A 230,686-nucleotide genomic window follows, 5' to 3' on the forward strand; every position below is an offset into this window, starting at 1 on the left:
TACTGTTGATATTCAACCCCTGGCTGGCGTACACGATATCTGGTTCAGCTATCAAAACCCTTCTCTGAAAACGGAAGATGAAAATGGCGCGCTGTTTAGCTGGTTCTACTTCAAACAGCCGTTCCCGGGAGAAGGTAAGCCAGGCTACGATTCGGCTTATAAACACTACAATGAGCTGATTGTCTCCAACAATTTTGTCGCCACTCCGATATTGGTAGAGAACCCCGCAGATCTCTTCCGCACTACCAACATATTTGAAAGAGGCAGCTGGCTTTCGAAAGGCGATGTGGTGCAACCGGGCGTGCCCGCTGTTTTAAACCCGATGCCTACCGGTGCGCCTAAAAACCGCCTGGGACTGGCGATGTGGCTGACCGATAAAAAAAATCCGTTGACTGCGCGTACCATGGTTAACCGTTTGTGGGAACAGCTGTTTGGAGCGGGTATCGCTGAGACGCTGGAAGACATGGGCACGCAGGGTGTGCCGCCGACCCATAAAGAACTACTGGATTACCTGTCCTGGAAATTCATGAATGACTATAAATGGAGCATTAAAGACCTGCTCAAAGAAATAGTCATGTCTGCAACATATCGGCAGCGATCAGAAGTGTCTGATGAGTTACTCAAAAAAGATCCTAATAATAAATTATACGCCAGGGGGCCCCGCGTGCGATTATCTGCTGAACAGATCCGCGATCAATCCCTGGCAGTATCGGACCTGTTAAGTAATAAAATGTTTGGCAAAAGCGTTATGCCGTATCAGCCGGCAGGCATCTGGAAGTCACCCTATAACGGCGCGGACTGGAAGCAAAGCGAAGGAGAGGATCAGTACCGCAGGGCGGTATACACTTACTGGAAAAGAACGGCTCCTTATCCTTCCATGATCAGTTTTGATGCGGCCATGCGCGATGTCTGTCTCCCGCGCCGGATCAGGACCAATACGCCTTTGCAGGCCTTAGGTACGTTGAATGATTTTGCTTACTGGGAAATGGCGCGGCATTTTGCCCAACGTATGAGAGAAATAGGCGGAAGCGATATAAAAAGCCAGATACAAAAAGGATATGAGTCGATGATGTACAAGCCGATTGATCCGGATAAGCTAAGCATATTGACAGGCTTATACAATCAATCCGTTCAATCATTTTTGAAAGGCAGTTCCGATATGAAAGAGGTGTTAGGTCCAGATGGATATGCGAATCCTCGAAAAGCAGCCATGGTAGTGGTCGCCAACGCAATGTTGAACCTGGATGAATGGCTGAATAAGAGTTGATGGACGATAGTCATGGCCTATGTGCCGTGAACTATCGGCAACAAAACATTTTTTATGACACAAAAAGAATTACATAATGACCGGTTGAAAGCAGAAGCGGTTAATGCGCAGCTTCAGATGCATACACGCCGTCATTTTCTTAAAGAGAGTGCTTTTGGTTTAGGAGCATTGGCCTTTGGGTCTCTGTTGGGCAGCTGCTCCAATAAGAAGGTCCAAACGGCCAATGATCTCTTTGATCCCGTTAACCCTTTAGCAGCCAAATCTCCCATGTTTCCAGGTAAGGCCAGGTCGGTCATTTACATACACATGGCGGGCGCACCCTCTCAATTAGAATTGTTCACTTACAAACCAGAGCTGGCAAAACTGGATGGATTAGATTGTCCGCAGTCTTTATTAGAAGGAAAGAAATTCGCTTTTATACGAGGCGTTCCCAAGATGTTGGGGCCGCAGGCAAAATTCAGGCAGTATGGCGAAAGCGGTTTGTGGTTGTCAGACAACCTGCCACACTTGTCTACCGTAGTCGATGATATTGCTTTCATTAATACAGTAACCACCGATCAGTTCAATCACGCTCCGGCGCAGTTACTGATGAACACCGGATCGGCGCGTGGCGGAAGGCCAAGCATCGGTTCCTGGATCACTTATGGATTGGGTACGGAAAATAAAAATCTGCCGGGTTATGTAGTGCTCACTTCTGGCGGAAATAATCCCGACGGGGGAAAAAGCCTCTGGGGAAGTGGCTTTCTGCCCAGCGTGTACCAGGGGGTGCAATGCCGGAGTGAGGGTGATCCCGTATTATTTATTTCCGATCCCGACGGTATGAGCCGCGATCTGCGCAAAGCCTCTATCGACGCTATTAACAAAGTCAATCAGGAAGAATACAAGCAATACAACGATCCTGAAATCTTAAGCCGTATCTCGCAATACGAGATGGCCTATAAAATGCAGATCTCTGTTCCCGAAGTAATGAACATCAGCGATGAGCCCGCATACATTCATGAAATGTATGGCACCCAACCGGGGGAAGCCTCATTTGCCAACAATGTATTGCTGGCGCGAAAGCTGGTAGAAAAAGGGGTTCGCTTTGTGCAGTTATTTGACTGGGGATGGGATGCGCATGGTGATTCGGCACCCAATGCCGTAGATATCGGACTGGTGAATAAATGCCGACAGGTAGATAAGCCTATTACCGCGCTGCTGCTCGATTTGAAGCAAAGAGGCCTGCTCGATGAGACGCTGGTAGTGTGGGGGTCAGAGTTTGGCCGTACACCCATGCAGGAAAACCGGGATGGTAAAACAATGGCTTTTAAAGGGCGCGACCACCACGGCGATGCGTTCACGGTATGGATGGCCGGCGGCGGTGTTAAAGGCGGTACCACCTATGGAGAAACGGATGAGATCGGCTACAGTCCCGTAAGCGATAAGGTAGAGGCGTTTGACATCCAGGCGACGATCTTAAACCAATTAGGATTCAATCACGAAGAGTTTACCTACGAATTTCAGGGCCGGCCTTTCCGGCTTACCGATGTGGGAGGTAAGGTGATACAGGATATTTTAGTTTAAGCGAATGTGAGCGGGTCAGACCGGGACGGTCAGACCCGTTCGCGATGAATAGGTTTTTCTGCCCCGGATTGCAATGACGGAACCGGCGGTCGCGTAGATAAGATCAGTTCTGTGCTTCAGCTGAAGGGAGCCTGCCGTTTGCGTTCAGGCGTCGCAAGATCGATGATACCCGCCGGTACCGAACGTTGGGAGGGAGCAAGGACAGATTCAATAATTAAAAATTGAAATGAAACAAAACAGACGGAAATTTTTAGAACTATCGGCAGCAGCCTCTGCTGCTTTATTTTTTTCTAACATGGAAGCGGTTGCTTCCGCGTCCGCGCCAGGCATCAAAGTAAAAAAGGATGATCTCAGGATCATGCAGACTAATTGGGGCTTTTCCGGAACGATGGATGCCTTTTGCGCGAAAGCGAAAGCATCGGGTTATGACGGAGTGGAGCTCTGGTGGCCAATGGACGACAAACAGCAACAGGAAATGTTTGCCGCGTTGAAAAAAAATGACCTGGAAGTGGGCTTCCTTTGTGGTGGATGGCAAAAGGATCCTGTCGAACATCTGGATCATTTTAAAAAAATGATCGATGCCGCAGCAAAGCAAGGCCAGAAACGCCCATTGTATATCAACAATCACTCGGGGCGTGATTATTTTAGCTTTGAAGACAACGCAAAATTCATCGCTCATACCAGTGCGCTGGCCAAAGAAACCGGCATCCCGATTTGTCATGAAACGCATCGCAGCCGGATGCTCTTTGCGGCACCGATTGCCCGGCAATATATCCAGCAGTTTCCCGACCTGAAGGTCACGCTCGATATTTCCCACTGGTGTTGTGTTCACGAAAGTCTGTTGGCCGACCAGGAAGAAACGGTTCAGATGGTTTTAGACAGGGCAGAGCATGTTCATGCGCGGATCGGCCATGCACAGGGTCCGCAGGTGAATGATCCGCGGGCACCCGAATGGGCCAAGGCCGTGAAAGCCCATTTTGATTGGTGGGACAAGATCGTTGCGCGGAAAAGGCAGGAGGGAACGGTCATTACTTTCCTCACAGAGTTTGGGCCGCCCGATTACATGCCGACCCAGCCATACTCCCGCAAACCACTGGCTGATCTGTGGGAAGTGAATGTGCACATGATGCGGCTTCTGAGAAAGCGGTATACTGAATGATATTGACCAATACTTATAGGCCTGCTGATCAGGCCGACTAATACTCGATATGAATTTTTACCTAAGTGTTTTTGACGTTGCAGGAAGATTGCATCCGGCTCTCGTTCATTTGCCCATTGGCATACTGATGCTGGTTGGCATTTATTATTTCGCTGTCAGCCCTGCAAAGCGCGAAGCGCAGTTTCATTTTATCAGCGTAGCGTTGTTGGCGGGCATGATCTCCGCCATTGGCGCGTGTGTATCAGGTTTGCAATTGGCGAACAGCGGAGACTATGAAGCGTCCGTTGTTGCCCGGCATCAGTGGACCGGAATAGCCACCGCCGTTGTAGCAATTGTATGTTATGTGGTCCACCGGAAACGGCTGCCTCATGTTAAATGGATCATGATCCTGATGGTAGCGCTCGTGACGCTGGCAGGGCATTTTGGTGGTGGCATCACGCACGGCGAAGATTACATCACAGCGCCGCTGAAAAGTGGTCCCGACGAGGCGCAGGCTTTCAAGCCGATTCCTAATGTGCAGGAGGCATACGTCTATAACGATATTATTAAGCCCATCCTATCTTCCAAATGTTACAGCTGTCATGGGTCCAGCAAGCAAAAAGGTAAGTTGCGACTGGACGAACCCGATTTCATTTTGAAAGGTGGAAAAGAAGGAGCTGCTATCAACTGGGGTCATGAAGATCAAAGTCTTTTAGTGAAAAGGATCCTGTTGCCTGAAAGCGACGAAGATCATATGCCTCCCAAAGAAAAGCCCCAACTCACAAAATCAGAAATGGCGCTGCTGCACTGGTGGGTCAACAGTGGGGCAGGCTTCGATAAAAAAGTGAACCAGTCACAACAGACCGATAAAATAAAACCGATCCTTACGGCGCTGCAGCAAGGCCCGGCCACTGAAAAAGAGGACGAAGCTCTCGTGCCCCAGAAGGAAGTGGGACCTGCAGATCCAAAGGCTATAGCGGCTTTAAAGGAGAAAGGTGTTGTGGTGATCCCTGTCGCGGCCAATACCAATTATTTGCTCGCCAATTTTGTAGGTGCCGATCAGGTGTCCTTAAAAGAATTGCAATTGCTCGAACCTTTGAAAGACCAGTTGATCTGGCTCAAGGTTGGCTATGAGCAGTTAGGCGATCAGGCCATGGAAGCGATTGGTAAGCTGCCTGCACTGACGCGGTTGCATGTTGAAGGAAATCCGATCACCGATGCTGGGATACCCTATCTGAAAAAGCTTTCCAACCTGCAATACATTAATTTATCAGGTACCGGGGTGACACAGAAAGGGCTATTGGAATTGCGCGGGCTGAAACAACTCAAGAAGATCTACCTCTACCAGGTAGCGTCCGCCACGTTTGACCTGCCAGCACTTAAAAAGGCCCTGCCCGGAGTAATAATAGACACCGGGGGCTACCGCGTGCCCACCCTGGAAAGCGATACAACTATTTATACCGGGAAACCTGCTGAATAGCCGTTTTAAGAGGCTTCTGCAATATTTTTGATCACATCAACCGTGAGGGGCTTGGTGATGTAAGCTTTGATCTGAGGGTATGAGGCGGTCTTGTTTTTATCTTCCTGGGCTATGGAAGAGCTTACAGTGTAGACCGTAATACTTTTTGTTTTTTCAGCAGGGAGCTTAATGAATTCTTCCATGAATCCCCAGCCGTTCATGATGGGCATTTCTATATCCAGCAGGATAATGTCGGGCACATCGGCAGTTTGGTTGTAGATGATATCCTTCAATAATTCAATCGCTTCCCAACCGTTTTCTGCAAAATTCACTTTAAACAAATCACCGCTTCTCTCAAACAACTTCCTTGCTATGAGCTTAAATACAGGATCATCATCTACCACTAATACATTCTTTTGACTCGTCATTTAAAATAAATTTTAAAAGTAGTTCCTACATTTATTGTACTTTCTACTGTAATTCTACCCCCAAGGGTCTCAATCTGCCTTTTGGTGATATATAAACCTACGCCTTTCGATTCCGGATTGTGTGTAAATGTCTTAAAAAGCCCAAACAGTTTATGTCCATTTTTTTCAAGATCAATACCTATGCCATTGTCACTAACGATCAAAACCTTTTCTGAATTTTCATCAGTATAGTTGATGCTGACAATAGGGCAAACATTAGCTTTCGAGTACTTCAGGCTGTTGGAAATCAAATTTAATAAAATACTTTCGATGTAGGCCTTATTGTACCAAATACTTGTTTCTTTCGGAATATTATTAAGGATAACTGCTTCTTTTTGCTTGATTTTATCCCTGAGTACATTAATCGTTTTATCAACCGTCTCTCTCAATACAATTTGCTGCTGCGTGATATTCAAATCGGCATTAATATTCACCACGTCATTCAGCGCTTCAATGCTGCTGCCTAAAATACTTACCACCCGGTGTAAATGAGTGGTCAGCTCGTTGATCTCCTCCATAGTCGTGGATGATAGGATCAGGTCGCTCAGGGACTGAATATTACTCGCATGCGACCGCAGGTTGTGCGATACGATGTAAGAGAAGTCGAGCAGCCTTTTATTCTGGTGGTCCAGTATTTCCATCGACCGGTCCAGTTCCTCCTTCGATTTTTTCAAATCCGTAATATCTACGGTGGTCAGGATCACCTGGTCATAGGTTTCTTCATGACCGGGGATCACCTGCCAGGATAAAATCGAGTTGCGCAATTCGCCTTGTCCGTTGTAGAAAGAGCTTTCCGCTTTGAACTGATATTTCCCGGCACAGATAGCGGCAATGGTGTTTTTGATCACGTTCAGGTTCGGTTCGGTGGCAATCACTTTATGAAAATGCTGAAACAACTCTTCTTTGCTGGAGAGATTGTGTTGCCTGAAACATTCATCATTGATCGACTTGATCTTGACCAGGTTGATGTAAGTATGTAAAGATCTCGGCTGCCGGTTAAAATGAGCGATCACTTCTTCTTCGGGTTTGCCGATCATATTGTTTCGCCGAAGTTCCGCCACGACGTCCGAGAAATCTTCTTCCCACAGCGCCACAGGAGATTCATCAAATAAGTGTTTATACTTTCGCTCAGATTCCTTAAGCTTTCGCTCTGCCTGGATCTTCTCCGTAACGTCTTCGGCAATTACCACAAACTTTTCATGGGCTTCTGAAGCCGTAGGCAACGCGAACAGCTTATAGTTGGTCCAGATCTCTGTACCGTCGCGGTGGGTATGTTTATACTCTCCGGACAATTGCTGCATGTCCGGGCCTTGGGTCGACTGAATCTTTTGCAGGATGGCAAAGAAAGTGTCCTGTGAGGTAGGCTGCCAGTTGTCCGGCAGCATCGTTTCTTCGAGGCCGAATATATTCCTGAATTTCTCATTCGTGCCCGAAAGTCGCTTAGACGCTACATCGATCACCGCAAAGCCGATCGGTGCATGTTCAAAAATAGCTTTGAACTCTTTTTCCGTGTCGGCGATCTGCTGTTCTTTTTCCAGTACCAGCAGTTGCAGCTGGGCCGTTCGTTCCAGCCATTTTTTAATGTAAAACCCGATGGCCACGCAGGCGGCCAGCGAAAAAAGCATGGGGATCAGTAAAAATTGGTAACTCGTCGCATCGGAAGAAATATACACCCGCCAGTTGATGTGAGACATTTCCTCGCTTACGGTGATCCTGCTTTTCGAAGGACGGCTGCCCATAAAAAAAACTTCCTTGCCATTAAGGAAACTAACATAGGACAAGCTGTAGTGATATTTCAACCGCTCGGGATGGTCAAGACCGCTCACGCGTATCAGCTCTTCCAGCCGCACCACGGCGCTCGCAAAACCCCAGAACCTGCCGTCAATAAAAATGGGGAGGCGTGCCGCGATACAATCGATCTTTTCGAAGTTTTTGAACGGACCGCTGATCTTGATCTTTTTAGATTTGAAGGCTTCCAGTGCGGCAGCCGCTTCTTCCTTGCCGGCGTTATAAATAATGTTTTTATTAAGCGCCACTTTATTACGCTCGGGGTAGGTGTATCTGATAACCCCTCCGGGAATCAGCGAAAGATTATTCAGCCGGATATTACTATTCATAATATCCCGCGCCGACTCGTCAAAGTTGGTCACTTTTCCGCCATCGTTGATCATGCGCGTGGTTGCAGCCAGTCCGCTGTACATATCATCCAGGCAGTCATTAATGTGTGCATTAAGGCGCTTCATTTCAGCGGAAAGTTCCAGTTTCAGTTTAGCTACTTTGATATTGCGGCGCTGCTCGATCACCAACACAGAAATGATAAAAATGACAGTGGCAGCAAGAATGCTGATCAGCAATGGAAATTTGCTTAGGATGGTTTTGTTGTCAGGAAGAGAGGGTTTCATTTTGATCACAATTGGCGGAAAACCGGAATCTGTACAATATTAAAATATTCTTCAGCATTAGAGAGCAACAACAACTTTAAATTTTCAGTGCGGCAAATATAGGCGCATTCTTCAAATGTTATCGTAATCAGGCTATATTTGCAGGCATGACACAAGAAAAATTACAGGATATGCGGTCCCGCGTTCTCGGGATAAGGAGGTTTCTTTGACGTCGCGAACCGCGAGCAGAAAATTCAACAAGACAAACAACTCTCACTGAGTCCCGGTTTTTGGGATGACAACAAGCGTGCTACCGATATTCTTAAAACACTGAAAGTAAATGAATATTGGGTGAATCTGTACCGGAAGGCCGACACGGCTGTGGAAGATTTTGCAGTGCTGTTCGAATTCTGGAAAGAGGACGCCGCCACGGAAGAAGAGACCCAGCAGGCTTACGACGCAGCTCTTGCAACGCTTGACGAGGCCGAGTTCAAAAGTACTTTGAATGAACCTGAAGATGAGCTGCCAGCCGTTTTGCAGATCAATTCCGGTGCCGGAGGTACCGAGAGCCAGGATTGGGCAGAGATGATCGCCCGGATGTACCGGATGTACGGTGAAAAGCAGGGATGGAAGGTAACCGAGCTCGACTGGCAATGGGGCGACGGTGCGGGTATCAAGACAGCGACGCTGCAGTTTGACGGCGCCTTTGCCTACGGCTTTCTGAAAGCGGAAAGCGGTGTACACCGTTTGGTGAGAATTTCTCCGTTTGACAGTAACGCCAGGAGGCACACTTCGTTTGTTTCCGTTTTTGTATATCCGCTTATTGATGACACGATCGAAATTGAGATCAAGGATAGCGAAGTTAAAATGGAAACGGCCCGAAGTGGTGGAGCCGGCGGACAGAACGTAAATAAGGTCGAAACCAAAGTTTTTCTGACGCATATTCCTACCGGCATCGTAGTCGTCTGCCAGACAGAGCGTACACAGATGGGCAACCGGGAAAAGGCCATGCAAATGTTGAAGAGCCGTTTGTATGAAGAAGAGCTCCGCAAACGCGAAGAGCTGAAAAACGCTACCAACGCGAATAAGAAGAAAATAGAGTGGGGCAGCCAGATACGCAGCTACGTTTTTCATCCATACAAGATGATCAAAGATCATCGCACTGATTATGAAGTGGGTAACGTGCAACCCGTGATGGACGGCGAGTTGGACGGTTTCATCAAGGCCTACCTGATGGCTAATAAAGAGGACGAAGCCACCGCATAATATCAGCGTTCATTACATATTTATTAAAAAGTTTAACGCCAAAAATTAAATCATGAGTTTAGGAACATTTTCATATCCGTTGCCGGTGAATGAGCCGGTATTAAACTATGCTCCCGGTAGCAAAGAAAGGGAGCAGTTAAAGGCAACACTCGCTACTCTGAAAGCTGAAAAGGCTGACATCCCGATGTATATCGGAGGTGAGGAAGTGTATACAAAGAACAAAGTGTCTATACATCCGCCGCATGAGCGGAACTTCGTGTTGGGACATTTTTCCATGGGAGATAAAACGCATGTGCAGCAGGCTATCGACGCTGCATTGGCAGCCAGAAGCAAATGGGCTGCCATGAGCTGGGAAAGCCGTGCCGGCATCTTTTTAAAAGCGGCCGACCTGATCGCTACCAAGTACCGTTTCCATATGAATGGCACCACGATGCTGGGGCAAAGTAAGAACGCCTACCAGGCAGAGATCGACAGTGCCTGCGAGCTGATCGACTTCCTGAAATTTAACGTCCACTTTTTAAGCGAGATCTACAAGCAACAGCCGATCAGTGGACCCGGCATGCACAACCGCCTTGAATACAGGCCGCTTGAGGGCTTCGTATTGGCCGTGACGCCTTTCAACTTCACTGCGATCGGTGGCAACCTGCCTACCTCCGCTGCAATGTGCGGCAACGTGGTGGTGTGGAAACCTGCTAATACCCAGGTGTACTCTGCACAGATGTTCATGCGGATCCTGAAGGAAGCCGGATTGCCCGATGGTGTGATCAACCTGATCTATGTAGATGGTCCAGACCTGGGAGCGGTTTGTTTCAATCATAAAGACTTTGCCGGAGTACACTTCACGGGTTCTACCGGCGTGTTCAATACCATGTGGGAAACCATTGGTAAGAATATGGGCGCCTACAAAAGCTATCCGCGCATCGTGGGAGAAACAGGTGGTAAAGACTTTGTTGTGGCGCATAAAAGCGCAGACCCGGCTGTGGTAGCAACTGCTTTGCTGCGTGGTGCTTTTGAATTCCAGGGACAAAAATGTTCAGCGGCTTCAAGGGCTTATATCCCATCCAATATCGCTAAAGAAGTGAAGAAGCGCCTGGTAGAAGGCATCAATTCTTTTAAAATGGGATCGGTAGAAGACTTCAGCAACTTTATCAACGCAGTGATTGACGAGAGAAGCTTTGATAAGATCAAAAACTATATCGACAAGGCGAAAAAGGCTCCGGATGTTACCATACTGGCGGGAGGGGAGTGCAATAAGAAGGAAGGATATTTCATCCAACCTACTGTGATCGAAACCACCAACCCGCAGTATGTCACCATGTGCGAAGAGATCTTCGGACCGGTCCTGACCTTGTATGTGTATCCGGCCAACGCCTTCGAAAAGACATTGGATATCGTGAACACGACGTCGCCTTACGCGTTGACGGGTGCGATCATCTCCACTGATCGTGAGGCCATAGAATTGGCCACACGCAAGCTGGAAAATGCTGCAGGAAATTTCTACATCAATGACAAGCCGACCGGCGCTGTAGTTGGCCAGCAGCCTTTTGGCGGTGGCCGTGCATCGGGTACCAACGACAAGGCCGGATTTATCCTGAATCTTTACCGTTGGTTGAGCGCGCGTACCATCAAGGAAACATTCACGCCTCCAACGGACTACAGGTATCCATTCCTGGCTGAAGACTAATCGTTACCCCTGATCAGATATTCAGAAGGAACACGGAATGACGGTGTTCCTTCTTTTTTTATATTGCATTGGTGATGATGTGGCGGATAGGATCATGTTTTTTCAGTACAAAACTTAAGATTTACACTTGAAAGACTTGAAAGATTTGTATTTTGAGCTGTGCTAAATAGTCTATAAAAATCAGCTGCATAAGATGGAGCATGATACATTTTTCGTACGAGGGCATCTACATGCGGTGTTTCCTATTCAAGCCGAAACAATGGACAACCGACCCAATGGAAAGAAATAAAAAAATTTAAGGATGAAATCTATACTTAATAAAGAACTGATCGACATCACTATAAAAAGACTGGCCCAGCAGGTAATCGAGAATCACGAAGACCTGAGCGGCGTGGTCATCATAGGGCTGCAGCCCAGGGGCATTTTCTTATCAGACCGGCTGCACCAGGAAATCGCATTACTGGCCCCACAAGCCCAGATCAGGTACGGAAAACTGGATATTACTTTTTACCGGGACGATGTCAGGGATAGCCTTCACAAGGCGAATGAAACGGACATCCCCTTTAGCATAGAAGGTAAAACGGTGATATTGGTAGATGATGTTTTGTATACGGGCCGCACGATACGCGCTGCGCTGGATGCATTGCTTGACTTCGGCCGCCCGGGTAAGGTAGAGCTTTGTGTGTTGATCGACCGCAGGTTCAGCCGGCAGTTCCCCATACAGGCTGATTATATTGGCCGGTCAATCGACAGTTTTGAAAACCAAAAAGTGCTGGTACGCTGGAAGGAAAACAGCGACAAAGATCAGGTGTATATTGAGTAACAGGCGATGGCACTGAGGTACACCCGATGTCTGGCGATTCCAGCTGGCTAGAACTTCTTCACGTCTATTTTGATTTCTTTATTCTTAAAATCGAATTGCACCATTCCGGGACTTCCCTTTTTATCGATCACGATATTTTCACGGTTATTTATAAAATCATACCGGTTGTTTTCAATGTACACGAGATAAGATCCTTCCGGCAGCGAGAGGGCGAAGCTGCCGGCAAGGTCGGTGACAGTCGTGTAGATTTTTGAAGTAGCCAGATTTTTTGCATAGACTGTGATGCCCATGACATCCGCTTCCTGGATATTATAGACTTCTTTGATTTCCTGCAGCTTGCCATTCAATACATACGTTTTGATAACAGGGATCTGGATCCTTCCATTTTTGTGTATCGTAACGCTATCTTCATGTAAGAGATAGAGCGGTTGATTGTCTTTGAACACGGCTACATGGTAGGTGCCGTCCGGCAGGTTTTTAATTTTTAACCGGCCATTGCGGTCCGTCACAGCTACGATATTGTTGTTCAATCGTGCTACTACATCCTGCAGCGCAATATCTTCTCTGCCCTTTACAGCATCCTGGTTCACGTCTTCAAAGATCTCCAGGGTAATACTATTGCCCGTTCCGGACACCACGCGGTCAAAGCTGTACTTGATCCCTATGCTTACCTGTATATTTTGAAAAAGACTTTTCGAATTAAATACTTTGCTTTCAAACCTCGAGTAATTGGCCACGGTTGTCAAATACCACGAGTTGTTCAGGCGCAGGTTCAGGTTGGCATTGGCGAAGACATTACTGTTCCGAAATATATTGGTGTAATTGTAACCCGCATAAATATTTCCTGAAAGGGCGTTATTAGTAGGGCTGATCGTATAACCGCCCGACAAAGAATAGTTCCTGTATTTCGTTGTGGAGCTCTGCGCAGTGGCATAGATATTAACCGGGTTCAGGTCCGCGAGCGCATCTATATAAAAACTTCCTATGCGATAGTTTAACCCGAGACGCGCATTCTGGAAAAGGTTTTCATCATTGGTGAACTTAGCTAAGCCATAATCCACTGAGGCGCTGAAAGCGTGCTGGTTCAATAGCTTCGCAACATTCAGGCGTGTGCGGTAAGACACGTAAGCGTCGCTCCGCAACACAGGATATTTTTGATAATTGTAGTTGGGAGTAAACGTAATGTCATAACCTCTTGTGTTGAACGAAAATCCCGCATCCAACTGGTGATTCACGAACCGGTTCGTTTCATACACATTGGACAGCAGTGGCCCGGCGCCAGCGATGTCTTTTGGATTATTGTAAGACCCGATATAATTAAAGATCAAACTTTTATCAGACTGCAAATCGATCCGCAACATTTCGTAGAGACTTACGAGACCCCTGCGGATGCCGGCATAATAAGGCGAACTGTAAAAGTTATTGGAATAGAAGGATAATTTGTTGCTGCGTATTTCGTAGGTGATGCCCGCGGCGCCGCCCTGGGTGCGCGTTCGCGTGGTTGCGGAAGCTTCACTGCTGACACCCGCTTCTATTTTTAAGCTTTGCATCGAGTCCGCATATACAGGGGCCTGCGTATTGACAATATGAGCCCTTCTCTCAGTGAAGGGATCCTCGTTAAACGCATAAGCGAGCACAACAGGTTGAACCTGTCGCGTGTCGAGCGTAAACTTTGAGCCTACTGTATAGCCACCGTTAGCGAAGCCAAAACCAGAATGGTACAATGAAAAATTATTTTGGGTGCCGATCACTTCAACAGTACTGCGGGTTCCTGTTCTTTGAACAAATCTTGCGCCTCTCCCGGAAACATTTATATCATATCCCGTACTATATACATTTCCGATGGCGTATTCATTAGCCGCTGTCCGCAACACCAGCCTTGTATCATAAATATTCCACAACTGGTATTGCGTGAAATAGTCAATGGCGGTGTTGAACTCCAAAGTCCTTTGCTCACCGACCTTAGAAGTAATGTTACCCCGTAGCTTCATAAAATCATTATCGAGGTTGGAGCGGCTGTACGCTATTTCTGCAAAGTTTTTATTCAGGTTGATGTCCGTAGCATAGAGTGCGTTTTTTTGCCCGCTGAGCGAGCGGATCAAAAGCGAGGCGCTGGCCAGGGCGATGCTGCTGCCCGGTTCAAACGCACTGATCTGCAGGCTAAAATCTGGTTCTGAACGGTTGCTGCCTTTTCGTAAAAGGCGAACGCTCAGGTATTTTTTTTCAGCAGGGGCCAGGTGTACCAGTAACTGTCTCTGATCAAGGGTCAGGTATCCGGAAGGTAGGATCTCCAGTTGAAGCGTTATGTCTTTGGTGGCGTAACCCGGGTTTTGCACAAAAAAATGCACAACGTTTTCTTCCCGGTCTGGATAATAATAAGTTTCAGTGGTTGGTGAACCGATGGAGATAAAAGCTTCGTCGGGCCGCTTCAAAAAGAAGGTGGCTGTTGCCTGTTGCCGTTTGCCATTGTGCGTATAGTGAACAATGTAAGAGATGTCTGAGAAGGCGGCCGTGAGTAAGGCTTTGCTGGCGATCATTCTTACGGATAGCGTTTGTGTGGCCGAAGGTGCCAGGCCTCCTTTGTATTCCGGCAGGAATATAATACCCGGATAATCTGCAGCAGGCGAAAGGCTGTCAATTGTTATTCCGGATGTGGTCGAGTTGGTAATGATCAGTGGATTCGAAAAGGCTTCTCCCGGCGACAGGTAGACACTGTCCCGTTCAAAAGCTACCTTGATTTCGCTGCTTTGTTGTGCTGACAGGTAAAGCGGGAACATAGGTAAGCATAATGCTATCAGATATAATCGTATCAAAAACAAATCAGGTATTTACAGGTTCGTAAAACTGTAGATCACGTTCAACACATAAGGCACTGCCCCGGTCTGTTGTCCGAGAAGCACCGTGGCTTGCGAAGCTGGAATCGTATATTTTACGGACAGGTTTCTGGACAAGACGGCGGGCGCACTGCTCAGGACCACCTGCGGCGTTGTCGTAATATTCCTGGCAGTGATTCCGCTTTCGCCCGTACTATTTTCCACTCTTACAATTGAAGCGGGCACCGTAGTAGGAGCTCCGTTGAGTGTAAAAAAAGCGGCCGTACTTCTCACATATATTTCGTATGATTTATTGTTGCTGATGAGCAGATGGTTGGGCATGTTGGCGCTTTTATCTGCCTGGTAATCTGCAACAGATGCATAACTGAAGGTAACGTCTGTGTTGCCTTGCAGAGCAATGTTGCTCAGCGCCGGGCTGTTAATGGTAAATGCAACCGGAGTTACGGTTGCTACTGTACCGTCGGCATTGGTCGTGCGTATGTCTGCGTTAAAAGTATACGATCCGGCTTTAAAAAAATTATTCTTTATGTTCGTCGCGCTGATGGTGATTTTAAGAGGCACGGTCGTAATGTTTCCTGTAGGGACCGCCAGTGCTGTCGCATTGAGCCGTTGATAGGTGGTGGACAAAGGAACTGTTGCAAAACCGTTGCCCGAGGCGGTAACCATATTGACAGGTAGCGTAGCCGAAGTGCCTCCTTCAGGCGGTGTAAACGTGACCGGACCCTGCGCTTTGATATCAATAAAAGCAGGCACCGTGTGACCGATGCTGAAAGAGCCGAGATCAAATACCAGGTCCTGCGCAGCGTTAAAATCGCTAAGGCCCGAATAGTTTTTTGTAAAAGAGGCGGTGGAGCTGAACCAACGATTCAGCGAAGGTACCCGTACTGCCAACGGAATGGGCGAAGGCGTAATCCAGTGATAAAACAACCCGCCAATCAATATATTGGTCTGATTGTGATTGATATTTACTGTATAGTCGCCTGCTATCAAAGCCCGGTTGGAAAAGCTGGATCCGGCTATCCGGTATTGCAATAATATCGGGCCGGATTGAACAGCCGCCGATGAAGATGCCGGTGTGAAAAGCGTTTGCGGTGAGGTGCTGAGCGCTGCTTCCGCTGCGGCAGTGCCGTTCAATTGCGGGGTTCCGGGCGCCTGGCCGTTAATGCTGATCAGTTTGTAGTTGATGGACGATGCGGGAAATATATTGCTCTGGTTACTCAGGTTTGCCGCGGCGGCTGAAAGTTGCACAGGTTGAACGGAGAGGAGGCCCCTCCATCCGTTGGACATGGATACCTGAAGGGATCCGGTAGCAACGTTCTGTTTATATTCCTGGTGTCCGAAAATCTGGCTCTCAGACAACGTCAAAATAGGATTTTGAGCATTGCCCGTCTGTTGAAAGCTGATGAGGAGATACAAGAACGTCAGTGAAAAGGTTGTTCCTGACAATACATTCATGCTACAACTCAAGGTTTTTTTCGCCAACCTTAATGTTCGGGGTGTCACCGATACGTATGATGGAAACCCCTTTGTAAGACCCCCTAAGGTTAGCAGGGATAGCAAAATAAATAATCTGCGCAGCGCCAGGCATCGTCGAGATCGCAATGGGATTGAGCTTCGTTTCTTTTCCTGTCGCCTTATCTATAAATTCAAACTCTACCGATGCATCACTGATGATGTTACCGGTATTCTTCACTTTTACGGCAATTCTTTTGCCGGTTTCTTCTGTTCCACCCACCGTATCGATGGCTATAAATTCCAGGTCCTGGTTATTGTTTCCGGGAGGGGTATAAAAGACATGCAGCGCAAATTCAAACAGGATCCGAAGCCCCACATTTTTTTCCTTGACAAATTGATCCTGCTGCCTTGCGATCTGTGTCAGCATCAACATTGCATTAGTAACACTGTCGTTTTTAAGCGTTGACGGCACCTGCATGGTGACTACCAGGTCCTGACTGGATCCTGCGGGAACGGTGATCGTGTTGCCGGGCAGTTGGATCCAGTTAGCGTTCGAGCGATCAGAGGTTCCTGGTTTCATGTAGACTTTACCGCCGATAGAGTCCCGGTGCCAGTCACTTAAAGAAACATTAAAAGAAACAGGTTCTTTGCCTGCATTTGAGATAGAGACTGTTTGGCGCTGCGTGCTGCCGGGTTCGCCGGTAAAGAACAGGCGCGTAGGAGAGACTGTTATGCCTTGTGAAAAAGCGGTGTACGGTGCAAAAACAAGTAACAGGCCCGCGAGCCACAGGTTAATTGCTCGTGTTTTCATACTGGGAGAGGGTTGTTGCATCCTAAAGTTAATGGTTTCCCGGCGTTTATCCAAGCCGGGAAACCATTAAGGATTGATATTGCTGCTGAAATTAGGGTTGAGAGAATGTATACACCACAACCTGGGAATAGGTGCCCGAAGGTTTACCGAGGATACTGGCTTGTGCTCTTTCGGCAGGAATGCCATATTTAATATCCATCGTTTTAATGCCACTGGCGACACCGGTAATCAGGTCCTGATCCGTTGTGCTCAAGGTAACTGTGCTGGTAGTCGGGGTGGTGGGAGTCAGTGTCGATCCCACTACGCCGGTTACTTTAGTTACTTTTACATCAACTACATTTACAGGGATCACATCAGTACCGTTAACAAAGTTGGCGCCCGCTGCTTTTACAGTGACTTTAAACTCCTTTGTCGCGGTTACTCTCAGGTGGTCGGCCAGCTCATTTTCCTGGAGCTGCGTGTAAGAGGCCGCGGTAGGGTAATTGAAGTTGACAGATGCTGCAGCGGATGGGGTAGCCCCTGTTTCTGTCTGGTTACCGGCAGCAGCTGTGATAAAATCGCTCAATACTATTTTTACATTAGTGGATGATGTAGAAGTGTTTTGAGCCTGTACGCCATTGCCCAAAAAGAAGAAGGCAGCAATAGTGACGAAAAGGGAATAAACATGTTTCATTTTTTCTTTTGTTTTTTTTGAATTGACGAGAGAGTTATTGTGGAGTGATTGTGTAAATGATGGTATTCGTGTACAAACCGGCACCCGCGCGCATCAACACGTTCCTGGCCTTCTCAGCGGGGATAGTATATTTTATATTGACAAAGCTTTTATACACCGGGGTGCCTTTCAAAATGAGTGGCTGATTATTCGTCACGAGGCTATTGATCTTGTTTAGTGTAGCCTGTCCAAACAGCGGCTCCTGTACGTCCACTTCTAATCCTAACACAGACACCGGAAAGCTCCTGTTATTCTGAGCGCTTGTGAAGTAAGCAAAGGCGGCCCGCGCAAACACGCTGTATTCCACAGTCGTCGATATCAATAAGTTATCCCTAACGATTTTTGTGATGCCGTTTTCGATATCATCTTCTGCTCCAATTTGCAGAGTGACCAGACGCGCGGGCGTGACGGTCGACAGTTGCATATAATCCCTGATCAGTAACTGAACTTCCGTCTTCACCTGAGAAACTTGCCCACTGATGTAACTGGAAGGCACAAGTCCCCCCAAAATGAGTAACCAGTATTTAAACATGTTTTGAAATGGTGTTCTGAAAAGTGTTTTCGGCTTTCTTAGCGTTTAATTAATCTCCAGGTTGTATCAGCACAAAGGTTCGAAAGCGGATGTAAAGATACAAACATTTCCGAAAAGCATATAGGCAGCCCACAGTTATTGATTTGGTATAAGAGTATTTCAGATATTCTTATATCTTATTGCTGTTATAGCAAGCATTTACGTGAATTTGGCTCCTGCAAAAATTTTTATAAAATATCACTGAATAGGGACTAAATTTCTTTTTTTGTTCTTCCTGATCTTCTCCGGGACTGCATTCAGGATCTCGTTCCGGAGCGAATCGATCAGTCTTTTTTTAATAAAATTACCATGAACGATCAGGCTTACCTCCCGGACGGGAGCCGGACTTTTAAAATGTCTCACCGCTTGTAATTCGCTTTTAGGCATCTGCGCGGTGACTAGCTCAGGGATGATGGTGAGGCCGTCGTTCAGGTCCACCATGCGTTTCAGCGTTTCAATACTCCCGGCCTCATACTCGAAATTCATGAACGCTTTGCTTTGTTTCTGCAACTCGCAGAGAGAAATGATCTGCGAACGGAAGCAATGACTTTCCTCCAGCAGCCACAGTTTGCTAACGTCGATATCTTTCTGCAGCAGATATTGTTTCTCGTAGAGCCTGTTGTTTTTAGAAGTATATACCATCAACTCTTCGTAAAACAACACATGCTCGGTGATGCCCGGTTCATTGAGGGGGGTGACCAGGATGCCCACGTCGATGCTGCCTTGTTTGAGCATGCCGATAAGCACATCTGTGGTTTGTTCCCGAACGAGCAATTTGACGTCCGGATAGCGGCGGGTAAATGCAGGTACAAACAGGGGCAGGAGATAGGGCGCTAACGTCGGGATGATGCCAATCTTCAAATGGCCTTTCATCTTTCCTTTTTGCGACTCTACCAGTGATGACAGTTCATGGGCGGCGTTGAGCACATTCCGTGCATATTCAATGATCTCGAATCCTGCCTTCGTGGGCGAGATAGGTTGCTTGCTGCGATCGAAAATCTTTATTTCAAATTCTTCTTCGAGCTTTTGGATCTGCATGCTGAGCGTAGGTTGCGTCACGAAGCAGGCTTCCGCTGCTTTTAAAAAATTGCGGTGCTGATGAACGGCCAATAAATATTCCAGTTGCTGAAGTGTCATATCTATAATTACTATCTATTAATCCTGTAAAAATATAAATTTTTATTATAGGGGGGTGGCTGCGCTGTAAATGCTTTCATTACGCTGCTGCCAACTTATTCTATAACATAGTTAACAGGCAAACTGTTGCATTTGCCGGGCCGGGAACCAGTCGTGCGACGGCTTTGCGCATGTCTGTTACGCTACTTCTTAAGGTTAAACTATGATAACGTGCGCTTAATAGTTTCATAATATTGGCCTTTTACTTTCGCCCGAGTAATAAAAAAATAATACATCATGTCCAAACCGAAATCTGCATTACTTGTAGTGTTTTTCCTTTGTATCTCTTTTCTGACACGGGCGCAAACGCCCGTCTCCGGAACTGTGTTTGATGAAACTGATAAGCCGATAGCAGGCGTTTCCGTAACGGTAAAAGGAGCTATGGTTGGGGTGACCACCAATGATGAGGGCAAATTTATCATCAATGCCGGCATGGGCGATGTACTGCTGTTCGATTTTGTCGGCAGGCAACCCAGGGAGATCACTGTACAAAGTTTAGATCCGCTGCGCGTGATTATGGAAACAGAAGTGACGGGCCTCGATGAAGTAGTGGTAGTGGGTTATGGATCTCAGAAACGTTCAGACGTGACCGGGTCTATTGCATCTGTCAGGAGCGAAGACTTTAACCGGGGAGTAGTGACCAATGCCGGACAGTTGCTTCAGGGTAAAGTATCGGGTCTGAATGTTACTGCTGCAAGCGGCGAGCCAGGTGCTTCTCAGAATGTCATCATCAGGGGTGTGGGCAGTTTGCGATCGGGTACGCAGCCGCTGTATGTGGTGGATGGCTTTTTACTGGACAATGCCTCCTTTGGTATTGCAACTAATCCTCTTAATTTCTTAAATCCTAATGATATTGCCAGCATTGATGTGTTAAAAGATGCGAGCGCTACCGCAGTGTATGGCTCACGTGCATCCAATGGGGTGGTGGTGATCACCACCAAGCGAGGGAAGGCAGGAGCTACACAAATGAACCTGTCTCTTTCAACTGGCCTGTCCTCTATGTCCAAAACCATAGATGTGTTTGATGCAGATGAATTTCGCAGGCAGGTCACCGCTGTGGGCGGAAAGCTGGAAGATTACGGAGGAAATACCAACTGGCAGAAAGAGCTGGCTCAGAAAGCTGTTTCAACGGATCTGAACTTTTCGATGAGCGGGGCGTCCAGTGAGAAGTTCTCTTACTTCGCTTCCGTAGGTTACCAGAACCAGGAAGGTATTTTGAAGAACAGTGAATTAAAACGCTATTCGGGAAAGTTGAACATGAACCAGAAAGCGTTCAATGGCAGGGTAAATGTTGATTATAACCTGACTGCAACGCGCACGCAAAACCTGCGTCCCAGCATCGGTTCGACCATAAGCGATATGCTCAGCCTGAACCCAACCATTCCTACATACACGGATGGCGAGCCGACATTACTACGCACCAACGCGCTGAACCCTATTACAAGGTATCATATCTTTAGCGATCTCGCGGAGAACAGCCGTATCCTGGCAAGCATCGCTCCATCGGTGGAGCTTATCAAGAACCTGACCTACAAGCTGAACTATGGCATCGATTATTCAACCACCAGCCGGGATCAGCAGTATAAGCCATACAATAAAGTGGTAAACGAATCAAATATTTCAGATGGCTCTTTGATTACTGACCTCAGCACGAATACCAATGAGCTCCTGGAAAATACACTTACTTATAACTGGAACACCGGTGCGCATAAGTTCATTGTGCTGGCTGGTCATTCTTACCAGAAATTTTTTGAGAAAAGCAGGCAGATCTCTTATAAAGGTTTTGCCGCCAACAATGTAGATCCGGTGTATCAGGATCAGACCAGTTCTGTCACCTATCCCACCTCCGTTAACGCCATCGCGGTCAAAAACGAGCTTCAATCTTTTTTTGGAAGAGTCAACTATGCTTTTGACAGCAGGTACCTGCTCACTGCCACGCTCCGGGCAGATGGATCTTCCAAATTCGGGACCAACAGGAAGTATGGATATTTCCCTTCGTTTGCTTTTGGGTGGAATATCAGCAACGAAAAATTCATGGCCGGATCTGTCTTCAACAACCTGAAGCTGCGCGCCAGCTGGGGACAAACAGGTAACCAGGAGATCCCCTCCAAGATCACCCAGGCCAGCTATGCCGAAGACCGGCTGATCACCGGGAGTGGCAGCTTGAATACCTATCCTATCAATACGGATGCAACATCTATCGATGGGTATCCTTACGGAATTGTATATACCCGTTTAGCCAATCCGGACCTGCAATGGGAGGTGTCCACACAGACCGGTGTGGGACTGGATTTCACCGTATTGAACAACCGCTTATCGGGTACATTAGATTATTTCAGAAAAGTGTCGTCCAGCATTTTACTGGAAGTAGCCACTTCTGATCCGGTTCAGCCTACTTCCACTTACTGGAATAACATCGAAGGCATGAAGATCAACAACAATGGTATAGAGCTGGCTCTGGATTATAATAGTGATGCAACACGCGACTTTTCCTACAATATCGGCGGTAATGTCACTTACATTCAAAACAAAGTCGAAGACTCTCCTTACTCTATTCTCACAACGGGGGCTGCACAAGGCGCAGGACAAACCGGTGCCACTATCAATGGTAATATTAACGGCTACCCGATTGGTGCGTTTTATATGCTTGAGTTTATCGGAATAGGCCCCGACGGGCTAAACCAGTTCCGGGATATAAATGCTGACGGCGCTATTCTAGACAACGACCGAAGTGTGGTGGGCAGCGCGATCCCTAAATTCATCTACGCCTATCATCTGAACCTGAAGTATAAAGCATTTGATTTCGGTGTAAACTTCAACGGCGTTTCCGGTAACATGATTTATAATCATACCAAGATGTCCCTGTTTACTAAGTCACAGTTGTCTAGGTCCAATAATACTACGGACTTTGCGATACAGTATCCCAATGAGACAACCACCAATTCAAATACAGTATCCACGCGGTTTTTAGAGGATGGATCTTTCTTAAGGCTGAACAACGCGACCCTGGGATATAACTTTAGTTCACAACGAATAGGATTAGGTAATACGTTCCAAAACATCCGCCTTTCGGTAACCGGACAAAATCTGCTCACCATCACGAAGTATTCCGGCTTCGATCCGGAAGTGAATACGGGCAGTACGATAGACGGGATTCAAACATTTGGTATCGACTACTTCACGTATCCCAAGGCCAAAACATTTTTACTGAGCCTCAACCTGACGTTCTAAATTTTATAGGATATGCTTCCATTGACAATGACGCGAAATGAGATGAGCATAAAAATTAGCTAGATACAATACCGTCCTTGCCGGAACAGGCGGACAAAAGCGATGACCATTTTTCGCGAATTCCCTGCCCATCCGGTCAGACAGGTATGTGACTAAAAAATCAATAAAAAACAAACACATGAAAAATAAGATATTGGCCCTGATAGCCTTGCCCATCGTTCTTTTTAGCTGTACCGACCTGAAAGAAGAAGTGTTAGACGAGTCCCTTACCGGTGGGGGAAAGGCGCAGGTTGTGAGTGGCTCTATAGCCCCTGTCTATGGCAGCCTGCGTTCCGTATGGGAACATACCAAGAACTTTGGCTTACAGGAGGTGGCTTCTGACGAAGGCATTCTTCCTTACCGTGGTGGTACCGATTGGTATGATGGCGGAAAGTTCATTGCCGTGCATCAACATTTAATGACACCAACCAATGGTCTGGTAGGGGATACGTGGAGAACAGCCACATTGACGCTGTCCAGGGCAGTCATCGCGGTGGAAACCTTAAAGCCCGTTGCGGATGCAGGCGATGCTGAAGCAAAAAAGGCTCTGTATGAAATGATCGCCATGAAGGCCTACGTCAATATGTTGATACTGGACAACTGGGGATTGGTCTTTAAGAAAGAGACATCAGACCAGCTTTCTGAAATTCTTCGCGGCCAGGAAGCTGTAGCGTATATTGAAAGTGAACTGCTGTCTGTTGTCAACGGGATCAGTGCCGGCACGGATCCCGGCAGGCTAAATCAACATGCTGTCAAAGCGCTTTTAGCAAGGCTGTATTTAAATGCAGCTGTGTATCGCAATCCCTACGGTACGCCTGAATTCAGAAAGGAAGATATGGATAAGGTCATTCAATACACCAACGACATTATCGCGGGTCCTTATTCATTATCCGCTGAATATTTTGCACTTTTTAATGATGACAACCATACGAACCGGGAATTGATCTTTGCGCTGGATCAGAGAGGGGTGCTCGAGAGCGAACATAGCCGCTGGGCCTATTGGTCCATATCCGGCGACCAGATCCCCAGACCCGAAGTGCCCAGCTCCAGGGGGACTGATGCCGTTGCTGTTACGCCGAGCTTTTATCAGACCTGGGTGGATGCTTATGGAAATGTAGATCCGGCCGATGCGGATGCCCGCTTCTATCAGAAAAATACGATCGTTCCTGACAACCTGAAAGATCTGACCAATGTCAACCCGACCAATGATGTCAATCACTACTATTGCGTCAATGCCCGGGACTTCCAGATTGACCGGGGAATCCTTCGCGGCGTGATCTGGGGACCCAGAAAGGATGAGAACGGAAATGTGTTAACCTGCGGTGATGGCAAGGTAAGGATCTATCCCGTTATCAACCGGCGAACAAGCGGCGCGCAGATCCGGTATGTCAACCACAATCTGGAAGTGAACTTCAGCGCTGAAGGAAGCCTGCACAATACGGGCTACCGCTTTTCAAAATACCAGTTCAGCAAAACCGCGACCAATTGTTGCAGTTACAGCAGTGTAGATCTGGTCCTGATCCGGTTGGGCGAAATTTATCTGATGCGCGCAGAAGCCAAACTTAGAAATGGCGATAATGCAGGAGCGCTTGCTGATGTCAATACGTTGAGAACTTCAAGAACGGCGCGGCCTCAACAAACGCCGAAACCACTCACGTCTATCAACCTCAATACCCTGTTCCGCGAAGCCGGCTTCGAGTTGTACTGGGAAGCTTTCAGACGCAACTACCAGATAAGGTTTGGTAAGTATGAAGACAGCTGGACCGAAAAAACGAATAAGGAGGTTACCAAAAGGTTGTTTCCTATTCCCCAGCAGGCGATCGACGGCGCTTCCAATATTTCGGGATATTTAAAACAGAACGACGGTTATTAGTTTTAGTTCAATATTTTTTAGATAGCGTTGCGTTTTATGCTGTTCTTTGTGCTTTGCTCTGAAAAAAGATAAAAACTGCTGAAAAATTAATGATTCATTGACCTTATCTAATCGCTAGCGAGCTTAAATATTGTAGCTTTGGCGACATGGCAAGGGAAATACTGGAAACAAAACGAAAAGCTTTAAAGATCAACCTGGATTCGGCTGTGTATGGCACTTTTGCAGAGATTGGCGCAGGCCAGGAGGTAGCGAGGAATTTTTTTACTGCAGGAGCCGCTTCTGGTACGGTGGCCAAAACGATGTCGGCTTACGACATGTCTTTCAGCAATGCGATTTACGGAATAGAAGAAAGCGGGCGCTATGTGAGCCGGTCCAGGGTGAAGCAAATGCTCGCCCACGAATACGATCTGCTCGCAGAGCGGCTTTACGGCAAAAAGCATGAAGACAAAACCTTTTTTGCTTTTGCAGATACAGTGACCACCTTGAACTTTAGCCGGACCAATGAGCCACATGGTTGGGTCGGGTTGCGGTTCCAGGTGACGCCGGGAGGGGAGTATAATGATATCATCTTCCACGTGCACCTTTTAGACAACGATACCAGTCTTCAGCAAAGCGTGTTGGGCATTTTAGGGGTGAACCTGTTGTATGCTGCATTTTATTATAATCATGATGTGCAGTTAATGGTCGAATCGCTGGTAGATAATTTATCGTTCGGCTCTGTTGAGATTGATATGATCAGTCTTCGCGGGCCCGTGTTCAAACACACCAACGACCGGCTGGTAAATTTATACCTCATTGCCAAAGGCTTTTCAGGAGCTGCCATTTTTGATCCCAACCGGAACGTAATGCAGGCCAAAGACCTGTTGTATAAAAAGGACATCATGATCTTCCGGCCTAAGTTTCTTCAGAAATCCAAGCCGAACTTCGATCTTTTCAACAAGGCGGTAGATCAGTTCAAACGCTCACAAAACGTCAAAGACAGCAACCTGGTGGTAGTGCTGGAAGTATTGATGAGCAACCTGCTGGACGAGGACGCTTCGAATGACAACGACCTGGAATTATTCGCCCACCGGGCAGAGGAATTGTGCGACACCGGCAACAATGTTATCGTTTCCAACTTCAAGCGGAATAACAAGCTGGCGCAATACCTGGCAAGATGCAAACCGCGCAACGTGGGGATCTCTACGAATATCTCCAACCTTAAAACGATTTTCAATGCCAAGAATTACAGCGACACCTACACCCAGGAATTACTGACCTATATCAGTGACCTGTTTAGCCGCAACGTGAAGCTGTACGCTTATCCCTATCTCGACAAAAAAAATAATGAAGTGATCACGCTGCACAACATGCCTGTTTCGCCGGAAGCCAAGCCATTGTTCGACTTCCTGGTGATCAATAATTATATCCAGGATATTGAAGGCTACGATGTGAAAGATGTAAAGAGTCTCTAAGAAAGCAGATGAGGATTGAAAGGTGTTTCGGGCTTTTAGATGATATATAAAATGATGGCGTGACCGCATTAAATCATCGCATCTTTATTCGATGGATCGTGCCTGCGCCTTCCCTCGAACACTGAGGTGTCTTTTAATAAGAACCGGCGGTTGTGAAAGAATAAATTCCAAAGAGAAGTTCTTACATGATTAAACTGCTGAAAGCCATGCATCGATGTCAAAGAAGCCTTAGCCTTCTTTGCATGGAGAACAAATTCCCCCGGTTAGCTCGCTATTAATATTTTTTTATTTGTGATAAAAAATTTAGTATTTTGCACTAAAATAATTAGTCATGTCAGTAGCCAACAAAAATCTGAAGTATTTAAGAAAGCTTCGTGGGTGGACGCAGGATGAATTTGCGGGTAAGTTAAATATCAAAAGGTCTTTACTCGGGGCCTACGAAGAAGAACGTGCCGAGCCACGCATCGACGTGCTCGAGATTGTATGCGATATGTTTAAGCTCACGCTGGACGATCTGTTAAGAAAGGACCTGAGCGCCGAAACGGGCTCTGGTAATTATCTCGCTAAAAGACGCGCTCTGAAGCTGGCTCCGGTGGTTACTCAGATCCCTTTTGTGCCGGTCAAGGCCGCGGCCGGTTATCTGGTGGGCTATGCTGATCATGAATTCATTGATGAGCTCAATACATTTACCCTGCCCATGTTGAGCGGCGGCAATTATCGCGCTTTTGAGATTTCGGGAGACTCTATGTTGCCGACTCCCAGCGGATCCGTTATTGTCGGAGAAAAGGTAGATGCATTAGATGCTATAAAAAATAACACAGCCTGCATCCTGGTGTCCCGTAACGACGGTATCGTCTACAAGCGGATCCAGAAAAATGCCAAAGCGAAAAATAAACTTACCCTGGTTAGTGATAATCCTACTTTCCAGCCTTATACCATTAATTCCGACGAGGTGCTGGAAATGTGGGAAGCTCAGTATATCATTTCCAAGACCAATACCTCGCAAAACTGGGATGTCGGCCAGCTCGTGAATATCGTGGCCAACCTCCAGCAGCAGGTCGACGGGATGAAAAGGAGGAGAAATTAGTTTCGACGATTATATCGACGGATTCGTCGAATAAAAAAGGGGTTTCGTCTATAAAACACCGGTATTCATCGAAAATTCCTGCCCTCTGAACCTTAAAGCAAATATCTTGGGGTCTGTTAGAGGTTTTTAGGGCTAATTGCTTATATATACAAGCCGCATTCGTGCGGCTTTTTTTTGTTTTCTAACCAAGAGGCGGTACTTCGGCGCCGGTCTGCCGTATTTTTTAACCGCCTGTTTCAAAAAAACGAATAATTTTAGCGCAAACTATACTTTGAATATGAACAGATATTTTGTGCTCGCGGTTTTGTTGTCGGCCGCGCACCTGTTACACGCGCAACCCTCCAGGCTAACAGCAGAAGACTATCAGGCCGCGGAAAAGTTCCTGAGTTACAACACTTCAAAATATGTAGATTGGAATACGCCTTACCCCCAATGGCTCGATGGAGACCGCTTTTGGTACAGAAGCGGCGACCAGGTGTTCCTGGTGGATCCTAAAAAAGCTTCTAAAGCCCCAACTTCCGAATACGGAAAACGGGATGCAAACAGCAGCGCACAGCGCCGTCGCCGGTCTGACAATGAAGTCGTTTCTCCGGATGGAAAAAAAGCCGTGTTTATCAGGGACTGGAATCTGTGGGTGAGAGATCTGGATACCAGGAAGGAAACACAGCTCACGACCGATGGCGTAGAAAATTACGGTTATGCCACCGACAATGCCGGCTGGAAACATAGCGACGCGGCCATCGTAAGCTGGTCTCCCGATTCCAAAAAAGTAGCCACTTTTCAGCAGGACCAGCGAAAGGTCAACGATATGTACCTGGTAACCACTAACGTGGGCGCACCCAAGCTGGAGCAATGGAAATACCCACTACCTGGTGATAAATATATTCCCACTATCAGAAGAGTGATCATAGATGTGGAAAAAGCAGAGGTCGTTTCTTTAAATGTTCCGCCCGATCCGCATCGCGCGACGATGAGTGACGACATTGCCAGCAGCGGTTCTCTCGACGATATTGACTGGGCGCCAAACGCTTCTACCATGGCTTTTGTGTCGACCTCGAGGGATCATAAAAATGAAAAAGTACGGATCGCTAATACTACTACGGGAGCGGTGCGTGAAGTGTTTGAAGAAACCGTAAAAACACAGTTCGAATCAGGCCGTGATGCCATCAACTGGCGCTATCTGCCTGCTTCAAAGGAAATGATCTGGTACTCGGAGCGGGATAACTGGGGGCATTTATATTTATACGACAGTGAGACCGGGAAATTAAAAAACCAGATCACCAAGGGAGATTGGCTGGTCGGCAAGCTGCTGCGTGTGGATGAAAAAAATCGCATGTTATATTTCACCGGTCACGGCAGAGAAAAGGGCAATCCATATTTTGCTTATTTCTACAAAATAGGATTTGACGGGAAGGGACTTACCTTATTGACCCCCGAGGAAGGAAATCATTCCATCAGCCTGTCGCCGTCGGGTCAATATTTTGTAGATGTCTACTCTCAACCGGATGTCGCTCCGGTAGCGGCTTACAGGAATATCAACGGCAAGCTGGTGATGAACCTGGAGCAGGCCGATCTTTCGCGTCTGAAAGCAACAGGGTGGAAGGCACCGGCTCCGGTAACTGTAAAAGCAGCCGATGGTGTTACCGACATTTACGGACTGGTCTTTACGCCTACCCGAATGGACGCTTCCAAAAAGTACCCGGTGGTAGATTATATATATCCCGGTCCGCAGGGGGGCAGTGTCGGCAGCTGGAGTTTTTCCGCTTCGCGCGGTGACCACCAGGCTTTGGCTGAATTGGGCTTTATCGTCGTGGTCATAGAAGGTACCAGCAATCCTTACCGGTCCAAGAGCTTTCATGACATGAGCTATGGTAATATGGCGGATAACACCTTGCCTGATCAGATCACGGCCATTCGCCAGTTGGCCACCCGCTTTCCCATAGATACCGCGCGTGTGGGCATCTGGGGACACAGTGGCGGCGGATTCGCTACGGCTGCGGCCTTGTTGAGATACCCGGATTTCTTCAAAGTGGGCGTGTCTCAATCGGGTAATCATGATAACCGGAATTACGAAGACGATTGGGGTGAGCGCTACAACGGGTTGGTTGAAAACAGCGACTACGCCGCGCAGGCCAACCAGGCATATGCTAAAAATCTTAAAGGCAAACTGATGCTGGTCCACGGCATGATGGATGATAATGTGCCGCCTTATAATACCTTGTTAGTGGTCGAAGCCCTGCAGAAGGCCAACAAGGACTTTGATCTTGTGATCTTTCCGAACAGCAGGCATGGATATGGCCCTTATACTTATTACATGACGCGTCGCCGCTGGGATTATTTTGTAAAACATTTATTAGGCGCAGAGCCTCCAAAGGAATATTTGTTGGGGCCGAAATAGGCGATGTTGATGGTTGATAGTTTATGGTTGATAGTCCATGGTCCATAGTCCATGGACCATGGGCTATTACCTTTTACTCCTTCGTTGGCCTACTCATGCACGATCAGGTCGCAGGGGATAATAATATTTTTGGGAGGTGTTTCCAGTTCCGCTTCGTTGTCCCTGATCTTTTCAAATAAAACGTCGGCCGCCTTTCTGCCCATCATTTGCGAATTTTCATCGAGAGAGGCCACAGGCTTGGTTTCCAGCTGCTGGATCAGGGGCAGGTTGCCAAAGCCGATGATATCGGTATGATGAACGCGCTGCGGATGATGCGCAGTCAGAAAACGTTTAATGTCCAATCCAATATAACTTTTGAAAACAAAAAAGGCGGTGGGCGGCTCCAGGCTGTAAAGCTCTTGCAGCGCGGCGGCGGTGCTGTCGTAAGAGAAGTCGGTTGACTTCACCAATGCGGGGTCGTACGCGATACCGTTCTTTTCCAGGGCCTTTTTATATCCTGCGTGGCGCAGGTGACTGGTAAGTAATGCGTCGGGACCGGCGATATGGGCAATTCTCCGATGCCCTCTTTGGACCAGGAGGTTGACCGCTTTCAATGCGCCGTCATCATGGTCGGATGAGACAGAGCTGAAGCAGGGTTGTTGTATAGATCTTGCCAGAAACACGATCGGTATCCCTTGTCGCTGCAGGTTATCAAAGATGGTAAGATCTTTTGTGTTCTTTGATACAACGATCACAATACCGTCGATCCTGGAGCCAATCAGGTTATTCAGAATATTTTTTTCCCGTTCGGGATGATCATAGCTCTGACAAATGATCACATGATAGTGATGCCTGATAGCCACTTCTTCGATGCCGTTGATCGCCAGGGCGTAGAATTGATCCAGGAGGTCCGGGATCACAACAGCCAGTGTGTAGGATTTATTTTGCTGGAAGTTGCGCGCAGCCTGGTTGGGTATATAGTTCCATTCTTCAGCCAGCGCTTTCACCCGTTCCCTTGTGATGGCACTGATGGTTTGATCATTCTTAAGCGCCTTAGATACGGTAGATGCAGACATGTTGAGCTTGTTTGCAATATCTACGATTGTAACGCCTTTTTTCATGGTTCAATGATAGCGTTTTTTTGTGAATGATGCTACAACTTTACGGTCTGATGAAGTGCCAGGGGTAAGTAAAGAACCCGGCAGATTCGCGCTCTCCTCGGGGTATCTCTCATCATTTACCAATTATCTAAACATTTGCAGCATTTTCTTGCAGTTGCCCGGTCTTCAATTGGTGTTTTTTTGCGCCTGCTGCACGAGGTGGCTGATTTTTCCCTGATGTGCGAAAGGAAGCCTGCTCTTTTGTAAGATTTAGAAGTTGATCTTGCAAATCAATTACTTTTTCCTGCAGTTGACTGCATTTTTTTTGCAGTTCCTTCAGCTCTTCTCTTTCTGAATCAGTGGGAGTTACAAGGTCCTTTTTGAACATGGGCGGTCTGCCAGTCAGCAGCCAGTCGAGATTGATTTCTGGCATTATAGATGAAATTTCTACTATTACAACTGAACTGAGAGCTGATTTTTTAGATTTTCCCTTGAAATTTCCATAGCTAATACCAATTTTCCTAAAAAAATTTTCCTTTCCAATTCCATGTAAATCAGCAAGTTGAAGTACTCGGTCTTTTATATCGGAAGAAATATTTTCCATAATTATTCATTAAAGCAGAAATATTAATTATTATTGTACTATAAACTACTCAACTAACGAAAGGCGATAGTACAAGCATGACCGACAAAAATAAGAAAAAAATAACGCCATATGATGCTATTCGCGCCTTAGCTGTCAAGGCTGCTGCCAGAGAATTTAACGTCGGAGAAATATATGTGAGAGCTTGCATAAGAGGTGATTACGATCATGTAAGAAGTGAGCAGATAAAGAAGTTTTTTAAAACAAAATATAACGAACTGCAATCAGTGTTAAACTAACGAGCTTGAGAAAAGGATTGCGACCATCATTGTTCTGTTAACCCAAAATTTATAAGGCCTGCCTGAAAATCCAACGTTTGGTTGTGACTAAAGCTGTCAGGTTTCCAAATTAATCAGGGCTGTCTGTGACTGTCTGTCAAAAGGCTGTCTGTACCATACTTGTAACGATTTGAACTGCGAAATACAATTTTATCAACTATGAAGAAACTTCACTGCTTTTTTTCAATTCTGTTAGCATTGCTCTTTTTATCAGCCGACGCTCAGATAAGCGGCAGGAAAAATATTAAAGTCACAGGTACCGTTACGGACTCCAGTGGCGTCGCATTGACAGGTGTGTCTGTGGCTATTAAAAATAATGTAGCCTCCGGCACCCAGACCAACACAGATGGGCAGTATATTATCGAAGTACCGAAGGGCGGAACATTGACCTTCTCTTTCGTGGGCTACCGTGATGAAGAAAGAAAGGTAACCGGTGATTCATCCGCTGTGATCAACGTAAGCCTTTTTTCGGAGGGTTTCCAGATGGACGAAGTAATTACGGTGGCCTATGGTACGCAGAAAAAACGGGAGCTGGTGGGATCTGTTGTGTCGGTCAATGTAGACGAGCTGAAGCAAACGCCTACCAGTAATCTTACCACCACACTGGCCGGACGGGTGGCCGGATTGATCGCCTATCAAAGAAGTGGTGAGCCTGGCCAGGATAATGCGGACTTCTTCATCCGGGGTGCGACCACCTTTGGGTACAAGAATGAACCGCTGATCCTGATCGATGGTATTGAATTGACCAAAACTGATTTGGCAAGACTGAGGCCTGATGATATTGCCACGTTTACTATTATGAAGGACGCCGCTTCTACTTCGCTTTACGGAGCAAGAGGTGCAAATGGTGTTATATTGGTTACCACCAAGCAGGGGCGTGTGGGAAATGCAGAGATATCGGCCAATTACGAGGTTTCTGTTTCCCAACCGACAGAGAATCTGAAGTTCGCCGACCCCGTGCAGTATATGAAGCTCTATAACGAAGCGGTATATACGAGAAATCCTTTGGGAGATAACACCATATATCACGATGATAAGATAGCTAATACGGAAGCCGGAGCCAACCCTTATGTATACCCGGCCAATGACTGGCTTGCTATGCTTTTGAAGAAGCGCACGACCAACCAGCGTGCTACACTGAATGTAAGAGGCGGTGGTTCTGTCGCGAGATACTTTGTCTCGACTTCGTTCACGCAGGACAATGGTATACTGAAAGTAGATAAGCTGAATAACTTCAATAATAATATCAATCTAAAGAGTTATTCCCTGCGTTCAAACGTAGACGTTAATATCACGAAGAGCACCCTGCTGTATGTTAAGCTCTATGGTAGTTTTGATGATTATAACGGTCCAATCAACGGCGGCGCTGAAGTGTATGAAAGTATAATGCATTCGAATCCCGTGCGCTTCCCGGCCTATTTCGAACCACCGGCAGAGCTGTCGTATCTGAAGCATACGCTTTTCGGAAATTATGTGCTGGATCCCATTTCAGGAGGTACATTTTATAACAATCCCTACGCAGAAATGGTAAAAGGGTACAAAGACGAGTCGCGGTCCTTCATGCAGGCCCAGTTAGAATTAAAGCAAAACCTGAGCTTTGTAACACCCGGCCTGAACTTCAGGATCATGGGCAACGTGAACCGCACGTCCAACTTCAGTGTATCGAGAAAGTTCAGGCCCTTCTGGTACCAGGTAAGCGGTTATGATAAACAAACAGACACTTACCGCCTCATCAACCTGAACCCCGAAAATGGTACGGAATATCTTGACTATGAGCAGGGCCTCCGGAACTTAAATGCTTCTTTCTATATGGAGTCTCAATTGCTTTACAACAGAACGCTCGGCGGTAAACATAGCGTGGGCCAGATGTTTATATACACGGTGAGAAATAAGATCGAGCAGAATAGTAACAGTAATACGCTGCAGCAATCCCTTCCCTTCAGAAACCTGGGCCTATCGGGCCGTACCACTTATGGTTATGATAACAGGTATTACGTTGAATTCAATTTCGGATACAATGGTGCGGAGCGATTTCATGAAAGTGAGAGGTTCGGCTTCTTTCCGTCAGTTGGTGTCTCCTGGCAGCTATCGAACGAGAAATTCATGGAGAAGATTTCTGAAACCATTAGCGCTTTGAAGTTAAGAGGCACTTACGGCGTAGTAGGTAATGACGCGATAGGCGCGGCAAGTGACAGGTTTTTTTATTTATCTGAAACAAACCCCAACAGCAGTAGCAGAGGTGCAGTTTTTGGCGAAAACAATTTCTATTATAAGGCAGGCTACGATGTTTCGCGGTATTCTAACCCTGCGATCACCTGGGAGAAATCTTACCAGATGAATCTGGGGTTGGAATTGAGCCTGTTTAACAAATTGAACTTTATCGGAGAGTATTACACCATTGATAAGCAAAATATCCTGATGACCCGCCCCGATATTGCCACGATGGGCCTTTCTGCAGCTGTAAGGGCCAATGTCGGCAGGGCGAAAAGCAACGGCGTAGATCTTTCACTCGACTATACTGATCAGTTTGGTAAGGACTGGTGGGCTACAGCGAGGGGAAACCTGACCTATGCTACCAGCCGGTTTATAGACTATGAAGAACCTGATTATGCAGAAAGCTACAGATCGCACCAGGGTTACCCGCTGAGCCAGCAATGGGGATATATTGCAGAACGGTTATTTGTGGACGATGATGAGGCGGCCAATTCGCCTTTACAAACTTTCGGCGGCGTGTATGGCGGCGGTGATATTAAATACCTTGATGTAAACCGGGATGGACAGATCACGCAGGCTGATCAGGTACCGATCGGTTATCCTGAAACTCCGGAGATAGTATATGGCTTTGGGTTCTCCGTAGGTTGGAGGCAGTTCACAATATCCTCTTTTTTCCAGGGCCTGGCCCGCGAATCGTTCTGGATCAACAACCGCCCTTATCATTCCGAAAATAATGAAGGATCTACGCTTCCATTTGTAGCAGAGGGAGCTTTGTTACAGGCTTATGCAGATGATCATTGGTCTGAAGCAAATCAGAATGTATATGCCTTATGGCCACGCCTTAGTGCTACGGTTATCCCCAACAACACGGTAAGGAATACCTGGTTCATGCGCGACGGAACCTTTTTGCGTCTGAAGACGGCCGAGCTCAGCTATGAGGTGCCTGAACGCCTGCTGAAAAAGATGCGTTGTTCCTATCTACAGTTATATGTAAACGGTTCTAACCTTTTTACTTTCACCAAGTTTAAGTTGTGGGACATTGAGCAGGCGGGCAATGCCTTTAATTACCCTGTACAGCGTGTGTTCAACGCGGGTTTGAGGGTAACCTTCGAGTAAACTAACTATCTATCTAACCGAAACATTTATCTAATGAAGCTGAAAGTTATATCAATAATATGTGTGATCACATTAACGGTGACATCTTGTAAAAAGTACCTGGATATTATACCTGATAATATTGCAACTATTGAAAATGCTTTTGCATTAAGAAATGAGGCGGAGAAATATTTATTTACCTGCTATTCCTATATCCCTACCAGCTCTTCAGGTTATACGAATCCCGGACTGACTTCCGGAGACGAGCTGCATTTAGTTTATCCTTCTCAGAGAGGAGACGCCTATGAGATAGCGAGGGGTAACCAGAATGTATCTAGCCCCTATCTGAATTACTGGGGTGGCGAGCGTGGAGGTAGTGATTTGTATGGCGGGATAAGAGATTGCAATATATTCCTGGAAAATGTAGGCCGGGTTCCGGATTTGAACGAGACTGAAAGAAACAGGTGGATTGCCGAAGTGAAATTCCTGAAGGCCTATTATCATTTTTATCTGCTGAGGGTATACGGACCCATTCCTATAGTAAAGGAAAATTTGCCTGTTGGAGTGGATCCGGAAGAGGCAAAAGTATACCGCGATCCGGTAGACGACTGCATCAATTATATAGTGCAATTGCTGGAGGAGGCAGAGGCTGATCTGCCGCTTGTGATCGAAGATCCCGTGAATCAACTCGGCCGGATAACGCTGCCCATCGCTTTGACATTAAAAGCAAAGGTATTGATGACGGCCGCCAGCCCGCTGTTCAACGGTAACACTGACTATACTAATTTTAAAGACAATAGAGGTACTGTACTTTTCAACACAACATTTGATCCGGCCAAATGGGAGAAAGCCCAGGCGGCTTGTAAGGAAGCGATTGATGCATGTCACAGTGCAGGAATGAAGTTATATGAATTTGAGGCGACGGGCACAGATGCTACTTTGTCCGACAGAACCAAATTACAATACACGATCCGCAATTCAGTAAATGAACGATGGAACTCCGAGATCATCTGGGGAAATACCAATAGTATCGTTAATACATTGCAGGCGCAATCTATTCCGCGTGGCCTCGATCCGGCACGCCTCGGCGATAACTTACAAACTACAGGGCGTTATGGTGTACCGATGAAAATCGTAGAAATATATTACAGCAAAAACGGCGTTCCCATAAACGAAGACAAAACCTGGGATTATAGCAACCGTTATTCGTTGCGCACCGGAACGGATGAAGACAAGTTCTATATAAGCAAGGGTTATACGACGGCGGCCGTTAATTTTGATCGCGAACCGCGCTTCTATGCTCACCTGGCCTTCGACGGTGGTGTGTGGCTGGGGCAGGGGAAGCCTGAGAATTCCTCTCTTGTGTTACAATCTAAATCCGGACAGCCTGCTGCAGGCGTGTACGCAGATCTGGTCGCTGTTACAGGCTATTATCCTAAAAAATATGTGCATTATGAAGATGTGATAGGGGCAAGCAATGTGCTATCGATTCAAACCTATCCCTGGCCCGAGATGCGCCTTTCAGATTTGTACCTGCTCTACGCAGAAGCCGTCAACGAGGTGCAGGGGCCAACAGAAGAGGTCTTCACGTATCTGGATATGATCAGGGAAAGGGCCGGGATTCCTGGTATCCGGGAGGCCTGGACACAGTATTCTATCAACCCTACGGCCTATACTACAAAAGAAGGGCTGCGGGAAATCATACACCGTGAGAGAGCCATAGAGCTGGCATTGGAAGGTTCAAGGATCTGGGATCTGAAGCGCTGGAAAACCGCGATAAGGGTTTTAAATGCGCCGATTACCGGATGGACGCTGGACCAGGCTTCGGCTGCTGGTTATTACCAGGTGCGGAATGTTTTTACGCAAACGTTTAGCAGTAAAGATTATTTCTGGCCTATAAAAACATACGATATAGAAATTAACGGGAACCTGGTGCAGAATCCCGGATGGTAGTAATCGAATCATTCACTAACAGATTAAATCATTTACTATGATTAAGCATTATAAAATACAAAGATTGTTGTTATTGTTGCTTATAGCGATGGGAGGGCTTTTTTGTAAGGAGCAGGATATACTCGCTTACCTCGATGATAATGCGCCGGCTCCGGCACCTGTGTCTGATATCAAGACGGGTGGATTGCCCGGGGGTGCCTTTATAACCTATACCATACCCAACGATAAGAACCTGCTTTATGTAAAGGCTACTTATGAAATAAGACCGGGCTTAATGCATGAAACGAAGGGCTCGTATTTTGAAGATTCGCTATTTATAGAAGGATTTGGGAAAGCAGAAAGCTACCCGATCACCATTACATCGGTAGGTCGAAACGGAAAAGAATCTGAATCCCAGGTGGTCAATGTTACGCCGCTTACGCCGCCCCTGATATCTACTTTCGAAAGTCTTACATTAAGAGAAACTTTCGGCGGTGCGGCCATTCAGTTTACGAATCCGGCAAAAGCTAACCTCGCTTATGTGTTGCTGTCAGATTCTACCGGAAGCGGGGACTGGTACACAGTAAACACCTATTACACCAAAGCTGAAAACGGATCTATTTCAGCACGCGGATTTGATACAGTCAAAAGAAAGTTTGCTGTATACGTGCGCGACCGATGGGACAACCGGTCAGACACCTTGATAAGAGATCTAACGCCTTTAGCTGAGTCTGAAGTCCCTAAGTCCAAGTTCAAAGAGCTTAAGTTGCCCAATGACAACGGGGCTCCCCATACTTTCAGTAACCGGACATGGGTGATGTCGTATCTGTGGGACAATAACATCGATCTTTTCTATCACAGTTCTCCAACACAGGGGATCCCGGCCACTTTTACATTCGATATGGGCGTCACCTACACGTTAAGCAGGTTTAAATTTCATCACAGGGCGGGAGGCAATATATATACCCGCGGCGATCCCAAAGTGTTCAAAGTGTGGGGAAGTAATAACCCCAACCTGGATGGTTCCTGGGCAAGCTGGGATTCCGTAGGTACGTTTACCTCCATCAAACCCTCAGGTCTTCCCGGGTCCCAATACAACGCTGATGATACCAAATTTGCCGTAACCGATGGTGAGAACTTTGATATGCCCGTTGGTGTTGGCGCTTATCGTTACTTGCGGTTCCAGGTGGCCGAAGTATGGGGGACGGGTGGTTCCTTCTATATCGCCGAATTTACCTTTTTTGGCTCTCCTGCTGACCCCGTCCAGTAGGCGCCATTAACAATAAACAGATGAAACGTCGGAGCTTACTCTATTATTGAAGGCAGGTATACGTTTCATCCAACTAAAACATCAACGGCAAAGCCGCGAATTAAAATATATACGAATGAATACTTTCAAAAAATATATCTTGTTATCGAGCATCGGGCTGCTTGCTATATGCTATTCGTGCACCAAAATGGATGAGACTTATAAGAAGTTTGTTGTGCCCAACGGGATCACTTATATCGGGAAGGCAGAAAATATTTTTACAAATGCAGGCAGGGAGCGGATACAACTGAACTGGGTTGTTAGAGATCCGAAAGCCGACATGGCCCGCATTTACTGGACCAATAAGGCCGACTCCATCGATGTTCCGATTATTGCAATCGGGCCTGCTGATACCACATCGGTTATTGTAAATGGCCTTTCAGAAGGAACTTACGTGTTTCAGATTTACATTTTCGATAAAGAAAAAAATAAATCCATTGCTGCGGAAGCGGTCGGAGCTTCCTTTGGGAATGTTTATGAAGAATTTTTAACCAACCGTGTCATCACCAGACTGAAGAAAGAGGGAGATGTCGCTCTTCTTTCCGTTCTTTCTCTGAATAAAACGTCGGTAGGAACCAGGTTTTTGTATACGGATAAAAACGGCGTAAAAGTAGACACGCTGGTGGAAAATATATCCGAAACAACGATCAGGCTTCCTGACATGAACGCCGACACCAGCTTTACTTATCAATCGCTGTACGTACCGGAAACTTCCATTGATACTTTTTATTCTAAGACTTCGGTTTACCCCCGGTTGTAGCATGATCAATAAGTCGATATGAAACTGAATCTCTCTTTGATGAAATCGTTGAGGGATTTTTTGAGGTTAATAGTACTTGCACTGTTTTTTTATTTTAATTTGCCGGTCCTATTATGAGTGTACTGATCGAAAGCGATATTTCTCTCCGGCCATACAATACGTTTGGCATCGACGCGGCCGCGCAATACTTTGCAAGAGCGACGTCGGTGGACGATTTAAAGGAAAGTCTGGCCTGGGCTGCGCAGCGGGGAACCAGCACGCTGGTCCTGGGCGGAGGAAGTAATTTGCTTTTGACAAAAGATGTGGAGGCACTTGTAATACACAATCATTTAAAGGGAATTGAAAAAGTAGCGGAAGATGAAGACTATATTTATGTAAAAGCCGGTGCAGGAGAAGTGTGGCATCAGCTGGTCTTGCATTGTCTGGACCATGACTATTCGGGGATCGAAAATCTCGCCCTCATCCCCGGGCTGGTTGGCGCTTCGCCCATGCAGAATATTGGCGCTTACGGCGTCGAAATAAAGGAAGTATTTCACGAGCTCAAAGCCATACACCGGGCAACATTAGAAGAAGTGGTTTTTTCTAATGCTGCCTGCGAATTCGGGTACCGGGAAAGTGTTTTCAAACATCAGTACAAAGACCAGTTTGTTATCACCGAAGTAACCTACCGGCTGAACAAGACTCCTCGTTATCATATCGAATATGGCGCGATCAGGCAGGAACTGGAACACGCCGATGTGCAACAATTGTCTGCCAGAGCTATTGCCAATGCCGTGATGGCGATAAGGACCTCCAAGTTGCCCGATCCCAAAGCGATCGGCAATGCAGGTAGTTTTTTCAAGAATCCATCTGTGCCGAAGGAGCAGTTCCTGGAGTTGAAAGAACGTTTCCCGGCAATGGTCGCCTATGAAAATCCCGACCAATCTATGAAGCTGGCTGCCGGCTGGCTCATCGAACAATGTGGTTTGAAAGGATATCGAAAAGGTGATGCGGGCGTACACGCCCGCCAGGCGCTGGTGCTGGTTAATTACGGAAACGCCGGTGGCGAGGACATACTGGAGGTCTGCCGCCTGGTACAAGCCACGGTGCTGGATCGATTCGGGGTGACCTTACAACCTGAGGTAAATATTCTGTAACCGGTAAGCATTTTAGTTGTTATCTTCGCGTGCAATTTTCAAAGCCCTCTAGTTTATTGAACCTTAAAAAAAATTAAAGGATGAAGAAAATTATGTTATGCAGCCTGCTGGGGATTTTGATGTTTTCAGGGCTCAATGCGCAAAGAGAAATCTATGGAAGAAAAGTAAGATTCGGGTTTAAAATCGATCCCGTCTTCGCCAATTCACTAAAACCTTCAGAGAATGGCATAGAACGTACCGGAAGCGGTTTCGGTGTGAACTATGGTTTGATGACAGACATCATGTTCAGGGATGGCCGCGGTGCTTTTGCAACAGGTATTGAAGTAGCACATGCTTCTTCAGAACTGACCTACAGTACTGCTGACAGGGGGTTATATCGTAATGAAGCCGCCGGAGCGGATCAAATGTATAAGCTGCGCCTCCAGTACCTGCAGATCCCTGTTAGTGTAAAACTGAAAACAAATGACCAGAATGGCTTTCGTTTCTGGGGACAATTCGGTACTTATTTAGGTGCCTTGTTAAGATCAAGACTGGATTACGCTTATGGATCTACTTCTGAAGATAATCTCAATGTTATGAACCGTACCAATAAAGTGAACATGGGCTTGCTGCTTGGCGCGGGCGGTGAGTATAAGTTAGCGGAAAAGACAGACCTCTTCTTCGGCCTTGGACTGGAGAACGGATTCACGGACATCACTTCTAACAAAGAGTGGAAGGACGGTAAAGTCGGCTTGAACCGCTGGGCGATCCGGTTAGGTGTATTCTTTTAAAAGAAACTTCAATAAAAAAACGAGGCATCAATGGATGTCCCGTTTTTTTTATGTATGACGCGTTAACTATTGTTTCATGATCACGCCACAACCTACACGTGGTCCGGAGTTACCGGTAGGCTGCGTTTTGTAATCATCAGTGCCACCATGTACGATAACACCTTTACCTATGATGTTATTAACCGCCCCGTCAGTGATGCTCCACCTGTCAGTAGTAACGGATTTCGTAGCATGGCCGTTGTTGTCCAGCTGGATGTTACCGATATCGCCAGAATGATAGGCCGCTGAGCCCCACTCTCCATGGTTTTCTTTTGTTGGGTTCCAGTGACCGTGGGTGTTGTTTCCTTTGTCTCCGCAATCGCCATGCTCATGAAAATGCACCGCCACGTTGCTGTCTGCTCTTGATTTATCGTCAATCACCAGGTCCATTCTTATTTGTGTGCTGTCTAATTGATAAAACTTAGCCGTACCAACGGGTTGAGTAGAGTCGGCAGTTGACATCAGGTTCGCAGTGGCTACCAGGGTGCCGGTTGCTTCAGGCATGGCCATGGAATCAGTAACCGCTGTAGCTGAGTCTCCTCCTGTAGTTTCATCGCTGTTGGTTGATCCGCCTCCGCAGGAAGCCAGTGCGGAGAGTGCTACGATACTACCGAGTAATAAATGGGAACGTTTCATAATGCTTTTTAATTTTAATGAGTGAGGTTAATAGATAAAAATATAGAAAAGTTTACTTTTACTTCAGCTATAGTGAAGTAATAATCAATAGCAATTGTTTTTTCTGCAAACATTGAACCAATTTATGAGTGAGACAAGAGGCCCCTGGCAAATTGAAGGGAAGCAACATATATATGATAATCCCTGGATCAGCATTACGGAATACGACGTGATCAACCCCGGCGGAGGAAAGGGAATATATGGTAAAGTACATTTTAAAAACGCTGCGATCGGTGTTATAGCGCTGGATGATGAGATGAACACGTACCTGGTGGGACAGCACCGTTTTGTTTTAGATGCCTTTAGTTGGGAGATCCCGGAAGGCGGATGTCCAGAAGGCCAGGAAACCTACCTGGAGGCGGCACAGCGGGAGCTGCTGGAAGAAGCCGGCGTCACGGCAGACGACTGGTCTGTCATCCTAAGAAGTCATTTATCCAACTCCGTGAGCGATGAATACTGCGTGATCTTTCTCGCCAGGAAACTTAAAGAAGGCACTGCCGCGCCCGAAGAGACCGAGCAGGACCTGAGATCTAAAAAAGTTCCTTTCACCGAAGTAGCAGAAATGGTCAAGACGGGTGCTATCACCGATGCTATTTCAATAATGGCCGTCCAAAAAGTACAATTAATGATGCTTTTGAACGAACTTTAAGAAATGATATCTCAAAAATCCCGCCCTGTCCCCGCGCATCAACCCGATGGAGATCCGCGGCTCAAAATGGTCCGCCGCGTTACCCGGCTCATGGATGAACAATTTTCCATAGGTGGTTTCCGGTTTGGACTGGACCCGCTGCTCAATCTCATCCCGATCGCGGGAGATGTCGGCAGTTATATTATTTCAATCGCCCTGATCCTGACCATGGTCAAGCATGGAGCTTCCGGGAGATTGGCGGCTAAAATGGTGGTCAACGCTTCGCTGGATGCATTGATCGGCGCCATACCGGTGCTGGGCTGGGTATTCGATTTTGCGTACAAAGCCAACACGCGCAATCTGCAATTACTGACAGAACATTATACAGAAGGAAGGCACCGCGGTAGCGCCTGGCCCGTAGTTGTGGGCGTTCTGATAACGGTTATCGTCATACTCACCCTGATCGTTTACCTGGTAGTCAGGTTCTTCCAGTGGCTGGAGGGGCTTTTTATTTCCTGATCACGACGATGAATGTTACAAACAGGATCATGATATATTAAGGCGCACTAAAAGTATACCGGGACGCACATCACCGAACACACGGAAATGAACATGGGGCTTTTGAGCACGCACTTTAGAACCAAAGAAAATTAACACCTATCTGTGTATTTGTGGCTTTATCTACGCGTCTGACAGTCCCGGTCTGACGCGGTAATAGATCTCATTTTTTTGCTCTGTTATAAGCCGCTTGGAATTCGTTCGATCTAAAGGTACCCCTGGCTAAACAATTTGTGCGCGTGCTCACATCAGCGCCCTCTTATGTTGTAGTTTAGCGCCTTTTTAGTTTCTTTGCCATGTGAAAAATTTCAGATCGCCTCAACGGCCCAAAAAAAGCTCCTTAGTTATTGGTGCAGATAAGATCATTGAAGCGCTTCAATCCGGTAAAGGGTTGGACCGGATCTATATTGATACGAGGTATGTAGGTAAAGATGCTTCCGAGCTGAAAGCACTGGCCGCCCGCGAAGGCGTGCCGGTCAACTATGTGCCTCAACAAAAGCTCAACAGCTTCAATGTGGGCGAGCATGGCGGTTGTATCGCGCAGATAGCCAAGGTGCAGTACCAGCAATTACAGGATGTGATCTCCTTTGTAGTAGAGCGGGGAGAAACGCCGTTGTTTTTAATATTGGACGGCATTACAGATATCCGTAACATTGGTGGTATTGCAAGAACCGCCTGGTGTTGTGGCGTCAACGCGTTGATCATACCCGACAAAGGGGTGGGGGCATTGAATGACGATGCGATCCTGACCTCTGCCGGGGCCCTCGAGAAAATCCCTGTATGTCGCGTGAACAGCCTGATGAAGGCGGTTGATGAACTGCACCTCAACGGTGTGAGGATTTTTGCTGCTGAAATGACAGCCTCACAAAACATTCGCGACTGCGACTTCTCCATGCCCGCGGCTATCGTGATGGGTAGTGAAGAAAAAGGCATTTACCCGGCCTTGCTTAAGATATGTGACGAGCGCATCAGCATACCCATGAAGAATCAATTTGAAAGTCTTAACGTATCTGTCGCGACAGGCATGATATTATATGAAGTGATGAGCCAGCGTTCTGCAGGCGCGGGTTCCCGATAATCTTTAAATACGCTCCCCTTATGGATTTCATGGCCCCGATACATATTGCACCGTTACCTGATCCCATCCGCTATGGCAATAAAGTGCTGCTGATCGGATCTTGCTTTACGGAGCATATCGGCAACGCACTGGCCGAGCATAAGTTTGACGTGTTGCAGAATCCACATGGTATATTGTTTGAGCCGCTAAGCGTGCGACACAGCCTGGTAGCCTATATCGAAAATAAGAAATACACCGAAGCCGACTTGTTTTACCTGAATGAAGTCTGGAATTCCTGGCATCATCATTCCCGTTTTTCGGGTATGGAGCCTGCCACCGTGTTAAAGGGTATGAACGATTCAGTGGAACAGGCACATCATTTTCTGAAAGAGGCGGATTGGGTCGTGATTACGCTGGGATCTGCTTTTTCTTATATCTTATCATCCAATAACCCGGAACACGAACGCAATGATCTGCACGTGGCTAATTGCCATCGTGCGCCCGGTCAATGGTTTTATAAGAAGTTGTTGGGCATTGAGGAGATCGTTGCCGCATTGGACAATATATACCATCGGTTGCGAACCTTCAATCCCCGGATAAAGATCCTTTTCACGGTAAGTCCGGTGAGACATCTTCGCGATGGCGTGATCGATAACAACCGGAGCAAAGCGCGGTTGATCGAAGTGGTGCATCACCTGGCTGATAAGTTTCCTGATGTATATTATTTCCCGGCTTATGAACTGGTGATCGATGTATTGCGTGATTACCGCTTCTTTGATATTGACCTTGCACATCCGAATTACCAGGCGACGGAATTCGTGTTAGAAAAGTTTACCGCAGCTTGTATTGATGAGCCTTCGCAGCAATTGATGAAGCAGGTGCGCCAGATCGCGATTGCCCGGAAGCATAAGGCCTTTCAGCCCAAAACCAACGCTCATCAGCAATTTTTAAAATCGCATTATGAGAAAGCCAGGGAGTTGATGTCGAAATATCCGTTCCTGGATTTCAGGGAAGAAATGGATTATTTTAAGATGAGAGATGGCGAGTGAAGCCCGGCAGCATAGAAACATATTGCAATTCAGGGGTTAAACAATCCATCAACGGTTACGATCTGCCGAAAAAGTCATACATCACTTGTCCTATAAATAGTGCGGAAATGACCGATATAGCTGCTAAAATGAGTACCGCAACATTTTTATAGGATTGTTTGGTTAAACCTTTGATAATTCCATAGCATGTAAGAATGACACCAATAAAAAAAATCAAGAACACTTTTCCCGACCACATCATTTGCAGCCCCCACATGATACCGGATAATGTACTAGCCAGGATAGCCGCGGGGATGCCAGCTATAATAGTTCGCGGCTTAATTTTTCTGTCGTCCAAATTTTGACGAATTTCACTGCGGGTGTCTCGTATAATGTTTCTTACCTCATGTTCGTTAAGCCGATTGAAAGAGATCGATTTTACTAAAAAGTCCTCATCAAAATCTGCATTTTTTAATTGCCATACTTCCTCTTTGATCCGGGCTATTTCGATATCGGTTTCTTTTCTGTTAAAATCTTCTTGTAATAATGCTTCTAAACCGCCTCTGTAATTGATAACAGTTAATAATGCTTCTTTTGCTTCAGCAGAATAATCATTTAAACTGGCGTGTATTTCGAGTAATTGCTCATTAGTGTAATCATTATAAGTAGTTGTTAAGTTTTCTACAGTCATCGTAATTTATTTCGATATCAGTTTATAAACAGTTTTAGTTTCGTAAGTTTCTCCCGGTCTTAAAATCGTATTCGGAAAGCTTCCGATCCGGATCGCATTGGGATGCTTTTGGGTTTCGAAACAGAAGCCTGAGAAAGGCGCATAGGTTGTTCCGTTTTTACCGTTAATTTCAGGAGCATACTTTGCATTATACAGATGCACCAGCGGCTCAGTAGTGAATACCTGCAGTTTAATATCCTGTCCATCAAGTTGCGCTTCTGCCGCCGGATGTTCCATTCCCACACGATCCAGCGGAAAGCTGATGTCAATGCCTTCCTCGGGATTGGCGATTGCCCCGGTCTTGTTGAAGTCGCGGAAATCATTCCTGGTTCCGGCCACCGGAAGTGCCGCGCCCGTGGTGCAATAATTGGCATCCTGCTCCAGGTAGTTACTCGCATAGATCTTCAATTGATGATCGTGAATATCGCCTTCTCCATTATTCAGGTTGAAATAACTGTGGTGGGTAAGATTGACCGCCGTGGGTTGGGTCGTAGTCGCCTTGTACACATAGCTCAACTCGTTGTCGTCGCTCAGCGTAAAAGTAATCTGTACGGTCAGTTCGCCCGGAAAGCCTTCTTCGCCATCGGCGCTGATATACTGCAGCACCAGTTCATCATCAGCGCTCGCAACACGTTCCCATACTTTTTTATCAAATCCTTCCACACCGCCGTGCAGTTGAAAGCCTGGGGCTTTGCTGTTCAGGTTGAAGGTAGTTCCGTCGATTTCGATGGCCGCTTTGTCGATCCGGTTGCCATACCGGCCGATTGCCGCGCCGTAATAAGGATAGTTGGTGAGATAAGCATCGCTCCAGTACGCAGCCGGTTCGTCGAAGCCCAATACAATATCATTGTAAGTGTTGTCGGATTTCTTTATTTTTATCGCCATGATAATGGCGCCATAGTTGGTAATACGGACGATTGTGCCCTTATCATTTTTTAGAGTATAAACAAATATGTCCCTCCCGTTCGGATGTTTGCTTTGCTGTTGCTCTGATATCTCAAGCATAAAGTTATTTTTGATAAAAATATAAAATTGACATGACTATCGACAATCTGAAAATTGAATTTGAAAAGAAATTTGATCAACCTGCTGAACATATATTTTTCTGTCCCGGACGTGTGAACCTGATAGGAGAGCATATTGATTACAACGGCGGCATGGTATTGCCTTGCGCCATCACCATGGGCACCACGTTGCTGGTGGCCAGGAATAATGATAATATTTTCAGATTCAGAGCTGTCGATTTTCCGGAAACCACTGATATTCCCCTTCAAAGCAGTTACAGCAAATCGGGCGAAGAGTGGTTTAATTATCCCATCGGCGTCATCCATGAGTTCACCAAAGCCGGCATTGAACTGACAGGACTCGATTTCCTTTTTTCAGGCAATCTTCCAATCGGTTCCGGTCTTTCATCGTCGGCTTCCATCGAAGTATTGACCGCTCATGCGTTGAACGAACTGTTCACCGGGGGAATGAATAAGGTAGAGCTGGCTTTATTAGGCAAAAGAGTAGAAAATGATTTTATGGGATTGAACAGCGGGATCATGGACCAGTTCGCTGTTGCCATGGGTAAAAAGTCCAATGCTGTGCTGCTGAATTGTGATACCCTGGACTATGAATACCTGCCTTTCGAGATTGGCGATTATGTGCTGGCCATTGTCAATACCAACAAGCCCAGGAAACTGGTCGAATCAAAATATAACGAGCGCTTCAACGAATGCCGGACCGCTTTAAAAGCGCTGCAGCAAAAGTTAGACGTTACGCATTTATGCGAAGTGAGTGTTGAAGACTTTCGCCAGTATAAGGGCCTGATCAATGATCCGGTGGTTGAAAATCGTGCGTTGCACGTGGTTTCAGAAGATGAAAGGGTGAAGAAGGCCAAGGATGCGTTAGTATCCGGCGATATCAAAATGTTTGGTGAGCTGATGTATGCGTCTCATCAATCGCTGCAGGATCTGTATGAAGTGTCGGGTAAAGAATTAGACACCATTGTAGCTTTCGCAAAGGATTACGAAGATTGTATCGGTGCCCGCATGACCGGAGCCGGTTTCGGAGGCTGCGCCATCGCCCTGGTAAAAAAAGACAGTTTTGATGATTTCAAAGAAAAACTGATCCGCTATTATACAGATCAGATCGGTTATGAACCCGGCGTGTTCTCCTCTGTGATCGCTGAAGGCGTGCGGACGGTAGCGTAGCTTATTAATAGTTTCAGGTTGCAAAGCCATTGTTAGCAGAGCTTTGAGGCGATATTTCATTAGCCCTTTAGCAGTCGTTGTTCCGATCAGAGCAGAGAAATCTCGCCGGTCACCTCTTAAAAAATACGGACCGGGGAATAGAAAACTTCGCGTAAATTTGAAGAACAAGAAGAATCCAATGGGAAGTCGTGTTATACATATCGATCCGGAGATCCTTGGTGGTACACCTGTTTTTTTCGGAACCCGGGTGCCCGTCAAAAATCTATTCGACTATTTAGAAACGGGAGAGACTATTGAAACCTTCCTGGATGATTTTGAGGGTGTTTCCCGGGACCAGGTGTTGAAAATTCTTGAAACATCGCAAAAGCTAATTGAAACATCTGTAAATATCCTGAATGAAAATACTGCTTGACGAGTGTGTAACCAAACGCCTGAAAATCCATTTAGAAGGGTTTGAAGTGTACACAGTAAGAGAATTAAGGTTGAGCGGTATAAAAAATGGCAGGTTGATGGCTTACTGCGTTGAAAATGGGTTTGATATATTACTAACAATCGACAAAAACCTGATGTTTCAACAGAATCTTGAAAATATCCTGTCTCCATCGTCGTATTGAACAGCCTCACAAGTAAACTGGAAGAGCTGATACTATTCCTGCCTGCGTTTAAATCCCGCTTGCATCAATTCGAAAAATATAAAGCCTACGTTTTGGAGAAATAGCAGCACACTGTCACATCAAATGCTAATGTTTCAACCGCTTAAAAGGAAAGCCTTCTTTTCGGGGCGTTCCGCTAATGGTGCCGGATATTTCAGCAAATAGAGAATCTTTGCCGATTTGCGTATAAGTGATCTTACTGGGGAAATCGTGCGCCGGGTTCTCAAAAACCAAAGGAGAAGCGCCTTTGGAGACCAATCGAAAGGCCACGGGTCCCTCGTCGTTTTGCCCTTTTGCCGTTACGATCATATGCGCCTGACCGTTTCGCTCCTCGAGCCGCATCGTTTCATAAAAAACAGTATCAGTATTTTGCGTGATAAAACTTTCAGCACTATAAGTTGAATCATCGACCTGCTTCCATTGTTCCCGGGCAACACTTCCTGCATCTTCGTGATGCCAGTTGCCCAAAAGCCATCTGGCATTGCCGATCTGATGATAGGCCGGGTGAGTGGTATTGTCGCGGCTGTCGCAGCTGATTAAAAAAGCAGCCAGCAGCAGGAACCATGATTGCTTTGACATTATTATTTTTTTTTGGTGATGATACTTACATCATTTCAGAGAGGATCTTTCCTGCCTTCGGTGCCAGCGCCACGCCCATGCCTCCCAGTCTTACCGCACAGAAAGTTCTTTCGCTAAGCTGTTTGATGATCGGAGTTTTTTCAGGACCCATCGCCATAATGCCTGCCCAGCGATGCGTGATCGCCGGCTGCTGACCGGGAAGGATCATCTTCTGCAGGAAGTTTTCCAGCGCTTGTTGAATAGCCAATGTGGTAATCGCATCCTGTGTGTATTCGGTAGCAATGGATGAATTGCGGGCGCCACCCAGCAGTATGCGGTCGTCCAGGTTTCTAAAATAATAATACCCTTCGTCAAAGTGAAAAATGCCTTTCCATTTCAGCCCGGGGATCGGCTCGGTAAGCAACACTTGTCCACGCGCAGGCACCAGGGGTATCGCTGGTAACAAAGATTTCGTAAAAGCATTGGTGCAGAAGACCGCCTGCCCGGCGGTTAGAGTGCGTTTGTCGGTCGTTTGCAATAGGACCGCCTGCTCTTCTTCCTCAAAACTTTTCAATTCTGTGCCAAACATTAGCTGAATGTCCAGCGACACGGCTTTTTGAAGCATCACGTTCAGCAGCTTGCCGGGATGTAGCGAGCCCTCAAACCGGTTTTCCACCAGGTGAGTCACATGTGCAAATCCAAATGCTTCAATCAATTCATCTTTCACCACAAAGGTCTCTGTAGCTCCCGTAATCTCGTAAAGTAAATTGTTGATAGCGTTTAGTTGTTCCAGCGGCCCGTCGCTGGTAAGCAATTCGTAGCCTCCTGTGTTGTGATAATCGATCGAAATATCATTAAAATATTGGCGGATGATTTGCAGGCCTTCGAAGCGCCACCTGATCAATTGAATCGCCTTCTCTCTGTCCATATTCGCTATATCCGACAGGATTTCGGTAAGGCTTCCAAAACAGGCAAACCCGGCATTTCTTCCTGACGCGCCGGCGGGAATAGCGCCCCGCTCCATCACAGTGATCTTTTTTGAAGGATATTTCTCCTTCAGCTGGATCGCTGTCCACAAGCCGGCAAAGCCTGCTCCGACAATGATGATATCTTGTGGTGCGTAAAAAGTATCAGCTTCCCAGATGCTTGTTTGATACAAACGGTATGTTTTATATTTTTGGTGATGAAATTTGTTTCAACTTATTACTGATGTAACGATGCTGTGCTTTGATGAGCGGCATTCTATGTATCTGTATTGTTGCCAATAATAAGTTTTAATAAGCTTGATATAACCGGTAATTTACGATGCGTCATTGTAAATCACAAATCAAAAATTATAAATTGTAAATAAACATGGCTTATTGGCTGATCAAATCAGAACCCTTCAAATACAGCTGGGATCAATTGGTAAAAGATAAAAAAACAGTGTGGGACGGCGTGCGCAATTATGCAGCGCGGCTCAACCTTCGCGCGATGAAGAAAGGGGATCTGGCTTTCTTCTATCACAGTAACGAAGGCACAGAGATCGTAGGTATTGCAAAGATCGTGAAGGAGGCTTACCAGGATCCGACCACGGAAGACGACCGTTGGGTGGCCGTTGACGTGGCGCCGGTAAGGAAGTTGAAGAACCCGGTTACGTTGGCACAGATCAAGGCCGAAAAAAAGCTGGCCGATATGGACCTCGTGCGCCTGGGACGTTTGTCCACGCAATCGGTAAAGCCCGAGGAGTGGGACCTGGTGATGCAGATGGCGGGTGAGTAGCCGTGTTTAAAGTTTAAAAAGTTTAAAGGTTTAAGGTTGATAGGGGTTGTTGAACGATGACTTTTATCAGCCTTTTTTATGGAAGGTCTTAACAAAACTTAAGGGTTACTATTTTCACTTGCACGTATTAACAAGTAATTGACACGGCTACAATGGTTGGCTATTTAAACATCCGGAGTTAGTACTGGCATGTTTGCGGGATCAACAGCTTGCCGCTATCTGATCACTTAAACAACAACATCATGAGACGTCTATTTTTTGCAATAGCAATATTGCCGGGGACACTTATGGCCTGTGCGCCCAACAGGTCACACGAAACGGCTGATACAATGGCATCCTTGCCGGCAACTGAAAGCGACGGGCTTGCCTCAGCGAAAGACCCGGAGGTGATCAATGCCCCGGGAGACACGTCAACACAGGCAGCAGCTAAGCCGGCCAGGAACGTTATCAAGACGGCTGATGTCACGATCGAAGCTGAGAATCATAACACCTACTCCTCGTTTGTACGTGGTGTGATCGCTAAGCACCGGGCATATATCTTCGACGAAAGCATCCAGGCTACGGATTACCGGAAGGAAACGATGATGACCATCAAAGTGCCCGTAGAACAATTTGAGTTGCTGCTCGACGCGCTCCAAACCAAAGACGCCAGACAACTCGGGCGCAGTGTCAGCTCTGAAGATGTTACCGCCAGCATGATCGATACAAAAGCAAGGTTGGAAACCCGAAAAGCGGCCAGGGCCAGATATATGGAACTGCTGAACAAGGCCCAAAAAATGGAAGATGTGCTGAGCGTGCAGCGGGAGATCAATGCAATACAGGAAGATATAGAGTCGGCAGAAGCACAGCTGGCGCAGCTTTCAGCGGCTGTGAAATACAGCACCATCCGCCTGACTTATTTCGAACCGCTGGCCGGAAGTGAATCGGGATTCGGAAGCCGGGCCCTCAAAGCGGTGAAAGATGGCGCCGGTATTTTCAAAACATTGTTCTTCGCTTTTCTTACGGCCTGGCCGATATGGAGTATAACGCTTGTGGTGCTTTTCTTCATAAAAAGATACCGGCGGAGCAGACCGGCATTTAAAAAGAATATTTAAGTTTACTGTATGAAGAAAAAGCTGGTTGTATTGACAGGAGCTGGCATCAGCGCAGAGAGCGGTATTAAAACCTTTCGTGACGGGGATGGGTTGTGGGAGGGGTATGACGTGACCGAGGTGGCATCGCCGGAAGGCTGGCAACGCAATCCCGCCCTTGTTCTCGACTTCTACAATATGCGCCGCAAGCAGGCGCTGGAAGCGCAGCCCAATGCGGCCCATAAAGGTCTGGCTGACCTGGAGCGGTATTTCGACGTTACAGTGATTACCCAAAACATTGATGATCTTCACGAGCGTGGCGGCTCTACGCGGGTGATCCACCTCCACGGAGAGATCTTCAGGATGCGCAGCGAACGATCACTGAGTCCGTCTTATGAGATCAGGGGGGATATCCAATGGGGTGACACGGCGCCTGATGGCGGACAGCTGCGCCCCGATATTGTTTGGTTTGGAGAACCCGTTCCGATGATCGAAGTGGCTGCGGAAATAGCGATGGATGCCGATATATTCGTCGTGGTAGGAACGTCCCTCGTCGTTTATCCCGCTGCAGGCTTAATCGATCTTGTTCGCATCTACAATCCCAAGTTTGTTATCGATAAGAAAGTACCCTATTTAAAATCCATGCACAACCTCACCGTCATCGAAAAACCCGCCACCGAAGGAGTAGCTGCCTTAACGGTTCGGTTGAAGGAGCTGTTCCGATTGTAAAGGAGGTTTGCGATACTGCAGACTGAACCAAAACCCTGACGAGTCTTGCTTCCACTGAGGAGGCAGGGCCTTATCAGGATATCGGTAGGGGTGCGGAACGGGCACTTTAGGAGTGCGGCTGCTGTCCTTTGGCGGTGTCAACAGTGATCCCTTCCAGGCATTAGGTATGTCAGACGGATTTTGCCCGCCTTTCACGTTAGGCATCTTCACCGTATGTTGGTTGGGTAGAATACAAGGCATATTATCAATAGTGAGCCTTGCCACTGGTCCGTATTTGCTGGCATACATATGAGATGTGTCCATCAGTCCATCGTTGCTCTTCTCCGGCTTTGAATGTTTTGGCGTCATGACAAGCAGGCTGTTTTGTGCGCTGACCAGCACGGTACAGCTCATAAGCAGCATACATAGCAGGAGCCTGATCTGTGCATTTGCAGATAAATGGCGTTGTTGTAGAAGCGTTGCTGCATGAATACATTCATCAGCGAAAGGAAAACGGGATGTGCCTGGTTTCATACCGGTATTTTCGGGCATGATGCAGATCACAAAAGAATTACATAAATCTCTCGTTATTTTTTTTGCGGATGATGCTGGTGTTCTAAAACAAAGAACCTTCGAAAAGTGTGTTACACCTCCCGAAGGTTCTCCGCTTCTTTACCGTTCGGATACGTTTACCGCATCTTTTTATATAAGTTGATCAGCGTATTTGTACTGCTGTCATGGCTGGATACCGCTTCATCGCTTTGCAGCTCCGGTAATATTTTATTAGCCAATTGTTTGCCCAGTTCCACACCCCATTGATCAAAACTGAAAATATTGAAGATCACGCCTTGAACGAAGATCTTGTGTTCATAAAAGGCGATTAGCTGTCCCAACGTGAAAGGCGTTATTTTTTTGATCAGGAAAGAGTTGGTAGGCTTGTTGCCGTCAAACACCTTAAAAGGCGCCAACTTGTTGATCGCTTCCTTGTCCAGTCCCTGTTTTTTCAGTTCCGCTTTCACTTCCGACAGGTTTTTACCGTTCATCAGCGCTTCCGTCTGCGCAAAAAAGTTGCTCAGTAATTTTTGATGATGGTCGCCGATGGGATTGTGCGATTGAGCGGGAGCAATAAAGTCACAGGGAATCAGCTCTGTTCCCTGGTGAATCAGCTGGTAAAAAGCATGCTGACCATTGGTGCCTGGCTCTCCCCAGATGATCGGCCCGGTCTGATAGTTTACCTTCTTCCCGTTCCGGTCCACACTCTTCCCGTTGCTTTCCATATTTCCCTGTTGAAAATAAGCCGCAAAACGGTGCAGGTATTGGTCGTAGGGCAAGATAGCTTCCGACTGTGCGCCTAAGAAGGTGGTATTCCAGAGTCCTACCAACGCCATTGTTACCGGGATATTCTTTTCAAATTTAGCAGTTCTGAAATGTTCATCCGCGTCATAAGCGCCTTTCAACAATGTTTCAAAGTGGTCATAACCGATGGTCAATGCGATAGAAAGCCCGATAGCGCTCCACAGCGAATAGCGGCCGCCTACCCAATCCCAAAACTCAAACATGTTTTTCGTGTCGATACCAAATTTTTTCACTTCGGTAGCATTGGTGCTCAGTGCTACGAAATGTTTCGCTACATGTTGTTCGTCTTTCGCTTTTTTAAGGAACCAATCGCGAGCCGTGTGTGCGTTGGTCATGGTCTCCTGGGTGGTGAAGGTTTTAGAAGCTATCAGGAACAGGGTTGTTTCCGGGTTTACTTTCTTCAGTGTTTCTGCAATATGGGTCCCGTCTACGTTAGACACGAAGTAGGCATCAATACCTTTCACGGTGTAAGGCTTTAGCGCTTCCGTAACCATCAATGGCCCAAGGTCGCTGCCACCGATGCCGATGTTGACGATCGACTTGATCTTTTTCCCGGTGTAGCCCACATGCGTTCCGGAATGAACCGCTTCGCAGAACGCTTTCATTTTTTCCCGCACAGCGCTCACTTCGGGCATCACATCCTTGCCGCCGCTTTTAATTCCTTGCTTGCCAAAATTTCTGAGCGCAACATGAAGTACCGACCGGTTTTCTGTCTGGTTAATGGTTTTGCCGCTAAACATCGCTTTGATCGCATCTTTAACAGCGGTCTGATCAGCCAGCTGCAAAAGGCTTTGCAGCACCTGGTCATTGATCAGGTTTTTTGAAAAGTCGAAATAGATATTTCCATGCCGGAGGGATAAATGTTGCGCTCTGTTTTGGTCTTCCGAAAAAAGCTGCCGCATATTCCACTGCTTCGCTTCGTCTGCACGTTTCGATAGTTGTTTCCATGCTTTTGTCTTTGTCGGGTTGATCGTTGGGAACATAAAAATGTATAATTAAAGAGATGAGATAAAAACGGCACTAAGATAAGTCCAAAATGGTAAACCCGAATGGACCGGCTGGTAGGGTCAACGCGGGCAACACGGCAGCGGCTAACCGCATCAGGCCTTCAATCGGCTGAATACTTCCATCGTTCTTGCCACCATCGATTCGGTAATATCCAAATGAAGCACCAGCCTCACGCGTTGCGGTGCGATCGCATACGCCAGAATTTGTTCTTCTTTGAAGCGCTGCACGAGGTCGCCCGCTGTAATGCCTTTGGTTTCGAAGATGATAATGTTGGTTTCTACCGGCAACACTTCGGCCACGAAATCCGCGCCAGCCAAAGCACCCGCGATGTTGCGGGCATGTTCATGATCTTCACGCAGGCGTTCGATATGGTGTTGCAGCGCGTAGCTACCGGCTGCGGCCAGGTAGCCCGCCTGGCGCATGCCGCCTCCCAACACTTTCCTGATCCTGCGCGCTTTTTTGATGAAACCGGCATCGCCGAGCAACAAACTTCCCACCGGGCAACCCAGGCTCTTGGAAAGACAGATCGATAGCGTGTCGAAAATAGCGCCGTGTTGTTGAGGGGTTTCGTTTTTGGCAACAAGTGCGTTAAACAAACGGGCGCCGTCGATGTGGAAAGCCAGCTGATTAGCTCTACAAACCTGCTGGATCTGTTTCAGTTCTTCAAAATCGTAGCAACTGCCGCCCCCGCGATTGCTCGTGTTCTCGACGCAGACCAGGCGGGTATTGGCGCGGTGCACATCGTCAGGCTGTATAGCTGCTGCCACCTGGGCGGCGCTGATCCTCCCGCGGTCGCCGTGGAGCAACTGAACAGAGCATCCCGAGTTGAACGCAATGCCCCCGCCTTCGTATTGATAAATATGAGCGTCAGCATCGCAGATCACTTCATCACCTGGCTGCGTATGACATTTAATAGCGATCTGGTTCGTCATGGTGCCGCTGGGACAAAAAAGCGCTCCTTCTTTGCCAAACATATCGGCAGCCAAACGCTCCAGTGCATTGACCGAACCATCTTCTCCAAACACATCGTCGCCGGTATCCGCTTGCATCATGGCTTCCAGCATGGCCGGTGTGGGGCGGGTCACAGTATCTGATCGGTAGTCTATATAAGTAGGTGTCATGACTTTATCAATTGTTGATTTTTAATTCCCATAAAACAGGGGAATGGTGAAAATTAAAGTAAAGGTAAATCGTAACCCAAAACAATACAATGAAGGACTTTGACCAGATATCAAATAGACGGGCTGGCAGCCAGGTGCATAACATTTTTTCTTTTTATGTGATTTTTTACCGCAAAGAGTGCGCAAAGATTTGTTCGCAAAGCACGCAGAGTAGGAAGTTGTTTAACCTTTTGAATATTATTCAGCAGAACATTTCAAAATAATATCCTCATTCAAATCGAACCGAAGCGCCCGCCCGTGCCGGGACGGACGGGAAGAAATCCCACCTAACCCGGTCTGACGGTCTCCGTCTGACCGTTTCTGTACGCAAGCCCCAAGCAAATCATCGGATCAGAAAGCGTTACTAGCGCCACTAATTAGTGCGGGGCCGCTGAAGCCACAAAGACCGGCATGAAATAGCGCTCTTATTGGCGCACATGATCCGCCTCCATCCCTTTTGCAGAATGAAGAAAGTTTAAACAACGCCCAGGATAAAAATCTTATGCGCGCTGGTAGCCTGGCTCATGATGTCGATATCAGCAACCTTTGTATCTTTGAAGCAATGGAAAAACAAGCGCTTTTGAAAAGGATCAAAGAAACGGTGCAGCAGATTGAACCGGATGCTACCGTGATCCTGTATGGTTCTTATGCGCGGGGGGAGGAGGATAAACATTCGGACATCGACCTCTTGATTTTGGTTAATAACGAGCATTTATCTTTTCTGGACAAAAAGAAAATAGCATATCCCATTCATGATATTGGAATAGACAATGGTGAGGTAATTAGCCCTTTTATTTTATCAAAGCAAAAATGGGAGACCTTGTATCGTATTACTCCTTTATATGAAAATATTCAAAGAGAGGGGATCGTGCTATGAATGAACATCAACAACTAATCAGTTTCAAGCTAAAAAAGGCGGAGGAAACATTAGGTGAAAGTAGAGCTTTTAATAAAGAATAATTTTTGGAACGCATCAGTGAGCAGAACCTATTATGCATGCTTTTACGCTGTGGGCACTTTGTTATTAACTAAGAATATAAAGCCAACTACTCACAAGGGAGTACAAACGATGTTTAATAAATATTTTGTTTTGGAAGGCGTCCTTTCAAGAGAGTGGTCCCGGTTTTATTCTAATCTATATGGAGAGCGTCATTTAGGTGATTATGGTGAGTTTATAGATTTCGATGAAATGACCGCGACCGATTTTTTTCATTCAGCTAAAGAATTTATATCAGTAATAAACAATCTAATCAAACACAAACAATAGAATATGCCATCATTTGATTTTGTAAGTAAGGTAGATGCGCAGGCGTTAGACAACGCTGTCAACGTGGTCTCAAAAGAAATTGCCAACCGTTTTGATTTTAAAGGGTCTCACCTGGTGATCGATCTTGATAAGAAGAACTACACCCTGAAAGTAGAAACGGAAGACGATATGAAGATGAAGCAGCTGATCGATGTGTTGGTCAACCGTGCCCATAAGCAAGGCATTGCGCCGGAAGCCTTCGACCTGGGAAAAGAAGGAAGCATGATCGGTAAGGTCTGGAAAAAAGAAATCGCGGTTCGCAACGGGTTGAAGCAGGAAGATGCCAAGAAGATCGTGAAGCAGATCAAAGATGCGGGGCTTAAGGTTCAGGCCTCTATCAACGATGACCTGGTGCGGGTGACGGGCAAGAAGATCGATGATCTGCAGAGCGTGATACAGGCGTCCAAAACCTGGGACCTCGGCATTCCTTTGCAGGTAGAAAATATGCGTAGTTAAATAACGCTGAGTAACCGATGAGCGAAGTGCGTTAAAGGAATTGGCGGAGTGTTTCCAGGTTGCCTATCGCGTCGCCCATCGTGTTGTTAAAATAAATATAAACGGTTTTATTGAGCCGCTGCCAATCACGTACATAGCCTGCATACTCATGGAGCAGGCTTTCTTCATAGCTCCCCTTATAATTGCCGTCGGGCCCATGGAACCTGAGATAAACGATCGGCGCATCCAGATCCGGCTGAGGTGACCCGCTGCCTTTCTTATCGTGATAGACCATCGCTGCGTGGTATCGGTCCAGTAGTTCATAAGTGGCATCCTGGTACCAGGATCGGTGCCGGAACTCGACCGCCACCGGCCATTGATCTTTATGATGCGCCTGCAAGACAGACAATAACTGATCGACCTTTTTGATGTAAGCACTGTTGACCGAAGGGGGTAACTGAACCAGTAAGGTGCCGGCTTTATGCGCGGCCGGCTCAATCACCTTAAAGTATTGCGCCACATCCGCCCGATCAAACTCAAGAGAAGGATTGTGCGTGATCTGTTTCCATAGCTTGAAGGTAAAACGGAACCCGGGGCCGACCGATTCCACCCAGTTCGCGATGGTCGCCGCACGCGGCAGCTTGTAAAAGATAGAATTGATCTCGATGGAATTAAACAAGGTACCATATACACTGATGCGGCTTTTGCCTTCCAGGTGAGGAGGGTAATGCTGTTGATTCCGGTAGGGCAGGACCAGGCCGCTCGTTCCCAGGTATATCGATGGTCGCTTACTCATATTGAGCTATTTGAACTTTCACAGATACATAGCACCTGTGTTCCTATGTGATTTAATAATAAAAACTTGATTAATACAATTACTGTTTGCAAAAACCTTTCCATCATGGGCGACAGATCAGTGCTATGACCGGGGAGATAACTGCTATCGGCTAAGTGCGCTTCAATAAATTATTCCTAAAATTGCTGTAAATAAGTGTAAAGATTTTGTCAAAAGACAATACAGTTTTAATTTTCGCTTTTCTGCGAAACTGAATTGAAAATAAATGAGATATAGAACCTTACTTGTCCGTTACCTGTTCATTTCCATCTGTTGCTTTCTGATCAGCAGCGCTGTTGCGGCGCAGGATATGGCCGCGCGGCTTGAAAACTACGCCGCAAAATTCAGCCCGGAACGTGCTTATCTTCACTATGATAAATCGTCCTATTCATCGGGCGAAACCATCTGGTTCAAAGCATATCTGTTAAACGAAATTACAGCTGCGACAGAAAGCAAGAACTTCTATGTCGATTGGATCGATGACAATGGAAGGATATTAAAGCACACCGTGGCGCCATTGGTGCAGGGCCTGACCAACGGACAATTTGATATACCGGCGGACTACAAGGGACGCTACATCGCAGTAAGGGCCTATACCAGCTGGATGCTCAATTTCGATTCTTCTCTATTATATAAAAAGGCGATCAACATTCTTCATAAAGACTCCCTGACAAGCCCCGTCCAAATTGCCGTGAAGCCGGTGCTGGAATTTTTTGCTGAAAGCGGGGATTGGGTAGCAGGCTTTCCTAACAAGATCGCCTTTAAGGCAAGAGATCAGTGGGGGCGCCCGGTCAAGATCAGGGGTGCCGTGTTTGGAAAAGACGGGAAGATGGTCGATAGCCTGCGGATCCAACATGACGGAATGGGTTTCCTGCTCCTGAATGGAGCGGCCGGGGCCAAATTCACTGCCAAATGGAAGGACGAACAAAATAAAGAATATACTACGCCGTTGCCGGAAGTGAAAGCCAGCGGCGCACATTTGCAGGTAAAGGTCGCGCCGGGCAAACGAGAGTTCCGGGTATATCTTTCGCCTGATCTGGCCGCCGCCTCTGACAGTGTTCACCTGATCGGTAACATGTTCCAGCACCCGGTGTTCAAGCTTACCAAGTCAACCAAAGATGAAATAGTGGGGATCGTGCCTACTGCAAATCTTCCCTACGGAGTATTGACCATTACGGTGTTCGATAAAAGCTGGAAGCCGCTGGCAGAGCGGATTACCTATATTGATAATCATGCGCCTTATATCTTCCGGCCGGAAATGGAAGTGCAGCGGTGGGGACTGAGCTATCGTGCCAGGGATGAGGTGAAGATAAAAGTTCCTGAAAACATCGCTTCGTCCTTGTCGGTATCTGTTACAGACCTGAGCATCGACGCGGATAGTTCCGACAATATCTTGTCCACACTGATGCTTACAAGTGAATTAAAAGGCAAAGTGCATAACGCGGCATACTATTTCAGTAATCCTACGGATGCGAAGCAGCAGGAGCTGGACCTCGTGATGCTTAGCAATGGCTGGCGAAGGATCAACTGGCAGCAACTGGCTTCGGGCGAGCTGCCGAAGATCCATTATCCCAAAGACACTTCTTATCTGTCCTTGTCCGGCACCGTCCAGGGTGTGATGCCCGGCGCGATCGGTGATGGCTCTGCCGCCATGATGATCCTGACGCAGAAGGATCAGCAGAATAAAATGCTGCTCGTACCGATCGAACGGAACGGTACATTTAATGATCCTGCCACCATCATCTTTGATTCCGCGCAGGTCTATTATCAGTTCCAGGACAAGTCACTGAAGGGTGCGTCTATCAGTTTTGTACCGAATAAATTACGGACGCCGCCTGTAGGTAAGATGTTCAACAACCTGCGCTGGCCCGATACCACAGGGATGTGGCGCCACCTGATGCTCGCTGCCGAGTTGAATGATAATATCCAGAAAACAAAATATAAAGAGCTGGAAGCCGTTACCGTGAAAGCCAAGGCAAAACCTTTGGTAGATCAGATGGATGAAAAATATGCATCCGGTTTATTCAGTGGCGGTGATGCCATCAAGTTTGATGTGGTCAATGATAAATTTGCCAATGTCGGAGACATCTTTACCTATCTTCAGGGAAAAGTGGCCGGTCTGCAGATCAATGGTCAGGGCAGCAATGCTTCTCTGAGCTGGCGCGGAGGCGCTCCGCAATTGTATGTAGATGAGGTTCCTTCAGATGTCAATATGGTGTCTTCGCTCAACATTACCGATGTGGCGTTCATCAAAGCGTTCCGTCCGCCCTTCATGGGCGGCTTCAACGGAGGCAATGGCGCCATCGCCATTTACACACGCCGCGGTGATGATGTAAAGCGCGACCCTTCTTCGGGTATACCCAGCGGGCGTATCGAAGGCTACACGAATATCCGGGAATTCTATTCACCCAAATACCTCACAACAGAGCCCGCTCCGGGCGCCGACCGCGATGTAAGGACGACGATCTACTGGAATCCGAATGTCACGATTGATCCGCGCACCCGCGAAGTAGTGCTATCATTCTACAACAATGATGTGACGGATGCGTTCCGTGTTGTTATCGAAGGGATGACCGCCGACGGCAAGCTGGCACACCTCGAAGAAAAGATGGAGTGATCTTAACCGTTCCCATGATAGAATCTCAGGAATAAAAGAATAGGTTGCCTGGCGGCATGCTGACGAGTTCCCCGACCCGGTCAGACGGTCCCCGTCTGACCGTTGAAAACGAAATCCATTGTTCCCTGTCGTTCCGGGCGCAGCGCAGCCGGGGAATCTCGTTAGACAACGCGAAATGGTTCCCCGTCCCTTTGGGCCGGACAGGCGCTCTCCATTACGGCGTCGGAATGGTTCATTGGTATTCGTCGCTCCGACCGCAGCGCATAACCTCGTTTCAATAGCATGAAGTGTATTTCCCTTCTCATCAAGGCTAACAACACAGTATCCCGTATCTCAAAACGAAGCAACCCTACCTCAAAGGTAACCCGGCCCGGCTCCCGGGCGAGTCGTCGCACCTTTTTCCCAGGTCGGCGAAGCTCAAACCTTCGCCGGCTCAGGTTCGGGGGCCGGGGATACCCACCTCGCCAGGATACCTGGGGGAGTGCTTTAGCCAAGTAAGCCGAGCTAAGGGCTTCGCGTGCCGAGGTTTGAGAGATCCCCTCCCTACCTAAAGAGGTGCCCCTAACCGAGCTTTAAGCTTCGCCAGCTGAGGAAAAAGCTTTGTCGGCTTAGGGTAGAGGTAGGTAGGCGAGGTTTTTAAGAAAAGGAATAGGTTGCCTGGCATAACGGGGGACTGCCGACCCGGTCAGACGGGGACCGTCAGACCGGGTCGCCCTGGCCACGTTATACTGACAATATCGCGATCAGGGTTGCAGCTCCACCCCGTTGACCACGATTGATTGGGCGCTGATGCCCAGGCTGATCGACCCGGAGTAATCATACACATAGGGTGAATAAGATTCAGAAATGGTTGATATTACTGCGTTTTTCAGCAGTGTTTCTTTCTTCGTTTCCTTGCCATAGCTATCAGTCATCGTTACCAGGATATCATACTTCGCCTTTTTGTCCTGGATAGCCAGTAGCAGCTCTTTATCCAGCTTCATTGGCGTAGCAGAATAATAAATATATTTCTTCTGCGGGTAAAGACTGTCGGTGTCATAGACATCGCGGGTGAGGCTATAGCTCGCGGAGGAAAGCGGGGTCTTCACCGTTTTTCCGTTGTGCGTAAAGATCATTTCGATCTGGTATCTCTTTTCGTTTTGTGCGGAGGCAACGGTGCACCAGAGCATCAACAGGGACAGGAGGGAGGTAAGGACAATTTTTTGTTTCATGGGTATATATTTTATTTTGATTTAGCCGGGTGGGAGGGACAACGAGCCGGATGATTGTTGTCATTCAACAAAAATATATTTTTTTGCTCATATGTCGCCGATCTATTCAATGCTATCTGTCTCTTACTGATTGGATAGCACGGAGAAACGCAGACAATGACCAGTAATCAGGTCTGCTAATCAGCAGGTGCGCGACGTACCATTCATCCCTTTGTAGTATCAGGGAATGAATAATTTCATGTAAGTTTGATCTATAATCGTTTTATATGAAGAAAATCCTGTTATATCTATTTTGCGGTATACCCGCTTTTGCATTCGGGCAAACCGAAAGCGCTACCATCAAAGGGTCCCTTCAAAAGATGGGCGACAGTATTCAAAGCATTTATTATATGTACCGGAGCGGTGATGACATGGTTCGGGATAGTGTGAAAGTGACCGGTAACAGCTATGTAATAAAAGCCGAAGGCGAAATGCCGTTAATGATCACTTTGCTGTCGGTAGATCCACAGGGAGGCTCCCGTCCGGAAAAAAAGGATGTTGCACAGATCTATTTGCAATCCGGCAATAATACGGTGATCTCCACCGACTCTTTTTCTAATGTACAGGTGAAAGAATCAAAAGCGCATGCGGAATATGTAAAGCTACGCTCCGCGTCTGAACCTTTTATGGATCAAATGCGTGAGTTGGGCGAAAAATATCCTGCATTGAAAGCCAGTAATGATGTGGCCGGCATGGAAAAACTGGAAGCCGATTACGAAGCGCTTCAGGCCAAAATGAATGAAGAAGTGTATGGAAGCTATCTTAAGAAAAATCCGAATTCTCCGATTGCCCTGTATGCATTGGGACAATACGCGGGATATGACATCGATCCGGCGAAAGTAGAGCCTATCTTTAACACGCTGTCTGAGGCTGCAAAGCAAAGTGCAGCAGGAAAGCGCTTTGCGAAAAAGCTGGACATAGCCAAAGCAACAGCCATCGGTGCCATGGCGCCTCAGTTTTCGCAAGCCGATACATCAGGAAATCCTGTTACGTTAGCCTCGTTCAAAGGCAAATATGTATTAGTTGATTTCTGGGCCAGCTGGTGCGGCCCCTGCCGGATGGAGAATCCGAACGTCGTAGCGGCGTATGACAAATACAAAGATAAAAACTTCACCGTATTGGGTATTTCGCTCGATGATGCCGAGGACGACGGAAAGGAAAGCTGGTTGAAAGCGATCGCCAAAGACAAACTGACCTGGACGCATGTATCAGATCTTAAAGGCTGGCAGAACGAAGTGGCCCAGCAATACGGCATCCAGGCGATCCCGCAAAACCTGCTGCTCGATCCAACCGGTAAGATCATCGCTAAAAATGTACGCGGTGAAGAGCTGCAAAAGAAACTGGAAGAGCTGATTAAATAAGAGCTGTTCAGCAAACGCTGAAACCGGGATGGTCAGGCAGCATGCATCAGGCAACAGGGTACACCGGCAACAGCCGGTAGCTTTGAGAAAATGATGTTCGCTTCCGGATCATCCCTTATTTTTTACCAGCGAACCACAGTGAAAACGATTTCGCGGTATTGATCCTTCTCAAACAGTACCCCTATTTTTTTACGGCTGATCTTTACGATATCTGAATAGGCGGCTACATCTCCTTTTTGGTGGGCCTCGTAAACAGGAATCTGTTTCCACCAGTGTTTTCCGTCATCCCGGCTGATCTTCAGCGTCAGGTGATTTCGCTGAATGCTGTCCGCAGGATTGCAGAAGGCGAGGATGTGTTTTCCTCTGTGTTGACCGATCGTAAGCAAGGATCCCTGGCACACGGGGTCCGGGAGCTGAGGATCAAAATCCTGTTGCAACCAGCTGGCGCCGCCATCCGCGCTTATCGCCACGTAACGCGCTTTCACATGTCCCTGCTGGTTCCTCAGGTTCAGCATCAGCCTTCCGCCGCTGATCTCAGCAGCCATATTCTCATTGCCGCCTTCAAGCGCCAGATCCGGGCTGAGCCGGAAGTGCCCGCCGTGGTCATCCGTATAAAATCCATGCGCGCGGTAATCTTTAAAGTGCGCCTGCGGCGGACCCGCCGAATGGTTGGCTGCTACGTAGATCCTTCCTTTGTACACACCGGAAGTGAACTGCATGGCATGCCCCGGTGTATTGGCATAACTGCGCCAATCCTCTTTAAAACGATAAGCGGGGTTGATTGCCGGCTGGTGGGGGCGATGTACCTGTGTGGTGATATTGACACCCTCGCTCCATGAAGCGCCGCCGTCGGTCGAAGTGGTATACCACACTTCCCGGATGCCGTCGCCTTTCCTTACGGATCCTTCATGGTTATTGCCGGTGTTATAAAACAGGAAGATCCTCCCGCGGGGATAAGCCGGGTCTGTAAGGTCAACGACCGGAGCGGGATTGCCCGCTTGCAGCGCACCGGCGTCGACCACCACCTGCAGCGCTGACCAGGTATGTCCTTTGTCGGTACTTCTTTTCAGGACAATGTCGATGTTGCCAAAGTCGCCGGCATTATGCACCCGTCCTTCGGCAAAAGCCAGCAGGGAACCGTCTTGTAATGAAATGATGGCAGGTATCCGGAAGCTCTTGTAGCCGTCGGTTCCCGAAGTGAACACGGGCACTTGTTGTTGTGCCGCGATGGTCAGCTGCAGCAATAGCAATGCGTTCAGCAGCAGGCAGGTGAAGAGGGTTGAGGTCTTTTGCATGATCCGTTTCGAGGGTTTAAAATGATCGTTGAATGCGATGGGCCGCTAGCTTTCTGTGTGAAAATACAGCTTATAGAAACGCCCTTTCTCATCTTCCCCGTGTTCGATGCGGCTGCGGTCGCCGTGGATATAGATATGGAAGTTTTTATCCAGCTTGATCACGCTTTTGTAGCTTCTGTTCTGCCGTTTCACAGCTGCCGGTGAGATAGAAAAATTGTCCGCAATTTCCAGGTCGCGCTCGTTGGCATATTCCTGTTTGAAGCGGCTGAAGCTGTCGATGTATTCTTTGTGGTGCAACACTTCCTCGTTGAAGCTTTCCTGGTCAAAATGCTGCTTTTCTTTAAAGAAGCTCAGGGTCCTGTTCAGCAGGTCGGCCTGATCGGCTTTGGTGACATTGTACTCTTCCGGCAACTGCTTTACCACATAATTCTTATACAGCGTCATGGTGTTCTCTGTATTATAATATTGGTCCTGCCGTTGACGGATATGCAGGAACTCGTCTGTCCAGTAGCGCGCCTCCGCAGATTTGTTCGTGTTATCAACTACGGAGACGATATAGCCTTGTTCTTTTTCTGTGTTATAAATGATACATCCCTTATCCAGTTTGTTGATATTGATCCCCTCTTCACTTTCAATGTCAAAAGCATCTTCCTGCAATAAGATTTTCAGAAACGTTTCTTTATTCTCAGATTTGAAAAGGCCGATGGCGTCAAGCGTTTCGCCATCCAGCAGGCAGTCTTTAAAGTACACAACGTAGAACTCGCCGCCTTTGATATTCGGATGAGTGCTTTGATTATACAGGTGCTGGGCCAGGTGTTTAGACTGGGCCAGCGTTTGCTCCGGCTTGTCAAAAATAGCAGAGACATAAGTGTACACCTCATTTAGCGCCAGGTCGCTATCGTGGAATAGTTGAAAGTATTCCTCCGATTTAAAAGGCTTGATAAAATAAGCGGCAAGCAGGTCCTTCACTTCCGGATCGATCGCCAGCTCTTTTTTAGAAAGCGTCAGGTATTCATCTTCCGATTGGTTGCCAACCTTATGCACACAAATATGGGTAATAGAAGCTCCTTCGAAATATTGCATCAGTACTAATATTAAACGGCCGTAAAGTAAACGTAAAAATCCTAAGGCGAACAAAATTTCAGGTAATAAAAGTGCCGGCTGCTTCTTCTGAATGATATAGGCTACTTAACCTGTTGCTGATCAAAGCCAGGAAGGGACATTAGCAGAGCGCGCTGTTCCAGGGAAATTATTTCCGCATTTCGTAAATAAATAAGTCGGTAATGACAATACTTTCGCGGCAGATTTTAAAAACCAAAAACAAACAATATAAGACTGCATTTACAAGGGCAGTTTTTGCTTACTTGTAAGAGCCTGCACACATCATCTATCATGTAATATGCAATAGTGTATCAGCTTTTAAGCGACATCATCCAGGCGGCGGTCCTGCTGTCTGAATGGCGACCTGACTGTGCATTGCTTTAGATGGTTGATACCAAAAAGCAGGAAATGCCAGATCTGATATCATCATCAAACCCAAACGACGTTTATGAGTAAAATTGTTACAATTTTAGTAATTGTCATGTGCCTGAGCGTGACTGCGACGGCCCAGGTATTGAAAGGCGTTCTTTATGATCAGTCAACAGCGGATCCCATTCCCGGAGCCAATATTTCTGTACGTGGCAAGCCTTCAGTCTTCACAATGAGCGACGGGCAGGGAAGGTTCAGTATTGAAATAACACCGGGAGACACCCTGGCCGTCACGATGGCGGGTTATAATTTGTTATTGAAACAATATCCGGTAGTGCCACGAAGTCAGCAGGAGCTTTTCCTGAAGGCGGCTGAGACATTGAAAGAGATAATGGTGACCGCCAGTTTAGCCAACGCAAGAAGTAAGCGGGCCATCGGCGCTAATGTGGATCATATAGACGCCGCGGACATCGTAGCGACCACTAACCCTTCTTCATTGGCCAACCTGCTGAACGGCAGGGTAAGTGGCGCTCAGATCTATAATACCAACGGCAAGGTGGGGATGCCGATACGCTTTGACATACGGTCGGTCGCGACATTCAGCATGGAGCGCGATCCGTTGATCTTTATTGATGGTGTGCGTTATCATAGTGGTAACACTTCCGATGTTAACTCTTCGCAGGAAGCTATGAGCGCGCTGAACGATCTGCCGCTCAATGATATTGAATCTATTGATGTGATCAAAGGCCCGGCGGCTACAGCCTCCTATGGTTCGGAAGCCGCAAACGGAGTAGTGATCATCAAGACCAAAAGAAATGCAAAACAACAAAAAGGCATCGCCGTTAACTTCAGGTACACGAATGGCTACAGTGAACTGGCCCGCAAATACGATCAGTTTGTTAATAACAGCGCACTGAACGACTTTTTTATCAAAGGGCAGCAACAACAACTGTATGCCAACCTGTCCGCACAGTTCGATGCGCGCAACAGCGTTTTCTTTTCCGCCAATACCAATAAAAACACCGGTATTATTCCCGGTAATACTGACAACAGGCACACTTTCCGTGCGGGATATGATCTGGTAAAAGATCGCTTCAGCCTGTCGTTAACCACCGGTTTTGTGACCGGGAAACTAAGTATTCCCCAATCTGCTTCTGGGCGGGATGATGCCATCTGGAACCTGATGAAGGATACTGTTCCCTGGCCCTTTATCAGTGAAGAAAGCTGGCGTGCCATTCGCAAGGAGTACAGAAACGATCGTTTCACCGGAAGCGTGAAGATGAGCTATACCTTCCCATTGAAGATCAGGGCAGAAAGCTTGATTGGCCTGGATTTGAACCGGATCGATGGTCTGAACTATCTTCCTTACGGCTATCTTCAAGGCACTAACAAGACAGGGTATAAACAGGTGAGCGACCGCAAGAATCAGAATATCAACTGGGATTTTAAGTTATCGCGCAATTTTATGATCGGTACTGAATGGAAGCTCAACTTTTCATTGCTATCCCAGGTCACCCGCTCGACAGAAAAGGTAAATGGTATCGAGGTGCGCAATTTCGCTACTTCCGATATCAGCAATATCGCCGCTGCAGCGGAAATACTCAATGTTACCGATACATATTTTGAAAAGCGTACCCATGGGCTATATGGCGAAGCATTTGTGAATTACAAAGATCAATTGTTTGTCAATGCAGGGTTGCGTCGGGATGTTTCCAATATGATCGGCAGAAATGTTGCCAGTATCTGGTACCCTACATTGAGTGTTGCTTATAACATAGCCAGGCCGGGTGCCATGGGAGGATGGATCGAAGACTGGAAGCTGAGAGCGGCCTATGGAGAGTCAGGGCGGTTGCCTTATCCTAATGATGCCCAAACGGCCTATCTTGTAGAGAATTCTTCTTTTGGAACGGTTGTAAGCCCATCCCGGAGGGGTAATCCTGATATCAGGCCGGAAAGAACCGGAGAGCTTGAATTCGGAACCGATATCACTTTGTTCAAGCAGCGCATCGGGTTTACTTATTACCGGCAAAATACACGTGACGCCATTGTGTACACCACACTGATCCCTTCGCTTGGGTGGCCATCCAGCCTGAGCGGCGACTACCCGGAGAATATCGGACAGATAAAAGGCCAGGGTATAGAAGTTACTTATAACGGGCGTCTTTTCACCAGTTATAATAAACGCCATAGCCTCGATCTTTTCGTGAGTTATAATCAGCAGTCCAACAAAGTTGTCAATTCCGGAGGGCGCGATATTCTCAGTCTTACCAACCTGATCAGGGAAGGGCTGCCGGCATTTTCATTTTATACGACTGTTTCAGAAGGTCCTGTTTTCAACGGATCCGGAGTTTACACCGGCGCGAAAGAAAGTGATCTGCAGGTGCTGGGAAAGCCTTTCGCTACTTACAACGGATCATTTGGCTTTGGACTGCAATTGTTTGAAAGGTTAAAGTTGCAACCCTTGTTTACCTACGCCCGCGGCGCAAGCGTTTACAATATTTCTATGCGAAATGTCGCACGGCTGGGCTCTAATCTGAAAGCGAGGGAAGAGCTGAAGGCTGAACTGGCAACACTTACGCCTAAAACGGACGCTTATGTGGCAACTGCTACAGCGTTATCCAAATACGAAGGATTGCGTGGCGATTTTACGGAACGAGCCGATTATCTGCGGTTGAGCAACCTGACTCTTTCTTATGATCTGGGCAGTATGGCTAAGGCCGCCAGCAAGGGTTTGTTAAAGAGTTGTGTCGTGTCACTTACTGCAAACAATGTGTGGCTGACGACTACCTACAGCGGAGCTGAGCCGCTTATCGACTCGCAGGGAGGCAGTAAACGTACAAGAGGGATCAGCTATTTATCTGCCGACTGGACGGCAGTGCCCACGCCCCGGACCTACGCCTTTAGTTTAAATATTGGATTTTAACCTGGTCTGTCACAGACCAATAAATTATTAGCATGATGTCAATTCAAACAAAAATACGGTTGAGCAAGGCGTTTATGGCAGGAGTATTTCTATGCCTGTCCGCCTGTAACAAATGGGTAAACGATGTCAAATTGCCTGACAACACGATTGATGAATCGCAGCTTTACAGCATCGACATGCTGGGCAGAATTGAAAAAGGGCAGTATGTATATGGCCCCGTAATAGCGGGCGTATGGAAAGCGGGTGCAGCGTCAGCGTCCAACCTTTTGGTCGCGGCCGGAGCTATTGCAGATGAAATTACTGCGACGGCTGTCCCCAATTCGGTCTTTTACAAAGAGCTGGACGAAGACAAACTAAGCCCGGACAACACGTCTCTTTTCAACATCTGGTCCAACGTTCAGAACTACCGCGCGCGGGCAGAAGATGCGATAACGATCGCGGAGGGCATACAAGCTACCGGTAAAGACCAGGAGCAGGTGAAAAAAGAGGCGTTGATGTACGCTAAATTGCATGCGGGTTATGCATGGATGCTGATGGCAGATTATTTCAGTATCACTAACAGCGACCACCAGATTTATGTGAACCAACGGGTGGTGAGCCACCAGGAGGCTTACGCAAAAGCGCAGGCTTACTGGCAGGAGGCTCTTCCGCTGGCCTCAGACGTATATCAGCGATTGTTACATGCTTTATTGGCTAAACAAGGAATACATACCGGCAACTATTCGTTGGCCGCGCAACATGTGGGCGCCTCCTTCAGCCCGACAGAGCGTTTTATCTTTCTGAACACGGTCGGAAACACCAGCAACGGGTTTTTTAGCGCGCTAAATATTAATTCAAGAGATGCTGCTGTGGAACCGGCATTCGTCAATGCGCTGAAAACCACCGCAGAAAAAGCGAGAAATCCTGTGGTCAAAGCGTCCAAAGGACACTGGTCGCTTACATTGTTTAATGAGCGGGATCCCTTAATTGTCAGTGATTTTGACGAGATGCAATTGATCCGTGCAGAACTGGTGGTAAGAGGGTTGATTGCAGGCACTGCAACGGACCTGGTGAATTCCGTGATCATAAAATATGATCCTTCAGGAGCCTCAAACTGGTCGTCGGATAAGGCACTCTCCCTCCAGGATATAATAGCGATCCGCCGCATGTTTCTGTCGTGGAGAGGCACCCGTTTAATAGACCTTAGAAGATTTAAGATAGATGGAGACCTGAAACCCGGGTTTACCCAAAGAAAGTGGCAATGGATCGGTGTGCCAGAGATCGAAACGACGCAGAACAAGTAAACGAATGCTTTACCCACTGAATACAAAGGGTTTTGAACCGTCGGGATGCAAGGCAATGCCGATGTGACGATCCCGGGGGGCGATCAAATAACTGAGCGGGCGGTGGCCTCACATTGTAATTTCCTGTACCTTTGCACGCCCCAAAGTGGGTTTTGACAATGAAGAATATTAGGAATTTTTGCATTATTGCGCATATCGATCATGGTAAAAGTACCCTGGCTGACAGGCTGCTGCAATCAACCAATACGATCAGTGATCGGGAGATGATGGACCAGGTTCTGGATGATATGGACCTGGAGCGGGAAAAGGGCATCACGATCAAGAGCCATGCGATCCAGATCAATTACCGGTCGAAGGCAGGGGAAGATTATACGCTGAACCTGATCGACACGCCGGGCCACGTGGATTTCAGCTACGAGGTGAGCCGGGCACTGGCCGCCTGCGAAGGCGCGCTGCTGCTGGTGGATGCAACGCAGGGCATACAGGCACAAACGATCAGCAACCTGTACCTGGCGATCGATAATGACCTGGAGATCATTCCGGTGATCAATAAGATCGATATGGACGGTGCTATGATCGAAGAGGTGAAAGACCAGATCATCGACCTGATCGGCTGCAAGCCCGAAGATATCTTGCTGGCGAGCGGTAGGACCGGCCTGGGTATCGAAGAAGTGCTCGAAGCGATCGTGGACCGGATTCCGGCACCTAAAGGTGATGAAAGCGCACCATTGCAGGCCCTGATCTTTGACAGCGTTTTCAACAGCTTCAGGGGCATTATCGTGTATTACAGGATCCTGAACGGCACAATCAAGAAAGGCGATAAAGTAAAATTTGTAAGCACCGGGCAGGAATATGAAGCGGATGAGATTGGTATTTTGAAACTGAAAATGACCGAGAAGAAAGAGATTCGCGCCGGTGATGTAGGCTATATCATTACGGGGATCAAAAATGCCAAGGAAGTAAAAGTGGGGGACACGATCACGCTGGCCAGCAACCCGACGCCCATGATGATCAAAGGTTTTGAAGAAGTAAAACCCATGGTATTCGCGGGGATCTACCCGGTGAATACAGATGAGTTTGAAGAGCTGCGCGATTGCATGGATAAGCTGCAGCTGAACGATGCTTCGCTGACCTTCGAGCTGGAAACCTCGCAGGCGTTAGGCTTTGGCTTCCGATGCGGCTTTTTAGGCATGCTCCACATGGAGATCATCCAGGAGCGCCTTGAGCGGGAGTTTAACCAAACGGTGATCACCACCGTTCCCAACGTAAGCTTTATCGCTTACACGACGAAAGGAGAAAAGGTGATCGTCAACAATCCGTCAGAATTCCCCGATCCTGTAAAGACCGATCGCATTGAAGAACCTTTTATCAAAGCGCAGATCATTACCAAGCCCGAATACATCGGTAATATCATGACCTTGTGCCTCGGCAAACGCGGTATACTGGTGAACCAAAGTTACCTGACCACCACACGCGTGGAGCTGGTGTTTGAAATGCCGCTGACCGAGATCGTATTTGATTTCTATGATAAATTGAAATCCCAGACCCGCGGATATGCTTCTTTCGATTACCACCCGATGGAGTATCGTCAAAGTGATATCGCGAAGATGGATATCCTGCTCAACAGTGAGAAGGTGGATGCCTTAAGTGCGCTGATCCACCGCAGCCGGGCCCATGAGTTTGGCCGTAAGCTCTGCGAAAAGCTGAAAGAGTTGCTGCCGCGTCAGCAGTTCCAGATTGCCATCCAGGCAGCGATAGGCGCCAAGATCGTGGCGCGGGAAAACATCTCCGCGATGCGGAAAGATGTAACTGCTAAATGTTATGGAGGGGATATCAGCCGTAAACGTAAATTGTTAGAAAAACAGAAGGAAGGTAAAAAGCGCATGCGCCAGATCGGTAACGTGGAAGTACCACAGGAAGCGTTCCTGGCTGTGTTGAAGCTGGATGAATAGGAAGGTGGAAGAGGGTTGAATGATAGTTAAGGTTTGTCCTGTACTATCGAACAATTTTTCAGTCATATCAGTGATTTGGATTAATTCTTTGCCTACATTTGCAGGCCTTAAAGTTCTTATAAATAGGAATCAGAAAGAAAATTTCAAAGCCCGGGTGGTGAAATTGGTAGACACGCTACTTTGAGGTGGTAGTGCTGGTAACACGGCGTGCTGGTTCGAATCCAGTCTCGGGCACGATTAAAAGGTTGTAAATGATTATTTACAGCCTTTTTTTGTTTTGTCGTGTGTCAAAAAGTGTCGCTTTTTTACGCCTGTTTTCGCTCTTAATGACACACGGAAATTACCGGATTCCTGCCAGCACACAACGGGCACAATTTAGCCGCCTTCGGCACTCTTCTGAAGCAACTTCTGACTATTTGAGACGAGATTTGACACATCTGTCCGCAAGGCAAGGTTTAGTCGTTTATTTTTTATCGCCATCCTGCAAGCATGCTTTGAGTCGTTGAATTTTCCTGTACAACATTTTTGGAGAAAGCTCTGTTGTCATACGGTTGACAAATGGAGATGCTAAGCTGTCAGTATTGTCAGGTATATGCATTTCTATGCAACTAAATTCTTTAGCCGGTTTCTTCCGTTATTTTTCACTGTAGACAAAAGCGACATCACTCTGGCGATTTCGGCATTAATTGCGCAACTGCGTTTTATCACCTTTAAAATGCAGTGAGTATGTATAATTTGTATCAGTGTGCTTGGGTATCCAACTCAAGCACACTTTTCTTATAAATAAAGACCTTTTGCATTGCCGTAGCGACAAAATTGCGCAAACGATTGTACGGCTTTTGTATAAAAATTTATTTAAATTTATTATGTTGACTTGTTGATATATTGACCAAGCTGATGTCTATAAAAATGAGAAGCGATAGCAATTTATGTGAACTTTTATCTAAAGGCAGTGAAGCAGCCTTCGATCGTTTTTTTAAAATGTACCGGGAAAAAGTATACCATTTTGTGTTTTTAATAGTGAAGGCACCGCAGATAGCAGAAGAGATTACCATAGATGTATTTTTAAAGATTTGGCAAAGAAGAGAGACTTTGCCTGAAGTCAGTAATATGGAAGGCTTTCTATTTGTCATTTCCAAAAGAAAGGCGTTGGATTTTCTAAAGAAAGCTGCAAGAGACAAAGAAATACAGAGACTGATTAGTAAAAATCTGCCCAAGTCTGTCGAAGCTTCTTACAATCAGTTTGAATATAAAGAATTGACTGAAAAGGTACTTGGCGATCTGTCCCCACAGAGAAAATATATACTGACGCTAAGCCGGGTAGACGGGCTTTCGCATAAAGAGATTTCTGATAAGCTTGATATTTCTTCGCAAACCGTAAAAAACACTATCTCCCACACGCTGAAGTTATTAGAGTCAGTTAAAAATAAATACTGGATTGAAACCTGCTGGTTGACTTTTCTGGCTTCACTATCTTCATAAAGCTCCAAAACTTGTTTTAAGAAATTTTTCCTGAGTAGTACTATCTATTCAAATCGATCGTCTTTATAGCTACAAATAAATAATTATGTCATCCAGTCCTTACAGGCTCGAACAGCTTTTCAGGAAATATATTGCAGGAGACTGTACCTCTGCCGAATTAAGGGAGTTTTGGTCATTAATGGCCGAGCTTACGGATGAAGAACGGCTGTCCATTGGCATGGCTGAAACATGGCAGTCCCGGCATAATGACATCAACTTGAGCCCCGAACAATGGGAAGGAGTATATAGCAGGCTGTATGACAAAATTCAAAATAAAAAAAAGAATACCGGGAGGCGAGTCATTGAGCTTAAAAAAATGATGGCAGCAGCAGCTATTATTGCTCTGCTTTTTTCCGGATATCTTTTTTACACATCGACTTTAAGCAGCGATGACGCTTTTCAATTCAGAACACAGGCTGTGACAGCTACGCAAACAGATACCCGTGTATTAACGCTGCCTGATGGTACCGAGGTGACGCTCAGAAAAAACAGCGCTTTGTATTTCGACTCGGTTTCTTTTTTAAAAGAAAAAGTAAGATCGGTCCGATTGAAAGGCGAGGCTTATTTTGATGTAGCCCACAATGCTGAGCGGCCCTTTATTGTTCATTCGGGCGAGTATAGCATTAAAGTATTAGGAACGGCTTTTAATGTGAATGGGACAAAGAACAAGCTGGAAGTGGCAGTGGCCCGCGGTAAAGTAAAGGTGGAAGAAAGTCCCAATCGTAAAGCATTGGGAACATTAACACCAGGCCACTATCTGGCAATTGATAAATCACTAAAAGAAGAGATGCCCGTGCATACGAAATATGTAGATGTAGATTCGGTAAGTAAATGGGTTAGACAAGATCTGGTTTTTAAAAACGAAGGCTGGGCTACGGCTGCCAAAACAATATTCGATAGATACGGCGTCGAAATAAATATTAAAAATGACAAGCTGAAGCAGTGCCGCTTTACAGCAGATGTTACCCATAAATCTTTAGACGATTGCCTTGATATTTTATGCGCTATAAGCAACGCCCAATGGCGAAAAAGCGGAACCAGTGCCATAGAGATAAACGGAGAAGGCTGTGATTAAGATGAAATATGCTTGACTGGCTTCTTTCACTAAAAATTTTCGATTTGGGGTATTACATGGTAATCCAGAAAAAAAGTGATTACTAATGCCTGGTTGAAACAAGCTGTAAAAAGATTAGGATGTTATTAAAGTAGCCTTGACATATTTTCTTTGAGGTGCTAAAGATGATATGGATTCGACAGATTTACCGGGCATCCCAATAATATTATGGTCCAGGCGATTGGCAAAGAAGGAAAAAGAAAATCTCTTTATGATACGTACGGGATGCGTTAATAGATGCAGTTAAAGATCTGTTGCCAGTGGCGCATGTTGCCAATAGATTTTCCTGAGTAACAGTTGGTTTATTATTCCTGTTCGAAAATTGATTGACACGGAATGGTTTGGTATGATATTATAAAAACTTCTTGGAAAAGCGAGAAGAAAGATAAACGTTGTAAAGTTAAGCTGATTTCGAAAAATATTATTTTATCAATAGTACTCTTCAAGCTAATCATTCGTCTTTATTAACAGGACAGTATCAAAATTAATTGACTGACGAAAATTTAGAACTAACATAACGATCGCTAAAACAAAAAATGGCTGCATTAACTACCAATTAATACAGCCGGGATTTAAAAATTTATTGTTCACATTTAAATCAAATTAAAGGTATGGAAAAAAATGCCTTTCAGCTTCCTTTTAGGATAAAGGTGGCCCGAAACACTGCTGTATGCAAGAAAATTATTTACGTAATGAAGTTAAGCTTTATCACCATTTCGTTGTTAATGCTCACAATGGATGTGTTGGTTGCCAGTAATTCATCTGGGCAGAACATTCATAAAACAACCGTAAACCTGGCACTACAGCGCGGATCGCTGAAGCAGGTTTTTGCCCAGATTGAGCAGCGAAGTCCTTTCAGGTTTGCTTATCCGGAAGCGCAGATAAGTGCTCATAAAGATATTACCGTTATGTCGGGGCGTAGAGTGTTGGCCGAGATTTTGGATGACCTTTTTGCCGGTACAAAACTGGATTATAATGTTAAAGGCACTACGATCATTGTTGTGGAAAACTCTGATAAAGCCGCAACAAAAATCGTTGCTCCATCACCGCCCATTAATGGAATAGTAAAGAATACCATCGGTGAGCCTTTGGAAGGAGTTTCAGTCACAATCAAAGGCACGAAAACGGGCGCTGTCACTACTTCAAATGGTTTTTTCAGCTTAAATGTCGATAATGGTGATATTCTGGTATTTTCAAGGGTGGGGTATGAGTCCCTGGAAATCATTTTCAAAGATCAGTCTTCTCTTGAAGTAGTCTTAACCGCGCGGGAAGGAAGTATGGACGAAGTGGTTGTAGTAGGATATGGTACGCAAAAAAAGAAAAATCTGGTAGGAGCAGTTGATGTAGTTACATCAGAGGATATCGGAAATCAACCGGTGACAAGCGTGGCCAATGCATTACAGGGGCGGGTAACAGGATTACAGATAGTGCAGGGGTCTGCTCAGCCCGGTAAAGACCAGCCGGTTATTACAATCAGGGGTATTGGTACCATCCGGTCAGGACTGGCAGCATTGAATGAGGATGCTGGACCGCTCATTCTTGTGGACGGTGTTCAGTCTACCATGAACGATGTTAATCCTAATGACGTAGAAAGTTTCACAGTGCTAAAAGACGCCTCGTCGGCAGCCATTTATGGAGCCCGTGGTGCTAACGGGGTAATACTTATTACCACCAAAAGAGGCGCCAACAAAAAACCTGTAATTAATTTTTCTACTTCTTATGCCTTGCAGACAGCTACCGCAACCCCCGAAATACTAAATGTAGTAGAAAATATGGCCATAAAAAACCTGGCTGAGACTAATGTAGGAAGGCCCCAACTATACCCTGACTCATTGATCGAGTCGATCAAAAGCGGCAATAATCCATACTTTCCCAAGCCAGAATATACATTTTTTGATGACGGTTATATAAAAAATGCACCGCTACAAAATTATTACTTGTCTGTCGCCGGCGGTAGTGAAAATGTCAGGTATTTTTTATCGGGAGGATACCAGGATCAGGATGGTATTGTACTGAACACCGGAAGTAAGCGTTATAATTTTAGATCAAATATAGATGTTCGCATTAGCTCAATGATTAAGGCTGGCCTTAATGTGTCTGGCAGCTACACTGATTCTTACGAACCAAATTATCAAGGTTTGGGCGTAACCCAGTTTATCAGGTCAATGATAGCTCAGGCAGCTTTCACACCACTGTATTTTGATGGCGTGCCCGCTTCCGGAAACGTCTATCTGACTGTTCCGCAAGGGCGTAATATTGTAAACCCCATTATTCAAAATATATATGGTGGTAGGGATGTTACTAAAAGTTATATGGCAACGCCCAACCTATATTTAGAAATTGAGCCAATAAGAGATTTAATATTTAAAGCAAACGCTTCGATTTATGTTTCGAATGTAAAAATCAAACAGTTCCGGGCTCCAATTACAACATCTAACGGGGCTACGCTTGCTGTTACAAACGGCATTGGTATTTTAACCAATCGTGATAATATGTCAAAGACGGGTTCCTTTGAATTTACTGGTAAGTATTCAAAAACTTTAAAAAAGTCTCAGTTCGGTATCTTGGGAGGGGTTAGTACGACCAGTTTTGTGTCTAATACTTTTAGTGCATCTAACCAGGGATATAATTCTCCCTTAACTGAACTATCCGCGGGGACATTGAATCCTTCAGTGGCTGGTGTCGAAGAAGCCTGGGCGTTAAACTCTGTTTTTGGAAGGTTCAATTATAATTATTCCGGAAAATACATAGCCGAGGCTACGCTTCGTTATGACGGGTCTTCGAGGTTTGGTGCTCAAAATAAGTTTGGTGCCTTTCCATCATTCAGTTTGGGTTGGAATATTGCGGAAGAAGAATTTTTGAAAGAAAGCCAGTTTGTTAACATGCTTAAGCTTCGGTTCGACTGGGGCCAGTTGGGCAACCAGAATATTGGAAACTATACAAGTATTTCTACTATATCTTACACCAACCCTTATTCTTTTGGGGGCATCCTGGTGGGCGGCGCGGCGCTGGGTCAATTAGGCAACCCCAATGTACAATGGGAAACAAGTACTTCTACTGACGTTGGAATAGACGCTACATTTTTTAAAAATAAACTTAACCTGACAGCGGATTATTATCGCAGAGTTTCTACTAATCTTTTGGTTATTCCGGGTATTTCTTCCGTATTTGGGGCGGTAAGTGCGCCTACTCAAAACATTGGGTCGGTGGAAAATAAAGGTATTGAATTGTCTGCTTCTTACAGGGGTACTATATCGGAAGACTTTGGGTATTTTTTAAGTTCTAATTTCTCACATAATGACAATAAAGTACTAAAGCTAACCGAGGCTAGCTTTATAGGCACCAAAACGATAACAGTTGCGGGGCAACCTATTAATTCCTATTACGGAAACAGAATTTTGGGCATTTTCCAATCGAAGGAAGAGGCTCAAAACACAGCCAGGTATGGCGTCCAACCTGGCGGTGTAAACACCACAGCCGGAGATTATATCTGGGGTGATGCGAATGGAGATGGTGTTGTAAATACAGAAGACCGTGAAATATTAGGCAACCCTAACTTAAATACCAGCTACGGTTTTACCGTGGGCCTCAATTTTAAACAATTTGATTTTAAAACCTTGTTTTATGGGATCATGGGTAGAGATATAGAGATTGGCACTTTTGGTGCTGATGGGATGCGTGGCGTATCCAACGTATTTAAATACTATTTGGACTCCTGGACTCCTGAAAATCCTGACACCAATGTCCCCAGGGTAGCTTCCAGTTGGAATTATAATACCAGTCTACAGGTGGGGCCGCTTATCAGTGCTGCAGTTATAGATGGTTCCTATTTAAGAATGCGTAGCATTGAGTTAGGATATACGCTCCCGTATAGTATTTTAAGTAAGGCAAAAATTTCGAACTTGCGAGTTTACGCTGCCGGGCAAAACCTGCTAACCTTCTCAAAATCCTTTAACGGATTAAGGCAGGGGTATGACCCTGAGCAAGCCACTTCTTTAAACGGCGGCAATGATGGATACCCTAATGCTAAAACCATAAGTTTTGGCCTTAACCTTACCTTTTAATCGAATAAAAATTTAAATAATGAAACCCAGGTTTATAATATATATAGTACTCTTGATTATTTTGGCTGGATGCCGGAAAAATCTGGAAAAAGTGCCTACTGTAACCTTAGCTGAGTCGGAATACTGGAAAACAAGTTCCGACGCCGTTACCGGTGTAAACGGAATTTATAACAGGCTTTTACCGCTTTATGGAGACATTATGCGTTATTCAGATGCATATACAGATAATTTAGCTGCAAATGCTATTGCTACGGGATACACATACATTGCTCAAAATGCCGGCTTTACCAGTTCTACCGGAAATGTAAACGCCTTTTGGGCTCAAAACTATGCCATTATTGCCAGAGCAAACGCCGCTATTGCTTACGTTCCCGAGATTGCAATGGATGCAGCCTTGCAGAGCCGATTAATAGGCGAAGCGCATTTTCTCAGAGCTTTAGGTTACTTTAACCTGATGCATGTTTTTGGCGATGTACCTCTGATATTAAAACCTTTGGAACTAAGCGAAAAGGATTTCAAAAGAGACCCCAGGAGTAGCATATTCAATCAGGTAATTACAGATTTGACGGAAGCAGAAAACAGGCTGCCCGCATCATACACTGCTACAGATTTAGGCCGCGCTACTACGATAGCTGCCACAGCTTTAAAATCAAGGGTGTATTTATACAACCAAATGTGGGCCGAAGCTGCTGCAGCAGCTGAAAAGGTTATAAATACGACTGGCCGGGGTTTAGTAGCAGGCGCTAACTGGGCACGGATGTTTTTACCGGAAGGAGAGAATAACGCAATGGAATCTATCTTTGAAGTACAGTTTCTTGGAGGTACCGGGGGCAACCTGGGAAATAGTTTTAATCTTTATTCTGCCGCTCTTACAACATCCTGGACCACCATCGTTCCACAGCAGGATTTTGTAGATGCTTTTGAGTCTAAGTCAGATGTGCGGTTAAATGGTACCATACTGCGACCCGGTCAATCCTTTGCAGGGACAACTTTTACAGGTACACTGTCTCCCACAGGGTTGGCAGCTGTTAAGTCTATAATCCCTGATCGTACCATAACGACCGATGGCGGATCCAATTTTATTGTCCTACGTTATGCGGAAATGCTTTTAACATATGCTGAAGCTGTAAACGAAGAAGAGGCTGTTCCTGATGTTGGTGTTTATAATGCAGTAAACAGGATCCGAAACAGAGCTGGATTGGGCAATTTACCAACAGATCTTACTAAAGAGCAAATGAGTACCGAAATAAAACTACAACGACGCTTAGAGTTTTTCTATGAAGGTCAGCATTTTTTCGATTTACTAAGATGGAGTAGGGCAGGTGGTAATGATTATAAAGCAGCGATGGAAGCGGTTAGTGATGACGTACCCGGTGATACCAGAACTTATGATCCAAAAATATTATGGTGGCCAGTGCCGCAACGGGAGATTGATCTTAATCCCAACCTCCTTCCGCAAAATGCAGGGTGGGAGTAACAGATAAATATTCAAAAGGCTGTCTCATTTTTTGAGGCAGCTTTTATATAAAATTGAAAATGCAAGGTTTCATTAATACAAAGCTTGTGCTGAATATACATAGATAATGCTACTAATGTATAGCTATGAACGTCAAAAAAAGCCAAAGGAAAATTTTAGTATTTGTAATGCTGTTTTTAGCATGTATATCGCTTAATGCAGAAAAAGTAAAAGCGCAAATTGATAAACCCAACGTGATCTACATCCTTGCCGATGATATGGGGTCGGGAATGCTTTCTTATTATGGACAAAAATTCTTCACCACACCCCATATCGACCAGTTGGCCAGGCGGGGCATAGTTTTCGAAAACTCTTATGCCAGTACATATTGCGCTCCATCACGGGCTGCTTTTTTAACAGGTTATAACGATTGCCGCGAAGGCAAGTTTATACTCACTAAAGCTGGTATTTATACGCAGACTGCAGCAGGACAAATAACAGATGCGGAAGCGCAGGAAGCAGTCAACGAAGCTATTGGCGTGGAGCCTGATATTGAATATCTTCCGCAGGTTTTTAAAAAGGCCGGCTATGTAACAGGTCAGGTCGGTAAGCTCGATTATGGATTTGCAACCACCGAAAAACAACTTAATAATCATGGCTGGGATTACCATTATGGTTATTATGATCATGGGCAGTGCCATGGCTTTTATCCCATGTTTCAGCATGAGAATGGCAGACGGTTTGAAATACCCGGAAACACCCATCCTGATGCAGGCAAAACCGGCGAGCGAGGTTCCGATTCCATTCAGGAAATCAACAGGTGGGATATGAACGGCAAGCAGGTGTACTCGCAGGACTTGTTTGTACAAAAAATATTGGAGTTTATAAGAACCAATAAGGACAAGCCTTTCTTTTTATATCATCCCACACAATTGCCGCATGGCCCGGTTGCCATACCGGCTATTCACCCGGAACTGGTTTTTGATACCGAACTTACTGATATTGAAAAAGCGTATGCTTCTATGGTTAAAAGGCTGGACGATGATTTGGGTGTTATTCAGCAGGAGCTGCAGCGCTTAGGTATTGCAGAAAACACGATCATCATTTTTACCGCAGATAATGGCCACGAGATATATACTACTTACAGCGGAAGAATAGAGAAGCCTTATAGACATATGAAAACCGGGAAAGCATTTAACAATGTAACCGATAAATATTATAGTGAAATTGCCGGTGATATTTTTGACGGCAACCACGGTATGGCGGGTATGAAAACCAGCAACTGGAATGGTGGCGTAAAAGTGCCTTTATTCGTTTACTGGCCCAAAAAGTTTAAATCAGGATTTACTTCAAAAAAGCTGGTGACTAATTATGACTTTCTGTCTACCATGGCCGATTTTTTACAGGTACCGGTAAAGGACAAAAAAGACGGTGTTTCTTACCTTTCAGAGTTGGAAAAAGCACATCCAGCCTCAGAAGAAAAACCAAGATCAATTGCTTTCGCTTCTTTTATGGGTCCGGCATTGGTCACTTCAGATGGATGGAAATTAAGACATTTCAGGTCCCAAAAACTTTACCAGCTTTATCATCTTCCTGATGATTATAAAGAAGAAAGGGAGCTTTCGGCCAAGTATCCGGAAAAAGTGGAAGAACTGAAAAAGCAGTTGTTGGAAAAATGCGACGGCAACCTCGATAACGGCTGGTTATCCTCACCCGAAAGATTTTTAAATCCTACAAATCACCTAAAAGGAGGAAGGAAAAAATAGTTGTTAAAAAGATTCGATAAATGAAAGAGCTCCGTTTGTTCAAAACTGTTGTAATTGCCATCCTGTTTTCAGGATCAGCCTTTGCCCAAAACGTAAAATCTGCAACACCTAATATTGTTATCATGGCCGACAACATGGGTATGGCGATCCGCGTTGCTATCATAAGGACCCAAAAATACCTACGCCCAATATGGATCGGCTGGCGCAGGAAGGCATGCTGTTGACCGATGCCCATTCCACTTCATCCGTTTGTACCCCATCAAGGTATAGTGCCATCAATGGTCTGATTGCAGATTGGCCGGAATAGGTATGGTGCACTAAATCTTTTCGGTTCTGGGTGCTTACTACTTTGGTTTACCTTTTCATTCGGATCGTTCGTCCTATGGTGCAATTCATAAGTCCAGCTTCCATCGGCATTTCTTTTGGATTCCATCTGCGAACTTACTAGAATGAGCCAATGCCAATATCATTCTGAGCCATATATAAATTTCAGCCATCACTGAATCCTTTAGCGGAACAGTCCATCCGGCAGTGCGCCGGTCCAGGATTTAGGAATGTTCCTAATCCTAAATATACGCGCCAGGACCAGGGAAGTATTTTTGTTACTGTTGTAGAAATCAACGAGTCCGCGTTTTTTAATGGTCGGCCCCGTAATGCCCCATGGGATCTGCATTTCCTGCATCGATACGCCGCCGTGACCTTTATTGATTCCGCCATGATCAGTGATCAGGAGAAAGTGCGTTCCTTTATATAGGTCGCGCTTTTTCAGTTCCCTGATAAAATACCCTACTGCGCTGTCTGCTTTTTCCACTGCGCTTATGTACTCTGGCGACATCCAGCCATACTGGTGGCCTGCGTGATCGGTATGAACGCTGTAAAGAAATACCAGCTGAGGGCTTTGCCGGTTGGTCTGCATAAACTTGATGGCCTTGGTGTAATTGCTGTCATACCCGTCTTTATGTTGAAAGGAAAGTTCGTCAATATAATTTTTATTGATCGAGTTGATCAGCTCTGCCCAGTTATAATAGTAAGCGGTCTTTACGCCCTGTACCTGCTCCTTTAATTCTTTAAATATAGACGGATAATAGCCGTCTTTGTCTTTCTCCAGAGCCGTAAGCGCATGGCTCTGGATGGTCCAGGCGTTCGACGTTACACCGTGCTCTTCCGGTCCCGATCCTGTCAAATGGCTGGTCCAATTGGGAAGCGTTACAGAAGGCATGACAGGCCGTGTAGTTAACGAAAGTATTCCATCCGCAAACAGCCGGTCGATATTGGGGTGTTTGATTGCCTGGTAACCTTCCGTGCTGAAGCCGTCAAAACCGATCACCACCACCCGTTGAGCCAGTAGCGGTTGCAAGTTGCAGCATAGGATCAGGCAGAGCGTCAAAATCCGGTATTTCATGTGTATGTAATTTTTAATTGAACAAAATTTTTCGTAATTCCGTTACGTCGTTTAAGATGTGATCCGGAGCAGCTGACTGTAATTGGGTTTGGGTTTGAGCGCCGCTCAACACACCTACAGTTATCCCGCAACCGGCGTTTTTCCCTTCCAGGATATCAATTTCAGAATCACCGGCTTTAAGTACTTCCGATGCATGCTTGATATCCAGTTCTTTCATGGCCCTCAAGATCATGTCCGGATGAGGTCTTCCATTTTCTACATCATCTGCTGTGATCAGGAGATCATACTGCTGACCTTTTGACCAGTTCAGTTTATTAATAAGTTTAGTCGCCGTTTTACGGTCGTAACCTGTGTTAAGCACGATCCTTATGTCATGGGCTCTTAACTCGGAAAAGAAAGTTTCCATGTCTGAAAAGCTTCCGATGTTGTTCTCATCGTAAGCTGTTTCCAAAAAACTCCTGAAATTTTCAAATACTTTTTTAGCGATCGTCTTGATATTTTTTTCCTGAGTGCAGGCTGAAAGTATGTCTGTGATGGCCTGGTATTTTTCCTTACCCGCACCGTGTGCCAACACTTGCCCGAGCGTCAGGTTAAACCCTTCCTTGTTGATCGCTTTCAGGACGACCTTATATACCAGGTTGTCCTCATTGACCGTGGTGCCCGCCATATCGAATACAACCATTTTTATTTTTTGCATCTGCTTAAAAGTTAAGTCTGTCTATTTAGTGTCCGCACAAAGAAATTAAAAATTTCTTAATGAGAAAAATAAATTCCCGAGTGGAAATAGTTATAGCTTTGGCCGAAATTAGTACGCTATGCAATTGGGAAGTTTAATGATATTCGACGGACCCGGCTTGCCTATGAGGGCACAGAAGCTCGCCATTCCGCAGCCCGCTATTGGCGAAGTTCTCGTGCGCAACAGGTTCACAACGATCTGTGGTAGCGACCTGCATACTTACTGCGGCACACGTAAAGAAGCCTCGCCGACCGTTCTCGGCCACGAGATCGTTGGAGAAATAGCGGCTTTCGCCGATGGTTTTGAGAGAGTCGATCTGAAAGGCAATCCGCTTAAAGAAGGAGATCTTATTACCTGGTCTGTTTTTTCAAGCGAGGCTGATTCTTATTACGCACAAGAGGGCATTCCGCAAAAGGCAGATGGGTTATTCAAATATGGTCATGCGCCTGTTAAAGAGAACGATGCTTTTCATGGTGGGTTGGCGGAGTATTGCCTGTTAAGGAAGGGTACGGCGGTATTAAAAATACCATCGGCTGTTCCGCTGCCGGTTGCGGCGACAATTAACTGTGCGATCGCAACTGCGGCGGGCGGCCTTAGACTCGCCGGAAAAATAGAAAGAAAAAATGTGCTGATTTTTGGAACAGGACTGCTCGGGCTTACAGCAGCAGCAATGTGTAAAGATGCCGGTGCTGCATCCGTAACAGTTGTTGATATTAACCCGGAGCGGCTATTACAAGCTTCGTCTTTTGGAGCCGACCACTGCGTGTTAATGGACGATAATGCTGCTGATCAACTGGCCAGACTTGTACATGATCTGCCGAGAAAGGGATACGATGTCTCGTTTGATATGAGTGGCTCGCCGGACGCGATGGACCTGGGATTAAACTTTTTAGCCATCGGGGGTATTACTGTTTGGATAGGCGCTGTGTTTAAAACGAGGGAGATTCATCTGGATCCTGAACAAGTAATCCGCAGGCTCTTAACGATAAAAGGGCTGCACAATTATAACCATGAGGATTTCGTGTATGCGCTTGAGTTTATAGAGCGTAGCTGGGATCGGTTTCCTTTTATTGAAACAGTCGATAACACTTTCAAGCTTAAAGATGTGGACAACGCTTTTCAATATGCCCTCCAAGAAAGACCATTACGGGTAGGGATTAGTATCTAAATCTAATACAAGATATGCAATCTGATTTTCGCCGGCAACAGTGGCAAATGCTTCTGGCCACGATGTGCTGTTATCTGTTTTTTTATACCGGCAGACATAATTTTGGATGGGCCGCTAAAAGCATGGCGGAAGACCTCCATATCAATTATGCGCTGGTGGGATGGGTGTCTTCCGCAATGCTCATAGGTTATGCGGCAGGTCAGTTGATCAACGGGAACCTGGCAGACCGGTTTAGCAGCAGGAAGATGATCCTGATCGGGGGATTGTTATCGGTTGTGACAAATATCACGATCAGCTTTTCTACCAGCTATACATTGATCCTGATCTTATGGTGCCTGAACGGATATTTCCAGTCTTTAGCCTGGGCGCCCGGGACCAGGATCATCTCTAATTGGTGGGCAAAGGAAGAGCGGGGTAAAGCTTTCGGATTTTACACCATGGCAGCCGGCAGTTCAACGGTGGTTACTTTTTTACTTTCGATTTTAATTGTACAGAGTGACTCCTCATGGCAATATTTGTTTCGTTTGCCGGTATTGTTCTTATTGACAGGTGTTATCATTTTCTATTGGATCGCCCGGGACAAGCCTTCAGATAAAGGGTTTGCCAATCTCTACGCTGATATTGAGCAGGCAAACACAACCAATTGGCGTCAGCGTTATCACGCGGTTTTCTCCAGCCGGAAATTTATGATTGCGTCGCTGGCTTTAGGATTTGAAAGCATGGCCCGGTATGGCCTGATCGTTTGGGTTCCTGTTCATTTTCTTGGAACCAATTGGAAGGAGAACCCTCATTATTTGTGGATAACACTGCTTATGCCGATAGGGATGTCGACCGGCGCATTTACGTTTGGTCATATTTCCGACAGGTTGCTCAAAGGCAACGGGCCCGTTGCGATCCGTTTCGGGATGACGATAAGCGCAGTAATAGCATTACTGATTTTTTCGGCAAATGAACATCATGCTTTTATTGGAGGTCTGTTAATGTTTTGTGCCGGCTTTTTTATATACGGCCCGCAAGCCAACTTCTGGCCTATGAGCTCTCAGCTGCTGGGAGAGAAGTATGTGGCCACCGGTGTAGGTGTGATGAATGCATCTGCCTATATCTTCGCTGCGCTTGGCGAGCCTTTGCTGGGATTTATCATAGATCAAACCGGGAATACTTCTCACGTGTTTGTCGCCATTGCCGGCATATGCTTGCTCTGTGCTGCCGTTGTCTCAGGTATCAGAATTTCCAATGACAAAGAATAGTATTGGTGTATTGATTGACATATAAATGAGGAAGGATGACATTTTTAGGATAAGCCATCATAGCTGCTGCCGGGTCTCTTTCAGCTAACTGCCTAAGTTGGTGTTTCCGAAAAGATAGATCACAAGCAGCGTTGCATTTTTTTTGGTATTATTAAAAGGCACATGCGGGATATTGCCGTCAAAGAAAAGGACATCGCCTTCCTTTAGCTTGATCAGTTTCTCATCGAGGAGATACTCGATCGTTCCGCTTACCACAAAAAGAATTTCATATGCAGCAGTGGTTACCTGGGCTCTTGAGCAACCCGGCTCTAACTTCAATAAGGAAAGCTGTATGGTACCTCCTTCAAAGCTGTTTTCCAGGATCGAGAAATAGTTAAATCCCTCAGCCTCTTCTTCTTTCTCATAGGGCTGGAAGGCTTTGGCTGGCAGATGAATAAAACTTTCAAACTTATTTTCTGACACAAACTCTGCAAAAAATACATCCAATGATACGCCGAGCTTTTGTACGATTGTAAACAGGCTGGGAATAGTCGGGATCATTCTTCCGTTTTCAATCTTGGATAATAAGGAAGAAGTCATGCCCGTCAACTGCGCCAGGTCTATCAGCTTCAGATCTTTTTCCTTGCGATACCGGCGTACCAGGCTGCCTAATTTATGATAATTAAAGTTGTCGTTTTTTGTATTCAAAGCTTCGCTCATAACCGGCAAAAATAGTGTAAATCCCATCGGGATAAAGCAGCGGCCGTTTGTCAGGTTATCTAACTCAGTTCGCTAAATGATCAGCCGTTAGGCGGCATGCATCATTGTATTCTACGATCTAAGCCAGGCGAAGGGCATAAAAATGGCCCGCACTACACGGGCCATAAAAGTTGAATTAACCAATTTCGATTAACCTCGGAGCCTTTTTCCTGGCTTCTTCCAGTTTAGGTATGGTCAGATGAAGCAGGCCGTTGTCATACCTGGCGGTTATTTTATTGTCATCCACCACATCCTTGGGAAGGACAAAGGTCCTTTGAAAAGACTGGTAACTGAATTCTTTCCGGCTATATCCTTCCTCCTGATGTTCTTCCTGTTGCTGTTTCTGCGAAGCAATGGTCAGGGTGTTGCCTTCCAGCGAGATCTTGAAGTCTTTCTTGTCCATTCCAGGCGCAGCCATTTCGACTTCAAAATTGTCTGCTGTCTCCCGGATGTTTACAGATGGGACCGTGGTACTGGTTGATGAAAAATTACTGTTGTTCCAGTTAAAAAGCTCCCTGCTGAACAGGTCATCGAACAGCGAGGGGAAGGATGGAAAATGGGTGTTACGTTTAACGATTGACATAATAAACCTCCTGTTTTTAAATGAACAATAACTTTATCAGGTACAGCAAATGCTGTCTGATCAGCCTAAAAACAAAGGGCGTACCAGCGCCGGATCAACTGATTTTTTTTCAGTGAAGCTGTCTTTTTTTCAACCCGGTTATAATTGATCGGACCTCCCTGTTGGGAGATCGCTTCCAAAGTTATTGAATGTCAGAAGGGGAAAGGTCCAGGGCATGATTACAGCCGGACTGTAATTTTTTCAGTTCCACTCCGGTTAATATTTTGCATGTGCGAGATGCGATTAAATGCTGGGTAGGGAAGGCTTGGTACACTTGTTGATTTGATCTTCTATATCACTACCACAAAATCTTACCCCAATGAAACAAATGGAAATTCCCGCGACCATGCAGATCGATATAGATTATGAAGAAGAAACGCTTTCGAAAGCCGTTAAAGACCTGCGACCCGTGTTATGGTATGATGGCCAGGGCTATTGTTGCCTCTTAGGCCCCGATCCGCAGGAAGGCATCTCCGGGTATGGAGCGACAAAGGAGCAGGCGCTTTCTGATTGGGAGCGTAACCTAAAGGAAAGGATCAAAACCGCGGGTGTGGCGGATGAGGTAGGTCAATACGTCATCGACACATTGAAGATCTCCAAAGATGATGTGTGGTAAAATGTACCCACTCAACGGTTGGTGCAGGCTGGTCTTTGCAATGCTCTGGTCAAGCAATGAAGCCGGGATCAGGATCCGGCCGGCAGTTCAAACCAAAAGGTACTGCCCTTGCCATGCACACTTTCTACGCCAATCCGTCCGCCATGCTGCTCAACGATCTCTTTGCACAGGTAAAGACCGATGCCAAAGCCGGTGATCTTATCTGTGTGGGCTCCCAATACGCGGTAAAAGCGATCGAAGATATGCGGCTGATCTTTCAGTGGAATGCCCATGCCTTCGTCCTTCACGCTGATCCGCACCGTATCGTCGGTTCCGTCTGTGCAGGTCACATGGATGGTGCCGCCTCCGGGCGAATATTTTACGGCATTATTAATAAAGTTCACCAATACCTGTTCGAGCTTGTTTTGGTCTCCTGTTACCGCTCTGTATTTTACCGGGTGAAAAATGACCCGATGGCTTGTGATGGTAGCGAGTGATTCGGCTTCGGCCGTGGCGATGATGCTTGCCAGATCAAAGTTGGTAATATGCAGGTGTATCTTGCCCTCGCCGGCTCTGGCCACATCCAAGAAGCCTGTGATCAGGGTGGCCATGCGTTCCACCTGGCGTTTAGCCTTGGATGCAATTTCCGCGGCGAACGGGTCGTCCGCACTTTGGAATCTGGTCACGAGCATCTGCACATAGGCACTGAGAGAGGTGAGGGGTGTGCGCAACTCGTGGCTTACGATACCGATAAAATCCTGTTTGCGCTGATCGTCAGCCTTGCGCTCGGTCACGTCTACGATCGTGCCGTAAAAGCGTCGGGCGGCGTCAGCCACCGATTCGGACACCCTGCCTACCGAACGCACCCATCGTATCGAGTTGTCCGTCTTTCGTACAATCCGGTATTCTTCATCAAACACGATACCGAGTTTAACCGCAGCGTTCATCGCTTCGCGGACTCTTTCCTCGTCCTCTTCCGCAATCGCTGCCAGACCCTCCCGGAGTGTGACCATCGTGTCGTCCGGAAAACCAAATAACCGCCGGCAGTATTGATTGATTTCTGCTATGCCTGTTTCCAGGTTTAAATTGTAGGTCCCCATCCTGGCGGCTTCTACGCTTAAACGCAGACTTTCCTCTTTTTCTCTCAACTGCGCATTCAGCTTTTCTATATCCTGCTGTGCCTGCTTTTGCTCCGTGATATCACTGATCATGCTTACCATCCGGTTTGCATTTCCATCCTTGTCGTAGCGGCCACGGCCGTAAGCGCTGATCCAATGCACAGACCCGTCCTGCCACTCTATTTCATAAACCGCGTGGTACAGCGAATGCTCTTCTCTGGCTTTCGCGGCTCGGGCACGCACCTCTTCGCGGTAGGCGGGAAGCATCATGTCGAATATCTGGGGATAGGTGAGCTCTTCTTCCGGCCTTTTACCAAAGAACTTTTTAAAGGTATCGTTGCAGCTCATGCGCCCGGAGGCAAGATCAACTTCGGTAACGCCTAATTCGCCTGCATCCACTGCCACTGTCATGCGTTCGTTCAGGTCTTGTAAGATCTCCTCTGCTTTGGTGAGCTGCTCATTGATGGCCAGCAGTTCATCGTTCAGCGCTATGTACTCTTCATTTGCTTTACCCAGCTCTGCATTAGCTTCCTGCAACTGCTTTTCGCTTTGTTCCAATAGCTTGCGCGCCTTCACCGCTTCGGTGATGTCGATCACCGTAGCTACAATGGCTTCCGGCGTTCCGTCAGCATTGCGCAGAGGCTTATACGTAAAATCAATATAGATCCGGTTGATCGTACCGTCTGTTTCGGCAATATCGGCAGTGAGTTCGGGTACAGCCAGGGGCTCGCCCGTGTCGAGCACATTGCGCAGCATGCCCGGGTAAGGCTGATCGATCACCTCGGGAAACACATCTGTCAGGCGTTTGCCGAGGACCTGTTCGGCTGTGCGCGTCCATATCTTCAACATCGGCTCATTGGCTATCTCGATCACCAGGTCGTGACCTCTGATGATACACATTCCGATCGGAGCGTTCATCACCATTTGCTGAAGCTGGTGGGCGCTTTGCTTAATGGCTTCGCGGGCATTTACCTGCTCGGTCACTTCCACGGCCATATCCATCACACCAACGATCTGGCCGTTTTCTATCAAGGGCGTATAAGTGAAGTCGAAATATCCCGTTTCGAGTTTGCCATTGCGATCCAGCTTTACAGGCGTATCGCGGCGGCGCACCGTTTCCCCGCTTTGATAGATCTGATGCAATAGTTCGAATGCCGGTTGACCGGCCAGCTCGGGGATCGCTGCGAGCAGGGGTTTGCCCTGGATGTCGGGCTGTTGATCGAGCAGTTGCAGCATGGCCGGATTAACGGCATCAATCACCATGTCAGGGCCCCTGAAGACGACGATTGCTGCGGGAGACTGTTCAATAACATAACGAAGGTTGCGCTCATTCTCCAGGGTTTTCTGATGGAGCTCCAGATTGTGGTTGTTCGCCGTCTCCAGGTCCAACAATTTCTTACGCAATATGAGTTTGTTGGTGACTTGCTTCGTCAAGGTTTTAAGAGCCTGCTGCTGCCTTTCGGTCAGCTGGCGCGGCTCGGTGTCGATCACACATAAAGAGCCCAGGGCATACCCTTCATCGTCTACCAGCGGCATACCTGCATAAAACGCGATATGCGGATTGCCGGTGACCAGCGGGTTATCCCTGAAGCGCTCGTCCAAGTGCGCGTCCTCCACCTGCATCAATTCGTCGGGATTCAGTATTGCGTGTGAGCAGAACGACAGGGATCTTTGTGTTTCAGAAATGTCCAGTCCTTTGTGAGATTTGAACCACTGGCGCTCTTTGTCCACCAGACTGATCAGCGCAATGCGCGTTCCACAGATGGCAGCCGCCAGTTCCGTCAACTCGTCATAGTCTTGCTCAGAGGCAGTGTCGAGGATTTGATAAGATCGCAAGGCAGCCAGTCGCTGCTGCTCATTAGTCTGATGGTCTACCATGCACAAAGCTTCAATTAATTAGGAAATGAAGCCAGTCAAATGTACAACAATCGGACCGCACTTCGGGCGCTGAGTGTGTTTATTCAAACTGACCAATCGCAAGCCGCTGATTTGGACCTGTAAATGCGAACTGTGAAAAGTGGCGATTATGCAGGGGACGGTTGGAGCCAAGCCAAATGGGATTTTTTGAGTGACAGGAAGATGTCATTTTTCAATGTTTCTTTATTTCCTGGCAGTGCCGGTAACAGGTTTTCCTTGCTTGTCGATATGCCGGATGGCATACTGCTACCGAGGCCGTTGGCAGCTGCCTGGGTGGTGTCAAACCGTGCGATGATTCACAATTGGGTTGTCAGAAAACCATAACGCGGGCGACGCCTTCTAGTGCATCACGCTCAGCGCTGCTGGTATTTGATTTGAAAAAGAACGGTAGCGATAATAACCGAAAAGGAGAAGATAGACATCTCCTCCGTCGTGTTACATGAGAAAAAGTTCGGGTTTTATTTATCGCCTCTTTTATATTTTGATACGACTTCTGTATCGCCGGTGCTGTTGGCATTGATAGAAGTGTAGTATTTATGGTCTTTTAAAACGATGCGGTAGTTGGTTCCATGTTCGTTGCTCACTTCGGTAACGCCTGCGATTTCCTGGTCAGGGAAAGCAGTCATAACTCCGGCTGTCACTACGGGAGAGAGTTTATCTGCTTTGTAGTAACGAACCGTTTGAACCAGGTTGCCCTTTGCGTCAAATGTGGCGCGGGTTTTCACATCGTTCACTAAAAAGTAAGCCTCGGCGCTTTTAGCGGTTTCACTCCATTTTACATCTACCGCATTTTTAAAGATGCTAACAAAAGTGGCTTGTGCTTTTTCACTTACCACCGGCTCTGTAGGGGTAGCGGCAGCGTTAAAGGTGATCGTTAATAAAGTAGCGGCGGAAAGAATTAAATTTTTCATTGTATTTGTTTTTGTCGCCTGCTCGCAGGCGGGGTAGTTATTAATTGTTTCACAAACATACGATCCCCACCCGCCCTGAGTCAAGACCATAATGGCGAAGCCCCGCCAAATAACCGGTGAATGGCGGGTTTGCCGCGGTGAGTGTATGAATGCTTAAAGGGCCATGCCGATGGAACGGTTAACAGCACTATGCATTAAAGATGCAGTTATTGGTATTAAATGGTAACTACGTCGGGAGCTTTAGCAAAAAAATACAATCGGTTCTCTGAAGCGCTATTCTCAGGTGCATTATTAAAATGTCGCAATACAAGGCGGCTATGAACGAGAGGAAGTGTGACCTCATCCAGGAACTATTATTTTAACTGATATGCTACAATGCTGAAGTTGTTGAAGGTCGGGATGTAGAGAATCTTTTTCGCTGCATCGTAAGCTAGATCGGCTGTATTCATTTTTCCCTGTACGTCCAGTAGTTTTTCAAACTGGCCATTGGCTTTTATGTAATAAACGAGCCCTGGCCAGCAGGTTACCACGAAGTCGCCATTGCCCACGGGCTCAATGCCGTCGCCGCCCTGCTCCAGGCCAGAAGCGATCACGGTTTTATTTTTATGCTTATCCAGTTTCCATAATGCTTTCCCAGCCAGAATATACAGGTCGGTGCCGATGGCTTTAAGTCCATTTGCGCCCTCCACATTGTCAAGGTACAATTCCGGGGTGTCATTGATCAGGCGATGCACTTTTTTCTCGCGGGTATCCGATACATACACGGCACCTTTGTTGTCGATCGTGATGTCATTCAAAAATACTGCACCGGCTATCGGGATTTTTTTGAGAACCTTTCCGGCTTTTATATCAATAACAACAACGTCCGTAAGATCCGCGACATACAATCTGTTCTTATGAATGCCTAATCCTTTTGGCGCGTACAAGCCGGTGATCCAGTTTAGGTTTTTAACGCGTCCGTCTCTATACAAAACACCCACACCACCTTTGCCGTCTTTTTCACTTCCGTTGCCGTCGATCAGCGACACATACATCTCATCTTTACCGGGAATCAGGAGTACGGACTCAGGTACCGGGATAGAATCTTTGGTTTCCCAAAGCTTGTCAAGAGAAGATTGTGCGTTACTTTTTTCAATAGAGGACATCAGCAGGATGGCGGAGAGGGCGGTAAACAAGCGTTTCATAAAAGGAATTTTGTTTTCAGCGAAAATACGACGTTTAAAATAAGCGTGCGGCAGCAAGGAAAGGATATTGAATAGTTATTCAGAAAAATGGCAGAAGCAATAGAGGAGGGGTGCTGCCTCAATCTCAGCACGATGAAAGCATTTTGAGCGATTTGTGGAGATCGTAGCCGGACAGCGGAACGAGATGTTTGTCAGCAGTAATGCTAATCAGCGATTGCAATAGATGAAAGGCATGGGGGTGTAGGCATAATGGTTGTTTTGAAGATTCTATGTCCGCATGCCCACCCGCATCATTCTTCCTGTTTGGATGCGGCAAAACATCGACAAAAAAATCCATATCCGCATCGTCCAAGGACTGCAGATATGGATTGTTATTAACAGATGTCTTTAAAGCCTATTGTTGATTAGTGTTTACTTTCAATACCTTACTGTAGGATCTCTTCTGGTCCTTATCTACCTGTGCAATGCGGATAAACAGATTTTTATCAGTAAAATCAACAGGGGTATTGCTATCTTTCGAACAGCCTGCCAGCACCAGGAAGAAAAACGGAGCGATGGCCAGCAGCTTGGTTCGCTTCCTTGTACAACCCAGTAGCAGTAATGAAATCATACCTGTGGCCAATAGCCCTGTACCTTTTTGAAAAGGAACAGTAACCTCGTACTCCAGCACATTGCCTGAGTGGCCTTCGGGCGCTTTGGATTGAACGGTCGTAATCGTTTTAAAATCTTTTCCATTAGCGGAAGCCTGTATTTCAAAATGATCGTTGTTCGTTTCTGAAAGTGTTTGCCATGTAACAGAAAGCTGATTACCGGTCGCATAGCCGGTGATAAAACCGAACGTGATGGGAAGCGCGTCACCGAGTGCCATTCTCCTGATGGAGGAACTAAAAAAGTCTGCAACATAGAGATTGCCCGCTGCATCCAGCGCCAGGTCCGCTGCCCAGTTTTGAGTGTCGCCATTGTCACCCTCCACCGTGGTGACCAGGTTGGCATTATTAATATCCATCATCCGGATCAAACCATTATTAACGTCTGCGATATACAGGTGACCGTTTGCGTTCAGGGCCAATCCTGCGGGATAGTAAAATCTGGCTGAGGTGCCGGACCCATCTGCGGTTCCGATCGCTCCGGCCATACCTGCTACGGTTGTAACGTTATAATTGTTGCCCAGGTCTATTTTTCGGATGGTATTGTTATTTGCATCTGATACATACAGGCTGCCCAGGCCATCAAGAGCCAGGGCTGTAGGGGAATCGAATCTTGCGTCGTTGCCCGGTCCGTCTGCGGCTCCATTTACGGTTGCCAAACCGGCAATTGTTGTCACCTCGTTGTTGTCGAGGTCGATCCTGCGTATGGTCTGATTGCTTTGTTCGGCAACATACAGGTAGTTGGCCATAACATCGAGGGCTGTTCCCCAGGGGTAGTTAAATCGCGCATTCGAGCCGGGGCCATCCGCAGTGCCAGGAGTCGCCGCTCCCGCAATGGTAATTACGGAATTGTCATTCATATCCATTCTTTGGATCGTATTGCCGTTGGCATTAGCGATATAAAGAAACCTGGTTCCGTCATACGCCAAACCCGATGGTCCATTGAGCCCATCACCGCCATCTGCGATAATGGTCACTATATTGTTGTTCAATGAAATGCTGTAAATAACGTTCCGGCTCCAGTCTGCAGCCAGCAGGTTGCCATTGCCGTCCGGTACCATGCCGCTGGGGCCTTCTATGCCTTCGGCAGGACCGGCTACTGTGGTTACTATTTGTGCCAGGGCATCAATGGAAGAGGCAGACATGCTTAGCACGATCAGCAGGGTGAATAGCGCGTGGCGAAGCGCATCTTTGATAGTCATGAATAAAGGGCTTTTGTTAGAGCGTAAGATCAGTTATTATGATCTTTGACTGCAGCGCGAAAATAAGGACAAACAATGTCAGTTGCCAATAAAAATAAGACCCTGCCATTATTGATATTACGTACCCGTAAACGACGCCGGTCCGCAACTTTATGATGAGCTGTCAAAGCTTTTAAATTGTAATGACATACGGTTCATCGAAGTAGTAGCGAGTCATGGTCTCCTGCGTCGATAAAAGCTATTGCGGTGCTATTATCGTATCATAAGATGCAAAAAAATGTTTTTATGTACGATCACCCCCGAAAGGTTTTAGGTGGGTCGAAACGATTGCTATATTGATGTAATGACTATGGACGCAGGCCTTCATTTAAGATTGGTTTTTTCATTTATTTTTTTGACCACTTCGTCCAGCTCATTAACAGCGGCTACGATCATGTCGAGCAGCTCTTGTACTTCATCAGAGACGGGCATGCCGGTATCCTTTATCAATGATGCCAGTCCTAACAGCTTTACGACCGGAGCCCGCACTTCGTGCGATTGAGACCAGGCAATCTCTCTCAGGGTACGGTTATGTGCTTCTATAGCATCCATATGATTTTTTTGTTCTGTAATGTCCCGGAAGAAAATCGACAAGCCGGTGGCGGAAGGGAAGGCGCTCACTTCGAGCCACAAACCCACACCTTCATAGAAGGCCTGGAAATACTGGGACCGGCCGGTAGCAACGGCTTTATGATATTGAATATAGAACTCGTTGCCGACTGCATCCGGATAGGCTTCCCATAAGTTCCGGTCAATCACTTCCTCTCGTTTACGGCCCAGTATCTTTTCGGCTCTGCTATTCCAGTAGCGGATATTCCAGTCGAGGTCTACGGCAAAAAAAGCATCTCCGATACGTTCGAGGATCATTTCTTTTTCCTGCGATGCTTCGATGGCCATAAGTTCCGATCTCTTCATCAGGTCGATGTCCTGGAAACTTCCGACGATCCGGATACATTGCCCATTGACAAACTCCGGTTCGCCTACGGAGCGCACCCACCTGGTTTCATTTTTTGCGGTAACGATCTGAGATTCGATATCCCATTTGACGCCGTGTTGTATCGCCTCGGTCACCTTTTCAACCAGCCGCTCCCTGTGCGGTCCTTCCTTATAAAAATCAGTGGCTTCCTCAAAACTGGGATTAAAAGCAGGGTCTTCTACGCCATGGATCTCGCGGGTGATAGGGGACCAATGTACCTGCGTTTTAACAAGATCGACCTCCCAAGCGCCGATACTGGCCAAACTTGTAGCTTTAGTAAGCAACTGCTCCAGTTCCTTTTTGTCCGTCACATCTTTACCGACGCCGAAGATCAGTCCTTCTTTGGATGGCCGGGTGGCCGTCCAGGCAATCCATTTGATGGTGTTTTGCCGGGTGATACACCGGTTCTCAAAATAGACAAGAGGCGTCCCTTGTTTTAGTATGTCGACCTGATGCCTGGTGTTTACGATATCTTCGGGATGGATAAAACCCGCGGCAGGCTTAGAAAGCAGTTCTTCTTCCGGATAGCCGAGTATCTGTACAAAGGCCGGGTTGATCTTTTTGAAAAACCCATCCAGGCCAGCAATGCAAATCATATCCGGCACAAACTCGAAGAGCTGATTCAATTCCTGCTCGGTTTGTTTTCTGCGTATTTCTGCTGCGAGGTCAGAATGAAAACTATCCAGCATCGCGGAGAATACCTTAGAATTTACATTGTCCCGGAGAAGTCCTAATATCAATACCCCCATTACTTCGTTGTTGTACACGAGGGGTATGCCGTACATGCTGGTGATACCTGCATCTTTGGCATATTTAGATCTTTGGAAGCGTTCGTCCTCGACCACGTTATCCCAATGCAGGATGCTTTGCAGCTCCCAGCACACGCCTGGCATGCCTTCCCCTTTCCTGAAACTCAGGTGGTCGTTAATATGCGGATAAAATAAAGGCACCAAGAGGTCAGATGCATGAAAGGAGGTCAGGCTGATCTGTTGCTTGTCTGTGCCTACAAGCCAGACTTCTGCTAAATCAAAACCACCTGTTTGGCGGATGGACGAAAGAACGGCGTAGAGGGCCTGCTCCAGCGTGGCTTCAGTCGTAAAAGCTTTACTGATTTCCCGGGTCAGCTCGGAACGCAGGCTGTTTCTTTGCCGCTCTGTAATGTCGCTGATCGCCCCGATCACTCTGATCGGCTCGTCCTTCTTGCTGCGTTGAATATACGCGGTGTTCCGGACGAATATATATCTGCCTGCTGTATTCTGACATCTGTATTCAGCATGCCAGTAAGGTTCTGTAGAATGCAGCGCTTTTTGCAGGCTGGTCATTACGAGGTCTCTGTCTTCGGAGATCATGTGCCCGGCAAATGCCTGCTGAGATAAGGCGGTCTGTGCTGGCAGGTCCAGCAACATTTTATGAATGCCTTCACTCCAGTGTATGGTGTCGGATTGCAGATCCCAGTCCCAGATAATATCTGAGATGGCCTGTGTTACATAGTTATACCGCTGCAGGGTTTGTTCCAGTGCCAGCGACATCAGCTTTGATTCAGTAATATCTTGTACGGTTCCTTCGAGGTAGAGTACATTGCCCGTGTGGTCTTGCCGGATACTGCCTATCCCATGAACCCATTTGATACTTCCGTCTGGCAGTAAGATCCGGTGCTCGTTGTCGTAAGTAGTAATCTCGCCTGGTACTGTCGGCACGGATTGCGGAAATATATAGCGGTCGTCCGGATGAATGGAGGCCAGGAACGTCGTATAGTTCAGAGAAAAATGTCCCTTTTTAACGCCCCAGATCTCGTATACTTCATCTGACCAATACATTTCGCCGGAAGTGATAAAATATTGCCAGTAGCCGATCTTGGCGATTCGCTGTGCCGCGATCAATTTCGTTTGCAGGCTGGTGAGCTCATTATGGATTTCAATACGTCGGGTCACATTGCGACACAGTGCCAGCACACAATTCTTATCTCTTTCTATAAAGGGCAGAAAGGATATTTCGATTTGCAATGCGGTATGATCAGGAGCGGTATACGGCACCACTTTGTTATCGGGAAGCAACTGTTGGGCGCTACCGTTATCAGGAAGTGATCCAATATGCGGTAATAATTCGTCGATTCTCCTGCCGCGCAGTTCTTTTGCCGGATAGCCAAACAGCACATGCGCTTTTTCGTTGGTGTCTGAGATAATAAGCGTGTCGGCGTCAAACACAATATGCGCCATCGGGCTTTCGTTAAACAGCAGCTTGTATTTACTTTCAGCGTCCTGTGCGGGATCTTTTAGGGCTGCCGATCTATACCACCTGTTCCATACAACGTAAATTAAAATGATGGGAAGGGCAACCGACAAAAAGGCTTTAATCGTTAGGTGTAACCACTGGTGTTTTTGAGACAGGAGTGAGGTAGTCAGTAATGTGTCGACACAATACAGCCATACCGTCCCAGCTACTAAATAGATCAGTAGTAGTTTAAGGGCAGAGGAACGTTTCATCGAGAGTGATCGTTTAAATCTATATGGAAAATACTCTATAAAAATTAAAAATCAAAATGTTAGGGCCAGTTTTTCAGCGCCCGGTCTCTTCGGAAAATGCCCTGAATTTGTCGTATTATACCTCGACAACACAAGAATATTAATTGCAGCTTTGTGTCAACAACATCCAGTGGAGCAGCTACCACACAAACGGGCGAAACCGAAAAGCCACAAGAGTAGGAACCATAAAATCAATCATATGTCCAACAACACAGTTTCTTTACACAGAGTTTTGAAAGCGGCTCCTGAGAAGGTGTACCGCGCTTTTACGGAGGCTTCAGCCATTGCATCCTGGCTGCCGCCCTACGGTTTTTTATGCACCGTGCATGAAATGAAAGTCGAAGAAGGCGGCACTTACAGGATGTCGTTTCACAATTTCACGACGGGCAATGGTCATTCTTTTGGCGGTAAATATGTCGAGATAAAGCCCAACGAGTTTTTGAAGTATACAGATCAATTTGAAGACCCCAATATGCCTGATCAGATGACCACCTCGGTTTGGTTTCAAAAAACGATGGTCGGCACCGAATTGAAAGTAACGCAGGAGGGAATACCTGCCGCGATCCCGGTGGAAATGTGCTACCTGGGATGGCAGGAGTCGCTCGAAAAACTGGCGAAACTGGTAGAGCCGGAAATTCCTGATGCATAAGAAATCGACCGCACCTTATTTTTCAAAGTCATGAGTCCTTCCCGGAGGGCCTGCGTTCACGGCAAGGGCAACTACCATCTGCCCGTTAACGCAAGCTTCTCGCGGGAGGGCTTTTTTTTATGGATCAACTTAGCGGCGTTAATGATCTGTAGGCTGTTTTTTGAAAACAAACGATTATCTTGCCGCGAAAGCCTGAAGGTGCTTCGCCGTTAAGGAGAACAAGCCCCGCCTTTTGAAGCTTTGCCGATGTGCTGCACATAAACAACTTGCCTGAAGCGTATAGTGCAGGATCATTCAATCAGCTAAAAAAAATAAACGATACGATGAAATTCAAAGATTGCTTTTCTATATTGGTCACGCTGCTGATCAGCGTGAATGGTGTCAAAGCTCAGCAGGACCTTCCACATTGGGCGCTGGGCCCTTTTATCCGTCCGGCCAATGTAAACCCCATTATTTCCCCGGTTGCTAAAAGCACGTTCAAAGATCCGATGAGTGGCAAGAGGATCGCGTGGGAAGCAAGCGATGTATTTAATCCGGCCGCGACCGTGAAAGACGGGAAGATCTATGTGTTGTATCGTTCAGAAGATCATTCCGGCGTGGGAATTGGTAAGCGCACTTCCAGGTTGGGGATCGCGCAGAGCAAGGATGGAATCACGATGAACCGGCGCTCAACACCAGTCCTGTATCCTGACCAGGATGATCAAAAAGAGTTTGAATGGACGGGCGGCTGTGAAGACCCGCGCGTCGCCGTGACGGAAGAGGGTACCTATGTTATGTTCTATACACAGTGGAATAAAAAAGTGCCCAGGCTGGCGGTGGCGACTTCGAAGGACCTTATGAAGTGGACGAAACATGGGCCGGCGTTTTACAAAGCTTATAATGGTAAGTTCAAAGACCTGCCGAGCAAGTCGGCCTCCATTGTTACAAAAATGAAAGATGGTAAACTGGTCATCACAAAGGTTAATGGTAAATATATGATGTATTGGGGCGAGCGATTTATGAATATAGCGACGTCCGACGATCTGATCAACTGGGAACCTTCTGTAGATGCGTCCGGCAACCTTTCCGCTGTTCTCAGACCCAGGCCTCATTTTTTTGACAGTGACCTGACTGAGTGCGGCCCTCCTGCAGTGATGACCGATAAAGGCATCCTGGTGTTGTACAATGGCAAGAACAAAGGCGGTGCCGGAAGGGACACTTTGTCGACACCGAACACCTATGCCGCGGGGCAGGTATTATTTGATCTGAACGATCCGACCCGCGTCCTGGGCCGTTTAGACCGGCCTTTCTTCGTTCCCACCGAACCCTTTGAGAAAAGCGGACAATATCCCGCCGGTACTGTGTTTATCGAGGGGTTGGTGTATTTCAAGAATAAATGGTTCCTGTATTATGGCTGTGCCGATAGCCGCGTAGCCGTTGCGGTGTATGATCCTGCTTTAGGGAAATAGTCCATGGACCATAGACCATAGACCATGGACTATCGACCTCTGCATTCTACCCTGGTACCTGTGCTTTCTCGTAGATCAAACCTTGCTCCTTCAGCTCTTTCCAGAACTCCGCGGGTATGGCTGTATCTAAAGCTTTTACATTTGAGGCTACCTGCTCGGGTGCAGACGCTCCGGGAATGATAGATACAAATTCATCTGCCGCCAGTACAAAATGCAGCGCTGCTGCCACCAGGTCAATGCCAAAGCGCTGCGCGATCGCTGCAACTTGATCGCGCTTTTCTGTCATTCCTTTCGGTATGTGGGGCTTATAATTGTATCGCGGCCGGCCATTGATAAAGCCCGAATTGTATCCCGCTCCCGACACCAGCCTGACACCTGCTTTGTTAACGGCAGGTAACAGGCGATCCACAGCGTCTTCATGTTCCAGGATAGAATATTGAGTAGCCGACAAACAAATATCCGGATCGGCAGCTTCGATGCAATCCAGTATCGGCTCGATCTTGTTTACACCCATGCCCCAGGCCTTGATGATTCCCTGTTTCCTGTAGTCGGATAAAACCTTGAAGGCACCGCTGGTGGCCTGTTTGAGATAATAGTCATACCGGTCACCTACCTGGTCTTCTGATAAGTCGTGCACATAAATAATGTCAATATAATCCAGCCCCGTTCTTTCAAGACTTTCTTCGATCGACCGCTTCGTAGCATCGGCTGTGTAATTATGTTCAAAATCAAAAGAAAGCGGATCCTTCCACATGGTGGCGGGAACATCGGCCTCTGCAACTTGATGGAATAACCGGCCGACTTTGGTCGAAAAAACAAATTCATTCCTTGGCCTGGCTTGTAAAAATGCACCAAACCGGCGTTCACTTTTTGTGAGTCCATACCAGGGCGAAGTGTCGTAATACCGGATGCCCAGGTCCCATGCCTTCTCCAGCACGGCCGCAGCTTCTTCGTCTGTCACTTTTTCGAAGGCCGTTCCTATGGCTACACCGCCCAGGCCTAATTGATAAGGCAGTTCAAATCCATTGTTGTTATTATTATCAGACATATAGTATGTTTTAAACAATACGAACAATGTTGATGCCAACTGTCAGCGACTATTGGGAGCGACGGGGGAGTTCCAGGCATTCCGGTGTTTCGCCCCGGCGATAGTTTAGCAAAGCCTGATACCGCGCGAGGCTGAATGGCACTGACTTACAGTTCGCTACCTGGTTGGCGGCTGCATCGGAACCAGGATGATTCTTTTGCGTAGAATATATCGTGAATTTCTTCTCCAGGCACTGCACGGGTTGCTCATCGATCAGGTAGATACGATGCTCGGTAATGTCATCCCTGGTGGAACCTTCAGAGCCATTTGTGAAAGACCAAAGCGTCTGGCTCAGGTAGGCGAAGATCAATTGGTTATCATGCACAAAATAGCGTTCTACTGCTGAATGATGATCATATTCATGGTAACGATGGACGATCATGCGCAACCGGCTTTTGTCCGTATAGTAGGTAACGGTTCCCCCGGTTTCGTTGTAGCAATTATAACTAAAAGCTGAAGAATCGAGCTGTCCCTGATCTAACTGTAACTGGATCTGCGTATATACTTTCCGAATGTCATCCATGGTTCCGATGGGTTGACCGGATGTTACCGAATCGGTAATCACAGGTACGGTGTCGGCTGACACCAATGTATCGGTCGATTTCCTATCGCCTGTTGAGTTGGGGTTGCAGGCGTTGAGTATTAAAAGTGTCACAAAGCCGACCCATGATAGAAGAGGGATACGCATGATCATAATATTTTAAGAAGGATTCGACAAAAACCTTTCCAATCATCCGCGACACACCTGGTCCCGCATCAACCATCCCTGTCACGCGCGATGATGGAATAGAAAGCCGACTTTGCATAGCCGGAAATGACTTCAAACGTTTTCACTTTTTTACCCGGATTAAATGCGCTATATTTAATTGTATTTTGAACAATTAAACCCTTGCCCTCTGATCGTAGATCCGATAAGTGTCGGACCAGCCCAGACAGGCAGCGAAGCTGCCCCATAAAAAAGCACATGAAACCGAGCATGATAAATTTTTGCACTGAGAAGCTTTGCATGCGAAGTTCCTGTCTGAACCGGCGCCGGAGGGCATACCACCCGATTAAAAAATAAAAACTATACGGATGAAAAGATTGTTTGCACCCCTGCTGTTCGGGATGATCGCGTTGAGCGCCCGCGGACAGATCACCACGACACTTAACACGGAGGAAGCCAGGACCGTCATCAGTAAACATATTTACGGTCATTTTGCAGAACACCTGGGTCGCTGTATCTACGATGGTTTCTGGGTAGATCAGCAGCTGGATGTTAAAAAGCAGGGACGCATCCGCCTCGATGTGGTCGAGGCCCTGAAGAAGATACAGATCCCGAATCTGCGCTGGCCCGGTGGATGTTTTGCTGATGAATATCACTGGAGAGACGGCGTGGGCAAGCCTGCCGAACGACCTAAAATGGTCAACACCAACTGGGGCGGTGTCTCTGAAGATAACAGCTTTGGCACGCATGAATTCCTGGAGCTTTGCGAACTTTTGAAGACAGAACCGTATATCGCGGGCAATGTTGGCAGCGGCACCGTAGAGGAAATGGCCAAGTGGGTCGAGTACCTCAATTCCCCTGCTCAAAGTACGATGACAGCGTTAAGGGAACAGAATGGCCGTCAAAAGCCATGGAAGGTCACTTATTGGGGTGTGGGCAATGAAAGCTGGGGTTGCGGCGGCAATATGACGCCGGAATACTATTCTGATCTTTATAAAAGATACGCCACATATGCGCGCAACTACCCGGGAGCACCTTTGAAGAAGATTGCCAGTGGCGCCAACTCAGGGGACTATCGGTGGACAGAAGTGTTGATGAAAAATATTCCCCGTCACCAGATGTGGGGCATTTCGCTGCATTATTATACCATCCCTACCGGCGACTGGGGCAAGAAAGGCTCCGCCACTGCGTTTGACGATGCAGAGTATTTTAATACCATGAAGAACTGTCTCCACATGGAAGAGCTGGTGCAGAAGCATTCGGCCATCATGGATCAATACGACAAAGAAAAGCGCGTAGCGCTGGTAGTGGACGAATGGGGAATCTGGACAGATGTAGAACCCGGCACCAATCCCGGATTTCTGTATCAGCAGAATAGCCTGAGAGACGCATTGATCGCAGGTACCACCCTGAATATTTTTAACAACCACGCCGACCGTGTGAAAATGGCCAACCTCGCACAGACCGTCAATGTACTGCAGTCCATGATCCTCACCCGCGGAAAGGAAATGGTGCTGACCCCGACCTATCATGTATTTGATTTATTCACCGGGCATATGGATGCGAAACTTATCCCGCTCAGCTTTAAAACACCGGATTATGTGCACGGTGACCAACGCATACCGGCTGTGAATGCTTCCGCATCGCTGGATAGTAATGGTAAAATTCATATTACGTTAGTGAACATCGACGCCAGCAAGGACATAACGATCCGCACGGCTTTAAAAGGCAGGTCTTACAGCAACGTCAAAGGGCGCATCCTTACTTCCTCATCATTTACCGATATCAATTCTTTTGAGCAGAAGAATAAAGTGGCGACAGCGCCTTTCAACGGTGCTGCCATCGAAAAAAATGAATTAACAGTGAAGATTCCTCATCTGAGTGTTGTGAGTCTCACATTAAACTAATCGCATTCCAGCCGGTCGAAAGGAGGATATAATAATTTCTTAACAACATCCGCTGTCGCAGGATGTAAATCAGTGGTATTGTTGTAATCGTTTTAACCTCTAAACCTCTAAACCTCTAAACCTCTAAACTATTTTTATGAACAGGAAATTGGTATTTGTTTTTCTCTTGATCGGTATTTTCGGTTGTAAGTCGACCTCTTTGCTAACAGACTATGGCGTTAGCAAGGGCGATGAAGTAGCATCCATTGCGCTTCTGCCCGATACCCAATACTATACAGCGTTGAGACATGGCGGCTCGATGGAGATGTTCAGCAACCAGATCGACTGGCTCATCAAAAATCATAAGAAAGAAAAGATCGCTTATATCATCCATTTGGGGGATATTACCGACCACAACGCCCCGGTGGAGTGGGAGCGGGCCAGATCTGAGATGTATCGCTTAGACGCTACAGGTGTACCTTATGGCCTGGCGGTCGGCAACCATGATCAGTCTCCTAACGGAACACCGTCCCAGGGTGCCGATACAACGCAGTATGCACGGTATTTCGGAAAAGCACATTTCGGCAACCGTTCGTGGTATGGCGGAGCCTTGGGCACGAACAACAACACAGAAACGCATTTCGATGTTTTCTCTGCCAATGGTGAAAAGTATATGGTACTGTATTTCGCATTCAACCAACCGGGCAGTAAGGGGTATAGTGCTGCCTATGAAAAGCGGATGTTGTCCTGGGCGGACAGCGTGCTAAGCGCCAACGCCGACAGGAAGGCGATCCTGGTTACTCATGGCATGCTCGGCAGGCCCAAAGTAACGACCAGCGGTGACAAGCCCGGTGGTGGTGATAACAGCCAGGAAAGCAATTTTACCAAACAGGGACTGCATATTTATGATATGGCCAAGCATCATCCTAACGTGTTCCTGATGTTGGGCGGGCATATTGCCGGGGAGGGTTTCCGGAAAGATACTTTCAACGGAAATGTGATCAAGACTTATCTGCAGGACTATCAATCCAGGCAAAGTCCTCCCTATGGTGGCGCTAAGGACCGCAATGGTGGAAGCGGCACAATGCGTTTAATGCGGCTCAATAAAACAAAACAAACCATAAGTATCCTTACTTTTACGCCTCAGTCCAACGGATCTGTGATCCGGGAGCAGGACGGCGACAGTCAGTTCACACATGCATTATATCAATAACTAAAATATTTTTTACACAACTATGGGCAACAACAGGTTTTCTCTCGCAGACAAAGTGATTATCGTAACAGGTGCAACAGGCGTATTGGGCCATTCGTTCATCAGGGACATAGCGGCTCAGGGCGCCGTGGTAGGTGTTTTGGGGCGTAACGAAAAAGTTGCAGAGGAAAGAGTTGCCGAAATTCAACAAGCGGGCGGCAGGGCCATCGCGCTGGTGGCCGACGTTAGCAGCGAGGAGCAACTGACGTCCGCATTGAATAAAGTGCTGGATCAATATGGAAAAGTAGACGGGCTGGTCAATGCAGCGGGCGGTAACCAACCGGGTGCCGTTGTGCAGCCAGACGACAAAGTGTTTGAGCTGAATATTGACGCCCTGAAGCAAGTGATGGACCTCAATTTGTTCGGTACCTTGTTGCCGACACAGATCTTCGGGAAGGCCATGGCTGAAACCGCAGAGCGGGGCAGCATCGTCAATATTTCTTCGGTGGCGGCGCATGGAGCCGTTACCAGAGTGCTGGGTTACAGCCTCGCCAAAACGGCTATTGAAGCTTATACCAAATGGTTCGCCGTTGAAATGGCCAATCGCTACGGTGATAAACTGAGGATGAATGCGCTGGTGCCAGGTTTTTTCCTGGCAGAGCAAAACCGCCGCTTACTTACCAACGAGGACGGCACTTACACCGACCGTGGAGACAAAGTGATCAGGAGCACGCCCTACAAGCGTTTCGGGAACCCTGATGAACTGACAGGTGCTTTGATATGGTTGTTGAGTGATGAATCGACTTTTGTTAACGGCACGTCCGTCAAAGTCGACGGAGGTTTTACGATCTTTAGCGGTGTGTAACATACAGCATTTTATATTTTATGGACCAGGTATTGATTTTAGAAAATGAGCTCGTCAGGATCCGTGTGGCAGCCAAAGGAGCGGAACTGCAGGAGATTGAACATCTCCCAACAGGACAGCAGTATATGTGGAATGCCGATCCGGCTTATTGGGCAAAATATGCTCCGATACTATTTCCTATTGTGGGTGCTTTGAAGGAAGATACTTACCGGCACGAAGGAAAGACCTATCATTTGCCGCGCCATGGCTTCGCACGTGACCGGGAGTTCAGACTTTTCCAACAAACAGCCGTCTCTGCTACATTCTTGCTGACCAGTGATAGTGCTACGTTGGCTAACTATCCCTTCAAATTTGAGTTGTATGTCACCTACACGCTCGAAGGCCAGGGGCTCGGCGTAACATATAGGGTTGTTAATGCAGATAAGCAGGATATGTACTTCTCGGTAGGGGGACATCCGGCTTTTAAACTCCCTTTGTTCGACGGAGATACATATGAAGATTACATCCTGGAATTTGAGGAAGCCGAAACCGCGGGAAGGTGGTTGCTGGAAGGCGGATTGTTGAAAACCGATACCACGCCTTTGCTGGAGAATGAGCGCGTGCTTCCGTTGAAGAAAGAATTGTTTCATTCAGATGCTATTGTATTAAAACACCTCAGGAGTAACACCCTCCGGTTGCTGTCGAAGGATACGCGATCGGGCTTTGAGTTTGATTTCACCGGCTTTCCTTACCTGGGTATATGGGCGGCTAAAAATGCAGACTTTATTTGTATCGAGCCCTGGTGCGGCATCGCCGACAGCGTCGATAGCACCGGTGAGCTCACGGAGAAAGAAGGCATCATTCCATTGGCCCCGGCTCGTGACTTTGAAAGAACCTGGCATTTTGCCCTGATCAGCTAAATCAGGATATAGGCCATAACGCGTAATAAAGTGAAAATGGCAACAGCTCGTGAGCATGCACACCGAGGAAGTGACGGGAAATTATAACAATTTCTGTTTAACACTTCTCGTGTTTATCAGTTATCTTTCGGCCTGTTTAAAATAATGAAACAGGCATCTTTTTTTATCTTCCTGATCCTATGGGGTGTTGTTGGTTATAGCCAGCAGCAATACACTCTCAGCGGCACCGTCCGGTCTCAGCGGACCGGCGAAACGATTATTAATGCCACGATCAAGCTGGCCCGCAGTTCAGAAGGGGTGACCAGTAACGAATATGGCTTCTATTCTATTACGTTGCCTGCGGGTAGCTATGAAGTCGAGTATTCGGCAGTAGGATTTACCGCTGTGACGGACACGGTCGATCTTAACCAGGATGTCTCCAAAAATATTTCACTTTCCGACGAGATCAAAGACCTTGAAAATGTTACGGTGTCGGCCACGGGGAAAGGCAGGACAATTACCGGCACACAGATGGGCGTAGAGCGCCTCACCATGAGTGAGGTCAAGAGCATACCCATGTTGTTAGGCGAACGTGATATACTTAAAGCCATCCAGTTATTGCCCGGCATCAAACAAGCGGGGGATGGAAACAGCGGATTTTATGTAAGAGGAGGCAGTGCTGATCAAAACCTCATCCTGCTGGATGAAGCGCAGGTATATAATGCTTCTCACTTGTTAGGTTTTTTCTCCACCTTCAACTCTGATGCGGTTAAAGATATCACGGTGTACAAAGGAGGCATGCCCGCGCAGTATGGCGGCCGGTTATCCTCTGTGTTGGACGTTAAGATGAACGAGGGCAACAACCAGAATTATGAGCTGAGCGGCGGCATCGGCCTTATCTCGGCAAAGCTTAATCTGGAGGGCCCCATTCAGAAGAATAAATCGTCTTTCCTGCTTTCCGGTCGCAGAACATATGCCGATGTCTTTGTGCCATTGGCCAAGGACAGCGCTATCCGCAATAACCGTTTGTACTTTTACGACTACAATGCCAAGTTCAATTACAAGATAGGGGAGCGCGACAATATATATGTATCAGGATACCTGGGCCGGGACTATCTGAAGTTTGATCAGCAGTTCGGTATCAACTGGGGAAACCTTACAGGTACGGTAAGGTGGAATCACATTTTCAATAACCAGCTCTTTTCCAACACTTCTTTTATTTACAGCGATTTTGACTACAATATCAATATCAACAATCCCAACAACGATCTTAATATTTATTCCAAGATCAGAGATCTGAACCTCAAGCAAGAATTTCAATGGTACGCGGGGCGCCGCCATTCCATGAGATTTGGTTTCAATTCCATTTATCATAAAATAACACCGGGCGACGTCACTTCCTCCGGTAACACCAGCTACAATAACTTTTTTCTGCAAGACAGGTACTCCTGGGAAAATGCGTTGTTTGCAACTGATACCTGGAAAGCAGCGCCCTGGCTGAATGTTACTTATGGTGCACGTCTATCCTCGTTCTCCATTTTGGGTGAAGGTGATTTTTATAATATTGATGGGGATGGCAACGTGACGGACACCTTGCATTACGGAAAGGGCGAGCTGGTAAAGCATTATCTCAACCTGGAGCCGAGGCTCGCAGCCAGTTTTATCATCAACCAGACTTCTTCGATAAAGGCTTCATATGTAAGGAACGTACAAAACCTTCACCTGATGTCCAACTCCACTACCGGTGCCCCCACAGATAAATGGCTGGCCAGTACGAATATCATCAAACCGGAAATCGCCGATCTCGTTTCGCTGGGATGGTATAAGAATTTTGCCGGCAACCGTTACGAATTTTCTACAGAGACGTACTACAAGAAAATGTATAACCAGATCGATTACCGGCCGGGCGCTGATGTGTTTACCAACGATGCGATCGAATCACAGATCCTTTTCGGAATCGGACGGGCCTATGGCTGGGAGCTATTTCTTAAAAAGAAGACAGGCAAGCTGACGGGCTGGGTAAGTTATACGTTGTCAAAAACAGAGCGCCAGATCGACGGGATCAACAACGGAGCCTGGTACAATGCGCGGCAGGATCGTACGCATGATGTGGCCATTGTGGTCAATTATCAACTCAACCGCAAGTGGAACCTGGCGGCCAACTGGATCTATTATACCGGGGACGCGGTTACCTATCCTGCCGGAAAATATATCGTAGATAATCAGGTCGTATTTTATTATACAGAAAGAAACGCCAGCCGCATGCCGGCTTATCACCGGTTAGATCTGGGGGCCACCTGGTTGCTGAAGGATAAAAAGAAATTTACTTCCGAGCTGGCATTCAGCGTGTTCAACGCATATGGCAGGGAGAATCCTTACATCATCAGCTTCCGTCAAAGCGAAACCAATCCCAATACCACAGAGGCGGTTCAAACCTCACTGTTTAGATTTGTGCCGTCTATATCTTATAATTTTAAGTTTAAATAAAGTGGGTAATCTTTCAAAATATTTACTGATAGCTGGGGGTTTGCTCACCATCGGATGTGAGCGGGTGATCAATGTAGATATTCCTGATACCACTCCGAGGTATGTCGTCGAAGGAGTGTTGACGGATGACAGCACCTGCCGTGTCCGATTATCACAAACCAGCAATTTCAACGATACGATCAACCTGACAGGTATCAGCAATGCCCGGGTGACCATCTCGGAAGAAGGCGGATCGGGTATCTTATTGAATGAAACCTCGGTTCAGGGAATTTACCGCGCGCAGTTCTCCGGGCGCCCGGGACGCACTTATAACTTGCGCGTTGAATACCCTGCCTCCGGAGCCGGCGAGCGCAAAGTGTTTACTGCAACATCCACGATGCCGCTGAAAGTGAACCTGGATAGCCTGTTTGTAACCGAGCGTGTCTTTTTGGGACAGACGCGGAAGATTGCCACAATCCAGTTTACGGATCCCCCCGCACCCGGTAATGCGTACCGTTTTATTCAATATGTAGACGGAGAAGAGGAGACTACCATCTTTGTAAATAAGGACGACCTGATCAACGGAAGAAAAGTAGTGGACGAGCTATTGATCTTTAATGATGAGTTTACACTGAGGAAGTGTGATCAGCTCCGTGTCGATCTTCAATGTATTGATATGCCTAATTACCTGTTCTGGTATAGCCTCAACCAGGGCTCGTTAGGATCGTCTCAATCGGCGTCTCCGGGAAACCCTGTTTCCAATATCAAAGGCGGCGCGCTGGGTTATTTCAGCGCACATACTGTTTCATCCAGAAACATCGCTGTATCTCCAGACTCAACCTGTAGTTATCCGGCTGAATAAAACACTTCAATCGGAATCGATACTGGTATGAATAAAAATTGTACTTTTCATCTCTTAATAAAAAACGATTTTGCTGAAGGATGTCGGGCCCTGTTACCTTTTTCGATTTACCAGGCTGTAGTAGTATCATACATCAGATCCGGGATACAGTGAATTTCAAAAGAAGCGGGAGCCGGCTCTTTTTAGCGACACGTATCATTTAAACTTTTACCGACTGACATTTATTGACATATGAAGCAACTTTCGATTAAGGACATCGCCCGGCTAGCAGGCGTCGTGCCATCAACCGTCTCTTTTGTGATCAATGGAAAAGAAAAAGAGATGCGCATCAGCGAGGAAATGGCAAAGAAGATCCGCAAGATCATTAAAGAAACCGGCTACGTTCCCAACAAGTCTGCCGCCAGCCTTCGTACCGGGAAGACCCATGTAATTGGTTTGATCGTCGAAGACATTTCCAACCGCTTCTTCTCGATGCTGGCCAAGGCCATTGAAGATATTGCTTACGGCGTTGGTTACCGGCTCGTATACTGTAGCACCGAGAATGATGATCAAAAAGGTTCTGAACTGATCCGGATGCTGCACAAGCAGGTTGACGGGTTTATTATCACGCCTTCTAAAGGCATGAAGGAAGAAGTGTTGAAGCTAAAAACGGCCAGGAAGCCGGTAGTGTTGCTGGACAGGTATTTCCATGATGTGGACATTCCGTATGTATTGGTAGATAACAAGCGAAGTGTAAAAACGGGCGTGCAGTTGCTGGCAGAAAAAGGCTATCAAAAGATTGCTTTTGTCATAACAGCCCTCGACCAAACGCAGATGCAGGATCGTTTAAGCGCGTTTAAATCTACGGTAAAAAAGTATGATCTTTTTGATCCGGGATTGATTTTGGAGCTGCCCTTTTCGATACAGGAAAACGCCTACGAGCAAGGCATTAAAGCTTTTTTAAAAGATCACGAAGAGATTGATGCCATTTTTTTCGCCACCAATTACCTGGCGATCCAGGGTCTGAAAGTGTTACAGGAACTTAAATGGAAGATACCTTCGAGGGTCGGCGTACTTTCTTTCGATGATCATGAGATATTCAAATTATATGCGCCGCCCATCACTTCTATCAACCAGCCTATCGCGGAAATTGCCAGGGAGGGGGTAGACATTTTACGTAAACAAATGAATGCCAAAACTGAAACGCCCAAACAAGGCACCCTCTTAAAAGCAGAAGTCATTCTAAGAAAATCATTGTAAAAAATAATTTTTGTAGTTAACAAAACTTTATTACTTTAGTATTGCAAAAACGATTTTTCTTTAACGCTCTTCTAACGAAAAGTATATGCCATATGAGTCTTCATAATTAAATGCGGCTCCGGAATTTCTTGTTTTGACGATGACGGTCTGGCTGAAGAACAGCATATCCGACAGTGTCATGTATCAGGAAAGATGAAAAGAAATCAGTTCAATGCTTCTCAGTCGTCCATAAAACAGCTGTTGAAGGCAAAACGTGTGTGCCATATTAGCCTTGCAGGATCAAACCTTTGAGCCTTGCTGCCCGATTCATTCCTGAAGATAATGTATGTGTTAAATGATGAAGCAAAATCTGATAACATCTGTAAAAGAGTAGTAGTCCCTTTATAAAAAACCAATTTTTCACATTTTAAAGTGTTATGTATGAGAAGTCTATTTTGGCTGCTTAACAAAGGCCTTTGCTTGCTGCTGTTGCTCGTATGTTTGAGTGTAGCAGAAGCGCATGGTCAGAATGAAACGCAAAATATATCCGGTTTGGTCAGAGACAGAGCCGGCCTGTTTATCGCCAACGTCTCGGTCCAGGTGCAGGGATCGGAGCGCGGAACCATTACTGATGCACGGGGTGAGTTCAACATCCAGGCCTCGAAATTTGACAGCCTTGTCTTTTCGGCAATTGGCTATCTGCCCGTTACAATGGTGGTGGGCAATAACCGGGTATTAAATGTCATATTAGAAGCCGAACAAAATTCTATGAACGAAGTCGTTGTCGTGGGTTTTGGCCGGCAACGGAAGATCAGTGTCGTGGGTGCACAATCGACTGTAAACCCGGAAGAATTAAACATGCCCGTATCCAATATTAATACGCTTCTGGCGGGTCGCCTATCCGGTGTGATCGGCGTACAACGGAGCGGACAGCCGGGACGAAGTAGTGCCGACATCTGGATACGGGGTATATCCACATTTGGTGGCGGGTCATCTGCACCGCTCATTTTAGTGGACGGAGTACAGCGGGATATTAATAATATTGACCCGCAGGATATAGCCTCCTTTACTGTGCTCAAAGATGCGGCAGGTACTGCTGTATACGGTGTGCGGGGTGCAAACGGTGTAATTCTGATTACCACTAAAACAGGTAAAGTCGGTAAACCTCAGGTAAACATTGATTTCAGCCAGGGGGTATCCACGTTCACGCAGGTGCCGCAAATGGCAGACGCCCGGCAGTACCTTGAGGCGGCCAATGAGTCTTTCACCACCCGCGGACAAGCCGCTAAATATTCCCAGGAGTATATTGACAACACATTGAATAATACTGATCCGGAGCTCTATCCTAATGTGGATTGGTTCGACGCGCTGTTTCGGCCAACCGGTAGCATCAGGACCGCCAATGTCAATGTTAACGGCGGTTCCGACTTTTTGAAATATTATGGTTCCGTATCATACTACGACGAAAGTGGTTTGATGAATACCGATAAGCTCCAGGACTATAATGCGGATCTGAAGTTTAGGAGGTTCAACGTAACTACCAACGTAAACATGAACATTACCCGGACAACTAAATTGGACATTGGTATCAGGGGATTTTTCAGCAATATCAATCAACCCTACATTAGCGTAACAGATATATTTGGTTCTGCAATGTCTACGCCGCCCACTGAATATCCGCTGGAATATACAGGCGGATTCGTTCCCGGAAAAAATCCGAACGGTGGTTATAGAAACCCCTGGGCAGATCTGACCAGGAGGGGGTATAACACAGAGTTCAACAACCAGCTGTTCTCCAACCTGAGATTAACGCAGGACTTTGGCTTTGTTGTAAAAGGTCTTAGCGCTACGTCCATGTTTGCCTTTGATGCTGCCAACAAAAGAGTGCTGGGTAGAGGCAAGAGAGAAGACACCTTCTTCCCCGATCCTGAAATGCCCAGAAATGAAGATGGTTCTTTAAACCTGACCAGGACCTTTGTAGGCTCCGGGAACTATCTTTCTTATGAGCGAAGCAACGATGGTAACAGGAGGTTCTATTGGGAATCGTCTCTGAACTATGATAATACGTTTGGCAAAAGCCGCGTAGGTGGTTTAGCCTTGTTTTACACACAGGATTATTCCGAAGAGTTTGCCGGCGATTTCACAAGCGCCATTCCACAACGTTCTGTGGGACTGGCCGGAAGGATCACTTATTCTTACGATGACCGTTATTTCATCGAAGGGAATATTGGCTATAATGGATCAGAAACCTTTGTGCCTGAAAACAGGTTTGGTACATTCCCTGCCTTTGGTGTGGGGTGGGTGCCGTCTAATGAAAAGTTTTTCGAGCCTGTGAAGAATGTCATCAGCTATCTTAAATTCAGATACTCTGATGGTCTCACAGGTATCGGAGACATCGTTGGAAGAAGGTTTGGATATTTAACCATTGTTGCAGACAACGTGCAGGGCTACCGGTTTGCGAGAGACTATGGCTACACTTCCGGTATCAACGTAACCGAGTTTGGATATGATGTACGCTGGGCAGAAGCACGGAAGCAGGATCTGGGTATTGAGATCAAATCGTTAAAAGACCGGTTATCCATCATAGTTGATTTCTTCAAGGAAAGAAGAGAAGGCATTTTCCTGAGAAGAGGCTCCTTGCCTTTGTTTATGGGATTAAGCAGCCAGCCATTTGGTAACCTGGGTATCACCAATAACAAGGGTATAGACGGAAGCATAGAGTACAATGGGAAAATAGGCGAGGTGGACTTTAACCTGCGCGGTAACCTGACCTATAATAAAGATGAGATGATCGAAAATGATCAGCCCAAGCCGCAGTATGAATGGATGGACAGAAGAGGGCACAATATCCTGGCACGCTTCGGTTATGTAGCAGAAGGGTTGTTCAGGGATCAGGCGGAGATTGATGCCAGTGCCGTACCAGGTGATAAGTCTTTGGTATTGCCAGGTGATATAAAATATAAAGATCTGAACGGGGATGGCCTGATCAACAGCTATGATCAAACTTATATCGGTTACGGGGATGTTCCTTCAATGGTATATGGCTTCGGTTTCGGACTCGGGTACAAAGCATTCAAGTTTAACGTGCTGTTTACCGGTCAGAATGGTGCTGATATCTATCTGGCCGGCGACGCTATTCAACCCTTTGCCAACGGAGCAGGTATATCGAATGTGTTTTCAAATATTGATGATCGCTGGACAGAGGCAAATCCAAGACAGGATGTATTTTATCCCCGGCTAGCTAACGGTGAGGACAGGAACCGCAACAATACACAGACAAGCTCCTGGTGGATCAGGGATGCCAACTTTATCCGCCTGAAGACAGCTGAGTTGGATTACATCGTTCCCCAGCATTTGATAAACGGCGTGTTTAAAAGAGCGATCGTTTACATCCAGGCCATCAACCCGCTGACATTTAGCAAGTTTAAATTTTGGGATTTAGAAAGCACCGTCAATGTAGGTAACGGAACAAGGTATCCGAATATCAAATCCTATTCTCTTGGCGTCAATCTTAATTTCTAAACCTATTCAACCTATTATCATGAAATATATAATTGTTCTATTAGCAGTTAGCCTGGGTTTCACCGGCTGTAAAAAGTATCTGGATCAGGTACCCAATGATAGGCTGACACTTGAGGAAACCTTTAGAAACAGATCCACCGCGGAGCGATTCTTAGCGAGCGTGTACGCCTTTGTGCCGCGCGAACATTCTCAACGTTTTGTCGGAAATTATAACTCAGGCCCCTGGACGGGTGCTTCCGATGAAGCTGAATATTTGTGGGGATTCGTGGAGTCTAACCAGATCAATATCGGAAGCTGGGATGTGAATAGCGGGTTCACCAAGTCTTTCTGGCGCGATTATTACAAAGGCATCCGCAATGCCACATTCTTTATCGCCAATATTGATAATGTAACGGTGGATATTACAGACGTTCAAAAGCGACAGTATAAAGCAGAAGCGAGAGCTTTGAGAGCTATTTATTATTTCTATCTGTTCCGCATTTATGGTCCGGTAGTATTACTGGGTAACGATGTGATCGCCGTAGACGCGCCTTTCCAGGAGCTCCAGCTGCCGCGCAATTCAGTGGATGAATGCATCGAGTATATAACTACTGAGTTAGACGCAGCTGCAGCAGACCTTCCCGTGCGTCCGGTCAACGATGCGAATATTGCCCGTATTACCAAGCCTGTCGCTTTGGGAATAAAAGCTACTGCACTGTTATATGCAGCAAGTCCTCTATTCAACGGTAACAGCGACTTTGCCAGCTTAAAAAACAATGACGGAAAGCAATTGATTCCCCAAACTTACGACGGCAGCAAATGGGCCAGGGCTGCGGCCGCCTACAAAGATTTTATCAACCAGTTTGTTCCCGATGTCTTCGATCTTTATCGCGTCACCAGGTCAGATGGAAGCATTGATGCCTTTCTCTCTTGCAGAGATGCGGTCCTGGTGGACTGGAATAAAGAAACCATTTTTGGACGCCCGGACGATGACAATGCACGCAATTATGAAGTAACGCCTTACCACAACGGCTATGCGTCAGAAGTAAGAGGTAGCGGTGGTCTGGGAGCGACACAGCGTCAGGTAGATGCGTTCTTTATGAGCAACGGACGGGCGATCAGCGATCCTGCTTCGGGATATAGCGCCAGCGGCACTTCTAATTTCCGTGCACCGGATGATAACGCTGACAGGGAAACCTTCAATCAGTGGGTCAACCGCGAGCCGAGGTTTTATGTCAATATCACTTACGATAACAGGAGATGGCTCAATACTAATTCCGGTGATGCCATTACGCGCTTATATTTCAAAGGCAACTCTGGTAAAGGTACAAGTAATGACTATTGTCCCACAGGCTATGTAGTGCGCAAAGGAGCAACAACTAAAAACTGGAACCAGGGCAACAGCGTTATCATTCTTTTACGCCTGGCCAATATATACCTCGATTATGTGGAAGCATTGAACGAATCCAATCCCGGTGATCCTGATATTTTGAAATATTTAAACCTGATCAGAGAGCGTGCCGGCATTCCTCAATATGGTTCATCGGGCTTACCTGCACCATCCGGCCAGGCGGCAATGCGTCAGGCGATCCGCCAGGAAAAGCAAGTAGAGCTCTGTTTCGAAAACGTTAGATACTTTGACACGCGTCGCTGGAAGATTGCTCCGCAAACAGATAATGGCCCTGCGATCGGCCTGGATATAGATGCAGCCATTCCTGGCTTTTACAATAAAAAGCCTTTTGAAACAAGGGTGTTTGCTACACGGCATTACTTTTTCCCGATCCCGATTGAGGATGTAAATAACGATTTCGAGCTCATTCAAAACCCCGGATGGTAATGAAACGATTCTATCTGCTAATAGGTAGCGCTTTATTTTCAGGCGTTGTATCTATGGCCCAGGACATTCCGACGCCTGCTCATTCAACGGAGAAGACGGCTTTTCAGATTGCCGCTCCGTGGAGTGAGGCCTACGATGTCAGGTCTGATGTGGCGATTGTTTATGGAGTCAACGATGCGGGAGGAAATTTTGAAGAGCGGGTCAAAGGCTGGCGGGACAAAGGCTACAGAGTTCATTTTATGACGGGTGTTGCCTGGGGACAGTATCAGGATTATTTCCTTGGCGAATACGATGGTAAGAAGCATTTAGATGAAGGTCAGGTGGCGAGAAGCGGCGACACGATATGGCATGGTAAGGACGTGCCTTATATCGTCCCATCTGCACATTATCTGACTTACCTGAAGACGCATCTCAAGCGGGCCATTGATGCGGGCGTATCCGCCATCCACCTGGAAGAGCCTGAGTTCTGGGCGCGTGCAGGTTATAGTGAAGCTTTTAAGAAGGAATGGAGAAAATATTATGGTTTTGATTGGCGGCCTCAGCATGAATCTCCTGAAGCTACTTATCAATCATCTAAGCTGAAGTATGATCTTTATTATAATGCCTTGAAAGAGTGTTTTGCTTACGTCAAGGCCTACAGTAAAAGCGTAGGCAAAGAGGTGAAATGTTATGTGCCGACCCACTCCCTGATCAACTATTCTTCCTGGCAAATTGTAAGTCCGGAAGCCAGCTTAGCTTCTATAAAAGACGTCGACGGTTATATCGCGCAGGTTTGGACAGGAACGTCGAGAGAGCCTGTATACTTCAACGGCTTGGCAAAAGAGCGGGTCTTCGAAAACGCTTTCCTGGAATATGGTTCGATGATATCTATGATCCAGCCTACCGGAAAGAAGATGTTCTTGCTCACAGATCCAATAGAAGACCGGGCAAGAACCTGGGATGATTATAAACGCAATTATCAGGCTACCTTCACCGCCAAGTTGTTATATCCAACTGTGGCCAGTTACGAAGTAATGCCCTGGCCTAACCGCATCTACCAGGGCAGATTCAAAATGGAGAACAATGAAGAGAAGCAACCTATCGTGCCTGCTTATGCTACGCAGATGCAGGTGATGGTTAATTCTTTGAACGAAATTCCTGAATCGGACAACCTATTGAACGGAAGCCAGGGCATAGGTATCCTGCTTTCTAACTCCATGATGTTTCAACGGTTTCCCACGCACGATGGATACGATGATCCTCAACTGTCTAACTTTTACGGCATGGCCTTACCGTTGCTGAAGCGGGGCGTGCCGGTAGAGTTGGTTCATATGGAGAATCTAAGCAATGGCAATGCACTTAAGGATATCAAGCTGTTGATCATGAGCTATGCAAATATGAAGCCCTTGGATCCGGTTTGGCATGATCAGCTCGTGAAGTGGGTTAAAAAGGGCGGTGTCTTGATCTATTACGGACGCGATAATGACCCGTTTCAGCATATCAGCGAATGGTGGAACTCAAAGGGGAAAAAATATAAAGCTCCTTCCGAAGATCTGTTCAGAAAATTAGGGGTTCGGGATACGGCGACGTTCATACCAAGCGGAAAGGGCTGGGTGTCTGTTAACAGACATGATCCCAAAGAATTGGTATTGACCCAGGGAGGAGATGAATCTTTTATCAGTAAAGTAAAAGAAGGGTATGATGCCAAAGCAAGCTCGGCCAGGTTAATATTTAAAAATCATTTTTTACTGCAGCGTGGCCCATATGTTATTGCAGCAGTCATGGATGAAAACGAAGATAAAAAGCCATTAGAGATCCAGGGCCCGGTAGTGGACCTGTTTGATCCTGAGCTTCCGGTATTAAACAAAAAAGTGGTGCCACCAGGCGAACAGGCTTACTTGTATGATCTGAAAAGTAATCATGACGGCAACGTCAGGATCATAGCCGCCGCGGGCCGCGCCTACAATGAGGTGATCAAGAGTAATAGCTACCGGTTTACTGTCAAAAGTCCGGACAATACTATCAATGTCATGCGTATTAAACTGCCGGAAAAACCAACAAAGGTGACTTTGGCCGACGGGGAAAAGGATGTAGCACTTGATGATCAGGACTGGGATGAAAAATCAAAGACGATCAAGCTGAAGTTCAAAAATCTGAGCAGAGGCATTAATGTTTTGATCGAATGGTAACCATTTTCAATAATCTTCAAATGAGAACGCTGCGTTCATTTATGACTGGTTCAAAGTAGCAACTACAAACTTTCTGACTGTAAAGAGACAACAACTAAGATTATCAAACTAAAACCTTTTAAAATGAGGAACTATTTAAAAATGATCATTGCCAGTCTGAGTATACTGGCTTTCATCACGTCTTGTGATAAAAAAGACGAAATTACAAGCGAGGAAGGGATTATCTACATGACGCAAGCTATCGATGCCCGCAGCAGTGTGAATCTGCTGATAGCGGATACCGCGCAGTCATTTACATTCGGCGGCGCCTATGGCGGCCAGCTTTATCCCAATCAGGATATCCAACTTAATTTCAGGTTAGACACGCTTTTAATTGATGCTTACAATGCTAGTCACTCAACATCCTACGGGAAGCTGCCAGCGGATAAATACACTATTTCAGGCCTGCAGACCGTAATCAGGTCAGGGCGTACAACATCTGATGGCATCAAAATATCCATCGATACTAAGACACTGCCCAAAGATGCGGAGTACCTGTTGCCCATCACGTTGGCGAGTGCATCGACAGGGAAGATCAATGAGCAATTACAAACGGCTTATTTTAAGATCAAAATTTCCAGGAAAGAAACCGATCTTACTTCGCAAGCGACCTTAACCGTTTCTAAAGATAATAACGATGGTCCCAACGGAGGCGAAGGATCGTCGAAGTTGGTTGATAACAACCTGAATACAAAGTTCCTGACAGGTGGCTTCCCCATTGTTTTATGGATGCAGTTGAAATTCCCTGAAGCAGTGGCCATCCAATCCTATAAGCTGACATCAGGTAATGATGCTCCCGAAAGAGATCCTAAAAAATGGGTGATCCAGGCTTCAAATGATGGTAACACCTGGGTAGAGCTGGATCGCAGGGACAATCAGTCTTTCAGTGGGAGAACTCAGACAGTACAATATGAATTTGAGAACGATACTCCGTACACGTACTATCGCTGGCAGGTAGAAGAGAATAGCGGGTCGGACGCTTTTCAAATTACTGAGTGGCGGATGCTTACATTTAAATAGTAAATAATAAATGAGGTTTAGATTTTTTATGATCAGTGTGGCTTGTAGCATGACATCCTTGCTGCAAGCCCAGGATGTTGTTCAATACGTAAACACACTCCAGGGCACGAACTCCAGCTTTGAATTAACAAGAGGCAACACGTATCCCACAACCGCATTGCCTTTTGCAATGAACACCTGGACGCCGCAAACCGGGAAGAATGGTGATGGCTGGAAATACCAGTATAGCAAGAAGACCATACGCGGGTTTCAACAGGCGCATCAATGCAGCTCCTGGTCCAACGATTACGCCGTGTTCTCGTTAATGCCCGTCATAGATAACCTTAAGGTCAATGAAGAAGAGCGGGCGAGCGCATTCAAACATGAAAATGAAATCGGGAAACCTCATTATTACAAAGTGACGTTTGATAATAAGATCACTACCGAAATGTCGCCGTCTGAACGTGGCGTGCATATCCGCTTCAGCTTTCCGAAAGAGCATCAGGCTTATCTCGTGCTCGATGGTTATACACGCTGGAGCGGCGTCGAGATCTTTCCGGAAATGAACATGATCACAGGGTTTGTCAATAACGGTCATGGCATGCAGCGCGGCTGGAAGAATAATTTTGTACTGATGTTTGATCAGCCGTTTAAGGCGCATGGTACCTGGGAAAACGAAAAGAATACGATCCAGCCCGGACAAAAAAGGTCCGAAGGAAAAGGGAAGGGTGCTTACCTGGAATTTGAGAAAGGCGCCGTGGTGCAGGTAAAAATTGCCTCTTCCTATATCAGTCTTGAACAGGCCAGGCTCAATTTACAAAGAGAGCTGGGAGCCGATCAAAGCTTGGAAGCGACAAAGGCCAAAGCTTATGAAGTCTGGAATAAGCACCTGAAGCGGATCATGGTCGAAGGAGATTCAGAAGAAGATAAAGCTACTTTCTATTCCTGCTTTTTCAGGGCCAGCCTTTTTTCAAGAGCGTTCTTCGAAATAGATGCCAATGGCAATCCTTATTATTTCAGTCCCTACGACGGCACCGTGCATTCGGGTTATATGTACACCGACACCGGCTTTTGGGACACATTCCGGGCCCAGTTTCCGCTCAACGCCTTGCTGCATCCTACCATGCATGGCCGGTATGTAAAAGCCTTACTGGAAGCGCAGGAACAGTGCGGCTGGCTTCCTTCCTGGTCGTTTCCCAATGAACAGGGAAGCATGATCGGTAATCACGCTATTTCGCTGCTTGCAGATGCATGGGCAAAGGGCTTGCGCACTTTTGATCCGCAGCGTGCACTGGAAGCGTATTATCACGAAGCCAATAATAAAGGGCCCTGGGGGCCAGCCAACGGACGTGACGGGTTTAAAGAATATAACGGGTTGGGTTATGTCCCTTATCCCGAAGTCAGGGAAGCAACTGCAAAAACGCTGGAATATGCTTACGATGACTTTTGCGGCTACGCATTGGCTAAGGCAGTCAATGACAAAAAGTACATGGAGTTATTTGGTGACAAAATGTACAACTATAAAAATGTGTATGATCCCGCGACCCGCTTCATGCGTGCCAGGAATAAGCAGGGAGCCTGGTCTGCCAACTTTGACCCGACCGAGTGGGGCGGCCCTTTCACAGAGGGCAATGCCTGGCATTGGGTATGGTCTGTTTTTCATGATGTCAAGGGTTTGATCAAATTAACGGGCGGTGAAAAGCCATTCTGCGCCAAGCTGGATTCGGTCTTCACAGTGCCCAATACCGTCAATGTCGGCACCTATGGTTTTATGATCCACGAAATGACGGAGATGGTAATGGCCAACATGGGACAGTATGCGCATGGCAATCAGCCTATTCAGCATATGCCTTATCTCTATAATTATGCAAGGCAGCCCTGGAAATCGCAGCAACGAACCCGCGAAGTGATGAGCAAGTTGTACAACGCTACCGAGAATGGGTATCCCGGTGATGAAGACCAGGGGCAAACCTCTTCCTGGTACGTGCTCAGCGCCCTCGGTTTTTATAGTGTATGTCCGGGTACGGATCAATATGTGTTAGGGAGCCCCATGTTCAAAAAGATCACGATCACGCTGGAGGATGGGAAAAAGTTTGTCATCCGGGCAAATGGCAATAACAGCCGAAATGTTTACATTCGCTCTGCTCTTTTAAATAATAAATCCTACAGTAAAAATTATATTACCTATTCAGACATTGTGAAGGGTGGAACGTTTGACCTGCAGATGGCTGCAACCCCCAATTTCAGGCGCGGTATCAAAGATGCAGACCTCCCTTTTTCTGTTTCTGAAAATCAATAAGCAATATTTGAAATGAATCGAAAAACATTTTTACAAAATACAGGTGTGTTAACCGCAGGCATTGCGGCTGGTAAGTGGTCTTTTGCCCAGACTTCAGGCGCTTTCCCTACTGTGCGCGTACCGGAAGCGCAACGGAACTTTAAAAGTCCGGCGATCGAAAGTGCGATAAAAGCCTTCCAGGCAAAAGTGAAAAATAAAGAACTGGCCTGGTTGTTCGAAAATTGCTTTCCCAACACTCTAGACACTACCGTATTTTATTCAGAGTCCAATGGCAAACCGGACACCTACGTGATCACGGGAGATATAGATGCTATGTGGTTGCGCGATAGTTCTGCCCAGGTGTTTCCTTACCTGCAATTCAGTAAAGATGATGAAGCGCTTCACAAGCTGATCATCGGGGTGATCAACAAGCAGGTGCATTTCATTTTGAAAGATCCCTATGCCAATGCTTTTTATAATGATGATGCCAAAGTAAGCGAATGGAAAGAGACGGATATTACCGATATGAAGCCGGGTATCCATGAGCGCAAATGGGAGATCGATTCCTTATGCTACCCGATTCGCCTGGCCTATCATTTCTGGAAACGCACGGGCGACACCGCTCCTTTTAATGATACGTGGAAAGAATCTGTAGCGCTGACATTAAAGACCTTCAAAGAACAACAACGGAAAGAAGATAAAGGCCCATATAGTTTTCAAAGAAAAACGGCCTGGGCGACAGACGGCGTGCCCATGGGCGGATACGGCTATCCCGTTAAGCCTAACGGACTCATATGCTCCATGTTCAGACCCAGTGACGATGCGACGATCTTTGCTTACCTGGTCCCTTCCAATTTCTTTGCGGTGATCAGCCTGAAACAAGCGGCAGAAATGGTGTCTGTGATTTTCAAAGATGCGAAGCTGGCTGCAGAACTGACAGCGCTCGCTAAAGAAGTGGAGGTTGCGTTGAAGCAACATGCTATTGTGTCTCATCCGAAATTTGGCAAGTTGTATGCTTTTGAAGTGAACGGCTATGGCAGCTCCGTGCTGATGGATGATGCCAATGTGCCGAGTTTACTGGGCTTGCCTTACCTGGGTGCTGTGGCCAAGGGCGATGCGATATATGCCAATACAAGAAATTTTGTGTGGTCGAAGGAAAATCCGTTCTTCTTCAAAGGAAGTGCAGGCGAAGGTATCGGAGGTCCACACATCGGGCTTGATATGATCTGGCCTATGAGCCTAATCATGCGTGCGCTCACCTCTAATAATGAAAGTGAGATCCGGCAGTGCATCACTACACTGCAGAAAACGCACGGCGATACAGGGTTCATGCACGAGTCCTTCCATAAAGACGATCCGAAGAAGTTTACCCGCAAATGGTTTGCCTGGGCTAATACCCTATATGGAGAGTTGCTTTGGAAGACCTTCCAGGAAAAGCCGCATTTGTTGGCGTAATAGATACCCGTGCAGCGAATACGGCGTAACACCCGGTCTGACGGCCCCCGTCTGACCATGGATTTGAAAGGCCACACTTGCTCGCGTAAGTGAGTAAACGCAGCGAATACGGCGTAACACCTGGTCTGACGGTCCCCGTCTGACCAGGGGATTTTTGCTTACTCAATAAAAATCATTTTAAAAAGATACAAATGAGTTTTTGTAAAAGATGTTCTGTCTTCTGTTTAATACTAATCGGGTTAACTGCAAAAGCGCAGGATCCCATTGATTATGTCAATCCGCTGATGGGCACGCTGTCCAAGTTTGAGCTCTCCAACGGGAACACCTATCCGGCGATTGGTTTGCCCTGGGGTATGAACTTGTGGACGCCGCAAACGGGAAGAATGGGCGATGGCTGGGCCTATAAATACAGCGATGATAAAATCGTGGGGTTTAAACAAACCCACCAACCTTCCCCGTGGATGAATGATTACGGCTATTTCGCGATCATGCCTATTACCGGTAAAATGCGCTTCAAAGAGCAGGATCGTTCCAGCTGGTTTTCACACAAAGCAGAAGTGGCGCAGCCGCATTATTATAAAGTGTATCTGGCAGACGCCGATGTGACTACTGAAATTACGCCCACAGAGCGAGCCGCCCGCTTTCGCTTCACTTTTCCAAAGACAGACAGTGCTTATGTGGTGGTGGATGCGATCGACAGAGGGTCTTACGTAAAGATCATTCCGTCCGAAAATAAAATTATTGGATACAGCACCCGCAATAGCGGCAGTGTGCCGGAGCATTTCAAAAATTATTTCGTGATCCAGTTTGATAAGCCGTTCGATTACAAGGCTACCTGGGATGAGGATAAATTTTCCAACAGGGAAGAGATGAAAAGCAAGCATGCCGGCGCGGTCATTGGTTTTAAAGGCCTGGAGCGGGGAGATGTGGTCAACACAAAAGTGGCTTCTTCCTTCATCAGTTTTGAGCAGGCAGAATTGAATTTACAATCCGAAATCGGCAACAGAGATTTTGAAGCGATCAAGGCACAAGGGAAAAATGAGTGGTCCAAAATACTGGGCCGCGTGAAAGTTTCAGGAGGTACGGATGAACAGATGCGCACCTTCTATTCCTGTTTGTACCGGATGGTATTCTTCCCGTTGAGGATGTACGAAAAGGATGCTTCGGGAAAGATCGTCCATTATAGTCCTTACACCGGCAAAACAGAGCCTGGTTATAAATTTGCCGGCACCGGGTTTTGGGACACGTTCAGAGCTTTGTATCCGTTTCTGCATTTTGCCTATCCTTCTATTGCCAAAGAAATGCAGCAAGGCCTGATCAGCGATTTCAAAGAAGGCGGATGGTTACCCGAATGGTCATCTCCTGGCTACAGGGGTATCATGGTAGGTAACAACTCTGCATCCGTCGTGTCCGAAGCTTATCTGAAAGGGCTGCGCGGCTATGATGTTGAAACCTTGTGGCAGGCATTGGTACATGGCGCTAACAATGAAGGCCCGGAAGCTACGGGCAGGCGTGGGGTAGAATACTACAACCGTTTAGGGTATGTGCCTAATAATGTAAAGATCAGTGAGAACGTGGCGCGCTCTTTAGAATATGCTTACGATGATTACGCCATTTATGCCTTAGGTAAGGCGCTGGGCAAGCCGTCGGTGGAAACTGACGTGTATAAAAAGCGTGCTATGAATTATAAGAAGCTGTTCGATCCCGAACACTTGCTGATGCGCCCCAAAAATGAAGATGGAAGTTTTTATACACCTTATAATCCTTATTCCTGGGGTGGAGCTTTCACCGAAGGTAACAGCTGGCATTATTCCTGGAGCGTTTTCCAGGATATTGAAGGCCTGAAACAATTGATGGGCGGAGACAAGATGTTTGTAACCATGCTCGACTCTGTATTTGTAATGCCGCCTGATTTCGGAGATTATTCCTACTACGGCTCTGTTATCCACGAAATGCGTGAAATGCAGATCACCAATATGGGACAGTATGCACATGGCAATCAGCCGATTCAACACATGACCTATCTCTACAATTATGCGGGTCAACCCTGGAAATCTCAGTATTGGATACGCGAGGTGATGGACCGTTTATACAACGCTTCACCTGATGGATATTGCGGCGATGAAGACAATGGCCAGACCTCAGCCTGGTATGTGTTTTCCGCTTTAGGTTTTTATCCGGTGACGCCTGCGAGCACCCAATATGTGTTGGGTGTGCCCTTGTTCAAAAAAGCAGAGATCCATTTTGAAAATGGCAACAAGCTGGTGATCAACGCACCGCAAAACAGCTCGTCCAACAAGTACGTCAAATCGCTTACCATCAACGGAAAAGCAAGCAATAAAAACTACTTAGATCATTTCGAGTTATTAAAAGGAGGCACTTTGAACTTTACCATGAGCGCACAGCCCAACAAATCAAGAGGTATTGCCAAAGCAGATTATCCTTTCTCGATGAGCACCGAAGAGTGATGCCTGAAGCGAGCCGGGGGAATGCAGGTTGGCGCCCAACAAGCGTAGGGAGACTTTATGGCCTTCACTCAATATTCCTGTCTCCCGGGCTTGGATCATTCGCAAATATTTTTAAATTCGCTGACTAAACGATCGCTATTCTACATTAAAAAGCCCTTCATGAAGCAACCATAGAAATTTTCAAAGGAACGTTTTCGCAAAGGAAATTTTTATGCAACATTTCATATGACAACCGGGAATAAAGTAAAACGATATATATGAAAAAATACAGCATTCTATTCATTGCACTTCTCGGATCATTTTTGGTAAACGCGCAGCAGTCCGGTAAGTTCAACGGACTTGATATGAACCTGGGCAATCTATCCAGGTTGTCCGATGCAAAGACGCGGTCCATCAGCCCTGAAAATTTTACCGGCGAAAAAGGAAAAGGTGCGCTGGCCGATCCTGTAAGAGACAAGGGAAAGCGCAACGTGGCCAATGCTGCCAACGAAGCGAGGGATCTGGGTAAGGGCTGGAAAGTAAATCCCTTTATCATCATTGAGCCAGGAGAAACGTTCACCATGGCAGATATTGAAGGACCCGGTGCAATCCAGCATATCTGGATGACGCCCACAGGAAATTTCAATTACACCATATTCAGAGTGTATTACGACGACGAAGCCACGCCCTCCGTGGAAAGTCCGATAGGCCCATTTTTTGCATCGGGCTGGACACAGGTTTCCTGGTTGAACTCACTGGCCATGACCGTGAATCCCGGCAGCGCATTCAATAGTTATTGGAAAATGCCTTTCCGGAAAAAATGTAAGATCACCATGCAGAACATCGACACGCAGCCGATGCGTTTGTACTACCAGATCGATTATACACTGACGGACATCGGAGCGGACGAAGCTTATTTTCATGCACAGTACCGCCGCAGCGCGAGAGATCCTAAATCTTCTGTACACACCATTGTCGATAACATCAAAGGCAAAGGCCATTATGTGGGAACCTATATGGGCGTAGGCGTTAGTAACAACGGCTGGTGGGGAGAAGGTGAGATCAAGTTTTTTATGGACGGCGATAAAGAAAATGCGACCATCGTGGGTACCGGTACGGAAGACTATTTCTGCGGCTCCTATAATTTTGAGAATAAAATCACCCATCAATACGAACCGTTTTCTACCGCCTATGCGGGCTTACACCAGGTATTGAAACCCGACGGCCTATACGGCTCCCAGCAACGATTCGGAATGTACCGCTGGCATATTATGGATCCGATCAGGTTCGAGAACGATCTGAAAGTGACCATACAGGATCTGGGTTGGCGCAGCGGGGGGCGATACCTGCCTCAACATTCAGACATTATCACAGTTGCTTACTGGTATCAAACAGAACCCCATGGACGCTTTCCGGCGCTTCCGTCAGCTGATGAACTGGAGGTCAATTAGAGTTGAGCTCATCATTGGGTGCGCGGTTGTTACTGACCATTATCGTTCTTGATATTCTGAACCTGGTTATGGTCCAGCCAATCATGAAACGTACGGATATCCTTGGGGGAGAAATGTACGATGTCCCCATTTGCCAGTAAAATGGTGAAAAAGTCGCTGGCAAAGATGAATTTCTTCAATTGCTCGGCAGGGTACTCGAAATCAGGGTAGTAGTTGGTTAACCTCATAGGTGGTATTTTTAAGTCGTGCACGCTGTGGGCGCAACCTGTGTCACTTACCGGATTGAAGTTTGAAGATAATCGGGCAAGGATCAGCTTACACACACAGGGTAACAGGAATGTTGATCATTAATGCTTATTGTCTTGAAATTGTCCTCAGCTTCGGTGCAACATCAAAAACAGTTCATTTCAGGATTGCGCAAATATAGGTTTTTGAAAAAAGTAAAACAATGAAGCATTAGGAAAATATATAACATTTAAAAAGTCCACCCTTTTTCTATTTTTATTGGATTTTTTCGATTTTGGTCCGGGATGGTGCGACAGCAATAACAGCATAAAATTAAAACCATTGATCATGAAAGACCGGCATCTGTTACTATTGGCTTTCTTTGCCGCAGGCCTGGCGGCCTGCGATAGCCCTGCAAAGAAACCCGCAAAACCGACAACAGAAATGGAGCAACATAAAAAGGGAACCTTTGGCTATGATCTTGATTTCCTGAAAGAGCGGGATAGCACCCTGGTGCTGCTGCACAGCCGCGACTCCACCGCTCAGCTCATTGTATCTCCCCGTTATCAGGCCAAGGTTTTTACCTCTACCTCCGATGGGCTTCAGGGCCGCAGCTTCGGCTGGGTAAACTATAAAGCCTTTGATGCCCCTCTGGATGCGCATATGAATGCTTTTGGCGGAGAAGACCGCCTTTGGTTGGGTCCCGAAGGAGGAAGGTTCTCGTTGTATTTCAAACCGGGTGCCGACATGAAGTTTGAAGAGTGGCATACACCCGCGGCCATCGATACAGAAAGCTGGAATAAAGAAAAGCAAACCACACAGCTGGTCCATATGACCAAAAGAACGTCCTTAACAAACTATGCAGGCACCACGCTCGATATGCGCCTGGAGCGGACGGTGGAGATGATTGATAATGTAGACAGCGTTTGGCAGATCACCCGGTCGTCCGGCGTACGCTGCGTTGGGTTTAAAACAACCAACACTATAGTGAATATTGGCTCTGCCGGGTGGAACGAAACAACAGGCGCTCCCTGTCTGTGGAGCCTCGACATGTTCAACCCGTCTGCGCAATCCATGATCGTAATACCTTACAAAAAAGCAGCGTCGGGCAAAGTCGCGACCACTGACTATTTTGGAGAGATTGCTTCAGACCGTTTAAAAATCAAAGACGGCGTTGTATATTTTAAGGCCGACGGTAAAAGCCGCGGAAAGCTGGGATTGCCGCCGGGCCGCGCAATGCCCGTTGCAGGTAGTTATGATCCGCAGGCTCGCGTGCTCACCATCGTTCAGTATGATATCATTCCGGAAGGTAAATACCTGAACCAGGAATGGAATACGAAACAGCCGCCATTCAGCGGGGATGCCATGAACGCTTACAACGATGGGCCCTTGGAAGATGGTTCGCAGATGGGACCTTTTTATGAATTAGAAAGTGTGTCACCCGCTGCTTTCCTCGAACCGGGGGAGCGGTTGACCCATCATCATAGTGTGTTCCATTTTGAGGGGGATCCGGCCGGTTTGGATCTTATTGCAGTAAAGATACTGGGTGTTTCACTGGAGCAAATCGAAAACGGGTTGGAGTAAGCGCATCAAAGCAGTATGAAAAGCCGGTCGGCCGATAACAACCTATCAGGTAATTTTTTTATGTGAATAGCTTATACTTTTTTATCTTTCCCGAATTAATTTAACGAATCTAACGATTACAGCATTCAATGGAAAATCAATCAATGGCCACGGGAAAGATAAAGGCCGCTGCCCGGAAATATGGCTTCGCTTTTGTGCTTATCACCTCGCTTTTCTTTTTTTGGGGGTTCATTCATAACCTCGATCCCATCCTGATACCGCATCTGCGCCGGGGCTTCAGGCTGAATAATTTTGAAGCTTTACTGGTCGACTCAGCCGTATATGTCGCCTACTTTGTCATGGCGATACCCGCCGGTATCTTCATGAAGAAATACGGTTATAAATCGGGCATTGTGCTGGGTCTTTTCTTATTTGCCCTGGGATGCTTTCTTTTCATTCCGGCCGCTGACACGATGAAATATGCGTTTTTTTTAGGTGCCTTATTCATTGTGGCATGCGGACTGGCAATACTGGAAACGGCAGCGAACCCTTATGCTACTGTCCTGGGCCCTCCCGAAACTGCCACACAACGATTGAACTTTGCCCAGTCTTTTAATGGCCTGGCGGCATTTTTAGCGCCTATTGTAGGCGGATATTTTATCTTATCCGAAAATCCGCTCAGCGATGCAGAAGTTGACGCGATGACCGAAGCCGCGCGCAACGCCTATCTCTTATCTGAGACCGCTACTGTTAAAATGCCTTACATGGTGTTGGGCCTGATCATCTTGATCGTTGCCATCATTTTTATATTTACCAAACTTCCCGATATCAAAGATGACGAGGAGGCCGGAAGCCGCGGTCTTTCGCACGCTTTCCGGCACAAACATTTAGTCTGGGCCGCCGTAGCACAATTCTTTTATGTGGCCGCGCAGGTGTGCATCCTCAGCTCTATTGTACTTTTTGCCGAGAAAGCGGTTGGCATCGAAAACGACAAGGCCAAATGGTACGCTGCAGCAGCAGGACTGGCCTTCATGGTCGGCAGGTTTGTAGGCACCTTCTTCATGCGCTTTATCAAGCCCCAGGTATTGTTAGGGGCTTATGCCCTTATCTGTGTGCTTTTATGTGCAGTAACGATATGGGGTTCAGGTATTGTTACCCTATATGCGATGGTAGGTATTGCCTTTTTTATGTCGATCATGTTTCCCACCATCTTCGCGCTGGGAATCGCGGGTATTGGTGCCGACACCAAATCCGGTTCCAGCCTGATCGTTATGTCTATCGTAGGCGGCGCTATCCTGCCGCCGGTGTTAGGATGGATTGGCGATACGACGCACAACTTGCAATATGGTTATGTGGTGCCATTGGTTTGTTTTGCCTTCATTGCCTGGTATGCCAAAGTCGGTGTGAAGAGCGATATGAAAACAGAAGAGTTGCAGTTAGGTGGCGGACATTAATACACAACGTTAGTCAAATGACAATCCCCGGGGCGCTGAGCTGCCGGGGATTTTTTATTATGATGTAGTGAAGCGTTGTCCTTTCTATGCCGGACATCCTTATCATGACATACGATGGTCATTTAACCGAATATATATCGCTGCAACAAAAACGTAGCGATACCCGCCGCAAAGCCCACCAGGGCGATCCAGGATATATTTTTCAGATACCATCCGAACCGGATACGCTCAATTCCCATCACGGCCACACCTGCCGCAGATCCGATTATAATGGCGCTACCACCGGTACCCGTGGTTAAGGCCAGGAACTGCCAGAACGAATGATCGGTGGGGTACACGGACATGTCATACATCCCCTGTGAAGCAGCCACCAAAGGAACGTTATCTACAATGGCCGACAGTACACCCAGAGTAGAGCCAATCAGATAATCGTCCTGGAGGGTTCCGGTTAAAAAAGTAGCTAACGTACGCAGCAGTCCCAGGCTTTGCAAGGCAGACACGGCCAGCAGGATCCCCAGGAAAAAAAGGATACTCGGGCTATCGATTCTTTCCAGGGCCTTCGCCAGATCGTAATCGTCTTTTTTTCGTTTATGAATCAATGTAGTGACAATCCACATAAAGCCTACCATCATCATCATCCCCATGAAGGGCGGCAAATGGGTGATGGTTTTAAACACCGGCACAAAGATCAGGCTGCTTACTCCCGCCGCTAACACCACCTTTCCGTGTCTTCTTTCTTTCTCCGTAGTGGTGGAGATCAGCGGCTTTTCCGTCTGTTCCTTTTTAAAACGATAGCCGATGATCAAAGCCGGCAACAGGCAGACAGCGATGCTGGGGACGATCAGTGTCTTCATAATCTGAACCGCCGTTATCTGTCCGCCAATCCAGAGCATCGTGGTAGTCACGTCTCCCAGAGGCGACCAGGCACCGCCCGCGTTGGCTGCAATCACTACCATGCTCGCAAACCAAAGCCGGTCCTCTTTATGCTGCAATAGTTTCGCGCACAATGATACCATCACAATAGATGTCGTAAGATTATCTAACAGTGCAGAAAGAAAAAAGGAGAGAAAGCTGATCACATACAGGAGCTTCTTTTTACTCCGCGTAGTAATCCGCTCTGTGATGATGTCAAAGCCATCGTGTGCATCAATGAGCTCCACGATCGTCATTGCGCCGAGCAGAAAAAAGAGGATGGACGATATTTCGCCCAGGTGGTGCAGCAGGCTTTCGACAGCGCCTTCATGGTCGCCGCTTTGAGCCAGGTAGATCGTCCAGCACAATACGCCGGCGATCAGGGCCGGAGCAGCCTTGTTCACCTTAGTCACATGCTCCAGCGCGATAGCCAGGTAGCCGACAACGAATACAATAATGATTAATGCAGTAGCCATGGTAATAACGGGTTAGTGGCAGGCACCAGGCCTGCGCAGTCAGATAATAGAAACGCGGGATGGAGACTGTTCTATTGCATCCTGTTCAATACAATCTGGGAGACTTCCAACCGCTTCTGAAGCCAGCTGAGGAGTTTCTCCTTTTCTTCCGGCGTAATGTCTTGTTCTGCCATATAAAGTGCTACCGGGATAGTCTCTGTCACGGAATCATTGACAATGAAATCATGGCTGCCGATCGAAATGGCCGATACCTCCGGAAAAAGGATCTTTGCTTCTGTTGTGATGGTCTTGTTGTCATACGTGTTTTTGTCCAGCTTATTCTGGAGTTGCGACAACAGGATATTCTTTTCTTTAAGTTCCTGCTCTGTTTTAGAAACGGCCACATTCCCCTGTTCATAAAGGTTGGCAAAGTCTACTGTGTCCTGCCGGATCAGCAATTGAGTTGAAGCCAGGCCATATTCCGGTAATTTACTGTTCAGTGAGTCCAGCTCTTTTTGCTTTAGCTGTTTGGTAAGAAACGCTACTTCAATCCTTTTGGGAGATGAGTAGTAATCATTTTTCCGGTATACGATCACATCGCCCTTAGACTCAAACTCCGCACGGATGAACTGTTTTACATTCTGGGAAAATTTTTGTTCTTTATACAGGTCGTAGGCAAAATAGGCGCTCGGTACCATAATCAGTGCGATGATACCGGTGATGACATATTTCACCCTTACTTCCTGCTTCTTATCCATCTGTTTGATAGCAGGGTATTTCAGGTATTTTACTATAATGTAAGTAGCGATACAAATAAACACGCAGTTGATCGTGTATAAAAACAATGCGCCCGCAAAATACTTATAATTCCCGGTGGCCAGGCCATAACCCGCCGTACACAATGGCGGCATCAACGCTGTGGCAATAGCGACGCCGGCCAGGGGCAATCCTTTTTCGACCCTTGTCATGGCGATGACGCCCGCAAGTCCGCCAAAAAACGCGATCATGACATCGAAAATATTAGGCGAAGTGCGCGCAAGCAGCTCTGACTGGGCTTCCTTGAAGGGGCTTAGATAAAAATAGATCGTGGAGACCATCAGGCTCACAATCGTGGCGATCCCAAGGTTGCGCAGCGATCTTTTACAAAGGATGAAGTCGAAGATTCCCAGCCCGAAGCCTGCACCAATGATCGGCCCCATCAAAGGAGAGATCAGCATCGCGCCAATGATCACTGCTGTAGAATTGACATTAAGTCCTACACTCGCGACAAAGATGGCACAGGCTAGTATCCAAATAGTCGCTCCCCTGAAATAGATGTTGCTCCTGACATTCTTAAGCACTTTTATCTTGTCCTCTTCTCCACTGTTAAGATTGAACAATCTCCCTAAGCTACTCATATTAGTTTTTTAAGGCAATAAAGATAATCATTGGATTTAAAAAAAATACAGCCGGCTACTTTTACCGGCTGTATTTCGAAAACTGGTTATAGTTACTTATACTTTGTACATGCGGTTAGCTGAATTGATATATTCCAGCGGATCGAAGGTCTTATCAAAAGATTCCTGCAATTCTTTCATCTTGATCTCAAGATCTTTGATACGCGCACCTAACTGGGGGTCCGCTTTATACTTGTCAAACAGCTCTTTGTATTTTAATAAATTCTGGCTGATCCGGAAAGTGACCTGACCAAAACGTTGTTTCAAAGACTGCACGTCATTCATCTGTATATAAGCTTTCTGGCGCCAGTCTTTGGGGTTCTTTTCTTTCTCTTCGCTCACAAATTTTGCCGCTTCGTCTCTCAGCTTCGTCAGATACTGATAACGCTTTTCCGCGTCGTTTTCTTTCGAGAAGTTGGCTTCAAAACTGGCAGGGGATGTCTTGATAATGCCGAGGTTTTCTTTCAGTGACCTGTCATACTTTTTCTGGAGATCCTGCAGTTCGGTCGTGATCGATTCCCATTCGTTCTCTATGCGGTCATTGTCATAATTGAACTGGCTGATCTTCATGGTCAGCGTCAGCATTTGTTCACTTTGTTCCTTCAATGCTTTTTCCTTCTTACCCAGGTTATCAATATAGCTGGTCATGCTGGAAAAAAGAGCGGAGGTGATCGGACCAGTTACTGGTGCGCCTTTCGTAAAGTTGCCGGCAAAGCTCAACAGGTTGCTGGTTACATTCAGAACCGGGCTTTCTGCTTTCTTATCTTTCACGTAAGCCGCATATTGATTGTACCATTTGGTATAACCGTCATAATTCATCGGGTTACCTGTTTCGCTCAAGGCATTAAAAAATGATTTGGTAGAATTGAAGAGCAGCAGGGGTTTGATCTCCCGGTCCATTGAAACGAGGTTCACCATCGCTGACTGGTAATTTGCCTGGAAAAGATTCAGTTCATTTTGCTCTATCGCCTTTTGTTTAGCCTCCACTGCCTGAACCCGCTGTTGCAATTTATCCGCCTTTTCATTGGCATCCTTTGACTGAGCAATTGATTTGTCCAGGCTGGACAGTCTTTGGTCCAATTTAGTTACAGTAGAATCGATCGACTGCGTACGGGTATTGAAAGTAGTTTGAATATCATTCAACACTTTATCACGCAAGGTCATTTCGTGCTTAATACTATCGATCTGTGCGAAACACACGACATTGAGCAGGCTGAAAAGCAATAAAAACAACGACTTCATATTGGTAAGTTTTATTTTAACACGCAATTATATACAAATAATTCGCCAGTTTTGTCAAAAGATTGATTTTGACTTCTTTAGTGTATAAGATGTTGATGGCCCTTTTTCCTCCGTTGTTAACAAATCTCAGTAGAGATTCGGCCGAGTCGTGCGCATCATTCATTGCGATAATGCCGATTACAAAAGCGAAACTTACATATAGCTAATTCTTTATTTTCCTCTATGCCAGTAAGTTAATGCCTCAGAGTCGCAAAAATCGTGTGGTGCATTAGAAAAAGTTTACAGCTACCTTTGCCTAAACAACATGCCATGGCCATTCACACGGATCTTTTTGAAAGTCCCGATTATTTCAGGGTTGATGAGCTGCTGACCGAGGAGCAGTTGATGATACGAGCGGCTACAAGATCCTATGTTAAGAAGGAAATCAGCGGGATCATTGAAGATTATGCGCAACGTGGTGCGTTTCCCGAACAGATTGTGCCGCAATTAGGTGCATTGGGGTATTTCGGACCCACTATCCCGGTGGAATACGGCGGTGGAGGGCTTGATTACATCAGCTATGGCCTGATGATGCAGGAGCTGGAAAGAGGCGACAGCGGCGTGCGCTCCACGGCTTCCGTGCAGGGTTCTCTCGTCATGTTCCCTATTTTCGCCTATGGCAGCGAAGAGCAGAAGAAAAAATATTTACCCAGGCTGGCAACGGGCGAATGGCTGGGTTGTTTTGGACTCACAGAGCCCGATCATGGCAGTGATCCGGCGGGAATGCTGACCCGTTTTACTGATGCCGGGGATCATGTTGTATTAAATGGCGCCAAGATGTGGATCAGTAACGCGCCTTATGCGCAAGTAGCCGTGGTGTGGGCGAAAGACGAAAACCAGGAGGTTCACGGGTTGATCGTGGAGCGCGGTATGGAAGGGTTTTCCACACCGACCACGCATCATAAATGGAGCCTGCGCGCATCGGCGACCGGCGAATTGGTTTTTGATAATGTAAAAGTGCCAAAAGAAAATATCCTGCCTGGCGTCAAAGGTTTAAAAGGGCCTTTGAGCTGCCTGACCAAGGCCCGGTATGGAATCGCATGGGGCGTGATCGGAGCGGCTATGGATTGTTACGACACCGCGCTGCGCTACGCGCGGGAACGCCATCAGTTTGGGAAGCCGATCGCTTCCTTTCAGCTTCAGCAAAAAAAACTGGCGGAAATGATCACAGAAATAACAAAGGCGCAATTACTCAACTGGCGTCTCGGCGTTTTAATGAACGAAGGCAAGGCCAGTCCCCAACAGGTAAGTATGGCCAAGCGAAATAGTTGTGAGATCGCTACGAATATCTGCCGGGAGGCCAGGCAAATATTAGGGGGTATGGGCATTACGGGCGAGTTTCCCGTCATGCGCCACATGATGAATCTGGAAAGTGTGATTACGTATGAAGGCACACATGATATACATTTGCTGATCACGGGGATGGACATTACCGGGATCAATGCGTTTAAATAGCGGATCAAACAGATAGACCCGCTACAGTGAAGAACGTGGCGATGCACCGCAGGGTAGATGGATGCGACGCATCGCCGGTAAAATAAAATTGGAGAAAGTAATGCGAATTTATTTGATAGGGTTCATGGGCGTTGGTAAAACGCACTGGGGCAAACAGCTGGGGAAAAAATTGGGCGTGCCTTTTTTTGACCTAGACGAATTGATCGAGCAGGATGAGAACAAATCGGTGTCGGAAATTTTTGACACGGAAGGAGAAGAATATTTCCGGATGAAAGAACGCGAAATATTACATCTCGTCAGTGAAAGCCACGAATCGATGGTACTTTCCTGCGGGGGCGGTGCGCCGTGTTTTTTTAATAATATCGATTACATGAACGGAAAAGGAGTGACGGTTTGGATCGACACTTCGTTCGAGATCTTGCTGGGACGACTAAGGCTTCATAAAGACAAGCGCCCGCTGTTAAAAAGTCTCGACGACGAGCAGTTAAAAGCCTACATTCTTAAGAAGAGCAGCGACCGCCGCATTTTTTATGAGCGCGCAAAGGTCAGGGTCGACGATCAGAAGATCAAGCTGCCGGAATTTGTACAACTCATATTCGGAGACATGCCCGCCAACGAGAACGGCGAGGCGTAGCAGATTTAAAACATACCAGACATGCATAAATTATACTTAACGATCGGCGGGGCTGTTGCCGGACTTGGTGTGATCCTGGGCGCATTTGGAGCGCATAAGCTGAAGGAGATAGCACCGGATTCTGTACCGACTTTTCAGACAGGCGTCCAATACCAGATGTATCATGCGTTTGCGCTGATGCTGGTGGGCATTTTATTTGAAAAGTTTCCTCTTAAAACTATGAACTGGGCCGGTATCTGTTTCTTCATAGGCATCTTACTATTTTCCGGCTCTTTGTATATCCTTTCGGCATTGAAAGCAACCGGCAAAGTGGGTCTTGGAGGTGTAGGTATTATTACACCCATCGGTGGCCTGTTCTTTATAGCGGGCTGGGTTTGTTTTGTATGGGCCTTATTGAGGAAATAGCCGATGATAGATCATGGTGTATAGACAATAGTCCATTGTCAATAGTCCATTGTCCATGGGCCTTCTAATAGTCAAACACCTTTTCGAGGTCCAAAACGAAGCCGGGTAACACGGGTGTAGTTATCCGGTCACCCATGGTTTGTAGTGCAGAGGGGACGTATTGGCCGTTCGGACCAAGTGTGTAAGCTAAGAAAGTCTTTTCTTCGGGGTGGATGATCCAGTATTCCTGCACGCCGTTTTCTTCATACACTTCATATTTGTTTTTCAGCTCTTTGGTATTGTTGCCGGGTGAAAGAATTTCAATAATGATATCGGGGGCTCCGACGCAGCCTAAATCGTCCAGTTTATCCGGATCGCATATCACACAGATGTCAGGCTGTACCACCGTTTTGATCAGTTCGTTTTGCACGTTCGTCTTAGTAAGGCGTACGTCAAACGGTGCTGCAAACACTTTACAATCTTTCCCTTCGAGAAAATTGTAGAGCTGGTTGCTTACATACATAGAAATAGCCTGATGCCGTACCCGTGGTGCAGGACTCATTTTAAAGATGCGGCCTTTTATGATTTCCAGGCGCTCCTGAAACTTCCATGTCAAATAGTCAGCATAAGAATAGCTTTTATTGAAGTCTAACTCTGAAATATTAGTCATATCAACGCTTTAAATTACGAATTTACATAAAATCTTACCCGCGACGAGCGCACCGCGATTCTCTCCCGGCATCGCTGGTTTCAGGTGTAAATCGCATTATCTTTGCCCCTATGGCGACTAAGAGTACATCGAAGAATAAAAAACCAACAGCTAAGGCAAAAGATTCAAGCGTTCCGTTTAAGCCCGAGAAAGCCGAGAAGATCCAATTGAAACAATTGGCCAGGGATGAGCGCACCTGGAAAATTACCGGCCTGACCTTCCTGCTCATATCTATTTTCCTGGTCATCGCCTTTGTATCTTATTTCTTTACGTGGCGCCAGGATTTTGTGCAGGTGTCCCGCGGTGCAGAAATATTAACTGACTTTGACACTACAGCAGACAACCTGCTCGGGAAGACCGGAGCCCTGGTGGCCCATCTTTTCATGTATAAACTTTTTGGCGTCGCGTCGCTGCTCGTATGTACGTTCTTTTTTGTAGTAGGAGTTAACCTGATGTGGCGCCGGCGGGTATTTTCTATTTGGCGCAACCTGAAGTATGTCACGCTCGGTATGCTGGCGGTATCTACCATTCTTGCTTTTATCCTGAGAAAGGAAGAATTTAGTTGGGGAGGAGGCGTAGGAAATGTGATCAGCGATTGGCTGATGGCCTCGCTCGGTTTTATTGGTACGTCCGCCATCCTGCTGCTGATTGTAATCGCCTATCTCATCTGGCAGTTCAATCCCGCGTTCAGCTTTCCCAAAAAATTATCCCGTCCTGCAGCAGCCCCGGTACCTGTAGCCGAGGCTGAAGAAAAGGCCCACATGCCATTGCCACAACATGATTTTGTAAAAGAAGAAGCGCCACAGGAAAAAATAGCTCCGCTCGATGGTGCGAAGCTCGTGATTGATGAAGAAGTGGCTCAGCCTAAACACCAACTCGGTATTATTGAAAAAGAGGCAGGCGTGCATTCCAAAGAGGAAGAAAAAGGGTTTGACCGGATCACAGTGTTGAAGCCCGAAGCCCGGATCGATTTTGAAGATCCCGAGCCACCTAAAAAGGAGACAAAGCAACCAGCCAAAACAAACGACGACGGTCTGAAACTCGAGATCAACGACGCTCCGTTACCCAAACCGGAGGAAGAACAAAGAACAACTGCAGGCAGTGATAAAAGTAAGGCTTATGAGCCTACATTAGATCTGCGCGATTATCAATACCCCACGCCTGACCTCCTGGCTTCCTACGGGTCGGAAAAGGTAGAACACGATCCGGTAGAACTGGAGAATAACAAAAACCAGATCATGAAAACGTTACGCAATTATGATATCGAGATCCAGCGGATCAGTGCTACCATCGGTCCCACTGTAACCTTGTACGAGATTGTGCCGGCCGCGGGCGTGCGCATCTCCAAGATCAAAAATCTCGAAGATGATATTGCCTTGAGCCTGTCCGCCTTAGGTATCAGGATCATTGCGCCTATTCCCGGTCGCGGTACGATTGGTATTGAAGTGCCCAATGCGAAGAAGAGCATCGTGAGCATGAAGACCTTGCTCACTTCAGATAAATATCAAAATAGTTCCCACTCATTGCCGATTGCCCTGGGTAAAAAGATCGACAATGAATTGTTTATCGTAGACCTTGCTACTATGCCGCATTTGCTGATGGCGGGCGCTACCGGACAGGGTAAGTCCGTTGGTATTAATGCGATCCTGGTATCCCTGCTGTATAAAAAACATCCTTCCCAACTCAAATTTGTACTGGTCGATCCTAAAAAAGTAGAGCTAAGCATCTACAGTCATATCGAAAGTCATTTCCTTGCGAAATTGCCCAATGAAGAGGAGGCAATCATTACGGACACTAAGAAAGTGATCAATACGCTGAATGCATTGTGTATCGAAATGGACAACCGCTATGACTTATTAAAAGAAGCAGGTTGCCGGAATATCAAGGAGTACAACGCCAAGTTCACTGCCCGGAAACTTAACCCCGAGAAAGGGCATCAGTTCCTTCCCTTTATCGTGTTGGTAGTGGATGAGTTTGCCGATCTGATCATGACGGCGGGTAAAGAGGTTGAGATGCCGATCGCCCGGCTGGCTCAGCTGGCGCGGGCTGTGGGCATTCACTTGATCATTGCTACACAAAGACCTTCTGTAAATATTATCACGGGAACGATCAAAGCCAACTTCCCGGCGCGGGTTGCATTTAAGGTAAGTAGTAAGATCGACAGTCGTACTATTCTGGATGCCGGTGGTGCGGAACAGCTGATCGGAAAGGGAGACATGCTGATCAGTTTGAATGGCGAGATCGCGCGCTTGCAATGTGCTTTTGTGGATACACCGGAAGTAGACAAGGTGGTTGAGTTTATTGGATACCAGGATGGATATCCGCAACCATTCCTGTTACCGGAGTATGTAGACGAAAAAGAATTAGAAAGCGGGGATTTCGACCTGGGCGACCGCGACTCTTTATTCGAAGAAGCTGCTAAATTAATTGTCGCCAACCAGATCGGCTCTACTTCCTTACTTCAAAGGCGCATGAAACTCGGGTACAACCGGGCAGGCCGGTTGATGGACCAGTTAGAAAGCGCGGGCATTGTAGGCCCCAATCAGGGTAGTAAGGCACGCGAAGTGTTGATCAAAACAGACGCCGATTTGCAGCAACACCTCGAAGCTTTGGGATAATTTATTCGGCTGTGCATCGCATTATAATTGAATTCTCCGATATATGTTAATAAATGTTAACCAGCACACCACGGCATGAAAATTGGCGTCTAATCAAAAAATATTACTAAACAGAAAAACTAAAAATTGAAAATGAAGAAGTTGTATGCTATAGCGGCGATGTTGTTCGTATCCGTTTTCTCATTTGCCCAGCAAAAAGATCCGAAGGCCAAGGCCATTTTGGACCAGGTAAGTGCGAAATTCAAATCTTACAATACTGTCAGCGCTAATTTTGCTTATCAGATATCTAACTCAGCCGGGAAAGCGCTTTCTACCAAGAGCGGTACCGTGCAGATGAAAGGAAATAAATATGCCATTAACCTGGGAAGTAACAAGATCATCAGCGATGGCGTTACTATCTGGAACTATGATCCGGCTGCCAAAGAGGTTACTGTTAGCAGTGCGAATGCATCCGAAGGAACGATCACACCTCAAAAGTTGTTTACCGATTTTTATAACAAAGACTTTATGTATGTGATGGACAAGGATAGCAAAGTGGGCGGCAAAGAAGTGAATAAGATCATTATGCAGCCGATCGATAAAAATAAACCTTTCGCAAGAGTGTACGTGGCAGTGGATAAAGCGACTAAAAACATCATCAGCACAACGGTTATCGAAAAGACCGGTAACAGGTATGTTTATAATGTAAGCAATTTCAAACCGAATTTGCCGATCCCTGACGCGACTTTTACGTTCGATAAATCCAAATATCCTGGCGTGGAAGTAGTCGATCTCAGGTAATCGATACAATGATCATATTGGTGAGAAGCTCCCTTTGGGGAGCTTTATTTTTTTCAGTGAAATGATTTTAATAGTCAAACATTCAATCGGTTCAGTTGTTATTTTCTAAAATGATCACGCGATGATTGAATCGACTTTTTTAAAGAGTGCTATACAGCAATTCAGAGATTACAAAGCTTTAGGAGATAAAACTTTTGAGCAATTGAAAGAAGACGATTTCAACTATCGTCCAAATCAGGTCAGCAATAGTCTTGCGATCATCATCACTCATATGCACGGTAATATGATGAGCCGCTGGACCCGTTTTTTAACGGAAGATGGCGAAAAGGAATGGCGCCAGCGGGATGCCGAATTTGAGGAGCAGCAATTGACCAAAGAACAACTATTGGCTCGCTGGGAAGAAGGGTGGGGCTTACTTTTGGACCAGCTTAATGCCCTTCAGAACGAGGACCTGCCTAAAACCGTTTACATCCGTACAAAACCTTTATCGGTTGTTGAAGCCATACAAAGGCAATTAGCTCATCACGCTTCGCATGTCGGGCAGATCCTGTATATTGGAAAGATGATTGCCGGCGAAAAGTGGAAGCCTTTATCCATCGCTAAAGGAGCTTCTCAGGCCTACAATGAACAGTTAAAACAAAGCGGTAATCCAACAAAATAGTATTAGTAATGGCTGAAGATTTATCAATTATAACAGGTAGCAAAGAAGAACAATACCGGGCGCTGCTGCCGCAAATCCGTGCGCTGCTGGAAGGCGAGGAAGATCTGATAGCTAACATGGCAAACATAGCTGCAGCGCTGAAAGAACAATTCAAATGGTGGTGGGTAGGCTTTTACGTGGTGAAAGATCAGCAATTGGTTCTGGCGCCGTTTCAAGGTCCGGTAGCTTGTACGCGAATCCGTTTAGGTCGGGGCGTGTGCGGATCCGCATGGCAACAGGCAAAAACACTGATCGTTCCTGATGTGGAAAAATTCCCGGGGCATATCGCTTGTAGCAGTGCGTCAAAATCAGAAATTGTAGTACCGGTGATCGACAATGGATCAGTAGTTGCTGTGTTGGATGTAGATAGCGAACAGCATGACCATTTTGATGAAACCGACGCCCGCTATTTGCAAGAGATAGTGGCACTCCTTAAGTTCTGACTATGACAACTAAAAGATTCAGGATCCGCGGAAAAGTACAAGGGGTTTTTTTCCGGCAATCTACCCAGCGAAAAGCGGTTGAACTGAAAATTACCGGAACAGTTGAAAACCTGGAAGACGGGCATACGGTAGAGGTGATCGCTACCGGTACCGACCCGCAACTGGCCTCATTCATCGAGTGGTGCAAGGCGGGGCCGCCCCGGGCTGAAGTGCTGGCACTTGAAATGGAGGAATTACCTTTGCAGGAGTTTGAGAATTTCTCTATTTTGTAGCCTTTAAACAAGAAATAATTATCTGATGAAGAAAACGCTTACCCCGCTGATGCTCTTGCTGAGCAGCAGTTTGATCGCCCAGGACAAGTCTCCCGAACTCACAGAGATATGGCAACCCGAACCCCGCGTGGTTACACCCGGGAAGACCGCCGCCGATCCTCCCGAAGATGCCATTGTATTATTTAATGGAAAAGATTTATCAGAATGGCAGTCTGCCAACGGGCAGCCAGCCAAATGGAAAGTAGCGGATGGCGCGGTGACGGTGGCCAAAGGCACCGGGGTTATCAAAACGAAAAAGTCTTTTGGTGACTGTCAGTTACATATCGAATGGAGATCTCCGTCAGAAGTGAAAGGCCAGGGGCAGGGTCGTGGCAACAGTGGTATTTTCCTGATGGGTCTGTATGAACTGCAGGTACTCGATAGCTACAAAAACCGCACGTACAGCAATGGTCAGGCGGGCAGTATTTACAAGCAATTACCGCCGCTGGTGAACGCCACCCGCAAGCCGGGAGAATGGCAGACTTATGATGTCATTTTCACAGCGCCTGTTTTTAACAAAGACAGCAGCATAAAGTCACAGGCCAGGATCACTGTAATACATAACGGGGTAGTGGTGCAGAACAACGCAACGATCTGGGGCGCCACACAATACATTGGCATCGCTACGAATCAGCAACACCCCTCTAAAGAGCCGTTGGTACTGCAGGATCATGGCGACGCGGTAAGCTTCAGAAACATCTGGATCAGGGAGTTATAAAACAAATTATAAAAAATTATTTTGTGTTTTATGGAAATTGCCCTATCTTGTCCATTCTCTCTAGAAGGAGCGTTTTGAGTAGTAAATAATTAAGTTTTAAAAGCAGCCATGGGGCTGCTTTTTTATTGTCCTCAAACGGTCTTTATAATGCTTTCCTGATGCGCACCAACTGTGTCAACAGTGCTTCCAGGCGGTCGAGCTGTAGCATATTCGCTCCATCGCTTTTGGCCTCGGATGGTCTGGGGTGGGTTTCAATAAACAACCCATCAGCGCCACTGGCAATCGCCGCTTTCGCAATGGTGCCGATCATTTGCGGATTACCGCCTGTCACACCACTGGTCTGGTTGGGCTGCTGGAGGCTATGAGTACAATCCATGACCACCGGCACCTGATGCTCCTGCATCCAGGGAATGTTGCGATAGTCCACTACCAGGTCTGTATAGCCAAAGCTATTGCCTCTTTCTGTGAGCAGTACCTGATCGTTTCCGGCATTTTTAATTTTTTCTACCGCGAATTTCATCGACGGGCCGCTAAGGAACTGTCCCTTCTTCACGTTGACAATTTTGCCCGTTTTCGCAGCGGCCTCCAGCAGGTCTGTTTGCCGGCAAAGAAAAGCGGGGATCTGCAATATATCAGCATATCGGGCTGCCATCGCTGCTTCTTCGTGCGCATGAATGTCGGTTACGGTGGGAACCGAGTAAGTGTCAGATGTTTTCTTCAGCAGCTGCAGTGCCGCTTCGTCCCCGATACCCGTAAACGAGCTCGCGCTGGTTCTGTTAGCTTTCCGGTACGAGGATTTGAATACGTAAGGTATGCCCAGGTCTTTACATATGGCAGACACTTTTTCTGCCACTTGCATAACGATCTCCTCGCTTTCTATCACACAGGGACCGGCGAGCAGGAAAAAATTATCAGGGTCATACGACTGCTTTTCAAAAAGCGGATGTAAAAATGCTTGCATGAGGCTAAGGTAAGTGGAAAGTTGGATAAGTCGAACAGCCAGCGGTCAAAACCTCAGCGCAAACGCATCTTCCGCAATGGTTGTTTTGCCATGAGCAAAAATTCCGCAGGTATCCATGAGCAAAAATTCCGCAGGTATCTGGAAACCTGGTTCTGCTGTTTCCGTTGATTGTTCCATTTTTTATTTTGCGCATTTCAGACCGACTTTACAGCACGCCTGACGCCCTCTACGTATTTGGAAGCAAGAGAAATCGATTGCGCAATCGGGCCATTCGAAGGAATATTTTTATATGTTTGCGGACAATTTTTTTTATGGTAAAAGATAAGATACTGGTCATAGGATCGTCCGGGCAAATAGGAGTGGAGCTGACGTTAGCGCTGAGAAAGATATATGGTAACAACAATGTAGTAGCGTCAGACCTGCGTGAGGAAAATGAGTTGCTCAAGGGGACAGGTCCTTACGTGAGTATCGACGTGATGAACAAGGAAATGCTGCATGTGCAGATCATCCGTCAAAATATCACCCAGATCTATTTGTTAGCGGCTATCTTGTCTGCCACCGGCGAAAAGAATCCGGGACTGGCCTGGCATTTGAATATGCAGGGGTTATTAAATGTGCTCGACATTGCCAGGGAAGAAAATATTCAGAAAGTGTACTGGCCTTCTTCCATAGCCGTATTTGGCCCTACGTCGCCTAAACAAAATTGTCCGCAACATACGATCATTGAGCCGACGACTGTATATGGTATCAGTAAATATGCCGGCGAGTTTTGGTGCAATTATTACAATATCAAATACGGCATAGATGTAAGAAGTCTGCGCTACCCCGGTCTGATCTCTTATAAATCTGCTCCCGGCGGCGGTACTACCGATTATGCCGTTGAGATCTTTCATGACGCACTCGAGGAGAAGAAATACACCAGCTTCCTGGCTGAAGACACTTATCTACCTATGATGTATATGCCCGATGCGATAAGGGCAACGATCGAGCTGATGGAGGCGCCGAAAGAAAACATTTCCGTTCGTACGTCGTATAATCTTTCTGCTTTAAGCTTCTCTCCAAAAGAGATTGGCGCAGAGATCCAGAAACATATTCCTGAGTTTGAGATGGGATATGAGACCGATTATCGCCAGGCCATCGCCGACAGCTGGCCCCAGAGTATTGATGACAGTGTGGCTCGTAATGACTGGGGATGGAAACCGGAATTTGACCTGGCTACGATGACCGCCGACATGCTGAAAAACCTTCCTTTACATACGAAATAGTCTAAAATAACGTTCAAACCTCTCAACACGATTAGGAACTAACCGGAGCGTGGCAGCTGTACATACATACGGATCGGGTTCGTATGTGGTTAATTTTAATATTTTGTAATTATTATATAAAAAATATTGACAATCCGACATTAACATTATATTTGTCAATATGATGGTTGCTGTTTGCTGCAGCAACTGACCAAACTAATAGAATAAATTCTTGCAAAAGAATAGAAACTGATCCGGGTATTGGCTGCATTAAAGGCCCGGAAAAACTAACAATTTGCTAATTGCGAAATCACACGAACTATGGGAATCAAAGTTCAGATAATTGAAGAGAATAAAGCATCGTGGGACCTGGTGAAGTATAAACTTGAAAGTTACAGCGAAAAAAAGCTGGACTTTTTGCCGTTTTGTCCTTCGGTAGAAGAAGCCGTTGGCGCATTTTTTTTACAAAAGCCGGAGATCCTGGTTTCCGATCTGAAGGTATTATCAGGGTATGATTTAGACGTGATCGAGAATCTTTTTTATCAGAATCTCATCAAGCCTAAAGTTATCGTGCTCGCTGCGCCCCATCAGTTGGAAGGTGTGCAGCGCATTGTCGAGATCGGCATTTCCGGGCTCGTGATGAAGCCCTTGAACGCTGACAATTTGGGCCGGGCGATTCAGCGCGTGACCCGCTCCATTGAAAACGACCGGGACGTTCAGGCCAGCGATCATTTTATAACGCTCAAAGCCAACCGCTCGCTGCTGTATCTCAATCAGCAGGACATATTATTTATAGAATCCAACCGGAACATTTGTACAGTGACCACGAAAGACGGCGCTCACCGGACAGTGAATGAGAGCATCAGCAGTATCGATCAGCGGCTTCTGGTCAAAGATCTGATGCGGATTGATAAAAGCACCATTATTAACCTGGCCAAGATCGTGTATCTGGGCGGCGACAAATACAATAAAGAATGCCGGCTCAAACTTGAAAACGGAGCTGAAATCAACAAAACATTAAGCAAAATTGCCATGAGCCGCCTATATAAAATCGTTGCCAACAACGTAAAAAATAAAGGACAAAACGCTGTTTTGTAGCGTTTCGTCCCTCGAAATCCACTTTATCTCTTGTTTGTTAAAAGCAGCAAAATTATATGCTAATCTTGTCCAAAATAATCCTGCGGAAAGCCGAAAAGCAGCAAATCCTAGAGTAGGCACATTATTAACAAAAACAGAATTAATCAATTAAAAACTTAATTACTATGAGACGATCCTTCTTATCTGTTCTCGTTCTGGCCTCACTGCTTGTGGGAGTGGAATCTTGTAAAAAGGGAGATACAGGCCCTGCGGGTCCTGCAGGTCCCAAAGGCGACAAAGGCGATCCTGGTGCAGCTGGTACAGCGGGCACTCAAGGCAAAGACGGAACAATTATTCACAGCGGAACTGGAACTCCAGGAAGCAGCTTAGGAAAAAAAGGAGACTTTTTCTTCGCGACTGACACAAAAACGCTTTATGGCCCTAAAACAGATGATACTACGTGGCCTTCAACAGGTACGGTTTTAGCAGGCGCGGCTGGAAAGGATGGCAAAGATGGCGCACCTGGTAAGGATGGTGCACCTGGTAAAGACGGCGCAAACGGTACAAAAATTATCAGTGGAGCCGGCGCTCCTGCAGCTAATGTTGGTACTGTAGGTGATTTCTACTTCGATACCAATACTTCTATTTTTTACGGTCCTAAAACAGCTACTGGCTGGGATGCCAATCAAATGCCTTTAGGTTCTGCGTATGCAGCAAAAACCTTCTATATTACCGCTGGTTTGGAAAATATTACCTTAGTGGCTAATTCCAAAAAGGTTTCTGACATTGCCACAACTACCTATGGTAATCCAGAGATATTCTCTTCTTACAAAGTGTCAGAAAATGATAAGATCCGTATTGACCAATACCCTGGCTGGGGCACTAACCGGGAGATGATCTTCCAAAGCACTGCAGGCTCGGGTGTTTATGACAGGGTGCCTCAATCCGCTTCAGACCTGGGTACAGCTCCGTTTGTTGTGGGGGCGAAATTCCGTTATACACAAAACTTTACAAATCCTACTGCGGAGTTTACTTTAACTCAGGAGGATATAGATCGCCTGAAAGTAGACAACGGTGCTGCGTTTGGTTATTTGACCTACGCTAAAGCTGTTCCTGCTACTGTTGCGGTTGGACAAAACTTAACCTTCTATCGTACCAAGAATGTCAACATTACAACCGGTACCGATGCGGACGGTTACCGAGCAAACTATACTGCTGAAACAAATATCAACCTGAATACGATTCCAGGCTTAATGAACAAAATCGAATCTTACAAACAGGATGGTAAAGTATTTTTAAAATACAGATACGTTAACCCTAGTAACGGAACACCTCGCTATGAAACAGGAGCCGGTGCTCAGGTGGGCTGGATGGATATTACCGACAGCTATCTGTACCAGTATACGGTAGGTGGTGCGATGTTTGGTCCTGCAGGCGTTTATACAACTACTAACGTTCCTGGTTATACTGCAGCATTCCCTACAGGGGGATATAATGCTAACCCTTTTATGGGTAATCCTCATCCTAATGGGGGTGCTCACCTTGGATCAACTGGTTTTAGCTGGACGCCATGGCCTAATAATACTGTTACAGCAGCAGCAGCCGGTCAGTTCAGAAGCGGTCAGATGAAATTTACATGGGACATTTCTTCCGGTTCAAATGCTGGCAACACAGCCACAGCATTTAAATTTGGACCGATTACCCTGAACAACCCTAACAGTGATCTGAATGTGGTTAAAAATAGCTTGAACACTCCTAACGGAACGCTTGCTACAGGCTGGAATTATAATTATAGCGATATGGCTAAGCCTTATTGGAGCGATAATACTATTCCTGACATTTATTACAAAGCGCCTGCTAATTTGACTTCAAATAAAGCTATCTCTGGTAACGGTGATATCAATTTGGTTAAATATGAGGACGGTAAATCTGCTGATATGTTCAAAGGAATGCCTTTAGTACAAATTCAGGTATACGCAATTCCTGGAGACGTAGTAAAAGCGGCTGCTGCAAAAGGTATCAACGTGAACAACGCTGCTGCTTTAGCTCAGTTTGCTGAAACTTTCGGAAAATAATCGAATCTGATATTCCAAAGATTAAAAAGCTACCGCATTGCGGTAGCTTTTTTTCGTTTATCCTCCTTCTTGTGTAAAGTATGTTGACATGAGGGCTACAGGTATCATTTAAATGATACAATGAATGCCGAACATCAAAAGAGCCTTCTAAGCCCCTTTCCGAAGGTTGCACGGTGCAACCCTACATTTTGGGTCGGGGAGCTTGTTGTGAGGTTATAGTCATCTACAGGCGGACCGAAGATCACGTAAGCAATAACCCGGGCCACCATTTGTACCTCAGCTCGTCGGTAAACAATCGGAGGAACTTGCACCGAGGTAACTGTGTAATCGGAGCAGTTGAATTCAGCGCCTCTTTATGATCCTGAAATCTCCTTACGGAGCGCTATCCAGAAGAGAAAATGAGCAAATCGTTTAGGAAGCGGTATGCTAAAATTGAACGTTGCAATAAGCGGATAAAGTATGAGAATATGCCTTAAAATGTCCAACTCAGGCTATGAAAACCCTTCCTGAGAACGTCAAGTCACCCGAATTTAAGCAAGATGACCTACGGCGATGTAGCTACCTTTATTCACAAAGCAATTTTGACCAATCTTCGGGCAACGTCGACAACGCGATCAGTTAAAATAATGCTGTAAGCTTATCAAAAGCGCTAAATACATCCCTGATAGAAGGGTAGGCTCGGGAAAGATAAGCTCCGAGGTCTTCCTTTTTAACCCATTCAATCCGCTCAATGTCTTCTTCAGTTTGTGGGATTAACGAGTCCTCAGACGGACTGTTCATCAGGTACCAATGTGACTCTTTCATAATATGATGCGTGCCCTGCTCATAACTATGATAGGTAGTGGTCAGGAATCGCGTTAAGGTGACGTTGGCAAGGCCGGTTTCCTCTTCCACCTCGCGGAGGGCACATTGCTCCATCGTCTCATCTTCGTCGAGGTGGCCCTTCGGAAGGTCCCAGGCCCCCCTCCTGAAGATCATCAAAAAATCACCGTGCTCGTTCATCACAAGGCCGCCGCCTGCCCGGTGGACCTCAAATTTCTTAAGGAAGTCTTTTCGCAGTGCTTCCAGGTCAGGATGATAAAAAATACCCCGGGCAATCTCCGGGAGTCGGATCTCATGCAGCATCGCTTTCACTGTATGGCTATTCAACTCGTCGATGAAGATTGTTTCGGGTTGGTGATGCCAACGCTCCAGGGCTTCATCCAGTTGATCGGCCAGATAAACCGGCTTGTTGTGAATATATAAAGTGATCTGCATAACTATGTGGATTATAAAAGACTGCTTTTGGGTCGTATCAATGGGGAAACCTATATTTTCGCGATCTAAAAATAGGTAGTACATATGAACGACGCAAAAGTTGTTGCTGAAAAATTATTGCATGCCAATGCGGTAAAGCTAAGTCCCGAACAACCCTTTACCTGGGCCAGTGGCTGGAAAAGTCCCATCTACTGTGACAATCGTAGCGTATTATCTTACCCGTTTATTCGCGACTTCATCAAGAGCGAAATGTGCAATGTGCTATTCGAAAAGTTTAGCGAGGCAGATGCACTGGCGGGCGTGGCGACGGCCGGAATTGCGTGGGGGGCGATGGCTGCAGATCAGCTAAAGCTTCCTTTCTTGTATGTCCGACCCAAGCCCAAAGATCACGGATTAGGCAACCAAATTGAGGGTCGTTACGAACCCGGGCAGAAGATTGTGGTGATCGAGGACCTGGTGAGCACCGGTAAAAGCAGCCTGCAGGCAGTGGACGCCCTGGAAGGAGCGGGGCTTGAAATCCTTGGAATGGTATCCATTTTCACGTACGATTTTACAGTGGCCGCAGAAGCTTTTGAAAAGAGAAACCTGAAATATCAGCCCTTAACCACCTATCCGGTACTGCTGGAATTAGCGCAGGAAAAGGGCTTAATACAACCAGACCAAGCCGCTCAATTACTCAGCTGGAGACAAGACCCTGCCAATTGGACAGGAGTGTAGATCGGGTTACTGAACATCGATATTTTACAACTATTATTATTTAATCAGAGGCCGTTCCTATCAGGAACGGCCTTTTTCTTTTGCGAAATTCGGCGAGACCTTGTCATTTGGCGATATCCATTCTTTAATTCTTCCAAGTGCGTAACTAAGCGGTACTTTTAAGCTGCTCAACACGTAGGCAAAATTGCAGCTCGAAATTTATTTCATATAAATGACAAGAGAGCGGGTTCCATTTTACTAATAAACTTAGCATGTGCATCTATAGTTCGGACAAATTCGACAGACTAAATTTATTAGTAGAGAATATTAATGTTAAATTATTGTTTACTAATGCATTATAAGATTTAAAAGGTGTAATAATTAATTAAGTATAGGCGAATTTTTATACATAAGCCTCAGATATTTTAAAACCGAAATTTTATGTATTAAATAAATTTATTTAATTGAAAATTAAAATTTTATAAAATTTATATGGATAAATATTTTAGTTAAAAATTTTATGATTTAAAAAATTAATATGTTTTGACCTATCTAAACCTGTTGTTGAGGCCATTTTATGGTCATTACCGATGGTTTTTAAAAAGGGTAATTTTTAAAGGCGACTTATCTAAACTTTTACTTTATATAAATAGTGGGCATTTTTTTCTTTTATTCTTATACAAATCACGCGTCCCCTACCCCACCGGTCTAGGGAGCGGTTCGTCCACATTGATTGATTACAGGAGGAGGTCTACGGTCAAATGGCGCCGCCAATTAGAAGTTGACTGACCGAATGGCAGTTCCGTCAGGAAAATGGGATTTCGCTAAAGGGAGGGTGATGGTGGTCTGAACCATCGGGGATAGGACGGGGCAGTTCGTAGGTTTTCTCAAAGTGCTCGCTCGAAAATCGCGGAGGATTAAACCTCCGCCAATGGAGAGTGATCAATTCACTTCGATCTTGACCAGCGCGTTTTTGTCGAGTTTGAAATTTTTCCACTTCGACTTTTTAATGAACTCGATGGCCTTTTTGGTGAGGATCTCATCCGGGCTCTCCACAATCGTGAAATCGACCGGATCGCCATTTTCGTCGACTGTAAATTTGATCTGGAGTGTTTTTTTGGCCTGCGCCTTATTGACGCCGAGGTTACTGCCCAGCTCTTCGTAAAAATGAGCCCAGCCTTCCTCCGGGTACAACAGTTCCTTATCGCTGGTTTGCGTGGTGGTTCGCTTGAACTTTTGGAAGTCGCCCACCGTGCCTTTATTTTTGGCAGGCTTGTTAACTGTTACGGTTTCGAGTGGTTCATCCAGTTTCTCAAGCTTCACATGGTTGGCTTGTCCCGGTGTAAGTGTCGCCACGGTCTGTTTAAAACCGACCATCGACACCGCAGCCTTAACACTACTGTCCGGCGCAACCACTGAAAAGCTTCCGTCAGCCGCCGCTACCGCTCCTTTGTTGGCGGTGAGCGCAATCGTAGCCGACGGCAGGGGAGTGCCTTTTCTATCGGTCACTTTTCCGTAGATCACTTCCGGCAGGTCGCCGTTCACTTGCTGTTTCAGCTCCCGGTTGGTCGGAGTATAACCGGTCGACTTACCCGCTTCTAGAGTAGCCTTCCTGGTTTTTTCAGAAATCATTTCGGGCGATCCGGATAATAAGGCCGTCGCAGGAGCTGCGGCTTCAAGGGCGAAAGCTTGCGGCGACAAAGTAGTGTCGGCCACTTCGTCGGATAGCTCGACGGCTTTCTCCTTCCGGCGTGCTTCTGCCAGGGACGGAGCCTGGTGGAGCGCCGTCCGGTCCTTTTCCAATTCAGCTATCGGGGTAGCAGGCTCAGCTGATCTGAATTCAGGACTTTGAGCAACAGGCGCCGATGCGTCGGTTGAAGGAACGGTCACGGCCACAGGCAGGTTGGGGGCAGCGGATTCTCTTTGCGTCAACCACCAAATGGCTCCCGCAATAAATCCCAGGCTGCAGGCCGCCACAGCCCATCGCCACCAGCTCTGACGGTTGCGATCGATCGGTACGACCAGATTTTCGCGTTCAGGAAGGCCCAGGATCGCAGCACGGATGTCGTTGAGGTGCTGATCCGTCTTTGCGTGGTCGGCTTTTCTGAACCCGTCGATCGCGTCCGCCAACAGGGGATCTTTCAGCGCAGCCTTCTCCATGTCGTGCATGTCCTGCGCGTTCATGCTGCCGCTCAGATACCTCTTGATATCTTCGGGACCATAAAACGGATAGGTATTATTCTGTTGCTGCATTTTTTTCCATACAAATTTTTAGGTTCCTGCGCCCGTTTTGAATCAGGCTCCTCACTTTATTCCATTCCAGCCCTGTGATCGTTGCAATTTCATTGTAGCATTTCCCTTCGTAATAAAACAACCGGATACTGCTTTTTTGTTCTTCGGGCAGCTTGTTGATGCACTGTTCCAGCCGGTTAAAGGCCTTTTCTTTTTCTATAACGTTGTCCAGGTGAGAAAAATCGTCAGAGGGCACTGCTTGTTGCTCCAGGCTCACCGTAATATTCTTCTTCGCGCTTCGCAACTGCATCAGGCAGTAATTCTTGGTCAACACATACACCCAACTTTTAAAGTTCTGAATATCATGCTGAGGCACTTTGCGGAGTAATTCCTGGTAGATATTCATCACAGCGTCCTTGGCGTCATCGGCATCTTCCAGGTATTTGAGGCAGACACCGTACAAGAGATCACTGTAGCGGAGGTACAGCTCTGCCAATGCCTGCTGATCGCCGCGCTGCCTGAACTCAAGCAGCAGGCTGTCGTCACTTGCTTCTTTTAAGGATGCTATTTTAAAAACGGGTGTCAAATATGTTATATTACCGGCTTTGCTACACCTGATCGTCGGTCCTGTCCGCCCTGAAGAGCCATCCTTCCTATTTGCCGGACCGGCGTCGGAGCTGATGTTGTACACTTCATTTTTTGCGCATGTCTAAACGATAGATGCAAAATTTCTCAGGATTACATATGCAATTTAATCTTTTCTGACCTGACAGCGTCGCCGGGCTACCATATTACCGCCTTGAGGCTGCTAATTCAAAGTCCATCCATCTATTTATTCAGTGAATTGCGAACCCCTCTTTAGCCGGTTCAAAATGGAAAGTATTTATGCAATCCTGCTTTTTTCCGCATCCTTTCAACAATTAAACAAAAAACATATGAAATGGATCAAAACAGTAATCGCGTGCCTGTTAAGTATTTCATTGCTTGCGTTCACCCTGATGACAAAAACGATAAAGGGCAAAGTGGTTGACGAAAATAGCCGGCCGATTTCCGGTGCCACTGTCCAGGAAAAAGGAACACAGAATTCGGCAGTGACAGACCAGGATGGAAATTTCAATATCACTGTATCCGGGAGTAGCGCCAAGCTTATTATAACGGCTGTGGGCTATCGTCAAAAGGAGATCAAAGCCTACGCAGGCAATCCTGTCACGGTGGCGATGGGCCGACCAGATCAGACGCTGAATGAAGTAGTGGTGGTAGGATATGGAACTCGGAAAAGAAAAGTACTTACCGGAGCCATGGCTTCTGTGGTTGCAGCGCCTTCGAAAAGCGGGGCGCACAACGTGGTGATACGTGGCATGTCAGTCAGCCGTTCGCATCCTGAGACAGGACGACACTTTAGTCGTGAGGGGTATGATCATATTGAGGAAAATCCATTCTTACAATCAAAGGAAAATCCGTTGTCCACTTTTTCTATAGACGTGGACGGCGCCTCTTACAGCAATATCAGGAGGATGATCCATGATGGACAGCTACCGCCGGCGGGTGCGGTACGCATCGAGGAAATGATCAATTATTTTAATTACCAATATCCGGAACCCGAGGGAGACCGCCCTTTTAGCATCAACACTGAATACACGATATGTCCCTGGAATGCGCGGCATCAACTGGTGGCGATCGGCCTTCAGGCTAAGAAGATCAGGACTGAAAACTTGCCTGCAACCAATATGGTGTTCCTGGTTGATGTGAGCGGCAGTATGTCTGCTCCCGACAAATTGCCTTTGGTACAGGCGTCTATGAAATTACTGGCCGACCAGCTCCGTCCGCAAGACAGGGTGGCTATCGTCGTATATGCCGGGAGCGCTGGTGTAGTGCTTCCCTCTACAGACGGAAATGAGACCAAAAGCATCAAGGATGCAATCGACCGGCTGCAGGCCGGCGGGTCCACTGCTGGTGGCGCCGGGATCAAGCTGGCCTATAAAATTGCGCAGGAGCATTTCATTCCGAATGGAAATAACCGCATCGTGCTTTGTACCGACGGAGATTTCAACGTAGGTCAAAGCAGCGACGACGAACTGGAAAACATGATCGAGGAAAAAAGAAAAACCGGCATCTTTTTAACTGTATTGGGATACGGAACGGGAAATTACCAGGATGCGAAGATGCAAAAACTGGCCAATAAAGGCAACGGTAACCACGCTTATATTGACAACCTTACCGAAGCCCGAAAAGTGCTGATTAGTCAATTCGGAGGTACCCTGTTTACCATTGCTAAAGATGTCAAACTGCAGGTAGAGTTTAATCCCGCAAAGGTGCAGGGCTACCGGCTCATCGGTTATGAAAACCGGATGCTGGCGAAGGAGGACTTCAATGATGATCAAAAAGATGCGGGTGAACTGGGAAGCGGGCATTCGGTAACCGCGCTGTACGAGATCATACCGGCTGGCATTGAGGCGCCGGAACTGAAAAAAGTGGATGATCTTAAATACCAGGAAAAGACCTCAGGACGTCATCGCTCATCGGATATTCATGAAGTCTTGACCGTTAAGATCAGATACAAAAAACCTGACGGTGAAAAAAGTGCATTATTAGAAAAGGTTGTGTCCGGTGAACCGGGGACTTTTCAAAAAGGTTCGCCCAATATGCAATTAGCAGCTTCGCTCGCACAATTTGGTATGCTGTTACGCAACTCGCCGCACAAGGGTACCAGCAACTACAGGCATATCCAAAAAGGTATACAAGCGCTTGTCAAAAATGATAAAGAGGGCTACCGGTCTGAGTTGCTGCAACTGGTTAAAAGCGCCGCTTTATTACAGCAAGAAGCGGATAATGCCGGGATAAATGACGCAGATGCTGACCTGGCTTTGGAATAACCAGCTCGGTAATCCGCAAAATAATTACTTATTTAACTATTTGAATTATAACGTTTTTTGAAAATGATGAACGTTTGTAAGCTGAAAAATCCGGTTTTTGGCACAGTATTTTTATAACTAAGGTCAAATTGAATCCTAGGTTAATTTAAAAATGAAGATTATGAAAAGTAAAATGATTATCGCAGCTGTAGCGCTCTTAGCTACGACCGGAACTGTGAAAGCACAAGGATTTGCTGAAGCAAAATTCGGTATCAAAGGTGGATGGAATTCTACCAATCTGACCAACTCAAGAGAAGGTAACCTTGATGATAATAAACGCCTCAACACATTCAATGCCGGTGTGGTAGGTGTAGTGCCTCTGGGATCTACTTTTGAAATCAGGACTGGTCTTGACTGGCAGTCAAAAGGTACAGAAACAACTACCACTTTGGTGGAAGGTGTGCAAACCACTTACAAGGTAAACCCGATGTACCTGGAGCTTCCTGTAAACCTGGCTATCCAGTTGCCTTTCAATGAGAAAGTAAAAGCTTATATCGGTGCTGGTCCTTACGCAGCAGTAGGTCTTGCCGGTAAAATTAAAACAATGACTGAAACAAACGGAGTTACCAACTCTACTTCAAGAAGCATTGACTGGGGTAACGATAACCCTGTTGCAGAAGATGCTTCTGATCAGGAAGGTCAGGTAGGATCCGGACAGTTTAAAAGGTTTGATTTCGGTGCTAACATCATTGGCGGTCTGGATTTCGGTCGTTTCGGTGTGCACGCACAATATGGAATCGGTTTAACCAACAGTGTTCCCGGCCAAACCACCAATAACAATGCGAACAAAAACAACCAGCATCGTGCTTTGGGTGTGAGCGGTGTGTTCTATTTCTAAAAACAAATGCTCCCAAATAATAAAAATGAGCGTTTCGTAAGAGGCGCTCATTTATTTTTGCACCCTATGAACAGATCGTTATTGATAACCCTGGCAGGCGTAATAATATTAGTAGCAGGTTGTTTTATGCCCTGGATGCGCGTGGAGGATCCGCCTTTGACCATATCTGGTGTCGACACTACCGGCACCCGCTACGGAGTGCCTGCGTTGACCCATTTTATATTGTCGGCTTGTATCCTGGCCTGTTCATTCATTCCTAAGATCTGGGCTAAGCGAATGAACCTGCTATTTGCAGCGTTAAACCTGGCCTGGGGTATCCGAAATTTTGGCGTTTTGCCGAGATGTGAAGGTGGGATTTGTCCTGAAAAGCTAACGGGGATCTACCTGGTATTGCTCGGCTGTATTTTATTAATGATCTCAGCTCTTTTTCCCAAAGAACCGGAACTCAAAAAATAAAGCCCGTTAAAAAAAGCTACCCGCATAGTAAGCCAGCAGCGCAGCGAGAATGCCCGATGTTGAAATCAGCAGCATACCATTGACCGGTGTACGATTCGATAGTTTATACTTATAAAAACCTAGCGCCGCCAGCAGCAGGAAAGGGGTGAGTAGCGCTGCGTAATCCGGCAGTTGCAGGAAGTAATTGTTGATCAAAATAGCAATTCCGCCGATCATAAATCCGCAAAACATGGCTATAGCGTATTGCCGCGGGCTTAGTTCGCTCGTTGCGTTGCCCTGTTCTTTCCATTCCTTTTCCCAGGCTTCATTCTCCTGCATGGTATCCGCCACCATTGCTTCTTTCAGGTGATCCTCTATTTCCAGGGCGTGGTAAATTTTTAAAATTTTACTTTGACCGCCGGTACTTTCCAGCTCCTCTTTACGCGTATAATAAGCCCCCGCCGACAGTAACAACGATACAAACAACACAGCTGCGCCAACATAGATATATACCTGGTCTGTGGCAACGCCCTTTGCTAATAAAAAACAAAACAACGCCAGGGTGACGATCAATCCTTCGATGGCGCTGCCGAGCAAGGCCGGCAATAAGTTGTATAGGCGGGTCTTATTCAAATGATTGTAAAGTTTGCTGAATGATAACAAGGCTTTCTTCCAATTGTTCTTTTGTGATCACGAGCGGCGGCGCCAGCCGGATCTTATCTCCATGAGTCGGTTTGGCGAGCAGCCCCCGCTCTTTAAGGGCCAAACAAATACTCCACGCCATTTGGTCGTCTTCGCTATTAATTTCTATGGCGTTCAGGAGCCCTTTGCCCCGGACACCTTTAATAAGCGGACTTTCTAAGTTCTTCAGCGCTTCGCGAAATAATATTCCCAACGTTTCCGCCTGCTCCGCCATCTTTTCATCGATCAATACCTGCAAAGCGGCTATGGCAGTGACTGCAGCCAGGGGATTACCTCCGTAGGTAGAGCCATGTTCGCCTGGCTTAATACATAACATAATTTCATTATCGGCTAAAACAGCACTCACGGGCATCATCCCGCCGCTCAACGCTTTTCCCAATAACACGATATCGGGTCTCACGGCTTCATGATCACAGGCCAGCATTTTGCCGGTCCTGCACAAACCAGTCTGGATCTCATCTGCAATAAATAATACCTGGCGTTGCTCACACAAAGCTTTGGCGCGCGCGAGATATCCATCGTCCGGTACCAAAACACCGGCTTCGCCCTGTATGGGCTCTACTAAAAATCCCCCGATGTTGGGGTTGTGATTGAGTACCTGGGCGAGAGCGTCTATATCATTGTAGGGTATGCTGATGAAGCCGCTTGTAAAAGGTCCGAAGTGGGTTTTCGCCAGCGGGTCAGTGCTGAAAGAAATGACCGTAGTGGTTCGCCCGTGAAAATTGTGATCACAGACAATGATCTGCACTTCATTTTCGGGAACGCCCTTGACTTCGTAGGCCCATTTGCGACAAAGCTTGATCCCCGTCTCCACCGCTTCCACACCCGTGTTCATAGGAAGCACTTTATCGTAACCCAACAGTTTAGTAATATATTGTTCAAACCGCCCCAGCTGATCATTATAAAATGCGCGACTGGTGAGGGTGAGTTGCTGCGCCTGCTTCACGAAGGCGGCAACAATTGTGGGATGACAGTGCCCCTGGTTTACAGAAGAGTAGCCACTCAAAAAATCAAAATACCGGTTTCCGTCAACATCCCACACATAAGGTCCCTCGCCACGTGATAAGACGACGGGAAGCGGATGGTAATTATGAGCGCCATGTTGCTCTTCGAGTGCTATAAAATAATCGGCTGTTTGCGTTGCAGTAGCAGACATATCAAAATCTTTTAAACGTAAAGAAAAGGGTTGACTCAGGAAATGAAACCCTGTCAGTGGTTCAGCAGATCAAGATGTTGCTGCAAAAAAGATGATATGTTGCCCATTAATTTGATGGTGCAAAGAAAAGCCAAATTATCAGGAAAAGCAAAAAACATCTTGATAGCGGCCCATCAACAAAGTAGGAAAGATGCAACGGTTACACAAATAGTGCCTTCAAAGTTCTGATCCCGGTTTTTTGACCACCGGTGAGCGTTGATCATCCAGAATCAACTGGTTTTATACATCAGTACTAAAAATTATCGCCCGGACAATAAGTTTGGAGTAACTTCGAATGAAGTATTATTTTAATAAATAAAACTAACCTTTATGAAACCTGTTCTGTTATTCTTGCTTGTAATCAGTTTTTTTTCCTGCGGAAAAGATGATTTGACTGATGAAATGCCCGGGCCGCTGATCGCTGCTGAGGCGCGGACTATCGCAGATGTGTCGTATGGTGCAAAGACCAGGCAAAAAATGGATGTCTATCTTCCCGCCAACCGCAGTACCGCTACCACCAAGGTCCTGATCCTGATACACGGGGGCGCCTGGACAGAAGGCGACAAGTCCGACTTTAATCCGTATGTCAAGGCATTTCAGAGCCTGTTGCCGGACTATGCCATATTTAACTTAAACTATAGTTTGGCAAAAGTGGGTCTTACAAGCACGGATGTATTTCCTGCTCAGGAGAATGACATTAAGCAAGCGATACAATTTATCTATGACAACCGGTCTGATTATGTGATCTCGGATAAATGGGTGCTCGGCGGTGCGAGTGCGGGTGCGCATCTGGCATTGTTACAGGGATATAAAAACTCTAACCTTATTAAGCCGAAAGCGATTATAGATTTTTTTGGTCCTACCGATATGAAGGCGTTGTATAATTATTACGCACAAAATGACCCTTTCGGTGCGTTTGGACTCAACCTGCTGATGTCCGGCACGCCAGACAGTAACCCCCGCATGTACCAGGAGAGCAGCCCCATAAATTATGCTAATGCCCAGGCCCCGCCGACAATTATCTTGCAAGGCGGTCTGGACGATGTGGTGCCCGAAGAGCAGTCTTTTACGCTGCAGGCAAAACTGAACGGAGCGAAGGTCAGCAATGAATTGGTCTATTATGAGAATCAAACACACGGCTGGAGCGATCCCGCGATATTAGATGACAGTTTTAAAAAAATCGCAGCATTTTTAAAAACAAATGTGCCATAAATTCGTGGCATGACTCCATTAGCAGAACGTATAAGGCCCCGAACGCTTGATGAAGTAGTAGGGCAGCAGCACCTGATCGGGCCGGGCAGCATACTGCGAAGGTCTGTCGAAAATCAATCGCTCGGATCTGTCATCTTCTGGGGTCCTCCGGGAACCGGGAAAACTACGCTGGCCAATATCATCGCCAACAACCTGTCTGTTTCCTTTTTTGCCTTAAGTGCCGTGAATGCCGGTGTGAAAGAAGTGCGGGAGGTGATTGAAAAAGCCAAACATGAGCGAGGCAGTATCTTATTCATTGATGAAATCCACCGTTTCAATAAAAGTCAGCAGGATGCTTTATTGCATGCGGTTGAAAAAGGAATCATTACCCTGATTGGTGCGACAACGGAAAATCCTTCGTTCGAAGTGAATAGTGCCTTGCTAAGCCGTTGCCAGGTGTACGTTTTAAAAGCCCTTGAGGAAAAGGATCTGATCCAATTGCTGCACAAAGCCATAAGCGACGATGATGTTCTCAAAAAGAAAAAAATAACCCTCAAAGAAACGGATGCTCTGATCACGATCAGCGGTGGTGATGCTCGCAAGTTATTGAACCTGCTGGAGCTCGTGTGCAATTCGGCGAAAAACAATATTGATATAACCGATGCGCTGGTCATGGATGTAGCGCAAAAGAAAGTGGCTTTGTACGACAAAAGCGGCGAGCAGCACTATGATATCATCTCAGCTTTCATAAAGTCCATGCGGGGCAGTGATCCCAATGGTGCTGTGTATTGGCTGGCGCGGATGATAGAGGGTGGCGAGGATGTAAAGTTTATTGCCCGGCGCATGTTGATACTGGCGAGTGAAGATATCGGGAATGCCAACCCCAATGCGTTGTTGCTGGCGAATGCCACTTTCGATGCGGTAAATAAAATAGGGCATCCGGAGTCCAGGATCATACTTTCGCAATGTGCTGTCTACCTGGCAACATCACCCAAAAGTAATGCTTCCTATATGGCGATCAACGAGGCTATGGCCGCGGTCCACAAGTTTGGCGATCTGCCGGTTCCGCTCCACATCAGAAATGCGCCCACCAAACTGATGAAGAACCTCGACTATGGCAAAGGGTATAAGTATTCGCACAGCTACGATAATAATTTCTCTGAACAGGAGTATCTGCCTGAAAGTATTGCCGGTACTACGTTTTACGAGCCGGGCAATAACGCCCGTGAAAATGAGCTCCGCAATTACCTGAAAAAATTGTGGAAGGATAAGTACGGCTATTGACGAAGAGCAGCTTATGGACCAGGGTCTGTCTTCTATTTCTTCAGCACTCTTTCGAACAGCTTGAAGATCCTTTTATATTCGTCGGTCCAGCTGCTGGGTTCTACAAAAGCATGATCTTCCATCGGATAACCCGCCAGTTCCCAATTGTCCTTGCCCAATTCAATAAGCCGTTGAGCGAGTTTTACGGCATCCTGGTAATGAACATTCACATCGACCATGCCGTGGCATATCAACAGGTCGCCTTTCAGCCCTTTGGCGAAATAGACCGGCGAGCTGCGATAGTAAGCCAGGCTATCGGTATAAGGTTCATTCAGGATGTTAGAAGTATATCCGTGGTTATAATTAGCCCAGTCAGTTACCGGTCTCAGGGCGGCACCTGCTTTGAAAACTCCGGGTTCGGTAAACAGCGCCATCAGCGTCATAAAGCCTCCATAGGAGCCGCCGTATAATCCTACATGATCCGGATTGACATCATAGTTTTTTACCAGGTAACGAACCGCATCCACATGATCGCTCAGGTCCTTGCCGCCCATATGCCGGTAAATCCCTGTTCGCCAGTCGCGGCCATAACCCGCGCTTCCACGATAATCGATATCCATCACGGTATACCCCTGGTCTGCCAGCATATTATTAAACATATATTCCCTGAAATAGCTGCTCCACCATTTATGGGCGTTTTGCAAGTATCCGGCTCCATGTACAAACAGTACAGCCGGTTTATTCGCATGAGGTTTTGAAGGCCGGTAAACGCGTGCGTAAACCTTCGCTCCGTCGGCCGCAGTGAAACTGATAACCTCGGGGTCGCGCCATTGATAAGACTTAAATTCTTCGCTGGCCGCTTTGAACGTGATTTGCAAAGGCTTTGCTCCCGCTTTGTTCGGTTGCAGGTAGAGCTCCCAGGGGCGGTTTGAGTAAGAATGAAGCAATGCGATGTTTTGCTCACCAGGGGCGAGATTCACCTCGTTAGAGCCGGTCATCGAGGTAATTTGTTCTTTTTTGCCGGTGGCAATATTCAATTTATAAAAATGTTTTTCCCCGGGATGTATCTCGTTGGTCGTTAAGAAAAATGTTTTCTTGTCTTCCGATAAGATCGCATCCTGGATCTCGTAGGAACCTGACGTCAACTGTTTCCTTTCTTTAGTGGATACGTTGATCGTATACAAATGGGAGTACCCTGTAGCTTCTGATTGAAACCAGAACAGTTCTTCGCTGATCCAGCCGATGCTGCTGCTGTTGATGCCCGGTCCGCCGATCCAGGCTTCATCCCTCTGACGGTCGAGCAAAGTCAATTGATTCCGGTTCATATCCCACAACAGGAGCCACCGGTCTTTGTTGTCATCGGCGTAAACATCTATTACAGCATGTTTGCCTTTAGGCGACCAGGAGATGCCATAGACGGACACGGGGCGCTTTGCCTTTTCTTTTTTTCTTTTCTCCAAAGCAGCAGGATAGTCCTTCAGGTAATCAGGCAAATCGGTAATGCCCGGTATCTGATCGACAGGTAAAGAAAGGACGGTATCTTTTTCCCGGTCAAACACATAAAAAGCCGAAACACCTTGTTCTGCGCCTACTTTATTTCGTCCGGAAATATCTGTAGTGTAGCCGGTCTCCGTAACATAATCAGGGATGATGGTGTTTTTCGTGGTAGCCGGCCTGAAGGCCCGATAGCTCACATACCGCCCGTCAGGACTGATGTTGAGCCCCCTTACAGAACCTTCTTTGACAAAAAGATAGCGCAATGGTTTTTCTTTCGGCAACGCTTTACGATACGCGTCGCTGGTATCATTTTTTGATTTTCGTTCGCGCAGCACATCAAAGTTTTGCAGCTGGTCATTTTTCAGCCATTGCTCTTCTCTGCCTCCGTTTTCGCGCGCTCCATACTGGTTGCTGGCTGTACCGATGTTGGTTAACTGTTGGGTTTCTCCTGATGCGATATCCCAGGCATACAGGTTCGAAGCCCGTGTATATACGATCTTTAGTTCGTCAAAGCTGAACTGCGGATTGGTCTCGCTATCGATGGTCGCAGTGATACGCCTGGTTTTCCGTGATTTCAAATCAGTAAAGAACACATCGCCATTTTTTTCAAACACATATTGATTGCGTTGCGTATTATATACATAGCTACCCGGGTGGGACAAAAACTGTCGTTGAACTACGGTAGCTTTCTGCGGTGTGTGATTCTTCAATGTGATAAAATACAGGGAGTCGGCAGGTTTGTTGTCGGGATTCCATAAAAAATAGAGGGTGTCTCCGGTGCGGTTCCATTGTAATTGCGAGGGAGAAGTGCCCATCCATCGGGGATCTCTCATGATCTTTTCTACCGTGAGGGGACCTAAATCAGTTTGAGCAGCAACAGTATAAAAACAACATAGCCAGACGAAAGTCGAAATCAATTTATGCATTAGCAGAGCTTTAAGGCGTAAATTTAATTGTTTGCATTTTATTTTTTATGTTGCATTGCGGTACCGGCGCAACATTTATTTTCTTTGGATGCCACAATGCCTCTCAAACATTGCAATGACGGAGGTCTCTGCAACGTGTGTGGTCTGGATGAAATAAATGATGGAAGCTACCGGAAATTATCAATAGAAGTATGATGGAATGGATCAGCAAGTCTTTTGACGAGCTTTCGCTGGAGGAGCTTTACGCTTTGCTACAGCTGCGTAGCGAGGTATTTGTTGTAGAGCAGCATTGTTACTACCAGGATGTAGATGGCAAAGATCAAAAGAGTTATCATTTGATGGGCTGGCAAAGCGGTGTGCTGATGGCTTACGCGAGATTACTGCCTCCGGGTGTAAGCTACGCCGAGCAATCAATCGGGCGTGTCGTATTGAAGAAGGAAGCGCGGAACACAGGGTTGGGTAAAAGCCTGATGCAGGAAAGCATCCGCGTTAGCGAACAAATATTCGGGAAACATCCGATAAAGATCGGGGCGCAGTTTCACCTGAAAAAATTTTACGAGCTGTTGGGATTCGAAGCCTGCAGTGAGATTTATGATGATGCAGGTATCGATCATATTGAAATGATCAGAAGTTGAGCCTCATACCTCACAGGTTTTCAAAACCTGTGAGGTATGAAACAACCCACGAACTGTCCATCTTATTTGTCAGGGATTAAGTTAAGGTGTCATCTTCATCAACGCAAAACGTAATCATCTTGGACTCGCCTGATTTTATAATCTGTGCCTCAATATCCTGAACGATAAATAGGGCAGCGAGATCAATCGTAATCGCCTTGCAACGCTTGTTCCCTCCGCGCTCTTTTTTTTGCAAGAAATAATATCCCATAAAAGTGTATTGTATTTTACAATACAAGCAGGAGTGTTCTATTACAGTGGTTGTATAGCCTTTTGCCGGGCATATTCCGTGCCCAACTCAATAGCTTTCGTTTTGCCAAACAAGGGGACAACAGCGGCATGATAATGTTCGGGCAGTCCATAACTTAAAATTTGACCATACTGATCCAGATCGAGGTTGAAACTATATACATCCGTTACGTCTTCAGAGCGTCTGAATAAGTAATGCAGACTGTATTTCGGAATAATGTTTCCGATAAGATCATAGTGTGTTTCTTCCGGCAAGGATTGGTAATAAGCGGCTTTTTCTTCAAGGCATTTTTCGACATCATTCACAATAGCCGCATGAAATTTAATTTGGCGGACGAAGTGTCGTAACGATTTATCAAGCAATTTCTTTGCCGTTGCCTGAATGAATGCTGGTAATTCCTCAAGCGGTAGACGGATTTCGGTCGGTATGGTTTTGTTTTCTTTGACATAGTGCAGAGACTTGAAAAATTAACGAGTTACTGCTTGTTAATACGCACCACCTGGGAATAATTTGCCTGACCTTTTTTATTCAACTGGGCAACACGCACATAAATTTCACTTTTCTCGGCTCCGGCTGGTCCGTCTTTTTGCACGATATCAAAACGCAGCTACCCAGTAAAAACAGGCTTAGCAGTTGCCTTCTTTTCTTTAGAGACCAAATTAAAAATGGAAGGAAGATCAATGAAAGAGTTGCGGAAAGGTCCTCAACCGGCGTAGAGAAATGATAGTTTAGCGTGGAAGTGGAGTTGCCATTTTCAGCCTTCGATAATACAGGTTCCCCAATCTTTTTAAATGCTTTTCCGTCTTTCGAAACCTCTACATTGTAATGACTAACGTCAGTTTCGGATCGCGTTTCCCATTCGACGATCAGCTGGCCGTCCTTTATGGCTGCACCTAATGGAGGGAAAGACAGATCAGTCGGCGCCTGGGCGCGCAAAAATGATATACCAAAAAAGAAAAAAGCAAAAGCCAGTGAAAGGTGTTTCATGTGTAGTTAGCTTTATGTTGTATTTTTTCAAATATATAATAAAATGTGACGCCCGGGCAAAATTTTCCTGGACAGATATCACACAAGAGTGCATGCAATCAATGAGGCCAGCTCAGTAATTGGCTACTTCATAACCAGCCATTTTATTGTAAGCAAGCAGAACTTCTTTCTAAAGTTCTGCTTGCAAATATTTCCCTGTATAGCTTTCTTTATTTTTCACCAGCTCTTCCGGCGTCCCCTCGAACAGGATCTGCCCACCGCCGTCACCGCCTTCGGGACCCAGGTCGATGATATGATCCGCGATCTTGATCACGTCCATGTTATGTTCAATGATCAATACCGTATTGCCCTTGTTGGCCAGCTTGTCCAGTACATGTATCAGGTGACGGATATCTTCGAAATGCAGACCTGTTGTGGGCTCGTCCAGGATATAAAAGGTCTTGCCGGTGTCTTTTTTCGACAGCTCTGTGCTGAGCTTCACCCGTTGGGCTTCACCGCCACTCAATGTCACGGCGCTTTGCCCCAGCGTAATGTAACCCAGGCCTACATCCTGCAGGGTTTTGATTTTCCGGTAAATATTCGGCACCGGCTGAAAGAATTCTACCGCATCATCCACGGTCATGTTCAGCACATCCGAAATAGATTTTCCTTTATACCGTATTTCCAGTGTCTCACGGTTGTACCTTTTCCCGTTACATTTTTCGCAGGGCACATACACGTCGGGCAGGAAGTTCATTTCGATCACCCGCATGCCACCGCCTTCACACACATCACAGCGGCCTGTTTTGACATTGAAAGAAAAACGTCCTGCATTATATCCCCTGATCTTGGCTTCCGGAACCGAAGCAAACAGTGTTCTGATGTCCGTAAAAAATCCGCAATAAGTTGAAGGATTGCTACGCGGTGTGCGCCCGATCGGCGATTGATCGATCTCCACCACTTTGTCGATGTGCTCCAAACCCTTTACCGACTTGTGTTGCATGGGATGCATCTTACTCGCCGGAAAACAATGATTGCTTAAGATAGGGTAGAGGGTTTCATTGATCAACGTTGATTTGCCGCTACCGCTGACACCGGTCACCACGATCATCTTTCCCAGGGGAAACTTGACACTGACATTTTGAAGATTGTTGCCGGTGACGCCTTTCAGTTCAACGAACTTTCCATTTCCTTTACGACGTTCTGCCGGGGTTTCAATTTTAAGATGGCCGTTGAGATAACCGGCCGTAATCGTATCCAGCTTTACAATTTCTTTAGGGGTGCCCTGGGCCACGACGCGCCCGCCATGATAACCCGCGCGGGGCCCGATGTCGATCAGGTAATCAGCCGCCAGCATAATGTCTTTATCATGTTCCACTACCAACACGCTGTTACCGATATCCCGCAGGTTTTGCAGCGACGTGATCAGCCGGTGGTTATCGCGCTGGTGCAGCCCGATCGAAGGCTCGTCCAGGATATAAGTGATGCCCTGCAATTGAGAACCGATCTGCGTTGCAAGCCGTATCCGCTGCGATTCACCGCCGCTCAGGGTCCGGCTCGGGCGATTCAGGGAAAGATAAGTTAATCCAACATCCAGCAAAAAACCTAAACGTTCCCTGATCTCTTTTAAAATATCTTTCGCAATGGCGTTTTGTTTTTTACTGAGCCGCAACTCAATGCCGTCCAGCCAGGCAGCCAGGTTGTCCAGGTTGAGGTTGCTTAAATAAGCGATATTCTTATTGTCGATCTTAAACCAAAGACTTTCTTTTTTCAAACGATCTCCGTTGCAGGAAGGGCAGGGTTGTAGCTCCATGAATTTTTCTACCCAATCACGCAATCCTTCATTGCTTTGCGTAGACAGGTACCATCTTTTCAGCATAGGAATAATGCCTTCATAGCTGCCGGAATAATAATCCGGTATAGATTCATCAGTGCCATCCAGGTGCAGGGTTTTGTCTGCACCACCGTCGCCATAAAGCAGCAGGTCCAGTTGTTCCTGCGTAATGTCTTTCAGGGGTTTTGATAGGCTGATCTTGTATTTTCTTGCAAACGATTCTACCTGCTGGTACACACTGGCGCTGCGCTCTTCACCCAGCGGGGCGATGCCGCCTTCTTTGATGCTTTTGTCCTTGTCCGGCAACACCGCATCCATATTGATCACCGAGCTCGTGCCGAGGCCGCGGCAATAGGGACAAGCTCCGTAAGGCGAGTTGAAAGAAAATGAATTGGGTGAAGGCTCCTCGTAGCTGATGCCGGTGTCTTCACACATGAGCATTTTAGAGTATTGAGCAACCTCGGCTTCGTCATTCACCAAAACAAACATCAGGTCTTTACCCAGCTTCAAAGCCTGCTGCACACTCTGGCTGAGGCGGGCTTTCAGATCCTCCGTCACCTGCAGGCGGTCTACGACCAATTCAATATCGTGGATCTTGTAACGGTCTACCTGCATTTTTGCGGTAAGGTCTTTGATCTCCCCGTCCACTCTTACTTTCAAAAACCCTTTTTTCCTCACGTCCTCAAAGAGTTCCCGGTAATGCCCTTTTCTGCCACGCACCAGCGGGGCCAGGAGGTTCAGCTTTTTACCGTAAAACCGCTGGAAGATATTCTCCACAATTTCCTCCTCGCTCCACTTCACCATTTTTTTTCCGGTATTGTAAGAATATGCTTCAGCAACACGGGCATAGAAAAGCCGGAAAAAATCATACACTTCCGTAACAGTGCCTACGGTGGAGCGGGGATTCTTATTCGTAGTTTTTTGTTCTATAGAAATTACGGGCGACAAGCCGGTGATCTGATCTACATCCGGCCGTTCCATGTCGCCAATAAACTGGCGGGCGTATGCGCCAAACGTTTCCATGTAGCGGCGCTGGCCTTCGGAATAAATGGTGTCGAACGCAAGCGACGACTTTCCGCTTCCGCTGATGCCGGTGATCACGACCAGCTGGTTCTTCGGAATGGAAATGTCTACGTTCTTCAGGTTGTGCACGCGAGCTCCGGTGACCTCTATTTTATTCAAATCTTTATGTTCCAATTTATTACTCCTGTTTTAGAAAATTCGGGCTGAAAATGATGACCAGACTCAATTCATAACTAAAATCTAAAATAAAGGTTTATTGCTCCATAATTAAATTTTTGGCATAATAATTTCTGCTTACACCGATTGAGTTTTGGAGGCCTAATCTTTTAAAACCTCCGAATGTATTTAATAAAACATTCCCCACTGGCATTTGGTTTTGGGGGCTCGTTAAACTGTAAAATATAAACAAATGAAGAAGAATTTCTTATTAGCAACGGCACTGTCGATATCCATCGCATCATTTGCCCAGGTGTCCACAACGCCCGAAACGCCGAGAAATTATAAACCACAGGCTAAAGAATTAGCCCCCATGCCCGGCGAACTAACCGATGAAATGATCTTTCCTGTTTTGGGAAAATACGAATATACTGACGAAGAAGGAATCGTTACCCCCGTTACCATTAGCCGCGATTCTGAAAACAAGGGAATCGTTTGGGTAAATGGAATGCCACAGGGCAAATTCAAGGCGGATTTAAAAGTGTCTCCTGCTACTTACAAAATACCGGTGCAGAAGACCCTCCAAAATGAAATGGATAGCGCCACCACAATGACTACTGATGTCAATGCCGATGCAGATGCGGGAGTTGCGAAGGCCGAGACCCGTTACTCTGGCAAATCACTAAAAGAAGGCACACTGGTTTTTGATTCGACCAGTAAAAAATTATATATCAACGTGGGAAGCAAGTTTGACGAAGAGAACCCAACAGCGGTATTTCCTGAAATGATGGCCAGTGACAGTGCGGCCTATGCTACTACGACTGACATAGAGTCAACTGAGTCTGACGTAGCTTCAACGTCGAGTAAAGCAGCAAAAAAAGACAAAAAGAAAAGTAATATAGCGAAGGGTACTACTTATGTACTTACAAAAGTGGTGGAACTTGCCGCTGCGCCTACGGCTCCGGCACAATAGAAAAGTCGCCAGTTAATATTAATAGAAAGGTTGCTGAAAACGCAACCTTTTTATATTAGGTGTTGTCTTTATGCAAATCTCATTGGCATATAATTTGATAGGTGCATAGCAGATTTTGTCCTCTAAACCTTTCTGGCATAAGGGAATGTGCAGAAAAGAACTAAATCTTTAAAAATTAAAAGCAAACATGATGAAAATCGTTAAAACAACACTATTTGCAACAGCATTTGCCGGTCTAACCCTGGCAGGATGTGAATCAGCTACCAGAACTCAGAAAGGCGCCGCGATAGGTACGGGCGGTGGTGCTGCCATTGGTGCCGTGATCGGAAAAGCTGCGGGAAATGCGGGATTAGGTGCTATTATCGGCGCAGCAGTGGGTGGTACAGCAGGTGCCATTATTGGTAAAAAAATGGACAAGCAGGCAGAAGAGATCAAGCAGGAAGTGCCGGGTGCTAAAGTGGAGCGCGTAGAAGAAGGTATCGTTGTAGAGTTCAGCAGTGCCGTTTTATTCGGATTTGACCAGGCTACACTTACTTCAGCTTCCAAAGGAACTTTGGATGATCTGATCACGATCCTTAATAAATATCCCGATACAGATGTAGAGATCCAGGGTCACACGGATAATACCGGTACGGAAAAATACAACCAGGCTTTATCAGAGAGAAGAGCGTCGGTAGTGTCCAATTACCTGGCGGATAAAGGCATTGGTCTGCAAAGGCTGACTACGGTGGGTTATGGACTGAGAAATCCTAAATACTCGAACGAGACAGCAGAAGGTCGTGCACAAAATCGCCGGGTGGAATTCCTCATCACCGCTAATGACAAAATGAAGAAAGACGCAGCCGCCGAAGCAGGCACTAATTAATTTTTCTTTTTGTAGAGTAAAAGAGAAAGGTGTGCGTCTACTATGTTAATTCAATACAAATCATTAAATCTTATTTTATGAAAATGAAACAATTACTTTTTGGCGGGTTGCTGTTTGCAGCTTTCAGCACAGTGGCTATTCAATCACAGGCCCAGACAGGTTTAGGCATTAACGCAGGTGTAAACTTTGCTAATGTAACAGGAAAGGATGCACCGGATAATAATAAGCTCAAAACCGGTTTCCAGGCTGGAATTACGTATGATATAGGTATAGCAGATGAGTTTGTGATTCAGCCAGGATTAAGCTATGTACAGAATGGTGCGCAATATGATGGCCCTTTTGAAGGCATAACTGACCCGAAGGTGCATTTAAATTACCTGCAACTTCCTGTTACTTTTCAATATCAGCCTGAAGTAGGTACCGGCAAGTTGTTACTGGGAGTTGGACCCTACATTGGTATGGGAATAGGGCAGATTAAAGTTGACGCAGGAGATATATCTGCAAAATTAGATTGGGATGAAGCCAATGTCAAAAGATTTGATGCAGGTGGGAAATTGCTGGTTGGTTATCAGTTAAGCAATGGTTTGAATTTAAACCTGAATGCTAATCTTGGAATGGTTAAATTGTCTGACGTTGATAACCCTCCAACAACAAATAACACTTCTTTCGGCGTAACGTTAGGATACAAGTTCTAACCCTGTCGTCCAAGTTTTTAAAGCCCCGCCAATCGGCGGGGTTTTTTAATTCGATATCTAAGGAGTAAATATTTTTTGAGAACAGGTGTAAGCGTCCCTATATTTGCATGATCCAAAGTAAAACTGTTCAATTATAACTGCGGTCTAACAACCATTATTATTTTAAAAACGCTAATTTATGAAAGCAAGAAAAATGCTCGTGGCGGGCATAGTTACATCTGTGTTGAGTTTATCAGAAACCCGTGTATCGGCTCAAGTGGAGGTCGGAGTGAGGGCCGGTTTGAATCTGTCCAATGCGATTGTTAAATACGACGACGAAAACCCTAACACTAAACTCAACCCGGGATTTCATGTAGGTGTAACCTTTGACATTCCCGTTGCTACCGACCTTCTCCTGCAACCGGCGCTTCTTTTCACTACTAAAGGAGCTAAGTATAAAGCGAGTGACGGCGGAGCCACGGCTAAAGGTACATTGACTCCGTACTATATCGAAGTGCCTGTGTCGTTCATTTATAAGCCTGCGTTAGGCGACGGAAAGCTTTTATTAGGCGCAGGCCCATATCTGGGTTATGGAATTGGCGGCAGGTGGAGAAACGAACTAAAAGGTGCAGGTGAGTACGATTATTCTGAAAAAGGTAGCGTTGAATTTATAAACGACTACGTTGACGAAAGCGACGATGAGAATAAGTGGGTTTACGGAAAACCATTCGACTATGGTGCTAATCTTTTAATAGGTTATGAATTCAGCAGTAAATTGTCGTTTCAGCTAAATGGTCAATTAGGGCTGGCTAATTTAGAGCCTAAGACGGACGGTAAAAAACCGGCTTCCGACGAAGTTGTAAAAAACGTCGGTTTCGGAATTTCTCTGGGATATAAATTCTAATTCATTATTCAACCGTTTTAAACAGGTGAAACGTGGGTTTTTTGGTTGATTGACTGTTTTCGCCGGCGGATAACTGTTGTATTTTCAAACGCTTAGTAAATACTATTTTTAAGACCTAAAAAACACTTATGAGACAAAAGGTTATTATCGGCCTGCTGGCCGTTCTTTTGAGCAGCCAAATCAACGCGCAGGTACAATGGGGCGTACGCGCCGGAGGCAATATGTCGGCGCTCTTGCTTAAAGATGCCAATGGGTACGAAAAGGTCACATTAAAACCGGGTTTTCATGTCGGGGGTACTGCTGATATTTACATCTCACCCAAATTTGCCCTGCAACCTGCGCTAATGTTCAGTACCAAAGGTGTTATCTTACAAGACAGAAGTGCCAGTCAGTTCGCCGCAGAAGGAGTCGAAAAAATAACTTTCAACACCTACTATCTGGATCTGCCGCTGAATGTAATTTTCAAACCCCAGGTGGGACGGGGGCATCTATTATTGGGTGCTGGTCCGTATGTTGCTTATGGTTTAGGTGGCAAGTGGAAGGCCGAAGCCGATAATATATCAGTAACCGGAGACCTGGAACTGAAAGATGACATCAACAGAGCCAGTCTCGACTCCAGTGTTGCCAGCGGCAGCAGAACTATACCGTTTACTAAACCATTTGATTTTGGAGCTAATATCTTGCTGGGATATCAGTTTCCTGGTAACGTGTACGTTCAGTTAAATGGTCAACTGGGCCTCATCAATATTGATCCGTCTGTCGATGGCGTCAGAAATGAAACAACGTCGACGAAGACGGCCCAATTCGGATTATCCATCGGGTATAAATTTTAGGCCTTTTTTATTTCGGCAGACTGCCCTATATTTGCGCCTCGTTCTTTAATATACTTATCAAGAAAGGCAGAGGGTATGGCCCTGTGAAGCCTTGGCAACCTGTCCACTTTGTTGTGACAAGGTGCCAATTCCAACCCGCTACGGCGGGAAAGATAAGCCGGTAGTTTCAATCGTTTAATCTCATTCACAATATGAAGCCCGCCCGCTTATCCGGCGGGCTTTTTTGTGTGCCTGTTACCGCCTTTCTGATAAAGACATAGCTGTTTTAAAATAATCGGATAACAAAAACATAGATTCAAATGTCTCAACTGCAACATACCATCGTTCCGCTAAAGATGCCGTACCTGGTCAACTGTGGCGTTTGTATGCCTTTCGGGGCATAACTGATACTATCCGGCCCCCGGGCCGTCTGCAAAACTTTTGTTATTCCATTTTTACATCACTTAAATAGATTTTTATGAGCCATACATTACATTTCGATACGCTGCAATTACACGCCGGTCAGCAGCCGGATCCCACTACCGGAAGCCGCGCGGTGCCCATTTATCAGACAACTTCCTATCAGTTCAATAATGCCGATCACGCGGCCAATCTTTTCGGCCTTCGCGAGTTTGGAAATATTTACACCCGCATCATGAACCCGACCACCGATGTGTTTGAACAACGCATCGCGGCCTTGGAAGGCGGTGTAGCGGCCGTAGCCACGGCGTCCGGTCAGGCAGCGCAATTTCTGGCCATTACCAATATCCTGGAAGCAGGAGACAATTTTGTAAGCACCTCTTTCGTGTATGGCGGTACTTTCAACCAGTTTAAAGTGGCGTTCAAAAGACTGGGTATCGAAGCCCGTTTTGCTGCCGGCGATGATGTAGAAAGCTTCCGCTCCAAGATTGATGACAAGACCAAAGCGATCTATCTTGAAACGATCGGTAACCCCAAATTAAATATTCCTGATTTCGAAAAATTCGCTGCTCTCGCCAGGGAGTTCGATATCCCCCTGATCGTAGACAACACGTTCGGAGCGGGCGGATACCTGTTCAAACCCATTCAGCATGGCGCCAATATCGTGGTGAATTCGGCCACCAAATGGATCGGTGGCCACGGCACCAGCATCGGCGGCATCGTGGTCGACGGTGGAAATTATAATTGGGGCAATGGTAAATTCCCGCAGTTTACCGAGCCTTCAGAAGGATACCACGGCATGAAGTTCTGGGAAGTGTTTGGCGAAGGCAATCCGCTGGGCTTGCCCAATATTGCTTTTGCAATCCGCGCCAGGGTAGAAGGGCTGAGAGACTTTGGACCGGCGATAAGTCCTTTCAATGCTTTTATGTTATTGCAAGGCATCGAAACGCTTTCCCTGCGCGTACAGCGGACCGTCGATAATGCGTTAGCACTCGCACAATGGCTGGAGTCCAGCGAACACGTAGCGTTTGTGTGGTATCCCGGACTGGAAAGCAACGAATACCATGGATTGGCTAAAAAATACCTGACCCATGGTTTTGGCGGAGTGTTGCAGTTTGGTATCAAAGGCGGTATTGAAAACGGCAAGAAATTTATTAACTCGCTCCAGCTGGTAAGTCACCTCGCCAATGTGGGAGATGCTAAAACGCTGGCCATCCACCCGGCTTCTACGACTCACGAGCAATTAAGTGAGGAAGAGCGCAAAGGCGCCGGCGTGTTAGACAACCTGATCCGCATCAGCGTGGGTATTGAATATATCGACGATATCAAAGCCGATTTTGAGCAGGCATTTAAAACAGTTTTCGGATAAGAAAAACAGGTGTTATTGGAACTGAGCTTTCTGCTGACACCTTTCATTATATGAAGCAAGAGGTTTTCAGACATACAGATCCATTTACGCTGGAGAGTGGTGCAGTGTTGACTAATTTACACCTGGCCTACACTACGTATGGTGCACTGAACGAGCAAAAAGACAACGTGATATGGATCTTTCACGCGCTTACCGCCAATAGCTGTCCGCATGAGTGGTGGCCCGATATGGTAGGCGAGGGGCGGCTGTTCGATCCGTCGAAGCATTTTATTATTTGTGTCAACATGCCCGGAAGCTGCTACGGAAGCATCAACGCGCTGGACGTCAATCCGGCCACCGGCAGCTCTTATTATCATGATTTCCCTTTTTTCACGATCAGGGATATGGTTCATTCCTACAGGTTGTTGCAAGCCGACCTGGGCATCAGCCGCATCAGGATCGGGATAGGCGGAAGCACGGGTGGGCAACAATTAATGGAGTGGGCGGTACAAGATCCGGAGTTGTTTGAATATATCTTTCCCATCGCCACCAATGCGGTGCACTCTCCCTGGGGAAAGGCTTTTAACGCTACCCAAAGGCAGGCTATTGAAGCAGACTCCACGTGGAAGAACAAAATGGTGGATGCCGGCAAGAAAGGGCTTGAAGTAGCGAGAAGCATTGCGCTGCTTTCTTACAGGACTGATCTGGCTTACAACAAAACGCAGTCTGAAGCCAGTGATGATCTAATAGAAGGCTTTAAAAGCGAGAGCTATCAGCGCTATCAAGGGTCCAAGTTGTCGGCGCGGTTCAATGCATTCAGTTATTACGCGCTTACGAAAAGCATGGACTCTCACAACCTGGGTCGCGGTCGCGGGGGTGTAGTGCAGGCGCTCAACAGTATTAAGGCAAAAACACTGGCGCTGAGCATGGAAGGCGACATCCTGTTTCCTCCTTACGAGCAGGAGTTCATTGCCAGTAATATTCCCAATGCGCATGTGAAGCTGATCCTGTCAGATTATGGGCACGATGGATTTTTGCTGGAGTTCAAACAGTTGACAGAAGCGATCGGTGACTTTTTGCGGGACCATTGAACCCGGTCTGACGGTCCCCGTCTGACCGCTTGGAGCGAAAGCTTTGACCCGTTCTGACGATCTTCGTTTGACCACCTAGAGCGTAAAACCTTGAGTCGGCCAGACGGTCTCCGTCTGACGCTTGGAATGAAAACTTTGATCCGGTCCGACGGTCCCCGTCTGACCGTTCAGAAAGATCACCCTGAGTCGGCCCGATGGTCTCCGTCCGACGCTTGGAACGAAAACTTTGATCCGGTCTGACGGTCTCCGTCTGACCGCTTAAAAAAACAAGAACAAATAAATACAACATAAATGAGTAAGCATAGGCAATTAGTAATAGGCATGTTCGGATTTGGTGTAGTGGGAGAGGGACTGTACAAGGTGTTAAAGCAAACCCCGTCTTTAAGTGCCACGATTAAAAAGGTATGTATCAAAAATCCTGAAAAGAAAAGGAATGCTCCGTCCGAATTGTTCACCACGGACCGGAATGAGCTGCTTGAAGACAAAGATATCAATGTCATTGTCGAAGTGATCGACGACGCCAATGCTGCATTTGAGATCGTAAAAACAGCGCTGAAAAATAAAAAGGAAGTAGTCAGTTCCAGTAAAAAAATGGTGGCTGAGCACCTGCAGGAATTGCTCGATCTGCAACAAAAAACAGGCAGGTCCTTCCTGTACGAGTCCTCTGCCTGCGCCTCTATTCCGGCCATCCGCAACCTGGAGGAATATTATGATAATGACCTGCTCCATAGCATCCGCGCCATTGTCAACGGAAGCACCAACTTCATCCTCACCAAAATGTTTGACGAAAACCTGGGCTTTAAAGAAGCCCTGCTGCTCGCACAGCAACTAGGTTTTGCCGAAAGCAATCCGACCCTGGATGTAGAGGGATTTGACGCGCTCAACAAATGGACGATCTTCCTTTGTCATGCCTACGGTATTGTGACCACGCCCGATCAGATCCTGTTCACGGGTATTCAGAACATTCATAAGTCTGACGCATCAGTGGCTAAGGCGCGCGGACAGCAGATCCGCCTCGTGGCGCAGGCCAAGAAGTTGGTAGATGGTGGCGTAGGCGCTTTTGTATTACCGCAGTTTGTCAATGCCGACAATCCGTTATCTTTCGTAAAAAACGAATACAACGGTGTGGTCATCGAAAGTGGTTTCGCTGATCAGCAGTTTTTCTATGGAAAAGGAGCGGGTAGTTTTCCTACAGCATCAGCAGTATTGAGCGACCTGTCTGCCTTAAGATATGGCTACAAATACGAATACAAAAAGTTATATCACCACGAGCCCAATCAGCTGAATGATGACATCTACCTGAAAGTGTATGTCAGCTTTGCTGATGTCAAGCATGTTCCCACCGAAGAGTTTGAATGGATTGAACAATGGCACGCCCAGGAAGACCGTAAATATCTTTCCGGCGTAATCGCTCTGAAAAAACTGAAAGCCTCCGGCTGGTGGAAGGAAAACGGCACTTCACTCATCCTGGAGCCAGATCCCATCATCGAAAGTGTGGAAGAAAGGAAGCTCAGGAAGAAAAGCCTGGAATTAGCGGGATTGGTTTAATCATCAACCAGATACACCTGATAAAATAACAGAAATACGTCTCTTGATCAGGAGGCCGATTCGAAGTGAGGTTGCTCAATCGTTTGCTCAAGAAAACAATCGCTTGAATTTGCAACTTCACTTTATTTTTGCACGCTTATGAGCGTACCCAACATTTCATTCAACAATACCCAATTCGCTTTTCAGTATAAGTCTGATAAGCAACTCAAAGAAGCCAAAAGGCTCTTCAACCTGATGGGCAACCCCTTGCTCGTCAAGCTGGGTACCCGGCTAACTCCCTGGGCGATCAGGGTGGGACTACCGGTAAAAGGTTTAATCAAACAAACCATCTTCAAACAGTTCGCCGGCGGCGAGACGCTCGGGCAAACGGCTGATGTAGCCGAGGTGCTGGGCCAATACAATGTAGATGTGATCCTCGATTATGGCGTAGAGGGCGGAGAAGGCGGGGACCAGGAATATGATCATGCCGCTGCTGAGTTCATCAAGGTGATCGACTATGCGGCCACGCAGCCCAATATCCCTTTCATGAGCGTGAAAGTGACCGGCCTGACGCGGTTTTCCCTCCTGGAGAAACTGGATCGGCTCATGCATGAAAGGAGCGGCTCCCTGATCAAAAAATACCTTGGATCCTTAGACGACTTAACGCCCGAAGAGCGGGAAGAATGGCACCGGGTGCGGTTGCGGATGATGCGCATTTGTGAAAAAGCCGTCGAGAAAAATATCGGTATGTTGGTCGATGCAGAAGAGACCTGGATCCAGGACCCTGTTGATGCATTGGTGACGCTCATGATGGACTCGTTCAACAAAGAAAAGGCGGTGATTTATAACACCGTTCAGCATTACCGGCACGACCGCCTGCAGTTTTTGAAAGATTGTATCGACGCGGCAACAGAAAGAAATTTTATTTTAGGGGTGAAGCTGGTGCGGGGCGCCTACATGGAAAAGGAAAGAAAACGTGCCGAGGAAATGAATTACACCTCACCGATCCAGCCGGATAAAGCCGCCAGCGACCGCGATTTTGATGCGGGTGTGGCGCTTTGTATCAGCAATATCGAACGTGTCGCGATGGTGGTGGCTTCGCACAACGAAAACAGCAATCTCCTGGCAGTTCAAAAACTTCAGGAAAGCAATATTCCTTTGAATCATCCGCATATCAGTTTCAGCCAGCTTTACGGAATGAGCGACAACATCACTTTCAACCTCGCACAGGCCGGCTGCAACGTAAGTAAATATCTTCCTTTCGGGCCTATTGAAGATGTGATTCCCTACCTCATGCGCCGGGCGCAGGAAAATACCTCTGTGAAAGGGCAAACGGGGCGGGAGCTGGGGTTGATCGAAAAGGAATTGCAGCGTCGTCGCGGTTAAACGCGCATATGGTCCGCTTTCCAGTTCACAATACTTTCCTTGATGGTCTTGGGTGACAGGTTTTCCTTGACCGTTCTCACAACGAGGGGAACGAGCTCTTCGTCTGATGCAAAGCGAAGCGCAGCAATCTGCTCAAAAGATAATTTTTCTTCCATCGGTTCGAAGTCTTTACCCGTAAGCATGGAATATTTATGCCTCATCTCAAGCCGCACCAACCGGTTCTGCAAGGTGAGCGCATAATGTTGCCGCATCATGAATGCCACCCAGATGATCAGGATGAGCATCGCGGTTATAAAGAACCAGATCGTCCCTTCTTCTTTCGCGGCTTTGTAACCGGCGATAAAGGTCAGGATCCCGGTCAGCGGATAAAATACAAAATGATGCGGTGCATAATAGCGTACATGATTATTCTTATTCTGAACTCGCATTGCTCTAAAAGTTTATGATTGAGCGGTCCGGAAAGACTGCTATCAAGTGATTTTAAATTTATTATATAAAAAATAAAAAACAGGTGCGTAAAGATAAGACCTGTCCTGTTAATAAAAAGTCATCGGTGATGTCTTAAAGCAAGTTTCCGGCCAGTATTAAACTGACAGGTTTCGCACATTATGACCGGCGCACGCGATCATTGGATGATTATTACATATCTTGCATTATGCAACAGTATTTAGACCTGCTTCAACATATTTTAGATAACGGTTCACAAAAAACGGACCGCACCGGCACGGGCACTATCAGCACTTTTGGCTACCAGCTTCGGTTTGACCTTCAAAAAGGATTTCCGCTGGTCACAACCAAAAAAGTACATCTTAAAAGTATTATCCACGAATTACTTTGGTTTCTGAAAGGCGATACGAATATCGGCTATCTCAAAGAAAGGGGCGTCAGTATCTGGAATGAGTGGGCGGACGAGAATGGCGATCTGGGTCCGGTCTATGGCAAACAATGGCGAAGCTGGGAGGGAAAAGACGGAAAAGTCATCGACCAGATCACCGAGGTGATCAACCAGATCAAAAGAACACCCGATAGCCGGCGACTGATCGTAAGTGCCTGGAATGTGGGCGAACTGCCAGAGATGGCGCTCATGCCCTGCCACACGCTTTTCCAGTTTTATGTAATTCCCCCTCTTTCGGAGGGCGGTAGAGGGAGGCTGAGCTGCCAGCTGTATCAGCGAAGTGCTGATGTATTTCTGGGTGTACCCTTCAATATCGCTTCCTACGCGCTGTTAACGATGATGATGGCACAGGTGTGTGATCTGGAGCCGGGAGATTTTATACATACTTTCGGCGATGTGCACATTTACAACAACCACCTTGAGCAGGTGCAATTGCAGTTGAGCCGCGAGCCGTTTCCGCTACCGGTCATGAAGATCAACCCGGCGGTAAAAGATATTTTTGGTTTTGCGTTTGAAGATTTCCAGCTGGAAAATTATCAGAGTCATCCGGCCATCAAAGCGCCCGTAGCGGTTTAGAAATTTTATAATAATGTTGCACGTTATAGCAACATCCCTAAATAGTATTCCTATGATCATATCATTAGTAGTCGCAGCTTCGAATAATAATGTTATTGGCAAAGACAACAGTCTTGTCTGGAATTTGCCGGAGGACATGAAGCATTTCAAAAACGTGACCTGGGGTATGCCCGTCGTAATGGGACGTAAGACGTTTGAAAGCTTCAAAAAGCCGCTGGCCGGCAGGAAGAATATCGTCCTGAGCAATCAGAAAGGGTTGAAAGCAGACGGCGCGATCGTGTTGAACAGCACCAAAGATGTCGAGTTCATGGTAAAGCAGGCCGATGTAAAAGAACTGATGGTGATCGGTGGCGGAGAGATCTACAAAATGTATTTTCCCAAGGCTAAACGCATCTATCTAACGCGGGTCGACACGGTTATTGAGGGCGACACGACCTTCCCGGTGATCACGGAGAAAGAATGGAAACTGGTAAGTGCGGTAAAGAACCAAGCCGACGAAAAGCATGCTTACGACTACACCTACGAAGTGTGGGAGCGGAAGTAATCCGGATCTGGGATCCTGAGCATTACCTGCAGGTTTGAATGATCCTTGATGGAAACCAACGAAACGGCTCACTCCAATTGCTCATCGTTTATCACGCGCTACTACCCAATATTTCATCACCTAATTCTACATCCATTGTCTTACTCACCATTACAAGCCGCCGCTAAGTATTTTAAGTACTATGTTCATGCTGCCAACAGTAAAGGTCATGGTATGCATTCCCCCTTCGTGTATGAGTTCATTACGAAGGTTATGAATGATTTTACAAAGTATGATGACTATGAAAAGGTGGAAGCACTGCGGAAAGAATTATTGGCTGATCCGACGGCGATCGAGATTGAAGATATGGGCGCCGGATCCTCCGTTACAAGGTCTGACAAAAGGTCGGTCGCTTCAATCGCGAAGAACGCAGCCAAGCCGAAAAAGTTTGGCCAGCTCCTGTATCGCATGGTGCGGTTTTATCAACCGCGGAACGTCATTGAACTGGGGACTTCGCTCGGCATCACTACCAGCTACCTGGCGTTGGGCAATCCTGCGGCCCGGGTGACCACGATGGAGGGCGCCCCTTCAGTAGCCGACCAGGCGGCAAAAAATTTGCACCAACTCGGGATCTCCAACGTTAACATCGTAAGAGGCAATTTCGATGATACTTTAGCCGGCGTATTAGAGCAACAACAAAAAGCTGACTTGGTCTTCATTGATGGCAACCACCGGCAGGAGCCTACCGAACGTTACTTTGAACAAATACTTCCCTACATTCACAACGATACCCTGCTGATCTTTGATGACATTCACTGGAGCCGGGAAATGGAGTCGGCCTGGAAGCATATCGTTGCGCACGAAGCCGTGTCCTGCGACATTGACCTGTTCTATATCGGCATTTTAAGTTTCAGAAAGGAATTCAGGGAAAAACAGAGCTTCAGCGTTCGCGTGTGACGCCAAAGCCTCGACCATCCTGATTTTATTTTCCGCGTTTCATCCTGTCTTTATATCGTTGCATCGCTTCCAGGAAGTAGTAGTCTGCATAAGTAAGGGGCACATCCACTTCGGAGTTATGAGGCAAAGAGCCCACGCTGTGTTTCAGCAGGAAGCCCCCGTTTTCCCCCGGCTTCGCGAGGTATTGATCGCTGGATAACGTGCGCAGAGCGGTCTCGGCAGCAGTAATATACTCCTTTCTATTCTTTCCGGAATAACGGGCCAGCTCCAGCAGGGCTGAGGCCATGATAGCTCCGGCAGACGCGTCCCGCAGGGCCTTCATGCCTTCCGGCGCATCATAGTCCCACAAAGGGATCATGTCAACCGGCATCTTTGGATGACGGATCATGTATTGGGCAATCGCATCGGCCTGATGCAGATAAGCCTTGTTTTTAGTAAATCGATACATCACGGTATAGCCATACAAACCCCAGGCTTGTCCGCGGGACCAGGCAGACGCATCGGCATAACCCTGGTGCGTCACCTTTTTAAGTACCGCTCCGTTATCGATGTTATAATCCACCACATGATACGAGCTGTGGTCTTTCCGGAAATGATTCTTCAGAGTAGTGTTCGCGTGCGTCACCGCGATTTGCTTGTATCGGGGATCCCCACCCTTGTCGGTCACCCAGCAGAGCTGTTCCAGGTTCATCATATTGTCGATGATCACCGGACATTTAAATTTGTCAGATGCATTCCAGGATTGAATCGCATGGATGGAAGGTTGATATCTTTTTATCTGCCAGGCTGCTGCCGTGTCGATCACAGCCTTGTAATATTCATTGCCTGTGATGCGGTAAGCGTTACCGAATGAACAAAAGATCATAAAGCCTATATCATGATTACCGGTATAGCGCTTCACACCTTCCTGGAGCTTCAGTCTCTTTTCAGCAATCGATTTGATGGCCGTATCGCCTGTTGCTTCATAAATAAACCAGAGACTGCCGGGGAAAAAGCCGCTGGTCCACCAGGTAATACCAGAAGATTCTGATTGTCCGTTTTTGAAGGTTTTAGGCATTTGATCGACGGGCGTGTTTTGATCAAGTGTCTTGTATTGTGTTGCTGCCAATTGAAAGTTGTGGTTGATCAGACTTTGTAAGTCTTCTTTCTTCTGAGCTGTTGCGCTAAGGACGGATGTGATGCAGAGAAACAGAAAGATTTTTTTCATTCGTATATTTTTTTGTTTGCAGCATCGCTGCGATGTTTTTTATTACGGGATGCTTGCCTGGCATTTATCCTGTAAACTTCATTACATAGTTAACTGTAGTATCGTTACCGTAGATATTGCAGCCACTTCCCAAATACAGGTAAGCCGGTTTGTTTTTGATCAATAATAACTGCGGACGTTCGAACTTCATCTTGTCGGTCGATCCGTAATGCCATGCCGGGTTTTGAACCTGGTCCGGTGCGAGGTATTCATTTATCAGGTGAAATCCAGGTTCATATTCGGTGAAGCTGACACCATCTTCCGATTTCCATAAAATGCCGCCGCCTGCTTTCAGTATGCCGTGATTATCTGTTGTAAGCATGCATATCTTATCGTCATATAAAAAGGCATACCCGTCTTCTATAGTCATTTGATTTTTGGTCACGGGAAAAGGAAGCTGCACATAAGGACCTGGAAGGCTTTCGGAAACAGCAAGGCCCATCAAAGCATTTTGCGATTTGAAATAAAGCAAAAAGCCTCCTTTATATGGAAGAAACGCCGGGTTGTTCACACCATTCTGAGCCTGGTAGTTCCAGTAATCTTTATTGTCAGGCGGTGCAAGGATTCTCCCGTCATCGTTTACCTTTTTCCAGGGGCCGTTTAAGCTCTTTGCAGTGGCCATTCCTATGCATTGATTGGATGGATGTGGCGGTTGGCGGTGATCATTATTTGCGATGTACAAAAGAACATATTCGTTCCCAACCTTGTGAACCGTTGGATTGTGCACGCCATTTTTATCCCAGGTGTCTTTTCCTGTGCCTTGCAGGACAATCTCTGAAAACCGGAACGGCCCTTCAGGGTGCTCGGCTATGTAATGTGCTATTTCAGAGTGGGAGCGCCAGCCGGGGTCTACTTTATGTTGTTTTCTCCAACGTGCGGCGAACAGATGTACATAACCTTTCTCGTCGATGATAGGCGATGCTCCCCAAACGTGGTAACCTGGCTCGTGAATAGACGGCCCGATGAATTGCCAATGGTCGGCGAAACTCTTTTGTTTCTTTGTAGCTGCTGATGCAGAAAGGGTAAAAGGCGACAGCGCCGGAAGTATGACTCCTGCTGCTGTAGCTTTTAAAAAATTGCGACGGTTGTTCATATATAGCTTTTAGATCGACAAAAGGCCTTCATCACCTGTAAGCAGCGCTTCAGTATGCCGCAAATTGTTTTATAAAAGGACGTCCTTCCGATCGTTTAATCGTGAGACGCATCTTTTTATAAGCAGTTAATTTGGGGATTGTGGCGATATACTTATTTCCGATAGAGGATCCGCTCAATACAGTTTCCCACCTGCCATTCCTGAAGCCTGATACCTCAAAAGCCCTGACTCTCTGGCCTTTTGAGACATCTTCCTGAATGACGATACGCTGTACTTGGCTGTTTTTCGGTACGTCAAATGCTAACCTGGTATTGCTGCCGCCGGTACTTGCGATCGGTGCGGCATACAAAGTCTTTATTTTTTTTCCGAAAGCAGTTAAAGTGTCAACATCGGGTTGTGGCAGCAATCCATCCGGGTCGGGCGTAAGCCCCAGTATCAAGGTTGAATTATGACCGACCGAACCATGATACATATCTACCAGGTGATCGACCGGGTAAATATGCGCTTCATCATCGGGCTCCCAAAACCACTCATGACGGCCTTTGTAGCCGCGCAACGGCGCATCGGACATGGCAGGTATATAATGGTTTCCTTCCGGATCGCCCTGCTTTAATAATATAAAATCATCTTTAAAAATTGCTTCCGTATTAATAGCATGCGAATAGCTAAACGGAAAGGTCGACCAGCAGGGGTAGGGCACCGTTCCGGACTCTGATCCACCCCATCTGAAGTCCGCTCTTTGCGCATTGTGGTAAAACAAACAGCCCGGCTGGTTTTTTTCGACGATGGGCAACACGTCGGCTCCATAAGTTTCGGGGTCGGATGCTCCTCCGTCAAACCAGATCATGAACAGATCGCCGTAGCGGGTAGTGATTTCTTCCACCATGCCTTCACACATTTTTTTATAAGCCTGCTGCCGGTTTTCAGCGAATGCACCATCACCCTGGACTTTGAAATCATAAATGCCTAGATGCGCATTCCAGCGGATGCCAAGGTATACACCCGGTTTAATGCCATATTTTCTACAGGAGTTGACGAAATCGCGGAGGATATCGCCTTGTCCGTTTTTCCATTTCAGGGCTTTCATGCAAAAAGGGTTCACATCGCTTTGGTATAAGGCAAACCCGGTCTCATGTGTGGCTGTCAGCACTGCGAATTTGGCGCCGGCAGCTTTCGCAGCCAATATCCATTGATCAGTATCCAGTTTTTCAGGATTAAATATGTTGTAATCCAAAAAGGGACTTATGCGGTTATTAGCCTGATTATATTTTTTCCCGTCAGATACATGCAGATCGTAAGAGAAAAGGATTCCGATTTCATCCTCTTGCCAAGCAATCTGTGCCTGGGTGGGTAACGGTGACTGAGCCCAGGTGGAGCATGCCGGTAATAATGCAGGGAGCGCGCATAGAATATGTTTAATCAGTTTCTTCATTTACATTTAATTTAGGTTATACCAGATCAGGCCGCGCGTAGATTTGTAAATGCGCTGTTGATTTGGTACGTCAATTTTCATTATTATGGCGTTGCCCTTGTTAATAGGACAAAGCCGATTCCAAATAGCTTTCGATTTTTTATCCCCGGCTTTCCCGGGAAGGCTACCCGATCATGTACAAGCGGCATGGATCCGGTAATCCTTAAGTTCGTTGCAGATGCTGTTGCCTACTTCATTTCCGGATATACTTCTGCAATCCTTTTTCCTGCTTCAGTCAGTGCTTTCACATCTTCTTCGGGAATAGCACCGTCGCCCTTCGGACCAATATTCAACAGGAGGTTGGCATTTGAAGCTTTAGCGTTTGCCAATAATTTCAAAACGTCATCTGCAGTTTTGTGTTTGCCATTATCGCTTTTATTATAGCCCCAGCTAGATGGCTGCATCGTATTACAGATTTCAACAGGTTTGCCTTTGTTAAGTGCATACACTTTTTCTGCAAACGTTAATCCTTCTCCAACCCTTTTAGCGCCGCCTCTTTCCGGAGCTATAAAATCCTCTGTACCGTTGGCCCCTTGTTTAAAACTGATCAGAGCGTGGGGCGACAACCGGCGTATCAGGCCATAGGTCGAATCAATAGGAAACCTGTCTGGCTGATAATAAACGCCCATGATCGGATCGAACCAAATGCCGGCAATATTGGGATATTGCGTTAACAGCTCGGTCACCTGCTGATGCGCAAAATCAATATATTTTTGAAAATCTTCTTTGTTCTTATATAAATATTCAGGCTGAGCTTTTTTATACGCGGGGCGGGCGATCTTTGATGCTTCATGCGGAAGAAAATAAGGATGGCTCCAGTCGGCCGCGTAGGAATAGTAGAGAAAGAGGCCCAGCTTTTTTCTTTCGCAGGCTTCATATAATTCTTTTATTAAATCGCGTTTGGCAGGACTGTTCATCACATTAAAGTCGCTGGCCTTCGTATCAAACAAAGCGAACCCGTCGTGATGCTTTGTCGTGATAGTGATGTACTTCATTTTAGCCGCAATCGCCAGATCCGTTATTTTCTCAGCGTCAAACTGATCGGCGGTAAAACGGTCGGCCAGCTTAGCATACGTTGCAACCGGTATCGGCGGATCGCTATGATACTGAACCCATTCTCCATTTTCTAATAAACTGTAAAGCCCGTAGTGGATGAACATGCCATACTTTGCATTCTTAAACCATTCTAAATTGGCTTGCCTGGGGTTTTGGCGATATGCTGTTGCATGCTGTTCCAGGTAAGCCGGAACTTTTGTGACCGTGTTTTTTTTTGAACTCGAGCAACTCCCAAACACCACTACAAATAATAGTATGCTAACACTGTTTTTCATGTGTTTGTCTTTTCTGCTTCATTACAGATGTTATCGTTATGTAAAATTATAATTGTGCTGCAGGCCTTACTTCTTTTCCCACCGTGTTGGTAAGACCATCACCCAATTGCTCTCTGTATCGTTGCGCTGCTTGCTCCAGTTGTTGAACCACTTCCGGGTAGATATCCTGCACATCCCTGTCTTCTCCCGGATCCGTCGCCAGGTTGTACAACGCTTTGGGAACCGCTATCTCCAAAGTTTTACCGGGATAGCGATCCTTTCCTATCGTGGATGGCGGACCGTAAGTGCGGGAATTAGCGGCAAAAACCAGTTTCCATGAGCCTTTCCGGATCGCTTTCAGGTTATTTTTATCATAGTAGTAAGCCAGTTCGTCGCGCGGATTGACCTTGGTATTCCCCGAGAGCACTTCTGTAAAACTCACACCGTCAATTTTCTTTTCAGGTGCTTTAGATCCGGTAATGGCAACCAGCGTAGGCAAAATATCAATGGTGCTCAGCAGTTTGTTGCTTACCATTCCGGCTGGGACATGGCCGGGCCAGCTGATGATGCCGGGCACTTTCATGCCGCCGTCCCAGGCAGAGCCTTTGCCTTCCCGGTGACCACCGGTATTACCTGCGTGGTTGCCAAAATTCAGCCAAGGGCCATTGTCACTGGTGAAAATGATAATAGTATTATCTGATAAATTATTTTCTTTCAAAGTTTTTATCACTTCCCCTACCGACCAATCAACCTCCTCCATCACATCGCCAAACATGCCGGCACCGCTCTTGCCTTTAAACTTGTCAGAGACGCCCAGCGGAACATGAACCATGGAATGTGCGAAGTATAAAAAGAAGGGTTGATTTTTATTTTTCTTTATAAATGACACGGCTCTTTGGGTATAGTCCGTTGTCAGCTGATCCTGGTCCGCAAATGAAGAAACGATCTTAACCGTTTTATTGCCTTCGATTAATGGAAGCGGCGGATATTGTGACTTCCAGATCGAAGTGTCTTCAATCTTTTCTCCATTATAATCATAGGCCCACATATCATTGGAATAAGGCAGTCCGTAAAATTCATCAAATCCGTGTTGCAACGGCAGGTAAGGTACTTTATGTCCCAGATGCCATTTGCCCACCATTCCCGTTTTATAGCCGCGATCCTTCAGGAGCTCTGCAATCGTTTGCTCTTCGGGATTTAATGCAAATTTTGTTGCATGATTAATGGCTCCATGAATGCTGAGCCTTGTCGGATAACAGCCTGTCAGCAAGGCAGCCCTGGAGGCTGTGCACACTGCCTGCGCAGCGTAAAAATTAGTAAAACGCATACCATTGGCGGCTAACGCGTCAATATTCGGTGTCTGGTAGGGACCGCCCCCGTAACAAACGGGATCGCCGTAGCCCATATCGTCCATGAAAATAAGGACGATATTAGGCGGCGTCTTTTTAGGGTTGTTTTTTTGACAGAAGCCCGCAGAGGGGATCAGGAAAAATAGTAAAGCAATAATTGTTTGTTTCATTTGTTATGGGTCATTGATTGAAATAATGAGCAAAGCATAGATTGAAAATAAATCATTATCGCGGCATCGCCGGCCTACTTATACTTCAGATAATTTACGGGCACATCGTTCTGTTGTGGTGCTCCGGGAGCAGACCTGCCATTATTGATGATCTGTTCCAGTTCCCGGGTCAGTTTTTTTACCACATCCGGATGTGCTGAAGCCACATTTTTTTTCTCGGATAGGTCGTTCTCGAGGTTAAACAGCTGGACCGGAGGAAGGGCTTGCTTTTTGGCATTCTTTTCAACCGGAGTGCTCCAGCCGCCCGATCCGTAGGCAAAAGCCAGTTTCCATTTTCCCTGCCGGATAGCGAAATTGCCGTCAATAGAATGGTGGATCGTGCTGCTCCTTTTGAATGATCCTTGCTGCAACAACAGCGGTAAAATACTGTAGCTGTCTTCCCCTTCATCATTTTTCAGAGGCTGACCAACAATGTCCGACGCGGTGGCCATGAAATCGGTGAGACAGATGGTGGTAGCATTTTTAGAGCTGGCCTTGATCTTCCCAGGCCATTTAACAATGAACGGAACCCGGTGCCCGCCTTCATAAATATCCGCTTTAGCACCTCTGAACACATAGCTGGAATGATGTCCCAAAGCGGCCAGTTCTTTCAGGTCAGCAGCGGGAGAAACGCCGTTATCACTGGTGAAGACAATCAGGGTATTGTTGTCAATGCCGGCATCTTTCACGGCTTTCAGGATCCGGCCCACCATCGCGTCAGTCATGAGCACAAAATCACCATATTCGTTGGTGCCGGATTTGCCTCTAAATGCGGAGCCGGGTAAGATAGGGGTGTGAGGCGACGGCAGCGGCATGTATAAAAAGAACGGCTGGGCTGCCTTGGCGTGAGCTTCAATATACTCCTCCGCTTTTTGTGTAAAATGCGGCAACACGTCTTCATGTCTGAAGTCATTGCCAATCGGGCCTTCCCGCCAAAAGCCCTTGCCCGTAGTTCCTGCTATGCTGCTGATTTTGGTGGCCGTGATCTTATTGTTTTCAATATAGAAGTAAGGCGGGATATCCAGCGAGGCAGTGATGCCATAAAAATAATCAAAGCCTGTTGTTATGGGGCCGCTCGTGACGGGTTTTGTAAAATCCACTTTTCCGTCGGCACCTTTTTGCCAACCCAAACCCAGGTGCCATTTGCCGATACACGCGGTTTGGTAGCCGCTTCGCTTTAAAAGTGAAGCTACGGTCGCACGGTTATTATCGATCAGCGAAGTGTCATAACTCCAAAGCACACCGTTCTGCAAATGCGTGCGCCATGCGTAACGTCCTGTGAGAACGCCATAACGCGTGGGCGTGCATACTGACGAATTTGTATGCGCATCTGTAAAACTCATTCCTTCCGCTGCTATCGAATCGATATGAGGTGTTTTAATTTTAGATTGAGGATTTAATGCGCTCACATCGCCATAGCCCAGATCATCCGCAAGGATATAAATGATATTAGGTCGCTGCTGCGCATTCGAAGCCGTTGTCAAAAGCAGTATGTACAGTGTTAATAGATATTTCATGAATCGGGTATTTGGTGCTGATGTAGAATGAGATCAAAGCCGGAGCTATAATATTGCAAGCAAACGGATCTGACAGCTGAATTCAGCCGTTGATCTTAGCAAAGCCATTTGATGTCATTCTAAACGAACCTTAAAAATAAGCAGTCAAAGTAATTTTGGAACAAAATATAATGATTTTTTTAATTTCTTAATTTTCAGCAGAGGGGCGACCCGCTGGGCAGTTAGCAAGTAACCAGTAGCAATAAGCAAAAACAAATATGTAATGACCAATAAATAATGGAGCGGCATCGAATAATGATCGACGTTCTAAATAGCAAAATACACCTTAGATCGGTATGGGTGAATACTGATCTTATTTATGAAGCTTACTTATGAATGAGATATTATGGACTGATCGACTCTATCTGTCCAGCCCTTTCAACCAACGCATGGCGTCTTCCTGCTGTTCGCTGGGATAGACGCGCAACTCTCCCGGTAACTCTTTACAAGTATCATTTGTAAATGTTTTCAGGCGTTCGAGATTGCTGATAATAGCGCAGCGGTTCCATTGAGTCCAATCGCGCACGGCTATCCAAAGGAGCTTCATCCACCACGTGATGGAAAAATTATGCATGTCATTATCCAATACCAGCATATAATTAAAGTCTTTGTGATTTCTCGTGAAATCCTGTATAGCGGGAATTAAAGTATTAGTAAAGTCATTCGCCTCTATATTGCCCGACGCCTTAAATGCTACGATGTTATCCGGTATCTCCTCAATTTTGCTAATCATAGGATCTCGTTTACTCACGATAAGAACCAAAGTCGTACCGAAAATATTTTTGTTAAGAAATCCGTTACAGGCTCGCGGGGTAATCACTTGAATAACAGGTATAGAACCTATCGAAAAAATAATGTGTTATAAAATTTTTTAACATTTTAGGTCTTGCTTTTTACTTCACCGTGTGAGATGCGATATATCTTACATTTGCCGGGTCCTCTCATTTAACAGGATTAACGCATGAAAGCAACTTTCTTAAACCAAAATCGATTGTTCAGCCGCATAATGATCAGCCTCGCAATTGCGGCCAGCTTTAGCTTACAGGCCAGCCGGGCCCAATCTCCTAACGTCGTGATCCTATTGGCTGATCAGTGGAGGGGATCAGCGCTGGGTTTTCTTGGTGAGGAAAAAGTGCAGACACCTTTCCTGGACGCTCTGTCAAAACATGCCGCGACGCTGACGCAGTTTATCACCAATTATCCGGTATGTTCCCCCGCGCGAGCGATCTTGCTTACCGGGCAACATCCTTTCGATAACCAGGTATATGCGAATGTTAATTCAAGGTCGGCTCCCTTCAAGGTGGAGCTTTCCAAAGATATCCAAACCTGGAGCGATGTATTAAAGAGAAAAGGTTATTACAACGGATACATCGGAAAATGGCATTTAGACTCGCCGCACCTTCCTTACATCGAAAGCAGCAATAACTCCGGAGCAGTTGCCTGGAATGAATGGACACCAAAAGACAAGCGTCATGGCTTCGACTATTGGTACGCCTACGGTACTTACGATGTGCACTTGCGTCCCATGTATTGGAGTACAGACGCGGGCCGGCAGGATTATCACTATGTCGATCAATGGGGGCCCGAACATGAAGCAGATAAAGCCATTGCTTTCTTTCAAAATAAAAACGGAGAACGGGATTCGGACCGTCCCTTTTCGCTTGTAGTATCTATCAATCCTCCGCACACCGGTTATCATCAGGTGCCTGAAAAATATAAAAAGCTGTACGGCGATGTGCCTTTGTCAACTCTGGTAGCCGACCCCGATATCCCGGGTCCCGGAACGCGCATGGGAAAGGCCTATCGCGAAGACATCAAAAATTACTATGCAGCAATCACCGGTGTTGACGAACAGATCGGAAGAATCATACGGGCCCTGGAAGAGCAGGATTTATTAGACAATACCATTGTCGTTTTTACAGCTGATCATGGCAATTGTCTGGGCAAACACAACGAGCTGACAAAAAACAATATATATGAACCTTCGCTTGAAGTGCCGTTTATGATCTATTGGAAAGGCAAGATACAGCCGGGGCTTCATACCCAACTGATGGCCTCCATGCTCGACTTTTATCCCACTTTACTGGATCTATGCGGCGTTACCATCAAAAATGATCATAAGATAACCGGCAAAAGCTTTGCAGAAAATCTCCTCACATCGACCGGGAAAAATAAAATCGATCTCCAGTTTTTCATGGGACGAGTCGATGCCGGCAAAAAAGAAACCGGGTTTAGAGGCGTTCGCACTTCAAAATATAAGCTCGTTTATGACCATACTGAAAACGGGGTGGTGCCTTATTTCTTTGACCTGCAAAATGATCCCTTCGAATTGACAAACAGGTTTGATGCCCGTTTGCCGGAAGTAAAGCGACTGCAGCAGGAGCTGCAAAAATGGCTGAAATCCAATAACGATCCATTTCGCATCAGCTAGGAAGGACGTGCCGGACTGAAAGAGAGCGTTTTTGGAAATCGTTTTTTTATTAATGTTTACAACCTTTGTTTTTAAGCAATCGTCAAAAATCTAAAATTTGGCATCGCAATTGTGCATATCTTATTTAAATTTTTAACCATGAATAGAAGCAAAAAATTAACCGTCCTTACCTTATTGATCGCATCAGTATTTTTCGTGGCATCATGTTCGTCCAGCAAAAATGCCATTGCTCCGCGCAAAGATTTCAAAGGCAACTGGACCATTACTGCGGCCAGGGTAGAAGGTGTTGAAGGTAAAATAAATGTAACGGCTTTTGATGATGCTCCCTTAGCCTGCTTTGAGGGAAGCGAGTGGGTATTACCTAACAACGGATATGGTTCTTATACCATCAATGCAGGCGGTGACTGTGCCGGCGGTACGCGCCAGATCTTATGGTCACAACGGGTAAACGGCGGTACTACGTTATTTAACTTCAAAAAGCAGGATGGCTTGAAAAAAAGTGACTCCAAGCACATTGCAGAAGGGTATTCCCTGGAGGTGACCTCTTTCAACGAAACCTCTTTTGAAGCCAGAAGTCCCATCCAGTTTGAAGGAAGAACAATTTATATCGTATACACTTTCCAGAAAAGATAAAAACATTGGAAACATAAAAAAAGCCATTCCGTCAGGGATGGCTTTTTTTATGTTCTGTTTATCGGCTTATTTCTTGTCAAACGCTACGATGGTTGCCACGGCTTTATCCGGTCCTGCGTTCACCCGAAAGTGAATGCGCCCGTCCGGCGTTGCCTCCTGTGCAGCCGGTATAGCGGTGGCAGCTAACGCTTCTTTAACTTTCGCGTCAAAGCCGGCCGCGCTGCTATTGTTGATCGCTTCGTTGAGCAGGTTGTAATTCAATTCTTTCTTGCTGGTGATGATGGCTATATAATCCTTATTGCCTACGTTATCTGCTTCCATCGACTGAGCCCTGGGAAACAAGCGGTAGCCCGTAATGCCGCAGTAAGGCGCATGCTTAGAGACAGTCTGCCCTGGTTTCAGGTAGGGAAACAGTACATAGCCGCTGCCGTCTGTTTCTTGTCCGAAGATATAAATGTAGCACTCCGTGGTGTTTTTAACCTCCATCTTAAACCGGGTTCCTATGCTGATCGGCGTTACGGTCTGGAAAGTATTATTGCCGGTCGAGCGCAATTTTATATACTCCTTTGTGGCATTGTTCACCAACCCGATATGGCATTCCAGCGGTTGGGCCGCCACTGCGGATGATTTCGGCAGCGGGTCAATGCCATAAGCTTCTCTCACATAGTCTCTGAAATCTTCGTATCTCACCCAGGCGATGCCGTTGTTGCCCCATTGGGGAGACCAGCTGTTCATGATCTGGAAGGCCCCGCCATATTTGCTGTCATCATACCCGATGACGCACATGGCATGTCCACCCAGTCCCACCTGCGACTGATCAAGGCCTTGCGGTTCCCAAAGGTCTTGTCCCATCATGCCTTGCATAAAACTCTGACCCACCATCATGCCGATCACGACAGGCGCGTCTTTGGACAAATGTTCTTTCACAGCCCGTATGCTGATCTGGTTGAGGTTATCGCCTTCGGTCAGTCTTGTAAATCCATGAATGGCATGCTGCCGGCCGGCCTGGATGACAGCGCCATTCGGCGTCCGGCTGCAATCCTGGTCGGTATAGGGGTATTCGCTCAAAGGCACGCCGCCATTAACTTTCATAGCTTCCATCGCCCTCTGGATGTAGGACCCCTGGCAATCGTCGCCCAGCCTGATCTGGTTGTAGAGATAGGAGGGGCTGAACACGATGCTGTTCGGATCCTTGCCTTGCGCCGCCGCCGTCAGGATGGTTTGTGCTGCATAGGCACTGCTCCAGGCGACGCAGCTGCCCTGTGCTCCCTGATCGCCGCGCTTTGGAGCAAAGCGCAAAAGCGAAACGGCCTCCGGCAGGGGATTTTTCTGGTCGTCGTCCGTCAACCCTTCATAGATCGAAGCCTTATTGAATTCATCGGGGTTATAGCCGTAACCACTTTGGGAGAAGAGTTGCTGCGCCACATCGCCGATATTCAGGTTTCCGCAGCCGCCTCCGCCACGGCCCATGAAAAACCATAAGGCTGCCCCAACCACCAGGATCCCAATGATTCCTTTTCCGCGGAACAGGCCCAGCAACAGGGGCAGTAACGAAAATAGTCCGCCGCCGCCCGAACCGGAATTGCCCCGGCGGTCATCGTTGTAGTCATTACCCCGGTCTTCCGGGTCGTCAGTCATTCTTATTGGCATGGCTTTTTTTTTATAAAAATAAATGATGTGTCATCAATTTCATACTTTATTCAAGGTTACGGGTCTGACCGTCCCGGTCTGACCAGTAACCGGCTATCGCCCGCTGGCATAAAACCGCCAGATGCGCTTCAAGGCAGCATCCGCCTGTACTTGTTGGCGTGGATAAATACATACGAAATAACAGATCAATGCGGGAATGTACCGATTAGGCTGGCTTGGTGCATTGGCAATGCTATTGTAGAATCAAAAAAAACAATTAATATCAATTTGTGCGTTTTGCCGCCGCTGACTGTCCCGGTCCGGCGCCTGATTGAATATCTTTTTTGGGTTTGATATACTCCGCTTAGAATTAATTTTGATCCAAAGCTATCCGCAGCATGACAACTTATCTGTCCGCCCCGGATTATCTGCCTAAAACCCGCTATTCTATTGTACAATGCTTATCTTTGCGCCTCAAAAAATTACAGCTCATAATGAAGTTTGATCGTAATACCGTCATAGGTTTTTCTCTTTTAGGACTCCTTTTTTTCTTTTACTTTTTCTACAATTCCAAGCAGCAGAAAGCCGCGATGGCCGAACAGGCGCGCCAGGATTCTATCGCTAAAGCGATGCAACCCAGGATCGACACTGCCGCCGCCCGGTTGGACGCGATGCGTGCAGACTCCCAGCTACAAATCACCAAAGCTGGTATGTTTCAGAATGCCGCGAAGGGAAATGAGCAGGTAATTTACGCGGAGAACAGCCTTTTTAAGATCGCTTTTACCAATAAAGGGGGACAGCCTAAATCGGTGGAACTGAAAAATTTCAAGAATGCCGAAACCCAGAAACCGGTCATGCTTGCTGCAGCTGATTTTAATAAAATAGGTTATGCGATCAATACCTCAGCTAACCAGAGTGCCCTCACCTCCGACCTGTTTTTCACCAATGGTAAGGTAGAGCCCGGTCCCAACGGATCGCAGTTGGTAAGCTTTGAGCTGAAAGGAGGCGACAGCAGCCAGGCCAACACCTACATCAAACACCAGTATATCATCTATCCGGACACTTACAAAGTCGACTTCAATATCTTATTAACCCAGCCGACACAGTTGCTCACGCAGGGCAATTTAAACCTGGTGTGGCAGTATGAAGCGCATCAGCAGGAATCCGACTTGGAATTTGAAAGGCAAAATACACAGGTAGGTTATATAGAAGACGGCAGCTTTGATTACCACACTATCGGCAAGAAAAGTTCTGTGGAGTTTGATCAGTCCGTTGAATGGGTGGGTGTCAGGCAGCGTTTCTTTAATACATTCCTGATCGCTAAGAATAATTTTTCGGGCGGAAAAATGGATTGGAAAATGCCGGAAGAGAACAGCCACGTTGTTGCCCAATCTACCGCGAATATGCGTATTTCGGTAACTCCGGCCTCTTCTGTTACGATCCCGCTGAGCATTTTCTACGGCCCTTCTGACTATAATTTGCTGAAGAGGGAAGGAAACGATCTGAGCAAACTGGTGAACCTGGGGCAGGGCGTATATGCCTTTGTGAGGCCGCTCAACCAGTTTATCATCATTCCTATTTTCAACTTCTTTAAGAGCTTCGTGTCCAGCTATGGACTGATCATTGCCTTGCTGACACTGATCATCAGGCTGGTGATCTCGCCACTGACCTACAGTAGCTACCTGAGTGGCGCGAAGATGAAAGCTTTGAGACCGGAGATTGCCAAGCTGAAAGAACGGCTTGGAGAAGATCAGCAGGCCATGAGCATGGAGCAAATGAAATTGTTCAGGGAAGCAGGCGTGAACCCGTTAGGAGGATGTATCCCGGCTTTATTGCAGATTCCGATCTTCTTTGCCTTGTACAGTTTCTTTAGCGCTAACGTCGACTTACGTGGAGTAGAGTTTTTGTGGAGCAATGACCTGTCGGCTTACGACGCTCCGATTGTGTTTGGTTTTAACATTCCATTGTTGGGTAACCACCTCAGTTTGTTTACCATAGCAGCGGTGGTAACCAGCTTGTTGATTTCGTTGTACAGCATGAGCATGACCCCCGATCAGAGCAACCCCATGATGAAGTACATGCCCTACATCATGCCGGTATTCTTGTTATTCATCTTTAACAAGCTGCCATCGGCCCTGACCTGGTATTATACAGTGTCTAACATCATTACGTTGGTGCTGCAGTTCATCATCCAGAATTATATTATTGATCACGATAAGATCCTGGCGAAGATCGAGCTGAACCGCAAAAAGCCGAAAACCAAATCAAAATGGCAGGAGCGGCTGGAGCAGATGCAGGAACAACAACGGCAGATGAAAGAAAAACAGAAAAAATAATAAATAACAGATCCGGGCGATGAGCCCGGATTTTTTGTAAGCAACTTATTGTTTATCTTGTAGCGTCTAAGTTCATAGAATGAAAATAATAATGAAAAACAAAATTTTCCCTGTAATTGCCCTTTTACTAATGACCAAATGGTCTGTCGCACAAAAGAAAGTGACAGATGCGACGATCTATTACGATATCGTGGTAAGCACAGACAACAATACGCCGAAGCGGGCAGATATGCTGGACGGTGCTACGAATATCGTGTACGTAAAAGGCAACTTAAGCCGCTCGGATTTTATTAGTTCATTGGGAACTTCGTCCACCATTTTTGACGAGAAAAATGGCACAGCCACTAACATCAGGGACTACGGTAATAAAAAGTTCCTGATCACCTATTCGCCTACCGAATGGAAATCCTACAATAAGCGCTACGAGGGCGTGACCTACAAGATCGAGAATGAGTTCAAGCAGATTGCGGGCTACAAGTGCCAGAAAGCAGTTGGCAAGCTGTCCGACGGCACCAGGTTCACAGTCTACTTTACTAAAGAGCTGATCCCCGTCAATACTAATTTCCAGAGCATTAATAAGGGCCTGCCCGGATTAGCAATGCAATATGATGCTTCCAGGGGAAAGGATAAAGTAACGTTTACCGTATCCAACATCGAGTTTACCCCGGTGCCGCTGGCAAAATTTGATATACCTAAGACTGGCTACCGGATCATGTCTTACACAGAATTCAGCAGGCAAAGCAATAAATAAGCAGGTGGGTTAGTGATCTGATTTTAGGTCTTTGGCCTGCTCATCCGGAGCATTTACAAGAACTCAAGTCATAAAAAAAATCCCGTCCGAATCAAATGATCAGGACGGGATTTTTATTTAATGATTTACGTATTACCTGCCGGAATAGTTTCTCAGCAATTCATTGGGATTGAAAGTAAGCTTATTCAACAACGCTTTCTTTTTATAAGGTTGCAGGTAGTTATTCTGCTCCTTTTGAAAAGATATCGTGAAGTTATTGTAGCCGCCCGATGCGGTAGTTTCAGCATTAATGAGGTTGCCGCCTTTGAAGTACATTCCGGAACGCAGCGAAAAGGAATGCTGTTTTCCAGACTTATTGTCTAACGATAAGTTATTTTTTGGCTTTTCTTTACCAAAGTCATTATCGTTGCTTTCTCCCTCTGCAAACGCAACCGTTGCGAACGATAAGAGAAACAGCAGGTTAAAAAAGATAGCCTTTATCATAACGAATAGGTTTAAGATATTTCAACTGTAAACAAAGATACGAAATTTTGTGACAATATATAACAAATTTTAGTTTTTCGTTAACATTTGCCGCCTGAAGGCAGCTCTCGTCAGAAAAAATAGTTTTTCACAACCGGAGGAAAACTTACAGGTACGTTAATTGTTTATGTTGTATAAATTAGTAATTGTTAATCGCTCGTCGTATATTTAAACAGAAGGAGGTATTTATGAAGGAATTTTCGCAGCACGATGAAGACAGAGACCAGGAATTGAACGAATTGTTACAGCGATACGAGAATTTACGAAGAGGCAAGGGGAGTTCCTACATTGAGGAAGAAGCTTTTGAGAAGATTATTGAGCATTTCGAGGCGCAGGAGCAGTTTTTAAAAGCTTACCAGGCGGTGGAGATAGCCGCTGAACAGTTTCCCTATTCCGCATCACTATTGATCAAAAAAGCCGATTTGCTACTCAACCGGCGCAAATATGACGAAGCGCTTCATCTCCTGGAACAGGCTTCTATTTTTGACAACAGCAATATTGATATCTATATTCTTAAAACAGAAGCATTTCTGGCCCTCGACCGCCAGGAAGAGGCCGTAGCGCTGCTCAAAGAGGCGTTAGACCTGTTTGAGGGTGAAGAAAAGATCGAATTATTATTTGAATTGGCGGATGTGTACGATGATTACGAGGACTTTGATAAAGTATTTGACTGTTTAAAAGAGATCCTGCAGCAAGAGCCTGACAACGAAGAGGCCTTGTATAAGATCTGCTTTTGGACGGACTATACCGGCCGCAATGCCGAAAGTATTGAGTTGCACAAAGCGATCATTGACGACAGCCCTTATAACGAACTAGCATGGTTCAATTTAGGCGCCGCTTTTCAGGGTCTTAAGCTGTACGAGAAGGCGATCGACGCCTATCAATATGCTCTGGTGATCGATGAGAAGATGGATTATGCCTACCGGAATATCGGCGACGCTTATATTCGCCTGAGAAAATATAAAGACGCCATAGAAAACCTGGAAAAGGTGCTGGAGCTGTCCAAGCCGGAAGATGTGATCTACGAGGCAATCGGTTACTGTTATGAAAAGATGAAAAATTATGCGCAGGCACGGTTCTACTACCGCAAGGCTTCGCATTTGAACCCGGACATCAGCTATCTCGTGTATAAAATTGCCTACACCTATTATAAAGAGGATAAGTTTGAGCTTTGCATCAAACAGCTGGACACGGCCATGAAGCTGAAGAAAAACAAGCCGGAATACAGCATCCTCATGGGAGATTGCAAAATGAGGTTAGGCTTTACCAAAGAGGCAATCCAGTATTTCTCTAATGTAGTCAGGCTCAAACCCAAGTCAGCAGTGGGTTGGGAAGCGCTGATTAAATGTCTGTATGATGCGCAGTATTATGATGAAGCCTTGAAGCAGGTGGACAATGCCCTGTTGATGACTAAAGATAAACCTGTTTTCATTTTTTATAAAGCGCTTATACAGTTTGAACAAGGCAAGAAAAAGCAGGCGCTCATCGTGCTGGAAGACGCACTGATGGCGGCTCCCGGCCAGCTTAAAAAGGTGCTGCAGATCAATCCGGCCATTTTGCAACATCAGCAGGTGGCCGATCTCATCCTGAAATATAAAAAACGGAAAGGCAATTAATAACTATCTCCGCTTTCCGACGGTGTATGCTCAATGAGATAATATTCCTCAGCGGCTATTTATCTACCTTTTATTGAACATAATATAATACATTTGCCGCTATACTAATTTGAATTAGGGAATGAACTTTAATCTGACTCAACTACCAGAAAGAAAAAAACAACCTCGAACCTCTGGTCTTACAATGGTTATGGACAAAGGGCTTAGTTTGGAAGAAGCCAGAAACTTTATGGATGTTTCGCAGCCCCATGTCGATATTGTGAAGTTAGGATTCGGAACCGCTGTTGTGACACCCCGGCTTGAGGAAAAAATAGCGCTGTATAAATCTCACGGTATGGCCGTATACTTCGGCGGAACCTTATTTGAAGCTTACCTCGTGCGCAACCAGATACAGGATTATATTGACACTTGTAAGTCGTTTGGGATAGATTATATGGAGGTGAGCGACGGCTCTCTCGTAATCCCTCATTCTGAAAAATGCGGCTATATTGAAAAACTGACCCAACACGGAACGGTATTAAGCGAAGTCGGAAGTAAAGATGCGACTCATATTATCCCCCCTTACAAATGGATCGAGCTGATGCGTGCTGAATTAGAGGCAGGCTCTTCTTATGTGATTGCTGAGGCGCGCGAGGCCGGTAATGTCGGCATTTATCGCGGTAGCGGGGAAGTTCGCGAAGGATTGGTGCAGGAAATACTGACACAAATTCCGTCGGAAAAGATCATCTGGGAAGCGCCGCAGAAAGCGCAGCAGCTTTATTTCCTTGAACTGATCGGCTGTAATGTCAATCTCGGCAACATCCCGCCCAACGAAGTGATCGCCCTGGAGGCCATGCGTATCGGTTTACGCGGAGACACTTTCGATCTGTACCTGGACAAGAAAACTTCTGCCTGATGCATGAGTACGGACTCATCGGCATGCCTTTAGCACAGTCTTTTTCCAAGAAGTACTTTACCGAGAAGTTCGAACGGGAAGGCATTGCCAACGCCGCATACGAACTGTTCCCACTCGATCATATTGACCAGTTGCCCGGCCTGCTGAAGGACCATCCGCAGCTGAAAGGCCTGAATGTTACCATTCCCTATAAAGAGCAGGTGCTCCCTTTCTTAGATGCCTTGAATCAGGATGCGAAAGAAATCGGCGCTTGCAATTGCATTAAAATAGAAAAGGGTAGACTGACCGGCTACAATACAGATGCGCCGGCTTTTGAGCAATCCCTTTTGCCTCAGTTAAAAGATCATCATAAAAAAGCTCTGATCCTGGGCACGGGCGGCGCTGCCAAAGCAGTGCTCTACGTGTTGAAAAAACTGGGTATTGAATATACCTTCGTCTCCCGCAACAAAGGAGCCGGTTTTGTTTACGAAGATCTGAACCAGGATCTCATAGACTCCTATCCGCTTATTATCAATGCTACGCCGCTGGGAAGTTTTCCTAAGGTAGATACCGCTCCTGCGATACCCTATCAATACTTAGACGAAAACAATTACTTATACGACCTGGTCTATAATCCCGCCAAAACCTTATTCCTGCAAAAAGGAGAAAGCCGGGGCGCACAAATAAAGAATGGTTATGACATGCTGGTCGGTCAGGCTGAGTTAAGCTGGAAGATCTGGAATGCAGAATAATTTTTATCGACCCGGCTGATGAATATAGACCAACGGTGTTGCGTCGCACACTTCAACTATTGTGCATATCTGAACATACCCTTGTCCACGCAAGGTAATTGTAACAAGTCCTTACTTATAAATTCTTATCGAAGGCTGGACCTCACAGGTCCAAAAAGCCTGTAAGGTCTTCACCAGTTCCCATTAAATAGCTGCGCCTTGAAATAAAAAGCCACGAACCGGGGTTCGTGGCTGTCATGGGGTACGGGATTAAGCTTTGTGAAAAGCGCGGACTTGCAAAATGTTACCTATGGGCATCTCAAGGTTCTCCAACAGGGCAGCACACTTATTGCATCACGTCGTGATAGGCTTTCTCGCTAACGATAATCGTAGGATTTTCGGGGTCGTAATAAATGACCAGCCTGGTTCCTTTCTTTTTTCTGGACAAAGACGCCCCCAGCTCACGGCCGGAAACTTCGGCCGTTACCAGCTGCTGTGTTTTTCCCTCTTTGAATTGAAGCGTGTAAATCAGGTCAGATCCTTTACCAATGCGGCCGTTAGATGCGTAGCTAACGATCTGTGCATTTGATTTTACATAGTTTTGATACCGCTCTTTTGTTGCTGCTTGCTGTTGGGCATAATCGCTGTTGGGCCCGTAGAGCCAAAACAGCGCGCCGCCAAATAGGCCAAACGTCACAATGATAAAGGCAATCTTTGCGCTCTTACTTTGCATCTTTTCTTTTTTATCGGTGAATACTTACGTTATCTAAATATTAGTTGTTTCGATCATAAATGATCGTTCCGCTGAATATCAGTTTTCTGTTGGATACCTTCTGGTAGTCGTCGGTAACAAATACCAATGTCTCATCAGAAAGGTTTTTTTCGTCCGGAAAAGCTGCATAATTACGAGGCTCTTCTCCGCTCAGCCTGATATCATCGTTGCTGATCCTTAGTTTCATCTTGATTAACGCTTCGCCTTGACAAACTCCGTCAGCATGAATGCTCATGAGGTTGTCCTTTCCTTTGGTGATGATGACAGAGTTGTTGCAAATACCAGCATAACCTGCTACCGCAACCCGCTTACCATTCATCGATTGATCTTTGTGCAGTTCTTCAATTGGTCCGGCGGTAAGCAGGGTGCCCCGAGGGGTCGGATCTCCTTTGTGTGTACAGCTTATTCCTGATGCGATAATAGCAAATAGCAGGGCCCAGAGTGAAGCGTTCATTTTGTTCATATTTGTCTTTTTATGAATTGGACGGAACAGTTCCATAATGATTCAGATGCGGATAGCTTTCAACCAGCCTCTTTTTAAAGTAGCGACCCATCAACCCGAATTGGGCTTGTGTGTCCAGCATCCCTTTTCCGGTAGCCATTCGGCAATCGGGCGTCCGGCGCACTTCCGGGTAGTAAAGAAGGTTGACGGGCTTGTCGTCAATCGTTATTTGTAATTTACAGGGATGCTGCTGCAGCACATCCGACATATGCCTGATCTTTTCAGTTTTGGTGATGGCTGCTGGTTGTGCGTTGAGCAGGCGGTACCGATCAAATATCAGGTGATCTTTAGGTGTTCCTTCTTCAAAAAAGAGATAGTGCAACTCGTCTTTGCTCAGCACCAAATAAGCTACATGATCCGCTTCGGTATATTTAGCTTTGACGCCCACGGCAGCCCAGGCAATCGTCTTTAATGCCGTTGCCGCTGCTGAAGCAACCTGGTTGCTGAGGGATGGAAGGTAGGCACACTCTGTGAAGGCGTCTACAGGCGCGTTATGCATTTGTTGTTTTATACTGCTGAAATGGCTCTCCAAAAGCCGCTCCTGAATGTCCGGAGCCTGTAATAATGCCTCTTCTCCCGCATATTTTTGAGAAGCTTTCTTCAGTCCCTGCATTTTATAAATAATGAAGGCGAAGGCTGCTCCGAAAATGACCAGGGGAATAATAACTGTTAACGACATAATATTGGTTTTGAGTGTAGTAATTTATAAGCGCTTAGATGCAATGGGCTTGTCCTGATCGTCATCGTCTTTGCTCCAAAGCAGCACTATTGCACCTGCGAGACCAAGCACAAGCGTAATGATGGCTGCAGTCCATTTGCCCAAAAGACCAACCATAAAAGAAGCAATGAGCAGTACAAACCCGTACTTCCTGCCGTTAAGATCATCAAACTGGTACATCGTGTAGGATAGGTATCCGAATAGGGCCAATACAGCGACTGCGGAGCCTGTTTTGGAAAGAGTTTTCATGACTGTTATTGTATTTAACTATTTACAGATCTTTTATAGATGAGAAGGACCTTGAATGAAATCAGTGGCGGCTGTCGCATAACTTTAACAGCGGGCCTTGCCCTTTGCTTTAATTTTCTATCATTTTCAGATTGCCCTCCTTGTCGGTTTTAAACTCCGGCTCGTAATAGCTTGTTTCTATATGACGACCGGTAAACCTCGTAGCGCCGCTTTTCGCGGTCACCTGTATTTTAAAAAAGTGTTCTACATATCCCTCTTTTCTCGCACTTAACGTGTAATCTCCAAGCCCTGCATATTCATAATCGGCGGGTATCATATGGATCGCTTCGCTGATATACGCAGGTACTTTGGAAAAGTCGTATTGCTTGTAAGGAAGGGCGTTTATTTCTCCTAAATACAGTTCATGTTGCTGTTTGACTTTCAGCTCAGGTGTAAGGTTGATGGTCATTTTTTCAATGCCTTTTTTTTCACCGTTTTCTGGCATTCTTATGAGCATGGTTATCACTTTTTCGCTGAAGCCATCGCTGTTAGACACTAGAAGATCGATGGATTGTACCGGGTCCTGTGCTTTGATGTTCTTGTCTATTTCTTTTTTCATCTCCGTGATCTTCCCGGGATCCGTCAGGTTATAGTTGTCTGTTGCTCCGAACAGGCTACAGCTTTGGAATACGACTACTGCGGCGAATGCGTAAAAGGCAGTTTTAATTGTGGTCATTTCGGGTTTTTTAGAGTGGTATGTTTTGATATTTTTTGCTGTTCTACGTTTTAGTTGTATGAATGATTAAGTGATTGTATCGTGGATGCAGTCTTGCCTCACGCTGTGCATCGTATCGGCAACTCCGGTAGGGATCTTTATTCAGTGATGTAAACACAACCACGGTTCGAAACTACTGTTTGCGATGATTCTGTGTAAGCCAAATCAACTTTTGCGGGCTTTCATCCGTTATTTGCCGGTCCTTTAAAAATTTTCGGTCAGGGAGCTTGATCGTATGGAGGCCGGCCTGCTAATAGATGCGGTCAATGAAATTGGTGATACAATGTCGGCGCCGGTCAGACACCGGGATCATCTCGCCATTCTTCATTTCTATCTGTCCGTCTCTAAAATACTTTTTCAAATAGTTGACGTTGATCAGGTAAGATTGATGGCAGCGAATGAAGCTGTCTTTAGGCAGCAGGGCTTCATATTCTTTCAGGACTTTGCTGACCATGATTTTACTCTTGTCTCTCAGATAGAAAGTGGTGTATCCTTTATCGCTCTGACAATACATGATATCGTCTACCGGCACGATCTGTATAAATTCAAATCCTCTTAAAGCGATTCTTCTGGGTTTCAGCCCCTTTTCATAAAGGTTGGCAGCGATCTTTATTTGTTGCTTTTCGAAATGATGCGTCTGAACTTTATGGTAGCAGCGCTCGATCGTTTCGTTAAATAAAAGAGGCTCCACTGGCTTCAGCAGATAAGCAAATGCTCCCATGTTGAGCGCATCTATGGCGTATTCGTCAAAAGCGGTAATAAAGATCAGATGTGCCTCGGTCTCGATCTGGTTGAATAGCCTGAAGCTGTTGCCATCTTTCAATTGCACATCTGCCAGTATCAGGTCCGGATCGAGCTGGGGAATTTCTGTACTGGCCCGCATTATGTTGTCGGAGTATCCCACCACATTTAAGTAAGAGATCGGAGCAATCAATGACAGGATATACTTTAAAATATGGATCTCGTCTTCAAGAAGGTACACTTTCATATGTTGGGTCGTGTTTTGGTGATTGTCGGATTCCCTCACAATTATTCAGTTAATGTTAAACTCATAGCATGAGCCAGGAGTTTAAAATTCCAAAAGTGGAATATAAATGGTCACGGTAAAGCCCTTGCCTTTTTCCTGCTCCTTATTTCTCGTTTCAAACCATGCCTGTTTGGTATCGGCGTTGAAAAGAAGATCTAACCGTTCCTGTGTGATCACACGGGACAACGACCGTTTTCCTTCAACAGGCTGCAAAGGAGCTGGTGCGCCCGAACCGTTATCATCAATAATTATCTGAAGTTTGTTGGATTGTCTAGCAAAAGTGAGCTGCAGCTGACCGGGGTAGGTGATGTTTCTGAAGCCGTGTTCTATCGCGTTTTCTACAAAGGGCTGTACTAACATCGGTGGAATCGCGATCTGGGTGGTGTCCAGATCATTATAATTAATGCTATAATCAAACACTCCGTTCAGACGCATTTGTAGTAATTGGATATAATTTTCAAGCGATGCTATTTCTTCATGGAGCGGTATCATGTCTTCCCGGTTAAGTTCAAGCACTTCGCGCATTAATTTTGAAAACGAAATCAGGTAGGCATGGGCTTCCTTCTTTTGCCCGCTTTCGATCAGCCCTTGCAGGTTCGTGATGGCATTGTATATAAAGTGAGGATTTAACTGCATCTGTCTTACTTTTTGCTCCAGCAACAGGCGCTTGTTTTCTGCCTTCAATTGGTCATTTTTATTGCTCAGGTCCTTGCGCCGGTAAGCGTTGTAAAAAAACAGTAGGATGGCAATCAGCAGCAGCAGCGCCGAGACAATGATCCAGCGTTGTTTTGAAATAATTTTTTCGTCATGGCTGTTGGTGGTTTGCAGGGTCCTGATAACATCGTCTTTTTTTGCCGTCTCATATCGGGTATGAATGGCTTCTATTTCTTTTTTCTGTATAGCTTTTGCGTTACGCACCCTTATCCTGGAAAGAGAATCAAGTGCTGCATAAGCATTGGGGTAATCACCCTTAAGCAGATAGGCTTCCTGCAATCCTCCGTAAACACTGATAAGATTTGCTTTCGGGTCATCTTCCTCCGCTAGTTTGATCGCTTCCTGATAATAAGCGATTGCCGAATCGGTCTGTTTATTTTTCAGAAAAACGGAGGCAAAATTATTCAGATAAAATACGTTTATCAATTGTGTGCGTCGTGCATACTCGTAAAAGAGCCGATTACTTTTGACGGCGGCAGCGTAATTTCCGCTAATTGCCTGCAACTGGGCTTCGTGCTCATAGGTGCGCATCAGTGCAAGACTGTCGCTGAGTTTTTGTGCCAAGAACCTGCTACTGTCCAGGTACTTTTTCATCGCATGGCGATCCCCCATCCGTTCTGCCAGAAGAAAGGAAATATCGTAATGCCGCTGGAGAATGAAGTCGTTATTTCTGAAGGGATGATACGCCTGAGACTGCTGCGCGTACTGACTGGCTTTTGTATTATCCTTGTTGATGAAATAGGTTTTGGCCAGCAGATCGTAAAACCGGTAGGTAAAAGGGCAGTAGTGTTGTTCAGCGGTTGTCAGGGCATGGAGGATACGGCTTACGAGTTTCGACGGCGTGATACTGGTGTTGCTGACCGAATGTTGCAGTAGTTCGTACTCTTTTAACATGCCCCATTCGGTGTATTCCGCTGCCGGAGGTATTTGTTTGAAGAAGAGCAGTGCGCTGTCGGGTATCTGCTTTAGTTGATATCGGTACCCCTTGAAATAGTAATAGCTCGGCGCAGTGGTATGGCCGTTTTCCAAAATAGCAATAATAGAATCTGTCCGATCCTTGCGTTGCCTGACGCTGAGCGTATCCATGGAGAGCACCTGCTGTATCATACTTTTATTGGAAAGCACCTTTTCAGAAAGATCCTCAGGTACAGGGTTATAGCAAGTGCTGAGTCCTGCAAGAGCAAACAGTGAGAGGCAAATGGGCCTGAGTGTTGAGGTCATTGTAGTTCTGGTTGCTGAAGCAGCAAAAATAGGGACAATGACTAATAATGCATGATAATATTTTGTTATCTGTCTGTCATTTGAAATGATAGCCGATGCTGTTGATTTATTAGCTTTAACAATATGGGTTGGAAGCGATCCTGTTGGATGATCAGTATTCTTTCAAATAAACATGACGGGCTTCCCACCCGTCATGTTATCAGCGCTCGCGTTTAATGAATATTGAATCTCATGCCTACATAGATCATGCGTCCCACGACAGGCCCCCAGATCATAGATCCGTCAAAGTATTGACTGAACGGATTCTGTGCATCAATGATCCTGTTTTCCTGTACGTAGTTGGTAAGATTTTCACCACCAACATATACTTCCCACTGGTCATTGAAGGTCTTGCTCACCTGCGCCGCCATTTGGAAATAGGAGGGCGAATAAGCCGGCATGCGCAAGTCCGCCGGATTGCCTGCTGTGCCCGGGATACGTTTCCTGCTTAGCCATTGTGTGGTGTAATCGAACTTCCATTTGTTGCCGGTTTCGTACGCAAGATTGATAAAGGCCCGGTGCTTGGCTGTAAAGGGTTTTTCCAGCAATCCCTCCTGGTAAGTGGTCTTGACATCGAGCCAGCGGTAAGCCATTCTAAGATCCAGTTTTTTGATCAGTTCATAATTCAATTCTGCCTGCAGACTGTTGGCATACGACTTCCCGGTAAGATTGTAAAAGCGGATTGCTTGCGGGCTGGCATCCAGGTCTGTTACTGTTTGATTGGTAAACTGTGTGCGATAGGCATCAAAAGCAATAGATCCCTTGTGATGATTCAAGGTGAAGTTGTGAATAAAGTTCAGACCGTAGTTCCAGGCTTTCTCCGGGTTCAGGCCATAACCATACGGTGATGATGGGTCCACAATCTCGTAGCGACGGGAACTGACAAACACGCCAACGTTTTCAGCAAAAATATTGCTCACGCGAAACCCGGAACCGCCGGACAAGCGCAGATTGGTCTTGGGTGAAAAGTCATATTTTAAATGAACCCTTGGCGTAGTGATAAGCCCGTACAGGTTATGATAGTCCGCGCGGATACCTCCCAGCGCAGTGAACTTCTCAGAAGGAGTGTACGTATACTCAAAGAAGGCGCCGGGCACGATCTCGGACCGTTTGAACAGGCGCTCGTTAAAATGCTCTCTATAGTTTTCGTTAGAGAAGCTGGCACCTGTTTTAAACTGGTGATTGGTATTGCCGATAATCGATTGATAGATCAGGTTTCCATAAAAAGTATGCTGTGTTCCGTCATAATTGGACAGGCCATAATAGGCGTTGTTGCTATACTTTCCGGCTGATAAAATAAGGCCAAGGCTTTTGTATTTATGCCCGGGAAATATATAGCCGATCTTACTCGTAAAGCTGTATTGCTGCGCATCGATACCCACGCCGTAAGCATTAGTGGTGCCGATATCCGCGTTGCGGTTAAACCGGACCTGGCCCGCATACCGTTTATCGTTCATCGCTTTTATGGCCAGTTGAACGATCCAGCCGTTATTATCAAAATATTTCCAGCGGTTGATCAGGTTCCATTGCGAGCCTGTGGGGAGGTCTAAGAATCCGTCCTTGTTATCATCCACTTTACGGCTGCTGTAATTACCATGTGCGAGTAACGCTGTGCTCCATTTTTCATTCAGCCGGTGGGCCGTGTTGATATTGGCTTCCAGGCGGCCCATGGTATTCGCGTAAGTGTTAACAAACAGCTTTTCTGAATTGTCGGGCTTTTTTTCTTCGATATTGATCTGCCCCGCAATTCCTTCATATCCGTTGACCACCGAACCCACGCCTTTGGTCAGCTGGATCCCTTCCAGCCAGGGGCCGGGTACATAGGTCATGCCGTAGTGCCCCGCCAGTCCGCGGATCTCAGGCGTGTTTTCTGTCAGCAATTGCGTATAATTACCCGAGAGGCCAAGCAGCTGGATCTGCTTCACGCCTGTTACTGCATCGCTGTAACTAACATCCACAGAAGGGCTGGTTTCGAAACTTTCGGACAGATTGCAGCAAGCCGCTTTTGTCAGTTCTGCAGAGGTAAGATTGAGCTTATTCAAAATGCTCAGCGATGACACGTAGGAAGACCTGGATCGCGACGTAACCACCACTTCGTCCAGGTTCCCGGAGGTAGACCGTTTCAGAACGATGGAAAGCATCTGGCCTTCGGTCACGGAGATTGTGTCGGAAGTAAATCCGGTGAAGCTGACTACGATTTCCGTAGGGGTATCTCCGTCCATGGCAAAGATGCCGGCACTGTCCGTAGCAACCTGCTGGTCTGTTTTTATATTTTTGACAGTGGCATAGGGAAGGGGTATTAATTTACCTTTTGTATTTTCTTCCAGCACCACACCCATGATCGACAACAAAGTTGTTGCATCACCAGGCCCGCCGGACCGGTTGTAGCGGCAGCAGGCGGGGAGTTTGCTGTAATCCGCATCGGTGGCTGTAAACCCTTCGTTGTCGTGGCCAGCTTTTGCAAGTGCCTGCTGCACTTTTTGTGCAGTGGTCTTTAAGCTGTCATAAGTGAGGGTGAGCGTTTGCGAAGATGCTTCCCATGTAGCGGTTTGCGCCAGCTGATCCAGCGCGACGGTTTCTATACGGTGCTTGCACATTTCGCAGGTGCCGCTTACTTTAAAGGTTCCGGTAGTTAATTTTTTTTGCGCAAAGGCGGTTTGTGTTGCCAACATTGCGCATGCAATCAGTATAAATTTAAAATTCATTAGACAGGATTTTGTAAAAAGAATCGGCCGCCACAATAGCTTGCGGCCATTGAGTCAAACATTGCATTCTTTTTATCTAAATCCTGAAAACGCTATATAAAACCGAACGGTTTTTGAGAATCGGAGGGGAGGTATTGGCGCTTTCAAATAATAATTCACGCGAATAAAGCAGCGCCGGTTCAATCAGGTAGAGATCAGGTGTGGTGATCGCAGGCTGAGCGGCAAGTTGCAGATTAACAATATCGAAGCCATTGTTCCGCTGGTTTTCGGAAACCTTTAATTGGAGCGACTTGTCTTTACAGCAGTCTTTACTTTTTTGCGGCATCTTGCAATCCGCATGATGCTGCTGCACTTTCAGCGATACGCTTTTGAGCTTGCCACAGCAGTAGGCCAGGTTCACGTTGATTCCAAACGACGTGAAACTATACAGTCCTAAGAGAAATAATATGGTCAGTTTTTTGCGCAATGCTGTGGCTTTCCTCGTTCTTAAACAATAAAAAAAGCGATTGGTTCAAACAGATGTTAATTTCGCGTCCTATTTTCTTTAATAGGAGGTGTTTAAACTTATTTTAAAACATATAGAAACATAGTTTTTTGCGTAGTATAAGACAATAGTAGCGTCACAATGGCTTTTATCGGAGATGAAAACAATGATTTACTAATGCTATTCGTGTGTAACCGATCATATCTATGTAACTATGTGGTTATAATCTAAAAAGTTTAAACAAGTTCATTTGTTCAACTTTTGATAATTTAAAAATAATTGATAATTCTTAATTATCAAATTTCAACGGGTGCATCACATTTTTTTCTTTTTATGTGATTTTTTACCGCAAAATGCGCAAAGATTTGTTCGCAAAGCACACAGCGTAGGATAAAAATGTGATGCACCCGTCGGGCACGCTGCCTGTATTGGCCCGAAAATAATGCTTACTTTTAGGCCCATCATTTAGCCGGACACTGTTATGAACGTACGTTTAAAAAAAGAAGATCAGATACGCATTTTGTGCTCAGAAGATATCTTTGGCATCATGCGTCAGATACTGATGCGCGAGAGCAAGATTGACCGCAACCGCGAGCATTTGTGGACGGTGAGCCTCGACAACGCCCACCGCATCCTCAACATTGAGCTGATAAGCATGGGCTCTATCAACAAGACCATTGCCGAGCCTATGGAGGTCTTTAGCGTGGCTTTGCAAAAACGTGCGGTAAAGATATTATTGGTACACAACCACCCCGGCGGCATCTTGAAGCCCAGCCATGCCGACCTTGATGTTACCGACAGGCTGATACAAACGGGCAGGATCGTGAACGTACCGGTGCTCGACCACATCATTATCAGCGAAAGCGAGTTTTTTAGTTTCCAGGACAACGGCGTAATGAGGGAGCTGGAGCAGAGCCTCAAATATGTACCCCCATACGAGATTAAGCAGCGATACGAAAAGCAGGCAAAAGAACTGGGAAGCGAAGAAGGTAGAAAGAAGGAACGTAAAGAAATCGCCCGCACGATGAAGAAGAAAGGTGTTGAAGTGGATTTGATAATGGAGTTTACGGGATTGAGCAAGGCGGTAATCGGGAGGCTGAAAGTAGATTAGCCCCGCAAGCTGTTTTTGTGCTTTCTTCTTTTTCATGTTCCTGGCTTCAATTTCATTTCGGGGAAACCACTCATGATGACGATGCTGTCTTTTTACACAAAAAAACGTATCAATGATCTTTATCATTATTGACACAACCTTTCAACTTTCCACCTCTCTTATTCTATCCCTTCGTTCACAATAGCCGGATGACACTGACAGCAGGCAGCTTTGATACTTTGACACGTTCCGGACGTGTCCGGCGGGGATCCGAACCTATCCGGCGGGGTTGCGCACTGATCCATACCATTGTTATCATCATTCGTAGCGGTTGCCGGCCTATTTGAAGCGGTTCTATACCTATATCGAGAGGTACTAAGCCACTCGCTACCGGTTATTTCACCCCGAAATATACGTTCCGGACGTGTCCGGCGCGGTTCCGAACCTATCCGGCGGGGTTGCGCACTGATCCGTACCATTGTTATCATCATTCGTAGCGGTTGCCGACCTGTCTGAAGCGGTTCTATACCTATATCGAGAGGTACTAAGCCACTCGCTACCGGTTATTTCACCCCGAAATATACGTTCCGGACGTGTCCGGCGCGGTTCCGAACCTATCCGGCGGGGTTGCGCACTGATCCGTACCATTGTTATCATCATTCGCAGCGGTTACCGACCTGTCTGAAGCGGTTCTACACCTCTATCGCGCGGTACTAAGCCGCTCGCTACCGGTTGTTCCACCCCGAAATATACGTTCCGGACGTGTCCGGCGCGGTTGCGAACCTATCCGGCGCGGTTGCGCACTGATCCGATGATTTGATTGGTGCTTGCGTATAGAAACGGTCAGACGGAGACCGTCAGACCGGGCGAGGATATTATTTTGAAATGTGCTGCTGAAAAATATTCAAAAGGTTAAACAACTTCTATCTCTGTGGTAAAAGAATATAATAAATCTAAAATGTTACAGGTCTTTTTAGACGGCCTTCAGTTCCTTCTCTGCGTTTTTGTACAGATTTCCCTTTTTCTTTTCGTACCACCACCTGGGAGCTGTTTTCTTCATGAGCGTGTCGATATTGCGCATACCAAACAGGTTCCAGGCGCCATGTAGCTTGCCGCCCAGGCTGCTTTGCAAGGCGCGCAGGCTCATCGCAAACCCCGCGTCGATATATTCCATGTGATGCCAGTAACCGGCGGGCATGAACAGGGTGTCGCCATGCTCCATCACTACCTCATATCCCCGGGCCAGTCTCACGGCGGGGAAATTGTCGTAATCAAAATGCTCGTTGTAGTTTGCATAATTCGCCAGGCTCAGCACTTCCCAGGGTTTCCTGTACAGCTTATGCTGTTCGCTGTAAGGAAATAGCAACACACGTTTGCGGCCCACGAACTGGGTATGTAAAATATGACTCAGATCGATGTCAAAGTGCATGTGCGTGATGGCGCCCTGGCCGCCCACGAACAACATGGGAAACCTCTTTACAAAGCCTTTCATGAGATGATCAGGCCAGGTGAAATCATTAACGATCTGCGGTGCATGTTGAAATATATTGAAAAGAAAAATCCGCAGGTCTACCGGCCCTTGTTTAACCATTTGCAGGTATTCGCCAAACTTCATGTAAGCGTCGGCCGTATTGATTGGCGTGTAAGAGTCGCTCTTGACATTATTATAAACACCCACTTCTTTTTCGCCCACGATGTCGATAAAATAGTCCCAATTCCATTTTTCGTAGGCGGGCCACTGCTTCGCGAGTCCTTTAATGATCAGCGGTTTGCCGGCGTTGTAATAGTTGGCTTTGAATTCCCCGGGAGCAATTGTCTCAACCGTGTCAACGGGTTTTAAATTCATTATTCTTACTTTAAACTAATGTGCAAAATTAAGTAACAAAACATTACAGCCAGCAAATCTGGCTGGCGGGGCCGGGGCGGAGGCCTGAGTTTTTATGCCACGGATACACAGATAAATACCATTTGTTTGACAGCAGCGTCAAAACCCAAATACACCAGGACGCCTGAATTCTGTATGGGTGGCTTTCTCAACGCGCCTGACAGTCCCCGGTCTGACGCGTATTAAATCTCTTCCTGTAATGTGACGTAATCCGCCTGGAACAGATTTCAATCTTAAGCTGTTCATAGCATTGATCGTAGTCTATGGGGCTACACCGAAGAGTAGCGGGCCGTTTCAAGGCCTTATATCAAAGCTGTTCCAGTTCCTTTGCTCTCAGTATATACTTTCCAATCACGTCGAATTCAATGTTGACGGTATCTCCCGGCTGGATGAACCTGATATTGGTGTGTTGATAGGTGTAGGGGATAATGGCCACTCTGAACCGGTTACGCGTTACGTCAAAGACTGTCAGACTGATGCCGTTAATACATGCCGAGCCTTTTTCTATCACCAGTGGTGCAAACTGTTCGTCGAATTCCCACTCGTACTCCCAGCTTCCGTTCTTTTCCTGCACCGCCAGGCAGGTCGCTACGCCATCCACATGTCCCTGTACGATATGCCCGTCGAGCCTTCCGTTCAGGATCATGCAGCGCTCGAGGTTGATTACCTGGTCCTGCCGGAGTGTACCCAGGTTGGTCTTCGAAAGGGTTTCGTTAATAGCGGTGACCGAGTGCACATTTCCGGCCACCGTTTCCACGGTCAGGCAAACGCCGTTATGGCTGACGCTCTGATCCACTTTCAGCTTGGGGCTGATGACACTTTCGATCCAGAAGGTTTTATTGCTCCCGTTCGATTCGATCTTTCTGACGATTCCCGTTGCTTCGATAATACCTGTAAACATGTTGCTAATTTGCACCCTATAACATTCTCACCAAAATATTTGTTTGTAAAAAACAATTTCCTATCTTTGCAGCCTCAAAAAAATTACCAAAGGAGGTATATACATTATGTTAATTATTGATTCTAAAGACTGCGAAAACATCGACAAAGCGCTGAAAAAGTACAAGAAGAAATTTGAGAAATCTAAAGTTCTTTTGGAATTGCGTGAGCGTCAGGCTTTTACAAAACCATCGGTTAGGCGCCGTGGCGAAGTATTGAAAGCTATCTACAAGCAGCAGATCGCCAGCGGTAAAATCGAATTATAAATTACAAGAGATTTTAAATAAATTGCAGTCCTACAGTCATGTGGGACTTTTTTTATGTCTGAACTATTAGCGGCCGATATTACCCCATTTATCAATTACCTCAAATTTGAGAAACGTTTTTCGCAACACACCATTATTGCATACGAAGGCGATTTAAGGGACTTCGCCATTTACCTGATAAAAGTATTTGGCGAAATGCAGCTGGAAGAAATTACCTACCCACAGATCAGAAGCTGGTTAGCTGAACTCAAAGAAAACAAGCTGACCTCTAAAAGTATCAACCGCAAAATATCGACGCTTAAATCCTTCTTCAAGTTCCAGATGAAGACAGGCCGGATCACCCGTAACCCCACTGCTAAAATTGTGTCACCGAAAGTCAGCAAGCGGCTGCCGGTGTTTCTGAAAGAAGCAGATATGAAGGCGGTGCAAGGCGCTTTAACATCCGGGTCAGAAGACTGGAAGTCGCTGAATGCTAAAATGCTGGTCACCCTTTTTTATGCGACGGGCATGAGGCTGAGCGAGCTGATCCAGTTAAAAGAAGGCCAACTGGATTTCAGCAGGAGACAGGTCAAGATCCTGGGAAAGGGCAATAAAGAGCGCAGCATCCCGCTGAGTGCGGAGGCAATAACTTCCGTCAAGGATTATATGCAGCTGAAGCGCAAAGAGTTTGAGACGCTTCCGGAGGAGCTGCTGGTCACCCCAAAAGGTAAAAAACTGTATCCTAAATATGCTTACCTGTTGATTAAAGAATTTCTTACGGGCGTGACAACGCTTGATAAGCGAAGTCCTCACGTGCTGCGGCACACGTTTGCTACCCATTTGATGAACAATGGCGCTGACCTGAATGCCCTGAAAGAGCTTCTCGGCCATGCCAGCCTGGCTGCTACCCAGGTGTATACACATAATACAATCGATAAGCTCAAAGAGGTCTATAAAAATGCCCATCCCAGGGCCTGATTTTTAATGACAAAACTTTAGCAATATTTTTTTGAGAATGGGTTATGTTTTTATTAATTTTAATGAAAACCTAAGCTCTTTGAAAAACTTTTCGATTATTCACTCTTTAAATATATGAACTATGAATGTGAACATTCAAACGGTTAATTTTGATGCCGATCAAAAGTTGATTGACTTTATTGGTCGTAAAATGGAGAAGTTGAATACATTTCATGATCGCATCATTGAGTCGGATGTATTTTTGAAATTGGACAATGTGGTACACCATATCAAGGACAAAATTGTAGAGATCAAAGTGCATGTGCCGCGCCACAGTTTTTTTGTCAAATCCACGAGTAAGTCCTTTGAAGAGTCGTTTGACAGCGCCTTCGATTCCCTCGTCAACCAGGTAAAACGGCGAAAAGAAAAAATGATTGCTTAAATAAAATACTGAATGCCCCGCGAACTGCGGGGCATTTTTTTTGCTTTTTGCTTACTGGAAACGTCAAAAATGAGCGGACCAAAACAACAGAAAAACAGCCAGAAAACAGGAAAGCCTGCAGGCCGGATGGCAACTGTTTTTTCGCCAGGGGATAAGCGACTGAAAATCCATTATTTTTTTTTCAAAAATATTGTTTGGGTATTTTGAGGTTTGGAAAAATCCCCCTACTTTTGCCTTCCAATTTTTGGAGGTGCTTTTTGCTGTATTACTACAATACATTGAAACACCGAAAATTCAGTTCTTTTTAAGAATAAGCCGAAGTAGCTCAGTTGGTAGAGCAGCTGATTTGTAATCAGCAGGTCGTGGGTTCGACTCCCTTCTTCGGCTCTGTTAAGTGAACAAGTTGATTCGCTGACAGGTTAATGAGGTATAATTCCTTATCAACTTGAAAACCTTTCAATTTTGAAACTTAAAATGGGTAGATGGCCGAGTGGTTAAAGGCGACAGACTGTAAATCTGTTCTCTTCGGAGTACGGAGGTTCGAATCCTTCTCTGCCCACAGTTCTTTGAATTTCAAATGTGATTCATTTCAGATTTGAAATTAATCAGCGGGAGTAGCTCATTTGGTAGAGCGGTAGCCTTCCAAGCTTCAGGTGGCCGGTTCGAGCCCGGTCTCCCGCTCTGTGTAGATGACAGGAATGAGATGGCAGATGACGGATTTTAAGCTGTCAACCAACAACGGTCAACTGTCAACTTTTTTTAAGGCAAGCCGTTGTAGCTCAGTGGTAGAGCACTTCCTTGGTAAGGAAGAGGTCGTGAGTTCAATTCTCATCAACGGCTCTAGAGTATAGGTTGAGAAAATCGAAGGTTGAAGATGTTGGACAAGATGGAAACATCTTGACAGCTGATCAGCCATTAATTGTTCAGCCTCGCAGAACAGCACAAATGTGCGACGCCCGCCGGAATCGGAAACCGGGCTTCACCGTAGCACTGCTACATGGCGCATAAATTATAAAAAACAACTTTAAAAACAGATAACAATGTCAAAAGAGACCTTTAAGAGGGAGAAACCCCACGTAAACATTGGTACCATTGGCCACGTTGACCATGGTAAGACTACGTTGACTGCCGCAATCACTGAAATCCTTTCTAAGAAAGGTCTTGCGACAGCGAAAAAATACGACGATATTGATGGTGCACCTGAAGAAAAAGAAAGGGGTATCACAATTAATACTGCTCACGTAGAATATCAAACTGATACGCGTCACTACGCGCACGTTGACTGTCCTGGTCACGCTGACTACGTAAAAAATATGATTACCGGTGCTGCTCAGATGGACGGTGCCATCCTGGTAGTTGCTGCTACTGATGGTCCCATGCCTCAAACTAAAGAGCACATCCTTTTGGCTGCACAGGTAGGTGTACCTAAAATGGTAGTATTCTTAAACAAAGTTGACCTGGTTGACGATCCTGAACTTTTAGACTTAGTTGAAATGGAAGTTCGCGATGAGTTAAGCAAGCGTGGCTTTGACGGTGACAACACTCCAATCATCAAAGGTTCTGCAACTGGTGCATTAGCTGGTGATGAAAAATGGGTAAGTGCTATCACTGAACTGATGGATGCTGTTGACAGCTACATTCCACTTCCTCCACGTCCAATCGATCTTCCGTTCCTGATGTCTGTAGAGGACGTATTCTCTATCACAGGTCGCGGTACAGTGGCTACCGGTCGTATCGAAAGAGGTAAAATCAAAACTGGTGAGCCAGTTGAGATCGTAGGTCTGATGGAAAAACCATTGACTTCTACAGTTACAGGTGTGGAAATGTTCCGTAAGATCCTGGACGAAGGTGAAGCCGGAGATAACGCAGGTTTACTGTTGCGCGGTATTGAGAAAACTCAGATCCGTCGCGGTATGGTAATCTGTAAGCCAGGTTCTATCACTCCTCACACTGAATTCAAAGCTGAAGTATACGTACTGAGCAAAGACGAAGGTGGACGTCACACTCCATTCTTCCAGAAATACCGTCCTCAGTTCTACTTCCGTACTACTGACGTAACCGGAGAGTGTTCTTTACCAGAAGGAACAGAAATGATCATGCCTGGTGATAACACTACCCTGACTGTTAAGCTGATCACTCCGATCGCGATGGAGAAAGGTTTGAAATTCGCGATTCGTGAAGGTGGCCGTACAGTAGGTGCCGGTCAGGTTACTGAGATCATTAAATAAGTCTATAGTTCATGGTCAATGGTCCATGGCTATAATCAGATAGTCAAGAGTCATTGGTCAACGGTCTATGTTTCTATGGACTATTGACTAATGACTATTGTCTTTTTTCTACGGGCATAGTTCAATGGTAGAATAGCGGTCTCCAAAACCGTTGATCAGGGTTCGAATCCTTGTGCCCGTGCATTTGTTAGGTTGAAAAGTTTACAAGTTTGAATGTTGAATCCGATGTACTTGTTAACCTGTCAATTTTTGAACATACCAACTATACTACAATGAATAAGTTCGGCAATTATTTAAGAGATAGCTACAAAGAGTTAGCTGAAAAAGTAACCTGGCCCGATTGGGCACAGTTACAGCAATCGACTATGATTGTGCTGGTTGCTACTATCATTATCACGCTTATTGTATGGTTGATGGACTTCTTAGCTGGTGGTGGCCTTAACTTCTTGTACAAAATTTTATACAGCTAGAAATGGTAGACAATAACGTAGAAAATAAAGCTGCTGAAGCACCCCAACAAGATACCAAATGGTATGTATTGAGGGTGGTGAGCGGCAAAGAGCGTAAGGTAAAAGAGTATCTGGACAAAGAGATTTCCCGCAGCCCGTTTGAAAAAGTGGTGAAGCAGGTGTTTCTGCCCGTAGAGAAAGTGTACAAGGTACAGAACGGCAAGAAAGTAATGCGCGAAAGGAACTATTATCCCGGGTACGTGATGATTGAAGTGCAGGACGGTAAGATGAGCGACGATTTGAGAGACCTGGTGGTGGGCACTAACAGCGTGATCCATTTCTTAGGAAAAGACAATCCTATTTCTTTACGTAAGGCTGAGGTCAACAAGATGCTGGGTCGTATGGATGAAATGAACGAATCGGGTGGTGTAAGCATGGTAGAGCCTTATATTGTGGGAGAAACGATCAAGATTGTAGAAGGTCCTTTCAATGATTTCAATGGTATCATCGAAGAGGTGAATGATGAGAAAAAGAAGCTGAAAGTGATCGTAAAAATATTCGGACGTTCAACCCCGGTAGAACTCAACTACATGCAGGTAGAAAAGATCATCTAATTTATTTAAAATCAGTATATTTAAAAGCCATCTCATTTTGAGATGGCTTTTTTGTTTTTAAACGTTTGAGCATTATTTAATTTCTTTTCTATTGATATACAGCTATTTATCTCTATTAGGCTTTTTTTATGACTTACAGGACAACTCAATTGGCATAATTTTTTGTCTATAGAGGGATAGTAAATCATTCCGTGCAAACGGTTAATAAGTAAAAATTAAAGGGATGAAACATTTTAAATTCTTATCCATCACAGCAATCCTGGTAACCTATTTAGTAGCATGTACCAGCAGGAAAAAAGACGATAATGCAAGTAATGTTCAAATGCAGGATACGTTAGGTCTTGCAGAATATCAGAAATGGAAAATGGAGAGTGAGATCCGCGAGCAAATAGCGGCAGAGGAAGAAATTAAGGAAAAGGCGGAAGCAGAAGCTGCTCCTGCAAGAAGGTCTTCTTCCAGCTCCAGGTCGTCCAGCTCCAGAAGCAGCGACAATACAACCTATAGCAGCGGTAACTCTGGTTCCGGAACTGCTTCTGAGCCAGCTCCCGCACCGGTTCCGGAACGGAAAAGAATGAGCCATACCGCTAAGGGTGCGATCGTAGGTGCTGCGTCAGGTGCGGTGATCGGGGCCGTGGCTAATAAGAAAAACCGTCTTGGTGGTGGTGTAGTGGGCGGTGTGATCGGTGCTGCCACAGGCGCCGGTGTCGGAGCCGTAGTGGATAAAAAAGAACGCCAGAGAACAGGTTATTAATAACGTTTTAATCAATCTCCATAATTATCAAACCGGTCAATAGATCATTGACCAACCAAACTTACAACATGAAAAGAATCTTAATGATCGCCTCAGTGGCCGCGGTAGCAATGGCATGTAACAATGCTTCAACAGGCACTGAAACCAACGACTCTTTAACAGTCAACGCCGATACGATCCCGGCAGCTCCGGCAACACCGGATTATGCTGAAGGAGACGTGATCAAGAAAGACGGGCAACTGGTAGTGTACACGAATGGTGCGTGGGTGCCCGTTGACAAGGATATCGTACTTGACAACGGAGTAGTCGTAAAGACCAATGGCGAAGTGGTCGATGAGAAAGGGAATAAGATCGTTCTCGAAGAAGGAGAAAGGGTAACCAAGGCAGGTATCTTTTTTGACAGAGCGGGTGTAGCTGTTGAGAATGCATGGGATGCCACCAAGAGAGGTGTAAGCAGCGCCGCTGAGGCTACAGGCAACGCGGTAGAGCGCGGTTATGACGCCACAAAAAGAGGCGTAGAAAAGGCAGCCGACGCGACTAAAGATGCCGCTCAGGATGTAGGCCAGGCCGTAAAGAAAGGCGCACAGAAAGTAGGCGACAAGGCCAGGGAAGTGAAAGAAGATATCGAGAACTAAAAAAGATTTTTTGGTTATGTTTTGATAAAGGTGAGGCTTTGCGCTCACCTTTTTTTATTGGCCCGTCTTTCGAAATTCCTTCAGGCTGTCGCTGATATATGTGATGATTTCTCCGCGATCGCGCCTTCTCAGGAATTCATAGGACGGCCGGTAGCGGTTCATGAACTGCTGCAGGTCATTGCCCTGCAGCTTAGTGACCGAGCTTACCCAGGCTGGTGAAAATACGTAATCAATATAGGCTTGTTCTTCCTGCGCTTCCAGCCTCTGCCTTAAGCGCTTTCGCTCTTTCCGCTCTTTTGAAAATATGCTCGAAGGACTTAATACAACACCAACGCCGGCCTGCGGCGTATTACCCCCAATGATGCGGGCTTGTTTTTCGTAAGCATACGCATATTCCTGTCTTCTTCTGATCGAATCACGCCGGTACTCGGAGAGAACCGTTACTCCTGCCAGGAAGGCCGCCTCTTCGATCAATGCTGCATCATATCCCGAGATAAAAAACTGGGATTGCACTTTGACCGTGTCACTGATAAAACCGGTGTGGGAGTAGACCAGCTGATCATCGACCTGCGCCCGGATAGCATAGTATCCATACTGATCGGCTACCACGGATGTTTTTTTTGTCGTATTGGTCACCGTAGCATTGGCAATAAAAGACAGGGTATCGTAAGTGAAGTTATTAATCCGCCCTTTCACCTCCTGTGTCTGAGCATTGACTGAACCGGCGAACAGCGATAGTATTATCGCAAAGTAATAGGAGTATTTCATTCTTATTTTTTTTAGTCAGCAGCCTGGCCGCTCGTCGTTTCGAACAGAACAGTGAACGGATCCCCTGTTGCAAATACTTGCGGGAGACATTTTCAGTGAATCTTTTTCGAATCGCTGGTTGCTCAGATTAGTTTTTAAATATAAATATAATTGATGTGCCTGAAGTGTTGCGCCCCCGTTCGAAAATTGTTTTCTAAAGATACTGCTTATTCCTCTGTTCTGTTGGAAAAGCTATAGAGCAGATAAAACAGTGAGGGCAGTATAAACACGCTGCCGGCGAGTAAAGCCACTCCGAGAGACCGGATGGTCTTGTCACCCCCATGCTGATCCAGCAAAGAAAGGCCTTCCATGTTTTTCAGGTTAACCAGCACCGGATAATGTTCATAGGTAATAGCGATCAGCAATAAAGTAACCTGGCCTGCCGCAATGACGCGCAGCAAGCTGGTCGATTGTTTTGTCAGTGTTGCCCACATCCAGATCAGGGAAGCAATGGCCAGGATGACGCAGGCCAGGCTGACCGGGTTGCCAAAAAGCCAGTGTGCTAAAGGGATACGCTCATACATTGCTGCGGCAAATACCAGTACTGCGGCGATCAGCGCTGCAACGCTCATGTGCAACGCTTTCGTAGCGAAGCGCTTTTTGTCTTCATCAGATTTGGTTTCGCCCATGATAAAAACCGCGGCCAGAAAGCCGCAGATGATCACGGTGAAAATGCCTACGGCCAACGGAAAGGGAGAGAGCCAGGTGAAGATATAAGCATCCAGGAAATTATCCGCTTTCGGATCGATCCTTCCCGACACGGCGCTTCCGGCTATAATGCCCAGGAAAAGCGGCGTAATCACGCTGGAATACATAAAGGTCTTGGAGTATACCACCTGCATCTTGTCTTTCACCGCGTCATAATTTCTAAACGTAAAAGCAGTTCCCCGTGCAATAATTCCCAGCAGCATCATAGTAAGCGGGATGTGCAGATAAACGGACATCGTGGAATAGATCAGTGGAAAACCTACAAATAAAATCACGATCGCAATGATCAGCCACATGTGGTTAGCTTCCCAGATCGGTCCGATCGCCCGGTACATTACACGCCTGGTGCGATCTTTACTTTTAGGAGTGGAAAGAAATTCCAGGACCCCGGCTCCGAAGTCAGCTCCCCCCATGAGGACGTATAATAATACGGAGGCCCACAAGTATGCCATTACAACGTAGATCACAGGCAATTTAATTTTCAGTGTTTAATACTCTTTGTTCGGGCAGGTCATACAAGGCGCCTACCATTTTCACCTGGCGATACAGCAGCACCATTACAATGACACTGAGAGATACATATACCGCAGTAAAAATATAAAACGAATAAACGATGCCGGGCATCGGCGTTACCGCATCGGCCGTGCGCATAAAGCCATACATGATCCACGGCTGCCGCCCGACCTCTGTGACCATCCATCCCGCTTCCACTGCGATGAAACCTGCAGGAATAGCGGCTACAAACAGTTTCAGCAACCATCGTTTATCGAGCCAGCCTTTTCGTTTCCATAAAATGAAAAAATACAAGAGGGCAAGGATCATCATTGCCACGCCTAAGATGACCATTACCTGGAACGAATAATGCACAATGGCCACGGGCGGCCGCTCATTTTTAGGGATCTGGTCCAGACCTTTTACTTCTGAAGTGAAGTCGCCATGGGCCAGAAAGCTGAGTGCACCAGGGATACGGAGGGCGTATGATACGGTCTCTGTTTCCTCATCGGGGATGCCGCCGAGGATCAGCGGCGCTTTTGTTTCTGTTTTAAAATGCGCTTCCATAGCCGCTAATTTGGCGGGCTGTCGCCGGGCAACATCCTTGGCGGAAAAATCACCGCTTAGCGGTTGCAGGATGGCACTCACAGCGGCAAAGATGGCTGCGATCCTGAAAGCCCTGACATGAAAAGCCACGTTTTTACCTTTTAAGATCATCAGGGCATGCACACCTGCTACGGCAAAACCCGTGGCTACGGTGGCGGCGAGGATCATGTGTATCGATTGAGACAACCAGGCATCATTGAACATAGCTGCAATAGGGTCCGCATTCACGTAACGGCCATCTACGTAATCAAACCCCGTTGGGCTGTTCATCCAGGCATTAGCGGCTACTACGAGTATGCCGGATGCCAGACCACTAACGCCAACAATAACACCTGTAATCCAGTGAAACCATTTATTGAACCGGTTCCAGCCATAGAGGTAAAACCCGAGTGCGATCGCTTCAATGAAAAATGCGGTCCCTTCCAATGAGAAAGGCATGCCGAATATGGGACCTGCATGTTTCATGAACTCAGGCCACAACAGGCCTAATTCAAACGACAATACGGTTCCGGACACCGCGCCGGTGGCGAAGAAGATGGCCACGCCGCGGCTCCAGGCTTTGGTGACGTTTCGATATGTGATATCACCGGTCTTTAGCCATTTATAGTGAGACACTGCCATGAAAAACGGCATGATCATTCCGATACATGCAAAGATGATGTGAAAGCCAAGGGAAAGCGCCATTTGCGACCGGGCCGCTAAAAAATCATCCATAAGTGTATGGATTTAGGAGTGAGTTGATAATTGGGTGCAAAGGTACGACAGATCTGTTAACGCGAAGGTTCTTAATTGTTGGGGAGTGCTTTTAGATGTATTATTTTTTACCACGGAGCGCTCAAAGATGATACACAGAGGAAGGGGAGAAGTAAAGTCCACGGTTAACAGTGCTTTATTTGTATTGACTGGGTCGATACCGGGCCGTTAACGGGAGGGTTGTTAATTGTTGGGCAGTGCTTTTTTAGATTTATTGTTTTTCACCACGGAGCGCGCAAAGATGATGCACAGAGGAGTAAGGGCGATGTAACGCACCTATTGTTAGTAGTGCTTTATTTGTGTTGACTGGATCAATACCCTTTTGAATCTCCTTTGTAGTAGCGGCTTTCGTGCGACGTGTAACGCCTTCACTTTTTATGGACAGGTATACAGCGTGTATTTTTTATTGCCTTCCGGATCTGCGGTGGTTATTGTCATTAACCTTTTGAAATGTCCGGAATGGTCTCGTTTCAACAGTACAATCCCGGTATTGAATTGCTCCAGGATGAAGGCAGTTGCTGCCTCCGGCGTTGCGCCACCCCAACCCTTGACCTGGTCGAACGCCTCGACGATCTGCGGCGGAAAGGTGGGTTGAAAGTAGACAACGCTGCCCTCTTCAGAGGGACGCCGGACACCTGGCCTTCTCGGATGATGTGCATTAAAGCGGGCCGCATCATCCCGGCTCTTCAGCGCCAGGGCGTACACTGTCTTTTGCGACGTTACGACAAAACGCTGGTAGGCGGTATCGCTCAATGCGCGGTCGATAAATCCGTAAATATCGCCGCTGGAAGGAGGAAGCGTGTTGGCATGACTATGTATATCGCCCCACTGGTTGTTAACGATGGGGGGCAATCCGGCATTGATGTTGCCTGTGGTTGCCTTTGACCTGATCGGTCGGTTGTGGATGTCTTTTCCGAAAGAAATTACATGTTCTTTACCATCTTTTGATGATGCATTGTAAATCTCTGCAACAGCGCTGTCAAACATGGCGCTGTTTGCCGATCGGGAAACGGCGAGGGACAGCATGCGCGTTGCTGCGCAGGAAGTAGCGGTATCATTATAGGCCACGGGTACTGGTAAAGGATCATTGCTGCCTTGCGGTAACCTATGGACGGGAGCGCAGGTGAGAAAGACCCATGTTACAAGACAGCTCACAATAGATATGGTCCGTGGAATGCAGTGTCGTATCTGTCTAATTGGTAAGCGTAACACGGGTCGGTGCGATGCTTTTTTGTATTACTTTAAAATCTTACTGACGGATTAGTTTTTCGTCGGTTTTAAAGATAGGATGATTTGTTGATCAACAAACAATCTGCTGTTTATACACAGAAAAGGTAATGGCAGTATCAGGCAAAAAAAATCCCTTCCGATAGAGGAAGGGATCCGTGTGTATTATTCGCCACCTTTTCCGTGGCATTGTTTATATTTCTTACCGCTGCCGCAGGGACAAGGATCATTTCTGCCGATCTTAGGTCCTACACGTACCGGCTCTTGTTTTACCGGTGGAGCGGAGGGATCAAAGTAATCGTTTTCGTTTGCAGCATAATCTTCACCTGCTGCATCGATCTGATCTTTGTTGGCGCTCAGCTGACTCAAATCAGTTTTTTCCTGCCGGCCTTCTTTGATCTGGTTACTTTGCTGTTGCTGATCAGGTAAATTGGCCTGTGTCAGGAAGGCAATAATGTCCTTGTTAAGATTGGTCGTCATATTGTTGAACAACTGGAACGCTTCCACCTTGTAGATGACCAACGGATCTTTCTGTTCCAGGTAGGCGGTCTGCACACTTTGCTTCAGGTCATCCATCGCGCGCAGGTGTTCCTTCCACGCATCATCGATTACTGCCAGGGTAATGGTCTTTTCCATGCTGGCTGTGAGCGCCTGTCCATTGGTTTCAACAGTTTTATCAAGTGGCGCCAGCACGTTGATCGCTTTGCGGCCATCAGTGAAAGGAACCACTACGTTTTCAATGTGGCTTCCCTGTGTAGCCCTGATATCTTTAAATACCGGCACGGCTTTTTTGCCAATGCTTTCGATATGTGCATTGTAGCTCTGGATCGCTTCAGCATATAATTTGTCTGCCAGCTTGCCTGCGTCCAGTGATTTGAACTGATCTTCGGTAGTGGTCGTGTCCATTCCGAAGTTCACGATGCACGCCAGCTTGAACCCTTCAAAATCTTCCTGTTCTTTATAAGAAGTGGCCAGGCTTTCTGCTACAATCGAGAAGGCATTATCAATATCCAGTGATAACCTTTCACCAAACAACGCGTGGTTTCTTTTTTCATACACCGCGTTCCTTTGTTTGTTCATCACGTCATCATACTCGAGTAACCTCTTACGGATACCGAAGTTGTTTTCCTCCACTTTCTTCTGAGCGCGCTGGATTGAGTTGCTGATCATGCTGTGCTGAATCACGTCGCCTTCTTTGTAACCCAGTTTATCCATCATACCGGCAATACGTTCGCTACCAAACATACGCATCAAATCATCTTCCAGAGACACATAGAACTGGGAACTACCCGGATCACCCTGACGGCCTGCACGACCCCTTAACTGGCGGTCTACGCGACGACTTTCGTGGCGCTCCGTACCGATGATGGCTAATCCCCCGGCTTCTTTCACGCCAGGGCCGAGCTTGATATCGGTACCACGACCTGCCATGTTGGTCGCGATCGTTACAGCGCCTGCCAAACCGGCTTCAGCAACCACGTTTGCTTCACGGGCGTGTTGTTTCGCGTTCAATACATTGTGCGGGATCTTCTTTTGTTGCAACATCCTGCCGAGTAATTCACTGATCTCCACCGATGTGGTACCTACCAGTACAGGGCGGCCTGCATTCCTCAATACTTCAATTTCGTCTATAACCGCTTTATACTTTTCACGCTTGGTCTTATACACCAGGTCCTGACGGTCATCCCTGATGATAGGCAGATTGGTAGGAATGGTAACCACATCCAGCTTGTAAATGCTCCATAGCTCACCTGCTTCTGTTTCGGCCGTACCGGTCATACCGGCCAGCTTATGATACATCCTGAAGAAGTTCTGCAACGTGATCGTTGCGTAAGTCTGTGTAGCCGCTTCGATCTTCACATTTTCTTTTGCTTCGAGCGCCTGGTGCAGACCATCACTGTAACGACGGCCTTCCATGATACGGCCCGTTTGCTCATCTACGATCTTGATCGCACCGTCGATCACGACGTATTCCACGTCTTTTTCAAACAGGGCATACGCTTTCAGTAACTGCTGAACAGAGTGAATGCGGTCTGCTTTCTGAGAGTAGTCGTTCAGGATTAATTCTTTCTGCCTTAATTTTTCTTCGGCGCTGGCGTCGCTGTTTTCGATATCAGCAAGAGTGACGCTGATATCCGGCAGTACGAAGAACTCGGGGTCTTCGCCTGATTTGGTGATGGTTCCTAAACCTTTTTCGGTAAGATCAACTGATTTATTTTTTTCATCGATTCTGAACAACAGCTCTTCATCAATGATGTGCATATTGCGTTCCTGATCCTGCAGGTAATAATTTTCAGCTTTTTGCAGTTTTACTTTGATGCCCGGCTCACTTAAGAATTTAATAAGCGGATTGTATTTAGGCAAGCCTCTGAAAGCGCGGTACAGGTGAAGTCCTCCCGTTTTAGGATCGTCTTCTCCTTTTTCAATGAGTTTTTTCGCTTCGTTCAATGCTGCTCTTACAATCTTTTCCTGCTCCTGGAACAGCTGATGTACCCGGGGTTTGTGAATATGATATTGCTGATCATCGGCTTTGTCTACAGGACCGCTAATGATCAATGGCGTACGCGCATCATCGATCAGTACGCTATCCACCTCATCGACCATGGCAAAATGGTGCTTGCGCTGTACCATCTCATCAGCGGTGTGTACCATGTTATCCCGGAGATAATCGAAACCGAATTCATTGTTGGTACCGTAAGTGATATCGGCCAGGTAAGCATTTCTTCTTGCTGCTGTATTCGGTTGGTGTTTGTCGATACAGTCCACGCGCAGCCCCAACCATTCGAATACCGGTCCGTTCCATTCCTGGTCACGACGGGCCAGGTAATCGTTCACTGTTACAATATGTACACCTTCGCCAGCCAGCGCATTGAGGTAGGCGGGCAGGGTAGATACCAGGGTTTTACCTTCACCTGTTGCCATTTCGGCAATTTTACCGCTGTGTAACACGGCACCACCAATCAGCTGCACGTCGTAATGTACCATGTTCCAGGTCACTTTGCCACCGGCGGCGGTCCAGGTATTGTTGAAGATGGCATTATCGCCGTCGATCGTGATGTACTCGCTTTTTACACTCAGCTCTCTGTCCAGGTCCGTTGCTTTTGAAACGATTTGCCCGTTGTCCTTAAACCTTCTGGCGGTTTCTTTCATCACCGCGAAAGCTTCCGGCATTATCTCTTCGAGGATCTTTTCGATCTCTTTATCGCGGTCTTTCTTTAGCTCGTCTACCTGTTTGTAGATATTATCTTTTTCAAGTAACGCATCGTGCGAAAGCCCGTCTGCCCTGGCTT

General features: G+C 46.5%; 186 protein-coding genes, 6 tRNA genes and 1 riboswitch (2 of these 193 cut by a window edge). Of the genes, 117 read left to right on the top strand and 75 right to left on the bottom strand.

The genetic code is table 11. The annotated features are described in order from the left end of the window. The 4 genes from ACU37H_RS15700 to ACU37H_RS15715 form a co-directional block, all read left to right on the top strand. Nucleotides 1–1,267 carry the 3' portion of a DUF1553 domain-containing protein gene (locus tag ACU37H_RS15700; protein ID WP_472705349.1) on the top strand. Its footprint begins 1,460 nt before the window's first position, so the window shows 1,267 of its 2,727 coding nt (coding positions 1,461–2,727); its start codon lies off the left edge, out of view; the stop codon is at nt 1,265–1,267. A gap of 54 nt (nt 1,268–1,321) precedes the next feature. Beyond that, nucleotides 1,322–2,830 carry a DUF1501 domain-containing protein gene (locus ACU37H_RS15705; RefSeq protein WP_472705347.1) on the top strand — a complete coding sequence of 503 codons (1,509 nt, stop codon included), beginning with the start codon at nt 1,322–1,324 and terminating at the stop codon, nt 2,828–2,830. Between the two features lie 226 nt (nt 2,831–3,056). Continuing rightward, nucleotides 3,057–3,989, top strand: a complete 933-nt coding sequence (locus ACU37H_RS15710) for a sugar phosphate isomerase/epimerase family protein (RefSeq protein ID WP_472705345.1) — start codon at nt 3,057–3,059, stop codon at nt 3,987–3,989. A 49-nt stretch (nt 3,990–4,038) separates the two neighbouring features. Continuing rightward, nucleotides 4,039–5,448: a c-type cytochrome domain-containing protein gene (locus ACU37H_RS15715; RefSeq protein ID WP_472705343.1), complete on the top strand. Its 1,410-nt coding sequence runs from the start codon at nt 4,039–4,041 to the stop codon at nt 5,446–5,448. Nucleotides 5,449–5,453: 5 nt separating this feature from the next. Here ACU37H_RS15715 and ACU37H_RS15720 read toward each other — a convergent pair whose 3' ends face one another. After that, nucleotides 5,454–5,855 carry a response regulator gene (locus tag ACU37H_RS15720; RefSeq protein WP_472705341.1) on the bottom strand — a complete coding sequence of 134 codons (402 nt, stop codon included), beginning with the start codon at nt 5,853–5,855 and terminating at the stop codon, nt 5,454–5,456. Beyond that, complete coding sequence (locus ACU37H_RS15725) at nt 5,852–8,296, bottom strand: PAS domain S-box protein (protein WP_472705339.1); 2,445 nt, start codon at nt 8,294–8,296, stop codon at nt 5,852–5,854. The genes ACU37H_RS15720 and ACU37H_RS15725 overlap by 4 nt, the downstream gene beginning before the upstream one ends. Nucleotides 8,297–8,442: 146 nt before the next feature. On the opposite strand from ACU37H_RS15725, the gene prfB reads away from it, so the two are divergent. The 3 genes from prfB to pyrR all read left to right on the top strand — a co-directional run bounded on the left by prfB (nt 8,443) and on the right by pyrR (nt 12,048). Continuing rightward, nucleotides 8,443–9,541 (top strand): peptide chain release factor 2 gene (prfB, locus tag ACU37H_RS15730; protein ID WP_472705337.1). Its coding sequence is split into 2 segments (ribosomal slippage): nt 8,443–8,490 and nt 8,492–9,541, totalling 1,098 coding nucleotides; the frame shifts between segments, so codons are not numbered across the junction. Nucleotides 9,542–9,593: 52 nt separating this feature from the next. After that, nucleotides 9,594–11,225 carry an L-glutamate gamma-semialdehyde dehydrogenase gene (gene pruA / locus ACU37H_RS15735; protein ID WP_472705335.1) on the top strand — a complete coding sequence of 544 codons (1,632 nt, stop codon included), beginning with the start codon at nt 9,594–9,596 and terminating at the stop codon, nt 11,223–11,225. Nucleotides 11,226–11,526: 301 nt separating this feature from the next. Continuing rightward, nucleotides 11,527–12,048 (top strand): bifunctional pyr operon transcriptional regulator/uracil phosphoribosyltransferase PyrR, encoded by a 522-nt coding sequence (gene pyrR / locus ACU37H_RS15740; RefSeq protein WP_472705333.1) that lies wholly within the window; start codon nt 11,527–11,529, stop codon nt 12,046–12,048. Between the two features lie 47 nt (nt 12,049–12,095). Here pyrR and ACU37H_RS15745 read toward each other — a convergent pair whose 3' ends face one another. The 6 genes from ACU37H_RS15745 to ACU37H_RS15770 all read right to left on the bottom strand — a co-directional run bounded on the left by ACU37H_RS15745 (nt 12,096) and on the right by ACU37H_RS15770 (nt 19,568). After that, nucleotides 12,096–14,825 carry a hypothetical protein gene (locus ACU37H_RS15745; protein ID WP_472705331.1) on the bottom strand — a complete coding sequence of 910 codons (2,730 nt, stop codon included), beginning with the start codon at nt 14,823–14,825 and terminating at the stop codon, nt 12,096–12,098. A 51-nt stretch (nt 14,826–14,876) separates the two neighbouring features. Next, complete coding sequence (locus tag ACU37H_RS15750; protein WP_472705329.1) at nt 14,877–16,337, bottom strand: hypothetical protein; 1,461 nt, start codon at nt 16,335–16,337, stop codon at nt 14,877–14,879. Nucleotide 16,338: 1 nt separating this feature from the next. After that, on the bottom strand, nt 16,339–17,148 hold the full coding sequence (locus ACU37H_RS15755) for an Fn3-like domain-containing protein (RefSeq protein WP_472705327.1): 810 nt from the start codon (nt 17,146–17,148) through the stop codon (nt 16,339–16,341). Nucleotides 17,149–17,239: 91 nt separating this feature from the next. Next, nucleotides 17,240–17,821 (bottom strand): hypothetical protein, encoded by a 582-nt coding sequence (locus tag ACU37H_RS15760; protein ID WP_472705325.1) that lies wholly within the window; start codon nt 17,819–17,821, stop codon nt 17,240–17,242. Between the two features lie 34 nt (nt 17,822–17,855). Then, nucleotides 17,856–18,320, bottom strand: a complete 465-nt coding sequence (locus tag ACU37H_RS15765; protein WP_494407564.1) for a hypothetical protein — start codon at nt 18,318–18,320, stop codon at nt 17,856–17,858. 309 nt (nt 18,321–18,629) lie between these two features. Next, entirely contained in the window at nt 18,630–19,568 is a 939-nt protein-coding gene (locus ACU37H_RS15770) for a hydrogen peroxide-inducible genes activator (RefSeq protein WP_472705321.1), read from the bottom strand. 276 nt (nt 19,569–19,844) lie between these two features. On the opposite strand from ACU37H_RS15770, the gene ACU37H_RS15775 reads away from it, so the two are divergent. The 5 genes from ACU37H_RS15775 (at nt 19,845) to ACU37H_RS15795 (ending at nt 29,689) form a co-directional block, all read left to right on the top strand. Next, nucleotides 19,845–22,838: a SusC/RagA family TonB-linked outer membrane protein gene (locus tag ACU37H_RS15775; protein ID WP_472705319.1), complete on the top strand. Its 2,994-nt coding sequence runs from the start codon at nt 19,845–19,847 to the stop codon at nt 22,836–22,838. 178 nt (nt 22,839–23,016) lie between these two features. Beyond that, nucleotides 23,017–24,750, top strand: a complete 1,734-nt coding sequence (locus tag ACU37H_RS15780) for a RagB/SusD family nutrient uptake outer membrane protein (protein ID WP_472705317.1) — start codon at nt 23,017–23,019, stop codon at nt 24,748–24,750. Between the two features lie 146 nt (nt 24,751–24,896). Beyond that, nucleotides 24,897–26,204, top strand: coding sequence for a hypothetical protein (locus ACU37H_RS15785; RefSeq protein WP_472705315.1), 1,308 nt, complete (start codon nt 24,897–24,899; stop codon nt 26,202–26,204). 331 nt (nt 26,205–26,535) lie between these two features. Beyond that, entirely contained in the window at nt 26,536–27,291 is a 756-nt protein-coding gene (locus tag ACU37H_RS15790) for an XRE family transcriptional regulator (protein WP_472705314.1), read from the top strand. A gap of 277 nt (nt 27,292–27,568) precedes the next feature. Next, a complete protein-coding gene (locus ACU37H_RS15795) occupies nt 27,569–29,689 on the top strand; it encodes a S9 family peptidase (protein ID WP_472705312.1) in 2,121 nt (706 codons plus the stop codon). An 89-nt stretch (nt 29,690–29,778) separates the two neighbouring features. On the opposite strand, the gene ACU37H_RS15800 is transcribed toward ACU37H_RS15795, so the two are convergent. Both ACU37H_RS15800 and ACU37H_RS15805 read right to left on the bottom strand, forming a co-directional pair. Beyond that, on the bottom strand, nt 29,779–30,789 hold the full coding sequence (locus tag ACU37H_RS15800; protein ID WP_472705310.1) for a LacI family DNA-binding transcriptional regulator: 1,011 nt from the start codon (nt 30,787–30,789) through the stop codon (nt 29,779–29,781). Between the two features lie 127 nt (nt 30,790–30,916). Next, on the bottom strand, nt 30,917–31,372 hold the full coding sequence (locus tag ACU37H_RS15805) for a coiled-coil domain-containing protein (RefSeq protein ID WP_472705308.1): 456 nt from the start codon (nt 31,370–31,372) through the stop codon (nt 30,917–30,919). A gap of 476 nt (nt 31,373–31,848) precedes the next feature. Between ACU37H_RS15805 and ACU37H_RS15810 the strand changes: the two genes are divergently transcribed. The 6 genes from ACU37H_RS15810 (at nt 31,849) to ACU37H_RS15835 (ending at nt 40,905) form a co-directional block, all read left to right on the top strand. Then, entirely contained in the window at nt 31,849–35,019 is a 3,171-nt protein-coding gene (locus ACU37H_RS15810; RefSeq protein ID WP_472705304.1) for a SusC/RagA family TonB-linked outer membrane protein, read from the top strand. A gap of 33 nt (nt 35,020–35,052) precedes the next feature. Further along, nucleotides 35,053–36,951 carry a RagB/SusD family nutrient uptake outer membrane protein gene (locus ACU37H_RS15815; protein WP_472705302.1) on the top strand — a complete coding sequence of 633 codons (1,899 nt, stop codon included), beginning with the start codon at nt 35,053–35,055 and terminating at the stop codon, nt 36,949–36,951. Between the two features lie 37 nt (nt 36,952–36,988). Beyond that, nucleotides 36,989–38,200, top strand: a complete 1,212-nt coding sequence (locus tag ACU37H_RS15820; protein ID WP_472705300.1) for a DUF5000 domain-containing lipoprotein — start codon at nt 36,989–36,991, stop codon at nt 38,198–38,200. A 115-nt stretch (nt 38,201–38,315) separates the two neighbouring features. Next, nucleotides 38,316–38,999 (top strand): DUF4998 domain-containing protein, encoded by a 684-nt coding sequence (locus tag ACU37H_RS15825; protein WP_472705298.1) that lies wholly within the window; start codon nt 38,316–38,318, stop codon nt 38,997–38,999. A 113-nt stretch (nt 39,000–39,112) separates the two neighbouring features. Continuing rightward, nucleotides 39,113–40,135 (top strand): UDP-N-acetylmuramate dehydrogenase, encoded by a 1,023-nt coding sequence (gene murB, locus ACU37H_RS15830; RefSeq protein WP_472705296.1) that lies wholly within the window; start codon nt 39,113–39,115, stop codon nt 40,133–40,135. Between the two features lie 80 nt (nt 40,136–40,215). Next, the gene (locus ACU37H_RS15835) at nt 40,216–40,905 is read left to right on the top strand and encodes a porin family protein (protein ID WP_472705294.1); all 690 of its coding nucleotides are present in this window, start codon (nt 40,216–40,218) and stop codon (nt 40,903–40,905) included. A 66-nt stretch (nt 40,906–40,971) separates the two neighbouring features. On the opposite strand, the gene ACU37H_RS15840 is transcribed toward ACU37H_RS15835, so the two are convergent. Next, a complete protein-coding gene (locus ACU37H_RS15840) occupies nt 40,972–41,580 on the bottom strand; it encodes a superoxide dismutase family protein (RefSeq protein ID WP_472705293.1) in 609 nt (202 codons plus the stop codon). A gap of 124 nt (nt 41,581–41,704) precedes the next feature. On the opposite strand from ACU37H_RS15840, the gene ACU37H_RS15845 reads away from it, so the two are divergent. The 4 genes from ACU37H_RS15845 (at nt 41,705) to ACU37H_RS15860 (ending at nt 44,911) form a co-directional block, all read left to right on the top strand. Further along, nucleotides 41,705–42,268, top strand: coding sequence for an NUDIX domain-containing protein (locus ACU37H_RS15845; protein ID WP_472705291.1), 564 nt, complete (start codon nt 41,705–41,707; stop codon nt 42,266–42,268). A gap of 3 nt (nt 42,269–42,271) precedes the next feature. Next, nucleotides 42,272–42,766 carry a DUF4112 domain-containing protein gene (locus ACU37H_RS15850; protein WP_472705289.1) on the top strand — a complete coding sequence of 165 codons (495 nt, stop codon included), beginning with the start codon at nt 42,272–42,274 and terminating at the stop codon, nt 42,764–42,766. A gap of 337 nt (nt 42,767–43,103) precedes the next feature. After that, the gene (gene rlmB, locus ACU37H_RS15855) at nt 43,104–43,883 is read left to right on the top strand and encodes a 23S rRNA (guanosine(2251)-2'-O)-methyltransferase RlmB (protein ID WP_472705287.1); all 780 of its coding nucleotides are present in this window, start codon (nt 43,104–43,106) and stop codon (nt 43,881–43,883) included. A 20-nt stretch (nt 43,884–43,903) separates the two neighbouring features. Beyond that, the gene (locus ACU37H_RS15860) at nt 43,904–44,911 is read left to right on the top strand and encodes a GSCFA domain-containing protein (RefSeq protein ID WP_472705285.1); all 1,008 of its coding nucleotides are present in this window, start codon (nt 43,904–43,906) and stop codon (nt 44,909–44,911) included. A gap of 55 nt (nt 44,912–44,966) precedes the next feature. Here ACU37H_RS15860 and ACU37H_RS15865 read toward each other — a convergent pair whose 3' ends face one another. After that, nucleotides 44,967–45,581, bottom strand: coding sequence for a hypothetical protein (locus ACU37H_RS15865; RefSeq protein ID WP_472705283.1), 615 nt, complete (start codon nt 45,579–45,581; stop codon nt 44,967–44,969). 6 nt (nt 45,582–45,587) lie between these two features. After that, nucleotides 45,588–46,625: an aldose epimerase family protein gene (locus tag ACU37H_RS15870; protein WP_472705281.1), complete on the bottom strand. Its 1,038-nt coding sequence runs from the start codon at nt 46,623–46,625 to the stop codon at nt 45,588–45,590. A gap of 32 nt (nt 46,626–46,657) precedes the next feature. On the opposite strand from ACU37H_RS15870, the gene ACU37H_RS15875 reads away from it, so the two are divergent. The 3 genes from ACU37H_RS15875 to ACU37H_RS15885 all read left to right on the top strand — a co-directional run bounded on the left by ACU37H_RS15875 (nt 46,658) and on the right by ACU37H_RS15885 (nt 48,429). Beyond that, nucleotides 46,658–47,815, top strand: a complete 1,158-nt coding sequence (locus ACU37H_RS15875) for a galactokinase (protein WP_472705279.1) — start codon at nt 46,658–46,660, stop codon at nt 47,813–47,815. 157 nt (nt 47,816–47,972) lie between these two features. After that, nucleotides 47,973–48,227 (top strand): DUF433 domain-containing protein, encoded by a 255-nt coding sequence (locus ACU37H_RS15880; RefSeq protein ID WP_472705278.1) that lies wholly within the window; start codon nt 47,973–47,975, stop codon nt 48,225–48,227. Next, a complete protein-coding gene (locus ACU37H_RS15885) occupies nt 48,211–48,429 on the top strand; it encodes a DUF5615 family PIN-like protein (protein ID WP_472705276.1) in 219 nt (72 codons plus the stop codon). Before ACU37H_RS15880 ends, ACU37H_RS15885 begins: the two co-directional genes overlap by 17 nt. A 126-nt stretch (nt 48,430–48,555) precedes the next feature. On the opposite strand, the gene ACU37H_RS15890 is transcribed toward ACU37H_RS15885, so the two are convergent. Together ACU37H_RS15890 and ACU37H_RS15895 are read right to left on the bottom strand one after the other, a co-directional pair. Then, nucleotides 48,556–49,047, bottom strand: coding sequence for a DUF6265 family protein (locus tag ACU37H_RS15890; RefSeq protein WP_472705274.1), 492 nt, complete (start codon nt 49,045–49,047; stop codon nt 48,556–48,558). Between the two features lie 25 nt (nt 49,048–49,072). Continuing rightward, nucleotides 49,073–50,185 carry an NAD(P)/FAD-dependent oxidoreductase gene (locus tag ACU37H_RS15895; protein ID WP_472705272.1) on the bottom strand — a complete coding sequence of 371 codons (1,113 nt, stop codon included), beginning with the start codon at nt 50,183–50,185 and terminating at the stop codon, nt 49,073–49,075. 194 nt (nt 50,186–50,379) lie between these two features. Here ACU37H_RS15895 and ACU37H_RS15900 point away from each other — a divergent pair, with 194 nt between their 5' ends. The 3 genes from ACU37H_RS15900 (at nt 50,380) to ACU37H_RS15910 (ending at nt 52,586) form a co-directional block, all read left to right on the top strand. Then, the gene (locus tag ACU37H_RS15900; RefSeq protein WP_472705270.1) at nt 50,380–50,787 is read left to right on the top strand and encodes an EVE domain-containing protein; all 408 of its coding nucleotides are present in this window, start codon (nt 50,380–50,382) and stop codon (nt 50,785–50,787) included. 242 nt (nt 50,788–51,029) lie between these two features. Beyond that, nucleotides 51,030–51,881, top strand: coding sequence for a DUF4349 domain-containing protein (locus ACU37H_RS15905; RefSeq protein WP_472705268.1), 852 nt, complete (start codon nt 51,030–51,032; stop codon nt 51,879–51,881). A gap of 9 nt (nt 51,882–51,890) precedes the next feature. Next, nucleotides 51,891–52,586: an SIR2 family NAD-dependent protein deacylase gene (locus ACU37H_RS15910; RefSeq protein ID WP_472705266.1), complete on the top strand. Its 696-nt coding sequence runs from the start codon at nt 51,891–51,893 to the stop codon at nt 52,584–52,586. On the opposite strand, the gene ACU37H_RS15915 is transcribed toward ACU37H_RS15910, so the two are convergent. From ACU37H_RS15915 to ltaE, 3 genes are all read right to left on the bottom strand, one after another. Further along, the gene (locus ACU37H_RS15915) at nt 52,551–53,099 is read right to left on the bottom strand and encodes a hypothetical protein (RefSeq protein WP_472705265.1); all 549 of its coding nucleotides are present in this window, start codon (nt 53,097–53,099) and stop codon (nt 52,551–52,553) included. The genes ACU37H_RS15910 and ACU37H_RS15915 overlap by 36 nt on opposite strands. Before the next feature lie 155 nt (nt 53,100–53,254). Then, entirely contained in the window at nt 53,255–54,904 is a 1,650-nt protein-coding gene (gene pgi, locus ACU37H_RS15920) for a glucose-6-phosphate isomerase (RefSeq protein WP_472705263.1), read from the bottom strand. A 117-nt stretch (nt 54,905–55,021) separates the two neighbouring features. Further along, a complete protein-coding gene (gene ltaE / locus ACU37H_RS15925; RefSeq protein ID WP_472705261.1) occupies nt 55,022–56,050 on the bottom strand; it encodes a low-specificity L-threonine aldolase in 1,029 nt (342 codons plus the stop codon). Nucleotides 56,051–56,546: 496 nt separating this feature from the next. Here ltaE and ACU37H_RS15930 point away from each other — a divergent pair, with 496 nt between their 5' ends. The 3 genes from ACU37H_RS15930 to ACU37H_RS15940 all read left to right on the top strand — a co-directional run bounded on the left by ACU37H_RS15930 (nt 56,547) and on the right by ACU37H_RS15940 (nt 57,851). Then, entirely contained in the window at nt 56,547–56,966 is a 420-nt protein-coding gene (locus tag ACU37H_RS15930) for a nucleotidyltransferase domain-containing protein (RefSeq protein ID WP_472705259.1), read from the top strand. A 99-nt stretch (nt 56,967–57,065) separates the two neighbouring features. Beyond that, entirely contained in the window at nt 57,066–57,356 is a 291-nt protein-coding gene (locus ACU37H_RS15935) for a HEPN domain-containing protein (protein ID WP_494407614.1), read from the top strand. Between the two features lie 3 nt (nt 57,357–57,359). Further along, complete coding sequence (locus ACU37H_RS15940) at nt 57,360–57,851, top strand: YajQ family cyclic di-GMP-binding protein (RefSeq protein WP_472705255.1); 492 nt, start codon at nt 57,360–57,362, stop codon at nt 57,849–57,851. 31 nt (nt 57,852–57,882) lie between these two features. Here ACU37H_RS15940 and ACU37H_RS15945 read toward each other — a convergent pair whose 3' ends face one another. Next, entirely contained in the window at nt 57,883–58,626 is a 744-nt protein-coding gene (locus ACU37H_RS15945) for a DUF72 domain-containing protein (RefSeq protein ID WP_472705253.1), read from the bottom strand. A gap of 265 nt (nt 58,627–58,891) precedes the next feature. Here ACU37H_RS15945 and ACU37H_RS15950 point away from each other — a divergent pair, with 265 nt between their 5' ends. Next, nucleotides 58,892–61,282, top strand: a complete 2,391-nt coding sequence (locus ACU37H_RS15950; protein ID WP_472705251.1) for a hypothetical protein — start codon at nt 58,892–58,894, stop codon at nt 61,280–61,282. Between the two features lie 743 nt (nt 61,283–62,025). Here ACU37H_RS15950 and ACU37H_RS15955 read toward each other — a convergent pair. Next, on the bottom strand, nt 62,026–62,493 hold the full coding sequence (locus tag ACU37H_RS15955) for a hypothetical protein (RefSeq protein WP_472705249.1): 468 nt from the start codon (nt 62,491–62,493) through the stop codon (nt 62,026–62,028). A gap of 266 nt (nt 62,494–62,759) precedes the next feature. Here ACU37H_RS15955 and ACU37H_RS15960 point away from each other — a divergent pair, with 266 nt between their 5' ends. Next, nucleotides 62,760–63,893, top strand: coding sequence for a redoxin domain-containing protein (locus ACU37H_RS15960; RefSeq protein WP_472705247.1), 1,134 nt, complete (start codon nt 62,760–62,762; stop codon nt 63,891–63,893). A 122-nt stretch (nt 63,894–64,015) separates the two neighbouring features. Here ACU37H_RS15960 and ACU37H_RS15965 read toward each other — a convergent pair whose 3' ends face one another. Beyond that, nucleotides 64,016–65,188, bottom strand: a complete 1,173-nt coding sequence (locus tag ACU37H_RS15965) for a sialidase family protein (protein WP_472705245.1) — start codon at nt 65,186–65,188, stop codon at nt 64,016–64,018. A gap of 45 nt (nt 65,189–65,233) precedes the next feature. Next, a complete protein-coding gene (locus ACU37H_RS15970) occupies nt 65,234–66,271 on the bottom strand; it encodes a nucleoid-associated protein (protein ID WP_472705243.1) in 1,038 nt (345 codons plus the stop codon). Between the two features lie 466 nt (nt 66,272–66,737). On the opposite strand from ACU37H_RS15970, the gene ACU37H_RS15975 reads away from it, so the two are divergent. From ACU37H_RS15975 to ACU37H_RS16020, 10 genes are all read left to right on the top strand, one after another. Then, on the top strand, nt 66,738–69,581 hold the full coding sequence (locus ACU37H_RS15975) for a TonB-dependent receptor domain-containing protein (protein WP_472705241.1): 2,844 nt from the start codon (nt 66,738–66,740) through the stop codon (nt 69,579–69,581). Nucleotides 69,582–69,613: 32 nt separating this feature from the next. Then, entirely contained in the window at nt 69,614–70,864 is a 1,251-nt protein-coding gene (locus tag ACU37H_RS15980; RefSeq protein ID WP_472705239.1) for a RagB/SusD family nutrient uptake outer membrane protein, read from the top strand. Nucleotides 70,865–71,022: 158 nt separating this feature from the next. Further along, the gene (gene lepA / locus ACU37H_RS15985) at nt 71,023–72,816 is read left to right on the top strand and encodes a translation elongation factor 4 (RefSeq protein WP_472705238.1); all 1,794 of its coding nucleotides are present in this window, start codon (nt 71,023–71,025) and stop codon (nt 72,814–72,816) included. 148 nt (nt 72,817–72,964) lie between these two features. After that, nucleotides 72,965–73,050: transfer RNA gene (locus ACU37H_RS15990), tRNA-Leu, on the top strand. A gap of 675 nt (nt 73,051–73,725) precedes the next feature. After that, nucleotides 73,726–74,298, top strand: coding sequence for an RNA polymerase sigma factor (locus tag ACU37H_RS15995; RefSeq protein ID WP_472705236.1), 573 nt, complete (start codon nt 73,726–73,728; stop codon nt 74,296–74,298). Nucleotides 74,299–74,383: 85 nt separating this feature from the next. After that, nucleotides 74,384–75,412 carry a FecR family protein gene (locus ACU37H_RS16000; RefSeq protein ID WP_472705234.1) on the top strand — a complete coding sequence of 343 codons (1,029 nt, stop codon included), beginning with the start codon at nt 74,384–74,386 and terminating at the stop codon, nt 75,410–75,412. Nucleotides 75,413–76,062: 650 nt separating this feature from the next. After that, on the top strand, nt 76,063–79,515 hold the full coding sequence (locus tag ACU37H_RS16005; protein ID WP_472705232.1) for a TonB-dependent receptor: 3,453 nt from the start codon (nt 76,063–76,065) through the stop codon (nt 79,513–79,515). Nucleotides 79,516–79,534: 19 nt separating this feature from the next. Then, nucleotides 79,535–80,992, top strand: coding sequence for a RagB/SusD family nutrient uptake outer membrane protein (locus ACU37H_RS16010; protein WP_472705230.1), 1,458 nt, complete (start codon nt 79,535–79,537; stop codon nt 80,990–80,992). A gap of 167 nt (nt 80,993–81,159) precedes the next feature. Beyond that, nucleotides 81,160–82,737, top strand: a complete 1,578-nt coding sequence (locus tag ACU37H_RS16015; protein WP_472705228.1) for a sulfatase-like hydrolase/transferase — start codon at nt 81,160–81,162, stop codon at nt 82,735–82,737. A gap of 214 nt (nt 82,738–82,951) precedes the next feature. Beyond that, nucleotides 82,952–83,044: a hypothetical protein gene (locus ACU37H_RS16020; RefSeq protein WP_494407615.1), complete on the top strand. Its 93-nt coding sequence runs from the start codon at nt 82,952–82,954 to the stop codon at nt 83,042–83,044. Between the two features lie 201 nt (nt 83,045–83,245). Here the strand turns inward: ACU37H_RS16020 and ACU37H_RS16025 are convergent, their stop codons facing one another. Continuing rightward, nucleotides 83,246–84,139, bottom strand: a complete 894-nt coding sequence (locus ACU37H_RS16025; protein WP_472705225.1) for an alkaline phosphatase family protein — start codon at nt 84,137–84,139, stop codon at nt 83,246–83,248. A gap of 13 nt (nt 84,140–84,152) precedes the next feature. Continuing rightward, nucleotides 84,153–84,836, bottom strand: coding sequence for a phosphonatase-like hydrolase (locus tag ACU37H_RS16030; protein WP_472705223.1), 684 nt, complete (start codon nt 84,834–84,836; stop codon nt 84,153–84,155). Nucleotides 84,837–84,954: 118 nt separating this feature from the next. Here ACU37H_RS16030 and ACU37H_RS16035 point away from each other — a divergent pair, with 118 nt between their 5' ends. Further along, a complete protein-coding gene (locus ACU37H_RS16035) occupies nt 84,955–86,043 on the top strand; it encodes a zinc-binding dehydrogenase (protein ID WP_472705221.1) in 1,089 nt (362 codons plus the stop codon). Between the two features lie 14 nt (nt 86,044–86,057). Next, on the top strand, nt 86,058–87,290 hold the full coding sequence (locus tag ACU37H_RS16040; protein ID WP_472705219.1) for an MFS transporter: 1,233 nt from the start codon (nt 86,058–86,060) through the stop codon (nt 87,288–87,290). Nucleotides 87,291–87,374: 84 nt separating this feature from the next. On the opposite strand, the gene ACU37H_RS16045 is transcribed toward ACU37H_RS16040, so the two are convergent. Both ACU37H_RS16045 and ACU37H_RS16050 read right to left on the bottom strand, forming a co-directional pair. Continuing rightward, nucleotides 87,375–87,989 (bottom strand): helix-turn-helix domain-containing protein, encoded by a 615-nt coding sequence (locus tag ACU37H_RS16045; RefSeq protein ID WP_472705218.1) that lies wholly within the window; start codon nt 87,987–87,989, stop codon nt 87,375–87,377. A 175-nt stretch (nt 87,990–88,164) separates the two neighbouring features. Then, nucleotides 88,165–88,611: an Hsp20/alpha crystallin family protein gene (locus tag ACU37H_RS16050; RefSeq protein WP_472705217.1), complete on the bottom strand. Its 447-nt coding sequence runs from the start codon at nt 88,609–88,611 to the stop codon at nt 88,165–88,167. A 358-nt stretch (nt 88,612–88,969) separates the two neighbouring features. Between ACU37H_RS16050 and ACU37H_RS16055 the strand changes: the two genes are divergently transcribed. Further along, complete coding sequence (locus tag ACU37H_RS16055) at nt 88,970–89,266, top strand: hypothetical protein (protein WP_472705215.1); 297 nt, start codon at nt 88,970–88,972, stop codon at nt 89,264–89,266. A 68-nt stretch (nt 89,267–89,334) separates the two neighbouring features. Here ACU37H_RS16055 and ACU37H_RS16060 read toward each other — a convergent pair whose 3' ends face one another. From ACU37H_RS16060 to ACU37H_RS16080, 5 genes are all read right to left on the bottom strand, one after another. Beyond that, the gene (locus ACU37H_RS16060; RefSeq protein WP_472705214.1) at nt 89,335–92,241 is read right to left on the bottom strand and encodes a PAS domain S-box protein; all 2,907 of its coding nucleotides are present in this window, start codon (nt 92,239–92,241) and stop codon (nt 89,335–89,337) included. Between the two features lie 497 nt (nt 92,242–92,738). After that, nucleotides 92,739–93,191, bottom strand: coding sequence for a hypothetical protein (locus ACU37H_RS16065; protein ID WP_472705212.1), 453 nt, complete (start codon nt 93,189–93,191; stop codon nt 92,739–92,741). Nucleotides 93,192–93,544: 353 nt separating this feature from the next. Further along, nucleotides 93,545–94,375 (bottom strand): SMP-30/gluconolactonase/LRE family protein, encoded by an 831-nt coding sequence (locus ACU37H_RS16070; RefSeq protein ID WP_472705210.1) that lies wholly within the window; start codon nt 94,373–94,375, stop codon nt 93,545–93,547. Nucleotides 94,376–94,769: 394 nt separating this feature from the next. Next, on the bottom strand, nt 94,770–96,224 hold the full coding sequence (locus tag ACU37H_RS16075; protein ID WP_472705208.1) for an NHL repeat-containing protein: 1,455 nt from the start codon (nt 96,222–96,224) through the stop codon (nt 94,770–94,772). 363 nt (nt 96,225–96,587) lie between these two features. Beyond that, nucleotides 96,588–99,722: a PAS domain S-box protein gene (locus tag ACU37H_RS16080; protein ID WP_472705206.1), complete on the bottom strand. Its 3,135-nt coding sequence runs from the start codon at nt 99,720–99,722 to the stop codon at nt 96,588–96,590. Nucleotides 99,723–99,960: 238 nt separating this feature from the next. Between ACU37H_RS16080 and ACU37H_RS16085 the strand changes: the two genes are divergently transcribed. Next, a complete protein-coding gene (locus tag ACU37H_RS16085; protein WP_472705204.1) occupies nt 99,961–100,410 on the top strand; it encodes an SRPBCC family protein in 450 nt (149 codons plus the stop codon). A gap of 323 nt (nt 100,411–100,733) precedes the next feature. After that, nucleotides 100,734–101,858 carry a beta-1,2-mannosidase gene (locus ACU37H_RS16090; RefSeq protein ID WP_472705202.1) on the top strand — a complete coding sequence of 375 codons (1,125 nt, stop codon included), beginning with the start codon at nt 100,734–100,736 and terminating at the stop codon, nt 101,856–101,858. 46 nt (nt 101,859–101,904) lie between these two features. On the opposite strand, the gene ACU37H_RS16095 is transcribed toward ACU37H_RS16090, so the two are convergent. Both ACU37H_RS16095 and ACU37H_RS16100 read right to left on the bottom strand, forming a co-directional pair. Beyond that, nucleotides 101,905–102,906 (bottom strand): aldo/keto reductase, encoded by a 1,002-nt coding sequence (locus ACU37H_RS16095; RefSeq protein WP_472705200.1) that lies wholly within the window; start codon nt 102,904–102,906, stop codon nt 101,905–101,907. Nucleotides 102,907–102,955: 49 nt separating this feature from the next. Further along, on the bottom strand, nt 102,956–103,633 hold the full coding sequence (locus ACU37H_RS16100; protein ID WP_472705198.1) for a hypothetical protein: 678 nt from the start codon (nt 103,631–103,633) through the stop codon (nt 102,956–102,958). A 386-nt stretch (nt 103,634–104,019) separates the two neighbouring features. Between ACU37H_RS16100 and ACU37H_RS16105 the strand changes: the two genes are divergently transcribed. From ACU37H_RS16105 to ACU37H_RS16175, 15 genes are all read left to right on the top strand, one after another. Continuing rightward, complete coding sequence (locus ACU37H_RS16105; RefSeq protein ID WP_472705196.1) at nt 104,020–105,558, top strand: alpha-N-arabinofuranosidase; 1,539 nt, start codon at nt 104,020–104,022, stop codon at nt 105,556–105,558. Between the two features lie 136 nt (nt 105,559–105,694). After that, the gene (locus ACU37H_RS16110) at nt 105,695–106,750 is read left to right on the top strand and encodes a metallophosphoesterase (protein ID WP_472705194.1); all 1,056 of its coding nucleotides are present in this window, start codon (nt 105,695–105,697) and stop codon (nt 106,748–106,750) included. A 22-nt stretch (nt 106,751–106,772) separates the two neighbouring features. After that, nucleotides 106,773–107,594, top strand: a complete 822-nt coding sequence (locus ACU37H_RS16115; protein WP_472705192.1) for an SDR family oxidoreductase — start codon at nt 106,773–106,775, stop codon at nt 107,592–107,594. A gap of 20 nt (nt 107,595–107,614) precedes the next feature. Then, a complete protein-coding gene (locus ACU37H_RS16120) occupies nt 107,615–108,493 on the top strand; it encodes an aldose 1-epimerase family protein (RefSeq protein WP_472705190.1) in 879 nt (292 codons plus the stop codon). 144 nt (nt 108,494–108,637) lie between these two features. Further along, a complete protein-coding gene (locus ACU37H_RS16125) occupies nt 108,638–110,959 on the top strand; it encodes a TonB-dependent receptor (RefSeq protein ID WP_472705188.1) in 2,322 nt (773 codons plus the stop codon). Between the two features lies 1 nt (nt 110,960). Then, nucleotides 110,961–111,800 (top strand): DUF4249 domain-containing protein, encoded by an 840-nt coding sequence (locus tag ACU37H_RS16130; RefSeq protein WP_472705186.1) that lies wholly within the window; start codon nt 110,961–110,963, stop codon nt 111,798–111,800. Nucleotides 111,801–112,031: 231 nt separating this feature from the next. Then, on the top strand, nt 112,032–113,039 hold the full coding sequence (locus tag ACU37H_RS16135) for a LacI family DNA-binding transcriptional regulator (protein WP_472705184.1): 1,008 nt from the start codon (nt 112,032–112,034) through the stop codon (nt 113,037–113,039). A gap of 420 nt (nt 113,040–113,459) precedes the next feature. Next, nucleotides 113,460–116,540: a SusC/RagA family TonB-linked outer membrane protein gene (locus tag ACU37H_RS16140; protein ID WP_472705182.1), complete on the top strand. Its 3,081-nt coding sequence runs from the start codon at nt 113,460–113,462 to the stop codon at nt 116,538–116,540. Nucleotides 116,541–116,559: 19 nt separating this feature from the next. Next, nucleotides 116,560–118,356, top strand: a complete 1,797-nt coding sequence (locus ACU37H_RS16145) for a RagB/SusD family nutrient uptake outer membrane protein (RefSeq protein WP_472705180.1) — start codon at nt 116,560–116,562, stop codon at nt 118,354–118,356. Continuing rightward, a complete protein-coding gene (locus tag ACU37H_RS16150) occupies nt 118,356–120,524 on the top strand; it encodes a hypothetical protein (protein WP_472705178.1) in 2,169 nt (722 codons plus the stop codon). Before ACU37H_RS16145 ends, ACU37H_RS16150 begins: the two co-directional genes overlap by 1 nt. Nucleotides 120,525–120,647: 123 nt before the next feature. Then, nucleotides 120,648–121,583, top strand: coding sequence for a BT_3987 domain-containing protein (locus tag ACU37H_RS16155; RefSeq protein WP_472705176.1), 936 nt, complete (start codon nt 120,648–120,650; stop codon nt 121,581–121,583). 10 nt (nt 121,584–121,593) lie between these two features. Next, on the top strand, nt 121,594–123,861 hold the full coding sequence (locus tag ACU37H_RS16160; protein ID WP_472705174.1) for a GH92 family glycosyl hydrolase: 2,268 nt from the start codon (nt 121,594–121,596) through the stop codon (nt 123,859–123,861). A 12-nt stretch (nt 123,862–123,873) separates the two neighbouring features. Then, nucleotides 123,874–125,295, top strand: a complete 1,422-nt coding sequence (locus ACU37H_RS16165; RefSeq protein ID WP_472705172.1) for a glycoside hydrolase family 125 protein — start codon at nt 123,874–123,876, stop codon at nt 125,293–125,295. Nucleotides 125,296–125,486: 191 nt separating this feature from the next. Next, nucleotides 125,487–127,763: a GH92 family glycosyl hydrolase gene (locus ACU37H_RS16170; RefSeq protein ID WP_472705170.1), complete on the top strand. Its 2,277-nt coding sequence runs from the start codon at nt 125,487–125,489 to the stop codon at nt 127,761–127,763. Nucleotides 127,764–128,020: 257 nt separating this feature from the next. Further along, nucleotides 128,021–129,193 carry a glycoside hydrolase family 172 protein gene (locus tag ACU37H_RS16175; RefSeq protein WP_472705168.1) on the top strand — a complete coding sequence of 391 codons (1,173 nt, stop codon included), beginning with the start codon at nt 128,021–128,023 and terminating at the stop codon, nt 129,191–129,193. A gap of 29 nt (nt 129,194–129,222) precedes the next feature. On the opposite strand, the gene ACU37H_RS16180 is transcribed toward ACU37H_RS16175, so the two are convergent. Beyond that, nucleotides 129,223–129,420 (bottom strand): hypothetical protein, encoded by a 198-nt coding sequence (locus ACU37H_RS16180; RefSeq protein ID WP_472705166.1) that lies wholly within the window; start codon nt 129,418–129,420, stop codon nt 129,223–129,225. Nucleotides 129,421–129,766: 346 nt separating this feature from the next. On the opposite strand from ACU37H_RS16180, the gene ACU37H_RS16185 reads away from it, so the two are divergent. Then, entirely contained in the window at nt 129,767–131,002 is a 1,236-nt protein-coding gene (locus ACU37H_RS16185) for a DUF6786 family protein (RefSeq protein WP_472705164.1), read from the top strand. Nucleotides 131,003–131,130: 128 nt separating this feature from the next. Next, complete coding sequence (fucP, locus tag ACU37H_RS16190; protein WP_472705162.1) at nt 131,131–132,435, top strand: L-fucose:H+ symporter permease; 1,305 nt, start codon at nt 131,131–131,133, stop codon at nt 132,433–132,435. A gap of 122 nt (nt 132,436–132,557) precedes the next feature. On the opposite strand, the gene nhaD is transcribed toward fucP, so the two are convergent. The 3 genes from nhaD to ACU37H_RS16205 all read right to left on the bottom strand — a co-directional run bounded on the left by nhaD (nt 132,558) and on the right by ACU37H_RS16205 (nt 136,480). Beyond that, nucleotides 132,558–133,823, bottom strand: coding sequence for a sodium:proton antiporter NhaD (gene nhaD / locus ACU37H_RS16195; RefSeq protein ID WP_472705160.1), 1,266 nt, complete (start codon nt 133,821–133,823; stop codon nt 132,558–132,560). Between the two features lie 71 nt (nt 133,824–133,894). Continuing rightward, nucleotides 133,895–135,199 carry a DUF389 domain-containing protein gene (locus tag ACU37H_RS16200; RefSeq protein ID WP_472705158.1) on the bottom strand — a complete coding sequence of 435 codons (1,305 nt, stop codon included), beginning with the start codon at nt 135,197–135,199 and terminating at the stop codon, nt 133,895–133,897. A gap of 96 nt (nt 135,200–135,295) precedes the next feature. Beyond that, nucleotides 135,296–136,480 (bottom strand): hypothetical protein, encoded by a 1,185-nt coding sequence (locus ACU37H_RS16205; protein ID WP_472705157.1) that lies wholly within the window; start codon nt 136,478–136,480, stop codon nt 135,296–135,298. 309 nt (nt 136,481–136,789) lie between these two features. Here ACU37H_RS16205 and ACU37H_RS16210 point away from each other — a divergent pair, with 309 nt between their 5' ends. The 3 genes from ACU37H_RS16210 to ACU37H_RS16220 all read left to right on the top strand — a co-directional run bounded on the left by ACU37H_RS16210 (nt 136,790) and on the right by ACU37H_RS16220 (nt 139,013). Continuing rightward, nucleotides 136,790–137,974, top strand: coding sequence for an acyl-CoA dehydrogenase family protein (locus ACU37H_RS16210; protein ID WP_472705155.1), 1,185 nt, complete (start codon nt 136,790–136,792; stop codon nt 137,972–137,974). Between the two features lie 100 nt (nt 137,975–138,074). Then, nucleotides 138,075–138,608 (top strand): shikimate kinase, encoded by a 534-nt coding sequence (locus ACU37H_RS16215; RefSeq protein ID WP_472705153.1) that lies wholly within the window; start codon nt 138,075–138,077, stop codon nt 138,606–138,608. Between the two features lie 21 nt (nt 138,609–138,629). Beyond that, the gene (locus tag ACU37H_RS16220) at nt 138,630–139,013 is read left to right on the top strand and encodes a DUF423 domain-containing protein (RefSeq protein ID WP_472705151.1); all 384 of its coding nucleotides are present in this window, start codon (nt 138,630–138,632) and stop codon (nt 139,011–139,013) included. 64 nt (nt 139,014–139,077) lie between these two features. On the opposite strand, the gene ACU37H_RS16225 is transcribed toward ACU37H_RS16220, so the two are convergent. Beyond that, complete coding sequence (locus ACU37H_RS16225) at nt 139,078–139,662, bottom strand: Uma2 family endonuclease (RefSeq protein ID WP_472705149.1); 585 nt, start codon at nt 139,660–139,662, stop codon at nt 139,078–139,080. A gap of 110 nt (nt 139,663–139,772) precedes the next feature. On the opposite strand from ACU37H_RS16225, the gene ACU37H_RS16230 reads away from it, so the two are divergent. From ACU37H_RS16230 to ACU37H_RS16255, 6 genes are all read left to right on the top strand, one after another. Continuing rightward, on the top strand, nt 139,773–142,319 hold the full coding sequence (locus ACU37H_RS16230) for an FtsK/SpoIIIE family DNA translocase (RefSeq protein ID WP_472705147.1): 2,547 nt from the start codon (nt 139,773–139,775) through the stop codon (nt 142,317–142,319). Between the two features lie 132 nt (nt 142,320–142,451). Further along, a complete protein-coding gene (gene lolA1, locus ACU37H_RS16235) occupies nt 142,452–143,099 on the top strand; it encodes an outer membrane lipoprotein periplasmic chaperone LolA1 (protein WP_472705146.1) in 648 nt (215 codons plus the stop codon). A gap of 121 nt (nt 143,100–143,220) precedes the next feature. Next, entirely contained in the window at nt 143,221–143,760 is a 540-nt protein-coding gene (locus ACU37H_RS16240) for a DUF1572 family protein (RefSeq protein WP_472705144.1), read from the top strand. Between the two features lie 8 nt (nt 143,761–143,768). Continuing rightward, nucleotides 143,769–144,242, top strand: a complete 474-nt coding sequence (locus tag ACU37H_RS16245; protein WP_472705142.1) for a GAF domain-containing protein — start codon at nt 143,769–143,771, stop codon at nt 144,240–144,242. A 2-nt stretch (nt 144,243–144,244) separates the two neighbouring features. After that, complete coding sequence (locus tag ACU37H_RS16250) at nt 144,245–144,514, top strand: acylphosphatase (protein ID WP_472705140.1); 270 nt, start codon at nt 144,245–144,247, stop codon at nt 144,512–144,514. A gap of 25 nt (nt 144,515–144,539) precedes the next feature. Beyond that, the gene (locus ACU37H_RS16255) at nt 144,540–145,271 is read left to right on the top strand and encodes a 3-keto-disaccharide hydrolase (protein ID WP_472705139.1); all 732 of its coding nucleotides are present in this window, start codon (nt 144,540–144,542) and stop codon (nt 145,269–145,271) included. Nucleotides 145,272–145,413: 142 nt separating this feature from the next. Here the strand turns inward: ACU37H_RS16255 and kdsA are convergent, their stop codons facing one another. Continuing rightward, on the bottom strand, nt 145,414–146,232 hold the full coding sequence (gene kdsA / locus ACU37H_RS16260) for a 3-deoxy-8-phosphooctulonate synthase (RefSeq protein ID WP_472705137.1): 819 nt from the start codon (nt 146,230–146,232) through the stop codon (nt 145,414–145,416). Between the two features lie 311 nt (nt 146,233–146,543). Between kdsA and ACU37H_RS16265 the strand changes: the two genes are divergently transcribed. From ACU37H_RS16265 to ACU37H_RS16275, 3 genes are all read left to right on the top strand, one after another. Then, nucleotides 146,544–147,497: an NAD-dependent epimerase/dehydratase family protein gene (locus tag ACU37H_RS16265; RefSeq protein ID WP_472705135.1), complete on the top strand. Its 954-nt coding sequence runs from the start codon at nt 146,544–146,546 to the stop codon at nt 147,495–147,497. Between the two features lie 300 nt (nt 147,498–147,797). Further along, nucleotides 147,798–148,574, top strand: coding sequence for a LytR/AlgR family response regulator transcription factor (locus ACU37H_RS16270; RefSeq protein WP_472705133.1), 777 nt, complete (start codon nt 147,798–147,800; stop codon nt 148,572–148,574). 164 nt (nt 148,575–148,738) lie between these two features. Next, nucleotides 148,739–150,628 (top strand): collagen-like domain-containing protein, encoded by a 1,890-nt coding sequence (locus ACU37H_RS16275; protein WP_472705131.1) that lies wholly within the window; start codon nt 148,739–148,741, stop codon nt 150,626–150,628. A 618-nt stretch (nt 150,629–151,246) separates the two neighbouring features. On the opposite strand, the gene ACU37H_RS16280 is transcribed toward ACU37H_RS16275, so the two are convergent. Continuing rightward, nucleotides 151,247–151,885 (bottom strand): NUDIX hydrolase, encoded by a 639-nt coding sequence (locus tag ACU37H_RS16280; RefSeq protein ID WP_472705129.1) that lies wholly within the window; start codon nt 151,883–151,885, stop codon nt 151,247–151,249. 84 nt (nt 151,886–151,969) lie between these two features. Here ACU37H_RS16280 and pyrE point away from each other — a divergent pair, with 84 nt between their 5' ends. Then, complete coding sequence (gene pyrE / locus ACU37H_RS16285; protein ID WP_472705127.1) at nt 151,970–152,602, top strand: orotate phosphoribosyltransferase; 633 nt, start codon at nt 151,970–151,972, stop codon at nt 152,600–152,602. A gap of 921 nt (nt 152,603–153,523) precedes the next feature. On the opposite strand, the gene ACU37H_RS16290 is transcribed toward pyrE, so the two are convergent. Both ACU37H_RS16290 and ACU37H_RS16295 read right to left on the bottom strand, forming a co-directional pair. Then, nucleotides 153,524–154,834, bottom strand: a complete 1,311-nt coding sequence (locus ACU37H_RS16290; protein ID WP_472705125.1) for a carboxypeptidase regulatory-like domain-containing protein — start codon at nt 154,832–154,834, stop codon at nt 153,524–153,526. Continuing rightward, entirely contained in the window at nt 154,818–155,399 is a 582-nt protein-coding gene (locus ACU37H_RS16295; protein WP_472705123.1) for an RNA polymerase sigma factor, read from the bottom strand. Before ACU37H_RS16295 ends, ACU37H_RS16290 begins: the two co-directional genes overlap by 17 nt. A 349-nt stretch (nt 155,400–155,748) precedes the next feature. Between ACU37H_RS16295 and ACU37H_RS16300 the strand changes: the two genes are divergently transcribed. The 3 genes from ACU37H_RS16300 (at nt 155,749) to ACU37H_RS16310 (ending at nt 159,019) form a co-directional block, all read left to right on the top strand. Continuing rightward, on the top strand, nt 155,749–157,686 hold the full coding sequence (locus ACU37H_RS16300) for a vWA domain-containing protein (RefSeq protein WP_472705121.1): 1,938 nt from the start codon (nt 155,749–155,751) through the stop codon (nt 157,684–157,686). A 160-nt stretch (nt 157,687–157,846) separates the two neighbouring features. Beyond that, nucleotides 157,847–158,563, top strand: coding sequence for a porin family protein (locus tag ACU37H_RS16305; protein WP_472705119.1), 717 nt, complete (start codon nt 157,847–157,849; stop codon nt 158,561–158,563). A 66-nt stretch (nt 158,564–158,629) separates the two neighbouring features. Next, nucleotides 158,630–159,019, top strand: coding sequence for a hypothetical protein (locus ACU37H_RS16310; protein WP_472705117.1), 390 nt, complete (start codon nt 158,630–158,632; stop codon nt 159,017–159,019). Nucleotides 159,020–159,025: 6 nt separating this feature from the next. Here the strand turns inward: ACU37H_RS16310 and ACU37H_RS16315 are convergent, their stop codons facing one another. Continuing rightward, nucleotides 159,026–159,631, bottom strand: a complete 606-nt coding sequence (locus ACU37H_RS16315) for a VIT1/CCC1 transporter family protein (protein WP_472705115.1) — start codon at nt 159,629–159,631, stop codon at nt 159,026–159,028. Continuing rightward, nucleotides 159,624–160,856: an ornithine--oxo-acid transaminase gene (gene rocD / locus ACU37H_RS16320; RefSeq protein ID WP_472705113.1), complete on the bottom strand. Its 1,233-nt coding sequence runs from the start codon at nt 160,854–160,856 to the stop codon at nt 159,624–159,626. The genes ACU37H_RS16315 and rocD overlap by 8 nt, the downstream gene beginning before the upstream one ends. A gap of 369 nt (nt 160,857–161,225) precedes the next feature. Here rocD and ACU37H_RS16325 point away from each other — a divergent pair, with 369 nt between their 5' ends. Both ACU37H_RS16325 and ACU37H_RS16330 read left to right on the top strand, forming a co-directional pair. Next, complete coding sequence (locus ACU37H_RS16325; RefSeq protein ID WP_472705111.1) at nt 161,226–162,107, top strand: prolyl oligopeptidase family serine peptidase; 882 nt, start codon at nt 161,226–161,228, stop codon at nt 162,105–162,107. Nucleotides 162,108–162,116: 9 nt separating this feature from the next. Beyond that, on the top strand, nt 162,117–163,370 hold the full coding sequence (locus ACU37H_RS16330) for a replication-associated recombination protein A (protein WP_472705109.1): 1,254 nt from the start codon (nt 162,117–162,119) through the stop codon (nt 163,368–163,370). A 32-nt stretch (nt 163,371–163,402) separates the two neighbouring features. Here the strand turns inward: ACU37H_RS16330 and ACU37H_RS16335 are convergent, their stop codons facing one another. After that, nucleotides 163,403–165,772 carry a S9 family peptidase gene (locus tag ACU37H_RS16335; RefSeq protein ID WP_472705107.1) on the bottom strand — a complete coding sequence of 790 codons (2,370 nt, stop codon included), beginning with the start codon at nt 165,770–165,772 and terminating at the stop codon, nt 163,403–163,405. A 191-nt stretch (nt 165,773–165,963) separates the two neighbouring features. Between ACU37H_RS16335 and ACU37H_RS16340 the strand changes: the two genes are divergently transcribed. Next, entirely contained in the window at nt 165,964–166,407 is a 444-nt protein-coding gene (locus tag ACU37H_RS16340) for a GNAT family N-acetyltransferase (protein WP_472705105.1), read from the top strand. Between the two features lie 76 nt (nt 166,408–166,483). On the opposite strand, the gene ACU37H_RS16345 is transcribed toward ACU37H_RS16340, so the two are convergent. The 4 genes from ACU37H_RS16345 to uvrA all read right to left on the bottom strand — a co-directional run bounded on the left by ACU37H_RS16345 (nt 166,484) and on the right by uvrA (nt 170,693). Continuing rightward, complete coding sequence (locus ACU37H_RS16345; RefSeq protein ID WP_472705103.1) at nt 166,484–166,657, bottom strand: hypothetical protein; 174 nt, start codon at nt 166,655–166,657, stop codon at nt 166,484–166,486. Nucleotides 166,658–166,698: 41 nt separating this feature from the next. Next, nucleotides 166,699–167,001, bottom strand: coding sequence for a hypothetical protein (locus ACU37H_RS16350; protein WP_472705101.1), 303 nt, complete (start codon nt 166,999–167,001; stop codon nt 166,699–166,701). A 223-nt stretch (nt 167,002–167,224) separates the two neighbouring features. Continuing rightward, complete coding sequence (locus tag ACU37H_RS16355) at nt 167,225–167,683, bottom strand: hypothetical protein (RefSeq protein WP_472705099.1); 459 nt, start codon at nt 167,681–167,683, stop codon at nt 167,225–167,227. Nucleotides 167,684–167,852: 169 nt separating this feature from the next. Then, complete coding sequence (uvrA, locus tag ACU37H_RS16360; RefSeq protein ID WP_472705098.1) at nt 167,853–170,693, bottom strand: excinuclease ABC subunit UvrA; 2,841 nt, start codon at nt 170,691–170,693, stop codon at nt 167,853–167,855. Nucleotides 170,694–170,928: 235 nt separating this feature from the next. On the opposite strand from uvrA, the gene ACU37H_RS16365 reads away from it, so the two are divergent. The 9 genes from ACU37H_RS16365 (at nt 170,929) to ACU37H_RS16405 (ending at nt 180,675) form a co-directional block, all read left to right on the top strand. Further along, a complete protein-coding gene (locus ACU37H_RS16365) occupies nt 170,929–171,648 on the top strand; it encodes a hypothetical protein (RefSeq protein ID WP_472705096.1) in 720 nt (239 codons plus the stop codon). 190 nt (nt 171,649–171,838) lie between these two features. Next, on the top strand, nt 171,839–172,513 hold the full coding sequence (locus tag ACU37H_RS16370; protein ID WP_472705481.1) for a YiaD family glycine zipper/OmpA-like lipoprotein: 675 nt from the start codon (nt 171,839–171,841) through the stop codon (nt 172,511–172,513). 77 nt (nt 172,514–172,590) lie between these two features. Next, nucleotides 172,591–173,208 (top strand): outer membrane beta-barrel protein, encoded by a 618-nt coding sequence (locus tag ACU37H_RS16375; RefSeq protein WP_472705094.1) that lies wholly within the window; start codon nt 172,591–172,593, stop codon nt 173,206–173,208. 178 nt (nt 173,209–173,386) lie between these two features. Next, nucleotides 173,387–174,091 carry a porin family protein gene (locus tag ACU37H_RS16380; protein ID WP_472705092.1) on the top strand — a complete coding sequence of 235 codons (705 nt, stop codon included), beginning with the start codon at nt 173,387–173,389 and terminating at the stop codon, nt 174,089–174,091. 128 nt (nt 174,092–174,219) lie between these two features. After that, on the top strand, nt 174,220–174,924 hold the full coding sequence (locus ACU37H_RS16385; RefSeq protein WP_472705090.1) for a porin family protein: 705 nt from the start codon (nt 174,220–174,222) through the stop codon (nt 174,922–174,924). 51 nt (nt 174,925–174,975) lie between these two features. Then, nucleotides 174,976–175,083, top strand: a riboswitch (SAM riboswitch). 298 nt (nt 175,084–175,381) lie between these two features. Further along, complete coding sequence (locus ACU37H_RS16390; RefSeq protein WP_472705088.1) at nt 175,382–176,692, top strand: O-acetylhomoserine aminocarboxypropyltransferase/cysteine synthase family protein; 1,311 nt, start codon at nt 175,382–175,384, stop codon at nt 176,690–176,692. Nucleotides 176,693–176,742: 50 nt separating this feature from the next. Continuing rightward, nucleotides 176,743–177,762, top strand: coding sequence for a homoserine O-acetyltransferase family protein (locus ACU37H_RS16395; RefSeq protein WP_472705086.1), 1,020 nt, complete (start codon nt 176,743–176,745; stop codon nt 177,760–177,762). A 291-nt stretch (nt 177,763–178,053) separates the two neighbouring features. After that, on the top strand, nt 178,054–179,310 hold the full coding sequence (locus ACU37H_RS16400) for a homoserine dehydrogenase (RefSeq protein ID WP_472705084.1): 1,257 nt from the start codon (nt 178,054–178,056) through the stop codon (nt 179,308–179,310). Nucleotides 179,311–179,448: 138 nt separating this feature from the next. Beyond that, entirely contained in the window at nt 179,449–180,675 is a 1,227-nt protein-coding gene (locus tag ACU37H_RS16405) for a proline dehydrogenase family protein (RefSeq protein ID WP_472705082.1), read from the top strand. Here the strand turns inward: ACU37H_RS16405 and ACU37H_RS16410 are convergent. After that, nucleotides 180,672–181,103, bottom strand: coding sequence for a DUF6526 family protein (locus ACU37H_RS16410; RefSeq protein WP_472705080.1), 432 nt, complete (start codon nt 181,101–181,103; stop codon nt 180,672–180,674). The two genes, ACU37H_RS16405 and ACU37H_RS16410, sit on opposite strands and share 4 nt — an antisense overlap. Before the next feature lie 227 nt (nt 181,104–181,330). On the opposite strand from ACU37H_RS16410, the gene ACU37H_RS16415 reads away from it, so the two are divergent. From ACU37H_RS16415 to ACU37H_RS16425, 3 genes are all read left to right on the top strand, one after another. Next, nucleotides 181,331–182,146 carry a thymidylate synthase gene (locus tag ACU37H_RS16415; RefSeq protein WP_472705078.1) on the top strand — a complete coding sequence of 272 codons (816 nt, stop codon included), beginning with the start codon at nt 181,331–181,333 and terminating at the stop codon, nt 182,144–182,146. A gap of 52 nt (nt 182,147–182,198) precedes the next feature. Continuing rightward, entirely contained in the window at nt 182,199–182,690 is a 492-nt protein-coding gene (locus ACU37H_RS16420; protein ID WP_472705076.1) for a dihydrofolate reductase, read from the top strand. Nucleotides 182,691–182,825: 135 nt separating this feature from the next. Further along, nucleotides 182,826–183,626: an O-methyltransferase gene (locus tag ACU37H_RS16425; protein ID WP_472705074.1), complete on the top strand. Its 801-nt coding sequence runs from the start codon at nt 182,826–182,828 to the stop codon at nt 183,624–183,626. 25 nt (nt 183,627–183,651) lie between these two features. On the opposite strand, the gene ACU37H_RS16430 is transcribed toward ACU37H_RS16425, so the two are convergent. From ACU37H_RS16430 to ACU37H_RS16460, 7 genes are all read right to left on the bottom strand, one after another. Then, nucleotides 183,652–184,833 carry a glucuronyl hydrolase gene (locus ACU37H_RS16430; protein WP_472705072.1) on the bottom strand — a complete coding sequence of 394 codons (1,182 nt, stop codon included), beginning with the start codon at nt 184,831–184,833 and terminating at the stop codon, nt 183,652–183,654. Nucleotides 184,834–184,897: 64 nt separating this feature from the next. Further along, nucleotides 184,898–185,965, bottom strand: a complete 1,068-nt coding sequence (locus ACU37H_RS16435; RefSeq protein ID WP_472705070.1) for a glycoside hydrolase family protein — start codon at nt 185,963–185,965, stop codon at nt 184,898–184,900. A gap of 49 nt (nt 185,966–186,014) precedes the next feature. Then, complete coding sequence (locus tag ACU37H_RS16440) at nt 186,015–187,397, bottom strand: alpha-L-fucosidase (protein WP_472705068.1); 1,383 nt, start codon at nt 187,395–187,397, stop codon at nt 186,015–186,017. A gap of 227 nt (nt 187,398–187,624) precedes the next feature. Then, entirely contained in the window at nt 187,625–188,767 is a 1,143-nt protein-coding gene (locus tag ACU37H_RS16445; protein ID WP_472705066.1) for an alpha-L-fucosidase, read from the bottom strand. A gap of 46 nt (nt 188,768–188,813) precedes the next feature. Then, the gene (locus tag ACU37H_RS16450; protein ID WP_472705064.1) at nt 188,814–190,265 is read right to left on the bottom strand and encodes a sulfatase family protein; all 1,452 of its coding nucleotides are present in this window, start codon (nt 190,263–190,265) and stop codon (nt 188,814–188,816) included. Between the two features lie 74 nt (nt 190,266–190,339). Beyond that, nucleotides 190,340–191,821 carry a sulfatase family protein gene (locus ACU37H_RS16455; protein ID WP_472705062.1) on the bottom strand — a complete coding sequence of 494 codons (1,482 nt, stop codon included), beginning with the start codon at nt 191,819–191,821 and terminating at the stop codon, nt 190,340–190,342. A gap of 400 nt (nt 191,822–192,221) precedes the next feature. Continuing rightward, nucleotides 192,222–192,593 carry a SpoIIAA family protein gene (locus ACU37H_RS16460; RefSeq protein ID WP_472705060.1) on the bottom strand — a complete coding sequence of 124 codons (372 nt, stop codon included), beginning with the start codon at nt 192,591–192,593 and terminating at the stop codon, nt 192,222–192,224. A 258-nt stretch (nt 192,594–192,851) separates the two neighbouring features. Between ACU37H_RS16460 and ACU37H_RS16465 the strand changes: the two genes are divergently transcribed. Next, complete coding sequence (locus ACU37H_RS16465) at nt 192,852–194,291, top strand: sulfatase family protein (protein ID WP_472705058.1); 1,440 nt, start codon at nt 192,852–192,854, stop codon at nt 194,289–194,291. 138 nt (nt 194,292–194,429) lie between these two features. After that, on the top strand, nt 194,430–194,924 hold the full coding sequence (locus ACU37H_RS16470; protein ID WP_472705057.1) for a hypothetical protein: 495 nt from the start codon (nt 194,430–194,432) through the stop codon (nt 194,922–194,924). 66 nt (nt 194,925–194,990) lie between these two features. Here the strand turns inward: ACU37H_RS16470 and ACU37H_RS16475 are convergent, their stop codons facing one another. Further along, entirely contained in the window at nt 194,991–196,574 is a 1,584-nt protein-coding gene (locus ACU37H_RS16475) for a C1 family peptidase (RefSeq protein ID WP_472705056.1), read from the bottom strand. A gap of 473 nt (nt 196,575–197,047) precedes the next feature. Between ACU37H_RS16475 and yidC the strand changes: the two genes are divergently transcribed. Then, nucleotides 197,048–198,889 carry a membrane protein insertase YidC gene (yidC, locus tag ACU37H_RS16480; RefSeq protein WP_472705054.1) on the top strand — a complete coding sequence of 614 codons (1,842 nt, stop codon included), beginning with the start codon at nt 197,048–197,050 and terminating at the stop codon, nt 198,887–198,889. Nucleotides 198,890–198,980: 91 nt separating this feature from the next. After that, nucleotides 198,981–199,640 (top strand): GLPGLI family protein, encoded by a 660-nt coding sequence (locus ACU37H_RS16485; RefSeq protein ID WP_472705052.1) that lies wholly within the window; start codon nt 198,981–198,983, stop codon nt 199,638–199,640. Between the two features lie 132 nt (nt 199,641–199,772). Here the strand turns inward: ACU37H_RS16485 and ACU37H_RS16490 are convergent, their stop codons facing one another. After that, entirely contained in the window at nt 199,773–200,123 is a 351-nt protein-coding gene (locus tag ACU37H_RS16490) for a hypothetical protein (protein WP_472705050.1), read from the bottom strand. A gap of 227 nt (nt 200,124–200,350) precedes the next feature. Between ACU37H_RS16490 and ACU37H_RS16495 the strand changes: the two genes are divergently transcribed. From ACU37H_RS16495 to ACU37H_RS16505, 3 genes are all read left to right on the top strand, one after another. Beyond that, complete coding sequence (locus tag ACU37H_RS16495; RefSeq protein WP_472705048.1) at nt 200,351–201,778, top strand: tetratricopeptide repeat protein; 1,428 nt, start codon at nt 200,351–200,353, stop codon at nt 201,776–201,778. 121 nt (nt 201,779–201,899) lie between these two features. After that, nucleotides 201,900–202,673 carry a phosphosulfolactate synthase gene (locus ACU37H_RS16500; protein ID WP_472705046.1) on the top strand — a complete coding sequence of 258 codons (774 nt, stop codon included), beginning with the start codon at nt 201,900–201,902 and terminating at the stop codon, nt 202,671–202,673. Further along, on the top strand, nt 202,673–203,404 hold the full coding sequence (locus tag ACU37H_RS16505; protein WP_472705044.1) for a shikimate dehydrogenase family protein: 732 nt from the start codon (nt 202,673–202,675) through the stop codon (nt 203,402–203,404). Before ACU37H_RS16500 ends, ACU37H_RS16505 begins: the two co-directional genes overlap by 1 nt. A gap of 325 nt (nt 203,405–203,729) precedes the next feature. On the opposite strand, the gene ACU37H_RS16510 is transcribed toward ACU37H_RS16505, so the two are convergent. The 9 genes from ACU37H_RS16510 to ACU37H_RS16550 all read right to left on the bottom strand — a co-directional run bounded on the left by ACU37H_RS16510 (nt 203,730) and on the right by ACU37H_RS16550 (nt 212,550). Continuing rightward, nucleotides 203,730–204,116 (bottom strand): hypothetical protein, encoded by a 387-nt coding sequence (locus ACU37H_RS16510; protein ID WP_472705042.1) that lies wholly within the window; start codon nt 204,114–204,116, stop codon nt 203,730–203,732. Between the two features lie 40 nt (nt 204,117–204,156). Beyond that, nucleotides 204,157–204,618 carry a hypothetical protein gene (locus ACU37H_RS16515; protein WP_472705040.1) on the bottom strand — a complete coding sequence of 154 codons (462 nt, stop codon included), beginning with the start codon at nt 204,616–204,618 and terminating at the stop codon, nt 204,157–204,159. Nucleotides 204,619–204,628: 10 nt separating this feature from the next. Further along, entirely contained in the window at nt 204,629–205,336 is a 708-nt protein-coding gene (locus ACU37H_RS16520; RefSeq protein ID WP_472705038.1) for a hypothetical protein, read from the bottom strand. A gap of 24 nt (nt 205,337–205,360) precedes the next feature. Beyond that, the gene (locus tag ACU37H_RS16525; RefSeq protein ID WP_472705036.1) at nt 205,361–205,624 is read right to left on the bottom strand and encodes a hypothetical protein; all 264 of its coding nucleotides are present in this window, start codon (nt 205,622–205,624) and stop codon (nt 205,361–205,363) included. Between the two features lie 109 nt (nt 205,625–205,733). Further along, on the bottom strand, nt 205,734–206,339 hold the full coding sequence (locus tag ACU37H_RS16530; RefSeq protein WP_472705034.1) for a hypothetical protein: 606 nt from the start codon (nt 206,337–206,339) through the stop codon (nt 205,734–205,736). Nucleotides 206,340–206,628: 289 nt separating this feature from the next. Continuing rightward, nucleotides 206,629–207,366 carry a LytR/AlgR family response regulator transcription factor gene (locus ACU37H_RS16535; RefSeq protein WP_472705032.1) on the bottom strand — a complete coding sequence of 246 codons (738 nt, stop codon included), beginning with the start codon at nt 207,364–207,366 and terminating at the stop codon, nt 206,629–206,631. Between the two features lie 81 nt (nt 207,367–207,447). Then, on the bottom strand, nt 207,448–209,340 hold the full coding sequence (locus tag ACU37H_RS16540) for a tetratricopeptide repeat-containing sensor histidine kinase (RefSeq protein WP_472705030.1): 1,893 nt from the start codon (nt 209,338–209,340) through the stop codon (nt 207,448–207,450). 212 nt (nt 209,341–209,552) lie between these two features. Further along, entirely contained in the window at nt 209,553–212,084 is a 2,532-nt protein-coding gene (locus tag ACU37H_RS16545; protein WP_472705028.1) for a TonB-dependent receptor domain-containing protein, read from the bottom strand. A gap of 76 nt (nt 212,085–212,160) precedes the next feature. Continuing rightward, a complete protein-coding gene (locus ACU37H_RS16550) occupies nt 212,161–212,550 on the bottom strand; it encodes an HYC_CC_PP family protein (protein ID WP_472705026.1) in 390 nt (129 codons plus the stop codon). Nucleotides 212,551–213,049: 499 nt separating this feature from the next. Between ACU37H_RS16550 and ACU37H_RS16555 the strand changes: the two genes are divergently transcribed. Then, the gene (locus ACU37H_RS16555; protein ID WP_472705024.1) at nt 213,050–213,679 is read left to right on the top strand and encodes a JAB domain-containing protein; all 630 of its coding nucleotides are present in this window, start codon (nt 213,050–213,052) and stop codon (nt 213,677–213,679) included. 952 nt (nt 213,680–214,631) lie between these two features. Here the strand turns inward: ACU37H_RS16555 and ACU37H_RS16560 are convergent. Together ACU37H_RS16560 and ACU37H_RS16565 are read right to left on the bottom strand one after the other, a co-directional pair. Continuing rightward, nucleotides 214,632–215,504 carry a cupin-like domain-containing protein gene (locus tag ACU37H_RS16560; protein ID WP_472705014.1) on the bottom strand — a complete coding sequence of 291 codons (873 nt, stop codon included), beginning with the start codon at nt 215,502–215,504 and terminating at the stop codon, nt 214,632–214,634. Nucleotides 215,505–215,850: 346 nt separating this feature from the next. Beyond that, a complete protein-coding gene (locus tag ACU37H_RS16565) occupies nt 215,851–216,444 on the bottom strand; it encodes a riboflavin synthase (RefSeq protein ID WP_472705012.1) in 594 nt (197 codons plus the stop codon). A gap of 106 nt (nt 216,445–216,550) precedes the next feature. Here ACU37H_RS16565 and rpsU point away from each other — a divergent pair, with 106 nt between their 5' ends. The 13 genes from rpsU (at nt 216,551) to ACU37H_RS16630 (ending at nt 222,803) form a co-directional block, all read left to right on the top strand. Further along, nucleotides 216,551–216,748, top strand: a complete 198-nt coding sequence (rpsU, locus tag ACU37H_RS16570) for a 30S ribosomal protein S21 (protein ID WP_472705011.1) — start codon at nt 216,551–216,553, stop codon at nt 216,746–216,748. 54 nt (nt 216,749–216,802) lie between these two features. Then, a complete protein-coding gene (locus tag ACU37H_RS16575; protein ID WP_472705010.1) occupies nt 216,803–217,705 on the top strand; it encodes a tyrosine-type recombinase/integrase in 903 nt (300 codons plus the stop codon). A 121-nt stretch (nt 217,706–217,826) separates the two neighbouring features. Beyond that, nucleotides 217,827–218,126 (top strand): HPF/RaiA family ribosome-associated protein, encoded by a 300-nt coding sequence (locus ACU37H_RS16580; RefSeq protein ID WP_472705008.1) that lies wholly within the window; start codon nt 217,827–217,829, stop codon nt 218,124–218,126. Between the two features lie 314 nt (nt 218,127–218,440). After that, nucleotides 218,441–218,513: transfer RNA gene (locus ACU37H_RS16585), tRNA-Thr, on the top strand. Between the two features lie 89 nt (nt 218,514–218,602). Beyond that, nucleotides 218,603–218,685: transfer RNA gene (locus tag ACU37H_RS16590), tRNA-Tyr, on the top strand. 49 nt (nt 218,686–218,734) lie between these two features. After that, nucleotides 218,735–218,807 (top strand) — tRNA-Gly (locus tag ACU37H_RS16595). A gap of 87 nt (nt 218,808–218,894) precedes the next feature. Then, a tRNA-Thr gene (locus tag ACU37H_RS16600) sits at nt 218,895–218,966 on the top strand. A gap of 200 nt (nt 218,967–219,166) precedes the next feature. Continuing rightward, complete coding sequence (gene tuf / locus ACU37H_RS16605) at nt 219,167–220,354, top strand: elongation factor Tu (protein ID WP_472705006.1); 1,188 nt, start codon at nt 219,167–219,169, stop codon at nt 220,352–220,354. A gap of 110 nt (nt 220,355–220,464) precedes the next feature. Continuing rightward, nucleotides 220,465–220,535 (top strand) — tRNA-Trp (locus tag ACU37H_RS16610). A gap of 91 nt (nt 220,536–220,626) precedes the next feature. Then, a complete protein-coding gene (gene secE, locus ACU37H_RS16615; RefSeq protein WP_472705004.1) occupies nt 220,627–220,824 on the top strand; it encodes a preprotein translocase subunit SecE in 198 nt (65 codons plus the stop codon). A 2-nt stretch (nt 220,825–220,826) separates the two neighbouring features. Further along, nucleotides 220,827–221,417: a transcription termination/antitermination protein NusG gene (gene nusG, locus ACU37H_RS16620; protein ID WP_472705002.1), complete on the top strand. Its 591-nt coding sequence runs from the start codon at nt 220,827–220,829 to the stop codon at nt 221,415–221,417. 223 nt (nt 221,418–221,640) lie between these two features. Beyond that, nucleotides 221,641–222,168: a glycine zipper family protein gene (locus ACU37H_RS16625; RefSeq protein ID WP_472705000.1), complete on the top strand. Its 528-nt coding sequence runs from the start codon at nt 221,641–221,643 to the stop codon at nt 222,166–222,168. A gap of 68 nt (nt 222,169–222,236) precedes the next feature. Further along, nucleotides 222,237–222,803, top strand: coding sequence for a DUF6799 domain-containing protein (locus ACU37H_RS16630; protein WP_472704998.1), 567 nt, complete (start codon nt 222,237–222,239; stop codon nt 222,801–222,803). A 54-nt stretch (nt 222,804–222,857) separates the two neighbouring features. On the opposite strand, the gene ACU37H_RS16635 is transcribed toward ACU37H_RS16630, so the two are convergent. The 5 genes from ACU37H_RS16635 to secA form a co-directional block, all read right to left on the bottom strand. Continuing rightward, on the bottom strand, nt 222,858–223,571 hold the full coding sequence (locus ACU37H_RS16635; protein WP_472704996.1) for a hypothetical protein: 714 nt from the start codon (nt 223,569–223,571) through the stop codon (nt 222,858–222,860). 206 nt (nt 223,572–223,777) lie between these two features. Next, the gene (locus ACU37H_RS16640; protein ID WP_472704994.1) at nt 223,778–224,785 is read right to left on the bottom strand and encodes a cytochrome d ubiquinol oxidase subunit II; all 1,008 of its coding nucleotides are present in this window, start codon (nt 224,783–224,785) and stop codon (nt 223,778–223,780) included. A 7-nt stretch (nt 224,786–224,792) separates the two neighbouring features. After that, the gene (locus ACU37H_RS16645; RefSeq protein WP_472704992.1) at nt 224,793–226,130 is read right to left on the bottom strand and encodes a cytochrome ubiquinol oxidase subunit I; all 1,338 of its coding nucleotides are present in this window, start codon (nt 226,128–226,130) and stop codon (nt 224,793–224,795) included. A gap of 414 nt (nt 226,131–226,544) precedes the next feature. Then, nucleotides 226,545–227,237, bottom strand: coding sequence for a hypothetical protein (locus ACU37H_RS16650; RefSeq protein ID WP_472704990.1), 693 nt, complete (start codon nt 227,235–227,237; stop codon nt 226,545–226,547). 324 nt (nt 227,238–227,561) lie between these two features. Beyond that, nucleotides 227,562–230,686 carry the 3' portion of a preprotein translocase subunit SecA gene (gene secA / locus ACU37H_RS16655; RefSeq protein ID WP_472704988.1) on the bottom strand. Its footprint extends 205 nt past the window's final position, so only the last 3,125 of its 3,330 coding nucleotides appear in the window; its start codon lies beyond the right edge, outside the window — the gene reads right to left on this strand; it ends in the stop codon at nt 227,562–227,564.

It is taken from the genome of Niabella sp. ZPM-14, from assembly GCF_055693045.2.

Coding starts and splice junctions, on each gene's coding strand:
- ACU37H_RS15705 (WP_472705347.1), top strand. CDS start 1,322: ATGACACAAAAAGAATTACATAATGACCGGTTGAAAGCAGAAGCGGTT.
- ACU37H_RS15710 (WP_472705345.1), top strand. CDS start 3,057: ATGAAACAAAACAGACGGAAATTTTTAGAACTATCGGCAGCAGCCTCT.
- ACU37H_RS15715 (WP_472705343.1), top strand. CDS start 4,039: ATGAATTTTTACCTAAGTGTTTTTGACGTTGCAGGAAGATTGCATCCG.
- ACU37H_RS15720 (WP_472705341.1), bottom strand. CDS start 5,855: ATGACGAGTCAAAAGAATGTATTAGTGGTAGATGATGATCCTGTATTT.
- ACU37H_RS15725 (WP_472705339.1), bottom strand. CDS start 8,296: ATGAAACCCTCTCTTCCTGACAACAAAACCATCCTAAGCAAATTTCCA.
- pruA (WP_472705335.1), top strand. CDS start 9,594: ATGAGTTTAGGAACATTTTCATATCCGTTGCCGGTGAATGAGCCGGTA.
- pyrR (WP_472705333.1), top strand. CDS start 11,527: ATGAAATCTATACTTAATAAAGAACTGATCGACATCACTATAAAAAGA.
- ACU37H_RS15745 (WP_472705331.1), bottom strand. CDS start 14,825: ATGTTCCCGCTTTACCTGTCAGCACAACAAAGCAGCGAAATCAAGGTA.
- ACU37H_RS15750 (WP_472705329.1), bottom strand. CDS start 16,337: ATGAATGTATTGTCAGGAACAACCTTTTCACTGACGTTCTTGTATCTC.
- ACU37H_RS15755 (WP_472705327.1), bottom strand. CDS start 17,148: ATGAAAACACGAGCAATTAACCTGTGGCTCGCGGGCCTGTTACTTGTT.
- ACU37H_RS15760 (WP_472705325.1), bottom strand. CDS start 17,821: ATGAAACATGTTTATTCCCTTTTCGTCACTATTGCTGCCTTCTTCTTT.
- ACU37H_RS15770 (WP_472705321.1), bottom strand. CDS start 19,568: ATGACACTTCAGCAACTGGAATATTTATTGGCCGTTCATCAGCACCGC.
- ACU37H_RS15775 (WP_472705319.1), top strand. CDS start 19,845: ATGTCCAAACCGAAATCTGCATTACTTGTAGTGTTTTTCCTTTGTATC.
- ACU37H_RS15780 (WP_472705317.1), top strand. CDS start 23,017: ATGAAAAATAAGATATTGGCCCTGATAGCCTTGCCCATCGTTCTTTTT.
- ACU37H_RS15785 (WP_472705315.1), top strand. CDS start 24,897: ATGGCAAGGGAAATACTGGAAACAAAACGAAAAGCTTTAAAGATCAAC.
- ACU37H_RS15790 (WP_472705314.1), top strand. CDS start 26,536: ATGTCAGTAGCCAACAAAAATCTGAAGTATTTAAGAAAGCTTCGTGGG.
- ACU37H_RS15795 (WP_472705312.1), top strand. CDS start 27,569: ATGAACAGATATTTTGTGCTCGCGGTTTTGTTGTCGGCCGCGCACCTG.
- ACU37H_RS15800 (WP_472705310.1), bottom strand. CDS start 30,789: ATGAAAAAAGGCGTTACAATCGTAGATATTGCAAACAAGCTCAACATG.
- ACU37H_RS15805 (WP_472705308.1), bottom strand. CDS start 31,372: ATGGAAAATATTTCTTCCGATATAAAAGACCGAGTACTTCAACTTGCT.
- ACU37H_RS15810 (WP_472705304.1), top strand. CDS start 31,849: ATGAAGAAACTTCACTGCTTTTTTTCAATTCTGTTAGCATTGCTCTTT.
- ACU37H_RS15815 (WP_472705302.1), top strand. CDS start 35,053: ATGAAGCTGAAAGTTATATCAATAATATGTGTGATCACATTAACGGTG.
- ACU37H_RS15820 (WP_472705300.1), top strand. CDS start 36,989: ATGATTAAGCATTATAAAATACAAAGATTGTTGTTATTGTTGCTTATA.
- ACU37H_RS15825 (WP_472705298.1), top strand. CDS start 38,316: ATGAATACTTTCAAAAAATATATCTTGTTATCGAGCATCGGGCTGCTT.
- murB (WP_472705296.1), top strand. CDS start 39,113: ATGAGTGTACTGATCGAAAGCGATATTTCTCTCCGGCCATACAATACG.
- ACU37H_RS15835 (WP_472705294.1), top strand. CDS start 40,216: ATGAAGAAAATTATGTTATGCAGCCTGCTGGGGATTTTGATGTTTTCA.
- ACU37H_RS15840 (WP_472705293.1), bottom strand. CDS start 41,580: ATGAAACGTTCCCATTTATTACTCGGTAGTATCGTAGCACTCTCCGCA.
- ACU37H_RS15845 (WP_472705291.1), top strand. CDS start 41,705: ATGAGTGAGACAAGAGGCCCCTGGCAAATTGAAGGGAAGCAACATATA.
- ACU37H_RS15850 (WP_472705289.1), top strand. CDS start 42,272: ATGATATCTCAAAAATCCCGCCCTGTCCCCGCGCATCAACCCGATGGA.
- ACU37H_RS15860 (WP_472705285.1), top strand. CDS start 43,904: ATGGATTTCATGGCCCCGATACATATTGCACCGTTACCTGATCCCATC.
- ACU37H_RS15865 (WP_472705283.1), bottom strand. CDS start 45,581: ATGACTGTAGAAAACTTAACAACTACTTATAATGATTACACTAATGAG.
- ACU37H_RS15870 (WP_472705281.1), bottom strand. CDS start 46,625: ATGCTTGAGATATCAGAGCAACAGCAAAGCAAACATCCGAACGGGAGG.
- ACU37H_RS15875 (WP_472705279.1), top strand. CDS start 46,658: ATGACTATCGACAATCTGAAAATTGAATTTGAAAAGAAATTTGATCAA.
- ACU37H_RS15885 (WP_472705276.1), top strand. CDS start 48,211: ATGAAAATACTGCTTGACGAGTGTGTAACCAAACGCCTGAAAATCCAT.
- ACU37H_RS15890 (WP_472705274.1), bottom strand. CDS start 49,047: ATGTCAAAGCAATCATGGTTCCTGCTGCTGGCTGCTTTTTTAATCAGC.
- ACU37H_RS15900 (WP_472705270.1), top strand. CDS start 50,380: ATGGCTTATTGGCTGATCAAATCAGAACCCTTCAAATACAGCTGGGAT.
- ACU37H_RS15905 (WP_472705268.1), top strand. CDS start 51,030: ATGAGACGTCTATTTTTTGCAATAGCAATATTGCCGGGGACACTTATG.
- ACU37H_RS15910 (WP_472705266.1), top strand. CDS start 51,891: ATGAAGAAAAAGCTGGTTGTATTGACAGGAGCTGGCATCAGCGCAGAG.
- ACU37H_RS15915 (WP_472705265.1), bottom strand. CDS start 53,099: ATGAAACCAGGCACATCCCGTTTTCCTTTCGCTGATGAATGTATTCAT.
- pgi (WP_472705263.1), bottom strand. CDS start 54,904: ATGTTCCCAACGATCAACCCGACAAAGACAAAAGCATGGAAACAACTA.
- ltaE (WP_472705261.1), bottom strand. CDS start 56,050: ATGACACCTACTTATATAGACTACCGATCAGATACTGTGACCCGCCCC.
- ACU37H_RS15940 (WP_472705255.1), top strand. CDS start 57,360: ATGCCATCATTTGATTTTGTAAGTAAGGTAGATGCGCAGGCGTTAGAC.
- ACU37H_RS15945 (WP_472705253.1), bottom strand. CDS start 58,626: ATGAGTAAGCGACCATCGATATACCTGGGAACGAGCGGCCTGGTCCTG.
- ACU37H_RS15950 (WP_472705251.1), top strand. CDS start 58,892: ATGAGATATAGAACCTTACTTGTCCGTTACCTGTTCATTTCCATCTGT.
- ACU37H_RS15955 (WP_472705249.1), bottom strand. CDS start 62,493: ATGAAACAAAAAATTGTCCTTACCTCCCTCCTGTCCCTGTTGATGCTC.
- ACU37H_RS15960 (WP_472705247.1), top strand. CDS start 62,760: ATGAAGAAAATCCTGTTATATCTATTTTGCGGTATACCCGCTTTTGCA.
- ACU37H_RS15965 (WP_472705245.1), bottom strand. CDS start 65,188: ATGCAAAAGACCTCAACCCTCTTCACCTGCCTGCTGCTGAACGCATTG.
- ACU37H_RS15970 (WP_472705243.1), bottom strand. CDS start 66,271: ATGCAATATTTCGAAGGAGCTTCTATTACCCATATTTGTGTGCATAAG.
- ACU37H_RS15975 (WP_472705241.1), top strand. CDS start 66,738: ATGAGTAAAATTGTTACAATTTTAGTAATTGTCATGTGCCTGAGCGTG.
- ACU37H_RS15980 (WP_472705239.1), top strand. CDS start 69,614: ATGATGTCAATTCAAACAAAAATACGGTTGAGCAAGGCGTTTATGGCA.
- lepA (WP_472705238.1), top strand. CDS start 71,023: ATGAAGAATATTAGGAATTTTTGCATTATTGCGCATATCGATCATGGT.
- ACU37H_RS15995 (WP_472705236.1), top strand. CDS start 73,726: ATGAGAAGCGATAGCAATTTATGTGAACTTTTATCTAAAGGCAGTGAA.
- ACU37H_RS16000 (WP_472705234.1), top strand. CDS start 74,384: ATGTCATCCAGTCCTTACAGGCTCGAACAGCTTTTCAGGAAATATATT.
- ACU37H_RS16005 (WP_472705232.1), top strand. CDS start 76,063: ATGGAAAAAAATGCCTTTCAGCTTCCTTTTAGGATAAAGGTGGCCCGA.
- ACU37H_RS16010 (WP_472705230.1), top strand. CDS start 79,535: ATGAAACCCAGGTTTATAATATATATAGTACTCTTGATTATTTTGGCT.
- ACU37H_RS16015 (WP_472705228.1), top strand. CDS start 81,160: ATGCTGTTTTTAGCATGTATATCGCTTAATGCAGAAAAAGTAAAAGCG.
- ACU37H_RS16020 (WP_494407615.1), top strand. CDS start 82,952: ATGCTGTTGACCGATGCCCATTCCACTTCATCCGTTTGTACCCCATCA.
- ACU37H_RS16025 (WP_472705225.1), bottom strand. CDS start 84,139: ATGAAATACCGGATTTTGACGCTCTGCCTGATCCTATGCTGCAACTTG.
- ACU37H_RS16030 (WP_472705223.1), bottom strand. CDS start 84,836: ATGCAAAAAATAAAAATGGTTGTATTCGATATGGCGGGCACCACGGTC.
- ACU37H_RS16035 (WP_472705221.1), top strand. CDS start 84,955: ATGCAATTGGGAAGTTTAATGATATTCGACGGACCCGGCTTGCCTATG.
- ACU37H_RS16040 (WP_472705219.1), top strand. CDS start 86,058: ATGCAATCTGATTTTCGCCGGCAACAGTGGCAAATGCTTCTGGCCACG.
- ACU37H_RS16045 (WP_472705218.1), bottom strand. CDS start 87,989: ATGAGCGAAGCTTTGAATACAAAAAACGACAACTTTAATTATCATAAA.
- ACU37H_RS16050 (WP_472705217.1), bottom strand. CDS start 88,611: ATGTCAATCGTTAAACGTAACACCCATTTTCCATCCTTCCCCTCGCTG.
- ACU37H_RS16055 (WP_472705215.1), top strand. CDS start 88,970: ATGAAACAAATGGAAATTCCCGCGACCATGCAGATCGATATAGATTAT.
- ACU37H_RS16060 (WP_472705214.1), bottom strand. CDS start 92,241: ATGGTAGACCATCAGACTAATGAGCAGCAGCGACTGGCTGCCTTGCGA.
- ACU37H_RS16065 (WP_472705212.1), bottom strand. CDS start 93,191: ATGAAAAATTTAATTCTTTCCGCCGCTACTTTATTAACGATCACCTTT.
- ACU37H_RS16070 (WP_472705210.1), bottom strand. CDS start 94,375: ATGAAACGCTTGTTTACCGCCCTCTCCGCCATCCTGCTGATGTCCTCT.
- ACU37H_RS16075 (WP_472705208.1), bottom strand. CDS start 96,224: ATGACTATCAAAGATGCGCTTCGCCACGCGCTATTCACCCTGCTGATC.
- ACU37H_RS16080 (WP_472705206.1), bottom strand. CDS start 99,722: ATGAAACGTTCCTCTGCCCTTAAACTACTACTGATCTATTTAGTAGCT.
- ACU37H_RS16085 (WP_472705204.1), top strand. CDS start 99,961: ATGTCCAACAACACAGTTTCTTTACACAGAGTTTTGAAAGCGGCTCCT.
- ACU37H_RS16090 (WP_472705202.1), top strand. CDS start 100,734: ATGAAATTCAAAGATTGCTTTTCTATATTGGTCACGCTGCTGATCAGC.
- ACU37H_RS16095 (WP_472705200.1), bottom strand. CDS start 102,906: ATGTCTGATAATAATAACAACAATGGATTTGAACTGCCTTATCAATTA.
- ACU37H_RS16100 (WP_472705198.1), bottom strand. CDS start 103,633: ATGCGTATCCCTCTTCTATCATGGGTCGGCTTTGTGACACTTTTAATA.
- ACU37H_RS16105 (WP_472705196.1), top strand. CDS start 104,020: ATGAAAAGATTGTTTGCACCCCTGCTGTTCGGGATGATCGCGTTGAGC.
- ACU37H_RS16110 (WP_472705194.1), top strand. CDS start 105,695: ATGAACAGGAAATTGGTATTTGTTTTTCTCTTGATCGGTATTTTCGGT.
- ACU37H_RS16115 (WP_472705192.1), top strand. CDS start 106,773: ATGGGCAACAACAGGTTTTCTCTCGCAGACAAAGTGATTATCGTAACA.
- ACU37H_RS16120 (WP_472705190.1), top strand. CDS start 107,615: ATGGACCAGGTATTGATTTTAGAAAATGAGCTCGTCAGGATCCGTGTG.
- ACU37H_RS16125 (WP_472705188.1), top strand. CDS start 108,638: ATGAAACAGGCATCTTTTTTTATCTTCCTGATCCTATGGGGTGTTGTT.
- ACU37H_RS16135 (WP_472705184.1), top strand. CDS start 112,032: ATGAAGCAACTTTCGATTAAGGACATCGCCCGGCTAGCAGGCGTCGTG.
- ACU37H_RS16140 (WP_472705182.1), top strand. CDS start 113,460: ATGAGAAGTCTATTTTGGCTGCTTAACAAAGGCCTTTGCTTGCTGCTG.
- ACU37H_RS16145 (WP_472705180.1), top strand. CDS start 116,560: ATGAAATATATAATTGTTCTATTAGCAGTTAGCCTGGGTTTCACCGGC.
- ACU37H_RS16150 (WP_472705178.1), top strand. CDS start 118,356: ATGAAACGATTCTATCTGCTAATAGGTAGCGCTTTATTTTCAGGCGTT.
- ACU37H_RS16155 (WP_472705176.1), top strand. CDS start 120,648: ATGAGGAACTATTTAAAAATGATCATTGCCAGTCTGAGTATACTGGCT.
- ACU37H_RS16160 (WP_472705174.1), top strand. CDS start 121,594: ATGAGGTTTAGATTTTTTATGATCAGTGTGGCTTGTAGCATGACATCC.
- ACU37H_RS16165 (WP_472705172.1), top strand. CDS start 123,874: ATGAATCGAAAAACATTTTTACAAAATACAGGTGTGTTAACCGCAGGC.
- ACU37H_RS16170 (WP_472705170.1), top strand. CDS start 125,487: ATGAGTTTTTGTAAAAGATGTTCTGTCTTCTGTTTAATACTAATCGGG.
- ACU37H_RS16175 (WP_472705168.1), top strand. CDS start 128,021: ATGAAAAAATACAGCATTCTATTCATTGCACTTCTCGGATCATTTTTG.
- ACU37H_RS16180 (WP_472705166.1), bottom strand. CDS start 129,420: ATGAGGTTAACCAACTACTACCCTGATTTCGAGTACCCTGCCGAGCAA.
- ACU37H_RS16185 (WP_472705164.1), top strand. CDS start 129,767: ATGAAAGACCGGCATCTGTTACTATTGGCTTTCTTTGCCGCAGGCCTG.
- fucP (WP_472705162.1), top strand. CDS start 131,131: ATGGAAAATCAATCAATGGCCACGGGAAAGATAAAGGCCGCTGCCCGG.
- nhaD (WP_472705160.1), bottom strand. CDS start 133,823: ATGGCTACTGCATTAATCATTATTGTATTCGTTGTCGGCTACCTGGCT.
- ACU37H_RS16200 (WP_472705158.1), bottom strand. CDS start 135,199: ATGAGTAGCTTAGGGAGATTGTTCAATCTTAACAGTGGAGAAGAGGAC.
- ACU37H_RS16205 (WP_472705157.1), bottom strand. CDS start 136,480: ATGAAGTCGTTGTTTTTATTGCTTTTCAGCCTGCTCAATGTCGTGTGT.
- ACU37H_RS16210 (WP_472705155.1), top strand. CDS start 136,790: ATGGCCATTCACACGGATCTTTTTGAAAGTCCCGATTATTTCAGGGTT.
- ACU37H_RS16215 (WP_472705153.1), top strand. CDS start 138,075: ATGCGAATTTATTTGATAGGGTTCATGGGCGTTGGTAAAACGCACTGG.
- ACU37H_RS16220 (WP_472705151.1), top strand. CDS start 138,630: ATGCATAAATTATACTTAACGATCGGCGGGGCTGTTGCCGGACTTGGT.
- ACU37H_RS16225 (WP_472705149.1), bottom strand. CDS start 139,662: ATGACTAATATTTCAGAGTTAGACTTCAATAAAAGCTATTCTTATGCT.
- ACU37H_RS16230 (WP_472705147.1), top strand. CDS start 139,773: ATGGCGACTAAGAGTACATCGAAGAATAAAAAACCAACAGCTAAGGCA.
- lolA1 (WP_472705146.1), top strand. CDS start 142,452: ATGAAGAAGTTGTATGCTATAGCGGCGATGTTGTTCGTATCCGTTTTC.
- ACU37H_RS16240 (WP_472705144.1), top strand. CDS start 143,221: ATGATTGAATCGACTTTTTTAAAGAGTGCTATACAGCAATTCAGAGAT.
- ACU37H_RS16245 (WP_472705142.1), top strand. CDS start 143,769: ATGGCTGAAGATTTATCAATTATAACAGGTAGCAAAGAAGAACAATAC.
- ACU37H_RS16250 (WP_472705140.1), top strand. CDS start 144,245: ATGACAACTAAAAGATTCAGGATCCGCGGAAAAGTACAAGGGGTTTTT.
- ACU37H_RS16255 (WP_472705139.1), top strand. CDS start 144,540: ATGAAGAAAACGCTTACCCCGCTGATGCTCTTGCTGAGCAGCAGTTTG.
- kdsA (WP_472705137.1), bottom strand. CDS start 146,232: ATGCAAGCATTTTTACATCCGCTTTTTGAAAAGCAGTCGTATGACCCT.
- ACU37H_RS16265 (WP_472705135.1), top strand. CDS start 146,544: ATGGTAAAAGATAAGATACTGGTCATAGGATCGTCCGGGCAAATAGGA.
- ACU37H_RS16270 (WP_472705133.1), top strand. CDS start 147,798: ATGGGAATCAAAGTTCAGATAATTGAAGAGAATAAAGCATCGTGGGAC.
- ACU37H_RS16275 (WP_472705131.1), top strand. CDS start 148,739: ATGAGACGATCCTTCTTATCTGTTCTCGTTCTGGCCTCACTGCTTGTG.
- ACU37H_RS16280 (WP_472705129.1), bottom strand. CDS start 151,885: ATGCAGATCACTTTATATATTCACAACAAGCCGGTTTATCTGGCCGAT.
- pyrE (WP_472705127.1), top strand. CDS start 151,970: ATGAACGACGCAAAAGTTGTTGCTGAAAAATTATTGCATGCCAATGCG.
- ACU37H_RS16290 (WP_472705125.1), bottom strand. CDS start 154,834: ATGCAGCAACAGAATAATACCTATCCGTTTTATGGTCCCGAAGATATC.
- ACU37H_RS16300 (WP_472705121.1), top strand. CDS start 155,749: ATGAAATGGATCAAAACAGTAATCGCGTGCCTGTTAAGTATTTCATTG.
- ACU37H_RS16305 (WP_472705119.1), top strand. CDS start 157,847: ATGAAAAGTAAAATGATTATCGCAGCTGTAGCGCTCTTAGCTACGACC.
- ACU37H_RS16310 (WP_472705117.1), top strand. CDS start 158,630: ATGAACAGATCGTTATTGATAACCCTGGCAGGCGTAATAATATTAGTA.
- rocD (WP_472705113.1), bottom strand. CDS start 160,856: ATGTCTGCTACTGCAACGCAAACAGCCGATTATTTTATAGCACTCGAA.
- ACU37H_RS16325 (WP_472705111.1), top strand. CDS start 161,226: ATGAAACCTGTTCTGTTATTCTTGCTTGTAATCAGTTTTTTTTCCTGC.
- ACU37H_RS16330 (WP_472705109.1), top strand. CDS start 162,117: ATGACTCCATTAGCAGAACGTATAAGGCCCCGAACGCTTGATGAAGTA.
- ACU37H_RS16335 (WP_472705107.1), bottom strand. CDS start 165,772: ATGCATAAATTGATTTCGACTTTCGTCTGGCTATGTTGTTTTTATACT.
- ACU37H_RS16340 (WP_472705105.1), top strand. CDS start 165,964: ATGATGGAATGGATCAGCAAGTCTTTTGACGAGCTTTCGCTGGAGGAG.
- ACU37H_RS16345 (WP_472705103.1), bottom strand. CDS start 166,657: ATGGGATATTATTTCTTGCAAAAAAAAGAGCGCGGAGGGAACAAGCGT.
- ACU37H_RS16355 (WP_472705099.1), bottom strand. CDS start 167,683: ATGAAACACCTTTCACTGGCTTTTGCTTTTTTCTTTTTTGGTATATCA.
- ACU37H_RS16365 (WP_472705096.1), top strand. CDS start 170,929: ATGAAGAAGAATTTCTTATTAGCAACGGCACTGTCGATATCCATCGCA.
- ACU37H_RS16370 (WP_472705481.1), top strand. CDS start 171,839: ATGAAAATCGTTAAAACAACACTATTTGCAACAGCATTTGCCGGTCTA.
- ACU37H_RS16375 (WP_472705094.1), top strand. CDS start 172,591: ATGAAAATGAAACAATTACTTTTTGGCGGGTTGCTGTTTGCAGCTTTC.
- ACU37H_RS16380 (WP_472705092.1), top strand. CDS start 173,387: ATGAAAGCAAGAAAAATGCTCGTGGCGGGCATAGTTACATCTGTGTTG.
- ACU37H_RS16385 (WP_472705090.1), top strand. CDS start 174,220: ATGAGACAAAAGGTTATTATCGGCCTGCTGGCCGTTCTTTTGAGCAGC.
- ACU37H_RS16390 (WP_472705088.1), top strand. CDS start 175,382: ATGAGCCATACATTACATTTCGATACGCTGCAATTACACGCCGGTCAG.
- ACU37H_RS16395 (WP_472705086.1), top strand. CDS start 176,743: ATGAAGCAAGAGGTTTTCAGACATACAGATCCATTTACGCTGGAGAGT.
- ACU37H_RS16400 (WP_472705084.1), top strand. CDS start 178,054: ATGAGTAAGCATAGGCAATTAGTAATAGGCATGTTCGGATTTGGTGTA.
- ACU37H_RS16405 (WP_472705082.1), top strand. CDS start 179,449: ATGAGCGTACCCAACATTTCATTCAACAATACCCAATTCGCTTTTCAG.
- ACU37H_RS16410 (WP_472705080.1), bottom strand. CDS start 181,103: ATGCGAGTTCAGAATAAGAATAATCATGTACGCTATTATGCACCGCAT.
- ACU37H_RS16415 (WP_472705078.1), top strand. CDS start 181,331: ATGCAACAGTATTTAGACCTGCTTCAACATATTTTAGATAACGGTTCA.
- ACU37H_RS16420 (WP_472705076.1), top strand. CDS start 182,199: ATGATCATATCATTAGTAGTCGCAGCTTCGAATAATAATGTTATTGGC.
- ACU37H_RS16430 (WP_472705072.1), bottom strand. CDS start 184,833: ATGAAAAAAATCTTTCTGTTTCTCTGCATCACATCCGTCCTTAGCGCA.
- ACU37H_RS16435 (WP_472705070.1), bottom strand. CDS start 185,965: ATGAACAACCGTCGCAATTTTTTAAAAGCTACAGCAGCAGGAGTCATA.
- ACU37H_RS16440 (WP_472705068.1), bottom strand. CDS start 187,397: ATGAAGAAACTGATTAAACATATTCTATGCGCGCTCCCTGCATTATTA.
- ACU37H_RS16445 (WP_472705066.1), bottom strand. CDS start 188,767: ATGAAAAACAGTGTTAGCATACTATTATTTGTAGTGGTGTTTGGGAGT.
- ACU37H_RS16450 (WP_472705064.1), bottom strand. CDS start 190,265: ATGAAACAAACAATTATTGCTTTACTATTTTTCCTGATCCCCTCTGCG.
- ACU37H_RS16455 (WP_472705062.1), bottom strand. CDS start 191,821: ATGAAATATCTATTAACACTGTACATACTGCTTTTGACAACGGCTTCG.
- ACU37H_RS16460 (WP_472705060.1), bottom strand. CDS start 192,593: ATGATTAGCAAAATTGAGGAGATACCGGATAACATCGTAGCATTTAAG.
- ACU37H_RS16470 (WP_472705057.1), top strand. CDS start 194,430: ATGAATAGAAGCAAAAAATTAACCGTCCTTACCTTATTGATCGCATCA.
- ACU37H_RS16475 (WP_472705056.1), bottom strand. CDS start 196,574: ATGCCAATAAGAATGACTGACGACCCGGAAGACCGGGGTAATGACTAC.
- yidC (WP_472705054.1), top strand. CDS start 197,048: ATGAAGTTTGATCGTAATACCGTCATAGGTTTTTCTCTTTTAGGACTC.
- ACU37H_RS16485 (WP_472705052.1), top strand. CDS start 198,981: ATGAAAAACAAAATTTTCCCTGTAATTGCCCTTTTACTAATGACCAAA.
- ACU37H_RS16490 (WP_472705050.1), bottom strand. CDS start 200,123: ATGATAAAGGCTATCTTTTTTAACCTGCTGTTTCTCTTATCGTTCGCA.
- ACU37H_RS16495 (WP_472705048.1), top strand. CDS start 200,351: ATGAAGGAATTTTCGCAGCACGATGAAGACAGAGACCAGGAATTGAAC.
- ACU37H_RS16500 (WP_472705046.1), top strand. CDS start 201,900: ATGAACTTTAATCTGACTCAACTACCAGAAAGAAAAAAACAACCTCGA.
- ACU37H_RS16505 (WP_472705044.1), top strand. CDS start 202,673: ATGCATGAGTACGGACTCATCGGCATGCCTTTAGCACAGTCTTTTTCC.
- ACU37H_RS16510 (WP_472705042.1), bottom strand. CDS start 204,116: ATGCAAAGTAAGAGCGCAAAGATTGCCTTTATCATTGTGACGTTTGGC.
- ACU37H_RS16515 (WP_472705040.1), bottom strand. CDS start 204,618: ATGAACAAAATGAACGCTTCACTCTGGGCCCTGCTATTTGCTATTATC.
- ACU37H_RS16520 (WP_472705038.1), bottom strand. CDS start 205,336: ATGTCGTTAACAGTTATTATTCCCCTGGTCATTTTCGGAGCAGCCTTC.
- ACU37H_RS16525 (WP_472705036.1), bottom strand. CDS start 205,624: ATGAAAACTCTTTCCAAAACAGGCTCCGCAGTCGCTGTATTGGCCCTA.
- ACU37H_RS16530 (WP_472705034.1), bottom strand. CDS start 206,339: ATGACCACAATTAAAACTGCCTTTTACGCATTCGCCGCAGTAGTCGTA.
- ACU37H_RS16535 (WP_472705032.1), bottom strand. CDS start 207,366: ATGAAAGTGTACCTTCTTGAAGACGAGATCCATATTTTAAAGTATATC.
- ACU37H_RS16540 (WP_472705030.1), bottom strand. CDS start 209,340: ATGACCTCAACACTCAGGCCCATTTGCCTCTCACTGTTTGCTCTTGCA.
- ACU37H_RS16545 (WP_472705028.1), bottom strand. CDS start 212,084: ATGAATTTTAAATTTATACTGATTGCATGCGCAATGTTGGCAACACAA.
- ACU37H_RS16555 (WP_472705024.1), top strand. CDS start 213,050: ATGAACGTACGTTTAAAAAAAGAAGATCAGATACGCATTTTGTGCTCA.
- ACU37H_RS16560 (WP_472705014.1), bottom strand. CDS start 215,504: ATGAATTTAAAACCCGTTGACACGGTTGAGACAATTGCTCCCGGGGAA.
- ACU37H_RS16565 (WP_472705012.1), bottom strand. CDS start 216,444: ATGTTTACAGGTATTATCGAAGCAACGGGAATCGTCAGAAAGATCGAA.
- rpsU (WP_472705011.1), top strand. CDS start 216,551: ATGTTAATTATTGATTCTAAAGACTGCGAAAACATCGACAAAGCGCTG.
- ACU37H_RS16575 (WP_472705010.1), top strand. CDS start 216,803: ATGTCTGAACTATTAGCGGCCGATATTACCCCATTTATCAATTACCTC.
- ACU37H_RS16580 (WP_472705008.1), top strand. CDS start 217,827: ATGAATGTGAACATTCAAACGGTTAATTTTGATGCCGATCAAAAGTTG.
- tuf (WP_472705006.1), top strand. CDS start 219,167: ATGTCAAAAGAGACCTTTAAGAGGGAGAAACCCCACGTAAACATTGGT.
- secE (WP_472705004.1), top strand. CDS start 220,627: ATGAATAAGTTCGGCAATTATTTAAGAGATAGCTACAAAGAGTTAGCT.
- nusG (WP_472705002.1), top strand. CDS start 220,827: ATGGTAGACAATAACGTAGAAAATAAAGCTGCTGAAGCACCCCAACAA.
- ACU37H_RS16625 (WP_472705000.1), top strand. CDS start 221,641: ATGAAACATTTTAAATTCTTATCCATCACAGCAATCCTGGTAACCTAT.
- ACU37H_RS16630 (WP_472704998.1), top strand. CDS start 222,237: ATGAAAAGAATCTTAATGATCGCCTCAGTGGCCGCGGTAGCAATGGCA.
- ACU37H_RS16635 (WP_472704996.1), bottom strand. CDS start 223,571: ATGAAATACTCCTATTACTTTGCGATAATACTATCGCTGTTCGCCGGT.
- ACU37H_RS16645 (WP_472704992.1), bottom strand. CDS start 226,130: ATGGATGATTTTTTAGCGGCCCGGTCGCAAATGGCGCTTTCCCTTGGC.